General features: G+C 37.3%; 261 protein-coding genes, 2 pseudogenes and 1 riboswitch (1 of these 264 cut by a window edge). Of the genes and pseudogenes, 33 read left to right on the plus strand and 230 right to left on the minus strand.

Annotated features, from left to right (window positions below; all coding sequences use genetic code 11):
• Window positions 1–40 precede the first annotated feature (40 nt).
• From AC25Y1_RS05930 to AC25Y1_RS06070, 29 genes are all read right to left on the minus strand, one after another.
• Complete coding sequence (locus tag AC25Y1_RS05930) at window positions 41–169, minus strand: hypothetical protein (RefSeq protein ID WP_488147041.1); 129 nt, start codon at window positions 167–169, stop codon at window positions 41–43.
• 356 nt (window positions 170–525) lie between these two features.
• Entirely contained in the window at window positions 526–1,317 is a 792-nt protein-coding gene (gene spo0A / locus AC25Y1_RS05935) for a sporulation transcription factor Spo0A (RefSeq protein WP_488147042.1), read from the minus strand.
• A gap of 202 nt (window positions 1,318–1,519) precedes the next feature.
• Window positions 1,520–2,488: a SpoIVB peptidase S55 domain-containing protein gene (locus AC25Y1_RS05940; protein WP_488147043.1), complete on the minus strand. Its 969-nt coding sequence runs from the start codon at window positions 2,486–2,488 to the stop codon at window positions 1,520–1,522.
• 112 nt (window positions 2,489–2,600) lie between these two features.
• Complete coding sequence (recN, locus tag AC25Y1_RS05945) at window positions 2,601–4,292, minus strand: DNA repair protein RecN (RefSeq protein WP_488147044.1); 1,692 nt, start codon at window positions 4,290–4,292, stop codon at window positions 2,601–2,603.
• A gap of 15 nt (window positions 4,293–4,307) precedes the next feature.
• Entirely contained in the window at window positions 4,308–4,757 is a 450-nt protein-coding gene (gene ahrC / locus AC25Y1_RS05950; protein ID WP_488147045.1) for a transcriptional regulator AhrC/ArgR, read from the minus strand.
• 71 nt (window positions 4,758–4,828) lie between these two features.
• Window positions 4,829–5,647: a TlyA family RNA methyltransferase gene (locus AC25Y1_RS05955; protein WP_488147046.1), complete on the minus strand. Its 819-nt coding sequence runs from the start codon at window positions 5,645–5,647 to the stop codon at window positions 4,829–4,831.
• Window positions 5,647–7,548: a 1-deoxy-D-xylulose-5-phosphate synthase gene (gene dxs, locus AC25Y1_RS05960; protein ID WP_488147343.1), complete on the minus strand. Its 1,902-nt coding sequence runs from the start codon at window positions 7,546–7,548 to the stop codon at window positions 5,647–5,649. Before dxs ends, AC25Y1_RS05955 begins: the two co-directional genes overlap by 1 nt.
• Before the next feature lie 96 nt (window positions 7,549–7,644).
• Window positions 7,645–8,529, minus strand: coding sequence for a polyprenyl synthetase family protein (locus tag AC25Y1_RS05965; protein ID WP_488147047.1), 885 nt, complete (start codon window positions 8,527–8,529; stop codon window positions 7,645–7,647).
• Complete coding sequence (locus AC25Y1_RS05970; protein WP_488147048.1) at window positions 8,519–8,764, minus strand: exodeoxyribonuclease VII small subunit; 246 nt, start codon at window positions 8,762–8,764, stop codon at window positions 8,519–8,521. The genes AC25Y1_RS05965 and AC25Y1_RS05970 overlap by 11 nt, the downstream gene beginning before the upstream one ends.
• A gap of 1 nt (window position 8,765) precedes the next feature.
• Entirely contained in the window at window positions 8,766–10,121 is a 1,356-nt protein-coding gene (gene xseA, locus AC25Y1_RS05975) for an exodeoxyribonuclease VII large subunit (protein ID WP_488147049.1), read from the minus strand.
• Window positions 10,122–10,184: 63 nt separating this feature from the next.
• Window positions 10,185–11,048 (minus strand): bifunctional methylenetetrahydrofolate dehydrogenase/methenyltetrahydrofolate cyclohydrolase FolD, encoded by an 864-nt coding sequence (gene folD / locus AC25Y1_RS05980; RefSeq protein WP_488147050.1) that lies wholly within the window; start codon window positions 11,046–11,048, stop codon window positions 10,185–10,187.
• A gap of 14 nt (window positions 11,049–11,062) precedes the next feature.
• On the minus strand, window positions 11,063–11,449 hold the full coding sequence (gene nusB / locus AC25Y1_RS05985) for a transcription antitermination factor NusB (protein ID WP_488147051.1): 387 nt from the start codon (window positions 11,447–11,449) through the stop codon (window positions 11,063–11,065).
• 108 nt (window positions 11,450–11,557) lie between these two features.
• Complete coding sequence (locus AC25Y1_RS05990) at window positions 11,558–11,959, minus strand: Asp23/Gls24 family envelope stress response protein (protein WP_488147052.1); 402 nt, start codon at window positions 11,957–11,959, stop codon at window positions 11,558–11,560.
• A gap of 16 nt (window positions 11,960–11,975) precedes the next feature.
• A complete protein-coding gene (gene accC, locus AC25Y1_RS05995; RefSeq protein WP_488147053.1) occupies window positions 11,976–13,325 on the minus strand; it encodes an acetyl-CoA carboxylase biotin carboxylase subunit in 1,350 nt (449 codons plus the stop codon).
• Between the two features lie 13 nt (window positions 13,326–13,338).
• Complete coding sequence (gene accB / locus AC25Y1_RS06000; protein WP_488147054.1) at window positions 13,339–13,851, minus strand: acetyl-CoA carboxylase biotin carboxyl carrier protein; 513 nt, start codon at window positions 13,849–13,851, stop codon at window positions 13,339–13,341.
• Window positions 13,852–14,139: 288 nt separating this feature from the next.
• Window positions 14,140–14,370: a hypothetical protein gene (locus AC25Y1_RS06005; protein WP_488147055.1), complete on the minus strand. Its 231-nt coding sequence runs from the start codon at window positions 14,368–14,370 to the stop codon at window positions 14,140–14,142.
• A gap of 55 nt (window positions 14,371–14,425) precedes the next feature.
• Window positions 14,426–15,019: a hypothetical protein gene (locus AC25Y1_RS06010; RefSeq protein ID WP_488147056.1), complete on the minus strand. Its 594-nt coding sequence runs from the start codon at window positions 15,017–15,019 to the stop codon at window positions 14,426–14,428.
• Window positions 15,020–15,090: 71 nt separating this feature from the next.
• Window positions 15,091–15,936 carry a hypothetical protein gene (locus AC25Y1_RS06015; RefSeq protein ID WP_488147057.1) on the minus strand — a complete coding sequence of 282 codons (846 nt, stop codon included), beginning with the start codon at window positions 15,934–15,936 and terminating at the stop codon, window positions 15,091–15,093.
• A gap of 76 nt (window positions 15,937–16,012) precedes the next feature.
• Entirely contained in the window at window positions 16,013–16,300 is a 288-nt protein-coding gene (locus AC25Y1_RS06020) for a HEPN domain-containing protein (protein WP_488147058.1), read from the minus strand.
• Window positions 16,301–16,680: 380 nt separating this feature from the next.
• A complete protein-coding gene (locus AC25Y1_RS06025) occupies window positions 16,681–16,851 on the minus strand; it encodes a hypothetical protein (protein WP_488147059.1) in 171 nt (56 codons plus the stop codon).
• A gap of 319 nt (window positions 16,852–17,170) precedes the next feature.
• Entirely contained in the window at window positions 17,171–18,127 is a 957-nt protein-coding gene (locus AC25Y1_RS06030) for a reverse transcriptase family protein (protein ID WP_488147060.1), read from the minus strand.
• A 289-nt stretch (window positions 18,128–18,416) separates the two neighbouring features.
• On the minus strand, window positions 18,417–20,357 hold the full coding sequence (locus AC25Y1_RS06035) for a retron Eco8 family effector endonuclease (RefSeq protein ID WP_488147061.1): 1,941 nt from the start codon (window positions 20,355–20,357) through the stop codon (window positions 18,417–18,419).
• A gap of 51 nt (window positions 20,358–20,408) precedes the next feature.
• Window positions 20,409–20,630 carry a hypothetical protein gene (locus AC25Y1_RS06040; RefSeq protein ID WP_488147062.1) on the minus strand — a complete coding sequence of 74 codons (222 nt, stop codon included), beginning with the start codon at window positions 20,628–20,630 and terminating at the stop codon, window positions 20,409–20,411.
• A gap of 908 nt (window positions 20,631–21,538) precedes the next feature.
• Entirely contained in the window at window positions 21,539–21,739 is a 201-nt protein-coding gene (locus AC25Y1_RS06045) for a cold-shock protein (RefSeq protein WP_488147063.1), read from the minus strand.
• Window positions 21,740–22,124: 385 nt separating this feature from the next.
• Window positions 22,125–23,303 carry a hypothetical protein gene (locus tag AC25Y1_RS06050; RefSeq protein ID WP_488147064.1) on the minus strand — a complete coding sequence of 393 codons (1,179 nt, stop codon included), beginning with the start codon at window positions 23,301–23,303 and terminating at the stop codon, window positions 22,125–22,127.
• Window positions 23,304–23,370: 67 nt separating this feature from the next.
• Entirely contained in the window at window positions 23,371–23,616 is a 246-nt protein-coding gene (locus AC25Y1_RS06055) for an HNH endonuclease (protein WP_488147344.1), read from the minus strand.
• 998 nt (window positions 23,617–24,614) lie between these two features.
• A complete protein-coding gene (locus AC25Y1_RS06060) occupies window positions 24,615–25,208 on the minus strand; it encodes a recombinase family protein (RefSeq protein WP_488147065.1) in 594 nt (197 codons plus the stop codon).
• A gap of 988 nt (window positions 25,209–26,196) precedes the next feature.
• On the minus strand, window positions 26,197–27,654 hold the full coding sequence (locus tag AC25Y1_RS06065; protein WP_488147066.1) for a competence protein CoiA: 1,458 nt from the start codon (window positions 27,652–27,654) through the stop codon (window positions 26,197–26,199).
• A 201-nt stretch (window positions 27,655–27,855) separates the two neighbouring features.
• Entirely contained in the window at window positions 27,856–28,470 is a 615-nt protein-coding gene (locus tag AC25Y1_RS06070; RefSeq protein WP_488147067.1) for a hypothetical protein, read from the minus strand.
• Between the two features lie 644 nt (window positions 28,471–29,114).
• Between AC25Y1_RS06070 and AC25Y1_RS06075 the strand changes: the two genes are divergently transcribed.
• Window positions 29,115–29,435: a hypothetical protein gene (locus AC25Y1_RS06075; protein ID WP_488147068.1), complete on the plus strand. Its 321-nt coding sequence runs from the start codon at window positions 29,115–29,117 to the stop codon at window positions 29,433–29,435.
• A gap of 569 nt (window positions 29,436–30,004) precedes the next feature.
• On the opposite strand, the gene AC25Y1_RS06080 is transcribed toward AC25Y1_RS06075, so the two are convergent.
• Together AC25Y1_RS06080 and AC25Y1_RS06085 are read right to left on the minus strand one after the other, a co-directional pair.
• Window positions 30,005–31,303 (minus strand): HNH endonuclease, encoded by a 1,299-nt coding sequence (locus tag AC25Y1_RS06080; RefSeq protein WP_488147069.1) that lies wholly within the window; start codon window positions 31,301–31,303, stop codon window positions 30,005–30,007.
• A gap of 88 nt (window positions 31,304–31,391) precedes the next feature.
• Entirely contained in the window at window positions 31,392–32,030 is a 639-nt protein-coding gene (locus AC25Y1_RS06085) for a ribonuclease H family protein (RefSeq protein ID WP_488147070.1), read from the minus strand.
• Window positions 32,031–32,597: 567 nt separating this feature from the next.
• Here AC25Y1_RS06085 and sduA point away from each other — a divergent pair.
• The gene (sduA, locus tag AC25Y1_RS06090) at window positions 32,598–33,740 is read left to right on the plus strand and encodes a Shedu anti-phage system protein SduA (RefSeq protein ID WP_488147071.1); all 1,143 of its coding nucleotides are present in this window, start codon (window positions 32,598–32,600) and stop codon (window positions 33,738–33,740) included.
• 582 nt (window positions 33,741–34,322) lie between these two features.
• Here the strand turns inward: sduA and AC25Y1_RS06095 are convergent.
• Window positions 34,323–36,089, minus strand: a complete 1,767-nt coding sequence (locus AC25Y1_RS06095; RefSeq protein WP_488147072.1) for a hypothetical protein — start codon at window positions 36,087–36,089, stop codon at window positions 34,323–34,325.
• Between the two features lie 244 nt (window positions 36,090–36,333).
• On the opposite strand from AC25Y1_RS06095, the gene AC25Y1_RS06100 reads away from it, so the two are divergent.
• Entirely contained in the window at window positions 36,334–36,492 is a 159-nt protein-coding gene (locus tag AC25Y1_RS06100; protein WP_488147345.1) for a hypothetical protein, read from the plus strand.
• Window positions 36,493–37,207: 715 nt separating this feature from the next.
• On the opposite strand, the gene AC25Y1_RS06105 is transcribed toward AC25Y1_RS06100, so the two are convergent.
• The 11 genes from AC25Y1_RS06105 to AC25Y1_RS06155 all read right to left on the minus strand — a co-directional run bounded on the left by AC25Y1_RS06105 (window position 37,208) and on the right by AC25Y1_RS06155 (window position 46,179).
• The gene (locus AC25Y1_RS06105; protein ID WP_488147073.1) at window positions 37,208–38,512 is read right to left on the minus strand and encodes a hypothetical protein; all 1,305 of its coding nucleotides are present in this window, start codon (window positions 38,510–38,512) and stop codon (window positions 37,208–37,210) included.
• A gap of 849 nt (window positions 38,513–39,361) precedes the next feature.
• Entirely contained in the window at window positions 39,362–40,360 is a 999-nt protein-coding gene (locus AC25Y1_RS06110) for a tyrosine-type recombinase/integrase (protein ID WP_488147074.1), read from the minus strand.
• Window positions 40,361–40,513: 153 nt separating this feature from the next.
• Window positions 40,514–41,053 carry a SpoIIIAH-like family protein gene (locus AC25Y1_RS06115; RefSeq protein ID WP_488147075.1) on the minus strand — a complete coding sequence of 180 codons (540 nt, stop codon included), beginning with the start codon at window positions 41,051–41,053 and terminating at the stop codon, window positions 40,514–40,516.
• The gene (locus AC25Y1_RS06120) at window positions 41,040–41,465 is read right to left on the minus strand and encodes a hypothetical protein (RefSeq protein ID WP_488147076.1); all 426 of its coding nucleotides are present in this window, start codon (window positions 41,463–41,465) and stop codon (window positions 41,040–41,042) included. Before AC25Y1_RS06120 ends, AC25Y1_RS06115 begins: the two co-directional genes overlap by 14 nt.
• 65 nt (window positions 41,466–41,530) lie before the next feature.
• Complete coding sequence (locus AC25Y1_RS06125) at window positions 41,531–41,698, minus strand: hypothetical protein (RefSeq protein ID WP_488147077.1); 168 nt, start codon at window positions 41,696–41,698, stop codon at window positions 41,531–41,533.
• An 8-nt stretch (window positions 41,699–41,706) separates the two neighbouring features.
• Window positions 41,707–42,606, minus strand: a complete 900-nt coding sequence (locus AC25Y1_RS06130) for a stage III sporulation protein AE (RefSeq protein ID WP_488147078.1) — start codon at window positions 42,604–42,606, stop codon at window positions 41,707–41,709.
• Window positions 42,607–42,999: 393 nt separating this feature from the next.
• Window positions 43,000–43,206, minus strand: coding sequence for a SpoIIIAC/SpoIIIAD family protein (locus AC25Y1_RS06135; RefSeq protein WP_488147079.1), 207 nt, complete (start codon window positions 43,204–43,206; stop codon window positions 43,000–43,002).
• Window positions 43,207–43,611: 405 nt separating this feature from the next.
• Entirely contained in the window at window positions 43,612–44,169 is a 558-nt protein-coding gene (gene efp / locus AC25Y1_RS06140) for an elongation factor P (RefSeq protein ID WP_488147080.1), read from the minus strand.
• A 20-nt stretch (window positions 44,170–44,189) separates the two neighbouring features.
• Window positions 44,190–45,248 (minus strand): M24 family metallopeptidase, encoded by a 1,059-nt coding sequence (locus AC25Y1_RS06145; protein WP_488147081.1) that lies wholly within the window; start codon window positions 45,246–45,248, stop codon window positions 44,190–44,192.
• A 5-nt stretch (window positions 45,249–45,253) separates the two neighbouring features.
• Entirely contained in the window at window positions 45,254–45,694 is a 441-nt protein-coding gene (aroQ, locus tag AC25Y1_RS06150; RefSeq protein ID WP_488147082.1) for a type II 3-dehydroquinate dehydratase, read from the minus strand.
• A gap of 77 nt (window positions 45,695–45,771) precedes the next feature.
• Window positions 45,772–46,179 (minus strand): hypothetical protein, encoded by a 408-nt coding sequence (locus AC25Y1_RS06155; protein WP_488147083.1) that lies wholly within the window; start codon window positions 46,177–46,179, stop codon window positions 45,772–45,774.
• A 125-nt stretch (window positions 46,180–46,304) separates the two neighbouring features.
• On the opposite strand from AC25Y1_RS06155, the gene AC25Y1_RS06160 reads away from it, so the two are divergent.
• The gene (locus tag AC25Y1_RS06160) at window positions 46,305–47,288 is read left to right on the plus strand and encodes a DUF1385 domain-containing protein (protein ID WP_488147084.1); all 984 of its coding nucleotides are present in this window, start codon (window positions 46,305–46,307) and stop codon (window positions 47,286–47,288) included.
• A gap of 66 nt (window positions 47,289–47,354) precedes the next feature.
• On the opposite strand, the gene AC25Y1_RS06165 is transcribed toward AC25Y1_RS06160, so the two are convergent.
• The 3 genes from AC25Y1_RS06165 to AC25Y1_RS06175 form a co-directional block, all read right to left on the minus strand.
• Window positions 47,355–49,916 (minus strand): vitamin B12-dependent ribonucleotide reductase, encoded by a 2,562-nt coding sequence (locus AC25Y1_RS06165; protein WP_488147085.1) that lies wholly within the window; start codon window positions 49,914–49,916, stop codon window positions 47,355–47,357.
• A gap of 178 nt (window positions 49,917–50,094) precedes the next feature.
• Window positions 50,095–50,874 carry a lipoate--protein ligase family protein gene (locus tag AC25Y1_RS06170; RefSeq protein WP_488147346.1) on the minus strand — a complete coding sequence of 260 codons (780 nt, stop codon included), beginning with the start codon at window positions 50,872–50,874 and terminating at the stop codon, window positions 50,095–50,097.
• A gap of 285 nt (window positions 50,875–51,159) precedes the next feature.
• Window positions 51,160–51,429 (minus strand): YolD-like family protein, encoded by a 270-nt coding sequence (locus AC25Y1_RS06175; RefSeq protein ID WP_488147086.1) that lies wholly within the window; start codon window positions 51,427–51,429, stop codon window positions 51,160–51,162.
• A 357-nt stretch (window positions 51,430–51,786) separates the two neighbouring features.
• Between AC25Y1_RS06175 and AC25Y1_RS06180 the strand changes: the two genes are divergently transcribed.
• Window positions 51,787–52,116, plus strand: a complete 330-nt coding sequence (locus AC25Y1_RS06180; RefSeq protein WP_488147347.1) for a rhodanese-like domain-containing protein — start codon at window positions 51,787–51,789, stop codon at window positions 52,114–52,116.
• A gap of 67 nt (window positions 52,117–52,183) precedes the next feature.
• On the opposite strand, the gene fabI is transcribed toward AC25Y1_RS06180, so the two are convergent.
• The 10 genes from fabI to AC25Y1_RS06230 all read right to left on the minus strand — a co-directional run bounded on the left by fabI (window position 52,184) and on the right by AC25Y1_RS06230 (window position 61,408).
• Complete coding sequence (gene fabI / locus AC25Y1_RS06185; RefSeq protein WP_488147087.1) at window positions 52,184–52,963, minus strand: enoyl-ACP reductase FabI; 780 nt, start codon at window positions 52,961–52,963, stop codon at window positions 52,184–52,186.
• Window positions 52,964–53,146: 183 nt separating this feature from the next.
• Complete coding sequence (gene gcvPB, locus AC25Y1_RS06190; protein ID WP_488147088.1) at window positions 53,147–54,607, minus strand: aminomethyl-transferring glycine dehydrogenase subunit GcvPB; 1,461 nt, start codon at window positions 54,605–54,607, stop codon at window positions 53,147–53,149.
• Window positions 54,600–55,967 (minus strand): aminomethyl-transferring glycine dehydrogenase subunit GcvPA, encoded by a 1,368-nt coding sequence (gcvPA, locus tag AC25Y1_RS06195; protein ID WP_488147089.1) that lies wholly within the window; start codon window positions 55,965–55,967, stop codon window positions 54,600–54,602. Before gcvPA ends, gcvPB begins: the two co-directional genes overlap by 8 nt.
• Window positions 55,968–55,996: 29 nt before the next feature.
• Entirely contained in the window at window positions 55,997–57,097 is a 1,101-nt protein-coding gene (gcvT, locus tag AC25Y1_RS06200; protein WP_488147090.1) for a glycine cleavage system aminomethyltransferase GcvT, read from the minus strand.
• Window positions 57,098–57,240: 143 nt separating this feature from the next.
• Window positions 57,241–57,333: riboswitch (glycine riboswitch) on the minus strand.
• Between the two features lie 278 nt (window positions 57,334–57,611).
• Window positions 57,612–58,127, minus strand: coding sequence for a shikimate kinase (locus AC25Y1_RS06205; RefSeq protein ID WP_488147091.1), 516 nt, complete (start codon window positions 58,125–58,127; stop codon window positions 57,612–57,614).
• Window positions 58,128–58,316: 189 nt separating this feature from the next.
• Window positions 58,317–58,760: a competence type IV pilus minor pilin ComGF gene (comGF, locus tag AC25Y1_RS06210; protein ID WP_488147092.1), complete on the minus strand. Its 444-nt coding sequence runs from the start codon at window positions 58,758–58,760 to the stop codon at window positions 58,317–58,319.
• Complete coding sequence (locus tag AC25Y1_RS06215) at window positions 58,745–58,951, minus strand: hypothetical protein (protein ID WP_488147093.1); 207 nt, start codon at window positions 58,949–58,951, stop codon at window positions 58,745–58,747. The genes comGF and AC25Y1_RS06215 overlap by 16 nt, the downstream gene beginning before the upstream one ends.
• Complete coding sequence (locus tag AC25Y1_RS06220; protein WP_488147094.1) at window positions 58,932–59,510, minus strand: prepilin-type N-terminal cleavage/methylation domain-containing protein; 579 nt, start codon at window positions 59,508–59,510, stop codon at window positions 58,932–58,934. Before AC25Y1_RS06220 ends, AC25Y1_RS06215 begins: the two co-directional genes overlap by 20 nt.
• Entirely contained in the window at window positions 59,479–59,640 is a 162-nt protein-coding gene (locus AC25Y1_RS06225) for a hypothetical protein (protein WP_488147095.1), read from the minus strand. Before AC25Y1_RS06225 ends, AC25Y1_RS06220 begins: the two co-directional genes overlap by 32 nt.
• Window positions 59,641–59,692: 52 nt before the next feature.
• A complete protein-coding gene (locus tag AC25Y1_RS06230; protein ID WP_488147096.1) occupies window positions 59,693–61,408 on the minus strand; it encodes a recombinase family protein in 1,716 nt (571 codons plus the stop codon).
• Between the two features lie 325 nt (window positions 61,409–61,733).
• Between AC25Y1_RS06230 and AC25Y1_RS06235 the strand changes: the two genes are divergently transcribed.
• From AC25Y1_RS06235 to AC25Y1_RS06245, 3 genes are all read left to right on the plus strand, one after another.
• Window positions 61,734–62,927, plus strand: a complete 1,194-nt coding sequence (locus AC25Y1_RS06235) for an MspI family type II restriction endonuclease (protein ID WP_488147097.1) — start codon at window positions 61,734–61,736, stop codon at window positions 62,925–62,927.
• A gap of 90 nt (window positions 62,928–63,017) precedes the next feature.
• A complete protein-coding gene (locus AC25Y1_RS06240; protein ID WP_488147098.1) occupies window positions 63,018–63,236 on the plus strand; it encodes a hypothetical protein in 219 nt (72 codons plus the stop codon).
• Window positions 63,223–64,173: a DNA cytosine methyltransferase gene (locus tag AC25Y1_RS06245; RefSeq protein WP_488147099.1), complete on the plus strand. Its 951-nt coding sequence runs from the start codon at window positions 63,223–63,225 to the stop codon at window positions 64,171–64,173. Before AC25Y1_RS06240 ends, AC25Y1_RS06245 begins: the two co-directional genes overlap by 14 nt.
• Window positions 64,174–64,365: 192 nt before the next feature.
• Here the strand turns inward: AC25Y1_RS06245 and AC25Y1_RS06250 are convergent, their stop codons facing one another.
• The 30 genes from AC25Y1_RS06250 to AC25Y1_RS06395 all read right to left on the minus strand — a co-directional run bounded on the left by AC25Y1_RS06250 (window position 64,366) and on the right by AC25Y1_RS06395 (window position 92,023).
• Complete coding sequence (locus AC25Y1_RS06250) at window positions 64,366–65,391, minus strand: N-acetylmuramoyl-L-alanine amidase (RefSeq protein ID WP_488147100.1); 1,026 nt, start codon at window positions 65,389–65,391, stop codon at window positions 64,366–64,368.
• A 174-nt stretch (window positions 65,392–65,565) separates the two neighbouring features.
• The gene (locus tag AC25Y1_RS06255) at window positions 65,566–65,793 is read right to left on the minus strand and encodes a phage holin (RefSeq protein WP_488147348.1); all 228 of its coding nucleotides are present in this window, start codon (window positions 65,791–65,793) and stop codon (window positions 65,566–65,568) included.
• A 22-nt stretch (window positions 65,794–65,815) separates the two neighbouring features.
• Window positions 65,816–66,076 (minus strand): hypothetical protein, encoded by a 261-nt coding sequence (locus AC25Y1_RS06260; protein ID WP_488147101.1) that lies wholly within the window; start codon window positions 66,074–66,076, stop codon window positions 65,816–65,818.
• Between the two features lie 36 nt (window positions 66,077–66,112).
• A complete protein-coding gene (locus tag AC25Y1_RS06265) occupies window positions 66,113–66,655 on the minus strand; it encodes a DUF4376 domain-containing protein (RefSeq protein WP_488147102.1) in 543 nt (180 codons plus the stop codon).
• Between the two features lie 13 nt (window positions 66,656–66,668).
• On the minus strand, window positions 66,669–69,017 hold the full coding sequence (locus tag AC25Y1_RS06270) for a hypothetical protein (RefSeq protein WP_488147103.1): 2,349 nt from the start codon (window positions 69,015–69,017) through the stop codon (window positions 66,669–66,671).
• A 12-nt stretch (window positions 69,018–69,029) separates the two neighbouring features.
• A complete protein-coding gene (locus AC25Y1_RS06275; protein WP_488147104.1) occupies window positions 69,030–72,182 on the minus strand; it encodes a hypothetical protein in 3,153 nt (1,050 codons plus the stop codon).
• An 18-nt stretch (window positions 72,183–72,200) separates the two neighbouring features.
• Window positions 72,201–73,148, minus strand: coding sequence for a hypothetical protein (locus tag AC25Y1_RS06280; RefSeq protein ID WP_488147105.1), 948 nt, complete (start codon window positions 73,146–73,148; stop codon window positions 72,201–72,203).
• A 15-nt stretch (window positions 73,149–73,163) separates the two neighbouring features.
• A complete protein-coding gene (locus AC25Y1_RS06285; RefSeq protein WP_488147106.1) occupies window positions 73,164–74,792 on the minus strand; it encodes a phage tail spike protein in 1,629 nt (542 codons plus the stop codon).
• Window positions 74,793–74,807: 15 nt separating this feature from the next.
• Entirely contained in the window at window positions 74,808–75,557 is a 750-nt protein-coding gene (locus AC25Y1_RS06290; protein ID WP_488147107.1) for a phage tail domain-containing protein, read from the minus strand.
• An 89-nt stretch (window positions 75,558–75,646) separates the two neighbouring features.
• Complete coding sequence (locus AC25Y1_RS06295) at window positions 75,647–76,309, minus strand: hypothetical protein (protein WP_488147108.1); 663 nt, start codon at window positions 76,307–76,309, stop codon at window positions 75,647–75,649.
• A gap of 130 nt (window positions 76,310–76,439) precedes the next feature.
• Window positions 76,440–77,135 (minus strand): hypothetical protein, encoded by a 696-nt coding sequence (locus AC25Y1_RS06300; RefSeq protein WP_488147109.1) that lies wholly within the window; start codon window positions 77,133–77,135, stop codon window positions 76,440–76,442.
• A gap of 73 nt (window positions 77,136–77,208) precedes the next feature.
• Window positions 77,209–80,751 carry a phage tail tape measure protein gene (locus AC25Y1_RS06305; protein ID WP_488147110.1) on the minus strand — a complete coding sequence of 1,181 codons (3,543 nt, stop codon included), beginning with the start codon at window positions 80,749–80,751 and terminating at the stop codon, window positions 77,209–77,211.
• Between the two features lie 253 nt (window positions 80,752–81,004).
• Complete coding sequence (gene gpG / locus AC25Y1_RS06310; RefSeq protein ID WP_488147111.1) at window positions 81,005–81,355, minus strand: phage tail assembly chaperone G; 351 nt, start codon at window positions 81,353–81,355, stop codon at window positions 81,005–81,007.
• Between the two features lie 110 nt (window positions 81,356–81,465).
• Window positions 81,466–82,044, minus strand: coding sequence for a major tail protein (locus tag AC25Y1_RS06315; RefSeq protein WP_488147112.1), 579 nt, complete (start codon window positions 82,042–82,044; stop codon window positions 81,466–81,468).
• Between the two features lie 74 nt (window positions 82,045–82,118).
• Entirely contained in the window at window positions 82,119–82,508 is a 390-nt protein-coding gene (locus AC25Y1_RS06320) for a hypothetical protein (protein WP_488147113.1), read from the minus strand.
• Complete coding sequence (locus AC25Y1_RS06325; protein ID WP_488147114.1) at window positions 82,505–82,897, minus strand: HK97-gp10 family putative phage morphogenesis protein; 393 nt, start codon at window positions 82,895–82,897, stop codon at window positions 82,505–82,507. Before AC25Y1_RS06325 ends, AC25Y1_RS06320 begins: the two co-directional genes overlap by 4 nt.
• Window positions 82,894–83,223, minus strand: a complete 330-nt coding sequence (locus tag AC25Y1_RS06330; protein WP_488147115.1) for a phage head completion protein — start codon at window positions 83,221–83,223, stop codon at window positions 82,894–82,896. Before AC25Y1_RS06330 ends, AC25Y1_RS06325 begins: the two co-directional genes overlap by 4 nt.
• Window positions 83,220–83,531, minus strand: coding sequence for a head-tail connector protein (locus AC25Y1_RS06335; protein WP_488147116.1), 312 nt, complete (start codon window positions 83,529–83,531; stop codon window positions 83,220–83,222). Before AC25Y1_RS06335 ends, AC25Y1_RS06330 begins: the two co-directional genes overlap by 4 nt.
• Window positions 83,532–83,594: 63 nt before the next feature.
• A complete protein-coding gene (locus AC25Y1_RS06340) occupies window positions 83,595–84,794 on the minus strand; it encodes a phage major capsid protein (protein ID WP_488147117.1) in 1,200 nt (399 codons plus the stop codon).
• A 51-nt stretch (window positions 84,795–84,845) separates the two neighbouring features.
• On the minus strand, window positions 84,846–85,448 hold the full coding sequence (locus AC25Y1_RS06345; protein ID WP_488147118.1) for an HK97 family phage prohead protease: 603 nt from the start codon (window positions 85,446–85,448) through the stop codon (window positions 84,846–84,848).
• Window positions 85,448–86,668 (minus strand): phage portal protein, encoded by a 1,221-nt coding sequence (locus tag AC25Y1_RS06350; protein ID WP_488147119.1) that lies wholly within the window; start codon window positions 86,666–86,668, stop codon window positions 85,448–85,450. Before AC25Y1_RS06350 ends, AC25Y1_RS06345 begins: the two co-directional genes overlap by 1 nt.
• An 18-nt stretch (window positions 86,669–86,686) precedes the next feature.
• A complete protein-coding gene (locus tag AC25Y1_RS06355) occupies window positions 86,687–86,893 on the minus strand; it encodes a hypothetical protein (protein ID WP_488147120.1) in 207 nt (68 codons plus the stop codon).
• 17 nt (window positions 86,894–86,910) lie between these two features.
• Window positions 86,911–88,620 (minus strand): terminase large subunit, encoded by a 1,710-nt coding sequence (locus tag AC25Y1_RS06360; protein WP_488147121.1) that lies wholly within the window; start codon window positions 88,618–88,620, stop codon window positions 86,911–86,913.
• A 66-nt stretch (window positions 88,621–88,686) separates the two neighbouring features.
• A complete protein-coding gene (locus AC25Y1_RS06365; protein WP_488147122.1) occupies window positions 88,687–89,175 on the minus strand; it encodes a phage terminase small subunit P27 family in 489 nt (162 codons plus the stop codon).
• A gap of 396 nt (window positions 89,176–89,571) precedes the next feature.
• A complete protein-coding gene (locus tag AC25Y1_RS06370) occupies window positions 89,572–89,817 on the minus strand; it encodes a hypothetical protein (RefSeq protein WP_488147123.1) in 246 nt (81 codons plus the stop codon).
• Between the two features lie 22 nt (window positions 89,818–89,839).
• Window positions 89,840–90,226 (minus strand): HNH endonuclease, encoded by a 387-nt coding sequence (locus tag AC25Y1_RS06375; RefSeq protein ID WP_488147124.1) that lies wholly within the window; start codon window positions 90,224–90,226, stop codon window positions 89,840–89,842.
• On the minus strand, window positions 90,223–90,450 hold the full coding sequence (locus AC25Y1_RS06380) for a hypothetical protein (protein ID WP_488147125.1): 228 nt from the start codon (window positions 90,448–90,450) through the stop codon (window positions 90,223–90,225). Before AC25Y1_RS06380 ends, AC25Y1_RS06375 begins: the two co-directional genes overlap by 4 nt.
• Before the next feature lie 130 nt (window positions 90,451–90,580).
• Entirely contained in the window at window positions 90,581–90,745 is a 165-nt protein-coding gene (locus AC25Y1_RS06385) for a hypothetical protein (RefSeq protein ID WP_488147126.1), read from the minus strand.
• Between the two features lie 140 nt (window positions 90,746–90,885).
• Window positions 90,886–91,113 carry a hypothetical protein gene (locus AC25Y1_RS06390; RefSeq protein ID WP_488147127.1) on the minus strand — a complete coding sequence of 76 codons (228 nt, stop codon included), beginning with the start codon at window positions 91,111–91,113 and terminating at the stop codon, window positions 90,886–90,888.
• A 190-nt stretch (window positions 91,114–91,303) separates the two neighbouring features.
• A complete protein-coding gene (locus AC25Y1_RS06395) occupies window positions 91,304–92,023 on the minus strand; it encodes a phage antirepressor KilAC domain-containing protein (RefSeq protein WP_488147128.1) in 720 nt (239 codons plus the stop codon).
• A gap of 363 nt (window positions 92,024–92,386) precedes the next feature.
• On the opposite strand from AC25Y1_RS06395, the gene AC25Y1_RS06400 reads away from it, so the two are divergent.
• Window positions 92,387–92,539, plus strand: a complete 153-nt coding sequence (locus AC25Y1_RS06400) for a hypothetical protein (protein ID WP_488147129.1) — start codon at window positions 92,387–92,389, stop codon at window positions 92,537–92,539.
• Here the strand turns inward: AC25Y1_RS06400 and AC25Y1_RS06405 are convergent.
• From AC25Y1_RS06405 to AC25Y1_RS06470, 14 genes and pseudogenes are all read right to left on the minus strand, one after another.
• Window positions 92,528–93,652, minus strand: coding sequence for a sigma-70 RNA polymerase sigma factor region 4 domain-containing protein (locus AC25Y1_RS06405; protein WP_488147130.1), 1,125 nt, complete (start codon window positions 93,650–93,652; stop codon window positions 92,528–92,530). The genes AC25Y1_RS06400 and AC25Y1_RS06405 overlap by 12 nt on opposite strands.
• Window positions 93,649–94,200, minus strand: a complete 552-nt coding sequence (locus AC25Y1_RS06410) for a hypothetical protein (protein ID WP_488147131.1) — start codon at window positions 94,198–94,200, stop codon at window positions 93,649–93,651. Before AC25Y1_RS06410 ends, AC25Y1_RS06405 begins: the two co-directional genes overlap by 4 nt.
• The gene (locus AC25Y1_RS06415; RefSeq protein ID WP_488147132.1) at window positions 94,187–94,402 is read right to left on the minus strand and encodes a hypothetical protein; all 216 of its coding nucleotides are present in this window, start codon (window positions 94,400–94,402) and stop codon (window positions 94,187–94,189) included. Before AC25Y1_RS06415 ends, AC25Y1_RS06410 begins: the two co-directional genes overlap by 14 nt.
• Window positions 94,403–94,606: 204 nt before the next feature.
• Window positions 94,607–95,587, minus strand: coding sequence for a hypothetical protein (locus AC25Y1_RS06420; protein WP_488147133.1), 981 nt, complete (start codon window positions 95,585–95,587; stop codon window positions 94,607–94,609).
• 401 nt (window positions 95,588–95,988) lie between these two features.
• Window positions 95,989–96,228 carry a hypothetical protein gene (locus AC25Y1_RS06425; protein ID WP_488147134.1) on the minus strand — a complete coding sequence of 80 codons (240 nt, stop codon included), beginning with the start codon at window positions 96,226–96,228 and terminating at the stop codon, window positions 95,989–95,991.
• 39 nt (window positions 96,229–96,267) lie between these two features.
• Entirely contained in the window at window positions 96,268–96,489 is a 222-nt protein-coding gene (locus AC25Y1_RS06430; protein WP_488147135.1) for a hypothetical protein, read from the minus strand.
• A complete protein-coding gene (locus tag AC25Y1_RS06435) occupies window positions 96,486–96,746 on the minus strand; it encodes a prepilin-type N-terminal cleavage/methylation domain-containing protein (protein ID WP_488147136.1) in 261 nt (86 codons plus the stop codon). Before AC25Y1_RS06435 ends, AC25Y1_RS06430 begins: the two co-directional genes overlap by 4 nt.
• A 14-nt stretch (window positions 96,747–96,760) precedes the next feature.
• Window positions 96,761–97,810 carry a competence type IV pilus assembly protein ComGB gene (gene comGB / locus AC25Y1_RS06440; RefSeq protein ID WP_488147137.1) on the minus strand — a complete coding sequence of 350 codons (1,050 nt, stop codon included), beginning with the start codon at window positions 97,808–97,810 and terminating at the stop codon, window positions 96,761–96,763.
• Window positions 97,785–98,300 (minus strand): annotated as a pseudogene (locus AC25Y1_RS06445) (ATPase, T2SS/T4P/T4SS family); the annotation flags it as partial. The gene comGB and the pseudogene AC25Y1_RS06445, both read right to left, overlap by 26 nt.
• A gap of 147 nt (window positions 98,301–98,447) precedes the next feature.
• A complete protein-coding gene (locus tag AC25Y1_RS06450) occupies window positions 98,448–98,801 on the minus strand; it encodes a YhjD family protein (RefSeq protein ID WP_488147138.1) in 354 nt (117 codons plus the stop codon).
• A gap of 5 nt (window positions 98,802–98,806) precedes the next feature.
• Entirely contained in the window at window positions 98,807–99,028 is a 222-nt protein-coding gene (locus AC25Y1_RS06455) for a hypothetical protein (RefSeq protein ID WP_488147139.1), read from the minus strand.
• A gap of 76 nt (window positions 99,029–99,104) precedes the next feature.
• Complete coding sequence (locus tag AC25Y1_RS06460) at window positions 99,105–99,911, minus strand: MarR family transcriptional regulator (protein ID WP_488147140.1); 807 nt, start codon at window positions 99,909–99,911, stop codon at window positions 99,105–99,107.
• A gap of 39 nt (window positions 99,912–99,950) precedes the next feature.
• Window positions 99,951–100,157 carry a hypothetical protein gene (locus AC25Y1_RS06465; RefSeq protein ID WP_488147141.1) on the minus strand — a complete coding sequence of 69 codons (207 nt, stop codon included), beginning with the start codon at window positions 100,155–100,157 and terminating at the stop codon, window positions 99,951–99,953.
• Window positions 100,158–100,192: 35 nt separating this feature from the next.
• Complete coding sequence (locus AC25Y1_RS06470; RefSeq protein WP_488147142.1) at window positions 100,193–100,612, minus strand: hypothetical protein; 420 nt, start codon at window positions 100,610–100,612, stop codon at window positions 100,193–100,195.
• 149 nt (window positions 100,613–100,761) lie between these two features.
• Here AC25Y1_RS06470 and AC25Y1_RS06475 point away from each other — a divergent pair, with 149 nt between their 5' ends.
• Both AC25Y1_RS06475 and AC25Y1_RS06480 read left to right on the plus strand, forming a co-directional pair.
• Window positions 100,762–100,971: a helix-turn-helix domain-containing protein gene (locus tag AC25Y1_RS06475; RefSeq protein ID WP_488147143.1), complete on the plus strand. Its 210-nt coding sequence runs from the start codon at window positions 100,762–100,764 to the stop codon at window positions 100,969–100,971.
• A gap of 21 nt (window positions 100,972–100,992) precedes the next feature.
• Window positions 100,993–101,916, plus strand: coding sequence for a hypothetical protein (locus AC25Y1_RS06480; RefSeq protein ID WP_488147144.1), 924 nt, complete (start codon window positions 100,993–100,995; stop codon window positions 101,914–101,916).
• Window positions 101,917–101,976: 60 nt separating this feature from the next.
• Here the strand turns inward: AC25Y1_RS06480 and AC25Y1_RS06485 are convergent, their stop codons facing one another.
• The 40 genes and pseudogenes from AC25Y1_RS06485 to AC25Y1_RS06680 all read right to left on the minus strand — a co-directional run bounded on the left by AC25Y1_RS06485 (window position 101,977) and on the right by AC25Y1_RS06680 (window position 130,468).
• The gene (locus AC25Y1_RS06485) at window positions 101,977–103,011 is read right to left on the minus strand and encodes a LysM peptidoglycan-binding domain-containing protein (protein WP_488147145.1); all 1,035 of its coding nucleotides are present in this window, start codon (window positions 103,009–103,011) and stop codon (window positions 101,977–101,979) included.
• Window positions 103,012–103,057: 46 nt separating this feature from the next.
• The gene (locus AC25Y1_RS06490) at window positions 103,058–103,324 is read right to left on the minus strand and encodes a phage holin family protein (RefSeq protein WP_488147146.1); all 267 of its coding nucleotides are present in this window, start codon (window positions 103,322–103,324) and stop codon (window positions 103,058–103,060) included.
• Window positions 103,324–103,605, minus strand: a complete 282-nt coding sequence (locus AC25Y1_RS06495) for a hypothetical protein (protein WP_488147147.1) — start codon at window positions 103,603–103,605, stop codon at window positions 103,324–103,326. Before AC25Y1_RS06495 ends, AC25Y1_RS06490 begins: the two co-directional genes overlap by 1 nt.
• Window positions 103,606–103,655: 50 nt before the next feature.
• Window positions 103,656–106,406, minus strand: a complete 2,751-nt coding sequence (locus AC25Y1_RS06500) for a phage tail spike protein (protein ID WP_488147148.1) — start codon at window positions 106,404–106,406, stop codon at window positions 103,656–103,658.
• Window positions 106,407–106,473: 67 nt separating this feature from the next.
• Complete coding sequence (locus tag AC25Y1_RS06505) at window positions 106,474–106,782, minus strand: hypothetical protein (RefSeq protein WP_488147149.1); 309 nt, start codon at window positions 106,780–106,782, stop codon at window positions 106,474–106,476.
• A gap of 114 nt (window positions 106,783–106,896) precedes the next feature.
• Window positions 106,897–107,337 carry a hypothetical protein gene (locus AC25Y1_RS06510; RefSeq protein WP_488147150.1) on the minus strand — a complete coding sequence of 147 codons (441 nt, stop codon included), beginning with the start codon at window positions 107,335–107,337 and terminating at the stop codon, window positions 106,897–106,899.
• Between the two features lie 53 nt (window positions 107,338–107,390).
• On the minus strand, window positions 107,391–107,564 hold the full coding sequence (locus AC25Y1_RS06515) for a hypothetical protein (protein ID WP_488147151.1): 174 nt from the start codon (window positions 107,562–107,564) through the stop codon (window positions 107,391–107,393).
• 392 nt (window positions 107,565–107,956) lie between these two features.
• A complete protein-coding gene (locus AC25Y1_RS06520) occupies window positions 107,957–108,154 on the minus strand; it encodes a hypothetical protein (RefSeq protein WP_488147152.1) in 198 nt (65 codons plus the stop codon).
• Window positions 108,154–108,819, minus strand: coding sequence for a hypothetical protein (locus tag AC25Y1_RS06525; RefSeq protein WP_488147153.1), 666 nt, complete (start codon window positions 108,817–108,819; stop codon window positions 108,154–108,156). The genes AC25Y1_RS06520 and AC25Y1_RS06525 overlap by 1 nt, the downstream gene beginning before the upstream one ends.
• Window positions 108,820–109,236, minus strand: a complete 417-nt coding sequence (locus AC25Y1_RS06530; protein ID WP_488147154.1) for a hypothetical protein — start codon at window positions 109,234–109,236, stop codon at window positions 108,820–108,822.
• A gap of 4 nt (window positions 109,237–109,240) precedes the next feature.
• The gene (locus AC25Y1_RS06535; RefSeq protein WP_488147155.1) at window positions 109,241–109,549 is read right to left on the minus strand and encodes a hypothetical protein; all 309 of its coding nucleotides are present in this window, start codon (window positions 109,547–109,549) and stop codon (window positions 109,241–109,243) included.
• Window positions 109,533–109,682, minus strand: a complete 150-nt coding sequence (locus tag AC25Y1_RS06540) for a hypothetical protein (RefSeq protein ID WP_488147156.1) — start codon at window positions 109,680–109,682, stop codon at window positions 109,533–109,535. The genes AC25Y1_RS06535 and AC25Y1_RS06540 overlap by 17 nt, the downstream gene beginning before the upstream one ends.
• 12 nt (window positions 109,683–109,694) lie before the next feature.
• Entirely contained in the window at window positions 109,695–111,101 is a 1,407-nt protein-coding gene (locus tag AC25Y1_RS06545) for a distal tail protein Dit (protein WP_488147157.1), read from the minus strand.
• A 15-nt stretch (window positions 111,102–111,116) separates the two neighbouring features.
• On the minus strand, window positions 111,117–114,311 hold the full coding sequence (locus tag AC25Y1_RS06550) for a tape measure protein (protein ID WP_488147158.1): 3,195 nt from the start codon (window positions 114,309–114,311) through the stop codon (window positions 111,117–111,119).
• Between the two features lie 13 nt (window positions 114,312–114,324).
• Window positions 114,325–114,477, minus strand: a complete 153-nt coding sequence (gene gpGT / locus AC25Y1_RS06555) for a phage tail assembly chaperone GT (protein WP_488147159.1) — start codon at window positions 114,475–114,477, stop codon at window positions 114,325–114,327.
• Between the two features lie 14 nt (window positions 114,478–114,491).
• Window positions 114,492–114,872: a phage tail assembly chaperone G gene (gene gpG / locus AC25Y1_RS06560; protein ID WP_488147160.1), complete on the minus strand. Its 381-nt coding sequence runs from the start codon at window positions 114,870–114,872 to the stop codon at window positions 114,492–114,494.
• A 38-nt stretch (window positions 114,873–114,910) separates the two neighbouring features.
• A complete protein-coding gene (locus AC25Y1_RS06565; protein ID WP_488147161.1) occupies window positions 114,911–115,198 on the minus strand; it encodes a hypothetical protein in 288 nt (95 codons plus the stop codon).
• A 3-nt stretch (window positions 115,199–115,201) separates the two neighbouring features.
• Window positions 115,202–115,801: a major tail protein gene (locus tag AC25Y1_RS06570; RefSeq protein WP_488147162.1), complete on the minus strand. Its 600-nt coding sequence runs from the start codon at window positions 115,799–115,801 to the stop codon at window positions 115,202–115,204.
• A gap of 11 nt (window positions 115,802–115,812) precedes the next feature.
• On the minus strand, window positions 115,813–116,196 hold the full coding sequence (locus AC25Y1_RS06575) for a hypothetical protein (RefSeq protein ID WP_488147163.1): 384 nt from the start codon (window positions 116,194–116,196) through the stop codon (window positions 115,813–115,815).
• Window positions 116,196–116,594 (minus strand): HK97-gp10 family putative phage morphogenesis protein, encoded by a 399-nt coding sequence (locus AC25Y1_RS06580; protein ID WP_488147164.1) that lies wholly within the window; start codon window positions 116,592–116,594, stop codon window positions 116,196–116,198. Before AC25Y1_RS06580 ends, AC25Y1_RS06575 begins: the two co-directional genes overlap by 1 nt.
• On the minus strand, window positions 116,591–116,956 hold the full coding sequence (locus tag AC25Y1_RS06585; RefSeq protein WP_488147165.1) for a phage head-tail adapter protein: 366 nt from the start codon (window positions 116,954–116,956) through the stop codon (window positions 116,591–116,593). The genes AC25Y1_RS06580 and AC25Y1_RS06585 overlap by 4 nt, the downstream gene beginning before the upstream one ends.
• Window positions 116,943–117,224: a phage gp6-like head-tail connector protein gene (locus tag AC25Y1_RS06590; RefSeq protein WP_488147166.1), complete on the minus strand. Its 282-nt coding sequence runs from the start codon at window positions 117,222–117,224 to the stop codon at window positions 116,943–116,945. Before AC25Y1_RS06590 ends, AC25Y1_RS06585 begins: the two co-directional genes overlap by 14 nt.
• 15 nt (window positions 117,225–117,239) lie before the next feature.
• Window positions 117,240–118,400, minus strand: a complete 1,161-nt coding sequence (locus AC25Y1_RS06595) for a phage major capsid protein (RefSeq protein ID WP_488147167.1) — start codon at window positions 118,398–118,400, stop codon at window positions 117,240–117,242.
• A gap of 25 nt (window positions 118,401–118,425) precedes the next feature.
• The gene (locus AC25Y1_RS06600) at window positions 118,426–119,157 is read right to left on the minus strand and encodes a head maturation protease, ClpP-related (RefSeq protein WP_488147168.1); all 732 of its coding nucleotides are present in this window, start codon (window positions 119,155–119,157) and stop codon (window positions 118,426–118,428) included.
• A complete protein-coding gene (locus tag AC25Y1_RS06605) occupies window positions 119,154–120,296 on the minus strand; it encodes a phage portal protein (protein ID WP_488147169.1) in 1,143 nt (380 codons plus the stop codon). Before AC25Y1_RS06605 ends, AC25Y1_RS06600 begins: the two co-directional genes overlap by 4 nt.
• Before the next feature lie 55 nt (window positions 120,297–120,351).
• Window positions 120,352–120,618 carry a Gp49 family protein gene (locus AC25Y1_RS06610; protein ID WP_488147170.1) on the minus strand — a complete coding sequence of 89 codons (267 nt, stop codon included), beginning with the start codon at window positions 120,616–120,618 and terminating at the stop codon, window positions 120,352–120,354.
• Window positions 120,619–120,632: 14 nt separating this feature from the next.
• Window positions 120,633–122,315, minus strand: a complete 1,683-nt coding sequence (locus tag AC25Y1_RS06615; protein ID WP_488147171.1) for a terminase TerL endonuclease subunit — start codon at window positions 122,313–122,315, stop codon at window positions 120,633–120,635.
• Window positions 122,316–122,318: 3 nt separating this feature from the next.
• Window positions 122,319–122,645, minus strand: coding sequence for a hypothetical protein (locus tag AC25Y1_RS06620; RefSeq protein ID WP_488147349.1), 327 nt, complete (start codon window positions 122,643–122,645; stop codon window positions 122,319–122,321).
• 33 nt (window positions 122,646–122,678) lie between these two features.
• Window positions 122,679–122,831: pseudogene (locus tag AC25Y1_RS06625) on the minus strand (helix-turn-helix domain-containing protein); the annotation flags it as partial.
• A 158-nt stretch (window positions 122,832–122,989) separates the two neighbouring features.
• Window positions 122,990–123,328: an HNH endonuclease gene (locus AC25Y1_RS06630; protein WP_488147350.1), complete on the minus strand. Its 339-nt coding sequence runs from the start codon at window positions 123,326–123,328 to the stop codon at window positions 122,990–122,992.
• Window positions 123,318–123,602 carry a hypothetical protein gene (locus tag AC25Y1_RS06635; protein WP_488147172.1) on the minus strand — a complete coding sequence of 95 codons (285 nt, stop codon included), beginning with the start codon at window positions 123,600–123,602 and terminating at the stop codon, window positions 123,318–123,320. Before AC25Y1_RS06635 ends, AC25Y1_RS06630 begins: the two co-directional genes overlap by 11 nt.
• Window positions 123,603–123,663: 61 nt before the next feature.
• Entirely contained in the window at window positions 123,664–124,008 is a 345-nt protein-coding gene (locus AC25Y1_RS06640) for a hypothetical protein (RefSeq protein ID WP_488147173.1), read from the minus strand.
• A gap of 205 nt (window positions 124,009–124,213) precedes the next feature.
• The gene (locus AC25Y1_RS06645; RefSeq protein WP_488147174.1) at window positions 124,214–124,648 is read right to left on the minus strand and encodes a hypothetical protein; all 435 of its coding nucleotides are present in this window, start codon (window positions 124,646–124,648) and stop codon (window positions 124,214–124,216) included.
• 27 nt (window positions 124,649–124,675) lie between these two features.
• Window positions 124,676–125,572, minus strand: a complete 897-nt coding sequence (locus AC25Y1_RS06650) for a DUF6731 family protein (RefSeq protein WP_488147175.1) — start codon at window positions 125,570–125,572, stop codon at window positions 124,676–124,678.
• A gap of 249 nt (window positions 125,573–125,821) precedes the next feature.
• Window positions 125,822–126,340 carry a hypothetical protein gene (locus AC25Y1_RS06655; RefSeq protein ID WP_488147176.1) on the minus strand — a complete coding sequence of 173 codons (519 nt, stop codon included), beginning with the start codon at window positions 126,338–126,340 and terminating at the stop codon, window positions 125,822–125,824.
• Window positions 126,341–126,629: 289 nt separating this feature from the next.
• Window positions 126,630–126,953, minus strand: coding sequence for a hypothetical protein (locus tag AC25Y1_RS06660; RefSeq protein ID WP_488147177.1), 324 nt, complete (start codon window positions 126,951–126,953; stop codon window positions 126,630–126,632).
• Entirely contained in the window at window positions 126,950–127,174 is a 225-nt protein-coding gene (locus AC25Y1_RS06665) for a hypothetical protein (protein ID WP_488147178.1), read from the minus strand. Before AC25Y1_RS06665 ends, AC25Y1_RS06660 begins: the two co-directional genes overlap by 4 nt.
• 4 nt (window positions 127,175–127,178) lie before the next feature.
• Window positions 127,179–127,559 (minus strand): RusA family crossover junction endodeoxyribonuclease, encoded by a 381-nt coding sequence (locus AC25Y1_RS06670; protein ID WP_488147179.1) that lies wholly within the window; start codon window positions 127,557–127,559, stop codon window positions 127,179–127,181.
• A gap of 14 nt (window positions 127,560–127,573) precedes the next feature.
• A complete protein-coding gene (locus AC25Y1_RS06675; protein ID WP_488147180.1) occupies window positions 127,574–127,876 on the minus strand; it encodes a MazG-like family protein in 303 nt (100 codons plus the stop codon).
• A gap of 369 nt (window positions 127,877–128,245) precedes the next feature.
• Window positions 128,246–130,468, minus strand: coding sequence for an AAA family ATPase (locus AC25Y1_RS06680; protein WP_488147181.1), 2,223 nt, complete (start codon window positions 130,466–130,468; stop codon window positions 128,246–128,248).
• Window positions 130,469–130,550: 82 nt separating this feature from the next.
• Between AC25Y1_RS06680 and AC25Y1_RS06685 the strand changes: the two genes are divergently transcribed.
• Window positions 130,551–131,234 carry a hypothetical protein gene (locus AC25Y1_RS06685; protein ID WP_488147182.1) on the plus strand — a complete coding sequence of 228 codons (684 nt, stop codon included), beginning with the start codon at window positions 130,551–130,553 and terminating at the stop codon, window positions 131,232–131,234.
• 129 nt (window positions 131,235–131,363) lie between these two features.
• Here the strand turns inward: AC25Y1_RS06685 and AC25Y1_RS06690 are convergent, their stop codons facing one another.
• The 10 genes from AC25Y1_RS06690 to AC25Y1_RS06735 all read right to left on the minus strand — a co-directional run bounded on the left by AC25Y1_RS06690 (window position 131,364) and on the right by AC25Y1_RS06735 (window position 138,365).
• Window positions 131,364–132,956: a DEAD/DEAH box helicase family protein gene (locus tag AC25Y1_RS06690; RefSeq protein ID WP_488147351.1), complete on the minus strand. Its 1,593-nt coding sequence runs from the start codon at window positions 132,954–132,956 to the stop codon at window positions 131,364–131,366.
• Window positions 132,957–132,971: 15 nt separating this feature from the next.
• Window positions 132,972–133,580 carry a hypothetical protein gene (locus AC25Y1_RS06695; RefSeq protein WP_488147183.1) on the minus strand — a complete coding sequence of 203 codons (609 nt, stop codon included), beginning with the start codon at window positions 133,578–133,580 and terminating at the stop codon, window positions 132,972–132,974.
• A gap of 31 nt (window positions 133,581–133,611) precedes the next feature.
• Window positions 133,612–134,760, minus strand: coding sequence for an ATP-binding protein (locus AC25Y1_RS06700; RefSeq protein WP_488147184.1), 1,149 nt, complete (start codon window positions 134,758–134,760; stop codon window positions 133,612–133,614).
• On the minus strand, window positions 134,760–136,139 hold the full coding sequence (locus AC25Y1_RS06705) for an AAA family ATPase (protein ID WP_488147185.1): 1,380 nt from the start codon (window positions 136,137–136,139) through the stop codon (window positions 134,760–134,762). The genes AC25Y1_RS06700 and AC25Y1_RS06705 overlap by 1 nt, the downstream gene beginning before the upstream one ends.
• Window positions 136,140–136,221: 82 nt before the next feature.
• Window positions 136,222–136,506, minus strand: coding sequence for a hypothetical protein (locus AC25Y1_RS06710; protein WP_488147186.1), 285 nt, complete (start codon window positions 136,504–136,506; stop codon window positions 136,222–136,224).
• Between the two features lie 180 nt (window positions 136,507–136,686).
• The gene (locus tag AC25Y1_RS06715; protein ID WP_488147187.1) at window positions 136,687–137,376 is read right to left on the minus strand and encodes a hypothetical protein; all 690 of its coding nucleotides are present in this window, start codon (window positions 137,374–137,376) and stop codon (window positions 136,687–136,689) included.
• Entirely contained in the window at window positions 137,376–137,564 is a 189-nt protein-coding gene (locus AC25Y1_RS06720) for a hypothetical protein (RefSeq protein ID WP_488147188.1), read from the minus strand. The genes AC25Y1_RS06715 and AC25Y1_RS06720 overlap by 1 nt, the downstream gene beginning before the upstream one ends.
• A 7-nt stretch (window positions 137,565–137,571) precedes the next feature.
• On the minus strand, window positions 137,572–137,760 hold the full coding sequence (locus tag AC25Y1_RS06725) for a hypothetical protein (protein WP_488147189.1): 189 nt from the start codon (window positions 137,758–137,760) through the stop codon (window positions 137,572–137,574).
• A 124-nt stretch (window positions 137,761–137,884) separates the two neighbouring features.
• Entirely contained in the window at window positions 137,885–138,061 is a 177-nt protein-coding gene (locus AC25Y1_RS06730; RefSeq protein ID WP_488147190.1) for a hypothetical protein, read from the minus strand.
• 58 nt (window positions 138,062–138,119) lie between these two features.
• Window positions 138,120–138,365: a helix-turn-helix domain-containing protein gene (locus AC25Y1_RS06735; protein ID WP_488147191.1), complete on the minus strand. Its 246-nt coding sequence runs from the start codon at window positions 138,363–138,365 to the stop codon at window positions 138,120–138,122.
• A gap of 155 nt (window positions 138,366–138,520) precedes the next feature.
• Here AC25Y1_RS06735 and AC25Y1_RS06740 point away from each other — a divergent pair, with 155 nt between their 5' ends.
• Both AC25Y1_RS06740 and AC25Y1_RS06745 read left to right on the plus strand, forming a co-directional pair.
• Window positions 138,521–139,153: a LexA family protein gene (locus tag AC25Y1_RS06740; protein ID WP_488147192.1), complete on the plus strand. Its 633-nt coding sequence runs from the start codon at window positions 138,521–138,523 to the stop codon at window positions 139,151–139,153.
• An 81-nt stretch (window positions 139,154–139,234) separates the two neighbouring features.
• Window positions 139,235–141,064, plus strand: coding sequence for a recombinase family protein (locus AC25Y1_RS06745; protein WP_488147193.1), 1,830 nt, complete (start codon window positions 139,235–139,237; stop codon window positions 141,062–141,064).
• A gap of 43 nt (window positions 141,065–141,107) precedes the next feature.
• On the opposite strand, the gene AC25Y1_RS06750 is transcribed toward AC25Y1_RS06745, so the two are convergent.
• On the minus strand, window positions 141,108–141,629 hold the full coding sequence (locus AC25Y1_RS06750; protein WP_488147194.1) for an ATPase, T2SS/T4P/T4SS family: 522 nt from the start codon (window positions 141,627–141,629) through the stop codon (window positions 141,108–141,110).
• A gap of 321 nt (window positions 141,630–141,950) precedes the next feature.
• Here AC25Y1_RS06750 and AC25Y1_RS06755 point away from each other — a divergent pair, with 321 nt between their 5' ends.
• Window positions 141,951–142,193 (plus strand): DUF2626 family protein, encoded by a 243-nt coding sequence (locus AC25Y1_RS06755; protein WP_488147195.1) that lies wholly within the window; start codon window positions 141,951–141,953, stop codon window positions 142,191–142,193.
• 111 nt (window positions 142,194–142,304) lie between these two features.
• Here AC25Y1_RS06755 and AC25Y1_RS06760 read toward each other — a convergent pair whose 3' ends face one another.
• Window positions 142,305–142,943, minus strand: a complete 639-nt coding sequence (locus tag AC25Y1_RS06760) for an MBL fold metallo-hydrolase (RefSeq protein WP_488147196.1) — start codon at window positions 142,941–142,943, stop codon at window positions 142,305–142,307.
• Between the two features lie 162 nt (window positions 142,944–143,105).
• Here AC25Y1_RS06760 and AC25Y1_RS06765 point away from each other — a divergent pair, with 162 nt between their 5' ends.
• A complete protein-coding gene (locus AC25Y1_RS06765) occupies window positions 143,106–143,282 on the plus strand; it encodes a DUF2759 domain-containing protein (protein ID WP_488147197.1) in 177 nt (58 codons plus the stop codon).
• Window positions 143,283–143,643: 361 nt separating this feature from the next.
• On the opposite strand, the gene AC25Y1_RS06770 is transcribed toward AC25Y1_RS06765, so the two are convergent.
• From AC25Y1_RS06770 to AC25Y1_RS06810, 9 genes are all read right to left on the minus strand, one after another.
• Window positions 143,644–144,741 carry a YqgU-like beta propeller domain-containing protein gene (locus AC25Y1_RS06770; RefSeq protein WP_488147198.1) on the minus strand — a complete coding sequence of 366 codons (1,098 nt, stop codon included), beginning with the start codon at window positions 144,739–144,741 and terminating at the stop codon, window positions 143,644–143,646.
• Window positions 144,742–144,834: 93 nt separating this feature from the next.
• Window positions 144,835–146,736, minus strand: coding sequence for an LTA synthase family protein (locus tag AC25Y1_RS06775; RefSeq protein ID WP_488147199.1), 1,902 nt, complete (start codon window positions 146,734–146,736; stop codon window positions 144,835–144,837).
• A gap of 152 nt (window positions 146,737–146,888) precedes the next feature.
• A complete protein-coding gene (locus AC25Y1_RS06780; protein ID WP_488147200.1) occupies window positions 146,889–147,080 on the minus strand; it encodes a YqgQ family protein in 192 nt (63 codons plus the stop codon).
• Window positions 147,077–147,664, minus strand: a complete 588-nt coding sequence (locus AC25Y1_RS06785) for a 5-formyltetrahydrofolate cyclo-ligase (RefSeq protein WP_488147201.1) — start codon at window positions 147,662–147,664, stop codon at window positions 147,077–147,079. The genes AC25Y1_RS06780 and AC25Y1_RS06785 overlap by 4 nt, the downstream gene beginning before the upstream one ends.
• A 59-nt stretch (window positions 147,665–147,723) precedes the next feature.
• On the minus strand, window positions 147,724–147,873 hold the full coding sequence (gene rpmG, locus AC25Y1_RS06790) for a 50S ribosomal protein L33 (RefSeq protein WP_075528000.1): 150 nt from the start codon (window positions 147,871–147,873) through the stop codon (window positions 147,724–147,726).
• A 120-nt stretch (window positions 147,874–147,993) separates the two neighbouring features.
• Complete coding sequence (locus AC25Y1_RS06795; protein WP_488147202.1) at window positions 147,994–150,231, minus strand: peptidoglycan D,D-transpeptidase FtsI family protein; 2,238 nt, start codon at window positions 150,229–150,231, stop codon at window positions 147,994–147,996.
• 128 nt (window positions 150,232–150,359) lie between these two features.
• Window positions 150,360–150,962 (minus strand): superoxide dismutase, encoded by a 603-nt coding sequence (locus tag AC25Y1_RS06800; RefSeq protein WP_488147203.1) that lies wholly within the window; start codon window positions 150,960–150,962, stop codon window positions 150,360–150,362.
• A gap of 105 nt (window positions 150,963–151,067) precedes the next feature.
• Window positions 151,068–151,550 (minus strand): DUF456 domain-containing protein, encoded by a 483-nt coding sequence (locus AC25Y1_RS06805; protein ID WP_488147204.1) that lies wholly within the window; start codon window positions 151,548–151,550, stop codon window positions 151,068–151,070.
• A 31-nt stretch (window positions 151,551–151,581) separates the two neighbouring features.
• The gene (locus AC25Y1_RS06810; protein ID WP_488147205.1) at window positions 151,582–153,213 is read right to left on the minus strand and encodes a Na/Pi cotransporter family protein; all 1,632 of its coding nucleotides are present in this window, start codon (window positions 153,211–153,213) and stop codon (window positions 151,582–151,584) included.
• A gap of 222 nt (window positions 153,214–153,435) precedes the next feature.
• Here AC25Y1_RS06810 and AC25Y1_RS06815 point away from each other — a divergent pair, with 222 nt between their 5' ends.
• The 4 genes from AC25Y1_RS06815 to AC25Y1_RS06830 all read left to right on the plus strand — a co-directional run bounded on the left by AC25Y1_RS06815 (window position 153,436) and on the right by AC25Y1_RS06830 (window position 156,123).
• Window positions 153,436–153,936: a DUF1189 family protein gene (locus tag AC25Y1_RS06815; RefSeq protein ID WP_488147206.1), complete on the plus strand. Its 501-nt coding sequence runs from the start codon at window positions 153,436–153,438 to the stop codon at window positions 153,934–153,936.
• A gap of 58 nt (window positions 153,937–153,994) precedes the next feature.
• The gene (locus AC25Y1_RS06820) at window positions 153,995–154,321 is read left to right on the plus strand and encodes a hypothetical protein (protein WP_488147207.1); all 327 of its coding nucleotides are present in this window, start codon (window positions 153,995–153,997) and stop codon (window positions 154,319–154,321) included.
• Window positions 154,322–154,414: 93 nt separating this feature from the next.
• Window positions 154,415–155,539 (plus strand): flavodoxin-dependent (E)-4-hydroxy-3-methylbut-2-enyl-diphosphate synthase, encoded by a 1,125-nt coding sequence (gene ispG, locus AC25Y1_RS06825; RefSeq protein WP_488147208.1) that lies wholly within the window; start codon window positions 154,415–154,417, stop codon window positions 155,537–155,539.
• Entirely contained in the window at window positions 155,536–156,123 is a 588-nt protein-coding gene (locus tag AC25Y1_RS06830; RefSeq protein ID WP_488147209.1) for a hypothetical protein, read from the plus strand. The genes ispG and AC25Y1_RS06830 overlap by 4 nt, the downstream gene beginning before the upstream one ends.
• 74 nt (window positions 156,124–156,197) lie before the next feature.
• On the opposite strand, the gene AC25Y1_RS06835 is transcribed toward AC25Y1_RS06830, so the two are convergent.
• Genes AC25Y1_RS06835 through AC25Y1_RS06845 form a run of 3 tightly spaced genes read right to left on the minus strand, consistent with a single transcriptional unit; the run spans window position 156,198 to window position 158,241 of the window.
• Complete coding sequence (locus AC25Y1_RS06835; protein WP_488147210.1) at window positions 156,198–156,608, minus strand: Fur family transcriptional regulator; 411 nt, start codon at window positions 156,606–156,608, stop codon at window positions 156,198–156,200.
• Window positions 156,605–157,471 (minus strand): metal ABC transporter permease, encoded by an 867-nt coding sequence (locus AC25Y1_RS06840; protein WP_488147211.1) that lies wholly within the window; start codon window positions 157,469–157,471, stop codon window positions 156,605–156,607. Before AC25Y1_RS06840 ends, AC25Y1_RS06835 begins: the two co-directional genes overlap by 4 nt.
• A complete protein-coding gene (locus AC25Y1_RS06845; protein WP_488147212.1) occupies window positions 157,468–158,241 on the minus strand; it encodes a metal ABC transporter ATP-binding protein in 774 nt (257 codons plus the stop codon). The genes AC25Y1_RS06840 and AC25Y1_RS06845 overlap by 4 nt, the downstream gene beginning before the upstream one ends.
• A gap of 97 nt (window positions 158,242–158,338) precedes the next feature.
• Between AC25Y1_RS06845 and AC25Y1_RS06850 the strand changes: the two genes are divergently transcribed.
• Window positions 158,339–158,587 carry a hypothetical protein gene (locus AC25Y1_RS06850; protein WP_488147213.1) on the plus strand — a complete coding sequence of 83 codons (249 nt, stop codon included), beginning with the start codon at window positions 158,339–158,341 and terminating at the stop codon, window positions 158,585–158,587.
• Between the two features lie 68 nt (window positions 158,588–158,655).
• Here the strand turns inward: AC25Y1_RS06850 and AC25Y1_RS06855 are convergent, their stop codons facing one another.
• Window positions 158,656–159,561 carry a deoxyribonuclease IV gene (locus AC25Y1_RS06855; RefSeq protein WP_488147214.1) on the minus strand — a complete coding sequence of 302 codons (906 nt, stop codon included), beginning with the start codon at window positions 159,559–159,561 and terminating at the stop codon, window positions 158,656–158,658.
• The gene (locus tag AC25Y1_RS06860; RefSeq protein ID WP_488147215.1) at window positions 159,558–160,853 is read right to left on the minus strand and encodes a DEAD/DEAH box helicase; all 1,296 of its coding nucleotides are present in this window, start codon (window positions 160,851–160,853) and stop codon (window positions 159,558–159,560) included. Before AC25Y1_RS06860 ends, AC25Y1_RS06855 begins: the two co-directional genes overlap by 4 nt.
• 112 nt (window positions 160,854–160,965) lie before the next feature.
• On the opposite strand from AC25Y1_RS06860, the gene vrrA reads away from it, so the two are divergent.
• Window positions 160,966–161,436, plus strand: a complete 471-nt coding sequence (vrrA, locus tag AC25Y1_RS06865; protein ID WP_488147216.1) for a VrrA/YqfQ family protein — start codon at window positions 160,966–160,968, stop codon at window positions 161,434–161,436.
• A gap of 65 nt (window positions 161,437–161,501) precedes the next feature.
• Window positions 161,502–162,473: a 4-hydroxy-3-methylbut-2-enyl diphosphate reductase gene (locus AC25Y1_RS06870; RefSeq protein WP_488147217.1), complete on the plus strand. Its 972-nt coding sequence runs from the start codon at window positions 161,502–161,504 to the stop codon at window positions 162,471–162,473.
• A 43-nt stretch (window positions 162,474–162,516) separates the two neighbouring features.
• Here AC25Y1_RS06870 and AC25Y1_RS06875 read toward each other — a convergent pair whose 3' ends face one another.
• From AC25Y1_RS06875 to ccpN, 8 genes are all read right to left on the minus strand, one after another.
• Window positions 162,517–163,635: a Nif3-like dinuclear metal center hexameric protein gene (locus tag AC25Y1_RS06875; protein WP_488147218.1), complete on the minus strand. Its 1,119-nt coding sequence runs from the start codon at window positions 163,633–163,635 to the stop codon at window positions 162,517–162,519.
• Window positions 163,632–164,330, minus strand: coding sequence for a tRNA (adenine(22)-N(1))-methyltransferase (locus tag AC25Y1_RS06880; protein ID WP_488147219.1), 699 nt, complete (start codon window positions 164,328–164,330; stop codon window positions 163,632–163,634). Before AC25Y1_RS06880 ends, AC25Y1_RS06875 begins: the two co-directional genes overlap by 4 nt.
• A 91-nt stretch (window positions 164,331–164,421) precedes the next feature.
• Window positions 164,422–164,799: a c-type cytochrome gene (locus tag AC25Y1_RS06885; protein WP_488147220.1), complete on the minus strand. Its 378-nt coding sequence runs from the start codon at window positions 164,797–164,799 to the stop codon at window positions 164,422–164,424.
• A 137-nt stretch (window positions 164,800–164,936) separates the two neighbouring features.
• Window positions 164,937–166,079 carry an acyl-CoA dehydrogenase family protein gene (locus AC25Y1_RS06890; protein ID WP_488147221.1) on the minus strand — a complete coding sequence of 381 codons (1,143 nt, stop codon included), beginning with the start codon at window positions 166,077–166,079 and terminating at the stop codon, window positions 164,937–164,939.
• 132 nt (window positions 166,080–166,211) lie between these two features.
• Window positions 166,212–167,345, minus strand: coding sequence for an RNA polymerase sigma factor RpoD (gene rpoD, locus AC25Y1_RS06895; RefSeq protein ID WP_488147222.1), 1,134 nt, complete (start codon window positions 167,343–167,345; stop codon window positions 166,212–166,214).
• A gap of 42 nt (window positions 167,346–167,387) precedes the next feature.
• Window positions 167,388–169,202, minus strand: a complete 1,815-nt coding sequence (gene dnaG / locus AC25Y1_RS06900) for a DNA primase (RefSeq protein ID WP_488147223.1) — start codon at window positions 169,200–169,202, stop codon at window positions 167,388–167,390.
• 182 nt (window positions 169,203–169,384) lie between these two features.
• Window positions 169,385–170,200, minus strand: coding sequence for a pyruvate, water dikinase regulatory protein (locus tag AC25Y1_RS06905; protein WP_488147224.1), 816 nt, complete (start codon window positions 170,198–170,200; stop codon window positions 169,385–169,387).
• 10 nt (window positions 170,201–170,210) lie between these two features.
• Entirely contained in the window at window positions 170,211–170,840 is a 630-nt protein-coding gene (gene ccpN / locus AC25Y1_RS06910; protein WP_488147225.1) for a transcriptional regulator CcpN, read from the minus strand.
• A 480-nt stretch (window positions 170,841–171,320) separates the two neighbouring features.
• Here ccpN and AC25Y1_RS06915 point away from each other — a divergent pair, with 480 nt between their 5' ends.
• A complete protein-coding gene (locus AC25Y1_RS06915) occupies window positions 171,321–172,691 on the plus strand; it encodes a glycine--tRNA ligase (RefSeq protein WP_488147226.1) in 1,371 nt (456 codons plus the stop codon).
• A 30-nt stretch (window positions 172,692–172,721) separates the two neighbouring features.
• On the opposite strand, the gene recO is transcribed toward AC25Y1_RS06915, so the two are convergent.
• The 25 genes from recO to gpr form a co-directional block, all read right to left on the minus strand.
• A complete protein-coding gene (recO, locus tag AC25Y1_RS06920) occupies window positions 172,722–173,501 on the minus strand; it encodes a DNA repair protein RecO (RefSeq protein ID WP_488147227.1) in 780 nt (259 codons plus the stop codon).
• 25 nt (window positions 173,502–173,526) lie between these two features.
• The gene (gene era / locus AC25Y1_RS06925; protein WP_488147228.1) at window positions 173,527–174,441 is read right to left on the minus strand and encodes a GTPase Era; all 915 of its coding nucleotides are present in this window, start codon (window positions 174,439–174,441) and stop codon (window positions 173,527–173,529) included.
• Entirely contained in the window at window positions 174,425–174,835 is a 411-nt protein-coding gene (locus AC25Y1_RS06930; protein WP_488147229.1) for a cytidine deaminase, read from the minus strand. The genes era and AC25Y1_RS06930 overlap by 17 nt, the downstream gene beginning before the upstream one ends.
• 18 nt (window positions 174,836–174,853) lie before the next feature.
• The gene (locus AC25Y1_RS06935; protein WP_488147230.1) at window positions 174,854–175,204 is read right to left on the minus strand and encodes a diacylglycerol kinase family protein; all 351 of its coding nucleotides are present in this window, start codon (window positions 175,202–175,204) and stop codon (window positions 174,854–174,856) included.
• 6 nt (window positions 175,205–175,210) lie between these two features.
• Complete coding sequence (gene ybeY / locus AC25Y1_RS06940; protein ID WP_488147231.1) at window positions 175,211–175,681, minus strand: rRNA maturation RNase YbeY; 471 nt, start codon at window positions 175,679–175,681, stop codon at window positions 175,211–175,213.
• A gap of 45 nt (window positions 175,682–175,726) precedes the next feature.
• The gene (locus tag AC25Y1_RS06945; RefSeq protein WP_488147232.1) at window positions 175,727–177,853 is read right to left on the minus strand and encodes an HD family phosphohydrolase; all 2,127 of its coding nucleotides are present in this window, start codon (window positions 177,851–177,853) and stop codon (window positions 175,727–175,729) included.
• A gap of 79 nt (window positions 177,854–177,932) precedes the next feature.
• On the minus strand, window positions 177,933–178,892 hold the full coding sequence (locus AC25Y1_RS06950) for a PhoH family protein (RefSeq protein WP_488147233.1): 960 nt from the start codon (window positions 178,890–178,892) through the stop codon (window positions 177,933–177,935).
• Window positions 178,885–179,979 (minus strand): sporulation protein YqfD, encoded by a 1,095-nt coding sequence (locus AC25Y1_RS06955; protein ID WP_488147234.1) that lies wholly within the window; start codon window positions 179,977–179,979, stop codon window positions 178,885–178,887. Before AC25Y1_RS06955 ends, AC25Y1_RS06950 begins: the two co-directional genes overlap by 8 nt.
• Window positions 179,969–180,226, minus strand: a complete 258-nt coding sequence (locus AC25Y1_RS06960; RefSeq protein ID WP_488147235.1) for a hypothetical protein — start codon at window positions 180,224–180,226, stop codon at window positions 179,969–179,971. Before AC25Y1_RS06960 ends, AC25Y1_RS06955 begins: the two co-directional genes overlap by 11 nt.
• 49 nt (window positions 180,227–180,275) lie before the next feature.
• The gene (locus AC25Y1_RS06965; protein ID WP_488147236.1) at window positions 180,276–180,740 is read right to left on the minus strand and encodes a hypothetical protein; all 465 of its coding nucleotides are present in this window, start codon (window positions 180,738–180,740) and stop codon (window positions 180,276–180,278) included.
• Window positions 180,741–180,804: 64 nt separating this feature from the next.
• Complete coding sequence (floA, locus tag AC25Y1_RS06970) at window positions 180,805–181,809, minus strand: flotillin-like protein FloA (protein WP_488147237.1); 1,005 nt, start codon at window positions 181,807–181,809, stop codon at window positions 180,805–180,807.
• Complete coding sequence (locus tag AC25Y1_RS06975; RefSeq protein ID WP_488147238.1) at window positions 181,809–183,140, minus strand: NfeD family protein; 1,332 nt, start codon at window positions 183,138–183,140, stop codon at window positions 181,809–181,811. Before AC25Y1_RS06975 ends, floA begins: the two co-directional genes overlap by 1 nt.
• Window positions 183,141–183,341: 201 nt before the next feature.
• On the minus strand, window positions 183,342–183,512 hold the full coding sequence (gene rpsU, locus AC25Y1_RS06980; protein ID WP_488147239.1) for a 30S ribosomal protein S21: 171 nt from the start codon (window positions 183,510–183,512) through the stop codon (window positions 183,342–183,344).
• Window positions 183,513–183,675: 163 nt separating this feature from the next.
• Complete coding sequence (deoC, locus tag AC25Y1_RS06985) at window positions 183,676–184,347, minus strand: deoxyribose-phosphate aldolase (RefSeq protein WP_488147240.1); 672 nt, start codon at window positions 184,345–184,347, stop codon at window positions 183,676–183,678.
• Between the two features lie 91 nt (window positions 184,348–184,438).
• Complete coding sequence (gene mtaB, locus AC25Y1_RS06990; protein ID WP_488147241.1) at window positions 184,439–185,779, minus strand: tRNA (N(6)-L-threonylcarbamoyladenosine(37)-C(2))-methylthiotransferase MtaB; 1,341 nt, start codon at window positions 185,777–185,779, stop codon at window positions 184,439–184,441.
• Window positions 185,780–185,794: 15 nt separating this feature from the next.
• Complete coding sequence (locus AC25Y1_RS06995; protein ID WP_488147242.1) at window positions 185,795–186,535, minus strand: 16S rRNA (uracil(1498)-N(3))-methyltransferase; 741 nt, start codon at window positions 186,533–186,535, stop codon at window positions 185,795–185,797.
• 5 nt (window positions 186,536–186,540) lie between these two features.
• Window positions 186,541–187,485 carry a 50S ribosomal protein L11 methyltransferase gene (gene prmA / locus AC25Y1_RS07000; protein ID WP_488147243.1) on the minus strand — a complete coding sequence of 315 codons (945 nt, stop codon included), beginning with the start codon at window positions 187,483–187,485 and terminating at the stop codon, window positions 186,541–186,543.
• A gap of 16 nt (window positions 187,486–187,501) precedes the next feature.
• Entirely contained in the window at window positions 187,502–188,626 is a 1,125-nt protein-coding gene (gene dnaJ / locus AC25Y1_RS07005; protein ID WP_488147244.1) for a molecular chaperone DnaJ, read from the minus strand.
• A gap of 153 nt (window positions 188,627–188,779) precedes the next feature.
• Window positions 188,780–190,615 carry a molecular chaperone DnaK gene (gene dnaK / locus AC25Y1_RS07010; protein ID WP_488147245.1) on the minus strand — a complete coding sequence of 612 codons (1,836 nt, stop codon included), beginning with the start codon at window positions 190,613–190,615 and terminating at the stop codon, window positions 188,780–188,782.
• Between the two features lie 46 nt (window positions 190,616–190,661).
• Window positions 190,662–191,246 carry a nucleotide exchange factor GrpE gene (gene grpE / locus AC25Y1_RS07015; RefSeq protein ID WP_488147246.1) on the minus strand — a complete coding sequence of 195 codons (585 nt, stop codon included), beginning with the start codon at window positions 191,244–191,246 and terminating at the stop codon, window positions 190,662–190,664.
• Window positions 191,233–192,306 (minus strand): heat-inducible transcriptional repressor HrcA, encoded by a 1,074-nt coding sequence (gene hrcA / locus AC25Y1_RS07020; RefSeq protein ID WP_488147247.1) that lies wholly within the window; start codon window positions 192,304–192,306, stop codon window positions 191,233–191,235. The genes grpE and hrcA overlap by 14 nt, the downstream gene beginning before the upstream one ends.
• A gap of 95 nt (window positions 192,307–192,401) precedes the next feature.
• Complete coding sequence (hemW, locus tag AC25Y1_RS07025) at window positions 192,402–193,538, minus strand: radical SAM family heme chaperone HemW (protein WP_488147352.1); 1,137 nt, start codon at window positions 193,536–193,538, stop codon at window positions 192,402–192,404.
• Between the two features lie 90 nt (window positions 193,539–193,628).
• Complete coding sequence (gene lepA / locus AC25Y1_RS07030) at window positions 193,629–195,452, minus strand: translation elongation factor 4 (protein ID WP_488147248.1); 1,824 nt, start codon at window positions 195,450–195,452, stop codon at window positions 193,629–193,631.
• Between the two features lie 356 nt (window positions 195,453–195,808).
• Window positions 195,809–196,615: a stage II sporulation protein P gene (gene spoIIP, locus AC25Y1_RS07035; protein ID WP_488147249.1), complete on the minus strand. Its 807-nt coding sequence runs from the start codon at window positions 196,613–196,615 to the stop codon at window positions 195,809–195,811.
• Window positions 196,616–196,665: 50 nt separating this feature from the next.
• On the minus strand, window positions 196,666–197,703 hold the full coding sequence (gene gpr / locus AC25Y1_RS07040; protein WP_488147250.1) for a GPR endopeptidase: 1,038 nt from the start codon (window positions 197,701–197,703) through the stop codon (window positions 196,666–196,668).
• A gap of 237 nt (window positions 197,704–197,940) precedes the next feature.
• Between gpr and rpsT the strand changes: the two genes are divergently transcribed.
• Entirely contained in the window at window positions 197,941–198,195 is a 255-nt protein-coding gene (gene rpsT, locus AC25Y1_RS07045; RefSeq protein WP_488147251.1) for a 30S ribosomal protein S20, read from the plus strand.
• A gap of 110 nt (window positions 198,196–198,305) precedes the next feature.
• Here rpsT and holA read toward each other — a convergent pair whose 3' ends face one another.
• The gene (gene holA / locus AC25Y1_RS07050; RefSeq protein WP_488147252.1) at window positions 198,306–199,322 is read right to left on the minus strand and encodes a DNA polymerase III subunit delta; all 1,017 of its coding nucleotides are present in this window, start codon (window positions 199,320–199,322) and stop codon (window positions 198,306–198,308) included.
• A gap of 162 nt (window positions 199,323–199,484) precedes the next feature.
• On the opposite strand from holA, the gene AC25Y1_RS07055 reads away from it, so the two are divergent.
• Window positions 199,485–199,619: a YqzM family protein gene (locus tag AC25Y1_RS07055; protein ID WP_488147253.1), complete on the plus strand. Its 135-nt coding sequence runs from the start codon at window positions 199,485–199,487 to the stop codon at window positions 199,617–199,619.
• A 56-nt stretch (window positions 199,620–199,675) separates the two neighbouring features.
• Here AC25Y1_RS07055 and AC25Y1_RS07060 read toward each other — a convergent pair whose 3' ends face one another.
• From AC25Y1_RS07060 to AC25Y1_RS07110, 11 genes are all read right to left on the minus strand, one after another.
• On the minus strand, window positions 199,676–201,871 hold the full coding sequence (locus AC25Y1_RS07060; protein ID WP_488147254.1) for a DNA internalization-related competence protein ComEC/Rec2: 2,196 nt from the start codon (window positions 201,869–201,871) through the stop codon (window positions 199,676–199,678).
• A 92-nt stretch (window positions 201,872–201,963) separates the two neighbouring features.
• Window positions 201,964–202,527 carry a ComE operon protein 2 gene (locus tag AC25Y1_RS07065; RefSeq protein WP_488147255.1) on the minus strand — a complete coding sequence of 188 codons (564 nt, stop codon included), beginning with the start codon at window positions 202,525–202,527 and terminating at the stop codon, window positions 201,964–201,966.
• A 31-nt stretch (window positions 202,528–202,558) separates the two neighbouring features.
• Entirely contained in the window at window positions 202,559–203,116 is a 558-nt protein-coding gene (locus AC25Y1_RS07070; protein WP_488147256.1) for a helix-hairpin-helix domain-containing protein, read from the minus strand.
• A gap of 154 nt (window positions 203,117–203,270) precedes the next feature.
• A complete protein-coding gene (locus AC25Y1_RS07075; protein ID WP_488147257.1) occupies window positions 203,271–204,011 on the minus strand; it encodes a class I SAM-dependent DNA methyltransferase in 741 nt (246 codons plus the stop codon).
• Window positions 204,008–204,355 (minus strand): ribosome silencing factor, encoded by a 348-nt coding sequence (gene rsfS / locus AC25Y1_RS07080; RefSeq protein WP_488147258.1) that lies wholly within the window; start codon window positions 204,353–204,355, stop codon window positions 204,008–204,010. Before rsfS ends, AC25Y1_RS07075 begins: the two co-directional genes overlap by 4 nt.
• Window positions 204,352–204,927: a bis(5'-nucleosyl)-tetraphosphatase (symmetrical) YqeK gene (gene yqeK / locus AC25Y1_RS07085; RefSeq protein WP_488147259.1), complete on the minus strand. Its 576-nt coding sequence runs from the start codon at window positions 204,925–204,927 to the stop codon at window positions 204,352–204,354. The genes rsfS and yqeK overlap by 4 nt, the downstream gene beginning before the upstream one ends.
• The gene (locus AC25Y1_RS07090) at window positions 204,902–205,486 is read right to left on the minus strand and encodes a nicotinate-nucleotide adenylyltransferase (protein ID WP_488147260.1); all 585 of its coding nucleotides are present in this window, start codon (window positions 205,484–205,486) and stop codon (window positions 204,902–204,904) included. The genes yqeK and AC25Y1_RS07090 overlap by 26 nt, the downstream gene beginning before the upstream one ends.
• A 13-nt stretch (window positions 205,487–205,499) precedes the next feature.
• Window positions 205,500–205,790 carry a ribosome assembly RNA-binding protein YhbY gene (gene yhbY, locus AC25Y1_RS07095; protein ID WP_488147261.1) on the minus strand — a complete coding sequence of 97 codons (291 nt, stop codon included), beginning with the start codon at window positions 205,788–205,790 and terminating at the stop codon, window positions 205,500–205,502.
• A complete protein-coding gene (aroE, locus tag AC25Y1_RS07100; RefSeq protein WP_488147262.1) occupies window positions 205,777–206,619 on the minus strand; it encodes a shikimate dehydrogenase in 843 nt (280 codons plus the stop codon). The genes yhbY and aroE overlap by 14 nt, the downstream gene beginning before the upstream one ends.
• Window positions 206,620–206,631: 12 nt before the next feature.
• Entirely contained in the window at window positions 206,632–207,729 is a 1,098-nt protein-coding gene (yqeH, locus tag AC25Y1_RS07105; protein ID WP_488147263.1) for a ribosome biogenesis GTPase YqeH, read from the minus strand.
• Between the two features lie 2 nt (window positions 207,730–207,731).
• Window positions 207,732–208,241 (minus strand): YqeG family HAD IIIA-type phosphatase, encoded by a 510-nt coding sequence (locus AC25Y1_RS07110; protein ID WP_488147353.1) that lies wholly within the window; start codon window positions 208,239–208,241, stop codon window positions 207,732–207,734.
• 186 nt (window positions 208,242–208,427) lie between these two features.
• Between AC25Y1_RS07110 and sigK the strand changes: the two genes are divergently transcribed.
• Window positions 208,428–209,129 carry an RNA polymerase sporulation sigma factor SigK gene (sigK, locus tag AC25Y1_RS07115; RefSeq protein ID WP_488147264.1) on the plus strand — a complete coding sequence of 234 codons (702 nt, stop codon included), beginning with the start codon at window positions 208,428–208,430 and terminating at the stop codon, window positions 209,127–209,129.
• Between the two features lie 215 nt (window positions 209,130–209,344).
• On the opposite strand, the gene mtnN is transcribed toward sigK, so the two are convergent.
• The 15 genes from mtnN to cymR all read right to left on the minus strand — a co-directional run bounded on the left by mtnN (window position 209,345) and on the right by cymR (window position 223,926).
• The gene (gene mtnN / locus AC25Y1_RS07120) at window positions 209,345–210,037 is read right to left on the minus strand and encodes a 5'-methylthioadenosine/S-adenosylhomocysteine nucleosidase (protein ID WP_488147265.1); all 693 of its coding nucleotides are present in this window, start codon (window positions 210,035–210,037) and stop codon (window positions 209,345–209,347) included.
• A 35-nt stretch (window positions 210,038–210,072) separates the two neighbouring features.
• Window positions 210,073–210,750, minus strand: a complete 678-nt coding sequence (locus AC25Y1_RS07125) for a YrrS family protein (protein ID WP_488147266.1) — start codon at window positions 210,748–210,750, stop codon at window positions 210,073–210,075.
• Between the two features lie 118 nt (window positions 210,751–210,868).
• Complete coding sequence (gene greA, locus AC25Y1_RS07130) at window positions 210,869–211,345, minus strand: transcription elongation factor GreA (protein ID WP_488147267.1); 477 nt, start codon at window positions 211,343–211,345, stop codon at window positions 210,869–210,871.
• Between the two features lie 114 nt (window positions 211,346–211,459).
• Window positions 211,460–212,086, minus strand: a complete 627-nt coding sequence (gene udk, locus AC25Y1_RS07135) for a uridine kinase (protein ID WP_488147268.1) — start codon at window positions 212,084–212,086, stop codon at window positions 211,460–211,462.
• A gap of 59 nt (window positions 212,087–212,145) precedes the next feature.
• Window positions 212,146–212,718, minus strand: coding sequence for an O-methyltransferase (locus AC25Y1_RS07140; protein WP_488147269.1), 573 nt, complete (start codon window positions 212,716–212,718; stop codon window positions 212,146–212,148).
• Between the two features lie 96 nt (window positions 212,719–212,814).
• Window positions 212,815–213,948, minus strand: a complete 1,134-nt coding sequence (mltG, locus tag AC25Y1_RS07145) for an endolytic transglycosylase MltG (RefSeq protein ID WP_488147270.1) — start codon at window positions 213,946–213,948, stop codon at window positions 212,815–212,817.
• Window positions 213,949–214,045: 97 nt separating this feature from the next.
• Window positions 214,046–214,348: a DUF1292 domain-containing protein gene (locus AC25Y1_RS07150; protein WP_488147271.1), complete on the minus strand. Its 303-nt coding sequence runs from the start codon at window positions 214,346–214,348 to the stop codon at window positions 214,046–214,048.
• An 11-nt stretch (window positions 214,349–214,359) separates the two neighbouring features.
• Complete coding sequence (ruvX, locus tag AC25Y1_RS07155; protein WP_488147272.1) at window positions 214,360–214,782, minus strand: Holliday junction resolvase RuvX; 423 nt, start codon at window positions 214,780–214,782, stop codon at window positions 214,360–214,362.
• Window positions 214,779–215,051, minus strand: coding sequence for an IreB family regulatory phosphoprotein (locus AC25Y1_RS07160; RefSeq protein WP_488147273.1), 273 nt, complete (start codon window positions 215,049–215,051; stop codon window positions 214,779–214,781). The genes ruvX and AC25Y1_RS07160 overlap by 4 nt, the downstream gene beginning before the upstream one ends.
• A gap of 79 nt (window positions 215,052–215,130) precedes the next feature.
• Window positions 215,131–217,761 carry an alanine--tRNA ligase gene (gene alaS / locus AC25Y1_RS07165; protein ID WP_488147274.1) on the minus strand — a complete coding sequence of 877 codons (2,631 nt, stop codon included), beginning with the start codon at window positions 217,759–217,761 and terminating at the stop codon, window positions 215,131–215,133.
• Between the two features lie 309 nt (window positions 217,762–218,070).
• Entirely contained in the window at window positions 218,071–220,521 is a 2,451-nt protein-coding gene (recD2, locus tag AC25Y1_RS07170; RefSeq protein ID WP_488147275.1) for an SF1B family DNA helicase RecD2, read from the minus strand.
• Window positions 220,522–220,535: 14 nt separating this feature from the next.
• On the minus strand, window positions 220,536–221,195 hold the full coding sequence (locus tag AC25Y1_RS07175; protein WP_488147276.1) for a tetratricopeptide repeat protein: 660 nt from the start codon (window positions 221,193–221,195) through the stop codon (window positions 220,536–220,538).
• A 13-nt stretch (window positions 221,196–221,208) separates the two neighbouring features.
• Entirely contained in the window at window positions 221,209–222,330 is a 1,122-nt protein-coding gene (gene mnmA, locus AC25Y1_RS07180; RefSeq protein ID WP_488147277.1) for a tRNA 2-thiouridine(34) synthase MnmA, read from the minus strand.
• Between the two features lie 21 nt (window positions 222,331–222,351).
• Window positions 222,352–223,494, minus strand: a complete 1,143-nt coding sequence (locus AC25Y1_RS07185; protein ID WP_488147278.1) for a cysteine desulfurase family protein — start codon at window positions 223,492–223,494, stop codon at window positions 222,352–222,354.
• 12 nt (window positions 223,495–223,506) lie between these two features.
• Entirely contained in the window at window positions 223,507–223,926 is a 420-nt protein-coding gene (gene cymR, locus AC25Y1_RS07190) for a cysteine metabolism transcriptional regulator CymR (RefSeq protein ID WP_488147279.1), read from the minus strand.
• 127 nt (window positions 223,927–224,053) lie between these two features.
• Between cymR and AC25Y1_RS07195 the strand changes: the two genes are divergently transcribed.
• On the plus strand, window positions 224,054–225,340 hold the full coding sequence (locus AC25Y1_RS07195) for a replication-associated recombination protein A (protein WP_488147280.1): 1,287 nt from the start codon (window positions 224,054–224,056) through the stop codon (window positions 225,338–225,340).
• Between the two features lie 24 nt (window positions 225,341–225,364).
• A complete protein-coding gene (locus AC25Y1_RS07200; protein WP_488147281.1) occupies window positions 225,365–225,901 on the plus strand; it encodes a 3H domain-containing protein in 537 nt (178 codons plus the stop codon).
• Between the two features lie 18 nt (window positions 225,902–225,919).
• Here the strand turns inward: AC25Y1_RS07200 and AC25Y1_RS07205 are convergent, their stop codons facing one another.
• On the minus strand, window positions 225,920–226,147 hold the full coding sequence (locus AC25Y1_RS07205) for a TFIIB-type zinc ribbon-containing protein (protein WP_488147282.1): 228 nt from the start codon (window positions 226,145–226,147) through the stop codon (window positions 225,920–225,922).
• Between the two features lie 19 nt (window positions 226,148–226,166).
• On the minus strand, window positions 226,167–226,724 hold the full coding sequence (locus AC25Y1_RS07210; RefSeq protein WP_488147283.1) for a GNAT family N-acetyltransferase: 558 nt from the start codon (window positions 226,722–226,724) through the stop codon (window positions 226,167–226,169).
• 203 nt (window positions 226,725–226,927) lie between these two features.
• Here AC25Y1_RS07210 and AC25Y1_RS07215 point away from each other — a divergent pair, with 203 nt between their 5' ends.
• Entirely contained in the window at window positions 226,928–228,295 is a 1,368-nt protein-coding gene (locus AC25Y1_RS07215) for an amidase (protein WP_488147284.1), read from the plus strand.
• 26 nt (window positions 228,296–228,321) lie between these two features.
• Window positions 228,322–229,074, plus strand: coding sequence for a methyltransferase domain-containing protein (locus AC25Y1_RS07220; protein ID WP_488147285.1), 753 nt, complete (start codon window positions 228,322–228,324; stop codon window positions 229,072–229,074).
• Window positions 229,075–229,225: 151 nt separating this feature from the next.
• On the opposite strand, the gene AC25Y1_RS07225 is transcribed toward AC25Y1_RS07220, so the two are convergent.
• Window positions 229,226–229,879 (minus strand): HD domain-containing protein, encoded by a 654-nt coding sequence (locus tag AC25Y1_RS07225; RefSeq protein WP_488147286.1) that lies wholly within the window; start codon window positions 229,877–229,879, stop codon window positions 229,226–229,228.
• A gap of 141 nt (window positions 229,880–230,020) precedes the next feature.
• On the opposite strand from AC25Y1_RS07225, the gene AC25Y1_RS07230 reads away from it, so the two are divergent.
• Entirely contained in the window at window positions 230,021–230,230 is a 210-nt protein-coding gene (locus tag AC25Y1_RS07230; protein ID WP_488147287.1) for a cold-shock protein, read from the plus strand.
• A 43-nt stretch (window positions 230,231–230,273) separates the two neighbouring features.
• Here AC25Y1_RS07230 and AC25Y1_RS07235 read toward each other — a convergent pair whose 3' ends face one another.
• Window positions 230,274–230,462 (minus strand): zinc-finger domain-containing protein, encoded by a 189-nt coding sequence (locus AC25Y1_RS07235; RefSeq protein ID WP_488147288.1) that lies wholly within the window; start codon window positions 230,460–230,462, stop codon window positions 230,274–230,276.
• A gap of 83 nt (window positions 230,463–230,545) precedes the next feature.
• Between AC25Y1_RS07235 and AC25Y1_RS07240 the strand changes: the two genes are divergently transcribed.
• Window positions 230,546–230,686, plus strand: the beginning of a protein-coding gene (locus tag AC25Y1_RS07240) for a reverse transcriptase-like protein (RefSeq protein ID WP_488147289.1). The gene runs 243 nt beyond the window's last position; only the first 141 of its 384 coding nucleotides appear in the window; the start codon lies at window positions 230,546–230,548; its stop codon lies off the right edge, out of view.

Below are 230,686 nucleotides of genomic sequence, written 5' to 3' on the forward strand. Positions count from 1 at the left end.
CACTTCAAAAACGGTACGTTTTAAGTGGCGGGAGGTTCATTTAGTCACTGTCTTTTTTATGATTAATCTCGTAAATAATCTGTTTAGCTTTTTCGTATGCTTCTGCTCGACTTGTAGCATAAACGTCAATTACCTTCTTCTCAATTATAAAATTATAATGTTTCAACATGTTGATTATCTTCCCTCCTTTATTTTAATCTCTGCTTCATCAATTGTTTCTGAGATTTTGAAGATCAAAAATGTATAGCGACATCTTTTCTAGTTTTCTTCTCCATCTGCTAATGTAATAGGCCACCGCTCTCCAATTACAAGTAGTTCTTTGACTGACAATAAAGCAAAAATTAAAACTCTGCTTTGTATGTTTCATTTCCCTATTCTTCTCCCGTTTTTTGATTTAGAAAAAGACCGACCCATTAAAAACTTGGTCGGCCAAAGCGAGCAAAGTTATTAGTTTTGAAATTGAAATGCTCATAAAACTAGATATTATGTTGGTTTATAATTCTGCCAAGTGCTGTCGTAACGTGTTTAGCTTGCCATATGTTCCAGTCGAATTTTATCAGCAATCATTGCGATGAACTCACTATTCGTCGGTTTACTCTTCAAATGATGAACCGTATATCCGAACATTTTGGAAATAACCTCGTAATTTCCGCGATTCCAAGCGACCTCAATTGCATGCCTGATTGCCCGTTCAACACGCGATGGTGTTGTATTAAATTTTTCTGCGATATCAGGATAAAGGATTTTAGTAACTGAACCTAGAAGTTCTACATCGGAATAGACCATTTGGATGGCTTCCCTGAGAAATGCATAACCTTTAATATGTGCTGGCACCCCAATTTCTTTAATAATCCCAGTTATCGTTGTATCTAATACTTTTTGACTTACAGTTCCTGGTGCTTGTCCGCCGCCCGGTTGCGATATCGGAATAGAAGGCTTTTTCGTACCTGCCACTTGATATATCTGGTTTGTTAATCTATCAAACTCGAATGGTTTTAACATAAAATAGGAAGCACCAAGATCGGCCGCTTGCGTCATGACATCTTCTTGTCCAAAAGCCGTGAGCATAATTATGTGTAAATCTGGAAACTTTGAGCTTCCCCCAATTGTTTCTAAAACTGCAATTCCATCAAGATGGGGCATAATTATGTCAAGGAGGAGCACATCGGGTACTTTTTCTTCCAACATTGTCAAACAAACCTTCCCGTTGTGACCTGTCCAAATAATTTCAATTTCAGGGTGTTTCTCAAAATAAGACTTCATCGTTTTTACAAGTTCTTTGTTATCATCTACAATTGCGATTTTTATAGTTTCCAACTAATTTCCCCTCCACAAACTGATTTTATAGTTGAGCAGATTATGATTGCTTAAAAAATCAAATTCGACAAAAGTTTTCTTTACCCTTTAATAATGTATAAAGATGAACCTTATGGAGGATGATTTCTATGTTATTCGACTTTTTTCGCGCACGTTGAATTTAAAAAGACCAACCGCATAGGTTGGCCCTTCTTACAACATCTTACTTTTCACCTTTACGCATCGTTTCCACGAAGAGGGCAGCCCCTTTTTCCGGCTCATCTACAAACATATGTGTGACCGCACCTACGAATTGTCCGCTTTGAATAACAGGACTCCCACTCATCCCTTGCAAAATCCCACCCGTCAATGCCAGTAATTTCGAATCAGTCAAAACAAACTGAAATTGGTCTTTTTCGACGCTCGTTATACGAATTGTAAAGGATTCGACTTTAGTTCCTTTAACAGTCGTATATATTTCAGCTTCTCCGACTTTTAGATTTGACGGATGCATAATCTCAAGTGGTTCAGCTAACACTTCATCATGAGAACCATTCCATAAACCAAAAATGCCGTAAATGCCATTTTTGTTAATTGTTCCAAGTGTGCTATCATTTTTAATGATACTGGAAATTTTATACCCTGGATTTCCTGGCACACTTTTTCTAATTTGCTCAATCTCGGAAAGATGTATGGAGCCTGCCTTAAAGGACGGTGGTGACTTTAAAGAACTATCAATGATCTGATGTCCCAGTGCGCCATAAGTTCCGTTTTTCGGATCCACGTACGTCAAGGTGCCAGTACCCTCTGTACTGTCTTTTAGGAATGGAATTAGCCGTTTTATTGCTTCGCTATCTGACTTGACTTGAAATGTTTCTCCGTTCCTTGAGACAAGTAGCTTAACACCTTCCTTGTCATGAATCGATGTCAATGTTTGTTCCAAACTTTTTAGTTTTGAAATCTTCACACTTCCAACTTGTCCAATAAGATCGCCAGCTCTCAACCATTCGTTTTTGCCAAGTAAAACGTCATTCGTAATAAAAACACCTGACAAATCCATTTTTATACCGATTGAATGACCCATCGGAATAAGTGATTCATCATTCCCGGATGCCGTTCCTGTATTGATCGGCATAAACAGCAAGACGACAGAAAACGATACAATCAACTTTAACTGCTTACTCCATCCCATATTTCACCTCCTCATAATAAGTTACTGTTGGTATGTCCGTTCTGCGGAATCTTATGAGAGGGTAAATAAAGAAATAAAAAACGTGCATAATTTTAAATGCACGTAAAAATTATTATCTAAAACTTTTCTTTCTAATTGCAGCAAGCGAAAGGAGTTCTTCCGCATGTTTTAATGTAAGCGTTGTAGTTTCTGCACCAGAAAGCATGCGTGATAACTCGTTCGTTCTATCTTCATTATGAACATTTTCAATTGCAGTTGTGGTTCTTTTATTTTTCACTTCTTTTTTTATTAAATAATGTTGATCAGCCATCGCAGCAACTTGTGGTAAATGAGAAATACAAAGTACTTGGGAATGACTGGCGACCATCGCAATTTTTTCTGCAATTGCTTGAGCAACTCGACCACTTACACCAGTATCGACCTCATCAAAAATAATCGAAGTGATGCCTTGATGTTTTGAAAAGATTGTTTTTAATGCGAGCATTAATCGCGAAAGTTCACCGCCTGATGCGACAGTAACTAGTGGTTTTAAAGGTTCACCAACATTTGTAGATATATGAAAAGCAACGCCATCATAACCCGTGCTGTCAAAGTTTTGTTTTTGTTCAAATACAACTTTGAATGAAGCTTTTTCCATATGTAGTTGTTGAAGTTGTTCCAAAATGGCCACTTCTAATTTCTTCGCCGCATTTTTTCGGATAATTGACAGTTCTTCTGCTTCAATTTCAAGATCTTTTTTTAATTGAACAAGTTTTTCTTGTTCAATCAGTAATCTTTCATCTCGATTGATTAAATTTTCAAGTTCATCTGAAATTTTATCTCTATAGATTAAAATATCTTCAACTGTGGTGCCATATTTACGTTTTAACGAAATATGTAGCGCAAGTCTTTCTTCAACGACCTCCAACCTTTCGGGGTCGAATTCTAAATCATCAATTCGATTCCGGAGCTCATGTGATGTTTCTTGTAATGTATAAAAGTTTGTTGAAATCGTTTCCAATTCGGTTACAAGTGTGCGATCAACTTCTGCAGCATCTTCCATATCACTCATAGCAGAGCCTACCCAATCCAGTGCACGCGAATCTCCAGAGATAGATTCATAAGCTGTATTTAGACGTTCGTAAAGCCTGTTGAAATTTTGAAGTTTTCGTTGTTCGTCTTCAAGTTTTTCTTCCTCACCTATTTCAAGTTGCGCCTCATTAATTTCATTTAATTGAAAAGAGTAAAGATCGATTCTTTGTGCAACTTGCTGTTCGTTTTCATCTGCTGCTTCAATTTTTTTCTTTAATTTCAAATATTTATTATATAATTCTAAATAACTAGCATAGGATTGATTTATTTTGTTTCCAGCATACTGATCTAACAGGTGGATATGTCTGCGCTCGTGCATTAATTCTTGGTTTTCATGTTGACCATGTATATCAATAATTTGGTTTCCCACTTCTCTTAAAATCGCGATTGTAACAAGACTGCCATTTATGCGGCAAATATTTTTCCCGTTTTTATAAAGGTCTCGTCTTAAAATAATCACACCATCTTCAACCGTAATTCCGAATTCTCGTAACTTGTTAAAAATAGGATGTTTTGAATCATCGATGCTAAAATGCCCTTCAAGTTCGGCTCTGTTTGCACCATGTCGTATGAAGCGTTGTGAGCCTCGTCCGCCAACAATTAATTGAACAGCATCAATTATAATTGATTTACCGGCACCGGTTTCTCCGGTAAGTACGGTAAGACCATTTTCAAATTGAACATCTAACCTTTCAATAATCGCAAAATTCTTGATCGAAATTTCATTTAACATGTCAATTCACCACTTTCAAAGCATCGCAAGCAATTTTTCTTTTACAAATGGTAATTTTTGCTCATCTCTGCATATGATGAGACAAGTATCATCACCGCAAATTGTTCCCAACATTTCTTCCCATTTCAAATGGTCTAGAAGCGATCCAACCGCTTGTGCATTACCAGGCAAAGTCTTCAAGACAAGGAAATGCCCTGCACCATCAATACTTACAAAAGCATCTGTCATTGCACGATGTAATTTTTCCTCCGTATTGTATGAGTGTATTGGAGGTAAACTATATTTATAATTCCCGTTTTTTGTTGGAACTTTGATAAGATGCATTTCTTTAATATCTCGGGAAACTGTCGCTTGTGTAACATCGACTCCCGCATCTTTTAAACTTTGTACGAGCTGATCCTGAGTTTCAATATCATTATTTGATATAATGTCCCGTATTCTTATATGTCTTAGTCCTTTATTCAAAATTCAACCTCCTATTTCGTTAAAGTGACGGTAGATATAGAAAAATTGAAAAGCGCACAAAAAAATGCGCGCTATTGCAATTCTTTGTAAGCAACATCAATAAGCCTGTTAAATGTATCATCTGTGTAAGCTTTAATCGGTACTTCATCAGCAGTTAAATGAAATAAAAACTCGATATTGCCTTCTGCACCGGTGACAGGTGAGAATGATGAATTTCGAAGAGAGTATCCTTCCTCAAAAGACATATCTGCAATTTTTTTTAATACATCAAAATGTATTGATCTATCTTTTATAACACCTTTTTTACCGACTTTTCCTCTACCCGCTTCAAATTGAGGTTTTACGAGTGCAATGACGTCTCCGCCAGCCGTAATGATACTTTTTAACGCTGGTAAGATGAGCGCCAGTGAGATAAAAGATACATCAATTGTTGCAAAATTCGGCTGGCCATCAGTAAATAGGTCAGCAGTAGCGTAACGGAAATTCATACGTTCCATCACAGTAACACGGTCATCCTGTCTGATTTTCCAAGCAAGTTGGTTATATCCGACGTCTAATGCATAACAATGTACAGCTCCGTTTTGCAACGCACAGTCAGTGAAGCCACCTGTTGAGGCGCCAATATCCAAGACGGTTTTTCCGGTCGTGTCTACATCAAAAACCTCTAACGCTTTTTCTAATTTTAAACCACCGCGACTCACATACTTTAAGGAATTCCCTTTAACAATCAATGGCGAATCAATTAAGATTTTTTCACCTGGTTTTTCCATTCTTGTACTCGCGGAAAATACAATCCCGGCCATGATTGAACGTTTAGCCTGTTCTCTGGTTTCGACTAATCCTCTTTGAACAAGCAGAACATCAACACGTTCTTTTTCTTCACCTGCCATTAAACGACGCCTCTTTCTACAGTCTTTTTCGGGATAATAGAAAGAACGTTTTGAACAATTTGATCTGAAGTCATACCGATTTCTGCAAGTAATTCATTCACGTCTCCATGTTCTATAAATTCATCTGGAATCCCCATTCGTTGAATATGAGATTCAGAATAAGAAACATCGTGTGCATATTCTAATACTGCACTTCCAAATCCTCCTGCTAAAACGCTTTCTTCGACCGTGAGGATTGGCATTTTCAATCTGAAGATGTCATCTAACATGGCTGTATCTAATGGTTTAATGAACCGCGCATTGACAACTTGAACATGTACACCCTGTGTTTCTAGAATATTCGCAGCTTCGAGTGCCATTGGAATGGAAGTTCCAAAAGTTAAAATTACTGCGTCATTTCCTTCTTTTAGAATTTCCCAAGTTCCAATCGGAATTGAATGGGTTATGTCATCCATGGGAACGCCAAGCCCGTTACCGCGTGGATAACGTAATGCTATAGGACCATCATTATAATCTATTGCTGTTTTGACCATATGCTGTCCTTCATTTTCATCTTTCGGCATCATGATGACAATATTAGGCATATGTCTAAGGAATGCAATATCAAATACACCCTGATGTGTTTCTCCATCAGCGCCAACAAGACCAGAACGGTCGATACCAATGATGACATTTAAATTTTGACGCGAAATATCATGCAGTATTTGATCATAAGCGCGCTGTAAAAAAGTTGAATAAATCGCTAAAAATGGTTTCATACCTTGGGTTGCCAAGCCAGCTGACATGGTTGTAGCATGTTGTTCGGCGATTCCTACATCAAAAAACCGATCTGGAAATTCTAATGCAAATGCTTCTAGTTTAGAACCGACCGGCATAGCTGGCGTGATTGCCACAATTCTTTTATCAACTCGAGCTAAATCACTTAAAGTGTTAGCAATTAGGCCACTCCAAGAAGGAGCTACTGCAGACGATTTAACGAAATCACCCGTTTCAATTTTGTACGGACCAGTACCATGCCAAGTACCTATTTTGTCATCTTCAGCAGGTCGATAGCCTTTACCCTTTTTCGTAATGACATGTAGCAAAACAGGTCCATCTACTTTTTTGGCATATTGAAGATTTTTTTCTAAATCAGAAAAATCATGACCATCAATTGGGCCAAGATAAGTAAAGCCGAGCTCTTCAAAAAACACACCAGAAACAAGAAGATATTTCAAACTATCTTTTACGCGTTCAGCGGCTGTAGCTAATTTACCACCGACAGCTGGAATCTTTTTTAAAATGTATTCAAGTTCATCTTTAGCACTATTATATTTTCCAGCAGTTCGTAATTTTCCTAGAATCGTATGAAGTGCGCCGACATTTGGCGCAATAGACATCTCGTTATCGTTTAGAATGACAAGCATATTCGTTTTTTCATGACCAATATGATTAAGCGCTTCAAGTGCCATCCCACCTGTAAGTGCACCATCACCAATTACAGGAATGACATGGTTTTTATCGCCTTTTATATCACGAGCAACTGCCATGCCCATCGCTGCAGATAATGAAGTTGAACTATGACCTGCTTCCCATACGTCATGTTCACTTTCATTCATTTTCGGAAAGCCACAAAGTCCTTTGAACTGTCTTAACGTATCAAATTGATCCGCCCGACCCGTTAAAATTTTATGAACGTACGCTTGATGACCAACATCCCATAAGATTTTGTCTTTTGGGCTATCAAAGACTTTATGCAACATGAGTGTTAGTTCCACAACTCCGAGATTGGGTCCAATATGTCCTCCAGTTACAGATAGTTTTTCAATAAGGAATAAGCGGATTTCTTCTGCTATTTCCTTTAATTGTTCTTTATCATATTGTTTAATAAAAGACGGATCTTTGATATTAGTGAGGTCCACCATTATCACACACCTTCACATAGTAATTGCCAGATTTTTATTCCTACTTGATAACATTATATCAACTAGAACGCCTAGTACAAGGAATTCATTAAATTAATATTTTCGGTTCACAATAAACTCAGCAAGTTTTAATAATAAAGATTGTTCTTTTTCTATAAATGATATTGCATTTATTGCCAACTGATGATGATAATCTAGTTGTTTTTTAGCCTGATCCAAACCAAGTAAACTCGGGTAGGTTACTTTCCCACTTGTGACATCACTGCCCGCATTTTTCCCAAGTTCCTCTGTCGTTGACGTAACATCTAAAATATCATCTTGGATTTGAAAAGTTAACCCAATGTTTTCCGCGAATACTTTCAAGTTACGCATTTTGTCTTCATCGACTTCTGCAAGCAATGCGCCTGCTTCAATGCAAAATGAAAGAAGTGCGCCTGTTTTGTTCAAATGTATTTGTTCTAGTTGTTCGATGGTTAACTCCATTTTCTCGCCTTCTATATCAAGAACTTGACCAGCTACCATACCTTCTGCACCAGAAGCTACTGTTAATAATTGAATAAGCTTAAGTGCGACTTCAGGTCGTGTTTCCTCGAGGTTGGTCAATATTTCAAATGCCATTGTTTGCATTGCATCACCAGCTAATATAGCCATGGCGTCACCATACACTTTATGATTCGTTGGTTTCCCACGTCTAAAGTCGTCATTATCCATACTTGGTAAATCGTCATGGATAAGTGAATAGGTATGTATGAGTTCAACTGCACAGGCGACTGTTAATGCATCTTTCGACGTTGTGCCAAGATCTTCTAATGTTGCTAATATTAATAATGGACGAATCCTTTTCCCACCAGCTTGTACAGAATAAGCCATGGACTCTTGAAGTGTTTTCGGGGCTTGTATTTGTGAAAGAAGATCCGCTAACATATTTTCAATATCTTTTACATTTTCTTCAATAAATTCATTTAAATTATTCGTCATCTTCTTCTGCACCTTTTTCTGGATTGAATGCTATCTGATTATCATCTTTATCAATAATTGTGATGAGCTGTTTCTCTGCATTTTGAAGTTTGTCATGACAAAATGACGATAGTTCCATCCCTTTTTTATATAGGTTTATTGCATCTTCAAGCGGTACTTCACCTGTTTCTAATTTCTTCACAACTTCTTCTAAGTTTAGCATAGCTTCTTCGAAACGAATTGGTTGCTTACTCATATTAGATTTCCTCCCTATCATTAAAGCTTTTCGAAATGATTTTAGCCGACGCTGAGCCGTCTTGTAATTGAAGGTCAATCTCCATACCGTTTTCTAATGAATTTACAGTGTTGATAATTGTTCCTTCGTGGTAGACAATCGAATATCCTCTTTCCATTACTGCTAATGGATTTAGAGCATTTAACATGCGTAATGTATTTGAAAATCGATTTGAATGTAACTGAAAATCATGTTGTACAGTTCTCGACAGTCGATTGGTAAAATTATTCACTGCATGCTTCTCTTCTGTAATCCGTTTCATCGGCGAATGTACCATTAGCATATTCCCTAGACGCTCTAGTTCCACTTTTTTGTGACTGACAATATCTTGTCCACTTCGATGGAGTCTTTCCTCTAGCGTGAGTAATTTCTCTGTAAAAGGGCGATATAATCTTTCTGGAAATTGTAAAGGGTAGGATTTTTGCAGTGTTGTTAATCTCTTTTTTTCAGATGAGATTAATTGTGAAAAAGATTGAAATAAGGATCTTTTTCGATCTAGTAATCGTTGGACTAATTCTTCTTGCGAAGGAACTGCTAACTCCGCTGCTGCGGTTGGCGTTGGTGCTCTTCTATCTGCAACATAATCAGCAATTGTGGTATCTGTTTCATGTCCAACTGCACTGATAATGGGAATTCGGCTAGAAAAAATAGCGCGAGCTACATCCTCTTCATTAAATGCCCATAAATCTTCAATAGAGCCCCCGCCGCGACCGACGATGAGAACATCGATTCCGGCATGTCGATTGGCTTGCTCAATCGCTTTTACAATGGACGGCGCAGCATGTGGTCCTTGTACAACTGCTGGAAAGAGGTTTATTTCTGCTAATGGGTAACGTCTGCCTATTGTTGTGCAAATATCTTGAATGGCGGCACCTGTTTGTGCGGTAATCACACCAATTCTATTCGGAAATATTGGTAATGGATTTTTCCATTTTTCATTGAATAATCCTTCTTCTGCAAGTCTTTCTTTTAATTGTTCAAATGCAAGATATAATGCCCCGACACCGTCTGGCTCCATCGTTTGTGCATATAACTGATACTGACCGCTCGCTTCATAAACCGATACATCCCCGGTGATTAGGACTTTCATTCCGTTTTCGGGACGGAACTTTAATGTAGTTGCACTTGACCTAAACATCGCTGAACGAATACGGCTATGTTCATCTTTTAACGTAAAATAAATATGCCCACTAGTGTGGTTGGTTACGTTAGACAGTTCGCCTTTTACATAGACATTACGCAAATGAGGATCTGCATCAAATTTTCTCTTAACATATTTAGTTAAAGCTTGCACTGATAAATATGGATTTTTCGACAATGCCATACCTCCTAACTGCAAATAAAGAATAGAACGCTGTCTCTGAAACAGCGTTTTGGTGTTTTATTTACTTTTTTTATCAAAAGCTTGCACTGCACTTTGAAGCGTATTTTTTAATAGCATTGTGATTGTCATTGGGCCAACGCCGCCTGGTACTGGTGTAATCGCTGAGGCTTTTTCTTTAACTGCCTCAAAGTCTACATCCCCGCATAGTTTTCCGTTTTCATCACGGTTCATACCGACATCAATAACGACAGCGCCGTCTTTGACATGCTCCTCGCTAATAAATTTTGTTCGCCCTATCGCTACAATTAATATATCAGCTTGCTTTGTATAAGAAGCTAAATCTACTGTTTTTGAGTGACAATACGTGACAGTAGCATCCCGTTGTAATAATAATTGCCCCATTGGTTTACCAACAATATTACTACGCCCAACAATAACAGCGTGTTTTCCCTTAATTGGTGTATTTGTTCGCTCCAATAATTTAATGATTCCGTATGGTGTACACGATAAAAATGAACGTTGACCGATAATCATTTTCCCTACATTCTCTGGATGAAATCCGTCAACATCTTTTTCGGGATTAATTGCTAAGATAATCCTGTTTTCATCGATATGATCAGGTAGTGGAAGTTGTACAAGTATGCCGTGGATTGAATCATCCTGATTTAACTTTTCGATATGGCCTAGTAATTCATCTTCTGTTACGGTCGCTGGTAGCTTTACCAACTCAGATTTCATCCCTACTTCATGACTCGATTTCTCTTTGTTTCGAACGTATGTATGTGAAGCTTGGTTCTCACCCACAAGAATGACCGCCAATCCTGGCGTACACCCCTGCGCTTTAAGTTCAGTTACTCGATCTCTAATTTCCACCCTGATTTCTTTACCAATCGCTTTACCATCAATTATTTTTCCGCTCATTATATATCCTCCAATCATTTTTCTTTTGAAAATTTCGAAAGTACACCATTTACAAAACGACCAGACTTCTCGTCTCCAAATGTCTTACATAATTCAATTGCTTCATTTATAATTACTTTTTCAGGAGCATCTTTCCCAAAAAGTAGTTCAAATACTGCCAATCGCAATACAGTACGCTCAATTTTGGGTAAGCGATTTAATGACCAATTTTCTAGATTAGCTGTTAATGCTGTATCGATTTCTGATTTGTTTTCAATCGTTCCTCGAACAAGCTTATCATAAAATGAATTAACTTCTTCCTCACCGATAATATAAGTAACTGCGTCCTCTATTGATAACTCTGTACTGTCTAATTGGAAAAGGGTTTGAATTGCTTTTTCCCGTGCTTCTCGACGTTTCATAATCTTATCTCCTCTACTATTGCTCTTGAGCAATATCATAGCACATTTCTGATGAAAACTTATTGTTGTAAGTTGAAAAGCATCATCCTTTTGGACGATGCTTTTCAATTACACTGTATCTATGTCTGCCTCGTACTCAATTCCTGTTATATGAACATTTACTTCTTTTGTTTGAAGCGAAGTCATGTGATAAATTGCATCTCGAATTTGTTTTTGAATTTCCAAGGCGACGTCTCGAACTGAAAACCCAAAATAAACAACACAATAAACATCAATCGTGAGGCTTTCTTCGGACCAACTTGTTTTGACACCTTTACCATGTCTAACACGTCCAAAACGTTCAGCGACATCTGCCGCGAAGCTTCCACGCATATTTGCAACACCTTTAATTTCACTTGTTGCAATCCCTACGATCACCTCGAGAACTTCCGGGGCTAATTGGACACGTCCAAGTTCAATATCTCCAGAAGGTGCCATACCTACAAATGAAGGTACTGTTTTATCAGCCATTGTGAATTCCTCCTTTTTAATCGTTCATGACATCATACATTTCAAGAAACTTTGTATCAAATTGTCCAGATTTAAACGCTTCATGATCCATTAACCTTATATGAAGTGGAATTGTTGTGTGAACACCTTCAATGATAAATTCTTCCAAGGCTCTTTTCATTCTGGCAACGGCTTCTTCTCGCGTATCTGCATGAACAATTAATTTTGCGACCATTGAATCGTAATACGGCGGAATCGAGTATCCAGTGTACATAGCTGAATCTACACGAACACCAAAGCCGCCCGGTGGCATATACATCGTAACTTCACCAGGAGATGGCATGAAGTTTTTAGATGGGTTTTCAGCATTAATTCTACATTCTATTGACCAGCCGTTGATTTTGACATCTTTTTGTTTATAAGCAAGCTTTTCTCCAGATGCTACTTTTAACTGCTGTTGGATTAAGTCAATTCCTGTAATCATTTCAGTCACAGGATGTTCAACTTGAATACGTGTATTCATCTCCATAAAATAAAACTTTTCATTAATATGATCAAATATAAATTCCACAGTTCCCGCTCCGCGGTAATTAACAGCTTTTGCAGCTTTCACAGCTGCCTCGCCCATTTCAGCACGCATTTCTGGAGTGAGTGCTGGTGATGGTGCTTCTTCTACTAACTTTTGCATTCTGCGCTGAATTGAGCAATCTCGTTCACCAAGGTGAATTGTATTCCCATATTTATCTGCGAGTACTTGAACTTCAACATGTCTGAAGACTTCAATATACTTTTCAAGATAAACGCCAGGATTTCCAAAAGCAGCTGCAGCTTCTTTTTGAGTGATTTTTATACCAGTGATTAAATCTTCTTTGGTTTTGGCAACTCGAATTCCTTTACCACCACCACCGGCAGTTGCTTTAATGATGACTGGGAACCCTATTTTTTCCGCGATTTCAAGTGCTTCATGTTCGTCAGCAACAATACCACTTGATCCTGGAACGATTGGAACACCTGCAGCACGCATCGTTTCACGCGCCACATCTTTTGTACCCATGCGAGAAATTGCATCTGCTGTAGGGCCGATAAATTCAATATTGCATGCCTCGCATAATTCAGCAAAGCTCGCATTTTCAGCTAAGAAACCGTAACCTGGATGAATTCCATCACAATTCGTTAAGTTTGCGACACTTATTATATTGGAAAAGTTCAAGTAACTATCCGTCGATAATTTCGGACCAATACAATACGCTTCGTCAGCTAATTGAACATGCAACGCATCTTCATCAGCTTCTGAAAATACCGCTACAGTTTCAATCCCTAATTCTTTACACGCACGAATAATCCGAACAGCAATTTCACCGCGGTTCGCTATTAGTACTTTTTTCATTTATAATTCCACCTTATTTTGTTTTTACGAGAAATAGAGGTTGTCCGTATTCAACAAGTTGTCCATCCTCAGCAAGAATTTCAACAATTTCTCCTGAAACTTCCGCTTCAATTTCATTGAATAATTTCATTGCCTCTACAATACAAACAATTGCAGTATCTGTTACTTTATCACCTAACTGAACATAAGCTTCCGCTTCAGGTGAGGAGGCTGAATAAAATGTACCAACCATTGGTGATGTAATTTCATGTAATGATGGATCTTGTACAACTTCCACAGGAACCTCTATTTTTGTTGAAGTTTCCTTTTGCGGTGTTGACGTTGCCACAGTTGTTGCAACTGTTTGTACAGGTGCTGGTATAGCTGCTGGAACCTCTGCAATAGATTGTGTTTGTGCACCTGTATCTGCTTGTGAGTTACCCTTTTTTAATACGAGTTTAGCACCATCTGACTCATATGAAAACTTTTCAATTGATGACTGATCAATAAGTTTAATAATTTCACGTATTTCTTGAATTTTTAACATGATCTTTTTCTCCTGACTATAGTAATTTTTTAGGTTCTATTCTATTTTAGACGTTTTCAGCCGAGAATGAAACAATTATCGTTAAATAGTGCGGAAATCCAGATGTTAAAAAGAAAAAAGACCCAAATTAGGGCCTTCGTTTCTTTCAAGAGTCACCTTTAAAATCTACCTTTACTGTCATATATTAAAGCTCAACAAAGCCTGTTGTTATGATGTTCACATCAATTCTGGACTACTTTAATTCGATTGTCAATGTTGAAAGGGCCTTGGTTTCACTGCTTTCTGCTATTAAATAGCAAAGGTGGCGTATGATGCCACCAATTCATATATATCGCAAAGACGGCATGTGTCAAACTCTCTTCCAAAGGCTCCGACACTCAAGCGTCTAGGCAAATAGATACTATCTATATTTACCTTCTTATTTTTTAAAAGCTCAAAGTTTTCTTTAGAAGGTTGTATTAGTTCAATAGGGTTTTCAACAGTTGAATAATTAATAAGGGAAGTAATTTCTTCTTCCAATATTCATGGGTAATAAAAAACACTCTTAATGAATGTTTTTTACTAGTATTTATAATTATTGTCCAAGAGAATCCCCTAATATTTCTTCAAGTTCTGCTTGTATTTCTTCTTGATTCATATCTTCAACAGGTTTATATTCCCCTTTTGAATTATTATCAGCTGGATTATGTGGAATACCACCAGATGGAATATATGGTACTTTAGATTCTGGGGCAAAGTCTTTATCGTTTTTATAAATAGAAAATCCATGTGAAGGTTCTATCCTGTATTTATCAGAGCCACTATTAAGTGTAAAAGTTTCGACATTACAATATGAATTTTCTCCTATAAACATGCTATCTAATTTAGTGTAATCAAGTTCTTTTAAAAGAGTATACTTTTTTTCATCAGTTAAACTATTAAATTCATTACTAAGTTCAGCTTCTAAGTAAAAATCATAAAACATTAAACTTTCCAGTTTATCGCCTTCAACATTTATTAATTCTATACCGCCTTTTATATAGTCCTTTATGGAACTATCAGCCATTCCTTCATTAACTTTAGACATCGTTTCTGTTTTTACATCTTCCAGATTATCTTGTTTTTCACAACCAACTAGTAATACTATTATTAATGTTCCACCTTTCCAGTAGTGGTGCCATAAAAACATATAAAAAAGACTGGCTAATCAAATCAACTTTGACTGGCCAGTTTTCTTTTTACATATATAAGAACGCTATGTTAATTTTCAATTTCTTTACTCTGCAACTTAAAACTAGCATCCACCGCTGCTAACAAATTATAAAACATCCACGGATAGAATATATCTTTGTCATAGTTCGGCTTTTGTTTTTGATTGTTATGTCTAATGTTGAAGCTATTTAAGACTATAAATAAATCTCCAGTATCTTTTCTATTCAAGTGGAGTTTATTAGATTCACGTAATTTCTCAAGGACTGTTCCTACAGCGAAAATAGCCCCCCGTTTATCTTCAATAGTTGCACCATGCTTAAAAAAAGCTTCTTTTGCATGCTTGATTCGATTTTCTGAATCCATATCATCAGACAGTATTTGTTGAGAATCTATTAATTCTTCTAATCCATTATTTAATAGTTCTCTGATATATCCAGCTTCAGTTAATTCATAACCCACGCCATATTTTGAAATAACCCTGTTTATCTTTATGCGATAGTCAGCTTGAACTTCTTGTTTAGTTATTTTAAATTTTTCTTCTCTTTTTCTTTCTATAGCTATTAGTTCAGGAGAAGTTGGATTACCAAATCTCGGCGATTTCCCATATAATTCAACAGGTATTTCTATAAATTCATGAAAGAATTCAATCAGGTCAAATATATCTTCTTCAGAGTACTGATTATTTCTATGAAAAGGTAGGATGCCTTCTTTATTAAAGACTTCAATAGAATACAAATTTAATTCTTTCTTACTTCCAGAAGGAACTTGATAAAAATACTTTTTGTTATAGAAAACGGTATGAATATCATCAAAATACTCAACTAAGGTCTCGAAACTAATTCTTAACCTAGAATTATTAGCATTTCTTTGTGAGTAGTACTGTTTTTCAACCAATAAGAACCCTCCTACATGATTAAATATTGTATCTTCCATGTATTACTTTAAGACCTGTGTGTAAATAATGTATTATTCACCTATTTTGTGTTTCGTCGTTTAAAAATTCCTTAGCTTTCGCAAGGCTATATGAAAAATGACTGCTACTATTTATCTTCTTTATCACAAAATCTTCATCGAGACCTAAATCTATAAATAGCATCATAGTTACAATCGCCTTCAGTCTTTGTATTCCATAAAACTGTTCATCAACAGTAGTCAGCAAATTCGGCTTTCGTTTCTCATCATAATGGGCTAAATAATTTCTAGTGTCTACTAGTTGCTTTATAAAATCCTTGATAATTACGCCTATACGTAAAAACATACCCTTCCTCACCTAAAAATAAGAAATCATTTCCCTCATTTAGGTTTTGGACTACATTTAGTAAATCAAAAGCTGATTGTTCATAAATTGCCACTTAACATTCCCCCCTAGCAATTAAATATATCTAAATCTAATGTACCATAATTATAAATTCAAACTACTCTTTCAGCTAAATAAAATCGAGATTTCATTTACTATTTCATATGGATTGAGTAAAGTTTAGCATAATTCAGCAACTGTTTACTTTCGTTGTGTTCTTAAACTTTCTGTCTGCTTAAAAGACTTGATATGCAAATTTTAAAAGCATAAAAAATAACCACCTCTCCAATTTTTCTGAGAAGTGGTTATTCCTATACGAATTAATTATAAACAAGACAGCTTTACAAAATAGCCTGTGAAGAGATTACATATACCGCCATATCAGGCATGCCGCTCATTCCAGCGCCTGCTGGTTCTGGTAGGTCTGCAACAACTACTTCAGTATTCAAGAACATGCCGTAACAGATGCTGCGTTTTGGAGAGCGTAGTGTGTTATAGAGCCGTTTATTCATGTTTTTTATAGGTATACCACTTCTCAATATTTCTTAGTAATTCCTATTACAGATTTTGGTGATTACCATATCTACTAAAAGGTAGAATAAATGTTTTCCTTTGTAGATATGTACTTTCCTCTTTATACTACGCCTTCGCTGAAAGATAAAAGAAAACACCCATTACGCAGCGGAATGGATGTTTAAATGTTTTTTAATAAATAAAATAATTACTTTGCTTTTCTTATCATCTTTTTTGAAGGTTTTGTCCATCAACATTATAATGCGCAACATTGATATATTTTCTATTATAAAATTAAAATAAGATTTGAGTTACTTTTCATCTTATTTCAGAAAGATTTACTAACATTTTTTCGATTCTCTTAATTTTTCTAGAAAAGTCACATGTGAACTCCTTAATAGATTGTTCATTAAATGATAGAAGGTAGGCTCTATAACCAGCTAAATAATTTAATGTATTTCCTTTTAGTATAATATTACCTGCCGTTAGGTTTACTATATCAGGATTTATGTTGTTTAATCTAGAAATAAATTCATTGAAATTTGTTGGATACTTTTTAAAACCATTATCATATTCAAAAGCATAAAGATACGAGTTTAATTTTTTTAACTTCTTTCTAGATAACGAAATTTTTTTTGATATTACATATCCATTTAAAACAATACTATTCTCTGATTTAATTATTTTCTTTGAATTTATTTTCAAGTTTATATCTCTTAAAATATCTTTTAAAGTCCCAATAAAAAAATGTTTATTAATTTCGGGTTTATTAGAAGAAAATAGCAAATCATCAGCATAACGTGTATATTCAACATCAAATTTCTCGCAATATTTTTTTATTCTAATATCTATTCTTCTAAACAAGATATTTGATAGTAGTGGGGAAGTTATTGCACCTTGAGGTACACTTCCGTTATATGTAGTAATAAAAATAATTTCATCTAGTATTTTTTTCTTTTCTTTTTCATTTCTTACATTTATGTATTCAAAAAATGTTTCTCTCACTAGTTCTGTTTTTAATGACCCAAAGAAGTCTTTTATATCTATTCTTAAAAAAAATTGTTTAGAACAATGTGGAACTAAAAAATCCAAGTAATTTTTCCCCTTAACAAATCCACAAACATAATCTGGCAAAGGTACGTAATCTAAGAAATTGTTTATAAGTTTTTTTTGCAACTTAAAAATCAAACTATCTTTTTTTACAGCGCTAATAATTCTTCTCTTTGAATTAACAACAATTTCAAATTCATTATAATAATTATTCTTGTTATCCATCAAAGGGACAGTATTAAAAATAGCCAACCCTAATATTTTTCCATGAAAAAATTCTTCACTATAAATATTTACGTTGATATAAATCCCCCCTTTTTCTAAAGATAATAATGAAGTAAGTACTTCCTGAAAGCGATGCAGCTGCAGCTAATAGAGCAGCGGAAATACGCTGGAGCAAAAAGTGATATTAATACCTTGGTTTTTCTTGTCAAATTAAGTGTGTCAAACCTAATCCAACTGCTACAAGGAGTGATTACAAATTTTATTATTCAAATCATAATCACTTTGCTACTTACTTCATTATTATTTGTAACGTTTTAATTATATCATTAACTTCTGGAAATATCTCACTAAATCTCACTTTGTAATCTTCTTTTTCATACTTCTTAAAAATATATTCAATGAACTCTGTCATCCATCCAGACCCTTTTTTTAACTTACTTAATTTTAAAGACTGTGTGTACCCCTCTCGAATTTCTGCAATATCAGAATTACATGCAAGAGTATCCGTTAGTTTAATTAGCGGTTCTAATTTACCTTCAACTACTGTTTTAAGTATATTTATTTTATAGGAGATATTATGGTTTTTTTCATAAACATTTTTTAATAGTTCTTTATCAGCATAATTAGACTCATGTATTATCCAATCATAAAAATGAGTATAACTTGTACTATTTACTATTGACCCTTCGATTGTAGTATTTACTGGATAAACATTATAATTTTTGCAATAATTCTTAATTAATGCTCTATAAGTATTGAATAGTTTATCATCGAAAATTAAATAGTTTTTGTCAAATTTAAATTCTGCTTTTTTTGAAATTCCTTTAATTCTAGCTCTATAGTTCAATAAAACTCTTTTTCTTCCATACGATAATTTCTCTTGTAGAATAATCTTTGGGTCTTTTAAAGGATTATAATTATCTCCTGTAATTGAAAACTTATTTTTTTCTTCAGAGTAAGTAATTATTTTATCCATATCTAGCAAAAGGAGGTAAGGTATATCCAAATTCCTTTGAATTGGATGAGATGTTTCTAATGACACATTGTTTGAATTGTAAGAGAATATTTCCACATCTTTTAAAACTGGAAAATTATTTTGTATTTTTTCATTACTAAATAGTTCATATTCAGTAATACCTTCGACAAAAAGAATGCCATTCGCAAAATAATAACTCGCTTCTTTATCACTAATTACAATTTTACTCGTCTTACTTTCCAAATTCCTAACTTTTTTTACCGATGATTTAAAATTATTTTCAGATACCTGGAAAATATTAACGTCCTCAAAAACTAATATATTTTTTACTAATCTCGGAGAATGTGACGAAATAATTGTTTGAATTGCTTCATCATGAGTATATATGTTTTTTACTAATTCATCTATTAAGGAAGGGTGTAATCCAATTTCTGGTTCATCAATAATTACAATCGGATTTTTAATTTTACTAGTATGAAGTATTTCTAGTATTGTGTAAAACATCCTTAAGTAATTATATGAATTAGAACCTTTTGAGTAATAATCCAGTTTATTGTTTTTATATTTAAATCTTTCACCGCCTAATTGAAGTTTAAAAAGTAATTCAAATTTCTCACTATTATTAAAAGGCTTTATATTATAGCCTAAACTCTTAATTTCTGTATCTAACTTTTCAATATAATTTGAGTATTTAATTCCATATATATCCGTTAATACTTGATTTAATCTTTCAGGTAATTTTTCTTCATTTTCACCTCTACGTTGCCCTAAGTCACCAATTACATTCCAAATATTCTTCCAATCATACAAATCAATATTTCTTACATCTATATAATATATTGGAAAAAGATATTTAATTAACTTTCTAACTTGATATTCATGACTCCAAAGTATTGTATTATTTTTATATTGTTTAAGAGTTAAAGTTATAGTCGAGTCACCGTTCTCATTAAGAACGTTAATTTTTTGAAAGAATTCATTAGAAAAATTTTCAGGTTTTTTTCCGATTTCAATAAACTCACTTAAATCGAATTTTATACTAATTTCCCCGTAACCATTATATGGGTTATTTTTATCTAATAAGCTATAATCTATATTATTCTCAATTAAATTTTCATGAAAGTAATTTAAGTACTTTTGAATATGTGTTTTACCAGCTCCGTTTTTCCCAATTAATACATTCAATTTTTTAAAGTTAATGAATGTATTCTCTAAACTCTTTACATTTTTAAATCTTATATCTACAATTCCCATTACAGTCTCCTATTTTGTTTTTATTGTATAAAATTAATATTCTCAAATCATCTAAAAAAGTACATTATCTTTTCTTCTATATACCATTCGATGACAATTCGCACATATAGGAACTAAATCAGTTTCGGGATTAATTACCACCACTTCTGTACTTAAAAGTTTATTATTTTCTTCACAATCCACATCGCCATAAACAACAAGGTAGTAAGCATCTTTACTATGTTGTGGTGCAGGAATCTCTAAGTAATCTATAAGCGGCTGATGAATGGCCATTTAAATCCCTTCCTCATAACTCCATTCACTATAAATATTCTACAATAGTTCTAGAAAACCTTCTAGTTTCGACAATTTACTTATTTTAATACCGTGTAGATACAGCTACTACCTCTCTGTAGCTTGGAATGGGAGGATGTAAACGTGATAATTACCCCCGCCTAGACACACTGTAATTAAATATGCCGCCCCGACCTAGTTGGGGTAGTTATTTTTAAATCAGTGCCAAGGCTGACAGGCACTACACTCACAAACGTATTCTGGTAAACTTCTATCTCTTACGACTTCGTGTCTTCTTGACTTCATAAAAAGGTCTTGATTTTGGTTATTAAATATTGGCGTACATAAATCTATCATAATAAACTCAACTTGCTTCCTGTTGAGCCTATCAAATTTATAAAACATAATCCTTTCAATCATATGTGAGAAAAGATTCCCAGATAAATGACTAACATTCTATTCCTAAAGTCTACCGTCTTACCTATATATATATAAGATTATCCTTTTTATCATATAGAGCGTAGACACATTCAACATTCTTATATTGATTTAGCAAAAATCCGTGCGAGTTTTCTCTCTTGTCATGTCCCATAGAAGTATCCTTCCCAAGAATTCAAGCTTACTTTTTCTTAGATAAGCTGAAATGAAATGATAAAAAATATATTACAAGTCACCTTAAACCCTCTCGCTCCAACAACCTATACAACGTTCCAGTGCCAATTGACAACGTCTTACATATATATCGTAAAGACGGCATGTGTTAAACTCTCTGCCAAAGGCTCCGACACTCAAGCTTCTACGTTACCAAATCTTGTTATTTCAAGGTTTAATATACTAGGTTAATTACATATAACTAATTTAAGCACATAAAAAAAGACCTTACATGTAAGGTCTTTTTGTAGCTATTATTAAGTTTTTTCAACGTTTGTAGCTTGTAGGTCACGTTGTCCTTCTTCAATTTCAAATGTTACACTTTGACCTTCGTCTAAAGATTTGAAACCTTCGCCTTGGATTGCTGAGAAATGTACGAATACGTCATCTCCTGCTTCACGCTCGATGAATCCAAAACCTTTTTCTGCATTAAACCACTTAACTGTACCTTGTTCCATTATTGTTGCCTCCTAGTGCGGAAATCCACACAATGTGTTACTACTCTCGCTCAAATACCTTAGACGAAAAACAAAATCTATTCTTAATCTGAAATAGAACAAAAATAACTTTTCTTAAAATAACAGATATAAGATGAAATAGCAACTGGTCCGATTGTTGAACACAAGTCAAACAACACTCTTCAACTAAATTGCCCCGTTAGATTAAGAAGTAAATTAACACTAGGCTTTACTTTAATAGTAAAAAGTGCCAGTATACAAAACTATCTCGTTAGTTTAAACATTCACACGAAAGAATTGCATATGGGTTTCCAATGGTAATCCATCGCCCATCAAGACTCTTTGTAAATTTTAATATATCAAGGTTTACATATTCATTTTACTCTTACTTATTTTCAACCTGCTTTTCCAATAGTTCTATTTGTTTTTTCATTATGGATATTTCTTCTTCACTTTGACTTATATAATTATCCAACATTTTTTGGTGCTTTTTTTCAATTACATCAATACTACTTTCGTTATTGAATCCCAGAAAAACAAATACACAAACAATACCTATTATCGCTGTAAAGAGAACGGAATAAAAATGCTTACTGTTAATTTTTGAATCATACACTATCACCCTTAAAATATAAAACAATACTAATAAGCATAATATTAGTGAAAGATTCATTGCTAATAAATTTGCTGTAAAATTACTTTCAATTTTAGGTATTGCGCTAATATTTACACCAATAACAGCAAATGCAGCTACCATTATCGATAATATAGTAGTGATATCTTTATAAAAATCCTTTATTTTCTTGCTATGATTTTTAATAAGTGAGTGAATAGATTGTAAACTCTCATCTTGTTGTTCTTTATGCTGTCCAAACTGTGTTAATAAACGTGCTTGTTCCTTTTTAGTATCTTTTATTTCTACTAAAGTTTTTTCTTGCTTATGCATTAATTCTACGCTTCTTTTACTAGTAACGAAGTGTAAATAGTGCATCGCTTTATTAGATAATCTTATAAGTGAATTAAAAGAACAAACTAAGTCAACTATTGTACCAAAATTTAATAATTTATAGAACATATCAGTTTCCGAATTGAGATTTTCATGTCCAGTAAACAATTCTTCGTTAAATAAGTTTTTGTTAGTTCTATATAAACGATGTAGATTATATCTAATTTGAAAGGTTACATCTGGATTTTCCGCATGAATACCGTCTCTTGACTCTTCCTCAATATTAAATTCATTTATTCTAAAGTCTTCAATGAAATCATTTAAATATAGAATTTTAAGATAGTTAAAAAATTCACTTTCTTCAAATTTCGAATACATAAAAATATGCGATATGCTTTTTGTAGGGTATTCTCCACTCTGAGTTATTTGAATACTCGAGCCGGAATTCATTACTGCTTCTAAGAATTCAATGATTTTACTTTCGTCCAATTCCGATATACCAAATTCAATATTACTGTTTTGTAGGTACATATCATACTCATTTTTTAACAGGCTTAATTTTTCTTCTTCTGATAATTCATCTAACTCTAAATAATTTAATTCCTCTAATTCCTTCAAATTAAAAATCCCCCTTCACAACATATCAAAGCATTTTACAATGATATTTTTTATCTTTATAGTGATATCATCTTACTTTTAATAAACCCTTTAACTTTTCAATCGTTAACACATTGTCTTTCCATCTATGTACCATTCTATGGCAATTCCAGCAAACGGGAACCAGGTCTTTCTTGGGGTCAATGACAACCTCTTCACCTATAGTTCTCAATGGTTTTACATGATGAACCTCAATAAATCCTTTCCCCCGCTCCCCATAAATATCTTCGAAATTAAAGCCACAGTCTACACAACTTAGGCCATGAATTTCTATTGCCTATTTTTCTATTTTCTAGATTTCTCTCATATCGATTTCCGTAGTACTTTTTAATTGCTCCGTCGGTATAATAACTTCTTCTAAATTGTGGCCCTTCTTTGTTTGATTGTTATACCTGCGAAGACACTGAATGACTAGGCTAAAATCGAAATTCTGTTCATCTAGGATAATTAAAGCTTCATGAATATTTTTCCACTGAAAATACCTTTGTGAACGCTTTTCAATCCAATAAACTGTAGTATTCCCATGGCTTGGTAACCACCACGACCTTCACTCGGATTTATACCTACTACATGTTCGTCAATCCAGCGATGGATTTCTGAATTAAATAGATATTGATAAACTGCTCTATCCCTAATAAGGTCTTCGTAAAGGCTATATTCCCTTGCCTGTTTAACTGGTTCAAGTTGCGGAAAATCATTTTTAGAAAACGAGATTTTCTCGGCACCTCAATGTTGATGATTTTTAACTTTAGACCGTCTATTGCAAAGACAAAAAAATTCACTTATCTTTTTGTGATTTAATTAAATACATGTGCATTATGCAAGTTAATACGCTGCCTCTCATTCATATTAAACCCTTGCCACTTTTCTGAATACTAAGTATGCAGAAAAATCATTTCATATATTTGAGTATTTCTAGAATATTTCACTCCATTGGTATAGCATAGACATTAATTATTCATGCATCGTTTAGTAAGCCAATTCTTTATCCTTACCACGCAATTTATGAAAATATGGGAATGTAACCCCATATCAATTACAAAAGAAAAGAGACTATTAAAATTTCCCCATTACTCCCATTATAACTGCATTTAACCTTCTTTCACACTTATTAAATTATTGCTATCGAAACGGTGTTTTCCAAGTTGATATTGTGTGAATTTACCTACCTATGTCCTTTAATAGATATAATAACGCCAAAATGAGTAAATGATACCCCCCTACTTTCAACCATACACAATACTAAAAGCATAGCTGGTATTTCAGAATCAACTATGCTTTCAATTCAATATTTTCCTTTACCGCTCGATAAATTGTAGCACGACTCACATTCGTAATTTCACTAATTTCATTTACTGTTAATTTGTTTTCATCTCGATTGATGAATAGTTTAATTGCATGTTGTAATCCTTTATGGTTCTCTGTATAGCGTTTTGGTCGCCCCTTGTATACACCACGCTCTTTAGCAAGTTCTATTCCTTCGAGCTGTCTTTCCTTTATCATATCAACTTCAAACTCTGCAATTCCACTCAAGACTGTAATCATGAGTTTACCAATAGGTGTAGAAGTGTCTAGTCTATCTCCACCCATGTTCAATACAACTAGGTTTACTTCAGACTTATTTAATATCTCGATTGTACTTAATGCATCTTTTGTACTTCGAGCAAAACGGTCTAGTTTTGTTACAACAATTGTGTCACCTATTTTAGCCTTTTCAAGTAACTTGTTAAACTCGTGCCGATTCTCTTTCTCTCTTCCACTAATCTTTTCTTTATACACCTTTTCACAACCATAATCCTCTAGCTGTTTCAGCTGTGCATCCAAGTTCTGTCCAATGGATGATACACGTGCATAACCAAATTTCATTAATAATCACACCTCAATTTTGATACATGTATATGATACATTATGAACTAGCATTAGAACTAGGTCAACTATTTGTATCACATGGGTGTAGTTTAATGATACACTACTAATAAACAAATAAAGACGTACCAAGTTAGATACACCTATGCATATGATTAATTCAGTATTGCATTTTATTCAGTTGGGGCATTTGTATCAAGTTCAACTATAAAGATTTTTGATAAAATGAAGTGTATTAAAGATTAATCCCATTAACTATTGCTACTATCAAAACTGTGTCTTCTTTCACCAACTCCATAGTACCTTACAAATTTCAAATAAGGTTTAGACATACTTACGGTACCTCCATTAAATATCTGGAAGTTTTATTATTTCATTCTTTCCCTAAGAATTTTATATTAGGAACTTAAAATATAAGTTGATAAAATCCATATTTCATTAATTAATTACTGAATTATTGAATTAAAAATATGACAAGTAACTTGTCTGCTTATTTGCTATCTCAGTAGAGGTTTTTTCATTCCTCCCTTTGTTCAACTGTATTCGGTACTTATCCCATATTATAATTCATAAATATCAGGAATCACTTTCGCATTAGTAGGTGTTGTGCAATTGGTCAAGAGATTTGGGCTTGAACGCCCCGTCACTGCGTTCCTCCTAGGCCCGGTACGCCACTTAGCAAAACCAAACCACTAAGTAGCGTACCTTATATAATATCCCCTTTGGAAAATAGAATAAAACATCTTTCTTATGCTGTTGCAAACTATAGATAGTAGATTATCCTTGGAACAGGTGGCTCCGCCCCATCAGCTTCGCCGATGTTCTTTGGCAATGCATTATAAAAACTAATCTCGCTAATAAGCTTATTTTGTGTGGCATTATTGGATAGATATTTAACGCTAAATTAAGCAATTGATTTCAAGGAATTAGATTTCCGTATATTTAGTTAACGTTAATAAAGCCGCCACTAAAAAGGTAGATAGACTATTTACAACTTACTCATCTTTATTCTAAATTGCTCCTCTCTCTCTTTAAATTCCTTATTTATTAATCCTATATACTCATCTACTTGAGCTACTGAATCACAAATTTTAAATTCAATGGCATAATCAATTATTGAAGGCTTAGTCGTAAATGGTTTTAAACTTCTATTAATTTCATCTAATATAGTATTCACATATTTATCGTTATATTTCGACATCTTCTCCAATGTCGAATAGTGTGTTTCATACACATATTCTACCCTTGATAATTCATCCTTGTGTTGGAACTCTAAAATTTGTTCTAAATTCATTTCATTTTCCAAAGTGTGTTTACCAATATTTTTAAGGTCACTTAACCAAGACATTTTTAATAACATCTTTTTCTTTGTAGCTAATAATTCACCTTGCTCTTCCCATCCTTTACGCTCTTTATAATATTTAACAATTAACTTAATATTCCCTTTATACGCACTGATTATTTTCGATAACTCTAGCTCAATGAAATCCTCTCTAGAAACCTGATTAACTAAGTACCCTCGAATCAATGAAGCTAAATCTCTCTCAAGTTCTTCATTTTTAATTAACATTTTTTCAAGTTTCATTTGCTTCCTTTCATATAATTCTTGTAACTCACTTTCTTTTTTACGTTCTATTAGATTGACTATTCTTTTTATTTTCCCATCTAGACTTTCACCTAATTTTTCACTTTTCATAAAACTTATATGATACTCTGGATGATAATAAAAGCTAATATCTTTAACTATATTAGTATTATCTTTTGGTATATGAAATTTATATTTAGATTTAAATCTTCTCCCTTTGACTGTTACATAATCAACTTCAGTTTCAAAAGAATAATCAATTATTATAACTTCCTTGTCAATATCCAAAAAATATGTGAAACCTGTCCGTATAAATATTGCGTCAGCTAACTTATTCTTATTTCTAGCATGTTCCCAACCATTAACTGTTGAATATTTTATAAACTCATTAGCATCGAGTATCCAAAAATCTAAAATATTTGCTTGTTTATATAGTTCATGTCGCTTCATCCAAGCTTCCTCTGATAATGGACTATGTTGAAATTCAAAAACCATTCTAATTTCCGGTCTCTTTTCTGTTGAAGGGTGTGTAACTAAAATATCAGCTATTTGACCAGTTTCAACTATTTCTTCTTCCATTTCAACATCTGAATTTGGGAATTTTCCCTTTAACCAATTAAACAATAACACTTTTCCTTTGAGATGAGCGTATGTCTCTGCTTCATATTCACTGAATGGACAATCTGGATTATCTTTGTGAGCAAAATGTGGAATATTTTTTGGACCACACTTAAATACAACATCTTTTTTACAACATGGACATTTTAATTTTTTCTGTTGATTTAACATTCTCAACTCAATCTCTTGAGATTTATCAGCATATAACGTCTCACCATCTTCTATATTAATAACTTTTAACATTATCCAATCCTCCTATATCCAAATTACAACTTTTTATTATTAATAAAAAACGATATAAACATTATCTTTATACCGTTCCTTCATCTAGTTTTTTGGTGTGTACATTCATTCTTTTCGGGTTTGAAATAGCTATCAATGAATGACATGTATGTAACCCGTAGCCGTCCTCTATTTCATCTTATTGATAAGGCTAAACTAAACCTATCCTTGTATCATCTGTGTTAATGCTGGAATAAAAGGAGAAAGAACAGACATATGATTTGCAGCGCTTGTAATAAAGTTTGTATACGCTTTATTAAAACCCTTTGTATTCTCACTGCTCTCCATATCATTGACTAATATTCTTAGATTTTGAATCTCTTCTTCATTACCTATTTTATTTTTCAAGGTATTTCTTATCTCATCAAATAGGTCACTCGATGACATATCAACTATGTTTATTGAATTATCTGTAGAATGATTATTTACTTTCGCGTTTGCTCCGTTTAGATTATAAATAACTGTAGGAATTATTTCTTTTTGATTTCCTCTTTCTCGTTTAGAGTGCTGTGCTTCAGTTAAATAATACCCTTTTATTTGGAATACTTTCCCATTAAGTATTTGTGATTTTGTATCTTCGATAAATAACTTATCGTTTGATACCCTACCTTTAACCCAATCCCCTGCTTTAATATCTGTTCCAGCATATAATCCAATATAAGGTCTTGCGGTTTTTTCCTCACGATTTGGCAGCCCTTCCACTTCACTTATCACTACTTCATTTCTAATAATCGCAAACTTTTCTCCGCCCATTTTCATAAAATCTTTTAAGTTCATACTACTCCCACCCCTTCACAACTAGTTTGTAATACTATATAAATTCTATTATTTCCGACTTCATTTTTCACAATCCGTTATATGGAATACATCGTATTTCCGAATAAAGTATATTGTTAAATACTCTTATTTTACTCACTCGCTTATTTTACTACTGCTCTACCCACAACTTGCTTGCATTTCTCCCAATTATTCAAGAACCACCCACTACACCTACTATTGTAGTAGTCTCGATATAGCCTCCCTTACATTTCATCCCCCATTCAGAAAATATCACTACAATAAACAATAAAATACTATATATAACCCATCCTATTACTTGTTAACTTCATTATTTCATTCTCAACATGCTTTATCATACCATTAATCTGAATTCAAGGGTTATTCTGCAATTAGTAGTTTATAGAATTCTTTATATTATATTCCCTACTAACGGCACGGTATAATTGTATTACAAATACAATATGCGAGGAGCTATAGAACTTTCATTTACATTCAAAATAAAATTGTGATTTCATTTATTATTACATATGAACTGAGTACAGTAGCTAAATTCAACAACTCATTGGAATTGCAACTTCATAAAGAGGGTTTCGAACACTACTTATAGAATACTCTGTACTATAGAAGGGGGGCTGGATATTATGAAAAACTTACAAATTGTCTCTAAAATAAAAAGTGATATTGAGAAATTACAAAGGTATGTTTATTTAGTTGAATCATTCCAACCAGAAACAATTGAGGAGCAAATCATCAAGGAATACGCATACATAGCTAGTATTGAAAAGGTTGCAACTAAAGTAAATGACATGGGTTATTCCAATGAAGGTCAACCTTTGGAAAAAGAAGATATCTCAAACATTATCAAAAGTAAACCTTTGAATGAACTGCATAAATTGATTAGGTCAGGATTTTTAAAAAAGACAAGGCATACTCGTCGAAAAACAGAAAAATTTAATTGGTAAAAGACATAGATAGGGTTTATTTTCAGACTAAAGCGGCAAAGAATGTTCTATATTATTTTACTGCTACAACTAATAAAGCTTGATTTTCAAGACAATAGTTAGGCTTATAAAAATATGTTTTATATTATTAAAATGCACAAAACCACCTTAATTAAAAGGTGGTTTTCACATTATTAAGTACTAGGTGTAATGCAAAATAATAGTACATAGAATTGCAAAGAAAAATACATACCGATTCGAACAAAATTTCACATGGAGAGGGGTGCATGATAGCCTGAATTGGCTGAGCCAGGTCCTTGTGGGGCCTTGACTTCTTGGCTCGTGCATCTTGCTCATAGAGGCTCCATATCAAATCAACATAGAGTCCGTAATATACTTTGCAATTCTCTGTACCTCGTTTTTGCAAAATATGTATTGTTAGTATATAGACATTGCAAAGTATAATATAAAAAATCGTTTCGAAATTCACTATTTAATGCTTACAGTTACAAGATTTTTAATGATAAAAAAACATCGTTTATCCGCTTTGTATCGGTAATTTTTTGATGTAGATTAAAGTGCCTTGTAGCTTAATTCACATTATCATGTTTTTCTTTTTGCTTTTCCTCATTATAAAATACCTCAAATTGGCGTTTAGTATTACCACCAAAACCATAAATATTATGGAAATCAAAATGACATCGTTCACATAAAGTTACCCCGTTATTAACGTCAATTCTTTTTTCTTTACACCAATCATACCCATCCAAGTGATGTGCATTTAGATTTCCACCTCGGCTATCACCGCACAGAATACAGGTATACTTATCTTTTTCATAAACTGATGTTCTCCATTTATCATAACCTGGTATACGTCTTCCTCTTTCCCTTTCTTCATCTGTTTTGTCTGGATTGTAATTCACATTATTTTTTCCTCTGTTATTTTCAAGATAACAATTTTTACAACCATGACCATTTCTTACGTTATCCCAGATAGCTGAAAATTCACCATGAATTTTGCATATAAAAGTATATCTTTCATCTGTACCCTTATAAACTTCACCGTCTTTCAATTTGTAATTACTACCATATTTAAAATTAGCATTAAGTTTTAACCATAATTTCATATTAAAAGTGGAAGTGTCTGGGTAAAATATGTTAAATAAAAGAGGATGACGCTTTAGGTTTTGCTGAATATTCAATAACGTCGCCATTGCTCTGTAACCTTCAATACTTTCAACCATTAAAGGAACTTGAGAATTGACATACTTATACTCTTCGTTTCCTATTAAGCTCCAGCCATCTGCTAGCAGCACTCCATATTCTGCTTTAACTACATACGGCATTCTTCTTCTAGTTTCTGCCCTTCTTTTAACCGTAGTGCTTGGATTCCTACGCCCCCATTTAAACCCTGTCCATGTTTGTTTGAATGGATTTCCTTTATCATCTATCCAATCCAAATATTCATTTGTACCTTCAAATTTATCACTTACTAATTTATATGAAGACTCATTTATATTTAACCAAATTCTAATATTATGTATTGTATGAGGATTTCTCAAACCAAATAAGAGCGGAGGATGCCCATTCCTTACATTTGCAACCGATTGAAATCCTTTATACCCCTCTTTAGAAATACCAGTCATAGGTGTGGCTATGTTTAAATAATCTTGTCCTTCTTCAAGTACTAATCCATTCTTCAAGAAAACCTCTCTTGCAAAATCAATATCATGTATTATTTTATTTATTTTCCAATACTTCCAGTTTTTATTCTTTATAGAGTCCATGGTTCTACCAACCGTATTTGCTACTTCTGCATAGCTTTTACCGTACCTTAACATATTCTTACACGACTCTTCTTCTTCGTATGACCATCTTTTTTTAACCATTAATGCAACGCCCCCTACTTAAAGTTCTGAAGTCCGTTTAATTAGCATATTCTTAAGCTTTTTTTCCCCTTCTAATACTCTCCAATGGTTATTTATTCGAACATAGCTTAATAATTGTGTCTCTATACACATGTATTTTCCTATCCTGAATCTCGTGAATTTTCATTTCTCCATATTCCTCTACAAGGTCAGAAAGCCAAATTTTTTTATTCAGTTTCATTTGCGCCTCGTAAAAAGTAGCATAACGTTTGTTGTATATATTCCTGTATTCTTCCAGCACGGAAAGTTGCATGAAGTAGTCGGGAAAATCATCAACTCTTCCATAATACGAACGGTTAACTGTTCGTATCGGACTAGATATGAAAAACTTATCTTCGTAGCAAATTCTGTGGGCAACATTATATTTTCGAGGAATTACTTGGGTTCGAATTTGTAGATTTCGAAAGGTCTCATTTATATCGATTAGTAAGTATTTATGAATTTTTCTTCCCCTCTTTTTCATTTGACTTTTTACACCATTAGAGTCAAAAAGTATTATGCCTTTTTTAAAATTGTAATATTTTAGAAATGAAAGTAACTCAGAAATTGCTAACGCCTCTGCGATGTTGCTATCAGTCCCATCAGCCACTATTCTCCTTTTAACTTTGCTTCTATCCTCAAACACAATTAAGAATGCCAGATATGCTTTTGCATTTTTAATTGACGCATCTGTATACGCTATAAACATAAATATATTCCCCTCTAAAATGTAAATATAGTTTGTTTTCCCTTTTATTGTTTTTTATTATATTAATACACATAACACATTTTGTCAAATTATTCAGACAACTAACCAAAAGTATTGCAATATCAAGTTGTTTCCAACTATAGAAAAGAAGATTAAAATATATCTAAATAAGATATTGCTCTACTGTCGGTTATCGTTTCGAACAACGTCAACTATTTACTATAAGTTTTATCTCTTTTTCGTTAAAAATCGAACCTTTTACTTGAGTCGTGTCGGACGATTACAGAATGCTGTTTTGTAGATGTATGTAGTTAGTTTCGACATTTTAAACACAATAACTCAACAGCTATCTCTCATAAACTTCTTAGATTCATGGGAACTTCACTTAATCTTAAAGGATATAGATAGTAGAGCGTTTAAAACCTATTGCAAGGTATTACGAGTATCTGTGGACGTGACTCCATAGACCCCCATTTTCTTTCTGTAAATACATCCATTTAATTAAGAATATTGTATACTATTAGTAAGGACTTCCAAATGTGGTTATCGAGGAGTGTTTAACTAAATATGAACAACAAAATTAATGTCTGGACAACTTCAAGAGACTCTGCTGTTTGTGATGACATTGAGTTAAGAAAGACATCTACTACTAGACTTATTTTTAAACCTGAAATAGTGAACAATTCAAATAATCCCGAGGCATCTGTTAGAGGTAGCTTCATCTTTCAAAAAAAAGGTAAAAATGCCTCATGGGAAGATTATAAAGAGTTAAATTTAAGCCAGCTAAAAGCCGAGGAGTGGATTAAACTAGAGCTAAACTCTGAAGCTATGCTGACTCTTACTAGAGAAATCCAGAAACATTATGCAGTACATGAAAAGTATGGGGTGATGCATGGAGGGTTTCATCTTTTTGAAAGCAGCCCTGATATAGAGAAACTCATTGAAATTTTCGAGAGCAACACTAATTTGTTTACTCAATTAATGGAGGATGACAAGATAGAAGCTCTAGAGAGAACCTTAGAATGGGTTGTTACAAATGATAATCCAGATAAAATAATTGACAGAATTAAAAACCTAAAAGAGAAAGATTTAGACCAACTCAATACTTTTGTTGGGATAGCTAATCTTAAAAAAGTATTGTCCGTTTGGGAAGACAACAAACTCTCCAATGCGCCCGAGAAGTTCTGGCAAAGTGTCTTGAAAGAAAACACCTGGATATTGAGTCAGATTTTCTCTAATCCAACCGTTCTTATAAATGATGAGGCTTATGTAGGGGGAAAGACTATCAATAATGATAGCGGCAAGCTAGTAGATTTCTTATATGCGAACCCTTTCTCAAAAGATGCTGTACTTATTGAAATTAAGACTCCATCTACTCCTTTAATTACTCTCAATGAGTACAGAACTGGAGTGCATTCAGTACATAAGGAGTTGATGGGAGCAGTTACACAGGTATTGACTTATAAGACAAGCCTACAGAGAGAATATCAGACTATAGATTATAACAATTATAGACAGGGAATCAAAACTGATTTTGACATTATTAACCCTAATTGTGTTGTTATAGCAGGTAGGTTTGATACATTAACTGATACTGCCTATAGACATTCCTTTGAGTTGTACAGAAAAGAGCTAAAAAATGTAACTGTAATTACTTTTGACGAGCTATTCGGTAGAGTTAAGGGGTTAATCCAGTTATTAGAAGGATAATCCCTAGCCCTCCCGTATATGTTTCATATAAGCTTATAGAATCAACCAGTTAAAGCTAATCTAGATTTAATAGAAGAAGAGAGTAAATGTGAAAGGATACATTAGTGTGACTTCTAGGGTTTGGTTTGAGTATTTATCAAACTCTGAAGGTATAAATGAAGTGATTTTTTGGAGGAAAAACACCAATCAGTTTAAGGTATTAACAACAGGTGAACCATTCTTTTCCTTGTAAAAAATGAAAGTGGCGTTTAGGGCGAACGTACAGTATTTCCGCCCTTAAGAGCAAGAGCCTGTGCTGTAAAAACCTAGTGACGTAGTGGATGAACCAACTATGGGTTTATGCCGTAATAGCCCCTATAAAAAACGTGGTAACATACTTATTTTGATTCACAAATGAAAAAAGACCCTCTTGAGGGGTCTCCTTGAACTCTTTCATATTCCTTAATCACCCATTAGAATATATCCTTAATATTAAATTTCTTCATCGCTAAACAAAAGTGATATACAAGAATTCAAACATACCTATTTTCCGTTCACATCTTTCGAGCGCCTAACACTTCCCTTTAATTTATATAGAGGAAATTAGGCTAATACCAAGCATAATTGCTCTCCAGTAGTGGGCAGTCTTAATTCTTTACTGAGAATTAACCCCACATTATCAATCTCCCAATAAGGAATGCGAACGAGTTTAATGTTGTTTCGTTCACAAAATCCTGTTTTTATTCCATCATGCTTTCGAACTGTTTCAAATGCCTTTTGTCCACCAAACCTCTCAACTGGCTCGAAGTGTTGTATGCCATCGAATTCTATTAACATTGATAGTTCACCTTTTTCATCAAATATTATAAAGTCAAATGGTAGTGGTTTTTCATTTACGCATTCATCAAATCTTTGTTGTGTATCAAAGTCAATATCATTGTACTCCAAGAATCTTCTAATCTCCGCTTCTCCCTTACTCTCATTACATCTTGGGCATCTTCTACCACCGTTGATAAACTTATGAGGATTTGCATCCCAAACATTTCCACATATATTATGTTTCATTTTAATGTTCACATATGCACCTATATATTCACCCAGTACCATGTAATCATCCCTAACCAAATTATACACCTCATGAACAAACTGTTCATGAGTCTTTCTTTGTCCTATATCTGAACATGTCTTACATTTTCTTCTCATTAATGCTACTGGTGATTTAACATATTCTTCGCCACACGGATTATGTCTGACTAAAATCCCCTTCTTACTGCCAGTGTACTCACCTAATACAGTATATTCGTCAGCAAAAGCATCAAATAAATCTTCTGTAAACTGTTCTATTGTCTTCCTTCTTTTTTCTGCTCTAGATTTAATTGAACATTTTCTGCATCGAGTCTGCTCCGAGCCTACAAATTTACTAGGATAAGCTAGATATTCGATTCCACAAGTATTATGTCTCATTAATATCTTTTTTTTTGCATTGATATACTCATCTAAGACAGTATATTCTTCACCTACTAACTCATAAACTTCTCGGATAAACTCTTCATGAGTTTTTAATAGATTGCCTCTGCATTTAGGACATCTAGTTCCACCTAAGAAATTAAATGGAGTAGGACACCACTCGTAACCACAAACGTTGTGTCTTGTATAAACGCCTTCATGTGCTAATTTGTAATCTTCTAATAGTGTGTATTCATCTCCTACCGATTCATAAACCATATCTCTATATAGTTTTGGTGTTAATTTATACCCATCATTACACTTAGGGCATCTACCTTTTCCACTCTTAAAGTTTGATGGTTCAACTGGATACTCATAACTACAATCACTATGCTTTACCATAACATCAGTATGATTGTTATAGTACTCACCTACTACTGTATATTCCATGCCTACTAAATTAAAGACATCTTCTTTAAACTTCTCTGTAGTGTGAGCTTGTTCTAGTCTGGCTTCTTCATTAGAACACACTTTACAACGTTGTCCATATAAGAAATTACTTGGTTGCATGTCAAATAATCTACCACATGTATTGTGTCTAAACTGAATATCCTTATGACTTCCAATGTAAGTTCCAACTACACTAAATTCATCTTCAACTAAATCATATACTTCCTTAACAAACGTTTCATGTGACTTAGTTTGCCTAGAACCTCTCTTTATGTCATTACACTTTGGACATCTTCTTCCACCAAGAAATTTGTTTGGAGAAACTGGGTATTCATGATTATCACATAAATCATGATTGTGTCTGAACATTATCTTTGCAGATGTATTTATGTATTGACCTAAAACCGTATATTCATCTCCAACCTTTTCTTTTACCTCCGCTACAAATTCTTCATGAGTTTTCTTTTTAGCCAACTCTTTCTCCCCTTGTAATAAATATATCTACCATTCATTAATCATTTCTCATTCAAACACAGCTGTGCCGCGCAGAACTGTCACCATTATTTTTACAAATGACCTTATAAGTCGTTTAAATCCATAACATCAAAACTATCACTGCAACAATAACCACATTTTCCAGCATCATTAGCAACACTCTCGCCACATTCATTATAGAACCATTCAATATATAACCTACACCCAAACATGTCAGAATTAAATCACTCAAAGATTAAGAAGAAAAGATAATAATATTAAAACAAATCAAATAGGCTTATCAACTGTTTCTCCAGGTACCTTTTTAGTGACAATTGTATCTTCAGAAAAAGGAGCGAGATTTATTGGAGTGATAATATCATTAATTTTTTTATTAAAATAGGTATGTAAAAGTCTTCAATCTGCTTGGAATGGTACGAGAGAATCAAACAAAGCATCTGATATCTATGGGTAAATTAGAGAAGAGTACGTTACTTTAATTACTTTACTTACTGATTTTGAAATACTGGAACTGATAGCAATTTTGTATATGCCTGATGAATTACAGAATAGGAAGCAGAAGTGCATAGTAACTCACCAGAACCGATGCCAAAAGTGACGAACAAACCTTTTCAGTAAATGAAAAAGAGGTAAACTAATACTCCCTACAAAGAGTTGTTTACTCTTATTAAAATCTAAGTTTCATTAATTTTCATTTCCAAGCTCGTTAAAATTGAATATGCAATGATAATATAAGTTGCCGTTTTCTGAACGCCAGTGAAGAACGTGCAACTGCCTAGGAGGAACTAAGCGATAGCGTAGTGACGGGGGTGGACAACCCCGGCTCTTTAGTGACAAATAGTTCAAGGTCGGCTTGGCATCCCGTCATTCGTTCGTACCTCACTCATTCCTCACCGCCGGTTTGGCCAATCTACGCTATGCTCCGATTAACCAAATCCTTATCAAACTTTATTAATTTGAAACCACTTCGAAATACTATACCTATATCTATAAGGGTAATCCTCTCTAACCCCAGTATTCATATGGTGTTAAGATTTCATTTAATCGTATTATCGACATTTTGAGATTAAATGAAAATCCGCTATTTTATCACACTTTCAGGTAACTCCTTCAACAAGCTTTTCAAATGAGGAAATTAATTTTCCATCTAAGTATTGTTCCAACAATGTTCTCATTCTCGAAGAAGGAATATATAAGTTAACCTTATTTCCCTTCCTTATTGCACTTCTAAATAACCACTGCAATAATTCAGATAACGACCAAAGTTCTTCATCTAATATTCTTATGTTATGACTATCAAAGAAGTTTTTTAACAAAGGATTCATATATCTATTCGATAAGTAAATTAAAGTATTCCTTTCAACGAAGTTATTAGTTGCTCTACTTGTTACAGGCACAAATTGTTCTTTTAATCGTTTATTTGCTAGTTCGCTTTGAAATTCTTTCACACATGTCCACATTACTTTATCAATTTTAGAGCTAGATTTATTGTGATAAAAGTTATAGGTATTTTTAGTAATAATTTCCGAAAAACCTTTTTCTTCTTTTAATTTACGCTTAAGCCAACTACTTGAAAATGCCGTTTGTTCTACTCCAACAGCATTCAAATCTTTTTTATCCTTGGGGAACTTATTATAAATATTAATATTTTCTTTTAAGTGTTCAATACTTTCTTGAGCTGGACGAACATAATTAACCAATTCATATTTTTTACTCACGCTACCGAATATTGTGGAGTAAAATTTATACTTAATATTAAACATGTCAAAGTAATAACGTTGTGTTTGACCATAAAACATGTAGGTTAATATATATGCATCTTTAAACGAACTAAATATGTCTACTGGGAAAACCGAAAATAAAGCACTATCTTTATAAATCATTAGGGTATTTGAATTAGCTTTGGATTGAATCTCTTTGTAATATTCACCTTTATATTCTTTATTATTCCATTTGACAAAACCCTTTTCATTTATAGTAATATATGATTCCCCTTCAGCCGTCTTAGCATTAAGTAACAATTTTATATCATCTGGATTGATTTTTACCTGTTCTATTACATTCAATACCTCGTCAAGGATTAATGTGTAATTATGAGTTCTAATTAACTCACACACCTCCTTATTGAACATTGAAAATAAATTATGGGTTGTAACAATATTTTCCCCTTTTTCAAGTAAACCTTTTAAACTGCTAAGTTTTGAATTGCCATTCTTATCAGTAGGCTCATATATTTCCCGTTTATTCACTTCTTTTTTGATACGAACTACTTCAGTCAAAAAAGGAGTAATGAATAGGAATTTTTCAGTATGCTTAGCTTCGTTTATATACTGAATAGCCCAAGAGGTTTTTCCTTTACCACACGTTGCATCTATAATCTTTAATCTTTTACAATTCTTCAAGGAATCCAAAAATACAACAAACCTTTCTAATATCAAAATTGAAATATAGTTCTATTATATCATTTATCACCACTCTTGGATGACATCATATGTATGTTTATTAGTATGCTAACTGTAATGGTTGGAGTTTTCATTGGGTATATTAGTATCCTTATCGACATTCCAAGTGAATCTTACCTTTTCTCTATCTATATAGTGCATTTTATCCGTTTCGAGTCGGACTTTTTCAGACCTTTTGGTGTGAATCAATGTGCTATACCCTCGCATCATCATAACATAACAATACGGTTGTTTAATAGAACTAGATATATCTCATGGGTGCAGTCTGATGAACATTATACCGCGGTTTAAGTTTATGTATTAAAAATGTTTCATACATATCTAGATATGATTCTGTAATAAAATCTTCATCAAAATCAACATAAAAATAGCGCACCGTTTCTATATAGTACCCTTTCCTTTTGCCGATAAAGTGTTCACTTAATCTTCTTAAGATTGCGTGGTAAGGAATTATCAGTCATTTTCCCTGAACTTAAAAATTGGCCAGCATAGAAATGTCTATAGATATCGAGGTAACTCTTGTATTACATACAACAAAGGCTCTCGTTGACGTGGTATCCAACAAAAAAAGAGCAGCATGCCGCCGCCCCCTAGTATACATATCCAAATAATCACTCTTAATTGCCTTATCAGCTTCATTTTTTCACCTGTTCCACATAACAATATAACCCTCACAAGCTCCTATAAACCACTCTATGAGTCTTCCTACTCCAACTTCGTACTAAGTATATAGTAACAGTGAAATAGATTGTACGCCTCCCCGGGACCCTGTACGACTACTTCTACACTTTACAGCTTGTTCATCATGCTGAATTTACCGTGCTGCAGTTTCAATTCCTCACCACTCATATTTACATATCTTCTTGTTATTTCTAATGAGCGATGCCCTAGAATGCGTTGTAAGCTCAATACATCTCCACCATTAACAATATATTGCCTAGCAAATGTATGCCTGCATGTATGTGGACTAACCCGTACACCTTCAATGTCTGCATTCTCTCCATATTCTTTGAGTCTATTTCTAAAGCGTTGTTGTTCTAACCTGTTACCGTACACTGTTAGAAATAAATACTCACTATGGAAGTCTTCCACGTCTAACATTAGCCGTCTTATAAGCTTGTTCGTCTTCGAGCTGAATGGTACTTGCCTAGCTTTCTTACCTTTAGTTTCATTAGCTTTCATTGAAATAATATTCTCCATCAAGTCGATAGCATCAACTCTAAGCCCTATACACTCGCCTATTCGCATTCCAGTGTCTAGTAGCAGGAATATCAATACATAGTTTCTAAAGCCTGCATACGTGCGTCTGTTAGGTTGTTTGAGTAATGCTTTCACCTGTTCAATGCTAAATGATTCTATCTCGTTTTCATTTTCTCTAATCTTCTTGATTCGATTGAATGGGCTAGTTTCAATATAGCTTTCTTCAATTAACCAGTTGTAGAATGTTTTCATTACCCTGATTCTTAGATTAATTGTTGAATCTGCAACGCCAATAGTTTTATAAGTATCCTTCAAGCAACTATTATTCTTAAACTGTATATGCTCATGTTTTAGATGATACATGTATTCTCGAATGATTTTTGCATCAACCTCATCAACGTAAACAATATCATGTGTCTGCATGTAATCATTAAACACCTTAAAGCTATAATTTTTGCTCTTGATAGTACTTGAAGCCATCCCCTCGATTTCCTTAGTTCGTAAATACACCTTAAACATTTCGTCAAGAATTAATGTATTAGGGACTTTTTTCTTTTCTGCCCTGCGTTTCATCTGTCTTCTAACCATAATTATGCTCCCCTTCTTTCAGACTAATGGGAGCTTTAATATACGAAATACAGCCTTGGTTTCACAGTGATTCCATGCGGATATTACGAGTCGAAAACCCTTTAGGTATCGACTTTTCAAGAAAAAAGACCCAAATTAGGGCCTTCGTTTCTTTCAAGAGTCACCTTTAAAATCTACCTTTACTTTTCTTGCATCTTCCCAAGTAGACTTTACAAGATACGTAATATCATTTGCTTGTTTCACCGAATGTCCATCTTCTGATAAAACAGTTACATTTACCATACTACCTTCAGTTCGAACAAAGGCATCTGCATATCCGAGTGCTTTAATCTGCATTTCCAATAATGCCTCAGCGGAATCTCGTTTGATCAATAACGCCATTTCATCAAATACATCATTTTTCTCAGCGGGTGTCTCTAGCGTATTAATTTTTGTTGTGAGTTGCTCATGCATTTGACTACGTTCATTTCTTACTTCCATCCGCATGTCGTCAAATAAATAACTTTCTGCAAACACGGGTGCTTGTTTATCAGCATCACCTAACTCTTGACTCACTGGTGTTTTGTCACCTGCAGTGTCAAATATTCTCATTCCATCAAATGGCATTGGATTTTTGTTGATGGAATAGATAGCAATGACCGCTACTAGACTAAGTAATGTCAAAAACCATACTGTACGTTTATTTGTCTTCATCCAAGTTCCCCCTCTTTTTCATGATCACGATTCGATGCTCTGGCAACTGAAGGACTGTTGATAAAACGCGCTTTAGTTCAATTTTGATACCAGGATTGTCTGCTCCCTCTGCAACTACAAGGACACCTTCAATTGGATTGTTAGTCATGTCCTCCTGTGTGGTTGAAAGTGAAAAGTAATCGGACAATGGGCTCTTTTCTTCGTTATGATTCGAATGTAGATACAGCTTGACCTCTCCCACTCCCTCAATATTCATGAGCGCTTCTTCGAGGTCTATAAATTCTTTGCTATTTTCTTCTATCTGCCCCCTATCCCCTCCGATTCCAAAAATGCCAGAGTTCATGGAAATGATAACGAGAACTAGTAATGACCCAAAAAGAACGGTTTGGAATTTTTTAGTAGATTTTTTCATAGCATCCCCATTTTCGTTCGTAAAGGCGTGTTCGCTTCGTCATCAATAATTCATTTTATGCAATTTCATAGTAGGCTATGACCAAACATTGAGAAGACTGATTGAATTATCCATAAGCCCATTGCTAACTTGATGATTGGCAAAATCTTTTCTTCGGTATCTCCTGGAAATAGTAGAAAAAGTAAGGATGACAATACCGTAATCGATAACACGCCTACCAAAAACGTTTCCATTTTCTCACCTATTTCATCGTCGTTAATAACTTGATCAGAATGACCGAAAATAACGCTGTGTAAATAAATGCAAATGCAATTAAAAATGAAATTGCACAAAGTACTAATAATGTTTTCCCAATGTCATCCATTAAACCTGTAATGTCCTCGTCTGCAAATGGTTCTATTAAGGCCGCTGTCCACCGATAAAAAAGAGCGGTTATTAAGGTTTTTATAGACGGGACTAATGCAACACCCCAAATACTTGAAATAAGCCAGCCACCTACAAATACACTTAATCCTGAAGAATACCGGCCGATTGACCCCAGACTTTCTGTCATAAAAGAACCAATCAATGGAATGTTTTGTTGAACAAGTTCTTTTAATGGCTCGCTAGCAAGTCCAGAAAGTGCCCAAGACATTGTTCCGCCGACTGTGATGAAAATTGAGTAGGTGGCAACCACAGCCGAGACAGCGCCAATTAATGTGGTTCGAATCAGTTCAGCCATTTTAGTAAAAGGTACGTCAGGTAACAGTCTTGTGGAGACATCCAAAAGTAGTGCTGTTGTCAATAAAGGGATTAATAATTTTTCAGTTAATACAACTGCTCCATTTGCAAATAAGAGCATGGCAGGTTGAAAGTTTAATAGACTGAAAGCACCACCTGCTGCTATCATCGTTGCAGTAAGGATTGGATAAACTGCAATGAACATCATCGAGACCGAATAAGCAATATCTCGAATAAGGAAGAAATGTTCAAAAGCCGGTCTCAAAGCGACGGTAATAATGATGAAAAACAAAATCATTCTCGTCCATTTTTTAAATGTAGGAAATAAAAAATCAATCATTAACGCCATAAAAGCCGCAATAACTATAATCGAAAAGCTGGTCAGAACAGTTCCAATTAGTACATCAAAAAAGGGGTTCATAAACGTACCCGCCCGATCATTTTGGAATTAGTGAAGATAGTATTTCAATTAAATTCGTCGTTTGATCAACCCATAGAAGTAAGATAGTAATTTTGATAATAAAATGAGATAAGGTGGCAAGAGAACGATAACCCGCTTCCTCAATGTGTTCAGAGATTATTTCGGAAACGAAAAATAAAATTGCACTTCCAATCAAAAGTTTTGCGAAAGGATTAGGGAGCGACTCAAACAAACGAACAAAAGTCCTCCCAAATGGGAAAATGATCGTCGTCAAGAGATAAAATAATACGATGAAAAATAAAGATGTATAAAGAATTGGTTGTAATTTTGGTACTGCAAATGAAAGGAGGAGAAGAAGTAAAAAAATAACAATTATTTGTAGTAAAGTAAACATCAGACCATCGCGAGCCATTGAAAGAACTCGGTTATTTCAATAAAGAAAATTCGAAGGAATCGAAGTAGTTCTGCTGTGATATACAAATAGGCGATAAAGAATAGAAAAAACGAAAACTCTTTCTTGCCCGTTTGTTCAAAAAACACGTGCAGAATCCCGATGACCAACCCGATACCGGCTATACGTAGTAAATCATTTAATTCCATCCGGTACTCCCCCCATGCAACCAACCTATGTAAAATTGAGAAGTTTTATGAAAAAAACCTTGATTATTCATCTTCAGTTTGGAGTGAGAAGTTAGTCAGATGTACTTTGAACTTATCAATGTGAATTTATAATGTTAATTTATAATGTTAATTTTGGTTAATTCGTTAAAACCGAATATAGGTGAGGGATATCAAGAAGGCACCAAGAAACGAAAGGATAATCTGGGTTATTGCGCTTATTGGAGGAATTGCTTATGCCTTTTATTGCACAAGTAAAGGGTATATGTTCTCAGGGTATATTAAATGGAGTTGGCCTAAGGTTTGGGATATAGGTAAAGGGTGAAAAAAAGAAAAGGTTGCCACAAAAAATCAGTTTTCACTGACTTTCTAGGCAACCTTCTTTTTTTATGCGCGTGAGACATACTCCGCTTCTTCTGTATTAATGACAAGTGAATCACCAATGTTTACGAAAAACGGTACTTGGACAGTTAAACCAGTTTCTACTGTTGCCGGTTTAGATCCACCGCTTGCCGTATCGCCTTTAATACCAGGTTCAGTGTCTACTACTTTTAGTTCAACCGTGATTGGAAGTTGAACACCTAGAACTTCTCCTTGGAATTGAATTACATGAACTTCCATATTCTCTTTCAGGAATTTAAGTTCGTATTCAATTTGTGATCCAGGTATTTCAATTTGATCGTACGTTTCGTTGTTCATAAATACATGATCATCACCATTTGCGTATAGATATTGCATATGAAGGTTGTCAATTTGAGCACGTTTAACTTTTTCGCCTGCTCGGAATGTTTTTTCGTTAATATTCCCAGAACGTAAATTCCGTAATTTTGAACGAACGAACGCAGCACCTTTACCTGGCTTAACATGTTGGAATTCGATTACTCTCCAAATATCACCATCTACTTCGATTGTTGCTCCTGTTTTAAAATCATTAACTGAAATCATTATTTTTCCTCCAATACAAATTATAAGATAAGTAATTCTTTAGTTGCGAATGTTAGTCGTTGATTACCAGTTTCCGTAATCACAATATCATCCTCAATCCGAACCCCACCGATACCGGGCAAATAAATTCCAGGTTCTACTGTTACCACCATATTCGGTTCCAGAATCGTTTCCGAGCGGAATGACAAGCCCGGTGCTTCATGCACTTCCATTCCAATCCCGTGACCTGTTGAATGTCCAAACGCCTCGCCGTATCCCTTTGATGTAATATAATCTCTAGCTATTGCGTCAGCCTCAATACCCGTCATGCCTGGTTTGATTTCTTTTAATGCTAATTCTTGGGCCGCTAACGTTACAGCATAGATTTCTTTTAGTTTATCAGTTGGCTCACCAACTGCCAACGTTCTTGTAATATCAGAAATGTAACCTTGGTATAACGCCCCATAATCTAAGGTAATAAAATCTCCTGTTTCAATGATTTTGTCCGTTGCAACACCGTGTGGGAGTGCACTCCGTAAACCAGATGCAACAATAATTGAAAATGAGGATGACGTAGCTCCTTGTTTTCTCATGAAAAATTCTAATTCATTGGACACATCAAGTTCTGTAATCCCCGGCTTGATGAATTTGACAATATGCTCATATGCGTCATCAGCAATTTTGGCTGCTTTTTTCAAGATGGTAAGTTCATCAGGCGTTTTCACCATACGTAACTTTTCAACGATTCCTGAAACAGGTTTTAATTCAGCTTTCACTTGATTTTTGTATGATTCATAGAGGCCGAAAGCCATATCATCCTTCTCGAAACCAAGCGTTTTTACATTCATTTTTTGAACTTGCGCTGCGACTTCTTCAACAATCGTTTTTGAATGCTGAACGATCCTATAGCCTTTGATTTCTTTTTCAGCTTGTTCGGTATAGCGGAAATCTGTTATAAACACCGCGTCATCCGCTGATACAATCGCGACACCCGCAGTTCCTGTGAAATTTGTCATGTAACTACGGTTATAGGGATTAGTTATTAATAATGCATCAATTTCTGCGTTTTTTAGCTGGTCTTTTAAGTTTGCTAGTTTCATAGTTATCAGTCCCCTTTTCTTTGAAGCAGGAAGGAATGTAGGGCTAGAGCATAGCCGTTTGTTCCAAATCCAGTGAGTTGGCCAACACAAACAGGTGCAATTACTGATGTTTGACGAAATGCTTCTCGTTTATGTATGTTGGAAATATGTACTTCGACAACTGGGATATCAACAGAGGCTACCGCATCACGTATTGCGATACTATAATGTGTAAACGCCCCTGGATTAAATATAATGCCGTCTGTATGATCATCAGCTGCCTCGTGGATACGATCAATTAGTGAACCTTCCGTATTGGATTGAAAAAATAACAGCTCTACATTATGTTCGCTCGCAATCGATTGTAATTTTACTTCGACATCTTCAAGCGTTTCGCTTCCATAAATTTCAGGCTCTCTTTTTCCAATTCTATTTAAATTTGGGCCATTTAAAATAAGTAGTTTCACCGACAAACCAACCCTTTCCATTTTCTATCTCATTTTATCATAACCAAGTACAGCTGTAACTACTTTCTTACTTTTCTTCATAGTTTTCGCATAAATACAGCTGTTCCGGTTATAAAACGTAAAACGATTGCAATAACGCCAAGGAATGAGTAGGAAGTTTCTTGGACAATATCGATGAATGAATGATGGTTACCGATACTCAATTCTAAAATAAATATACCGATTACGCTGAAGGATATCGCCAATATAGATGGAGGCACCATACTTAACAGTGAGCTTATTATGTAAATAAATACAAATAGAATAAAAAGACCCACAAATAGAAGTCCCCATTTTATGAGGAAATGGGCGTTGTCGATCGCCAATTTGTCTGTCCAACCTACGGGTGACCATTCAATAAACGAAAATAACTTTAAAAAACTTAGAGATACTAGTGTAAATAACGCAGAAAATAATGATGTGTATAGCAACGTTTTATTAAACATAAACATCCCTCCACTTGAAAGTGTTGGGTGTTTCTGATAATTTTAAACATTATTGTGGAGGTATAGTAATTTATTTAGTATACTAGGGACATTCGACACACTCGAAAGAAAGCGTGGGTAAAAATATGGCGAAAGAGCAACAATCCAAGACCTATGGGGGTCAAGCACTCGTCGAAGGCGTTATGTTTGGCGGCAAAGACCATACAGTCGCTGCAATCCGAAGGAAAGATAATTCAATCGATTATTTTCATCTTCCAAAGAAGAAAAGTAATCTAGCGATGAAGTTACGAAAAATCCCATTCATCCGTGGATTTGTAGCTTTAATTGAATCTGCTGGGGTTGGCTCGCGTCATCTGACTTTCTCAACCGATCGATTTGACGTCGAACCTGGTGAAGAAGTAGAGCAAAGTGAAAAAGAAACATCAAAACTGACGATGATCATTGGTGTAGCTGCAGTTGGTGTTTTATCTTTTTTATTCAGTAAATTTGTTTTCACACTTGTCCCAGTATTTTTAGCTGAATTATTCAGTTCAATTGCACCGGGGAAAACTGCACAAATATTACTAGAAAGCTTTTTCAAACTCACTTTACTACTCGGGTACTTATCGTTAATATCTATGACGCCGTTTATCCGAAGGGTCTTTCAATTTCACGGGGCAGAGCATAAGGTAATTAACGCATATGAACGCAATTTACCGCTTACTGTTGAAAATATACAAGCCCAATCTAGACTTCATTATCGTTGCGGAAGTAGTTTTATGCTATTCACTGTAATTGTAGGGATGTTTATTTACTTCCTCGTACCCGCTGATCCACTTTGGTTGCGCCTAGTGAATCGGGCTCTATTAATACCAGTAGTTTTAGGCGTTTCATTTGAAGTGCTTCAGCTGACAAATGCTGTTCGTAATATACCGGTACTGAAGTATCTAGGTTATCCCGGATTATGGCTTCAGCTATTAACAACGAAAGAACCTACTGATGACCAAGTCGAGGTCGCTATTCTATCATTCGAAAAGCTACTCGAAGTGGAAGAATTCGGTGTAGCAGCGTTAGAAGTCGAACCAAAAGAAGAATCGACAACAGTTTCTTCTCCACTACCCGTACAATAAGTCAAACATAAAAAAACTGGCATCTTTTCTCGTGATGAGAAGAGATGCCAGTTTTTCTTTTTCAAATTATAGACCACATTTTAATTGTGCGTTACAGTTTGTACACGTGTTACAGCCGCCCATTTCTTGGACAGACCCTTGGCGACAAACTGGGCAAGTGTTTCCAATTTCAGAACCAATCGTAACGTTTGTAGAACGAAGATCTTGAATCGTGTCGACTAGCATAATTGGCCGCTTTTCGATGACTTCTTCAATATAATCAGAATCGATTTCGTTTTCTTCAGCTTTTAATGTTAAGACTTGCGAATCACGGCTACCGTCTACATAAACAGTACCACCCTTTGCTCCGCCTTTATATAAACGCTCATAGACGCTTTCTACTTGTTCAACTGTGTAACCTCTCGGTGCGTTAACTGTTTTAGAAATGGAGCTATCAATCCAACGTTGAATAATACACTGCACATCCGCATGCGCTTCCGGTGCAAGACTCATCGAGGAAATAAACCATTCAGGTAAGTTATCTGGATCAGCACCAGGGTTGCGTGTTAAATATTCCTCTACAATTTCAGCTTTCACTTCGATAAATTTACCAAGGCGCCCGCTACGGTAATACGTAAAGGAGAAATATGGTTCTAATCCTGTTGAAACTCCAACCATTGTTCCAGTGGATCCCGTTGGCGCAACAGTCAATAAATGAGAGTTTCTGATTCCGTGTTCAAGAATTGATTCACGAATATCATCAGGCATTTTTTTCATGAAACCAGTGTTAATAAATGCATTACGGAGTGCTTTTGTTTCTTCATCTGTTTTGCCGATAAGGAATGGGAAACTTCCCTTCTCTTTAGCTAGCTCAACAGATTCACGATATGCAGTAGTTGCAATCGCTTCAAACACTTTATCTACGAGTTCATTACCCTCTTCTGAGCCGTATTCTTTCTCAGTGTAGATTAATAGATCTGCAAGCCCCATGACACCAAGACCTACACGGCGTTCACCAAGTGCTTGTTTCTCATTTTCTTCAAGGAAATATGGTGTCGCGTCAATAACGTTATCTTGCATACGCACACCGACCTGAACGATTTCTCTCAGTTTTTCATAGTTTACTGTTTTTGTTTCTTTATCAGCTACTTCAGCAAGGTTCACTGCAGCTAAGTTGCACACAGAATATGGTGCTAATGGTTGTTCTCCACATGGGTTTGTTGCTACGACTTGCTGGCCGTATGCTTTTGCATTCGTTTCGCTGTTAGCATTATCGATAAAGAATATGCCTGGTTCAGCAGAATACGTTGCACAAATATTGATAAGATCCCATAGCGCGCGTGCTTTGATCGTTTTATAAACTCGAACTCCGAATCCTTGTCGTTCCCATTCACGAACATCCCCGATTTCATGCCATTTTTCGTTATAGAATTTCATTTCTTCCGGAGAATATTTTTCGACTGCTGGGAATCTTAGGTCATAATCCGCGTCTTCCTCGACGGCTTTCATAAAATCATCTGTCAGTGTAACTGAAATGTTTGCGCCTGTAAGGAATTCTGGGTTATGTACGGAATACGTTCCACCGTCACGTAATTTCGTTTCAGCGTCTTTCATAATCTCTTCGCTAAAGCCGCCTAATCCAGGGATGTTACGATAGTTTAGAATACTTTGGTACATCGCATCTTCCTGAGTTGTTAATGGTTTGAATTTCAATTTTTCATTTGCTAGTTTTTTAATCAGTTCTTCTTCTGTATGTTCTAGAAGATAACGGAGAATTCTTGGATTCTGCATTTTGGAAATGATAAACTCAAGAATATCAGGATGCCAGTCCGCCAGCATGATCATTTGTGCGCCGCGTCTGGATCCACCTTGTTCGACAAGATGTGTCAATTTGGCTATATCATCGAGCCATGAGACGGAACCTGATGATTTACCGTTCACACCTCTTGCAAGCGTGTTGCGCGGTCGTAACGTTGAACCGTTCGTTCCAACACCGCCCCCGCGGCTCATAATCTCCATAACTTGTTTACGGTGATCTGAGATACCCTCGCGTGAATCGGCTACAAAAGGCATGACGTAACAATTAAAATACGTTACATCCGTTCCTGATCCTGCTCCGTATAGAACGCGTCCTGCTGGTATAAAGTTTAATGACGAAAGTTGTTTGTAAAAGCCTTCAAACGATTCCTTACGTCTTTCTTCCGTTAATTCCACTGATGCTAGGCCAGTCGCATTACGTTTGGCAATTTGTTCATAGAATACTTCAAGTGGCTTTTCAAGGACTTCAATTGGTCTTGTGATAATACCGGCTTTTTGTTCTTCTGGATTGTCAATCGCTGAACGATAATCCTGTTCAATCCATATATCAGCTTGTCCATTTTTTTTATCAAGGGCAGTAATATATCCTAGTCCACGTGCTGGGAACTTTGGATCTTCCTTTACTGTTAACACAACGAAATCGCCAATTTCCAACGTTTTCTTTTCAGTATCTTTAAATGAATATCGGTCAAGCATTACAAGTCTTGACACACCTTTATGTTCGATGTGCATGTCTTCTGTTATTGGATGCACTTGTGAAAATTCTGCAATATCTTTGTTTAATTGTTGCTTATCCAGAACTGGTTCCTGGTGCTTTGAAGCAATAACCATTGAGGCACCCTCCTTTATAGTTGTTGTCTAGATACCATATATGGTATCTAACTTAATTAATAATATACTACATATAGTTACACGATACAAATAATATCGTTTCCTCGATATTTAACAAATCCAGTCATGTCGCTCTTCTGAAATTTAAAACACCTAAAACACATCTAAAGTTCTAGTCTTACTTTTTAAAAGTCCATTCGTTATTCCCATACTTTTTCCGTTCTATTTCCTTTACATAAAAAAGTTGTTCCTCAGATAATACATAAGGTTCAAGCTTCATATTTAACGCCTTTTCAAAGCCTTTTGAAAAAGCTTCGATACTTTCACTCGGCGACACTTTTCGTCCTGCTAGCTGATCTATCGCCACGGCTTTTTCGCGGATACCGACTTTCATTCTTTTTCGTTGTTCATCCGACTTAAATTTAAACAATGACACTAGTTTTTCTGCATCTAGGCTTAAGAGAATGGCACCATGCTGTAAAATAACACCTTTTTGTCGGGTTTGAGCGCTTCCGGCAACTTTTTTACCTTCCACGACGAGTTCATACCAACTTGGTGTATCAAAACAAACAGCACTTTTGGGATTTTTCAATCCTTCTATTTCTGCTTTACTTTCCGGAATTGAAAAATAAGCGTCAAGCCCTAAATTTCGAAACCCTTCAAGTAATCCACCTGAAATTACACGATAAGCTTCCGTCACGGTTTCAGGCATATTTGGATAGTCTTCTGTCACAATAACGCTATATGTAAGTTCATCTTCGTGAAGTACACCGCGCCCACCTGTTGGCCGCCTTACAAATCCTAGATTATGGTGTTCTACCTGTTCCATATCAATTTCTTTTGAAACACTTTGAAAATAGCCAATCGACAATGTTGCAGGAGACCATTCATAAAAACGCAGTACTGGACCAATTTCTCCTTTACTATGCCATTCCAACAGTGCTTCATCGAGCGCCATATTATAAGAAGCAGTGCATTTACCAGAATTTATATAATGCCAAATTTTCGTTGCCAATACATTTCCCTCCTAAGTGCCGACCTTCATTTTAGCATCCCTGTTGAACTTTTAGAAGAGATTAAGAGAAATGTTTATGAATCCTATTAATGAATATACATTAAACAGCGCACAATCAATTATTAAGTAGCTTCGTACACTTTTTCTTCCATGATATTTAATATGTGAAATATTAACTAGACCACACCAAAAAATAAAATAGAAGGGTAAGCCCCTTCTATTCCAGCATTATTCAATACGCACAATTGACATTATATTAATTTTCACGCTATTGAGAGGATTACTCTCTAGTGTAAGTTGACTAATTTGGGAATCAGCACTTGTAATAATTCCTGTTACGCTTTCCAACTTTTTATCAAAATATATTGTTATCGTTACTTCTGTTTGAAACTCTAAAGCTTCCGCAATTTTCTCTCCAATTTCCTCATAATCAAATTCCGTTAGTATAGGACGTTCCATTCCATCATTCGATTTCGGTGGTTTCGGTACTGCTCTCATCATAATCCCCCTTTCATCTTTAGGTACACTCGTTCTCATTCAGTTTAATGATAGCGAATGAACGTTCTTGTGTAAAGCGAAATAAAAAGCACCGAGATTGGTGCAAGTAATATAATAATTGTGCATAAGGCTTTTCCAATTCGATATTTAGGTAAGGAAATTCTCTCAAGACGCTCGGGCATCTTATGAAGAAAATGTCGATATGTTAGATGCCTGGAAAATATGCTTGATAAATCCTTAATACCAATGGATTTATTAACTCCTTCCTCTTATAATAGAATAGGATAGAGAAAGGGGAAAGTTGTTGTGGATACACTTTATATTGTTCTAGGAATCCTAGTCATTATCATAGCTTATATGGTTGTGACAATGTTACGCCTACGAAAAGCGGTAACGAATTTAACACAAGAAGAATTTATAAAAGGCTACCGGAAGGCACAATTAATTGATGTCCGTGAGCAAAAAGATTTTGACGCAGGTCATATCTTAGGCGCTAGAAATATTCCATACTCACAATTAAGGCAACGCCATAAAGAAATTCGTCCAGATTTACCGGCATATTTCTATGATCAGAACGGCGGAAAAAGTGCCCGTGCTGCATTGCTTTTAAAGAAAAAAGGCTATACAAAATTATATCATCTTCAGGGCGGATTCCGTCAATGGTCAGGTAAAATTAAAAGTAAATAATCAAAAAAGGTTGAGCTCGCAGATCGTCTTACATCTGCTTGCTCAACCTTTTTAATTTACAGGGAGCTTACCCCATAATATTATAGCCGCCATCTACATAAATGATTTCTCCAGTTACTCCGCTTGAAAGATCGCTTAAAACAGCAAGGGTCATATTGCCAACTTCTTCTTGAGTTATATTCCTTTTTAGAGGTGCAGTTTCTTCAATTTTTGATAAAATTGTATTAAAAGAAGGTACGCCTTTTGCAGAAAGTGTACGAACTGCACCAGCTGAAATAGCGTTAACGCGAATATTATCTTTCCCCAAACTAGATGCTAAATATTTAACAGATGCTTCTAGAGAGGCTTTTGCAATACCCATTACATTATACCCTTCGAGCACTCGTTCAGCGCCTAAGTAGCTCATTGTAACGATTGATCCACCCTCCGTCATATAAGGGCTTGCTTCTTTAGCTACAGCGATAAGTGAAAATGCACTTGTATCTTGAGCGAAAGCAAAACCATCTCTAGATGTATTAATAAAATCTGTTCGAAGATCTTCAGCATGCGCAAAAGCCAATGAATGGACAACTCCGTAAATTGAACCAACTTTTTCACCTATAGTTTTAAAAGCCGTTTTGATACTTTCATCTTCATTTACATCACATTGGACGATGAGTGTAGCTTCAATATCATTTTCATTTAACAATTTAGTGATTCTGTCCAGTGAGCGCTCTTTACGATAGGTAAAGATTAAGTTAGCACCTGCTTTAGCAAGTGACTTTGCCACACCCCATGCGAGACTTCTCTGATTCGCCACGCCCATGACAACAATATTTTTCCCTTTAATTTTAAGTAAGTCTTCCATAATATTCATATCCTCCAATTGGTAATCCTATCCGCTTTTAGCACCAGGTACTAAAAGTAAGTGTAACATAAAAACTTAAAAATGTTAATCGTAAAATGCTAAGATTTATTGAATTTTTCGCCCGTGAAACGGAAAAAAACACAGTTTTAATACTGTGTTTTTCCATATTCATATTTAAGTTGCTTATTCTTTCGTATAACGCAATACAGGCTGACGTGCTGCTCGTGTTTCGTCAAGACGTTTAATAACAGTTGTATGTGGTGCTGTCTGAACGATTTCCGGATTATCTTCGACTTCTTTTGCAATTTGAATCATTGCATCGATAAATGAATCAAGCGTTTCTTTCGATTCTGTTTCTGTTGGCTCAATCATCATGCCCTCTTCAACATTAAGTGGGAAATAGATTGTCGGTGGATGGTAACCGAAATCGAGCAATCTTTTAGCAATATCAAGTGTACGAACACCTAACTTCTTCTGCCTACGACCTGATAATACAAATTCATGTTTACAGTGTTGCGTATATGGAAGATCAAAGTAAGGCTCTAATCTACGCATCATGTAGTTCGCATTTAACACCGCATTTTCAGTAACAGCCTTCAAGCCGTCTGGACCCATTGAACGGATATAAGTGTATGCACGAACGTTAATGCCGAAGTTTCCGTAAAAAGGTTTAACACGTCCAATTGCTTGTGGACGGTCGTAATCAAATGTAAAGACATCGTCCTTTTTCACAAGAACTGGTGCCGGTAAGAACGGAATTAAATCTTTATGAACGCCTACTGGACCAGAACCTGGGCCACCGCCGCCATGAGGGCCAGTAAATGTTTTATGCAAATTCAAGTGAACTGCATCAAAGCCCATGTCCCCTGGACGTGCTTTTGACATAACTGCGTTTAAATTGGCACCGTCATAATATAACTTTCCGCCAACCCCGTGTACAATTTCTGCCATTTTAACAATGTCTTTTTCAAAAAGTCCTAAAGTATTCGGGTTTGTAAGCATGAGTGCAGCAGTATCATCGCCGACAACTCGCTTTAAGTCTTCTAAATCAACAAGCCCTCTTTCATCAGATTTAACAGTAATCGTATCATAACCTGCTACTGTAGCTGATGCTGGGTTTGTACCATGAGCAGAGTCAGGCACAATAACTTTCGTGCGATGGAAGTCACCATTTGCTTCATGGAAAGCACGAATCATCATTAATGCAGTCCATTCACCATGCGCACCTGCTGCTGGTTGAAGTGTAATTTCATCCATTCCAGTAATTTCAACCAAATGCTCTTGAAGATCATACATCAATTCTAGTGCACCTTGGACAGTCGATTCATCTTGTAATGGATGAATATTTGCAAATCCAGGATAACGTGCAACGGATTCATTTATTTTTGGATTGTATTTCATTGTACATGAGCCTAGTGGATAGAAACCAGAGTCAATGCCATGATTACGTTTAGAAAGCGCTGTGTAATGACGCATAATATCAAGCTCAGAGACCTCAGGCAGCTCGGCAGCTACTTCGCGGCTGTAGCCAGTTGGTATTAAATCGTCAAGATCAAGTTCTGGTACATCGAGCTCAGGAAGGCTATAGCCAATCCGACCTTCTTTTGTTATTTCGAAAATTAGTGATTGGTCATCGTTACGCATTTAGGGCCTCCGTTTCCTGCACGACAGCAGCAGTGTGCTGAACGAGTGCATCGATTTCTTCTTTTGTACGTTGTTCTGTAACTGCGATTAAAGCATGGTTTTTAAGCGTTTCAAACTTCAAACCAAGATCATATCCACCGATAATATCATGTTCAAATAAGTATTGATTTACTTTTTTCACTGGTGTTTTTAGATTAACGACAATTTCGTTAAAGTGTGATCCATCAAACATTACTTCAAAACCGGCTTTTGTAAATGAATCTTTTGCATAACGTGCTTTCACGATATTTTGATAAGCAATCTCTTTCGTTCCAACTTTTCCTAAAGCTGTCATTGCAACTGATGCTGCAAGTGCATTAAGCGCCTGGTTCGAACATATATTAGATGTTGCTTTGTCACGACGAATATGCTGTTCTCTCGCTTGAAGCGTTAATACATATCCACGTTTTCCGTCTTCATCTACTGTTTCTCCAACTAAACGCCCTGGTAGTTTACGCATGAGTTTTTTAGTAACGGCAAAATATCCACAATGCGGACCGCCGAATGATTCAGGAATCCCAAATGGCTGTGCATCCCCAACTGTAATATCAGCACCAAGTAATCCTGGTGGTGTTAACACACCGAGTGCAAGTGGATTTGAAGATACAACAAATAATCCTTTTACAGCATGAGTGATTTCACCGATTGTTTTGATATCCTCAATCTGTCCAAAAAAGTTTGGATATTGAACAAGTACAGCAGCTGTGTTGTCATCGATCATTTCTTCAAGTTTTTCTACGTCTGTAATGCCATTTTTTTGTGGAACTGTGACAACTTCAATTGATTGGCCTTTCGCATAGGCTAGCACAACATCGCGTGATTCTGGATGAACTGTTTCAGAAATCAGTATTTTTTTCTTGCGTGTATGTCCTGCTGCAAGTGTTCCAGCTTCAGCAAGTGCAGTTCCTCCGTCGTACATGGAAGAGTTCGCAATTTCCATTCCAGTTAATTCACAAATCATTGTCTGGAATTCAAAGATTGCTTGGAGCTCACCTTGAGAAATTTCTGGTTGATAAGGTGTGTACGCTGTATAAAATTCTGATCTAGAAATGACATGATCAACAATAATCGGTTTGTAGTGATCATATACGCCAGCACCTAAGAATGATGCATATCGCTGTGAATCCGCGTTTTTTGCAGCTAGTTTAGAAAGTTCTTTCGTCAATGAAGACTCCGATTTTGCCTTCTTAATATTGTACTCACCTTTAAAACGAACTTCTTCTGGAATTGCTTCAAATAAGTCACCAACTGAATCGACGCCGATTACTTTTAACATTTCTTCACGATCAACTGTCGTCATTGGAATGTAGCGATGCTTCATGTTATAGTCCCCTTTTCTATTATTGATAATTAACGTTTGTAAAATGGTGTCGAAATAATGGCTGCCTTTAACATTCTTTTTCGTACTTGAACAATTACTTCTGTGCCAACAGTAACATGCTCTGTATTTAATAATGCGAATCCAATATTTTTATTTAAAGTTGGCGATTGCGTGCCAGTTGTTACTTCACCAATTTCTTCATCATCTATGAATACTTTATAACCTGTACGTGGAATTCCTTTATCAATCATTTCAAGACCAACGAGTTTTCGTGGAATGCCATTTTCTTTTTGTTGGCTTAGCGCATCTTTACCTATAAAATCCTCTACTTTATTAAGCTTCACGACAAAGCCAATTCCTGCTTCCAATGGGGAAATATCTTGTGATAATTCTTGGCCATAGAGAGGCAGACCTGCTTCGAAACGAAGGGTGTCTCGTGCGCCTAATCCAGCTGGAACAACACCATCACTTTCGCCAGCTTGTAGGATTGCGTCCCATAGAACAACAATGGCTTCAGGAGATGCATAAAGTTCAAAACCGTCTTCGCCAGTATAACCAGTTCTAGAAATCAGAACATTTTGGCCGCCAATTAGAACATTTTCTTTAAAACGGAAGAATTTTATTTCATTTAAAGGTTCTGATGTAAGTTTTTGAAGTGTTTTCTCAGCAAGTGGTCCTTGAATAGCTAAAAGTGCATAATCATTCGATTTGTCTTCGATTACAACATCATCTGCAGTTTTATGCTTTATCATCCATTCAACGTCTTTTTCAAGGTTTGATGCATTGACGACAAGTAAATAATTCCCTTCATCTCGTTTGTAAATGAGAAGGTCATCAACAGTCCCACCGTCTTCATAACACATCGCCGTATATTGAGCTTGACCGATTTTAAGTTTAGAAACATCATTTGTCATCATTTTTTGTAAATACGAAAGCGCACCATTTCCTGTTATTAGAACTTCTCCCATATGGGAAACATCGAATAGCCCAGCTTTTGTACGAACAGCTTCATGTTCGGTTTTAATACTTGAAAACTGTACAGGTAAATCCCAACCACCAAAATCAATTGTTTTTCCACCATAATCTTTATAATGATTGAAAAGTGGAGTTTGCTTCAATATTGTAGTCAAAATGCATTCCTCCTTACCAAATTTTCGTAAAAAAAGACAGAGGTCCCCCAATTAATTGGGGAACCTCTGTCCATGTACCTGAAAGTTTGACCTTACGGCTTTCCTCGTTGGTGGTCAGTCAATGCTGACACTCTCCAGAGATGCGTCATGCATGAGTCTTTTTTGCCTGAGAGATTCATAACTATTGTTACTTGCTCCTTCGGCGACGCAATTGCGTTCTCTCCTCATACAGTCATTCGCAATTATTTAGTTTTCAATAAAAATGATTACTTTCAAGTCACATCTTAACATTAGATTCATGTAAGTGCAATCATTTATATTAATATGTCTAAAAGACGAACTTTAATAAAAAGCATGATTATATCGTTCGCCTCTAGTATCGTTTAGCCATTATTCGTTCTATTAACAATTGAAAAATAGTCGGATTTCAATAGAACGAAAAAAAAAAGAGGATATGGGATGAATAATTCCACCGCATATACTCTCAATCATTCTTTGCAGAGCCTTCCTCAAACTATGGTGAACCTTTTAAACGTCCGATTTGAAAAGCAATATAAGAAGTAATGTCTCTTAATGATCTACGCTCAGTCTCAACGATGAAATGCGCTGATTCTATGTAAATCGGTTTGCGATAAGCATAAATTACTTCTAGTTCGTTTCTTGTGGATCGCTGTACGATAGGTCGATTTTTATCAGTCGCAATGCGACGCCAGATATCTCGAAACGGTGCATTAAGAAAAAACACAATACCTGTTTCCCTCATTATTTCCCGATTTCGGTCTTTTAAAGGAACACCGCCGCCGGTGGCGATAATGCAATACTCATCTCTGAAAGTAAGAAGAAACTCTGTTTCCAATTGTCGAAAATACTCTTCTCCATATTTTTCAAAAATTTCCGGAATTGAAAGCCCTGTTTTCTTTACGATTTCCGTATCCATATCATAAAACGGAAGTTTTGTTGCAAAGCTTATTCTTTTGCCAAGTGCGCTTTTTCCCGAACCCATATAGCCTACTAAATAAACTTTTTTCACTTTGCCCTCCCCCTTTAAGACATAGATTCTTATTTATTTTGCGCCATTATTTTAATGGACTCATTCTCATAATATAATTCTAGAGAATCATAATTTCTATATATACTATCATGCCACAAAACAATAGAGAAAAGAAAGAGACTTACGAAAAATAAAAGAATTATTGCAACGATTAAAACAGAACCATCCTCATTTTGAGATGAACCCAATCGCAAAATCGCGCTCCTTTCTCGTTCCATCTATCAAAGTCACATAAACAGTTACAGTCGAGTCTACTTGGATAAATTTGACTGAATAAACTTCCGTCAAAAATGGAACATGCCCTTGACCATCAATTGCTTTTCTAATCATTGTATTCCTTTGTTCAATATCAATGCGTCCTCTATCTGTATAAAACCTTATGCCACGACCACCTAAATGTACTTCAAAATCCCTAATATCTAATAACGCTGCTTGCATATCAACCGCAAACAATTCCCAAGACCCATCAGACATATTAGTATATTGTTGCTCAATAGGCGTTTTCCATAAAAAGAACAAAATGAATAAATGGGCAAACGTAACGAAGATTAGTAATTGAAACATGCTTTCAATAAATGTATAACCTTTTTCCTCTTTTATTGTTGGAGACATTTTTCAATCACCTCATTTTCCATCAGATAAAAAACGCAGATTAACTGATCCGCAATTATCCAATCAAAATGAATACCCTCAATTACTCTACTACCTTTAGTCTTTCCGCTACTTTTATATAAAATGGCACCATGGTATATTGTTTCTGCAGCGTGCATCGAGATTTTTTTATCATGCAAAGTTGTCGTCATTTTTGTCGCGAATGGCAGTAATGTACCAAATATAATTATGATGATTGTGAGGGTCAGGATTGCTTCCGGCCAAGAGTATCCTTTTTGATTCACTAATCGTCATCCTTCCCCTTTGCATTTGAAAAACAATTGTTCTGCTGCCATGATTTGTAAGTAACGTTAATCTTCCAAACGCTATTATGTCGCCATTTGCATGAAATTCAATTGCTTTTAAATTACTTAAACTTGATACATGCATACCTTCTGGTAAAAGCTTCCTTGAAAACTCAGTTCGCCCTGGTGCTTCAGCGATATATATTGTTTGATCACCAGATTTCGTAAATCTTAATCGGGTGTAAGTATAATTTGCTATCGAATAGCTCTGCAAGCTTTGGATTGTCACAATAATTGATTTGAAAGCATCATCTTCCGCTGTCGTGCGAATCCACTTTTCGCCGATTGGAAGAATGACTGCTGTTAAAATAATAGTGATTGATAGTACAAATACCAATTCAATTAAAGTAAAACCGGCTTGTCGTTCACTAAACTTAATCGCTGCTTTCAGAAACTTTACCCGCACTAAGCGTTAGTACAGAACCACTTGGACAAACTGGCTGTTCGTTTAGAAAACCATCAGTAACCATTTCAGAAAAGTTTTCAGGATATCCTTTATTCTCCATTTTATAAGCTTCTACTTGTCCTTGAACCATATTTATGAACGCTATAGTAAGCAACCAATTAGTCTTAAAAATAAAAGACTACCTATTGATGAGTAGCTTCTTGGATGGCACGTCTTTCTTTTTCCTCCATATCAATATCGTACCAATATTCTCTAGCAGCTTTATGTGTACGTCTGACTTGTTCGCTGATGGATGGAAAGTATGGCTCATCCTCGATGGCTACCCGTCCAAATAATTCATTGAATGCGACTAACTCCTCCTTGAATGAAGGTAGGTCAATCTCAACGATGCAATCATAATCGGATACGCTTACCTTATCAAGAAGTAATAACTTTGATGCCCGCTCCATCATGTCTTTGCCATCTAATTCATTCGTCAGATTGAGTTTGTTTTCGGCGCGTTCTTTCATATCATGAATGGCGTTAATGTTAACCCGTTCCCTTAAAGATTCAAGACGATCCATTTCAGCCTCGTTTCGTTCTATTCTGTCCGATAGTCTTTTAACTGTTCTTTCGGAACCGCTTCCGATTTCTTCAATGCGATCCTCTAAGTTATTACAACTTTCTTCTAGCGCATCAATCTGCCTTGTGTAGTCGTCTATGTGACTTTGTAGGTTCTTGGATTCCTTATCGAGCGCATTCATTAATGAATGATATTGGGCATAATTGCGGGCGACATCAGATACATTTGTTAGACTGATTCCATCTAGCATCTTATTGAGTACGCCAACAGATATGCCGCGAACCCCACATCCCTGACCTTTCCGTCTGTTCTGGCACATATAACTAATTTTATCCTTTGCACCAATATGACGAACAAACCGACTACCGCAATGACTACAATACAATTTTTCAAAATAAACATCATTGATAACAGGTCGCCGTCCCCGACTACTCGCTTTGTTAACCCGCGACTCCCGAACCTTATTATTAAATTCATGTTGTTCGAGCGTAATAATCGGAGGGACTGCTTTCTCTATTCTCACCCATTCTTTCTCTGGGATTTTGACTCGCTCCGTATCCGTAACGTTTACCTTCTTTGACCTACCAACAACCGCCGTACCTGTATAGATTAGGTTACTGATGATGCGTAGAATCTTGTCACCGCTCCACTTAGCCCCTAGTTGCGTGAGGATACCCTGTTCATTAAGTTTAGTGCTTAGGATGTAAGAACCCCATTCAGGGTAGTTGTCATGGATGTAGCGAACGACCGCAGCCTCTTCCTCAACAATAACCTTATTTCCTTCTGCATCACGTGCATAACCATATGGCAATCTGGCGGGATTGTAAATTCCATTTCTAGCATTATGTTTTTTACTGAATGATACGTTTTTAGATAGGTTTTGTGATTCTGTCTCGGCAATTGTAAAAAGAATAGGTAGCGTAAAATTTGCGTTGTCATCAAACGAGCTAATCCCCGCATTTTCAAAGATGACTTCGACCCCTTTAACCCGTAATAGCTTTACTGTTGATATTCCGATTTCACTATTGCGCGAGAACCTAGCCGCGTTCTTGCAAATGATAGTATCGAACATAGGGATCCGCTCAGAATGTCTGAATATATCCGTCCCTTGATTGTTAGGTTCGTAATCCAGCCCCGCATCATGCATCATCTGAACGAAATTCGGGCGTTTCCTTACTGATGTTGCTGAACCTCTTTCGGAATAATTGGTTTCTAATAATTCCATACCCCTTTGATTGCAAAATTGTGTGTAGTAGTCTGTTTGAATCTGAAGCGACTTGTCTTGTTCTTCTTTGTCCGTACTGACCCGCGTATAAAACACCACTTTTTTCGTCATGCTTATCATCCCCCCTGTTGAATTTAATGCGTTACAACCTTTATGAGTATATAGTAACATGCGCGACTTAAGAAGTCAGCTTTGAAAACAAGTTGCTTCTATATAATAAGAAACAAAAAGGCGCCCCCCACTAATAGTGACCAAGACCGCCTTTTTATTCAGTTAGAGATTCCGCAACCTCTATGTATTGTCTTTTCTTTTTTCTTCATCAAATCTTAAAAGTTATGACTGTGACAATCTATTATAAAGTACTTTTGAATATCCCTTAATATAGCAGGAAATATGATAGTATTATAAGGACTGTTTAAATAAGGAGTGAAATAACATGGCACGAAACGACAACCAGAAAAAGGCACTTTCTGGATCGGGGGTTAAAAGGTTATTAAAAAAAACATTGGAGGATCTAGCAACTAACCCTCACCTTAGTGTTAACTACAAAATGAAGTTTGATACAGGGTATGCAGGGTTTTCTAAAAATCAGTTTAAAATGGATGCTGTAATAGAATTTAAAGATAGTGACGATGAAATATGGCTAATTAAAACAACCAGTAGTATTCGTTCAGACAGAGTAAAAGGAAATCAATTTGATGCACAAAACATCAGAAAACTAAAACCAAATGTGACAAAAATCTATTTAGTTACAGCTGATTTTTCAAACCCTAAAGAAATTTACAAGAGAAAAAAATATAGTGAAGATATTAGAAAAAAGAAGTTATACTCAGAAATTGATGATGTCATTTCTATTAATGCTCTTAGTTTATTAATTAGAGATAAAGCATTAGAAAACCTTACCCAAGGTGTGCGCTCTAATATAATTGGTAAAGAAACGGAAGAAAGAATAATGAGAGCACTAAATAATGAAGTTAATATTGAGTTATGGAATGACTTAACTGATGGTTATTCATCGCCAAAATCTGCTGACTATGAATTGTTTGAAGAGGTATTGTCTACTTATGGAATAGACAAGCAAACTGAAGGTATAGTAGCATTGTACGCCACTACCGAAATCCCCTTATTAAAGGGTGGAGGACAACCAAAAACTGATGTACATTGTGAAGTAATAACAGCCAAAAATACATATAAGATTAACATCAGTGTTAAACAGTCTTCAGCTAAGAAGGTTACAGTACATGAAGGGTTTATAGAAGAATTATTAGGGGTATTGAATTTAAATCAGAATAGCCAACTAGGATTGGCTCTACTAAGACTTCAAGAATGCGGAGGTAAGCAGAAACTCCAAAAGGATTATCCTAATGAACATTCTACATTGGAAAATGAATTACACAAATATAATAGTGAATTAATTAAATTTTTTCTTTTTGGGATTGGCGGCAGACAAAAGGATAAACAAATTGCAAATACATTAGTATACAATAAAACTTTTAAAGCAATGACAATAGATGAAACAATCGATCATATGAGTAAATATTCTGGGCAATTTGGAACCCCGTTTAGTTTTACATATCCGAGCGGTGGTAGAGGTAAAAAAATACAAGTTAAAGCCCCAACAAATAATTAATCTAAAAAACTTGATTATAAGAGTTGATAATTCAAGTTGTTCACTGTAAGATGATTATTAAGACATTAAAAGACGGAGGTTCTGATAGTTATGCATGGCGGCTATCGCGAAGGAGCAGGGAGAAAACCAATACTCCATACAGAGAAAAGGAAAAATAGAAATATATACATAACGGATGATTTATACAATAAAATTATGTCTCTCGAATTAGATGATTGTAAAGGCTTTTCCCAACGCTGTCAGTTCTTAATAATAGAGGCTCTTTTAAAATACAACGAAGAAGGTAGTGGCAAAAGTGGACAAGCTTAAATTTATTGATTTATTTGCTGGAATCGGGGGCATCAGAAAAGGATTCGAAGACGAAAATACAAAGGCAGTATTTAGCTCGGAATGGGATAAGTTTGCTGTACAGACATATGAAGAAAACTTTAACGATAAACCAGAAGGCGATATAACCCAAATACATGAAAAAGAAATACCAAAACATGATATTTTATTAGCAGGTTTTCCATGTCAACCATTCAGTAGCATAGGAAAGCGCCAAGGATTTGATCATGATACACAAGGCACTTTATTTTATGACGTACTAAGAATAATAAAATACCATCAACCAAAAGCTTTCCTATTAGAAAACGTTCCAGGATTGCTAACCATTCAAAAAGGCGAAACTTTTAAAACCATTATTGACTCTTTAAAGAAGGCTGGATATTCAGTATTTCATAGCTTATTGGATGCCCAAAACTTTGGATTGCCTCAAATAAGAAGACGAGTGATTATCGTTGGATTCAGAAATGATTTAAATGTGAACGATTTTAATATCCCTAAAGATAATGGATCTGCAAAAATGCCAGTCGGAAAAATTTTGGAAAAAGACCCGATAGGTTATACAATTTCTAAACACTTACAAAAAAGCTACTTATTTAAAGTAGATGATGGACGACCACAGATAATAGACAAAGATTCCGAAATACAAGTAAAAACATTAGTATCAACTTATCATAAAATCCAACGATTAACAGGTACTTTCGTTTATGGTGGCGATACTGGAATTAGATTATTATCGGAACTGGAATGTAAAAGATTGATGGGATTCCCAGATGATTTTATTATTCCAGTATCAAGAACTCAAATGTATAGACAATTCGGGAATAGTGTAGCTGTCCCTATGATCAAAGCAGTTGCAGACGAAATGAAAAAAACAATTTATACAAAAAGTCAACAAAGTTTAGATATCGTCTATAATTAAATCACATGTACTATCAACTTCGCAGCGAAAATAAAAATCGCTGCGTTTTTTTCATTATATTTTCTTCAAGTAATTTCCCTCGTATTAAACAAGCACCTACAAAACAATACCATTATACAGTCCGCTTCTTTTAGACAATAAAAAAAATCCCCATACAAGCCACTAAAGACTCGTACAGGGCAATGGGACATCTTATTTCTTTGTTGCTTTTGCTAGTGCTGCCTGAGTTTTCGGGCCGAATATGCCGTCAACTTCATTAGGCGTATAAACAGATTGGAACCGCCTCAGCGCATCAAGTGTTTTCGCGCCAAATTGTCCATCTACTCCATTGTTCTTAGCACCCTTTTCAGGATAAAAATAAATGGATGCTAATGCTTCTTGCATCCCTTTTACTTCTGCGCCACTGTCGCCATAACGTAATACCTTATTAGGCACTGGCGTTGGCGATGCAGCTGTTTGTGGCGTATAAACAACCTTGCCGCCGTCATCATAGACCTTGTAATTCTGCGCTTTGAATTTGTTGGCTTGTGACTTCGCATTAGAAAGAACTTTGTAAGCTCCTTTTTGTGATTTCTCATCAGCCCATGTCTTACGAACACGGTAAAGACCTGTAGGGCTAGGCTTCGGAGTAGGAGCTGGCACTGGCGTACCTGTTTCCTTCTTAAGTTTATAGAAAGTAACGATACCATTAGCGATAGCAACCGCACATTTCTTTCTATAAGCATCTGATTTCAACAATGCTAGTTCAGTTTTATTGTCCATGAACCCGCATTCTGCTAATATTGCTGTCATTTTCGTTTCTCTTAATACATGAAAGTTTGCGTATTTTACGCCTCGATCACGTAGCCCTGTCGCCTTAATCAATTCCTTTTGAATATGTGTAGCCAGTTGAGATGATGCCGTAGATTGTGCCGAATAAGCATAGGTCTCGATTCCACCGCCCGCGTGCCATTGTCCCGTCCAAGCATTTGCATGGATAGAAATAAACGCTGTAGCGCTCCAGGCATTCGCTGCATTCGTTCGTTCACGTAACGGAACATCTCGCTGCCCCGTCAAGTCATGCGCAAACTTAATATCCACTTTCTCATATTTCTTTAACTCAGCCGCGACATATGTAGCAACCATTACATTGAAATGGAATTCTCGCATTGAATCATCTGGCGCACGTTTCCCCGCTGTATGTAATGAGTGACCCGCGTCTATCATAAATTTATACAATACTTTCTCCCCTTTTCGCTATCGAACTGACTGATAGCTCTTTTTAGTCAGTTTTCCGAAGTCAATTAAAATGACCCCAAACATAATGCCTTATCGACCGCACCCATAGGGCTGTGCATTTGGTGTACAACGACCTTTATGTATTCGTGGTACATGAAAAGCACCACCGCCCTTTTACTTCTTTTTGCTTTTCAATTCTTCCAGATATGCCTGGGCTTCCTTTGCCTCTTCGGTAACGTTATTATTCTTGTACCAATTCCAGAAAGTCGCCACCACTGTTAATACAACAGTCATGAATTCATAAATCTGCTCCTCGCTGAATGGTAATGGATTGTAACCAAATATCACTAGCGACTGATTAAGTAGCGCAAAGACTAAAACCGCTGTTCTTGTAATCATCATTTTATCCAAATTAGAACCCCCCTTAAAGAATTTGTGATAATAAAACTAAGAAAGATGCTAGACCAAAGATCCACCCGCCCCAATTTCTAATCGCTGAACCGACCGACTGCCGCCCCTTTTGCTGTGCTTGCATGTCATCAACCGTAGTTTTCACCTCAGCCAATTTTGAGTAAAGTCCGTTGTATTTTCTTATCGTTGTTCTGGTTTCTTGCATGTCCTTTTGAAGATCACTAATCAACTCAAATAAATCTTTATTCGTGTACCATTGGTTATCATCAGGCATATTCAACCTCCTCATTTTTGGCATAAAAAAATACGCCTATAGCGCATCGTCCCAACTTATATCTTCTAATTCTTCAAGAGTGGCCGCCGCCATCACCAATGGCATTAACTCATCCCTGTATCTCGCAATGTGATCCGCCTTATGTTGCCTTATGACAAGTGATAATTCTGCCATTAAATCATTTGTAATGACTAAGCGAGCTGACTCACCGCCAGACATGACTGTCCAGGTTTCTTCTTCAATAATTCCCTGCTCAAAATAGCGCTGAGATTCCTGAAAGTTTAGCTGTGCCTCTAAATCAAATGAAAAGTGATATTCAATGCCATTAACCTTATGCGTGAATCCCCTTAGAATGGCTTGCTTACATGACTCATTTAATTCCTTGTCCTTCTGTTCTTTCATTTCAGCTAGTAATGGCGCTAAGTCCTCGACAATTTCACCATCTATAAATGAATACTTACCGAATGAAAGCAAAACTGTATGATCTCTTTCAACATCAACCTGTACCCCGTTTTCGGTTGGCGATGTTCCCCAACCCCCAATACGATTGTCTGCTCCGACATCTAAATAAACTATCAAACTTTTAACCTCCTTAATAACTAAGTACATATCTTAAAACTGCTGTAGCTGATGGATTAGTTGAGTTACTTGCATGTCCAGTTAATGTAGTGTCTGTGCAATAGGTATACTTTCCAATGACTCCAGCACTTGCAATTGCGGATGAATTTCCATAAAGAACATTCCAGAATCCAGCACCTGATAAAGTTGCATATCTTTTTGGTACATATGTAAAATTAAAGTGGGAGTTTTCTGCGCTGCCACTAAAACGACTCCATACTAGAATCCAACCATTTGGACACTCTGACATCTTTTTTGTTGGTGTAACAACGTGGGAGCCATGCATGAGATAAGCACCTTCCCATAGAATCGGACTATCATTTGTAAAAACTGGCTGCGAATCTAAGAATGCCGTTCCATCCATAATCCTAAACGTATTATAATCAGCTGCGCTTTGACTACCTTCTGGTCGTCCAGACCTTAAGAATAGTAATCCTTCGCCGTCACTGTTGGAAACATCGTTAAAATACAATCCATTCAATCCGAATATATCTGAGTTCTGTAAATCCATAGCGCCAGCACTGCCCTCTGGAGTGTTTGATGCCCATTGATGCGCCCCAAAGACGAGCCGACCATTTAATTTGAACTCGTTGGGATTCTCGGGAAAGTCATTAAATCCTATGGCGTTTTTTTCTGAGTCCATAAAAAATATCGGTCGCCCAACAGGAACATCATGCCCTGTAATGTGACTACCGAATTGATCTATAACCCGTATTTCTATATCAAAGGAATATTCGTTATCGAGTGGAATAGTTCTTTGGGATGTTGAATAGGTTCCTGTACCGATTGACCTTGCCAGTGCCGTCCATGCACCCCAAGTTGATACCGACTTTCTTTTAAACCTATAATTTACTGAAGTGATTGAGTTTCTGTTCGCAGTGCCTACCCGTACTATTGCAAATGTACCTTTTACATTAATAGCTGTATCTGCTTCAAAACCCGCATAACGTTCTGCTGATGACACTATTGTTGGATCCGTATAAGTAACGCCAAATACAATCATACTTTTTGAGGCTTTTAATCCTCGACTATCTGTAGCCGTCAGTACCAGCGTACTATTCGCTGTTATATTAACGGCTCCAACATTTAGCGTAAATGCACCAGCTGCAAAGTTAGCAGATACTGTTTTCCCCGCTACTGTTGCTGTATATGTTTTAATACTCGCTCCGTTAACAGGACGAGCCACTGAATTCGTTGGAATGGTAACGCGTAAACTAGATTTATTTTGTACTATGTATTGATTGTTTCCCGTGACCGCTACAACAGCAGTAGCTACATCGGCATAAGTGAATGCTCCTGTAAACGTTGGATTGCTATTAACAACCCGCGCCGATATAGTTGCCGTTCTTTGCCCTCTGACCTGTACATTATTGTATAGAGTTGTAACGCGTAAAGTATGATTCTTTGCCGTTGTCGTTGTCATGCTATTATAAATTGCAGTAGCGACGGATCCGCTTGTTGCAAGAGACAAGGATGTCGCCGCTACTGCAATAGTGCCACTTGCCCGCACCGTAGAACCATCCAGTAACTCAACCCGATGAGTGAAGGCTGAACTGTTTCTTTTAACAGATACGGCGATAGCTGTAGCGATATTAAAGGAACCTGCTGCTGTAAATGTACTGGATTGTGGCGCGGTAACTGCTCCCGTTTTACTAGAATCCCCGATTTTTGTACCGCCACTTATGGTATCCAGTTCAATTCTTGTAGCAGCTGATGCGCCTTGTGCAATCCTTGTAAATATGTTCGTGTTTTGTGCTTGTGTAAATGTAATCGTCCTAGAGGCCCCAATGCCTGTTTCTGTTCGTAATAACGAACCGCCTACATAAATTCGAGCTGTATGTGTAAATGAAGTTGTCGCACGATTAACGTTTATACTTAATGTGCCGCCCGCCGTCCAATTCGCTGAAGAGGAAAGAGATGAGGCTCGTGGAATAGTGTTTAATGTGCCGCTCCCACTTGTCGTGATTGATCCTGCTGCAACGCCGCTAATTTCAATCCTGGCAGTCGTACTAATGTTAAAACTTTTCTTTCCATCTGCTGCGTGATTAATTGCTTTTGAGACTGTTCCGAGCAACTTTTTCTGGTTTCCAGACAACGACGGAACATATGAATAAGATAAAACCGTGCCTCCGTCAATCGTTACTGTTCCTGTTTTCGTAGTACTTGTTGAAATACTAGCCGTAGAATATCGACTGATTAGATAAACCCTTGCCGTTATTGTACTTGTATTGTTCGGAACACTTTGAGTAGCTGACCATTCCAGTTGTAACCTAAATGCTCCGTTCGTTCCAAACTGCGTGTAAAAACTTCCGCTTAATGCCACTTAATAACCTCCTTATAGACCAACAAACGCCCAACCTTGCCGCTCTGCTCGGTCTATGTTGATTAGTTTAATATTTCCCATTGTGATTTCTTCGCGAACAACCGCCTTTTTCATAACAAATTCGTCTTTGTCCATGCGGAATACCTCGTCATCGGATCCTTTGGAAAGGTCGGTAACACCGTTTTCGTTGTAATAACCCGCAAAGTTACCTGGAGTCATTTCAGTTAGTTCTGTCTGAAGACCGTCTTCAACCTTGATAACCTTTAAGCCGCTCATGTCCATTTTGACGTTCGTGTTATATACTTCACCTGTTCCGATTGTCCAAGGCAATGCAATTGTACCGATGTTGAGCATCAGCCCCGTGATAACACCAGCAGCTTGAGCCGCGCCGTACATTCTCAACTGAATTTCACCAGTAATAGATTCAAATGTAATTGAATGATTCTCGTATCCTGAAATAGTTTCATTGTGAGCATAAGAACGTTGAACGAGCGTGGCATTATTCTCAAGTATCCGAATATCAATGTTGCCAGCAGATGTCGAATAGTTATCTTTTTTGATGTACCAAGATAATGTATACGTTTGATTCGGGATAATGTGTATAAATTCCTCAGTTGTAAGCATCTTGTCCATACTGCTTACCGTGAATCTAAATCCTGCGTGAAATCCTAGCTCTTCGAGTTCAGTCCCTTTGGCAATGTCTTGCCCCGCTTCCCTATTTTTCACCCATCCAGAATAATCCCCGAACCCTGTTGAGTTCTTAATAGGATTGATGCCCCCGCTAGATTCAAATCTTGCTGTAATACTAGTTGAAAGCTGTTCTAATTCTGAACTTTGTTGAAAAGATGCTTCGTTGATTCGTTCAATTTCATCCTGAATAGCCTCAATGTTTTCGTTGGCTTCATCCAGGTCTTCAATGCCAGCTAAATCTGCCAAATCCTCAGTATTCGCTTTCTCTCCAAGTGATAGTTCAAATTCAGTAGAAGATAGAACCGTCCCAACAATACTAGACGGCGTAACCAATAATTCTGCTTCTGATAATCTCATTTCTACTGCTTCAATAAGTTCCGTAGCATCTTCTGGAGCTGGAGACCAATCTGTAGCTCTATTGCCTTTTTCTATTTTCAGATTTTTAATATAAATTTTTGTGGTCTTCACTTCTTCACCATAAAACTCAATTCTAGCCTGTCCTGTATTTGTCAAGGATTCAGAGATTGTTATTGGAGCAGAGACTCTTTCCCATTCGTCAGTAATTCCCGCAAATGTTTTGCTTGCAAGTGGATACTTAGGAGTACCGTTTGATCCATATACGCGAACCCGCCCGCTTGTTCCATCTGTTGTGGTTACTTTGGTATCAAAACTTATCATTACTGATTTTCCTACTAAATTTTCAAATACACTATTCAAATTCGTTCTATAAACTCCATAAGCTGAGCCGCTAGAAAGACCTGGAGTTTCCCATTCATCAGCAGAATTCAGAATTAAATTCCGCGCACCAATTTCTAGCGCATCAAAATCAGCCTGGGATGCTTTTAAGCTAATCTTTCCGACCTCTGTAACAAGGTTGGCCGCCGTCATTCCATTAATACGGGATGTTGCATCAATAACAATACCTGTTGCACTAATGGCTCCTGCTGTTGTTAATTCAAATGTCTTAGCGCCCGCCGAGTTATATCCACTAATTCCAGTGCCATCAATAACAACGCCCCTATTTGATGCAGTAGATGTGCGCGTTGAAATCTTAGAGGCATCAATAACCCCCGCCATTAATCGCTCTAAACTCATTTGACCCGCTGTTATATTAGAGGCATTTAAGTTCTGAACCTTAATGAGAGAGGCATTTATTTCGCCACTTTTGATATTACTAGCGTTCAGATTGATGACGTTAACCTCTCCAGCGTTTAATGTCCCTGCTGTAATTCTAGTGGCATCTAAATCGGTCGTTTGTACAATGTCCGATCTAATCTTTCCGACAACTGCTGAATTAGCAAATATCTCATTTACATTTAACTTATTAGCCGTTATCGAACCCGTGATTAATTTGTTACCGTCAATCATCGTACCTGCTGAACCGTCAGCATTGATGAATGAAACAACGCCTTTTATATCAACCTTCGCCGCGCTAATCGTAGCCGCTTCTGGCGTTAAATTAATAGAGGAGACAACGCCGTCTTTCTCAACTCGCAAATCAATTTCATCAGCTAGTTGTATGATAGCAGACTCCGCTAATGTCATGCGCCCGTCAGCATCAACCCTATTGCTTTCAACAGTTGAACTAATGCCATCCACTTTAATATCAATAGCCGCAACTTGGTTCTGTGTTCCTGTTAAATCGGTTCTAATCTGGCTGACTGTTGAATTGATTCCATCGGCTTTTACATCAATCGCTGCGACCTGATAATTGATTGAATCAATTTCTCCCGTCAAATCATCAATATCAGCTTCAACATCCTCAACTCGTCCAGATATGCCAGTATAAGAAACGTCTAATTGAGCCATTTTATTGCTATAAACCGTAGTGTCAACTTTCGTGCCAAGCTCCGTATCAACCTCAGTTTTGGTATAGGTTTCGGTCTTTTCAGCCTTCGCCTGAATTAATCCCTCATGAACACTTAACGCTGTTTCATTGATGGCGAACCTATCGCTAATATTTGTCATTTCCCCATCAAATTCATTTTGTGTAACTGCACCACTAATAACACTTACATTTAAACCGCCCGCATCAATATGATCGGTACTAATCGCTCCTGCGTTAATATGACCAGCCATTATTGCATTGGCCGCAATCTTATCCGCACCAACAGCATTAGCTGCAATCGTATCCGCAGATACCGCACCCGCGACTAACTTTTCCGTTGTTATGCTGTTAGCAGAAAGTGCATTTGTCAAGATGGATTCTGGAACAATTAAAGATCCGTCCACAACTGAGGCAGTCGGGACGGTTACATGGGTTCCATTCTTATTTAGAAATACGAGTAAATCATCATCATCGAGAATCGGAAAGGCATTTGACCCATAGAACGAATTTGGATCCGAGTACTTCCAATATATATAAATAAAATCAGTTGCACCATCGGCTATATCAAATACTTCGCCCCTGTAACTGATGTTTACTTGGCTCCAACTGATATAGCCATTTGTTGGCGTGTCATCTCTAACTATCATCGTATGCTTCTCCTTTCATTAAAAAATAAAGTGAGTTGCTACGTTTAGCTTGTCTTCAGCAACTGAACCCGCGCCTAACTTTCCACCCGTAATGGCTCCATCAATAATATTTCCTGCCTGAACCGCGTTGTTACCAATTTTTCCAGTAGTTACCGCACCCGTTGCTAATTGAGTTGAGCCAACAGCTCCACCTGCTATCTTGCCTGTAGTAACGGCATTGTTGCCCAGCTTCCCCTCCGTAACCGCACTATCAGCTAGTTTCGTAGAATCAATTGCTAAGTTAACAATTTTCTCTTTTGTTACCGCATTCGCAGCAATCTTTCCCGATTCAACCGCATTACTTGCAATCTTTGCAGTTGTAACAGCATTTGATCCAAGCTTAACCTCTGTTACCGCGCCAGTGCCAAGTGCATCTGCCAAAACTGCACCTTTTAAAATCTTACTAGATGTAACCGCATTATTCCCTAGCTCTGTTGAACCAACTGAACCGTCCATCAATGCGCCACCAGGTGTCATCTTACCAGGCGACATAGTAACCGTAAATGTACCGCCTTCGTTTACCCCAATTAAAATATCATCCTGCGTTAATGTTGGTTTTGTATTCGATGTTTCTAGTTTTGTTTTATCGGTTGCGCTAAATTTCCACCAAACGTATTTGTCTGCTGTACTCGCTGTTGGAATTGTATACGTAATTCCTTTGTATATGATATTTAAGTCAACCCACTCAACCGATCCAGCTGTCGGTTTATTGTTATTGATGACATACCCGTCAAGCATATGCGTAGCAATATTCAAGTCCGATGTATGGATTCGATGCCCGCCTTGTTCTGTTTCTTTCAATACATTAATCCGATAGCTTACATCATTTAGAGCGCTTTCCATTTCTTGGTGTAGTGAATTCCTTACCTCAACAAACTCATCTGCAATAATAGAACGTAACCAATTCGATAGTAAATTTTTAATCATCAATAATTCCCCCTATTAGAATATTAAGTGTGTAGCCCATTTCATCTTTTGTTCGCTAATCGCACCTGCTTCAATCTGATCTGTTCCGACCGACCCAGGCGCTAACATATCTTGAGTAACAACTAAATTCTCAAGTTCTTGTTCCAATGTATTTGCTTTTTCTTCAAGCTCCGCAGCCTCACGCCGTAGATTCGCAATCTCATTGTTAATATCATTTGTTCGATTGCTAAGTTCGTCCAATATTTCTGTTTCTACTTCAGCAACTTCAGCATCCGTATACTCTTTATAATCAACTTCGATGCCATCGCGTAATTCCTCAAGCAAATCGTCAATCTCAGCGCCTAATAACGCTAAGGGAACCCAAGCTGTGCCGTCCCATTGCATCAAACGGGGAGGATTAACTGACGTGTCCCACCATAGTTGATACGTTGCATAATCTGGCGGATCTAACTGTCTTGGTATTTTTGTATTTTCAAGAGCTTGCTCGATTTCTTGAATGACTTCATTCTCAAGCCGTTCCATTTCAGCCTCGACTTCGACCATCGCATTTTCAACATCTGCAACAGTCTCCGTAATGATTTCCAAGGCATTGCCAAGTTCGCCCTGGCCAACTCTAAGACGTTCAATTTCTTCATCAGTATTTTGCTTGTCGATGCCGTCCTGTACTTGCTTATCAGTCATAGATTGCTTCCTGGAGGCAATTGTAAGGATAGGCTTTCTTTTAGGAGTACGAGGATAATCTTTAACTTCAACAACCCGTGTATGAAATCCTAAACCTAAAACCTCATGAATTAAAAAAGCTGAATCTCCTAATGAAAGGGATTCAACTCCTGTTTTCTGTAGCTCATCGTATTCAATTGTGTATGAGATTTCTGGCGTATCAACAATACGTTTCTTGATATTTTCAAGTAATGAATCTGAGTTAGTAAAGCGTTCATCAATTACTGGAGGCGCATGTTTAATCCCAAAGATTTCAGCATTAGGCGATGTGTATTCCGCCTCTGCTAATAGCTCGCCCGTTTCCTCGTCCCGCTTACCGATACCTTTTATGTATGTAGAAAGATTGGTCGTATCAATGTCTTCTTTAATATGTTTAATGTTGTGTTTCCAGCGCATTTGTTGGTTGTTATCCGAGCCAATCCGTTCATAGATTTCTAAATGCTTATTATTCGTATCTATGTATTCAAAATCATAGTCTTTCATATTGCGATTAAACAACTTAAGGGAGTTTTCATTCCCAAAGTTCTCATAAGATACATTGTCAAAACTACCAAACGTGGTAAATGTGTAACCCGTTCCCGCTAATGCATGGGATAGCGCTTGGTGTATCGTTAACACTCTTTGACCTGGGATCACGTCATAAACCCAATTGTCTACATTATCAAAGAAAGTATGCAGAGCCGTTACTTTGATATTGACAACCCCGCTGACAACTGACCGCTCCATCTTTTTTATGCGATAGGTAGCGCCATCAACCTTAACTATACTTTCATAATCAATTAAAGCGAACGCCATTTTTCCCCGTTCAGTATATCGTACATCCATCGTAATTAGATGAGTGCCGTCAACGCTCTTAGTTCGCTCAACAACGCCATGATGTAGTAAAGGTAACGTCTCGCCGCTTATATTCGTAATGGTAATCATAGGCAACCTCCTTTCTTATATAAATAACGGTCTATATTCAAAGAGGACTTCGTAGTTGCCTGATGCACCGTATACTTTTATTGAATTACTACCTGGCGCAATCGTGACATATCCATAATTCGTCTCTTCAAATACGTTCACGCCGTTTTTGTATGGATAGATTCGGTCTAGTATTATAGTGTCACTGGCCGTAGTAGTCCCTAAATATTGCCATTGTGTATCTGTCGTTTCGTTAACAATTCGTAATTTGTTCGACTCACCCGTAAACTTAATTATCAATTCATGTTCGCGTGGATCCGTTTCTGTTACCCCAGGATTAAAGAGAAAGAACGATGGACTGCTAAACCTCTTGCTTTCCTCTTGTGCCGCTTCTGCATAAGGCGACTTTGACAGGAATGGAATCTCAAATTCCTTAAAGGTTGGGGACACCTCGTTATCTATAATGAATTGTGATTCGACTTGCACCCGCCATCTTTTATGAGGCTGTCGGCTATCAATCAATAACAGTTCCTCTTTCGGACTGAATAGCCGATAGACTTCATCTTTTTTATTATGAAAGTCCGTGATTGAATTTGCCTTTAGTCTGAACCTCGTTTCTATTTCCCTGCCTTGGTATAGCGTATCTAAGTGGGCGATTCCGTCCATCCCTTCAATTTCATCTGGACTATGGTCGGGCGATAGTGATCCTACTTGAAAGCTCAGACACTTAATCCCGATTGCTGCCAAATCAACTGGATAGCCCCGCCTAATGACCGTTAACTCCATTGCTTCACTCCTTTCTTGCAAAGAAAAAAGAGCCACATTTATGTGACCCTCTGGTTTGTTCATATTTAATTTAAACTTTTATTTTGTGTCTATTCTCTCTTAAGCAATGTAATTGGTGATTCAGTACTTACAGACATCCCCTCAGTTGGATCATGAAAAAATTCAGCATCAACAAAACCTTTTCGTTTCATATTATATATAGTGTCAAAAAACACACTAAATAAATCTAAGCTAGGATTTTTCCCTATAACTTTCTCTTCTAAATAGCTAAAAGACTTCCCGCCTTCTTCGCTCAATATCTTTATAACTTTATCTTTCATCGTTTGCTCTCTAACATTGGCTTCAATTTCTTTCGATTCCTTCAGAAGATCCAACACTAAATCTTTCACCTCAGTTTTAGAAAGATTTTCTGTGGGCAAATCTACTAAATGGTCAGAGATTGCGCTACTTATTTTACTATTTATTTCTTCAGACATATCTACCCCATTCGATTTTCTGTCTACTTGTTCGCGCATATGACTAACTGTTTCTTTTACCATACCAAAAGTATCTGCGTACATTGTGTTAAACATTTTCTCTAACTTTTCAACATTATTATTAATTTTATTCGACGATTCTTTTACTTCATTAGATGAATTGACTGACATTCTATAAAAAGTAATAGAGAGCCAAATGGCTAATACTCCGATTACGATCGATGCGATTCCCGCTATAAGCGATATAATCTCTATCCAACCAATTGAATTTTCCATAGCGCTAACCCCTCTGCCATATAATAAATCTATTATAGCAGAGTTGCCCTTAGGAACTAGGAAAAATTTCATACTATTTAAAAAGAGTCGCACTAAGCGACCCCACTTGTTCATTTATCTTAAGAAATAGTTATGTTTTATTATTAAATATTTTAGTCAAAAAGCCTTCATCAGGATAAACTATTTTAGCAAATTTGACTGAAAACTCTTCGATTAATGTAATAAAATTTTCAATAAAATCATCCCCCAAAATAATTTCACCGTCTTCAATTTTAAAATCATAAGAACCAGAGCTTTTTTGGACAGATAGACTTGCTTGACCGCCAGTATGAACAAAACAATTCCTAATCCTCATCATGTCACCTATATAATTCCAACCTGATAGGTTGTTTATTTCATCAAAACCATCGTGATATAGAAAATCTTTCGCGATTCCAACGATGCTTTTATCTGCTGCATTGCCTGCTTTTACTTGATTGTTATGTGTGTTATACCTATCTTTTCTACCTTTTATCAAACAAGCTGTTTTAACAACATTTTCAATAAAAGCGCAAAGTGCAGTCAAAAGTGAAATCCTCATGATATTCCTAAATGCACCGTACTTTCTCTCTTCCGATAGCTGTTGTAATATCTTTAAATCAAGTAGTTTAGGCTCTCCATTCTTAGGTTTCTGCATGTCACCTACATTTGATATGATATTCCCTAAGCTATTTTCGATATAAACATTATACTCTCGAAAATATTTGATGTCTTCAAGTACTGGATATGAATCTGCAGCCATTGTTAATGCGAGGCTTTTATATGATTCATTGATGTTTTCATTCATTTATTAATCTCCTCCCCTATCACCTATAATTCGCTAAAAAAGAGGGGATTCCTTTAATATCTTTAATTCAATATTATTTTGTATCGTAATTTGACCTACGACCCGTTTGTTTGTAGCCAGCCATCAACATTTTTAAATCAATGCTGGATGAATGAACATCGTCAATTCTTTCAGATACACCCTCGCCCACTTTATCGCTATCCAAGTAAATAGGGATAGTATATTGAACAGGTTTTCTTTCACTATCTGATTTAACTAACTGAGCGACTAAACTCGTTAACATCTCAACATTTTCTCTCAAGTAAGTTACTTCGTCATTGCCCTTCTTAGCATTTGATAATGGGGAACTTCTTCGCCCGCCATTAACCCCTAACATCTTACCCGTTAACGCCAGTAGTTTCATGGAGTCTGAACGGCGTTTTGGATCTGTTGGACTAGTAAACCTTTTCAATTTTCCAAGGTCGCCCCAGCCAATCCCTTTCGCATAATAAGGAACCCGAGATAGTAATTTCTCCGTCTGCCTATTCGGCAATACCTTAGTACCTCTAGGCATATCAGGGATGAGTGTATCTGTATCAGGAGAAAGAAAGGATAATCCGCTAGGTAATGTGATTAATTCCCTTCCAAATCTATCACCAACAATAGCAGCACCCCCTGGGTGAAAGTTAGTACCCCTAGCATACGACGCCAACCTACTAGCCTCGCCAGTTGTGCGGATATTAACCGTCTTCGATACTGGCGCGCCCAAGTTTTTGTTTAGACTAGCAACCGACGGGCTAGTCTTAATTTCAACGCCTTTATAAATTCTTTTTTCTGCAAGGCTATTCATCTGTCCAAGTGTGTCCTTAGCTTTATTAAGCTTATTTTGTTGTTCATTAATCTTTCTATTTTCTTCGTCATAAATACCTGGACCAAGTTTTTGCTCTTTGTTTTTCTTTTCCAAGGCTTGTCTCGATTTATCAATTTCATCTTGTTCCTTTTTGATTGCGTCGATTGACTTGCCTTTTTCTGAGTTGATACCCTGTTCATAAAGAACCATTTGAGCGTATTCTTCAGTTAGCTCGTCAAACGCCGCCAACTCCTTATTAGTCTCCTCTAGGTTGGCTTTGTTCTTCTCTAGCTTCTTAACCAAGGTTCTCTCTTGTTCTTTCAACTCATCTTTAGTTCTCATTTCTGTAGCAACAACCTCATCCAAAACATGAAGTTCTTCCATAATCTTTTCTTTTCTTTCTTCTGATGCAGTTATACCTTCTTTTTCTAAACGCTTTATTTCAAGCTTTGCGTCCATAATGTTCTCATTACTTTTAATAACATCCTGATTTATTCTATCTTGATCTTTAGTAGCTTTACGAATATCTGCCGATAGGGATACACGTTTGTCTAGGTTTTTATTATGCCTATCCATTTCCTTAGTGATTGCTTCATATGTTTCAATGGTCAACATATCGCGTTCGATTTTATTTAGTTCTTTTAATTTGTCAGTGTTCTCAGCGTATGCGTTACCTTGTTCTGAAATAGCCGATACCGTTTCTGGGGATTTCTTTACAATTTTATCGTTAATTTCTAAGAACTCGTTCATTTCATCATTAGTAAGTCCAGATTTCTTAAGTAGTGCATCCTGCTCATCTGTTATTTTCTTGATTTCTTCGTCTGACTTCGCATTTTTCAACTTGCCCATCGTATCCATGTAACGTAATACTTCATCCGTGGAAAGCTTATTTTTGTGTTTCAATTCATCAAATCTATTTATTAGTTTGTCTGTTTCATCAATCTCATCTTTGCGCGCACTGATTGAGTCAACTGTATCCTGAAGCGTATCTTTTTGCGCCTTACTAACCGCGTAGATTCCAGCAGCCAAGGCTCCAGCACCAAGAATCGCTAATCCTATTGGTCCAGTTAATACTGTAAAGATACCAGCTAATGCACCAATGGCTGGCGTGGCTGCCGCTGCTCCTGTTGTTACAACCGCAATAGCTCCTGATACTGTACCAAATGCTGTTAATATCGCACCAAGTGCACTAACTAAGGTTCCGCCGATAACTAGCAATGGCCCGATAGCTGCGACTATACCAGCAATTGCAAGAATGACTTTTTGTGTACCCTCATCCATTTCAGCGAACTTCTCAACCCAAGGCGTTATTGCATCAACAACATCCATAAGGAATGGAACCAATATGTCACCAATTGTAATGGCTAAATCCATAATTTTATTCTTAAATATCTCTAGCTTAGAGGCTGTTGTATCATATCGTTGTTGCGCTTCTTCAGCTAATGCTGTATTGTTTTCCCATGCCTCGGATGAAATATCAACTGCTTCACTTAATAACTCTGAAGCTCCTGCCATACGCAACAATGTATCTGTTTCATTAATACCTTTAATTCCTAAATCATCAAGAATGCCGTTTAGGTTTTCGCCCGAATCTCCCGATTTACTTAATCCTTTAACAAATGCATCAAGTGCCTTAATCGGATCCTTCTTAAAGGCATCTGCAAAATCTTTGGAACTCATGCCCGCCGCTTTGGCGAACTTTTTAAGATCCTTGCCACCTTTACCAACTGCGTTCTGAATCTTTTTCATCACCGTTGTCATCGCAGTTCCGCCCGCTTGGCTAGATATTCCAAGTGAAGACATTGAAGCTGCAAGTGCCATAATGTCAGATTCCGACATACCTACCTGTTTACCGATTCCCGCTAACCTTTGCCCCATATCAACAATATCTTTCTCAGTTGTCGCCATATTGTTACCAAGACCAACTACGCTGGATCCCAAACGTGAAAAGTCCTTTTGTGACATACCAATAACGTTGGCGAATTGGGCAAAGGCTGTCGCTGCATCATCAGCTGACATGTTTGTTGATTCGCCCATATCAATCATGGTTCGTGTAAAGTCTAGGATATTGCCCTCTTTAATGCCAAGCTGTCCCGCCGCTTCAGCTACCTCAGCAATATTTGCCGCTGAAGTGGGCAATTCTTTAGCCATGTCACGGATACCTATTTCAAGTATTTTAAAGCCTTCTTCTGAAGTATCGACCGTCTTTTTTACGCCAGCGAATGCTGATTCAAAATCAATACTTGCTTTAATAGCACCTCCACCCAATAAAGCTAATGGTGCTGTTACATTTGTCGATAGCTTTTTCCCAGCATCTTTCATTTTTCCGCCAGCATCTTTTAGTTTGTTGCCAAACTTAGTCATCGCTTCACCAGATTTATACCAAGCGCTATTATGTAATGCTTGCTGTTTTTCAAATGCCTTGAATTCGTCTTTAACCTTGCTTAGTTCTCTGCCAGTTTCTTGGTACTTGGCGATGTTTTCGTTTACTTTTTGTGCCGCCGCTTCTGCCTTGGCCGAGTTTTCGCCATATTGTTCAACCATTTTCGCATGTTCTTTACGGGATGTTTCAACAGCTTTTTCTTGTAACAGATGTCGCTTAGTCAAGCCGTCAATTAGTGTTCCATATTTCTTGGTAGAGGTATCAGCGCGGTCAAATTGTGAAAGATTCGCCCGCATCTCGGTATTAACAGATTTAATTTGTCTAGTTAATCCCGTCATCGACTTATTTACTCCGCTTGAATCCAAATCTACCTTAATAATTAAATTTCCTATTGGTGAACTCATCTATCAACTTCCTCCTTTCAGTAGTTGATAAAAATAAAAAAGCCACTCAATGAGTAGCGTTACTTTCCAAAGGCGCTAAATAATGAACGCCCTATTTCTTCCTTCTCTTCTTCAGTTTCTTTGTTCAATACTTGCATCAAATAAAACAAGTCTGCTTCATAGATTTCATGCATTTTATATCCACTATCCAGCAGATATTTTACTAAGGAATCAAATGATTTCTTTTGTGCTTTCCATGTGTAATCAGTTTCTGTTAGGGCTTCTTCACCCCTGTAAGCTTTGGCTTTGCGTTTCCCTCGTCGCCGCTCATTACTGACGAAAGAATACTAACCATTCGACTGATTAGTTCGCTTGCATCCGTTCCATCAATAAATTCGTCTTTAGTGAACTGCTTTCCGTATAATTCAGATGCAAAATTAGCTAGTTCATCAATAACGCCGCTATCAATGCCTTTGTCGCCCGCCTCTTGCATTTTCACGCCAAGGTCAATGGCTTTCTTTATGAGCGACCCCTTTACGAATATTGGATAGGCATAATCTATGGTAATTAGCTCCTGCTTTTTTTCATCAATTCCTGTTACTAATGTGATTGTTTTATTTGTCATTTCGATTAATCTCCTCTATATCTCTTTTTATCGTTAATGTACTCAGCTGAATTCATTAAAAAAGAGGGCTACAAATAGCCCCCGCACATTACTCTTCTTCTAGTTCTGAGTCAAAGACCCACTGTAGTTTTGAATAGTTTTTGCATGAACTTTTCTTTAACGCCTTCCTCGTCACCTTTTTCAACCTCTGCAAGAATTTGTGTAATATCATCAGATTGACGAGACGAGAACTCTCCCTCGATTTCATCAGAACCAAACTCAATAGAATCCTCTTTTGTTTGTCCTTCTGTGCCAGGTAGTTTGAACATTCCTTTAGTAAGTCCAACCAGTTCAGAATCTCCGTTCGCTTTGTTTTGCTGAAGCGCAACCGCAACATATGGCGCTACAACTTGTGATTTCTGGATAGTAAGTCCGTCTTCTTCTTCAAGACCTAGTAAGTCCTGTTTAACCGATAAAGGCAATGCGTGAAAGCCCATAGTTAATGTTGTAATACCTGTTGATGTAGCCATTTCCGCAACTGAATCGTCACCGTATGCCTTGATGATCTCCTGTTCTGTTTCAATCCCGACAGATTGAGCGAATGGTACGTGAACAGGCTCGCTATATGTAGTCCCGTCCTTGTCATCTGTAATCAATTTTGCATAGTAAAATCCTGAGATACCTACTTTAGATGAGTATTTCGTTGTCATTGTTATTAGTCTCCTTCTAATTTGTATTGTTTTTTGGCATAGAAAAAACGACCTACATAGTTGTAAGTCGCTTCCTATTCATTAATTAAGATTTTGCCGTCATATCTACGCCCGTCTCGTACCATTTCAGTATCGGGATCGTATTCAAATATTGGCGTTGATTGCTTAAAGTTGATACGTTTCATAAGCCGATTGATATTTTGTGCTATGTAAAACGGGCTTTCTTCAGCCCAGCAATCAATTTGAACAGTGTAATCCCAGGCTAGTTGCTTATCGTCTGCGTATTCTGTTGGTGTCATACCTAATACTGTAATACGAACGATTGGACTCTTTGCTTGGAATTCCTCGGGAACGTGATACTGGAATACGTGACTTTTCGGAACTAGCTGTATAAGTTCAATGTCATTCGTAATCAATTGGTAGATTTCAGCGCCGATGTCTCTTGTGTAAAGTTCTTCGCTCATTTGAACACCGCCTGAACTTCAGCTAACATCGCTTTTTCTACGTCCTTAGCCGTGGTCTTAACAGCTTTAGTCATGAACGCTGATGCACCTTGAGAAATCGTTCCGAACTCAATCCAGTGAACTCGATAAGATACCGCTTTAGAGAACCCGACAGCGACATATGACTCGCCTGTACCTGAATCCGTTCTATTATTGGAAATGGATACGCTATCCTTTGCAAATGGCAGTTTTGATCCAAACATACGCGACCAGGGAACTGTTCTTTCTAGTTCTGCCTGGACTACCTTAGCGCCAGCAGTGTTAGCCTTAAGCGTTGCCTTTCGCATATCTGCCTCGGTCTTTGCAAGGCTTTGAATTAGCTCCTCTACGCCCTCGATTTTAACACTCATGGTAGAATCGCCTCCGCCATAACAACGGTAAAGCGACCATCTTGATAATCTGGCATTACACTTTTAACCTTGTGCATAATACCGTTAAATTCAAGTTGCATCTTGTTATCAATCCCAGGGTACTCACGAATAATAACTTTTATTTCATGCTGCGTATTATTCTGTACCGCCGTCTGATAATCCCGCATCCATACCGTATCAATCGCTGCAAAACACTCAAAGAACTTAATTAGTTTCGGTTTTCCTGGCATACCGTTCTCAGATACCGTTTTCATTTCAAAGAAGGCAACTGGATGCTTTAGTTTTGAAAAATCATAGCGCATCATTCATCAGCCTCCATATGAATCTTGGGATCCCCGCGCAATGCTTGAATTGAATGCAAAACACTATAAGGAGCCTCGGAAAGACGAATATCACTGATTGCCAACCTATTTTCATAGAAGAAAGTCGTCAGCATTGTAGCAGCTTTAACAAATTGAATGTTTCCTCGTATGTAGTCCTCGTCAATTTCTGAGGATGTTGATACTGCATCTAATACAGTCTGCGCCGCCCAATCCATGTAAAACTCAATCAAATCATTCTCCAAATCATGATTTAATCTCAAATGTTTCTTAATTAGGTTTATATCTAGCATCAGCTCCCTCTCCTTTCAGGGATAATGAAAGGAGTTGCCAATTAGCAACCCCCTAGTATGTAGTTATTCAGCTGGAACAGCTGGCTCCTCAGGCTTGAAATAAACAACAACAGCCGCATCTTTATCAGCAATACGAACGTCTTGGCGAACAGAAGCCATGATACCAGTACCAAATGCCATATAATCAGTCCATTGAGCTTGATATTCGCTACGCTCGAACAATGTAATTGCAGATTTCAAGTCACCAACAATGATTGGATGTCTGCCTGCTTTTGATTTCAGTAATTGGTCGCTTACAACATCAATCGGAGTACCGAACAATTGTTTCCCAGATGGAGCTGTAATTGAATTCTGTAGAAGGTAGTTACCCGCACCGTCTTTCAATTTGTCTAGCTCGTTATAAGCAGATTGGTTCATTAGAGCAACTTTGTTCGTATAATTCGGGGATACCTGAAGATTAAGCACGTCTTTGATTTCATCAAGATTGCCCGCGTTCACATTCTTAAATTTAACGTTCCCGCCACCTTCGCCTTGTGTACCGCTCTCAATCGCATTAACAATTGCCTTGTTACGTGTAGCAGCAATCAGTTTTCCGATATACTCACTCAACTCAGCAAATACGTTTACTTTTGCATCTTCAACCAACTCCTGAGATACACGGAAAAAACCTCTGTGAGTTTTGATCTCGTAGCGTAATTCAAAATAAGGACTAACTGCTAGTTTTGGATTATCTTCTAACTCTTCAACTGTTGGCAATCCTTCAAATGAGCCAGCACGAATAACTGGATACTTACCAGAACCGTTAGCAACTTTTTTCACGTTTACATATTTGTCTAGGTTAAATTCCGCTGCTTGAATCTTATAAATCTCGTTAACTACTTCATCTGGAACTACAACAAATCCAGAATCTGTTTTAAGGTTGTCACCGTCAATTGCACGTGTTTCGATAAATTTTTCAAACGCCTTACGTTCCTCGCTTACTTCTTCGCCTGTAATAATACGTGTTTCTTCCATGTCTGCATCTTCCTTTTCTTTGTCAGTTTTTTCTTCCTCGTCTTCGTCTTTTTCAGCTTCAGCCGCTTCTAACTCAGCAACCTTTGTAACTAATCCATCAATTGCTGCTTTGATTTCGTCTAGCTCGTCCTTTAGCGCTCTTGCACCTTCCAGGTCGTCTTTTTCAAGAGCGGCCTCTGCTTCTTCGCGCTTTTCAGCGAATAAAGAACGCTTTTCTTCCAGCTCAATCTTTTTTGCTAATAAGTCCATTTTCTTTAGTCTCCTTTTGCTGTTTTTTTGCAATAAAAAAATGACCTACGGTTATCCGTAAATCATCTTGAGTAATGCTAATTCAATTTGTAATTTCTCAATGTCCTGAGTACGCTGTTCTGCTTGGTCTATCGCGCCTTTATGCCCCTCGATACTTCTTAAGGCGATAGCAACATCCGTATCCCTGTATGCGGGCGTAGATGTCAACGTAATATCAGTTAGTTTTCTAAAAGATGTCAGCGTGCGCTTATAAATAGACCTTTCTTCGTCAAACTGAACATCATCGCCACCTTCATTCAACAGAAAGCCGAACGAGCATTGACTAATGTTTCCGACCTTGATGTTCTCGTATAAATCTCTTGCATATGTAGTATTAGGCAATTCACATCTGAATTTCAATCCAATATCATCTACTTCGAGCTTTAAGGTTTCACCGCCGACCCGTCCTAGAATTTTTGATGTATCATGGTCGATTAACGCCATACATTCGGATGTGTCAGCGCCTTCCATTGCTCGCTTGTCGATAGATTCGATAAAACCGCCTAAATCTTGGCTCCAAGTGCCGAACTTGAGGGCGTAACCCTCTATTCTCATGTCGAACTCTTTATCTGTTCGTAGTTCAACAGAATTAATATGTCGAATCTCTTTCGTCATCATAGATCACCTCCTTTAGAGGCTTTTGAGGCTCGCGCCATCTGGTACTCTTCAATCTGATCAGTGGTAGTAAAATTTAATGAAACAAAATGCTTATCAAACATTTCATCATCTTTCTTTGCTTTGCCGAACTCTTCCCTAGCTTCATTTAAGCTAATGATTCCTGAATCTAGTTTTGATTTAACATTTTTAACCTTAGTTTCTGAGTCAATCATGTTGTAACTATCCGTATCGAATTGATATTCAACGCGCTCAAGCTCGTCCTCATCAATTAACTTGAATGAAATTTCACTGATAATGGATTCCAGATAACTTGTTAACGTATTGATGAGATAGTCCATTGACATGGCTTCTGTATTCATATTTGCTGTTTCCAAGCCGAACCGATGGCGAGGGATGCCAAATACTTTTGCAACCTGTACGGAACTGTGATTAGACGTATTAATTAGCTTTAGAACCTCTGTATCAATTTCAATCGGGCTGTAATCCATCGTTTCATCTAATACAAGTGTTTTGTGCGCCTGATCTGAACCAGCATTTGCTTTCTGCCATTCCTCGCGCAGCTTTTCCCGCGCTTCTTTGGATAGAGTAGCGCCTTTTACTGTGAGGATGCCGCCGTTCTGCGTTCCATTCTTAAAGAAGTTATTAAGAAAGCGTTTAGAATCCCGTTGTGTACTGATGTCTTCCTTTAATGCTGTTAATGGACTAATACCTTTGATGCCATCCATAGAAAAGAACTTGAAATGTAATACATCGCCCGCCGTCACTTTTCTAAACTTGTTATCTTTTACGCGGATACTATAAATCAGCTGAAGACCAATTTGTTCATACTTAACATCACTGTTCTTAACGTGATAAAGTGCTTTAATATCGCCGTTCTTATTTCGTACAACTTCAACAAAGGACTCGCCATTTAGTAAGGCATTGGCAACCAGAATGAACTTGAGTTGATAGCCACTATAGAAAGGATTCGGTCGAATGTTGAATAACTTTGTTAGCTTATCTTTTGGATCACGTGCGCCACTAAAATGTCGCTGAATATGAAGACTTGCAATATCAGATGCAATCATTTGAACAGCCGACCAAATATCGCCATTCTCCAAACTAGATGCGTTTGTGTATGTAGCACCTAATCCTGTAAAGCCAGGTAACATCATGACTAACGCCTCTTGCTCATCTTGTGTAAAGCTACGCGTTTCCCGCTTAATGAATAAACCCATATGCTTGTTTTCACCTCCTTAATTTGCCTGTTTCTGCTCATTACTTAGGATTAAGGCAACGATGATTAGCGCTGCACCTACTGCAAAGAATCCTGCAATTGTAGAAAACAAGAACACTGCAAAGACAATGAATCCTAGACCGCACATAAATAAAATGCCGCTTAAATTTGCCAATAAAAATAGACCCATCAATTTCGCCAGGTCTGTTAGTACATTGATATTCACTTTTCCACCTCTTTAATTTAGAATCCAAAATCTTCACTAAGGATATATTTTTCAACATTAATCGTATTGTCAAACTCGTAGTACATCGCTTGAGTGAACGCTGTAATTATGGCGATGATCGGATCTATCTTTTCCCTGTTCTTTTTCTTGTCCAGCAAAATATTCGCGTTGTTGTCATAGCGAACAATTGCGTTGTTAATAGCAATATTAATGTTGGGATTATTGTTATGGATGATGTCCTGTTCGTATACTTCAAGCCTGAACCGCTTCAACGGCTCCGACATGCTTTTATAGTTCTGAGGAACTTCAATAAATGGTAGCTGCATATCTCCGTGTTTCTTTTCAAACTCTGCCAAGAATAGATCAGCTCCCCAATCATCGTACATAACTCCCTTTACATTTAGATTATTTTCTTCGATAGTCGTTACAAGATGCTTGATAATCTGGCTATAGTTAATAATTCCGCTCTGTAAGTTCGTAATAGTTGCGAATCTTTCTTTTTCAAGTAATTCATAATCTATCTTGTCCCGCTGTATTTTCTTCTCTAGCCCGCCTTTAGTAGCGACGAATACATGAGCATCTACGAATAGCTTTTTGTCCTCCGTTGGAAAAATAAATCCTAATGCTGCCAGATCGTCTACTCGCGCCAAGTCAATTCCTATGTAAACGTCACGCCCTCGAATATCAAACTTTTCATCAACCGCACAAGCTTCCCAATCAGATGCTTTAATGTAACTGTCTTCGCTCGCGGATTGCCATAGATTAAAGTTCTTAACGAGCGTGTCGTGGATTTCGTTCTTCGCAATTGCCTCTGTTAGTTTATCGGTCAAGTTTTCTATCATAATCTCGCGTAGGCTTTCAATTTCAAGAAGAGGATTCGATTTAATCCACATATCTATATCGTGAACTTCTTTCTCGTCATCCTGTTCCGCTACAAATGTAAAGTAAGTATCATTGTCTTCTTCACCGTTCAATATCTTTTGAATGTAACCATATTCCTGATACATCGGCCCATTAAGATTGAAGCCAGCTGTAGAAATAATTACTGTTAATTTATTTGGTTGTTGAATCGCTCCAGATTCCAATATCTCCATCATCGAGTTATCATTCGATGCCGCATACTCATCTAAGATGCCGAGCGTTGAGTTCAACCCGTCAAGACTAGATGTGTCTTTACTAAGCGCTTTTAAGATTGAATATGATGGAATGTGATTCAATTCAGTACGAACTTTTCGCACCGACTGCCTAACTGCTTTCGATTGACTCATTAATTTATCCATCTGTTGAACGACCATGTTGTAAACGATTGATGCCTGTTGTCTATTTGTTGCCGTACAATAAATCTGTCTGTTATACGCGGGATACTTACCGCCCAATAATTCATAAATTGCGATTCCACTTATAAGAGCAGATTTCCCGTTCTTTCTTGCCATACTTATGTATGCTTTCTTATATCGTCTACGTTCTCCGCTTTCATGCAGCCAACCAAATAATGAACCGACTATGAATTTTTGAAAGCTGGCTAATCGTAACGGTTCGCCCGTGGATATGTCGGGCAACAATTCTATAAATTGGATGGCTCTATTTGCCTCAGCAAAATCCCATATGTAACCGTCTAATCCTTTTATTTCTTCTAGGTGCTTCTTTGCTTGTAATGTGACCAAATTAGATGCGAGTATTTTTCCCGCCGCCACATCCTCCGCGTACCTAGTCGCGTAATCAATCAACTCCTCACCCCAATTTCATGCAATAAAAAAAGCGTCCATAAGTGGACACCTAATTGTTCTATGTAATTAACCTTTCAATAGCTTCATAATTGGATCCTCAAGTTCTTTTTCAGTAGGAACTACTATCTGGAGACGTGAATTAACTGTTAATCCAAGCTGACCGCATACCGCCCTGAGTTCACCCTGTACTTTTAAGTAAGCATTAAAGGATGGATTCAAACGCCTAGATGTTTCATTTCCGTCTTCGTCCTTCTCAATAAGTATCTGACCATTCTTTTGCAAGTCCAGATTCAATTGCCGCATATGTGCATACAATTGGCAATACGATGCAAGCATTGTTAAATCCAAACTGGCGATAGGCAACTGCTTAATAAGCGGATTGATACGCCGCCATTCATTCTTTGCTAAATAGGAAAGCCAATGCGGGGGATCTTCCTGAACCTTCTCAAAATCATCAAGCATTGCTTCCTCGGCTTGTCTTCTTGCTATTTCTTCCTTCGATATTTTCAGCTTACTTGCTACTTCTGGTGTCGTTATTTTCCGTTTTTTACTCATTCTTTTCCACCTGCTTCTTAATATGAATCAATTAGCTACGATTCGCCGCTAGGCGTTGATGCTACAACGATAAGCCTATATGTAGTGTAATTACTTTGTATATGTTCTATATCTAGTGTCGGAAAGTTGTGTGAACCGCAATATTTGCACAGAAAGTTTCGCACCGTCCTTACAAACGTGATACCTATAGGGTTCTTGGACATGGGGGATATGTTTGTACTTTTCTATTTTCGACTAAATTTGATTTTCATCTTTTCGTATTTGTGATTTTTTTATGTTTTCTACTTTCCTAATTTCGTTACAATGCAAGAGAGAAGTTCTAGTTTCATCTGTTTTCATTGTTAGGTAGAACCTCTCTGCTGAACTGTATATAATGAGTTCCTTCTATTATATAAGTTACATTTCTTTATCAAGAAAGATGGTGCTATTCTTATTTATTGTGAATTTGTATTCGTTGCATTTAGAGGATTCTGCTATTATCTTTCCATCAGCATATAGTATGCTAGTTTCAATACAGTATGGTTCAATGAGGTTTATCGCCGCCAAGCTTTGCATACTTCTACTGGCTTCTTCATATGTCATCGTTGTTTCTCGGGCTAGTTTTTCTACTTGCATTGCGTAGTAGGTTAACCCTCTGCTCATCTTACTGAAAGCGCTTGACATTTCATTCATCATCTTGCACCGCCTTATTCTCTTTTGCTGTTTTCCTGTTATGACAAGGATGACATAAGGATTGGATATTATAAATGTCTAGTCGCCGCGACCAGTCTACTTTAGTAGGAATGATATGATCTCCAATTGTTGCTTCTATGTATAAGCTATCTTTCAAACATGATTGGCAGAGGAACGAATCCCTTAATAATGCTTGGTAACGTACTGCCCGCCATTCCTTCGTGTCATAGAATCTTATGTATTCTTTGTCCGTCTCGTTTCTGAATCGGTTATATAATTGACCAGTAATATTCTTATGTATTTTGCAATAGCCACCGTCTGTATCGTAGTCAATTAAGGTTCTACATCTTTGTTGGTTACATTTCTTAAGTGGCTTCATTTCAATTCAACTAGTAGTTTTGTTATATTGTCACTCTTGATAATGCCATTGATTAAAATAGGTAGTTTTAAAAGAGTGACCACCGCCGCGACCATTATGTAATTAATTGTTATTCCTGCTATGAATGAGAGTAAGAATAATATGAACGATACAAACCCGAATAGTATTAATGTGCTTATGTTCCATGAGATAAAGATAATGATTAAAGCTGTCAGTTTATGCACGCCGCCACTCCTTCCTATTTAAATCGTAATAGCATAATTAGAAAACAAGTAATACCTAGAAATGATATGATGCCGATAATTCCCATTAGCATTAAGCCGATTGTAATTAATGTATTTCCGACTGCCACCATTACAAATTCCCTCTGTATTCGATTCGTTCGTGTCCAAATAGATTTCTGTTCAAATGATCGTATTCTTCTATTAGGCTGTCTAGCTTCTCATTTAATATTGCGTTGTCTGTTCTTAATAAATCAATGAGCCGCATGACCTCCTCGTTGTTTGTACAATTGCACATTCTTTTCACTTCCCTATATTATTTGTGAACATAAAAAAAGACGGCTAGAGAGATTAGCCGCCCTGGTCTTGCTATTCAGTTTTGAGTAAAACAGATATTGGATCGCCTCCTGCGCTAACTTACACGCTATTATTTAGAAGCTACTTATATAATTGTGTTTCCTGCTGCCTAATTTTAGGGAGTAATAAATCGCCGACAACCTTCTCAACTGTTTCTGTAGCATAGTCGCCAAAGATTATTTTTCCTTTGTTATAATAAACCCCTGTTGAAACGTCTTCTTTTTGCCATTCGTCATGCCAGAGTACGTCAAATGTTCTGATGTCGCCTCTTAATCTGTTAGGCGATTCTACTATTGCTAGTACAGTCATTGATTCCCGCCCCCATTTTGTTTATGTGTATACAAAGGGCGATTTCTCGCCCCGCTTATATATGAAAGGTCGTCTCTGTTTGTCCCTTGCCTTGTTATATACCGCAATCGACAAATATATACATTAAATCTCAAATTCTTTTATTCTATGTATTTCAAGTTTGTTGTTGTCGCATTCCCCAAATCTGGGTTCAGCCTGTAATGTTTAGTTTCGCAGCCATATCCTCGCCCGCCAGTTTCTTCGCAATCCAAACCGCACCCTTAGGCGTTGCAAGTGTTACCTGATCCGTCTTGTTGCTGTTCGGTCTTACTACCGTTCGCACTTTGAAATAGCCTCGGTCGATATATGTTTGATAAGGAATGTTTTTGTTTGCCGCGCCACTTTGCAGAATACCAAGTTCACGTAGTTCCTTAAAGATGATGATTGGCCCGATTCCAATATGCTTGGCGAGTGTTCCAAGTTTGATCAAGTCATTCGTATTCATAAGCTGATTGAACGCCTGGACTTTTGGCTTGTCCTCTTGGATAGTTGCCGTTAGTTGCAAAATCATCTTCTGCTGTATATCCATTGCCCGCTTAACAATCATTTCTGGGCTGTTCCACATCTTTTCAATATGCAAGAAATACTGTCGGGCTTGCTTCCCTTTTTCCGTTCGCTGAATCATTGAAATTTCCTTAGCCATATCCAGTTTCATTTCGTGGTCGATTCGTTCATAAGTACGTACTCTTTTTTGAGCGTCTACCTTTTTACTTAATTTTCCGTAATCGACACCTTCAGTAAATCCATATTCAGTCATGCGTGGGAACCAATCATGATATGCAGTTTTAACCTCCAAGAATTCATGTAGGTCTCGACCGCTTACCGTTATTTCCCCGTTCTCGTTGTTTGTTGTTTTGATGAGTTCATTCATAATAATCATCTCTTTCTAAATTTGATAGTGCATAAGATTTTATACACTTCAACCAAGCATCATCCTATAGTAAATAGTTGGGCTATGGCGCGAACCATAACCCGTACACTATCAAATTAGGAGGTGGATGATGACCTCGTTGAAACGTATAAAAGTGGCGATAAATGGCCGCCATTACTGACTTCTTCTATTGCTCAGTGCTAACATAACCACTTCAGAACCCCATGTCAAGACTATTTCAAAATTTCTTTTATTTTTTTACCAAGCCTCTCACCCTGGTTGTCTTCGCTGTCTTTCATGCCTATTTATTTGGAGGAATAAATGCATGGCTTTATTTCACATATACTTTGGAGGAGTATGAAAGTGAATGTCAGTGTCTCGTTCAAACCTATAACAGCATTGCTTTTAAAAGCAGACTGTTTTGTTCGCCACTACTTATATATCCAGATTCATACAATGCCAATTCGCATTATTTTGGACTTTTGGCTCTTTTCTGTCGATAAATCAGCTAAATAGTGAAGAAATGTTGTTGTATTCGTCTTCTTTAGCGTTCTTGATGAGGGATTCGTGCATGTCGTGAATAGAAGCCGCCACCAGTTTCTCGTATGTTTGAAAGGCTCTTAACGTACCCATAACGAATTTATCCTTTTCCTTCTTAGTAAATAGTGCCTCGTTGTTTCCATATACAAGCGCATTAAGAACTTTGCGGAACAGTTCATGTTCATTCTGTTTAATGTGATCAGTGAGTACATCGAGGATAGTAAAATTGTAGTCTGCTTTATTTTTCTGAAGTTGATTGTAATTGATGTTGCCGTCTGTACCTGCCTTGTTTCGTTTTAAGTAGTCAACAACATAGCCAAAGTAATCGAATGATTCTTTTGTATCAAATTGTATAATCGTCTCGTATTCTTCTTTGAATGATTGAATCTTTTCATATGTATGGGCATTGTCATTGGCGATGATTTCAAAGGTTTTAAATGTCATGTAAGCTATCTTAATGCGATTGGTTGCCGCCGCCAGTGTTTGACTCACATTTTGCTGTGAAACATTGAGTCGTGTCGCTACTTCGTCTTGTGTGTAGCTTTGACTGAATAGGTAGGTTTCGTATTGCTTTGCTGTAAGAAGTGTTTCCAAGCCGCCCGTAGCTTCAAGGAATGCGCCGTATGTATCGCTGTATTCTATTTCCTGCCATTCTTTATAGGCAGCATCATCATAGTGGGAATTGCTTTCGTCTTCTATATAGGAATGTTCTTCACGGATGACTTCGTTGTTGAATAGTCGTTCTTTCTCAAGCATGTTCTTGATATGTCCATCGAGGCGTTTACTTATCCATGCAATCAATTGGTTGTAATCATAGGATGTATCAGCTTGATAGAGGATTCCGCCGCCATTATCACCGACTAGGCATGACAGGAACCAACTTTCCAAGTCCAATGCATCAACAAGGTAGTATTTCGACTTAGCTTCAGTAAAGAGTTGATTGAGCTTGGCATCCGTAAACGATAGGCGGGTAACGTAGTCAGTTCCACCGTCTTCGTTGATTTCTTTTATTTGCTCATATGTAATTAGTTCATGCAGAACATCATTTCCCTTTTGAAACTCTTCTATATAATGAAGTAAAGTTGTCATTCGTCATCATCCTTTTTCTTAGAATCGAGCAACATCTTGAAAAGTTGATCTAGTAAATTCTCATCAGCTTGAAAGAAATGTTTAACAGCATTCTCGAATTGTTCAGCAGCATCCGCTTCCATTGCGATTAAATCCTTTTCAACATCCCTGAAGCCATCAATGAGCGGTCTAACCACTTCCTCGTCGTATTTCTCGACTGTCATGATACCGTTATCATTGAAGCGTTGTCCGATGCGGTAAACACGTTGGTCCAGCGCGTACAAGATTTCCATCAATTCAAGCTGCGTATCTGATACGACAGAGTTGTCGTCATTCATCGGAAAGCCGTTACTAGCTTCATAGAGCATGATTTCAACATCCTCAATATCTTCTTCCAACTCAACAAAGAATGGATGTAGTACTTCACGAAAGAACTCTTCCTCGTCCATAACCCCATCGGCGACCACTTTTTCATGCATCCCCCTCAACTTTCGGTGTAGATCCATCTGCAAATCAAAGAACTCTGTATATTTTAATTGCATCGTATGGCTTAATTCAGTTTTCTTCATTTTTATATTCCCCCTTAATATCTGTATAGAAATCAACGTATTGCATTATTTCCTGATATTGTTTTTCAATCAGCATGTTCTTGGTGCGGGCAATTGCCAGGTCGAACTCCAAGCTTTCATTTTCAATCATTGCTCTCTGGTAATCGGCTAATAGTTCGCCATATGCCAAGCGCCATAGGTATTCGTCTTCATAATCCATCATAATTATTGACCCCTTTTATTTGGTGTGATAAAGTATATATGGGATAGTATATCTACAAATAAATATATTGAATAAAAAATAATGAGAAGGTGCTACCTCCCCTTGCTGTGTCTTTGTTCATGACTAACTTAACCATTAGGGCTATCGGTGTCAAGCGTTATTTTCAGAATAGTTTCCAAGTAGTTCCCTGCTACCTGGAATGTATTAGATATTTTCGATGATGCGGTTCATTTCTTCAATTTGTTCCGCAGTCATTGGCGAGTAATTAGCTTCTTCTTGCAACTTAAGCTCTTTCAATTGTTTTTTGATTTCTCGCTGCTCCTCGACCGATGGAGCCGCTGCTTTTCTCAACTCGACTAGTTGCTCCTGTTCGCGGTCTTTGCGTGCCTTAACAGCCCTGTAGTGTTCCTGACGGCTTGCTAGTTCATCGCGAATCGCTTTCATATCTTTAGTTTGTCGGAATGTTGATTGTACGTAGTTAATATCTGCAATCATATTGTCTGTAACCATTGTTTTTTTTGCCACCCTATAGTAATCGACTCCAAGCATCTGCGCCATTTCAAACTGATATAGTTTCCGCATATCTGCCTCAAATATGACTAGAGGCAACTCCTTAGCTGTTGGATCAATCTCTGCGTATAAAGCCCTCTTTTCTTGAAAGAAGTTTATCCAGATTGCGCGTGCCTTTACATCGTAGTCAACTGCTCGCTCTCCTTCAATCCATTCACCATCAATCTGTACTCTGTGTGTTTTAGGTGCTTGTGTGCCGCCTGATGCGATGTATTCGTGGTCGAGTAAAAACTTTTTGATACGTCTACATACCGTCTTAACCGCCTCATATTCAACCCCATACCTTTCAGCCAGCTCCTTGTATACTTCTGTACTGAATTGAACGACAACGCCATCTTTCCCATTCCGCAAAGACTTGCTTTCAATCAAATGGTTAATGTATGCAATGCCGACCTCTGAGTATTGCATTGGCGACAATATCAGCATTCTCCAGAATCCAGCGGGAATACTGAATTCATATGTTGATTTTTGACCTCTTCCAGCTGTAATGATGTCACGCATTCCCAAATTCTCTAGCTTGTCCAGTCGTGCCTGTTGTGTTTGCTTGAGTGCGTGATTATGACTCCATCCAGTAAAGTTGCAATATTCTTCGTGATTCAATGTAACTTTTTCCATCATAACTACCTCCATTTGTATATGATTAATTGCGCCATCAACTGCCTCACATTCAATCTTCGAGTACAACATAACCAGTTCAATATTCAGAGTCAAGCATTACTTTAACTTTTCTGCGTATAAGTGTATGAATAGTAGCCTTTGGATGCTCAAGAGTTCAAATCCCCCTCGATATGACCCTTTATATATAACAGGCAGAGAATATCTGTGGTTTCTACTACTAAGGGTCAAACTGAGGGGGATATTGCGCCGCCGACTATTCTACCTCTTATGAATGCAAAGTTAGCGATTCCATCCAATAACACTATTAGAGATACAAGGTTCATAATAGAGGGATTGAATGGACATCGTAGCCCCAGACTTTCTATAGACGAACAACTGGATGCCCATTCACGCCCCATCTACTTCCTGTGGCGCTCGATAACCCTGTAATGATATGCAAGTATCTCTTCTTTGAACACGTAGTATAGAAGCGCCGTAGCAACAAATAGGACTATCCAACCGCCAATGCTCCCCAACCCACTTATTAATACGAGTATGAACGCTGCGAACATGAGTAGAAGTAATATAGATGCGATGATTTCCATAAAGACACCTCCTGGATGAGTGATTTCTTTTAAGTACAAGAGTAACTTAACCACTTAATCCCCAGGAGTCAAGGTCTTTTCAGAAGATTCTGCTTAAGAAGTGATAGATGCCTGATATGTTCCAAGTGTATCTATCAACTCAACGATGGCATCTACTTCTTCCTGAACAGATTCAACGCCATTCAGGAGAAAGTAAAGACCCTGCAATTGCCAAATAAATCTATTGTAATCTGGATGATTCATCGTACCCTCAAACGCGATACTTCTCTTTATTACTTGAATGGTATTTTCAACATTTAGCCGTAAATCAATCATATTCTCGCTTCCTTTCTATAAGAACACATATTCGATGATACTGTCATGCCATCGTAAAGGTAGATTGCACAAGGCTTTGTAAACGGGTTGCTTATTACATGCATCATATTGACATAAGCCTCACAACCTTTTTCATCAATTGTTTTTGATTGCTTCGTTACATTCGGAATCGCAATCAGAATCAAAATGGATATAATCGCTAATACGATTAGCATTTCGATAAGCGTAAAACCTGACTCATCATTATTTTTTTTCATCTTTAATGCCTCCTTTAAATTTTATCAATCATTCCATACATTGGTAGGAGCAATGCGATATAAGCAGCTAATATACAAACTGCGATCAGACTAAATAAAATTGGTTGTAGAATAGCGAGTCCTTTTGACAATAAGTGATTGATTTGATTCTCTAAATACTCGCTGTATATGATCAGCTCTTTCGGTAAATGACCACTATTTGTACCGTGTTCCACAAATGATGTAAATTGTTTAGTTAAACCATCTGTAAGCATTACCGCTTTTTCAAATGGCTCACCGTAAATGACATTATTCTTAATCTCACTCGAAATTTCGCTGAGTACAGGATCTAAATTTTGATTGATTAAGACATCAAGTGAATCTTGCATTGATAATCCGGATTCCAATAAACTACCAAGCTCGCTGGCAAACAATCTAGTTTTCCACATCGTAAAGAATGTCCCAAGTAATGGAAGGGAAATTAAAAACTTTATTTTGTTCGGTGGAGATAGATTCTTATAAAATTGGTGACAGCAAGCGATTATGCAAATAACCAAAATCAACATTATTAAAATAACATCTGGTGTTTTTGCAACAAGCGTAGGTAAAGTCTGAACAAAACCACCATCATTATTGGATTTCGATGCGGACATTAATTCAATGTTCGGTAAAAAGAACTTTCGGAAACCCAATAATAGAATCGAGATGAAGATAAATAAACCTGCAGGATATGCAAGAAGAGCCTTTAACTTCTTTTTAGCTTCCTCCATTTTTTCTAATCTCTTTGCCATACTCGCTAATGTGTCTGCGAGTCGACCGTCTCGTTCAGCAATAACAACCGGAAGTAAAATACTTGATGTAAATTCTAAACGGCTTAAAATATGAGTTACAGTTTCACCATCACGAAAATCAGACTCAATACTTTCCAGTAAAACTTGGTAGTCGTCTGAATGATGTGGAAGCAAAAGATTCACACTGTCATAAAATGTATAACCTTCTTTTAAAAGGATGGCTAAACGCGCTAAAAATTCGGGCCGATTTTTCAGTTTTATCTTTTTCTTAATTTCGTATTTCGTTTTCACCATATATTTGTTGCGGAAGACTATATTTATTTACAACTGATGTAATTCTTGTCTCAGAAGGAAAAACAATCCGCTCTCCCTTCATAATAGTGTCAGTCATTTCATCGAGCATCTGCCCATCAACAATTTCAAATACGACACCTCGTTTGCCGTTCTGCTGTCGAATTAGTCGCTGTGCTGAAATACAAATGACTGTTTGCCGTAACTCTTCAGCTGAAACACCAAAATCCATCATCCGATAGAAACAACCTGCTGGATCTTTAGAGTGGACAGTTGAGAATACTAAATGTCCTGTTAGGGCTGCTTGTACTGCGATTTTTGCAGTTTCACTATCTCTGATTTCGCCAATCATTATGACATCTGGAGAATGTCGTAAAATAGCTTTTAAGCCCGATGAATAAGTCATGCCTGATTGTTCATTAACTTGAATTTGTAGTAGATGTGAATGATTGTTTTCCACCGGATCTTCCAGTGTAATCACATGCCTATCCAGTACGTTGACAATAAGGATAGTTATAATGACAAGTCTACGCATTTAAATTTCCGATGGAGATTAGGTATTGTATCTTCGAGATCTATCATATTATAGAAGGAACACAAAAAAGAGTGGCGAATCCTCATACGGATAAGCCACTCTTTTCTATATTTCAAACTTATTCAGATACTCCGCCATAATTTCTTCAGTACGCTCTTTTAATTGACCACTTGAAAACTTCTTGAATTCTTCATGCGCCCCACTTATAAATGTGAATTCTGTATACTCTTTATTACTATTACGCTTGACCAGCTGCATGTTGTTTCTTTTTAAATAGATATTAGATTTTTTAAATTCTGATCGTGCACTTTTAATAGCTTGGTTAATCATATTTGTATATGGCCGTTTAAATTTAAGTTGAGTATCTTCTATTAATGATAAATCTTTTTCAAGAATTATTATTAACATAGGTAAATAAAGCGCATTATAAAAATGTGGTAAAGCTTCTTTTGTAATCAACTACATCACCCTTTTTTAATCCTAATTCTTCGTTTTATTGACATTGACGCAAAGGATTTCCTATCGCACGTTGCACAATATGTATTTGCCGTTACGTACCCTTTATGACTGTATTTATGAATCGGTGTGACCATGCTTTTGAAAATTAAATATTCGTTGCAGTCGGCACAGGTAGTTTCTTCAACACTTTTTTTAACACTTTCTTCTTCAGCTATCAATTCTAACATTGTTATCCCCCTCTTTCAAAGTGAGTAATTCGACACAGGTTCCATATACCCTTTATTTTTCGACAATTAAATATATTCACCATTCCAACCAGTTCTCAACTTTATAATTTGATTTACGATAAATTTGAGCGGTGGTATCTTTGGCTGCAGCATATAAAACCGCAAATAGATTACGAACCTTACCCCGTTTATAAGCATTGATTACAGACAGCACAGCATCGGTAAACAAGCCTTCATGCGACTCAAACACGATTGACTTATCAATGACAGCCTTACCACGTAATAGCGTGCCGTACGCTTCATATAGGTCATCGAGATTGAAGTATGGAGATAGTAAGTCATAAATGTATGTAGGCATCTTATCGCGTAATCCACGCTTAATATCTGCTGTCACTTCTGGTAAATCCTTGACCACTTCTTTTTTATCCGAAAAATCTATGTTACTAGTATCGTTAGTATTACTTGAATTTAATTGAGTATTAGTAAGAGCTTCTTTGTCGGGACATTCCGTTGGGACATTGTTGTTTTCAATGGGTTTAACAGGCATCAATACAATAGCATCTGCCGAACGTCTTTTGTCTCCATTGTGACGTTTTAACTCATACTGCTTAATGATACCTAAATCCTCCAATTGCTTACACGCTCTTGTAACCGTCTTTCTACTGATACCTAACTCATCGGCAATCTTTGATTTACTACGATAAGAAACCCCAGGATACTTACACGAATAACGGTGCAACACGTCCAGCACTTCTTTTGTAGATGGAGTTAATTGATCAGCATAAAGTTCGCGTACTTGTATCGTATTTTTGTTAAGTTCGTCTATATGAGCGAACGGCTGTAATGATGTATAAGTATCAACTGTATTTAATAGTGTGGACATGTTGTCACCTCGCTTTCAAATTTTATTTGTACTGTGACATTAAGGTAAGTTTATTTTTGCATAATGAGTAATAGCTGTTTCTCCATTAATGTCAGTTCTATCCGGGAGATACCACTCTGCTTTTTCATCACCAATACCTGGGTAAAAATTTAATGATGCAACTTCAACATTCTTACCGTCAGTAACTAAATACTCTTTATTGTGTTCTGATGGTTCTCGTTCATCTAGATTAATCCAATCAATCATTATGATTCACCTCGCTTTCATTCCCGGTTGATTATTTATATTTGAGAATTCCGTTTTATAAAATTGTTTAATTTCGTCAAATACCCTTTTGCTTCACGAGTCGTCATTCCAAACAAATCTTCTTCATAACCACCATCAAGATTGATCTCAATTGAGACGATTTCATCTTTCACGTTTTCTATTAGGCCATCCACAGTTTTTACACCATCAAAATAAACTCCCATGAAACCTTTCGACGACTTGCATTTTGTTTCTAATTCCACAATTAATTTTTCAACTGTCATTTCAATGCCATCTCCCATTATGATTTGATTTACTGCAGCCACTTCCAAATCCGTTAACAATTTGTGGTACAACATGACTCGTGCTAATCGGCGCGTATATTTATGTGCGTCTGTAATCTTGTCCAGCTGTTTTGATTTGTGGGCAATGTACTTTTTGCGTTTATCTAACATCGTAACCCCTCCCTTCACTCATAATTCATTCGTTAAATACATATTAAATGATTATAATGTATAAAGCAACTAATTTATGATTTTAATTCATATTTAATTCAAAAGTGTGCTATTATATAATTACAAACAATAATAAATGAGGTGAGGACATGGAAATCACAAAGAAGGTTAGACGCTTATTATTGGAGTCAGATATGAATGCAACCCAATTAGCAGAAAAAATCGAAACTACTCAATCCAACTTCTCTCGTAAAATGAAGAATGAATCTTATTCGGTGGCCGATCTAGTTAAAATTGCAGATGCTACAGGGGTTGAATTGGAAGTCAATTTTATAATGGAAGATGGAACGAAGATTTAAAAAAAAGGAGGATGACATATATTGTGGACAGTAGAAATCTCATCAGGTTTTTCCAAGGCTTTATCCATGAAAAACTCAAAGCATTTTACAGTACTGGTTGAAAGTGATTTTTCAGAACACGAACATTTTTATTTCTCATCACCTTACCTTGAAACCCTAGGTGTTAAAGATTCTAACCTTGCCTTTTTTCGAGCCAAAGCAATGATAAGAATATTAAATGGTATCCTTCAATTAAATAATCAACCAGTTGTTACATTTAGAACACACCGTATTCTCTATACACCAAACAATAAAAACCCGTCTAGTCACAACATTTACTTTGATCCACAGTTGGAATACGAAGCGTTACAAAAACCTTTTGAAACCGGCGCCCATAAACCTGATAGTTTTAAATACATCCCACGTGAATTCGATGACAAAGATTATGTAGTAGATCTATTTGATTTAGCCTATAAAGAAGAATTAGTAAAGGAAGTTCTCGTTTTATTTTCTCTAATCAAAACAGAACCCTTATATTTATTGTTCAACACCCTAAAAGTTGTTGAAACAATAGCGTTTGACTTTGACTTGAATACAGGGAAAAAAGAGGATAAGAAAACGAAAAAAGAGATTTCTGAAGTATTAGGAGAAAATAGCGAACTCTTCATGAACGCTTATAATTTCTTTACGGAGACAGGAAGCGGAAAGTTTTCACATTTCATTAACACTAGGGATGGATCCGGTATTTTTGCAAGGCACGGAGCAAATAAAAGAATTTATCAAGACAAAACAGGGGTCCAACTGCCTACAATTTCATTTAAAGAAATAGAACATAATATTCAAGTATTAATTTATGAATGGATTAATTACAAACTACTTAAACTAAAAGGTTATAGATATCCACCTATTGAACGAACATCCAAAATTGAAGCTTTAAGTGACGAGGATTTTTATTTTGAATTATAAAATACTTGACAAATAATAAAAAAGGCGACCGCTCAATTAAGAGTAGTCGCCTTTTACGTATCATAGTTTTCCTTTATTTAATCTACGCTGTCTTTCCTTAATCATCATTGACGGCTTACTAATAATCCCATCAACAGTTGTGCCATATCGTCTTTGTTCGGCTCTAATTGTAATAGGTCCCGCATAACCATCTTGCTTTACACCTAGCATCTTTTGTCTACGCATGATCATAAGTGACGGTTTACTAATAACGCCATCAACAGGAGTGCCGAAATACCTTTGTTCCGCTTTGATTGTCAAAATTCCCTCATAACCATCTATTACTAGAGTTTCTTTCTGTTTAGGAGGAGACTTCGGTTGTTCCGTTTTTTGATCGCCAACTTTCAACACTTGACCAATGTAAATAAAATTAGCGTTTTTTATGTTGTTATCCTTTTGAAGGATTGCTACTCTTGTCTTGAATTTAGTAGCGATTGTGCTCAATGTATCGCCCTTTTTGACGGTGTACAGGTTTGATTTAGGATTAGTTACCGGAACCGTATAACCACCTGATAATGCATCCTGAATGCGTTTGCGATACGGATTAAACGACCCATCTCTTTTAAGTATAACGGCTGGACAAAACTTTCCGCTCCAGTGCTGATGTGGAACGACTCTGCTTGATGGCCATTTAAATGCATTAAGCAAATAAGCGTGCAGCATAACCCCGTTTGTTTCAGTTTGCTTTCTGTCGCCATCAACGTTCATACACTTCTCGATGCCAATTGATGTGCGGTTACCCGACTTTACTCCCCAACCATCACCGCAATGATAAGCCGGCTCGTCAAACGGAATGTGTTGATAAATAAAATTCTCGTCGACTGTTAAATGCCATGAAACGTGTGTCGTATCTTTCGGATTATAGTTTGACATGTTATGAATGTAGCGATTGTGCATTTCGGCATCTGCTCCACGTCCTGGATTGCCTGTGTCATGATCTGTAAGGTGAGTAGGGCTCATTTTGCCCCCTGGTCTAATTTTCGGGTTTCGCTTTGAAATAATATCAACTATTACTGTTGCATTGCCAATCTTTGCGCCATGTCGAAGTAGTCTCATTTTCTATCATTCTCCTTTTAATTTTGTATTAAAAAAGAGCGACGATTTACTCGTCACTCTCATGATGTTTAGCTTGCTTATAAAGCTGATTACCAAATACCGCTGCACCGCTAACTAATACGCCTTGAATAACTGCATCAGCACTAAAACCAATCAACGCAATGGCGAAGACTACACCAATGACTAGCAACACATAAGGGATAAGCCAATCCTTTACGTTTGGTGTATTTTTCAGTAAATAACCCAAAATTAAAAGCACCGGAATAACAATCAGTGCTTGCTCGACAATGTATTCATTTAATATTTCACCCATTATTTAATACACTCCTTTTCTATTCCATCTATTCTTTTATGCGCTTGCTTCGTGCTCTCGTCCGTGCGGATAAGCTGTTCGCTTAATTCTGTAATTCGGCGCTCGCTAACTTTCATATCCACACGGATCGAATCAACACCTGTACCGATATGACTTAATTTCTCTCCGATTACCGCATCATGTGTCGCTTCCTTTTTCACTTCTTTGTCTCGACTTCTCATAAAGCTAAAGTAGCTAATTAAAAAGCCGAACAAAGCACCTATGACCCCAAATTCCACCATCGCGCACCTCCTAATTTTTAATAAAACAAAAGAACGCCTATTCAGCGCTCTTAGCTCATTCCGACAATCATAACGCTCACTGTGGCCGGCACTATTCTTGATGTAGCTTTAATAGCCGTAAGACGTAAACTAACACTACTTATCATCCCGTTGGTGAATTTATATCCAATAACGTTGGCCACGAATTCCCCCGCCGAGCAATTGGCAAACACGCCCCCAACACCACTAGTATCGGTAAAGTCGGAAACGCTTAGGTGTAAATCGTTAAATGGTTGCAAATCGCCCTGGTTGGATGCTGGTACGTTTAATTCAAATGTTTCGACAAGCACTTTGCTATACGTGCGGACCCCTTCTTTAATGTTGCTACTCTCTAGCGGCCCTGTCGACGTTTGTACTTTGTTGAAATAAAACGACGGCATGTACCTGTTTGGACCAATTTCATGTCTGACAAAGTTATTTTCCACAAATCTCAATCTGCCATTTACTAATTCGATTCTATTTTCATTTCCGACTTTAACGTCCCCGGCAAACGTTCCACTTGCTCCTGTTATGTCCCCTTTGAGAAGGACGTTCCCCGCTGCATCCACAATAAATTGATCGTTAACATTTAATCCAAATAACGACTTAATGTGATTAGCCGTAATGGAATGGGCAACAATAGCCTGTTCTCCGATAGGCGCTTGTCTCCAACGCAACCCGTCAAACCGATGCATTAAATAATCACGGCTTGTATCGAACCAAACATCATTAATTTTTCTACCGCTAGATGACGGTTCCGTTGCCGCATACAGGATTGTATTTTTACCATCAGCAGTAGTTACCGCTTGCCAAGAATCATCTAAGACTGGACTTGTGTAATCAGTACCTGACGGGTTTTTATACGTGACTCTATTTCTAGTCCACAAAAAACGCAAAGGCTCCCAAAACGGCTTTACAGATTCCCAACTTCCGCCGATTCGAGTTGTTTCAGAGTTAGATTTATAGTACTGGATAATGACGTCATCTATACTCCTGCCGTCTTTACCATCTATCCCTTCTTTTCCGGGTGGTCCGTCAATACCACGTTCACCGTCATCACCTTTTATTTTTGACCAATCATAATCAGCGGGATCGGTTGGGGGTGTTGATTCAGCGACTGCAACTCCGATATATATTGCATTGAACGGATTAGTAGTCATTGGGTTTCCATCAGCATTTTGACTGTATCGCACCCACATGCTTTTTTCGATTCCGTCTTTGCCATCAGCACCAGGTAATCCGTCGCGGCCATCTTCACCATTTTCTCCGTCATAAACATTGGTAAGCGTGATTTCAGATATTGTCACAACTTCCAAATCGATAGAAACAAGTACTCTAAACATCGCCTTTTCATCGATGCTCGTAGCATTTACGTTTATTGTTTTACCTGCAGCATAAAAGTTTTCGACGTGATTTCCGTCTTTGTCGAATTTCATCCATTGGTAATCGTATCTTGTACCTTCTTCATCAACCTCATTACCACCGACAAATGTCACTGCAGTTAGATTTGTTGAACCTTGTCCGTTCTTAAATACGTTACCAGCACTAGAAATAACATTGGCAATCACCAAACGTTCAAAGCGTTTTCTAATTTCTTCTAACATCTGATTCCAAACCGCATTGACTTCATCTTCGGTGTACTCAATATAGTGACCAAGCTTTACGTCTTTTTTAGCTTTTGATTTAATGCTTCGATTCTGCTCAAATATACGCGCTTCGAGATATAAAGGTGGATTGAAATCAATAACCTTAATTTTAATCGTATCGCCATAACGGTACTTTTTATTTTGCATACCTGGTACATTTTCCAAGTCGATTATTGTACCTTCAAAGGTAACTTGCGTATTGATTCGCTTATCTAATGCGGTTCGTGTGTATTGACGCGCTTCTTCTTCAGTCATTTCAAGACGTTCAGAATGAATTTCATACGTTTCTATTAAGTGTTTTAGGTTTCCGTGTTCGTCAATTCTGCCCCAACGTTGTAGCGCTTCCTCGTCTTCCACAAGTACTTCAAGGCGCGTGCCATCTTCTAGTTCGGGACCAAGTCCTAATAGAGCGGTAACGATATCTTGTTTCTCGATGCGACGGATGCCAGCTAAATCTTTTCCGAACTCGACCTCACGACCGTTCCATTGTCCAACGCGTTCAAGTAAATCGACATAGCGACCGATGACTTTATTACCATCGTGTTCAATTCGGAAACGTAATTCTAAATCAAATTCTTTGGCGATCCGTTTTAAAAACTCATATGGATTTGTATGACTTTCAATTTGCAAAGTTAATCTTCTGCCTGATTCGACGATACCTATTCGCCATCCAGTATCATTTAAAGCGCGTCCACCGTGTTGGGTAGCTGTACCTTCAAATGGGTCTCCGGGATACAAGATGCTAGCTTTCTTCAACTCCAAATAAGAAGCATTGGCAAACACTTGCATTTTAAGTCCTTCACTATCAAGATATTTATGCGCTTCAAAAATGACGAATTCACGTAGAGTATCATCTTCATCCGGAATGATAATGCGATTACGTTTTTCTAAAAATTGACTAAACCGCTTATCTGCAAATGTTCGGAAATCATATGTTTCTAGTGTGCTTTCAAGTGACCTTCTGTGGTTGTCATCTATGATATTTTTCGCTGTAATGAAATCTAGAATTTCATCTTTCTGACCATCTAGAATGTGGATCGTAGCGTTTAAATTACTGGATACACCTTTTAATCTTTGTTCCGCATCAGGCATATTAGGATTACCGATATACATACTGGCTAGTTGTGTTTGTGTCATTTGTTCACCGCCTTTTTTGAAAACAAAAAGAACGCCCGTTGTGGACGTTCTTTAGGTCATCGTAAAATTACATGCTTCTTCGTGTATATTCTTTATTTATGAAATCTGTTATTTCGTCAATTAATTCCACGTTATAAAGTTCATAAGGAACAAAATCAGCAATAGAATCTATTGAATTTCCTCTGATGTCACTAGTGGATATTTGAAAGAAATTCCTTTTTGCATATAACTCATCTTTACTTTCATAACTCGGTCCAGAGAACTTGTCTTTCACCTTATTATAAAAAGCATTCCTTTCTTCTGCAGTTTCAAAATCCCAAGAAGTGTACTTGCCTTTATGCAGAAGTTCGAATTGGTGGTATATTGATTTACTCATGATTTCCCTCCCTCCATCTTCTTCATTCGACAGAGGGATTGAAATTCCTTCATTATCATTTATAAAGAGCGCCCGATTTGGACGTTCTAACATTTACACTTATATTAGTGAGTGTTAATCACCATCATCTTGAGTAGTGAATTCTTCAGCGTAACCTTCCAAGACTTTTTCATTCCAACCTTTAAATCGATAGACCCTTTTGGTAATTTTTCTTCCAGAAGCACCTAGCCCCAATTTCATGCCTGATCCATCGGCATCTAACCCTACATTACTTTTCCCTCTCATATCATAGTATTCTTCAATTTCTACTTCATCAGCGGACTCTATACGGTTAGCGATTGCTAACTCTTGGGCAACCCTTGCTTGTGATTCAGATATTCTATTAAATACTTCTTGTTTTATAGCTTCTTCTTCTAACTCAGCGATTGTACCTTTATCGTTCAAATTCTCGGATTTCCCAATTGATGCCTGCAATACTTTGGATAGCATAAAGATTGGACTAGCTCCTATAATTCCAGCTTGAAAACCGTTCATAAACTCAATCTTTTTCGACATTAAACTTCCCTCCCCTTTCATCATCATTCGACAATCGGAAGGGAAGTCCTCTTTTAATCCACTACATTTTCGAGCATGACGATGTCATAAAGGTCGATTGTTTTCGGACCTGCATCTGTTTTTAAAGCAACAATCCCGCTGCTATTCTGTAAATCGTTCATGAATTCCTGCGGGTCACGATCCACAATAAACTTCTCACCGTTTACCATTGTTATTTTTGTTTTCAATCAAATTCCCCCTTTCCCCGTCGATATTCGACATAGGTGAAAGGGACTCCTTCTTTTATCCTATATTAATTTTAATAATTAATTTCACTTTCGATAATAGTATTTCTGCTTATTTGCGATATTTATTAGTAACAACCATTTTGGAGGTGAAACTAATGAAATGTCCAAGTTGCCATACTTATAACAGGTATATATTATTCGAAAACAAAATTACTTTTTTCCCTGTTTTCGAGCAAAGAATAACCGCACAGTGTTTTGGCTGTCACTATATCTTTACAGTTCATCTCTATTAACAATGGGCGACCTTATTTGGTCGCTTTTATTCCTCATCTAAAAAGACAGCAGTTAGTTGAGTATTGACCGTTTGAAAAAGGGCATAAAAAATACACCCTTTAAGGTGCTTCGGTTTCTTCTTCTTCAATTTCTTCCGGTTCAGCTATTCGCTCCTGAATTTCTTCAAAATCTGCCTGTGTAATCATACCCCGCATTAGATAATTCATTGCGAAAATATTAACTTGTTCACGAGTGAAACTACCGTTCCAATAACCATTGACAAGGTTGTCTTTTATGAACTCATTCATGTTAAACATTAGACACTACCTCCCAACGCGGTTATTGCGGTTTTGAGTTTATCTATTTGTTCTTGCAGATTTGATACCTCAGATAATGTATAATCTTTTAGTAGCATCTCACGATCTCCAATATACCCGATATCCTCAATTAATTTGTCCACATCTTCTTTTTTTGGTTCATTACCCTTGCCGAAAATTTCAGTGAGGTCTAGCAGGATTATACTTTTTATTTTTGTCGTTTGCCCCTCGATTCCTCTAGGAGAGATAAATGGAGCACGGCGGGAACTTCCCTGAACAAACTCATTTACACCGCTATATACAGTTTTGTTTACATTCCCCGCAATACTAAAAACAGTCCATATTAAGGGAGCAAAGGCATAAAACCTTAAATTCGCCATGGTTTCGTTGTTTGCAATTTCGACCCGTGCATAATATACATTTCCTTGAACAAAGTCAACATTTACTGTCGATAACGCATTTTCAATAGATCTCGGACTTGCTGCAATGACCAAAAAACCATCTATCACTTCTAGCGATCCTGTGTTGACAGTGAAACCATCTTTACCTTTTTCAAAGTTTCCGTTTATAATTTGGTTTTTTAACTTTATTACCGTATCTGTTTTTATTTGTTTAACCAATTTGTCTGCATATTTTTTTGATTCACTAATTCCCCAAAAACTCAATTAAGCCACCCCATTCCATGCTGTTCCATTCCAATATAAAATGGTCATGGTGTGATTTTCTTCAATTCTTACGCCAATAGCAAAACTTTCTTCAGGTGTCGGGGGCGTCTGGGAATGTAACCATCCATATTCCGCTATACTCCCAATTACTTGAGTATCAAGAACACCATTTAACTTGGTTAAAATGTCCGCATTTGATTTCTCGATCTTTGCTAACCTAGTATTTACATCAGTATCTTTTACGTTTTGCGTAACAGGAAAACTTATGCCGTCTTTAACACTTACCGGCAATGGATTGACATCACTGGTTACAACCCAATCCTGTAAATCAGCATTCCAGACTTGGGGCAATACATACGGCACACTCCTACCGTCTATCGTCACCCATTGAATTTTCATTTCTTTACTTTGTGGCATTTTATCACTCCTTTATACTTTCCAAAATACGTAAATATAAATAATCGTTATTTGGAAAACCTTCTTCCCTTCCATCTGGATAAACGACAATAAACTCATATTTAATAAATCCCGTTTTACTCGTCACACGACGTTCTAACGGGAAGTACACTTGACTTTGCTCTTTGTTCGTAATAATACATTCTTGTCTGTAAATCGTATCCTCGATGGAAATAAGTACCTTGCATCCATTCAAGTCGAGCGGTTTACCTTTTTTCAATAGTTTCACAGAAATGGCGTTACGATCGTCGAATTGTTTAACTGTCAATGTCATCTATTAAATCAACTCCCTCAATAGGATTAGTCGGCGAATACCCAAAGGCTTGGAGTGTGATTATGATAGATTTGATTGGGACCAAACTTACTTCGACCGTATTATCGATTTGCTCAACCTCTACATCGTTCAATTTTAGCCCCTCCTATCTAAATGTATCCCGATACCTACACGTCACATCAAACGCATCTTCCGGACTCACAAGCAACGTATTCCAACCCGATTTAAGCGTAAAAAAAGAACCCCCAAAATTCTTCAAATCATTTCGTGGTTCACCATTAACCAATATGTCATCATCTTTGTGGTCAAACGTTACCTTGTCACCAACATTTAAAATGTAAGGTGTTTCGTCGACTAAAACTTTATTGTGCCGATTCACCAATACCCGATTTATTCCGACCTCATTAGGCGTTGGTGTCGTCCCATAATTTTCAATCTCGATCTGTATAAACTTTAATTTTCCATCATATTCATTTCTTCTATCGCTAAAAGAAACGTCAAATGTATCGACATGCCTACCCGCTTGCGTGACTCTAGCGACGTAAAAAGTGTACATGTTGCCTTTTCGCGTCACACGTAACAGACCGTTCCATACCCTCTGATTCGGCATGGCATAGTTTTGACTACTGATTAAATAATTTTCTCCGGGACCAGTAAATGGACCCATTCTCGCTTCAACGGTTTTCCTTAATTGCCCACCAGAACTATCCACAAGTCGCAACATGCCTAATTCGTTCATGTTTTCATCATAATAAATTATTGTAGTTCTAAATGTTTGGCGTGGATCTTCTGTTCTTGTGTTAACGTAAAAATCGATTTCAAAATCTTCGACAGGTGTGATTTCTTTCTGTCTCTTGGGACCATGCCACCCTGTTCCCGTTCCGTATGACTGGACTTGGATACCTAAGCTACCTTTGATTAAGTTACCTGTTGAGTCGCTAGGCGTTGACCATGAAGGTAGAGTATCCCCTATTTCATCAAGGATTTTTGTTTTCTTATCAACAATCTGCTCGTTAACGTCTGCCGGACGACCAATCATGTTATATTCTTCGCCTTCATTTGCGATCATCGCGAATGTTGTTTTTTTCTTGGCCACAAGTTCAAAGATTGGCTTTGATTCGACTGATCCGTCAACTTTGAGATTTGTAGCGTTTTGGAATTCTTCGGTTTTTTCTGGTCCGTATTTGAACGGGTCGGGACAAACGAATGTAATGACGCCTTGCCCCCACCTAACTAATTCATCTAAAAAAAGCTCACTATCCACAACTGCATAATAGGTACGATCTGGTTCATCTTTAAAAATTAATTCTTTCGCATCATCATGAATGAGCCATTCAGCTAAGTCTTCTTTAACTTTTTGCAAATCAGGAAAATCATTCGCTAACAAAAAAACAGGAACATCAATTTGCCTGACGCGCGTTTTTGTTTCAGATAAATATGCGCCCGCCATTCCTTCGACGGTAGTAAATTCACGTTGTATTGGCGCCCATGAAGGTCTACGTCTACCTCTAGTTACGGTTAGATAGTCTTTTTCTATTTTGTTAAAGATCAAATATGCTCACCTCCGTTACGAAAACGATTCTATTCTACTTTTATTTCTTTCTTGTATTTCAGTAATTGCTGGTTCTAGTTGCCTGCTATCCAAGTAAGTATTATTGTCTTTGGCTAGCAGTTGCATGAGTATTTCGTTCTGCCTTAACGCTGCATTGAGTAATGACCTTAATAATCCATCATCATCGTTGCCACCCGAGCCACTAACCACTACACTCGATTCGCTATTTCTATTCATCATTAATAATCTAGCAAATTCACTATTACCTAAAGCGCTAGCCCATCCGTCAGTGCCATTTGCGTACTTAGGCATAGCTTTCATAATTTTTTCTGTCTGTCTATGCGGTATAACATGTGTTCCGCGCGGTAAATCTAATAACGTATCAGTATTAGGAGATAAAAATGAACGCCCGCTTGGTAAAGTGACTAATTCACTACCTCCACCATCCCCAACAACAGCGGGACCACCAGGGTGACCGCTTGGCGGTGTACCTTCTGCATAAGTAGCTAACCTACTTGTCTCTCCACTAGTTCTTAGGTTAATTGTTTTGGAAACCGGGGCACCTAGATTTCTGTTTAATTCGCGGATTGATGGACTGATGTCCAATTCGACGCCTTTATAAATCCTTTGTCCAGCCAACTCATTAGCTTCTGATAACTTCGTTTTAACGCCATCAAGTCTTGCTTGCTGTTCATTGATTTTTAGTAATTCTTCATCATAAATACCGACGCCGAGTTCTTGTGTATTATTTCTTTCTTCGAGCTTCTTCCTTGATAGGTCAATAGCCGCCTGTTCCTTTTGAATAGCTTCAAGTGACTTACCTTTTTCGGAATTGATACCTTCTTCATAAAGTAACATTTGAGCGTATTCATCAGTTAATTCATTGAATGCCTCTATTTCTTTTTGCGTTTCAAATAAGTTTTCTTTGTTCTTTTCTAATTTCTTAATCAAATTCTTCTCTTGTTCTTTGTACTCAGCTGTTTTCTTCATTTCTTCAGCAGTTACTTCGTAGAGTACGTCTAACTCGTCCATTATTACTTCTTTTCTTTCTTCTGTTGCAGTTGTTCCTTCTTTTATTAGACGAGCAATTTCAAGTTCGGCGTCCATTTTCTTCCCGTTACTGTCAATAATATTTTGATTTATTTCCTCTTGATCAATTCCCGCTTGACGAATTTCTCCAAGAAGAGTTGCTTGCGTTTCAAGGTTACTCGTCTGATTTTTCATTTCTTTCGTAACAGCTTCCCATGTGTCGATGGTTAATCTTTCTCGTTCATACCTATTTAATTCTTTTAATTTATCAAGATTATCCACATAGGCGTTACCTTGTTCGGATATAGCAGATACTACTTCTGGCGATTTCTCCACAATTATTCCATTCAGACGAAGGAATTCTTCCATTTCATCATTGGTGAATCCTGACTTTACGAGTAGGTTATCTTGTTCTTCTGTAAGTCTGGCAATTGCTTCTTCAGTTTTTGCATCTTTCAATTTACCCATGATGTCCATATAGCGCAATACTTCATCTGTGGATAGTTTATTTTTACCTTGCAATACTTCGTATTTAGCAATCGTATCATCCAAAGAATCAAGTTCTTCTTTTCTCGTTTGAATGGAATCTAGTACGTCTTGAGTGCTTTCTTTACTTCTTTGCGACACTTTGTAAATGCCTACAGCAACAGCGGCTAATCCGGCTACTGCAATGCCACCAACCGCTAAGGGTCCAAGACTAGCTAAACCAGCTACTAAACCAGCACCACGAGCTACCCCGATAGCTGTACTTAATTTGCCAGCAACCTTCATTACAGCGCTAACACCTAATGTTAATTTAGAAAATAAAGTAATAGCTGGACCAATTCCAATTGCAACTGCTGGAGCAATCAATAATACTTTCCTGACAAAATCTTGTTGAGCGGGTGATAGATCATCATAGCGTTTCTTTAAATCCTTAGCTTTTGCAATCATATTTTCAAACGCTTGACCAAATTTCACACCTAAATCAGATGCTTTACCCTCCGCTTTTTCTAACCAACCTCTAAAATCTACAAGCATAGGTTTTAGTTTCGAGAAAAAACCTCCACCTTTACCACCAGCATCTAAGAAGTTTGCTCCGATTCGGCCAATATCAGAACCAATATTTTTAACAGATGCCGCAAATGATTCATTACCCATTGTTTTAGCCGCGCCACCGATATTATTCTCGATTGCTTTTAAGAATATTTTAGATGAAATCTTACCATCGCGAGCTAGCTCTCGTACTCCTTCGGCTGTAGTATTCGCTTCCTCTGCCAACCATTGATAGATTGGTATTCCTCTATCGGCTAATTGGTTTAATTCGCCTGTATAGGCTTTTTGAGCAGTTTGAACTTTACCGAATATCGAACCCATTTCACCCATTGATGAACCAGCGATAGCCGCCGCATCTCCGGCTAATGATAGATACCTGGTTAAATCTTGACCTGGTTTAATACCAGCCGCTACCGCACCGGCCGCAGCATTAGCTGCTTCATCCATTCCAAATGCAGTGCCTCTAACAGAATCAAGTGCTGATACCATGATTTCTTCCACACTCTTAGCGTCATGCCCTAAGCCTTTTAGTTTTGCTTGTGCTGTGTCGATTCCGACAAGACGTTGAAAACCTTTAAAAATAGTGAGTGATGCTAATGCAGTTGCCGCTCCTAGTGCTGGCTTTGTTATTTTACTTGTAAGAGTACTACCAACTTTACCCATTTTCTTACTGGCAGTTTCTAATTTTCTACTGCCTTCTTCTAACTTTTCACCTAATTTAGTAAAACTGGAATTCGCAATACGTTGTTCGCGTTCAAGCTTTACAAGTTCATCCTTATAATTTACAAGTTCTTTTTTTGTTCTTTCGATGTAATTTTCTAAGTTACCAAGGGATGCAGCTTGATTGTTGTATTCACGAGCTGCCTTTTCGGCTTCTTTAGAACCAAGTCCGTGTTGCTCAACCATTTTTTCATATTCTTTTCTTGCTTCAGAAACTGCGACTTTTTGCACTTCTAGTTTTTTGTTTAAACCAGTAAGCCTAGTCTCATACTTTTCAACACTTTTTTCACTACGATTAAAAGCAGACATATTAACTTTCATTTCACTGTTGACGGTTCTTAGGTTATCTTTTAAACCTCTTAACCCTCTATCAACACTAAGATGATCTAAATCTAACTCAATCGCTAAACCTTTAATTTTCTCCAAGTCAACATCCCTCCTAACTTAACAAGTCAAAGAATGAATTAGCTTGTTTCATTTCAACTTTCTCTTTTAGTATTTCCATCACATAATGAATCGGCATATCAAGTATTTCATTGATATCTTTACCGTCTTTCATTAATTCACGTGCAAATCCATCCATACTTTCCATGATTTTTTGCGGGGTTACTTTTTCCCCGCTAGGTAGTTTTTTGTTGATTCACTCTGACCGCCACCGGCGACGAAATAAAGTACTTCTTCTAAAACCTCTTGCGCATTACCCCGACCTTCTAATCCTGGTCCTGGTAGACGATTGTATAAATCATCTTTCGTGATTTTATTGCCAAATGCACTTTCTGCTAAAAAGTCTGCCATTTTATCATTTTTATCATCGTCTGACGTTTCTTCATCTTTAATCACATCGTTTAGTAATGAAACTGCTTCACGTGATGTTTTAAATGAAATGAACGGAACTGTCCACACTTTTTCAAACTCAGGTTCAGCACCGTTGTTTACTTCATCAGGATTTTTAATAAGTTCAATCATTTCGCGTTTTAAATTCGACATTGAATAACCTCCTATATATAGAAAAAAAGAGACTGAAATTAATCAATCTCTTTAATCAATACTTCTCCGATTTTATTATTTTTAGATGACAGTTCCGCAATTCGTTCTTCCGTTTTTCCCTCAGAATCAAACGGCTCATTTTTTTTATAAATCCTGTCATTATCCACTAAATCTTTCCAACGATGATAAACTACTACATATGATTTTTGTTCATCATTTCCTTCGATTTTCTCGTTCAACAACTTTAGCAAATCATCTTTTAAAGCATTACTTCCATACTCAACGCCTAGCTCATCTAGTCTTTGTTTAATCTCATCGACAGTCATTTTTTACGCTCCTTCCGTCGGATATACTACACCGAAAATCTTTTGATATAGTGCATCACGATTTGTTGTTTCGCCGGGTCCATCAGCAACAATAATATAAGTCATTTTCTTTATAAACCCATCAACTTCACGGGCCATGAACTCACCTTCCGTGGAATCGGTACCAAACGTAACGCCTTCACCTTTCGTTTCACCTTCGACAGCAGCAATTTTAAATTTACCTTTTGTGAATCCAATATGTTCAGCGCTACCATCTTCAGATGTGCGTGTAAACATACAGGCTACATACGGTGGATTAGGTGATTCTGGTAAGCCGTGCATATCTCCGTTTGTTTCCCATCCGTAAATAATCGTACGATCTTCAATCGGTAGCTTGTGGAATTGAGTAGTTAGCAATGTCGCTTCTGTGGACATAACCATTTCGGCAATGCCATTATCGCCATAAGCCTTTTCAATGGTTTGCCCGGTGCTAATATTAACGTTTTGTAAAAATTTAACACGTTCAGCTGCAGTTTCATTTATTCCCGCATTATCATTTTTTGTTGTTCCATAATAAAAATCTGTTAACCCTGTAAAGGATAAATAATTCTTTTCTTCTGACATTTATATCACTCCTATAAGTTATCAAAGTCTTTTCTATAAGCTTTTCCACGATAGCGACGAGCATCTCGATAAATGTCATACTCATTGTCGTATTCGTCCATACCGCCCATTTGCCTAAGATTTAATTGCTCCCACATAATCTTTTGTATTTCATTGGCGATAACATCTCTTTCTTGCATGGATTTCGACCACACATCAATCTGGAACATGAAATCGTCTGTTAACCATTTATCATCAGCATAATCACCCGGTTTGGGTGGGCTTAGTGGGTCGATGATGATATGAGTTTCTTTTACATCATTTGGCTCAGGATATTCGTAAAACTTTATCCTATTGCCTACTAAATTACTGATATCTGTATCAGCAAGAATCGCATTATAGATTGTCCATATCATCATATCCCCTCCAATATAGCTTGTTTAACAGCGTTACGATAAACTTCTTCCGCGTCCATCAATGCCTTTGCAATAGCTCCTTTTCGTGGTGGATTAGGCATCTTCACCGTTCCCCATTCATTCAAGTGAATAATACGATAACGTCCATGTGGACCATTCCAGTGTATTTTCACCGTCTTTACTCCAGCTACATAAATAGGCCCCTCGATTGACGTATCATCCACAGTCCAACCTTTAGCGTATACTCCATTTTTACCGATATAGGCATTTAATATCTTCACGAATAATTCAGCGCCTTTGATTAGCGCTGCATCACTTATGCGTTCCATATTCTCTTTGCCTAAGCGTTTTTCTAATTCGGCAAGTAATTCATTAATACCTGTGATTTTCACGCTCATGTCGCTAATTTCCCAACTATATTAATAAAGCTACGGTCTTGTACGTCTGGTTGGACATGCTTAATGTTGTATGGTTCTGGATAAAGAGGATCCTCAATCTTAACGAAATGTTTGTTTGTTGGCACATAACTACCAATCGGATCGCGAATGATAATAGTCACTTCTGATAGTGTCCCATTTTGTTTTGCGCGTTCCATATCTTTTAGCCAAACACCATCAACTTTAGAAAAACATTCAAACAAAACCTTCTTTTCTTGTTGTCCAGGTAATGGTCCGCTTTTTTCTTCGTATTCGTAAAATGTTACAGGCACGCGTAAATCTCCACTTCTCAAACGTGGTGACTTATATTCATTCTTCCACATCATCATCACCAGCCATTTCAAGACTTAAAGAAATGATTTCACTCAAAAAATTATCCTCGAAATATTCAAGTGCATCATTGTAAATGTAGCGAGTACGCTCAAAAATTAATTCTTTTGCTCTTATATTTCCCTCTATATCAAATTCACCTATTTTTGATTCGATATAGGCAACAGAAAAGGATAGCAACTGTTTTAAATTGCTATCCTCTCCATGGTGAGATATGTGCATGCGTTCTTTAAATTCTTCAATTATCGTTTGTGTGACCAATTAGATCACTCCTTCTTATGCCCCTTCAACTGGTACAGGAAACTTAATGTCCAAGTCATAAACTAGTACTGCTTTATTATCTTTCGGACGACCGTTCGCGAAACGTTTAATTGTGTAAAGTGTCGCATCTTCAATCGCTAACGTTTGATCAAACTTTTTAAGTTTATATCCGCCGGCAATAGCAGCAATGTATTCACCTTGGATAAGGAAAGCAACCTTACCTACAGGGATTTCCTCTGAATCAACAGGTTTAATGTTGTATGGTAAGTTCGTTACAAATTGCCCTGCATCATTCTGGATTGTATGACGTGCATTAACTGCTAATAAGTCGATTGGATTAACAAACATTACAACTTTATTCAACACTTTACGGTACTTGTCATCTGCATCTTTAGATAAGTTAGCAAGCACACCGTATAACTCACCCACAACGATTTCTCCACGTTCGGATGGCTCAAATGTCAGCGTACCACTTGACGACTTGTCAGTAACCGCTCCTGTGTCTTTATCAACATCTTTTAAAAGTCCGACAGGCTCATCTTGCGCAGGCCCACGACCATTAACAAGACCATATTCTAGACCTGCCGCTAAAGATTCAATGAGCAAAGTGACCATGTAACGGTCAACCCATACTGGACCAAGTTCTAACATGTCATTTGGAATAGCGCCAAATGCTGTTAATTTAAGTTGAGTGATTTTTTCATCTCTAAACGCCGCATTAACTTGACCTGTGATATCGCCGAAGATTTCTTTCCAAGCATATGCAAGTGCAGGGTCTGAATAAATAAATTTAGTTACTGCTCCCAGGTCTTGCAATCCAATTGCTTGAAGAAGTGGACGATCTTTGACGAGACCTTCGAAAATACGATCTTGTACAGATTCCGGGAAAATCGATTCGTCATTAAATCCACCGTCTTCCACAACTTTATTATAGAAAGCCGTTTCTTTCGATGTTAATACGTGGCTACCGCGTGAGATTAATACTTGATTGTCCATAGAGCTATTACGTGCTTCTGCTGTAATTTTTTCTGTCAAATCTTCCTGCAGCGCAACAAACATTTCATCTACCGCGTTTTGCAATTGTTCGGGAGTAGCTTCTTCGTCTTTCATTAGTTTCGTGTACGCAGCTTTCTTTGCGTTAAAATTGTCCATTTTACCTTTTAATTTCATTGTCATGATTTAATTCCTCCATTTTTTTGTATTAAAAAAAGAACCCTCGTTTTCTAGCGGCAACTTGCTGCTGTTCAGGTTCTTTTTTCTCTTTTAATTTGTTAGTAATCGTTTTTAATTGTAGTTCTAATTTTTCTAACCTATCGTTATCGATAGAATTAGAAGGTTCTTTCTTCATTACATTTCTAACTTTACTAATTACATTGTCAGGTAACATCACACCGACGCTTGCAACGGCTTTTGGTGTCGTAAACATGACTTCATCAGCAAATCCTTTATCTAGTGCTTTTTGAGCGTTTAACCACGTTTCCTTTGTCATCATATCCGCCAATTCTTTCATTTCCAAGCCTGTCTTTAGTTGGTACGTATAGGCGATACTAGAATCAATAGACTCCAAAAATATACTAGTGTCATTCAATTCTTCCTTGTTCCCATATACAACTGTGGAAGCGTTATGAATCATGATTTGTCCCGTTGGTGAGATACTGACCTTTTTACCGGCCATCGCAATAACAGATGCAGCACTGCCTGCTAAACCAACAATTTCCACATCAAAGTTTAACTTTTTAAGCTTAGTGTAGATTTCACTTCCAGCAAAAACCGAACCGCCACCGCTATTAATTTCAATAATGGCTTGTTCACCATTTAGTTCTCCTATTGCGTCATCCACTTTTTTCACTGATGTATGTTCAATTTCAAATAACTCGTAAATCCATGCTTCATCATTGGATACGATGGTGCCTTTGATTTCGATTTTCTTCAATCATTCTCACCTCCTTTAATGGCTTCGTCACTCGTACTGTAATTCTTCGTAATAAAGAATTTGTCATGTATCGGATCATCGGAATGTTCTAGCCCAATCATTTCACGTAATTCGTGACCGTCGGCAATTGCAGAACCCCTCAACTTGTCAGCATCTTGCGCCATCTCAAGCGGGCTCTTTTCATTCACACCATAAACTTTTAATCTCAATCCCTTTTTATAATCTTCTTTTTCAATAGTTTTAGATGTCAGTTCATCCTTAATTTGTTCCAGCAAGGGTTTAGCGGTCAATCGTATAAACGCTTTCATTGCTGTTTCATATTCACTTAATTCACCAAGTACTAATGCCGACGGAATACCTAATATGTTAGCTACTTGTTTTGTTGCATCTTTCTTCAGTTTCTCCAATTCGTCAACGGATTGTCCTTTTGTTGTTTGCCCGCTAGTGATTTCCTCATAGTTAAAACCTTTTATTTTTGGTGCAATTGCAAATGCGCTTTTTCTGAAATTCTGATATAAACGTTGGATAAAGTTATTTAACCTTTTTTGATTTTTTTCATCCAGGCTTTGAGTAGCGTCAATTTCCGCTAATGCCCTAATTTGGTTTTCATACATTTTCGTTTCAATCATGCGCGAAAATAATTCAGTGTAATCTTTAAACATTCCATCTAAAAATTGTGTAAACTTTTTATTGTTGTATGTCATGTAAATGACTTTACTCATTTTAAAATCACGCTCGAATTTATATCCTTTTACAGTAACGCTCTTAAAAACATCTTCATAAAGCGCGTATTCAATTCGATCGAAATTGTCGGCAATCAACAATTCGTTTGTATCGCTTAATATGACGAGTACTTCATTTTCAACTAGCAGCGTATAAATAAAGTCTTTCCAAAATTCGGCCGCACTTTGATTACTGTTGGGCCTAACATTAAGCAGGTAATCGAAATCATGTTCTACACGCTTCTTATTTTTGATGAATCTAAAATCAGCCATAGAGATTGTTCTACCCATTAAATTTACGCAAGTTTCAATTGCGGAGTTTTTAAGGTATAAACGCTGTTCGGTTTCTAATCCAGAAAAATCAAAGTCAAACAAATTATTTAGTTCTTGCCCTAATTCTCTGTTCCGCTTAAACATATCAAAGACACTCAAATTTTAATCACATCCTTTCATGGTGAATTAGATTGAACGACTACTCCTTTCCGTCATATAAGGCATCTTGTAATTTATAACCTTCTAACTCCCATAACCTTTCCTTAATTCGTTTTAGCGCATTTTCTACCCCTATGTGTTCAACATAATTACTCGGGTCAACACAGGCGGATTCGCCTACAATAGTAAATCCATTTGGTAACAATGCCACAACGATGCATTGTTTACCGAATACTCTATGGAAAGTTTCAAACTCTAACTGATAAAACAAGTTATCAATATGTTCTTCAGTAATTGTATTACCCATTAATTTCACCCTCCCTAAAACTGAAAATTATCCAGAAAATCTAATACATCATCAACACTATCTTCCTCTAAATCATTAGCTCGATATAAAGCGTGGATAAATGCCTGGAATCCATCTGTTTTGCGTTTTACTTCTTCTTTCTTTAAAAACTGCTTACCAGCCTGGGTTTCTTTCACAAAAATATTATTAGTAAACCAACGCATTAATGGGTTGTCCCCAAAAATAAATTTATGATTAGCGAATCCATCTTCTACACGTGGCGCAAGCAGTGGATGAATACTTGATGGACGTCTTATAGCTTCTACTTCAAATCCTTCCGCTTCCAGCAATGGTCTTAATATGTCTAGTTTGTAATTGTCGGCAATGATCTTTTCAACACCGTATCTTTCACGCATTTCAATAAACCAATTAACAACGTGCATTGGATTCAAAGAAGGCTCATCCATAACTTTCATCAAACCTTTCCTTTCCCATTCTTTTATAGGCGCCTTTTTTTCTGTCCCAAAATCATTAGCGCTATTTGAATATCCATAATGCACATCACAAAAGTTTTTAATTGCAAAACTAAATGTTTTAAAAGCAAACTCATTTCCTTTTTTAAACAACAATCCACATGAGGTGAAATCTCTTACGCTACCAAAATCGAGTGAACCTATTGGTTTTGTATTGAGTTCAAAAAACGGTCTATCAGTAGCCATTATTTCTTCCCAACTAGCTACTGAATCTTCTAAACTGTCTACAAGGAAATTCATCCGCTTTGTAACAAACGCATTATATCCAGACGGATTATTCGCTAGTCTTTCATACGCTTTCATGACTACATTAAATAATCTTCTGCCGCGTTTATTCAATGGTGCCTGTAACGCAGGATTAGCTTTAGGCCAATTAGATGGGTCGTCCATTTCTTTTAATTCGTCTAGTTCGCATATGAAAGGGAAAATACCACTAAATTTTACAACACCATTTAGGACGTCTTCACACTCACGATATTTTATGTCGAAATATCCGTCTCTAATAAATCCTTTTGTTCCAAGGAAAAATTGTCTACCATGGTCTACTTTTCCAAGTCCACCTGAAAAAACATCAACAATATCTGAGTCTTCCATTTCATGATATTCATCATAAAAAACTGCACCTTCACGACCACCATCTTGAGAGCTGGCATTACTTGTTTTATATTCAAAAACCGACTGAGTAGACAATCCAGTAATACTACTTTTGTAGGCTTCAAATTCTTCGGTTAAATCTTCGTTCCCTATTTTATTAATGACACGAAAACATTCCAGGAAACTTCTCTTTGCCTGCTTTTCAGAGTTGGCCACAATCGACACGTCATAATAATCAATTCCATGTAAAGGGCTTACGAAATAATTAGCAAGCGTCGAAGCGAAACCGTTCTTTCCTCCACCACGTCCCATATTGATAACAAACTCATCAAATACAGGTTCGTCATTTTCTTTATGAAACAAAAAAATGAACGGGGCTATAAAAGTCTCCCATTCATCTAATTCGAAATACCATTCTTCACTAAACTCTATATAATTATTAATTTGTTCTTCGTTAAAATAATATAGATCATCACGTGGTAATATTTCTTTCTCAATCAACCCGATTAACTGTATCCTCTTTTTGTTTAGTGTTAATTTGCCACATTTCCATTTTTTTATATAGTCTTCTACATATTTGTTATGCAGCATAAGCTATCGACCTAATAATTTGGATTTCCTGTCCGGCTTTTGTTGAGGCAGTAAATCGGTTAGTTGTTTGATTGTTGATTGATATGTTTTGTCCCGGTTGTCATAATTCTCAACGATGGGTCTCTTGCGATCATAAGGAACTTGATTCTCACTTTGCGAAAACTTTTCATATTCCCCATTTTCTAGAATGTCTTTCCAGTTATCATCTAACAAAACCCTCAGACGTGCAGCTTGAATGATTAGCCCTTCTGCAACATCTAGTTGATTTTTAGGAATGCTTTTAAAAAGACTTTTCAACCTTTTCGCTTCTGTTTCTACTCGACTTTCCATATCGTCAATTCTATCGTTTAATAGATAAAGTACAGATACATCCAACGACCTTGCGACCCTTGCCAATACATCTAAACTAGGAGAATTCTTTCCTTGTTCGATGCTAGCGTAATAATTTGTTGATATGCCAACTCTCTTCGAAAATTCAACTTGTGTTAACTTTTTTTCATTTCTTTTTTCGCGCATTCGAAAACCAACTTTTTGTTTATCCAAACTAATCACCTTCTTTCTGGCCCCCAGGGGGTAGGAGGGGTTAATATTTTTTGATACATCTGGAGAGTTGACCCTACTGCCCGGTCTTCCGCCCGGGTTTTTTCGCAAAAATTTTTGATGGGGGGTACCGTTTACCACCGCTCATCGTTCCACTTTGGTTCCTTCCGTTCGAATACCCTTCCTTCTTTCACATTGTGATGATAAATACATAACGTTTGTAAGTTATCTAGCACCAATGCAAGCTTAGGATAATGTTCTATTGGATACTTATGGTCAACGTTCAGAACAACCTTCTTGGGCTTTCCTTCTTCTTTCTTTGAATCGACTGTTACTCCACCTTCCGCTTTACAATGTTGGCACTCATAGTTATCACGCTTTAATGCTTGTATTCTTAATCCATTTGGTCCACACCAGGCTGCAGAGTTATAGAATGATTTCTTTTGTTCATCTGATTTGTATTCAAGTTGCATGGCCATTAACGTGACGTTCAAGTCTTTCCTTAACCGGGACACCTTCACCAGATATATAGCGCTCGATTGCATAGGTTAGACCGCCGAACTCATCGCTATCCTGCTCCCAATCAAAGCTTATGTTTGTTTTCCTGGTTACCTCTTCACCTTTGTAAAATACTTTTGGTACAGATGTTTCATCTTTCAATTCAATGACAAGTAGATTACTTTTTCTTATTGCGCCTTTCATCTGTTCAATAGTTCTCGTAAGTTCCTCACCATTTACACTAGGCATGTCCATTCCTCCAATTTTTTCATAATAAAAAGACACTCACGAATGTGAATGCCTTATCTCACTACCTATATTGTTTTGATTCTTCGATGTCATACATTACAATCTCTTTTGTTTGATTAATCAATACTGTTTTATCGGGACCGTGATTTTCGATCAATGTTTTAATTTTAGAGTGCAACCTTTTCTCTTCTCTTGTCAGTTTTGCTTTATCGTATTTCTCCAGATAATCAGATAGAATTGTTTCCTCTTTTTCGTTAAAGTCACGCGATTGAGTGTTTGCATCTTCGTATACTTTGATTACTTGCATGATGTCCTCTTCGACTTCATCACTAACGACCTTTGCGGCTTTACCTCCACAAGCACTTAACAATAAAACCGCTGCCAACATTATAATTAATCTTTTCAAATCAATAACCCCCTGCACCATTTACAAACAATGATACAGGAATTGACTGAATAACGCATCAGTCTTTGCGAGATAATGGATCACCTTACCTTTCCGGCATGTCGCCTATTGAAAAATTTAACCAAACGCAAGATGAACCACCACCTTTTTATATATTAAAAAAGCACCTCCGAAGAGATGCTTAAATCACAAACTAAAATCAACTCTATTGTAAATTTTTAATCACACTTAAAAATATCTTAACAACACTACTTATTAACAATAAAGACAATGTCACTAAGAAAGTCCACAGATAAAACACCCATTTTAAGTAGTCCTGAACTATTTCTAATGTGTTAGTAAATAATAAAACTAAAGACAGTATCGAGATAAAAAGCAATAACCTAATTGCTGTACCTAATAGTCTTAATAACTTTTGATCCGTTTTTAATTCCTTTAGCCTTGAAAAAAATTCGTTTTCTGAAAATGAAGGAATCATGGATACAGATGCCACTAAAAAACCTATACCTATAGAATTCAATGTGATAGTTCCCAGCAGTACATTATCAAAGTTTTTAATATCCCCAGGGACTACACCTAGTAAAAAGAGGGCTGCAACAACAGCTAAAGAGATTATAGTAAAGCTAACTTTTTCTATCATTCCCAACAGCTATACACCTCTTCTATCTTACTTTTTTCTAATAAACATACTATCAAGCATTTTTTTCTTTTCGCGGTATGCCTCTTCTATTTTTTGTTCCACTAAAACAAAAGTCAGTTTTTTGCCTTTAGGTAAATCAACAACCTTAAGTGCATCAATTTTACCATTAATAAGATCCAATGTATCAGTATCATCAGACACATTGCCTTTAACCCTTAAAACTGAAACTTCATCATTGATAAAAGGTAACAAAGCCTTCACCTTTTTGACTGCCATTGCCTTATTCATGAATTGTCCTTTTTCCGGTGTAATTATTACTTTCATTCTTCCAGCATTTAGCTTTGCTCCCAGACTCAAATCGGCATTAATAGGTCGTTTAGATGCTATTTTATCCCATCGCTGAGGTGCTGCTATACTGTATTCAATTTCTCGTATTCCTGGAATTTTATCTAATTTATCAATCACAGCATCATCTACAATGACCTCTAAATCAAAATCTTCATCTTCCGTTAGCTCTACTAAAAACCGATTTAACTGTGCGTAACTAAGTGCATTCGTTCTATGCGAAGCGACAATCTTGTTAAATGGATCATACAAGAATATAGTATCTTTAATTAAACCTTCATCTTCTCCATCCCCATACGTTGTCCTTTTTCCATCTATCTCACCAACATATGCTTCGGAATACTGATCTAATTTTTCAATATGCCCTATAAAAAAATATTTTGAACCTGGTGTATCATCAACCAACACTTTTTGTACTTCCCTAATTCTAAGTATGTATCCACTTACCGTTTTATTCCTCAAGACAACTGGTTCTTTTTTCAAGTCCTTTTCAACTGCTAGTAAGCAATCTTGTAAAGGTTTCCCTTTATTTCCTTGGTTAAGATTGTAAAAATCAAATCTAATGTACCTTTTCACCATTTCGCATATCCCCTTTTACAACCGTATTTATACAATTCAATCATACAGTATACACAAGAGGAAATGTATCGAAAGAACCAAATAGAACTAATGTTCCATTTATTTTATACCCCATCTTTGACTTTTTCAAACAAAAACAACCAACAAACTGTAAAAGGGGATTAAAAAGTTTTGTTGGTTGTTATATTTATATCACACTACCACCTTAACATGGACGTATTGCCCTGAACATGTCCCAATTTTGCCCTTTCACTCTATTCTTAGCCCATAAACACCGAACAGAATGATAGCAAGTCGCTCCACTGCAGAATCTATTGCCTTGTAAACACTTCTGTCATTTATATTATTTTTTTCTGCAATTTCTCTAATTAACTCCCCTTTTACGTATCTGTCGTGTAAAATGTCGAATTGTCGTCGAGTTCCTGAAAGTTTTTCATTGCTGTAAAAGTACTCCAACGACACAAGCGCCTGATCAATATGTCGGACCATCACCAACGTCCGTCGTGTCGTTTGTTTTATCGACTTAACCAAATCCTCACCGACCACCAACAATTCCATCACGTTGATTTCTTCAAGTTCCTCAACAGTTTCTTCCTCGATTTTTTCAGCATATTTTTTAAACGACCTATAATTTTGAAGGAGCAACTTTGTATTCCGGAGACGCTTGTCCTTTTCTATTTTCTCGGTTGTCTCCTTTCGCTTTTCATGGATTTCAATAACTTTTGTTGTGATGATTTCTATTTGTTCATCGGTTAACATTGCCTTCAATTTTGCTCAACCTCCCCTGGATGCTATTCCTTCCGCAACAAACCCCTTAACGCTTTTCTGTGGCAATTGCGACATAATTCTTTGCCTTGTAATCTGACTGGATCGCTTTTACATTCCGAACACAATTTAAGTTTACCTTTCATCGGATTCCCTCCTAACCCAGTTGCCCGCTTTATTAACCAACCATCTGAAATTTACTGCGCTGATCGTCACCGTTGGATCTAAATCAGTAAGAAATGTTAATTCCTCCATCGGCTCCAAGATTTCTAAATCCTTTTTGCTTATGTTGCTATTTCTTTTTGGCACGTTGCTCACCACCCCGAAAAGCAGACTCTGGACTAAACACGTATCGTCTTTCCTGCCATTCGATAACAGTTGGAGCACCATTCCGGAGTTTAAGGATTTTCACCTCATCGAGATTATCGGCGAAAGGAATAGGTTCATCCTCGCGTTTTATGTTCATTTCGGCTTGTTCGATGAACCATAATCTATCAGCTGCAGTTTTCTCAAATTCCGAAATGTCTTCGCTAGGCACTATGCCGTCATGCATTTCTACCCAACTTTGAAAAACTTCTTTTAAACGCTTCAATCGTTCCGCATTCGTTTCAGTCATTTGCCTTTTCTCCCTTCTGCGTAAACGTCTTCCAGCCATTCAAACAACATCGCCATTTGCTTCACGACTAGATTGTTATTTTCATATTTGTCGCCGATTTCACCCATGGAATGAGTAACCCACTGCCAAAACTCATTGTTTTCCATTCCGTGCTTTACGGCCATTTGATTAACCTGACTTATCCACTCAACAACTTCCGAAAAGAAAGCTTTATAATCCATACGCTCACACCTCTTCGATTTTTATATAAATCCCAGGGAGGCTTGCCCAAAACTTTTCAGCTATCAAACTGACAACTAAACTATCATCTTTCCAAAATCCAAGATCAGTCATGCAATCGAATAAAAGTTTTTGACTGTTATCCACGTCTGGCCTAGTTGTTTTCCACTCACCATTTTGGCGTTTACCTGTAATCGGAAAACACCATTTCACAATTAGCTGAACTGGGCCTGTATATTTTTTCTCCGGAACATGCTTACCCAGGTGAGCCATCAGGAGTGCCCGTGCTGCTTTTAAATCATCCGGCTCATAGAACATGGGTTTGCCGTTGACAACCCGTACTGCCTTTTGCTGATGCGTCGTAGTAGGAACTTTTTTAAGTGGCATGAAGAACTCCACACTCATGTAAAATCATCTTCTTTCACGAAGACACCGTTTATCATTTTCCCTTTGCGGTCCCGTATTTCGTCATAAGCCATTGCGACACAATCATCCATAGTCGTTCCTAGTTGCTTTGATAGAATCGTAAGCACCACATACATGTCACCAATCGAGTCGAAAACTTGCTCAGGTTTATTTTTTACGAACCCTTCACATAACTCTCCGAATTCCTCTCCTAATTTCAGAATCTGTTTTGCTGGATCTGCGGAATCTAAATTTCTATCTTCAGCCCACTTTTCAATTTTGTTTGTTATGTCTAACATTCTGTCACCTTCCATTATTTTACTTTATATTTTATTTTTGATTTTGAAATTTCGCCTTGTCACGGTAAAGAGAAAAGTGTGTGGCGGACAACAGGAAGTCCACCACCTTTTTTCTCTGTGACGAACGTGTGAGGGACAGGGACATTTACCTATATGTAATATAGGGATTGTCTGTCCCTCTGTCCCTAGACGTTTCACAAACTTTTAAACGTTGATTTGACGGTGTTCTTCAAGGACAAAGACAGCAACGTTCTGTCCTTGTCCCTCGACATTGTGAAATGACTCTTAGGGACAAGGACAAAGTGTTAAATGTCCCTACTGTCCTTCGTTATCGGGACAGGGACAAACAACAATTGTCCTTACTGTCCCTCATAGTTTTTGTGTCACGATTCCTTCGTTTATATCAAAATATTTATGTTCTTTTATGCGTCTTCGAACTGTTTTTTCAGTTACACCCATAAATTCTGCCATAGAATCCACTGTGATTTCTTCATCTATTGAGCACGCTTCATAGGCTAATTCGAGTGCCTGTAGTCGTTCTATTTTGCGTTCAGCAGCCGTCTTTTTGGTGCCTTTACCCTTACCTTTTTGTTGCCATGCAGGTGTGTCGCCTTCTGGTTCGATATCCTTTAAGCTACCTACATCGTCTACCTTATGGATTGGATACTGGAACCACATATTCACAGGTTCAAACGTCGGGTACTCTCGCAACGTACCCTCAACGCGCCACGCTGTTCGGAATCTCGTAGTCTTGATAGCTGCTGTCATTTCTACATTAATTTCTTCTATTCTGTCAGGTATCACCTTTGTTGCGTGGTCTCCCATAGCTATTACGCTCAGCAAGTCATCCTGTGAAATACGTTCATCTAGATAGTTAGGATTGTATTTTTGGAAGTACTTTTGATATATGGCACAAGCGACTTTATTTTCTTCTTGCTTCATTAAATCATCCGTCAACTCCAACTCAGTCAAATCGACTAATGCATCTGGGTCACGAGCGAATACTCCGGAACCACTGGCTCTGTCCATCGACTTTTTACCACCTTGCGTACCTTTACTATGGTGATGACAGTAGATAACTCCACAACCTAATTCAGTAGCTATCTTGTCGAATTGATTCGTAAAGTGAGCCATTTGATCCGCACTGTTTTCATCACCAGTCAAGACTTTATAAATCGGGTCAATGATTACCGCAATGTAATTTTCTTTAGCTGCACGTCTGATTAATTTAGGCGCCAACTTGTCCATTGGAACTGATTTCCCTCGTAAATTCCAAATGTCGATGTTGTCTATATTGTCGGGAGAATAACCCAATGCGCCGTATACATCCTTAAATCTGTGGAGCGCGCTGGCTCTATCTAACTCCAAGTTGACGTAAAGTATCTTGCCTTTCGTGCAATCCCAACCTAGCCAATTCTTACCTTCTGCAATAGCGATAGATAGCTCAATCAGCATGAATGACTTACCTGCCTTAGATGGTCCGGCCAACAGCATTTTATGCCCTTGTCGTAAAAGTCCTTCTATTAAAGGGGGCGCTTTATCTGGCATGTCATTCCAGAAATCAGTTAGGCTCTCGGGATCCGGTAAATCATCGTTAATCCCTTCAATCCATTCGTGCCATTCTTCCCAATTCGATTTACCAATGTTTGTGTCGATGATGAACTGTTTCTTTCCGTTTCTTTCGACACCAGGCATTCTGGACAAACGAGATGGATTTCGGTTTTGATTATCAATATCTAATCCATTTTTTTTACAGACGTCATACAGATAATCGACGCGCTTTCTGTATTCGTCATAGTTAGCAGCATCTACTTTTACGATTGCGTGAATCGATTTTTTGCCACTGAAAACTAATGCAGCTATTGGCAAATCTAATTCACGCATAATCGCATTTTGTTTCTCTAAATCCATAGAATCAGATTCAACTAATGCATATTTGAATTCAGTAACGTTTTCATTTTTAACGCCTTTTCCATCTAATGGGTTGAACCGAATCCATGCACCTGCAGTTGGATTGTAATCTCCGAAAACTGCGCCTAAATCTCCATTTGATTCACTAAGCGCTCGAATTAATTCACCGGCCGTTCTGTCGGTATTTCCCATAGTCGGTTTAAAATCTCCGTCATCTGTTTCCCAAGTGGATGTGACATAGCCGACATTTTCTGATGGATCAAATAGTGTGTTTAGATATCTAGTTAACTCTTGAACCGGATTCCAGAAAGTTGGTTCCTGAATCTCCATACCTTCAATCCAGTTTTTATCGACAATCCTATAATCATCTTTACCAGAAATTTCATCGTTCCAATCGAGTTCGTGGTCTTCCCTTTTTCCTCGAGGAGTCCAGCCGTTATCTTTGGCTAATTGTGTGATTGTTGCGCCTGTCACTGGTGAGCCTGAACCTTCGAACGATGTCCATTTACGGAAACATTCACCTGGTTTATGCCGGGGATCCGAACTACTCCATGCATCCCAATCGCTTGCTGTATATCCTTCATATTTGAGTGCCATTCCTACGTTGACCCACTCTTGGTAATCCAAGTAAGCAGGATCAACGTATTCTAATAGCGGAATCAAATCCATTTTAATTTCCATAAGGTAGCAACACCTACTTTCATTTGATATGATTAACGCATAATAATAATAATAATAATAATAATAATAAGGAGGATTCATAATGAAACTAATTCCAGTTAAATGTTTAAACGGCACGATGACCATCAAAACTAATCTACCGAATAACTGTCCTCATTGCGGTGGAATAATGACACCAGACACACATGGTAACGGTGATTCTCAAAATTCTTCTAGTGATATGATTATAAACTTTGGACTATTAGTAAGATGTACTCAGCGCAACTGTCGCAAATACTTTGCTTTAGAATACTCTTATAGTAATCGGAATAATGAAACTAAATTAAAGTCCTATTCATATAGACCGCCTATAGTAGTAGACTTACCTGAAAACATAGAAAATGTTTCTCCTTCGTTTGTTGAAATATATACACAAGCAACAAAAGCTGAAGAAGAAGGATTGAGTCAAATTTCAGGAGTCGGTTATAGAAAATCTTTAGAATTCTTAATTAAAGATTACATAATATTTCTTAATCCTCAAATTGAGGAAAGTGTGAAAAAAGCTTTTTTAGGAAAAGTTATTAAAGATCACCTTTCACACTTCCCAAGGCTTCAATCTCTTGCCCAGGCGGCAACATGGATAGGCAATGACGAAACACATTATGTTCGACGACATGACGATAAAGACATAAGAGATATGAAACAATTTATAAAATCTACAGCTCACTTTGTAGTTGCTGATTATGACGCAAGTGTAGCTGAACAGTTTATTGCGGCTGATGATTAGTTGTTAAATAATTTAATAATATCCTGTTAGTTTCTAAAGATTTAGATAGAGTCTTAGAATTAACCTCTAGTAAGTATTCTAAAAACTCTATCCTTTTCTTTAATTGCTCGATTTGTTTTTCCATATAAATCATCCTTCCGGTTTATATTCCTTAGGAACCACTCCTGCAGGAGTTCTCCAACCACTAGCTGCGATTCTGTCTATCATTTTCCTAGCAGATTCAAACGACCAACCACCTACGTGATTAAAACCCCTACCCTCAAGGAATCGAATCTGTTTAGGGGTTGTCATTCCTTCTTGACGACGCTTGTCCAATCGTTCTAATAACTTTTCAGCTTTACCCGCGTTATCTATCTGTTCAGGATGGATGCCTAGACTTTCGAGTTTCTTTACCTGTTGCTCAGAAGGTGGTCCCATTTCCCATCCGAATGACGGAACATAACTGGACAAGTCTTCGGCTTGAATACTCATTTCAAATTGCAAGGGATCCACAAGTTTGCGTTTACGACTCTTCATTTCCGCTAATTGCTTGGCAAGCGCTTCTTCACGTTGTTCAATGACATCCTCTGCAGCTGTTTTCTCGACCGCTTCCAGATCTAGCGGAACGCCTGCAGCTTCAATCTGTTTTGTCATTGCATTGGCTAATTCGTCATTATCAGCAATTAAATGTGCCGGATGACATAGTTCGTGCCTGTCTGTATGCCAAAGAAAATCGAGTAACAATAATTCAGTTTTACCTTCATAAAGTCGGGTACCGCGCCCCACCATTTGTGAATATAGGCTTCTTACTTTTGTTGGACGTAACACAACTACGCAATCGACAGATGGGCAATCCCAACCCTCGGTTAGTAGCATCGAGTTGCACAAAACGTTGTATTTATCATTCTCGAAATCTTGCAAAATTTCAGCGCGGTCTTTGGACTCTCCGTTAACCTCAGCTGCACGAAATCCTTTCTGATTTAAAATCTCTGTAAACTTTTGACTTGTCGCAACCAGTGGGAGAAAAACGACTATCTTTCTATCACTCGCCACTTTTACAAATTCATCTGCGATTGATTCGAGATACGGATCTAACACCGAACCTAATTGACTTACGCTAAAATCTCCTGCCTGCTGCCCTACTGTCGATAAATCTAATTTCAAGGGAATCGTCAATGCTTTAATCGGACTTAGATAACCTTCTTTAATTGCCTTTGGGAGTGTGTATTCATAGGCTATATTTTCATAGTAATCACCTAGATTTTTCATATCTCCTCGGTCGGGTGTAGCTGTTACCCCCAATACCTTCGCGTCTTCAAAATGAGCCAAAACTCGTTGGTAACTGTTGGAAATACTGTGATGTGCTTCGTCAATAATTATTGTGTCGAAGAAATCTTTATCGAATTGTGCAAGACGTTTTTCTCGCATCATCGTTTGCACGCTTCCGACAACAACCCGATACCAACTACCGATAGATGTTTCTTCTGCTTTTTCTGTTGCGGTTTTCAATCCGGTACTTTGTTCTAATTTGTCTGCTGCTTGATCTAATAATTCACCCCGATGGGCAAGGACGAGAACACGCTCGCCCTTTTTCACACGGTCTTCAATAACTTTACTGAATACAATCGTTTTTCCAGTGCCAGTAGGAAGGACCAATAACGTGTTTTTAAATCCTTTTTCTTCCCAATCTTTCTGAATGGCAACCCTAGCACCCTCTTGATAGTCTCGAAGTTTCATTTTCATCAATTATTTCCCCTCCTAGAATTGACCCGGTGTAAATCCGCCTTGTTGCGGTGGCGCATTTGTCGGAAATGGTGCCTGTTGCTGTTGCGTTTGTTGTTGTACTGGCGGTTGATATGCCGGTGGTTGCTGATATTGTTGTTGAACTGGTGGCGCTTGGTACTGATTTTGTGCAGGTTGCTGATAAGTCGGTTGCTGTGGTGCTCCGTTATGTTTCAAGTAATCTTCATATGGCAAGAAAGTTTTTATTTTATTGTTCGTCTTATTGTTATACGTGTCTTGGAATAGTTCGCATCTGCCTTTTGCTCCGGTCACTGCTCCCCAATTCATACGTACGGCTTCCCCTTCTTTTTTCTGTCCAATCGATGAAAAGAATGCCGAAAGGAAACCTTCTGTGATTGAGTGCAAATATAAGCTGTGTAGCACATTAGTAGCTCCGTGTTCGCCACCATCGATATGGATTGTCAAAAGCGCTTCATTGCAAGCAGGTAACTTATCACTCCCTTTAAATCTTCTGCGTTCAAATTTTTCTACCGTGAAATTATATTCACCCGCTGGCAAAAGTTTATAAACGGGACCATCCTTTTGAATTTCATCATCCCAACCAAATTCGCGTTCTTGTGTCATTTATTTTTCCTCCTATATAATGCGTTTTTATTTAAAACGGCAAATCTAATCCTGCTGCTTTTATCTTTTCTAAAACCTGCGGCCAAGCTCCGACTAATACACCATTAATAAAGCCTGGGTCATAATTTGCGATCGGTGTATCAATCGGGTAATACCCTTCTTGGCCAACGACGGTTTGAATTGCGTCTTCTGTCACTCCGTCTTTTATCATTAAATCTTGTAACGCCTGCGGGATAGCTGAACTTATTAGCGCTGGTGGATTGTATGGCTCTTGTGCAGGAGCCGGTTGAACTGGAACTTCTGGTTGTTGCACAGGTGGTGCAACTGGTGACTGTTGCGGTTGCTCAACGACTGGCGGTTGACTTGGTGCTTGTTGCTGAACTGGTGGCTGTGTCGGCTCCATTGGTGGAGTTTGTGCCGGTTGCTGATAAGTCGGTTGAATAGGTGGCTCTTGTGGTGCTTCATTGAATATGTGAGCAATTTGTGCATACTCAAGTGGCAATTCATCTGGTAAGTTCTGCCGATTTTTTGCGTCCCATGCAGGATGATGTGTTGTGTAGATTACACGTCTACCACCTTGCGCCTTGTGTTTCTTTCCGTTCTCGTCTGCTGCAACACTGAATGTCTTATAATTTAGAAACAACAACATATCTGCCCATTCTTTGACTAGCGGTGCTACCTTCTTACTCAACTTCAATTGATAGCGGTCGTATGATCCCATTTCGTCAGGTTGGTCGAACTTAATAATTTGGCTATGTGCAGCCAAAACGACATGCATTCCTGCCTCTACAACGTCAGATAATTTATTTAGAAATCGTCCAAATTCTTCTTCTAAAAATACGTAACCTTTTCCATACCCGAAATCCTCGATTCCTTTTTTTGAATGCGTAACACAAATCGAAAGTATGCAGAGTCGTTCTGTCCAATCTGCCGTATCGATAATTAAAGTCTCGTACACACCCATTTGGAATTGACTTTTCGCCCAATCAACTTGTTGATTAATCATTTGCCAACTGCTCGGTCTAGGTAAACGTGTAACATTTAATTCCGTTGTCGAACCTTCCGTGTCTATAAATACAGGTTTAGGAAAATGTGACGCTAGTGACGACTTCCCTACTCCCTCTGGTCCGTAAATTACAACTTTTTTTGCAGTCTGTAATTTTCCGCTAATTACTTGCATTAAAATTCCCCCGCTTTCCATGTAGTTGTTGGTGCTGGTGCTGGTGCTGGTGCTGGCGCTACTGGTGTTACTGGTGTTACTGGTGGCGCTTGATGCACTGGCTCTTCTGGAATGATAGCTTGTCCTTCTACGTAGCCATCTTCGATGATGATGGAACACTCCTCACCAGAACTAACTCTTGTTGCAATCGCCTGTAGCCCTTCTTCTTCGAGCCATTCGCCAAACTCTCTCAACGATTCCAAGTCCATTTGCTCCAACTTGTCCAGGATGATAAATCCGCAATCTGGTTTAAGTTTACGAACAATCGCCGTAGACACTTTCAGTTGGTCAGAACCGCTCATGTTGTCCCATTTCTGGCCATTGTAGATGAGCTCCCCATCTGCTACCCCTAGACCTTCTAATGGCAAGTCTGCATTTGAGAGTAAATCGGACTTTTGTTTGCGTAAGTCATTAATCGTTACAGTGAATTTGTCATATTGAGCACGGTATTCGCTTGCATCCGTTTCGGCTTTGTCTTTATCAAGATTGGCGCGAACCTTTCTATTAATCTCGTCAACTTGTTGGATATTGCGTTGTAATTCATCTGTTGACTCATCATGAAGATCCAGGGCAGATTTACGAGCAGTTTCCAAGTCTGATGCTGTTTGGGTATGTTTCTCATTCATCGCCTGCAGCTGATTCGTAAGCTGTTGAATTTGCTGACTTAATTGAGCAATGCCACTTTCCTCTTGTTGAAACTGATATTCGATATGTGATACCTGTTCACGTTTCCGTTGATTCTCACCATTCTTTGCTAGAATCGCTTGTTGCTGCTGAATTAAATCTGATGCTGATATCGGCTCTTTCGGTGCATCTGGATAGAAAGTCTGTTCATCTGCAAATTTCTTCTTTTGGTCTGCAGTTTGGCCGACGAATAAACGTTTGTTATAAATTTCATTTTCTTCTTTTTCTAACTGAAATAATTTATCACCAACACCAATGATTTGAAGTAATGTATCAGCTTTTTCTTTGCTGGTAGAATGAATGAACTTCGGTAAATCAATCGCCAATTCTTCTACAAAGCTATTTAATAATTGTTGACCTGCCTTTTCGCCGTTTGGATCAACAACTTTTAAGTCACTGTTTTTTCCTTTACGTTCCACGACTAATCCATTTGACAATACAATGTGGAGATATGGTGGTGTCATGCTCCCCTCACGATGTGCTTGTGATGGACGATACTTGTTACCACCCAATCCCCAAGCAATTGAATCAAGTATGCTTGTCTTGCCTTGCCCGTTTCTGCCACCGATTACCGTTAAACCGTTTGGTGTCGGCTCAATTTTGACAGCTTTAACACGTTTCACATTTTCAATTTCCAATTTATTTATTTTAATCACGGTTTTTCCCCTTTCTAATTTACGTGCTATAATTAAGTTGACATTTTCATTGTTACAAGCGGCCCTCTGCAAAGGGTCGTTTTTATGTTTCGAATTGATTTGCAACTACTTTATCAATCTGTACTAACTTAAATTGACCTTTGGTTAAAACTAACTCCAATTCTTTAGCATTAAGATTGTTAGCATTAAACTTAATGATTTTTTTAAGTTTATAAGTTTTGCTAGTCCCGCCTATTGAGATGTCACCTTTAGCCATATCCACTGAATAACTTAAAGCCCCTTCTTCGGCATCAAAAGTATTGTAAGTTTCTTTTTCATTGTTGTAGTTATAACCGCCAATTTCACCGATAACGATATAAATATCCATCTCTCTCACCCCTTTCAAAGTTTCATAGATTAACCAATAATGTGAAACTTGACGTCTGGATTGAATCTCACTACATCATCAACCAATTTCCGAACAATGATTTCAAAGTTTGACTTTGCTGTGTTAATCCCGTTCACATTGATGTGCTACATGCCTTCTTCGTTTTGCCAAACTTCCAGCTCAATAGTTTCCAATGGGATCAACCTCCCCATAATTTGCGTTTGAATCATCAATAATTAATGATTCGTGCGCATACTCAGAAAAATAATTGGCTTCATTTAAATTTTGAATCCGCTTGTCCGCTGTTAAATTTTTAATTTTATTGGTTAGCGGATGACGTACAATCATGCCTGGTACTTTTTCAATTGGTTGAACAGCTTCCAAAAAATTTACTGGAATCTCAATCTCCAACGCTCGTGCTAGTGCGATAGCTTTGCCAATCCATTCGTTGAATATGTCAGATGGATTGCATTTTGCGATACCTTTGAAACGTACATTTCCAGTATCAGCTCCTCTTAAAAGGCACGCGACAGTTCGTTTTTCTGCATTAACTATAAATTCATCGATAACACACAATTGAGAAGCGGTAATTCGTTCCAAATCTATATACGGTTTATCGAAATTTTCGTCTGCGGATTGTTTGCGTGTATACTTTTCCACAAACTCTTTAGTCTGCTGAATCAATTCCGCACGTTGTTGGTTGGGTGATTTAACTGTTGCAACTGCCCATGGTGGACCGTCTTGTAATACGTCGGTTATTTGGTCTGATTCATCCTTTCGCATACGTTCATCAAGCCGTCTACCCATTTCAAGTCCAACGTCACTGTACACTTCCAACAACTGACGAGTCGTCAATACTTTTAAATTCATTATTCATCCTCCTCTAATTTAGTAACCGTAATATAATTTCCGTGTTTGCTGTTTGCCCGCTTGCGCTGATACGCTGGCATAGAATAATAATAGATTGTGTTACGTTTAACTCCGTGTGCTTTCGCTAGCTCGTCCAATGTGCCGATGTAGAGTAAGTTGTCTCCCCGATACATCGCGTATTCATTCATTGCTTAATCACCACCCCCAACTTTGACTAACTCGAAAGTTTTCTGGCGGACCGTAAAGTTTTCCTACTTCCTCACGTTCCATATCATGCTCTAACCGGCAATGCGCTTTCGTGATGACTGTTCCCGTGTGACTACATTCAGGAACCGGACACCTTACAGCCATTCCATTTCTGCCGAACCAAATATTGTCGTCCATTCTTCACACCCCTCAACTTTTTATCTTTGTGCCGCAAAATAAAGCAGTGTCAACTTTTGTTGCAGTGATAAATTTTTCCATGCTTTCACGCTTATCTTCATTGAGCTGGTCCCTCCATTCTGTTTTATGTGCTTTTAACCTCTAACGCGTTTGTAACTTCGCTCCACAATACTCGTAATGTTTTTGTTCCTTCGCCCCAAGCGCGTAATAGAAGTAGTGCCTTATCTGGATCAACCGATGCGAGCTCAGATAATTTCAATGGAAGCCTTGCATTCATTTCTACTAATTCACGAGGAATCAATGTCTCTCACCTCTTCATTCTTTAAGTTAGGTATTTCACGTCCATTTCTTAACTACCTTTAAACGGTAGTATCATTTAAAAAAATTTCATCATCATACCCACCATCATCAACTATGGGTAAGCGAATCATTTCTTCCGGAATGTTGTATAGTTTTGCAGCTCTTTTTAATGTATGACCCGGTATCGCGGTGACCCCTCGTTCGTAATTACTTAGAGTTTTGGCTGTCACTCCTACTTTAGGAGCCGCTTCTTCTTGTTCTAAATCCGCATTTACCCTAGCGGCTTTTAATGAAATCTGAAACATTCTGTCACCTCCTGTCGAACTCGTACCCTTACAATACTACCGTTTAAAAGTACTGTCAAGGGTTTTGATAAAAGGAAATACTTATTAACGGTACAATAACACTTTACTTCTCTACCGATATTCGGTAGTATAGAGATAGATAGGGGGTGAACACAATGAAAAACGCCGAAACAATGAAGTTAATTTTAGTTGAAAACTTAAATTATTACTTAGCAAAGAAAGGATTTAATCAAACCGACATGGCCCGGGACTTAAATTTTCCCGAAACCACAGTATCCAATTGGATGAAAGGTGAAACATATCCTCGTCCTGATAGGCTTCAAATGATGGCCGATTACTTCAAAGTTAGGCGTTCAGATTTAACGGAACAGAGAGCAACTAACATTATTGAAGTGTCTCAACAAACGGTAAGAATTCCAGTGCTTGGGGAAATTGCTTGCGGTGATCCAATTCTCGTCGCAGAGAACTTTGAGGACTACCGCACAGTATTGGCAGACAATCTTCCAGCAGGTGACTTAGTCTACTTGCAAGCAAAAGGCGATTCGATGCATCCGACAATACCCGATGGTGCGATGGTATTAATTCGGATTCAGGAAGAAGTTGAAAACGGAGAGATAGCAGCCGTAACATTTAGTTTAAATGCTCATGCCACACTTAAAAGAGTTAAGAAGCAGAATGGATTCACTGTATTGATGCCGGACAATTCAACACATGAGCCGATTGTGATAACAGCAGATAATCCTGTAAGAATAATTGGAAAAGCAATGAGATTTGAACAAGAACTTTAATTACTAGCGCTAGCAATTAAAAAAGAAAAGAGTAGCTCATACGCTGCTCTTTTCTTATACCTAGAAAGGAGATTGTTTTAAGTGAGAGTGGCGATTTACATCCGTGTATCAACTAAACTCCAGGAAGATAAATTCAGTCTTAGCGCGCAAATATACGAGTTAACGAAGTATGCAAATGCTCAGGGATGGGAAATAGTCGATACTTTTAAAGATGTTGATAGTGGAACCAAGTTAGAAAAAGTTGGACTAGAAGCTATGTTGGATGCAATAGAGGAAGGCCTAGTAGATGTAGTCTTGTGTATTGAACAAGATCGTTTATCAAGATTAGACACTGTTAAATGGGAGTATTTAAAAGGCGTGCTTCGGGATAACCAAGTTAAAATAGCTGAGCCCGGCAATATTGTAGATTTATCTAACATAGATGATGAATTTATGTCAGACTTGAAAAACTTACTGGCACAACGATCTAGAAAAGACATGTTGCGTAAAATGGCACGTGGAATTAGACAGCGTACCCGAGAAGGTAAAGTTTGGGGTCCTCAACCTGAGGAATATTTATACGACTCGAAGACTGAAATAATATCAGTGAATGAGAATAGATCATGGTTAATTCCTTTCATAGATGATAAGTTCCTGAAAGAGAAAATGGGCTTGACTGCAATTAAAAGAGAGCTGGACAAGCTATGCACGTCACCCCAGGGCAAAGAATGGAATGAGTCATTGATACAGGCTAAATTAAAACGTAAAGCCTACCATGGTGTATTTGAACGTAAATTTAGAGCTGAAACTATTTCAGTACCGGACATTTATCCAGTATTAAGAACTGAGGAAACATATAATCGAATACAGGCCGAGCTTGAAAGGCGCTATAACTGGAAGCCATCAGAACCTCATATGTTGCGTGGTATAGCTTTAGTATGTGCGACTTGTAAGAACCCTCTCTTCATTGAAAAGTCTACAGTACCAGGCAGACGCGAAGGACAAGAGTACTATTCGTATTCTATGGCTCATTCAAGCAAAAAACTAAAAGATTTATGTAGCAGCAAGCCATACATCAATGTAAAACGTATTCAAAATCAATTAATTGAAGCAGTGAAAGATATCCTATCCAATCCTGAGAATGCGGAACGGTATATAGATTCTGGATTCGATGAAAATGAAGTATCTAAATTAGGTAAAGATATTAAACGTCTTGATGAACACAAACAAAAAGTTCAAGAAAAAACTGATAGGCTTCTTGATTTGTATCTTGATGGCAACTGGAAGAAACAAACCCTAGATAGTAATCGCGCTAAACTAGATGGTCAATTAAATAATATTGAAAAAGAATTAAAAGAGTTGAAGCACAAACGAAATTTAATACAACGAAACCAAATCAACTATGATACTATTTTAGAGTTTCTGACAGTAGCTGACCGTTTTGAGGAAATTATAGATGTTCAGGATCAGCAAGATATATTAGGTAACCTTTTCCCTTCTGCTACTCTAGATGTTGAGAAGAAGATGTTTACCTTACATGCTTACCTTCCACAAGACATTACAATAGACATAAAAGTTGAAATAGAATCAACTGAAGCAGTTAGAGATCGAGAAACGTTAGAACTTGCCAGAGCAAGATATGATCAAGCCCAAAAATACTTGAACGAGAACCCGGGTATTACTTTGAAAGCTCTAGGTGAAGCTCTAGGAAATCAGCCGCGCACTTTAAAGATAGACCAAGAACGATTCGGTTCTTTTGAAAATTTAGCACCACATTGGGATTGTCCCGATCTAAGACGTGATAGGATTAACGCAATAAAAAAAGAACTGACACTCGACCCTGAAGTAAGCCTAAGAAACTTGTCAATCGCAACAGGAATATACCGTAAGTTAATTGGCAAACTGATACAAGAAGAGAACCTAAGGGCTTGATACTATTGACTTTGGCGCTTATGGGTAAACAAGTGCAATCACTTTACTTCATAGCTTGTCTTACTACACAATGCGCTGTTAATGAATACATGGTCGTTGTCTTCCCTGAGCCAGTTGGACCGGTCAGAAAGATTAGCCCTTGTTCCTTTGAACTTGCGCGGGTCAATTTTTCTGCCCACTCTTTTTCAAGACATAATTGTTCAATTGGAACGATTCGGTCATGTTTTTGCAGCCGAATTACTACACTTTCTCTGAATCGAATAGCTGGGATGGTTGATACACGAAAAGAATAGTTTTCTTCTTGTATCAGTTTGTGAAAGGAACCACTTTGGGGTTTACGTTTGTCGGTAATATCTAATGAGGAAAGAAACTTATAAAATGAAATCATTCGAATCGCTAATTGGTGTACAATTTTACTAAATGCATGTAACTTTAGATCTTTTTTAAATAAAACAGTATACCCTTCCTCTGAAGGGACGAGATGAATATCCGTCGCTTCATATGCAATGGCACTTTCAAGAAGTTGCATACTTTTTCGTTCAATAACATTTTCTGGTTTGTTCATTGAACACCCCTCTTTCAAATGAATTGATCGTGTAAACTCACTATCGGTTGACTGCTAACCGATAGCTCAAGTATACAACAAGCTTAATTCAATTGGAATACTTTACAAGAAGCTTGATTTTTGATGACCAAAACGACGTCAACATGAAATTTCCATGCAGAATTCCACCGCAAAATTGAATTTTAATTTATTATTATTTTTAATACTTCCTAATAACACGACTTCGTCACAAACTTTTATTGATTTGAGTTTACATATGGAGCTGCTATCCTTTATAATAGATAGGAGCTTATTGTATTGTAATAAAGGAGGGACACACACATGGATAACATGTTCAAGTTAATGGGCTGGTGGACGGGCATATTCGCAGTTCTATTTTTTGCTGGTGATATGTATACCGCATCGCTTCTATTTGTGGCTAGCACAATCTTCTTCCTGCTCCTAGGATATCTAAATTTAACGGAGCGTATGTATATGTACATGTTTGCCAGTTATTTAATGGTATTCATGGTTGGTTTCAGTTATTACGCAACGTTTATTCACGTACCAGGTGGCGGACACTAATTCAATGTTACAAAACAAAAAACAGCCTTCATTGGCTGTTTTTTTGTTTTATTATTATGTGTGGCGTGATTGTTCTCTTACTATGAGGTGAACTCGTTTTATTCACTTCAATTAAAATCCATTCAAAAACGGATTCCCATCCATTTCATTTGACGGCGTTGTCGTAGGTCCATGACCCGGATAGATAATAAAGTCAGCCCCCAACGTCAAAAGCTTATTGTGAATCGAGGATAGAAGGATATCAGTGTCCCCACCAGGCAAGTCTGTTCGTCCAACCCCTTGGTTGAATAACGTATCTCCTACAATCGCAAAGCGCTCCTCAGGAAAGACAAAGCTAACACTTCCAATTGAATGACCCGGTGTGTGTAGTACGTTAAATGTAAAGGCTCCTATTGTTTTTATGCCTTCCTTTGAAAAAAGAAAGTCAGCCTCTCTATTTTTAACCACAGGTAGTGTCGGATAACGAGTCGATCCATTTTGAATTGGGTCTGTGAGTGTATCCTTCTCAAGTTCATGAATATAGACTGGTATGTTAAATTCATCTCGGACAATGTCAACTGCACCTATATGATCAAAATGTCCATGCGTTAAAAGAATTGCTACAGGTTTAAGTTCATTTTGACGAATCATATCAATTATGTGCTTACCCTCTTCACCTGGATCGACAATTAAACAATTCTTACTTTCGTCTTCAATTATGTAACAGTTAGTTTGAATTGGACCTAATGGAAAAGTTGTTACGTTTAACATTTTTCTTTCCTCCCTTTACGTTAGTTTAAGCAAATCGTAAATTGAATTCAACTAATTGTCATTAATATCGCTCGACAAAATTTGAAATTCAGCTTACAATAGAGAAGGAGTATTGCTAAATCGGCATTCATTTTTTTAACTTTGAAAGGAGTGTCTTCCTACATGAATTTATTAATGGTTATATTCGGTCTAATCGGTATTTTTGCTGCGATTGGAACAGTACAAGCATTCAAAGAGAGAAACGTTCTAAGTATAGTATTCAATTTCGGAGCTTGTGTAGTTTTCGGCGGTTTTACAATTGCTACGATTATTACTCAGGGTTTTCCACCTTCTTTGTAAAAATTTATAACAAACTGATTCGTTAGCGTTGAACTGAGCTCCATTTAATGGACAGTTTTTAAAAGCGACTTTCTAATCTACGCTGCAATGAGATGACTTCGGTATTATGCCGGAGTCATCTTTTTTAAATCTTTTTTTCCCTTATTCCGATAATGATCCATGTATCCATTTACATTACTCTTCTCTATAGCAGATTCTTGCTACTCTGTAGTCTTAAGCGCTATTCATCTCGAATGGCAGGAAAATTTTCTTCAGTAGACATAGACATGAAGACAAAAAACGAAAAGGTAGACCTTATGTAAAAAGGTCTACCTTCTAGCGTTCGGTTCAGCGTATATAAATCAAGTTGTATTTTAAAAAACTAATAATCCTTTAAGAACAACCAAGTAAATTCTACCTTTTTTTGTATATCAATCAAATTCTCACTTGCATTTCCACTCAAACACCTATTTCCGTCCGAGGAACATAATAGAGGGGTTAAGTTGAAATCTTCTTTGATTACAATCGGTTCTCCATTTTGTAATTTTACAAGCATAAAAGGTTCTTGTAAATTATCTAACTCGCCACCTTCATGTGTAGCTAGTGTTATGAATTCTTCATTTCCAATCCACTCAATTTCTGGAAAAACCCATTCAGAGTAATTGCTAACCGCCGGTAATGTCCAAGAATTCACAGATTCGCCTTGGCTATCAATTAATTTATATTCTGCTTTTCCATCTACAATCTGTACGGTTAACAAAGAATCCCCATTTGTTTCGAAATGCACTATCTCCTCATACTCCATTGGCTCTGATAACTTAGTTTCAAAATTATACTTTTGAAGTCTGCCGCCGTCCAATGGGTGTTCAGGAATATAGGCCGATACAATTTGTTGACCTAACCATTTAGGAAATGGATCATCAACTGGAATCATGCCAAGTTCTTTCTCATCACCATTATATAATATGACATCATATGTCCAGTCTGGATAAAATGCAGTGAATAGAATCTTTCTTGGATCTTCATCATTCCATTCAATCTCCAGTTCCGAGGAAGCAATTGAAATTTCATCCAATACAACGCCTTCTAATGAAATTACTTTTACGGTCGCAGAACTTGAATCATTTGATGTATGTAATAATATTCTTTCTTTTGTTGGATGTATCTTTGCGTCTATAATAATCATTGATTCATTATAAAGTGTAGCTATTTTACCAGTCTCCACATTAACTTTTTTTAATAAATAAATACTCTCTTCTTTTTCAACAAAAACAATTTCAGCGTCATTTAACCACCCCACAACAAAGTGAAATTTAGCTGCATCTAATTCAAGAGTTTTAAAGTTATCAACTTCAATTTCATCATTGCTGTCATCAGTCGGAGGAGCTTCAACTTCAACTTCATCTATTCCGATATTGGATTTCTCGCAACTCATTAATAATAGAAGAGCTAAACTAATGACTATTGCAATTTTTTTCAACGCCTCCCCACCCTTCGATATAAACTTTGTAAATCCACCAAATTATTGTTAAAAAAATACTGCACGAATGGAACTGTGCAGTATAGGTGAAGATTACTCTATTTCGTTTTCATTGATTGTAGAATAATTAATTTGCTCTTCTTTAAATCTGAGTAAATCTCCATTTATAATCAAGTCGGAATATTCTAGCTCATCCACCGACCTTTCTAAATATGGCGCACATAGTTCATTTTCAACTTCAAGTCCTGTCTCACTGTCGTAACATATTTCACTCGTATATACATACTTATCCGTTACGAATCGACCATCTCTAAACACAATGAACTCTTCATAATCTGGTGAGAATATATCAGAGCCTAGTTGAATATCACCTTTTGTATCCAGCCCCATTAGGTGAAGCATTGTAGGTTTTAAATCTATTTGACCAGTAACCTTTTCAATTACTTCGCCTTTTTCAGAACCTGGAATATGAATGAAAAGTGGAACTTCTTGAAGTTTTGCATTGTCAAAAGCCGTGATTTCTTTGTCTAAATACATACCCATTGCTTTATTGTGATTTTCAGAAATCCCGTAATGATCACCATACATGACAATAATTGAATTGTCGTATAGACCTTTCTCTTTTAACTCTTCAAATAATACTTTTATTGCCTCATCCATATAACGCACAGCTTGAAAATAACGATTAAGTGTGTTGGAGTTTGAATTATACTCCGGAATAAGCATGTCTTCCTCGTCTAAAGTAAACGGGAAATGGTTTGTTAATGTGATCAGTCTTGAATAGAAAGGTTGCGGCATTTCAGTCATTAATTCTACTGATTGCTCAACAAAGGGAATGTCTTTCATACCCCAGTTGACAGCTTCATCTTCATTAATCGAATAGCTATTCACATCATAAAAGTTTTCTATATCCAACGCTTTATACATAATATCACGATTCCAGAAACTGGAGTTATTAGCGTGCATTACGTTCGTATAGTAATTATTTTCTGCAAGTCGCTTAGAGAGTGAATTATAGGTATTTCCACTATGTGTGAAAAATACCGCACTACCGTTACGTGGATAAAGTGAATTTTCAAGTATAAACTCTGAATCGGATGTTTTACCTAAACCAGTTTGATGATAAAACTGCGAAAAGTAAAATGTATCAGGATCTTTTGTCAGCTCATTTAGAAATGGTGTAATCACATGGCCGTCCATTTCTTCATTAATCACGAATGATTGAAGTGATTCCAATGAGACAGCTATGATATTTCTACCCTCTGCAATTCCAAACATTTCAGGATCAGGTGCTACATAGTTTGCGTTGCTATAGTTTTCAACTTCAACTAATTCACTGCCATCAGCCAATGCTCTTTGTGCATGTGATTTAGATTGAATGAAAACGTCATAGATATGGTAATTGTAAGTACCGATGTTTTTAACGAGAAGTTCACGATCAAATGTACGTGTTAACAGTTGTGGTCTTTGCGTTTCTGCAAGCCCCAAATTTAACATCATGACAGTTGCAGCCATAATAAAGTACAATTTTCGAGCGACCTTCCCATTTACTACAGCAGTTTCGACAGATTTAGGGATTTTACGTATCGCCAAGAAGACAATAAGCACATCCGTAAAGAAAAAGATGTCGGTGATATTCATATTCGAAGTTACCGATGATGATAAATCATTAAAATTGCTCGTTTGAAATAATAATGGCAATGTAATAAAATCATTGAAAAATCTATAGAAGACGGCATTTGAGAACATCACAATTGATGTAAGCAAACTTACTGTGAATATATAAATGTTTCTTCTTTTCGTATTCTTGATGAATAATGCGATCCCGTAAACAAATAATAAGAAGCTAAGCGGGTTCATCAAAAGTATGAATTCCTGCATCATATTATCGATTGTCATATTAAAACTAGTTTTATATCCGATATATGTCGTAATCCATGTTGCCAAAATGGCAATAATTAGTATGGAATGTTTGGGCCATTTAAAATTTTTCATTACCTAATTCTTCCTTTCAAATAATACTCTAAGATTAAGTCTTGCCACACATTTTTGTGTGACTGCACTACATAATAGACGTATAGAATCGTAAAAAGTTTCATGTATAGACAAGATGAGGACTAAAGTTTGTCGGAAGTAGTTCTTTAGTTCTACACTTCCTTTTCCCATTCACTTCTCAATATTAAAATGGCTTTTAAATAATCATCTTGTTGGAGTAAACCACTATCATATAAATCTTTAACTTCTGACTTCATTAAATCAATATCATCTTTCCGATTACCTGTATATACATATATCCCAAACCTTTTCAGTAATTGTATGATACTGAGCAGATTTTTCATTGGCTATTCTCACCTTTCTTAGAAGTAATTATGCCATTTTCAGTGATAACCTTTTGAACTGGGATATCATGTTCCTCAAAAGGAACTGTGTCTACGGTTTGCTTTTCAAAAGCTAATGAAATGATATCACCACTAAAATCATGCAAATAGCGGTCGTAATAGCCGCCACCAAAGCCGATTCGATAACCGTTATCCGAAAAAACGACACCTGGAACAACCTGTAAGTCGATATCTGCTTTTTTCACTGATTTCGTAATTCTTGTTATTGGTTCTTGTAAGTCCATATAAACCTCTTCTAATTGCGCATAGGAAGTAATGATTCTAAAATCCATTTCCCTTGTGATACGATTACATTTCGGGACTGCGATATTTTTCCCTAACACCCAAGCTGCTTCAATTATCGGTTTTGTGTCGACTTCCGGAAAGCGTGAAATTGTTATGCCTATGATTGAAGCGTTGATAAATTCAGAGGAGTGTATGAAGTTTTCTTTAATAGCAAGTGACATTTCATTATATTCTATTGTCGGTACTGACTTTAATTGTTTGAGCATTTCAACTCGTAAAATAGTCTTTTCCTTTTCCATAGGTATACCCCCTATTTAAATGAAAAAACCAAAACCAATGATGGTTTTGGCCTGAGCAATTATTTCGTTTCACGGTGTAAAGTTTGTTTTCTTTCACGTGAGCAGTATTTTTTCATTTCAAGACGTTCAGGATTGTTACGTCTGTTTTTCTTTGAAATATAATTGCGCTCACCGCATTCTGTGCAAGCAAGTGTAATGTTTACGCGCATGGTTGTCCCTCCCACTCATCAGACTATAAATTTAAATATGAGCATGATTTATACGACTTATTAATTATAACACGAACCGTATCGATGTCCAGTAGAACATATAATTAATTTGATGAAAATTTAATCTCCTGATTCATTCTCATTTTCGTCATTGTCATCCTCTAACAATATATCATCCTTATTAAAAGGCTGTTTAATCGTAAATACTTCATCTAATAAGTCTACATTGTTCTTTTTCTTTTCTTTCAGCTCGAAATACTTCATGACAGCAGCCTCAACAATTTCGTTTTGAACAGCATCATATTTATTAGGATCTGTCGACATGTTTGGAATGACGACTGCATAGGCAATCTCTGGATTATCAAACGGTGCATAGCCAACATGCGACAGAGTTATTGTATTGCCGTAATAATTATATTTTTTCCTTTCGGGATCATTAGGATCTAGAACACTGATTTCGGATTGAGCCGTACCCGTTTTCCCAGCTGCTTTAAAGTCCGTATCTTGAAAAAGGGTTCTAGCCGTTCCACGTGGTCCGTAATAGGTATAATACATTCCTTGTTTGACTCTGTTGATTTCTTCATCTGTATTTTTAATGCGATTTAATACGTTAATGGGTGTTTCTTCTGCAATTTGACCAAACACCTCACCATCTGGAGAGGGTTCACGAACTTCTTTCAATACTTTAGGAGCTACTCGATAGCCATCATTCGCAATTGTCGAAACATATTGTGCTAGTTGAAGTGTCGTATATGTTTCAAACTGACCAATTGCATAATCTAATATATTTCCTTTTTTATCAGGCCGGGATGTATATCCACTAACCTCTCCTGGTAGATCTACACCGGTAAGACTCCCTAAACCGAATGACTCAAATGAATTTTTCATGATATCAAAAGCTGACCAATTGATTGATAAGGGTTTACCTCTTTGATATGTTCCATCCCCAATTCCTATCGCGGTTTTCCACATATATACGTTGGAAGATCGACCAATCGCTTCTACATCATTTATTGGGACACGGCTAAATGTTCGGTTGAAAACTGAATATCTAGATTTCGCTATTGTATCTCCTAAAAATTGTAACCCTTCATCCATTTTCGTCTCGCCAACTCTTGCCCCGCCTTCTTGATAACCAGTTAAGAGCGTAGCCATTTTCACAGTTGATCCAACGGTATAAGCACCCGCAAATGTACCGAATGAGTAATCGGAAATTTCATTTTTTCCGGTTTCTCTATTCCGATCCACACGCTTACCAACGAGAGATAGAATTTCTCCGTTTTTCGGATTCATCATCACTAGAAATGCGTTTTCTAAGGCTTGAGCATTCGGACCATTTTTCAATTCTAATAACTTCTCTGAAACAATATCTTCTAGCGCATCATTTAACTCGCTATCAATGGTTAATATTAAATCTTTTCCAGGTACACCTTCACGAATCGTGTTCGTTTCAACTACTTTTCCCGTACGGTCTTTTACATTTTTCACGATTGTTTTTTGTCCTTGAAGGAGTTCTTCGTATTGTTGTTCGATGAAGCTTCTGCCAACCCGATCATTTCTGGAATAGTCACGCGCTAGATAATATTCAAGTTGGTCGCTTGGAATTCCTTGATCAGGTGTCGTCGTCGTTCCCAGGATGGTGTTGTAAGACTTTCTAACGCGTACCCAGTCAGTTGTTGTATTAACACCCGGTAGTTCACTAAGATGCTCAGATACAGTTGCAAACTCCTGATCCGTAACATCCTCACTTTTAATAATTTGAGGAGAAAATGCATAACCTGACATCATTTCGCGATAAATGGCTAGCAATTCTAAATCATCTTTTGTGAGTGACTCAATTTCCTCTTCTGTAATACGTTCACGTGTCAATCGATTAATTTCTCTTTGTATTTCAGATGCTTCCCCTTTTAGACTATCCATTTCTTTTTTAGTGACTTTTTCTGCTGCTGCTTCACTATTATTCAATATCCAAAAATCGCGTTTATCACCTAGTGTTACTCGATTGGTTTTTTGCTCAATTAATCCTGCCAATTCTTCCGCAATATCTAACATTTCTTTCGTCGTGGTTGAAGTAGTTTTTGTATAAGTAATTGCGTTTCTCGGTTCATTATCCACTAGTATTCTACCATCACGGTCAAATATTCTTCCGCGCGGGACACTTGTATTAACAGATATTTCTTCAATTTTTTCTAAAGCTCGAACATACTCTTCACTTTTCACAATTTGCAGATAACCAAGTCGAAGAATAAGGCCAGAAAAGAGAATAAATATCAGGAAGAATAGGAGGTTCATGCGAAAAGCAATATGTTTACGTTGTCTGACTTTAGGTTGTTCAGCTCTTTTTTCATTCTTTGTCAAAAAAATCCTCCTTCCTAATTCTTTGCTACCCGAATTATAACATTTCAAAAAGAAAAAGCACATACCTAGACGAACAAGGTATATGCTTTGTTCCTTATTTATTAAAACAAATTAATTAAACGAGTGTTTTATTTACCGAAACGTTTTTCAACTTCGTTCCAATTAACAACATTCCAAAACGCTGCCATATAATCTGGACGACGGTTTTGATAGTTAAGATAGTACGCGTGCTCCCAAACATCTAATCCTAGAAGTGGTGTTTTACCTTCCATGATTGGTGAATCTTGGTTTGGAGTAGACATAATCTCAAGTTCGCCGTCTGCTAGTACTAACCAAGCCCAACCTGATCCAAAGCGAGTCGCTCCTGCAGTTGAAAATTGTTCTTTAAACGCATCAAAGCTACCAAACTTAGCATCAATAGCCGATTTTAGTTCACCGGATGGTTCGCCGCCACCTTCTGGAGATAGAAGTTCCCAAAATAGTGAGTGATTCGCATGTCCTCCACCATTATTGCGTACTGCTGTACGTTTATCTTCTGGAACCGAATCCAAGTCTGCGATTAGGTCTTCAATTGATTTGTTAAGTAATTCTTCATTGCCTTCTAATGCATTGTTTAAGTTCGTTACATAAGTATTGTGATGTTTCGTATGATGAATATTCATCGTTTCTTTGTCAATATGTGGTTCTAGTGCATCGTATGCGTAAGGTAGTTCTGGTAGTTTATAAGCCATTTTTTCCATTCCTCCTCAGGTAATTTCTATATGAGTGCTACAGCATTAACAATAGCAAATAAAACTTAAACCATCAAATAAAATGGACTATCTGCTAATAAATACCTAAAACACAGCAATAATAAAGTATACGACCATAATTATCATCAAGAATCCTTTTGTTACAACAGATGTTAGAAATCCAATTAAGGAACCAATCCCTGTTTTGAAGGCTTGTTTAAATCCAGATTTAGAAAAGATAAGTTCTGAAATGACAGCACCCAAAAATGGACCTAGTAAAATACCACCTACCGGAATAACAAATGGCCCAATCAGAAGGCCAATCGTACTTCCCCACATTCCCGCCTTAGACCCGCCAAACTTTTTCACACCAACGAGATTAGATAATGTATCTGCAACAAATAACAAGATAATAAACAACAACTGAATTGTCCAAAACAGCCAGCTCATATCTTCAAAAGAAGCGAACAATCCATACAATAAATAACCGCCTAGTATAAAAACTGCCGATGGGATAATCGGATAAACAAGCCCTAGAAAAGCTACGATAAAACAAGCAATCGCTATAATCCAACCAATTATCTCCATGACAACTTCTCTTCCTTTTTAGATTACTGTATTATGCGCGTTTTCCGAGAATAGCTTCCGCAATATTTACTGCATGGTCACCAACTCGTTCAAGATTTGAAACGATATCTACAAATACCATACCTGCTTGTGCAGTACATTTTCCGCTGTTCAAGCGTAAGATATGATTTTTTCTAAACTTACGTTCCATTTTATCAATTAGATCTTCTTTCATGGTCACTGTTCTAGCTAAATCCATATCACCTGTGTCTAATGATTTAACAGCGTTTCCTACTGTTTCAATGGTAAGTGTAAACATTTCGGCAAGTTCATTCATTGCATCTTCTGATAAGGTTACTTTATTAACATCTCGATAATCTATTAATTCGATGATGTTTTCGAAATGATCACCAATACGTTCTATATCGCGTACTGTCTCCATTAATGTTACATGATGACCCGACTCGTCAGGTGAAATATTTACTGTTGAAAGCTCAATTAAATATTTCGTGATTTCGCGGTCTAAATTATTGATAGCATCTTCTATTTGATAGGCCGTTTCAGCGTGTTTCTTATCACCTGTTAGTAAATAGTCGTAAGTAACAGATAACCCTTGAACACTGAAATCTCCCATACGAATAACTTCTTCTTGGGCTTGTCCAATCGCAACAGATGGCGATTGTTGGATGAAATGGTAATCCAAGTGCTTAGGTCGATATTCGATTACTGTATCTTCACCAGGTATCAATTTAGTAACTAACCATGCCCAGGCACCAATAAGTGGAAATTGAATGATTGTATTCACAACGTTAAAGCTACCATGTGCAAAAGCAATTTGCATTTTATTTTCAAGTGATAATACAGTTGCAATCCATTCCACATAAGAAGTGAATTGCTTTAAGAATATGATAAATATAATGGACCCAACCACGTTAAATAGAACATGTGTCGCTGCCGCACGTCTAGCTGCAACAGAAGCTCCAATAGATGCAAGAACTGCTGTAATTGTTGTTCCAATATTATCACCAAACAAAATTGGCAAGGACGCTTTTAAATCGATTAGGTTATCTGCGTACAAGCCTTGTAAAATACCAACAGTCGCACTCGAACTTTGTACAATTAATGTTAATACCGTTCCGACTGTTAAACCAAGTAATGGTTGATCACTCATAGAAATCGTTAAATCAGTAAATGATTGAAGTTCTCGAAGTGGCTTCATTCCGTCACTCATTAATTCCAGTCCTAAAAAGAGACCTCCAAATCCAAAAATAACTTCACCAATATTTCTAACTTGATTCTTTTTAATGAAAAATATTAAGAATGCACCAACTGCCATTATAGGTAGTGCGTACTCTCCCACATCAAGACCAATAATGAATGCCGTAATCGTAGTACCGATATTTGCACCCATGATTACGCCGATTGCTTGGCGAAGGGTCATAAAACCCGCACTAACTAGTCCTACAGTAATAACTGTTGTTCCTGAACTCGATTGTATTAAGACTGTAACTATGATTCCGACTAGAACACCCATAAAAGGATTCGTTGTAAATCGATCTAAGATATCACGGAGTTTATTTCCTGCTGCTTTTTGAAGTGCATCTCCCATAAAGTTTATCGCAAATAAGAAGATTCCGAGTCCACCTATAAACTGGAATAGCATCTCCTGCCAATTCATTTCCATTCAAATGTCATCCCCATTCATCCAGTTTCAAAATTTGACCAATTATATTTGCCAACTTCCTATTATGCTTGTTAACATCCTCTATTGTAAATAGAAATTAACAAATTTACAATACCTTTACAATCGGAAAATAAAGAATTGCGGAACAACAATTCGAAATGTACTTCGTTCATTTCTTTTTAAGTAGCGATAGAATACAATTAATAATAAGGAGGCGTAAATATGAAATTACATCAGTTATTTGTAGCAAGCTTTTATGAGCCTAAGAAACTTGCTGCCTTTCGACTACTGCCTATCGGAAAAGTATTTAAATATATATTCATGTTTATATTTTTGTTTACAATTATATCATTTGGTCGTTTTTATATGAGTGATGAACTCTTGTTTGAAAGTAATCCCGATTTAGTCGATCATGGAAAGAAAATCGGCTTACTCATCTATCCAATGGCATTACTATTGCAACTAGTTATTAGCACATTTTATGTTTTTATTAGAATTACCGTATTTGCATACATAGGATCATTATTTCTAAATCTAAGAAGAAAACGATCAAATTATCTTCAAATATGGAGAACTTCCGCTTTTGCCATGACTGTACCTATGCTCCTAACAATTGGATTTGACTTCTTTCCGAAGTTTGCATCGAATGGCTTTTTAATCACTTCTATTGTCCATCTAATTTATATATTACTAGCTATTAAATACTACCCTCAAAAACGTTAACAGAAACCGAGGAATATTTCTCTCTTTCCCGCATACAGTGGCGAAAGGGGGAATTTTCATGAGAATACTACTAATCGCTGCAATCATTTTCACACTCATCCATTTTATCCGTGTCGATTTTGTCGAAGGGACAATCCCTAGTCGACCAAACATTGATGCAATTGAAACCTGTGAAGAGGAAACTAATTATATAACTGTATCGTCCATACACAGTGATACTATCCAATCTCTATTTGCACTATACCCAGACCATGAAACAACCCTATTGGAAAGACTGACTATATTTTATTCTCTAAACCCACATTTACAAAAACAAGAAATCATAGCAGGAGAGAAAATAAAACTCCCTATGTCTAGCATCCTATCAAATAATTGCGTAGAATAAGCAACATAAGGCATTCACTTGTCTTTTCTACACATAGATTGATAAAATATAACTAGTAAACTTGGCTTTAACCATTAAAGGAGTGAGCAAGTAATGAGTGGAATTATTCACCGATCCAAAACTCGTCCAGTCCAAGTCGGTAATTTAACGATTGGCGGAAGTGATGAATTATTTATTCAAAGTATGACTACGACAAAAACTCACGATGTAGATGCTACTGTAAAAGAAATTTTGCGTCTTGAAGAAGCAGGCGTACAAATTATTAGAGTCGCATGTCCTGACGAACGTGCAGCTCTATCTATCGGCGCGATAAAAGCGCGTATAAACATACCGCTTGTCGTTGATATCCATTTCGATTACAAATTAGCGCTGATTGCAATTGAACAAGGAGCCGATAAAATCCGTATTAATCCCGGAAATATCGGACGACAAGCGAAAGTTGAAGCGGTAGTTAATGCTGCGAAAGCAAAAGGGATTCCGATTCGTATTGGTGTCAATGCAGGATCACTTGAAAGAAAAATTCTTGAAAAGTATGGCTACCCAACTGCAGATGGCATGGTTGAAAGTGCCCTTCACCATATAAAAATTTTAGAAGATCTTGATTTTCATGATATTATCGTATCGCTTAAGGCTTCCGATGTGGACCTTGCCGTTGAAGCGTATCTGAAAGCTTCTGCTGCATTCGATTATCCACTTCACTTGGGCATTACAGAGTCTGGGACGCAATTTGCGGGTACAGTGAAAAGTTCTGCAGGCCTCGGAGCATTACTTTCTGCGGGAATTGGGAATACACTTCGCGTATCACTAAGTGCGGACCCTATCGAAGAAGTAAAAGTTGGTCGTGAATTATTAAAAGTATTCGGCCTTTCGTCAGATGCGGCAACACTAATTTCTTGTCCTACATGTGGACGTATTGAAATTGACCTCATCACTATTGCGAACGAAGTCGAGGATTATATCTCAAACATCAAGGCGCCACTGAAGGTTGCAGTTTTAGGTTGTGCAGTTAACGGACCCGGTGAAGCCAGAGAAGCCGATATCGGTATCGCAGGGGCACGAGGAGAAGGACTCTTGTTTATGAAAGGTAAAACCGTTCGTAAAGTTCCAGAAGCAACTATGGTCGATGAATTAAAAATTGAAATCGATAAACTCGCTGAGGAGTATTTTGAAAAGAAACGACAAGAAGAGTTACTCTTAGAAACAGAAGGCGCAAAATGAGAACTTATCGATTTGGAATCGACATAGATGGAACTGTAACAACTCCTACTGCACTGTTACCACATATCAACAAGCAATATAATGTTGAGCTCGTTCTTGATGATATTAAAGAATATGATTTAACGAAAGCTTTCCCAGTAGATCCAGAACAATTTTACACATGGTACAAAACTGCAGAAGCAGCGATTTATGATTCATCCCCACCGCAAGCTTATGCTAAGGAAATATTGGAAAGTTGGTTACCACAATACGAATTATTTTATATTTCCGCTCGTGGTGAACATGTATTGGACACTACATTCGATTGGTTTAAGCGACAAGAAATTCCTTACGATCATATCGACTTAATTGGAAGTCATTATAAAATCGAAGCTGCAAAAAAGCATAATGTTCATGCTTTCTTTGAAGATAAGCACGATAATGCTGTGGATATTAGTGAAGAACTTAATATCCCTGTCATCCTATTTGATACACCGTACAACCGAAAACCCATTCCAAAAAGTGTTATTCGTGTCTATGATTGGCATGAAGCAAACAAATGGATTAAAGAACTATTTCCAGTTGAAACAACCGTTACAAAATAGAATAAGTATGTGAGGGAATAATAATCCTCTCACATACTTTTTTTGTTCGTATAATTTCAATGAAAACCTCTAGACTATGCACACGCCGGACATTTTCCATAAATCTCAAACTTATGCCCTTCAATTTCATAGCTAGGTAAGTTTACAGCAATTAAATCCATTGGACAATGAGGTATATTTCTAGTTTTTCCACATGTTGTACAAATAAAGTGGTGATGATGAACGCCTGCATCACAATGCATTCGAAAATGTCTTTCCCCTGATAAATCTGTTTCCTCCAAAATACCTAGTCCAGTAAAAGTGGATAAGTTTCGATAAATCGTATCAAAACTGATTCCTGGATTTCGGGCTCCCATAAAATCTTTTATCATGCCAGCAGTCAAGTAACGATCATTTTCCGAAAACAAATCCAATAATAGTTCTCTGTTTTTTGTTCGTTTCAATTGGTTTTCGCCGAGAATGCGCCAAGCTTCATCAAGGTTCATGTAACATCCCCCTCAACGATAGCGATATTTCGATCACCACGTATTTTTTTCCATGATAAAACTAGTAATAGTATGAAAACAGAGGTAACAACAATAGTTCCACCAGGTGCTAAATCTAAATGGAATGCAGAAAACAAACCAATCATCACAGCAATCTCTCCAAAGACAATGGAGTAAATCATGGCTGCTTTAAAACTCTTAGCGATTTGCATAGCTGCTGCAACTGGAACCGTCATTAATGATGAAACAAGTAATATACCAACGACTCTCATCGATGCACCAATGACAAGTGCAGTAATAATCATAAAAAACATTTCTATAAAACGCGCATTAATACCAGAAACCTTCGAATACTCCGGGTCAAAAGAGAGTACAAATAATTCTTTATAACAAATTCGAATATAAGAGATTACAATTACTGCAATGATAATGACGATTAGCAAATCTTGTCGACTTACAGCAGAAACTGACCCAAAAAGATAGCCGATTAAGTCAGAACCAAAACCTTTAGATAATGATATAAATATAGCCCCAAAACCGATGCCTGCCGACAAAATTACGGGAATAGCCAATTCTTCATAATGTTTATACATTCCTCTTAACTTTTCAATTAAAAGTGAGCCACCTACCGCTGAAGCAATTCCAAGATAAACAGGATTAAATGCTGCAAAAAATAGGACTTGTTGACTTAAATAAAGACTACCAGCAATTCCCGCCAGCGCCACATGACTAAGTGCATCCGCAATTAATGCCAAGCGTCGAACAACAATAAATAATCCTAGTAGTGGCGCAATTACCCCGATGATAATTCCAGATAAAAAGGCATTTTGTAAAAATTCATAAGTTAGTAAGGCATCAATCATGCTTCCGTCTCCTCTATATGTTGATGGACACGCCTAACTGGATGACCATACCATTTTGAAATATCTTCATCATCCATTTTTTTGAAATCCGATTGAATTCCATGAAAATGAATAGATCGATTTAAACAAGCGACATGTGTTGCTAAGTCAGTGACCAAATCGATTTCATGTGTGACCAATAAAATAGCAATGCCATGTTCACGATTCAATTTATTCAGCATAGAATAAAACGATTTCACATTTTGCTGGTCAATGCCCACAGTAGGTTCGTCCATCACTAAAAGTTTTGGATTTCCAACTAGTGCCCGTGCGATAAAAACACGTTGCTGCTGTCCGCCGGATAATTCTCCAATATTTTGTTTTGCATACTCTTCCATACCAACAACAGACAATGACTTTATTGCATTTTCTTCATCTTTTTTTGAGAAACTTTTAAATAACCCAGTTTTTCTAGTTAGTCCACTTCTTACAACCTCTAAAACTGTCGCCGGAAATCCTGAATTAAAAGAATTCGACTTTTGGGATACGTAACCTATCAGCTCACGATGTTGAAATCGATTTGCATCAAGTCCAAATAACTTTACCGAACCTCGATTAGGTTTTAATAAGCCAAGTATAATATTAATAAGTGTTGATTTTCCCGATCCGTTTGGACCAATCAAAGCCCAGAACTCACCTTCTTTTACGGAAAGGTCTATATTTTCAAGAACTGTTACCTGTTCATAACTAAAATATACATCGTCCAAATCAATAAGTGTGTTGTTTTTCATAGGGTGGTTCCTTTCTCTCTAATAGGAATGATTACGATTAATAATTATAATACAAGGTCGATCAGGATACAACCTTTAAAGAAAGAAGGATGAACAGATGGATTATGTGCAATTATTAAACGACTTGAAACAGAGTGATGATTATGAGTTAAAAAGCTTCGCAAGCACTTATGGAATAGAATTATCAACTTCCGAAGTTCGAGCATTGCGCCCTTTATTAGACGAGGTGTCATTTCATTGGGTATTTACAGGGATTCCTGAATTATTTATAAAAAAAGTTAGAATTGCAATAGGCGATCATAAAGCAGAACAATTATTGAGCATGTATTTTGATGCAAGACAGTAAGTTATCGTAAAGTTCATCATAATGCAATGAAAACCCGTCAACAACTTTCTGTTGACGGGCATCTTATTTTATACTTTTAATAATTCGATTTGATCTGGTTGAAATGTTTTGTTCTTCAACATCTCAATTTCAAACTTATAAGGTGCAACCTTATTTTTAGGGTCAGATCCAACAAAAGGAGTTTCTAAGATTTTTGGTCTATCATGGAATTCTGGATGATGAACAATATAACTGAGTGCATCAAATCCAATGTAACCAAATCCTAGGTTTTCATGCCGATCTTTCATAGCCCCACGTTCGTTTTTGCTATCATTAACATGAATAACAGAAATTCGATCTTTACCAACTATTTTGTCGAAAGTTTCGAGTACTCCGTCAAAATCATTAACAATATCATAACCTGAATCATGAACGTGACATGTATCAAAGCATACAGATAAGCGCTCATTATGTGTTACACCGTCAATGATTCTTGCAATCTCATCAAAGTTACGACCAATTTCAGTTCCTTTACCCGCCATTGTTTCGAGCGCAATGCGAACTGGTAAGTCCTGTGATAACACTTCGTTTAGGCCTTCAATTATTTTAGCAGTACCAGCTTCAACCCCCGCTCCGACATGAGCACCTGGATGAAGTACGATTTGGTTAACACCAAGTGCCGCAGTTCGTTCAATTTCTTTTTGTAAAAAATCAACGCCTAATTGAAAAGTTGCGGGCTTTGTTGTATTTGCAATATTAATAATGTAGGGAGCATGCACAACAATATTAGATATGCCGTTTTCTTGCATGTGCTTTAAACCCTCTTCAATATTCAACTCTTCAACAGGTTTTCTACGCGTATTTTGCGGGGCACCTGTATATATCATAAATGTTGTAGCACCGTAGTTAAGTGCATCTTCACTCGAACCTAATAGCATTTTCTTCCCACTCATCGAAACGTGAGATCCAAGCAATAATGGTTTTTCAGCTGTCATTTTTTACGCTTAATTCTCCTTTCACGTTTTTTAATATCTTCAATTTGTCTAGCCATTTTTTTCTTATAGCCTGGTTTTACTTTTTTAGGTTTGCGAACAAAAGCAATGGCTTTTTTATCAATATCATCCAATTGTTTTGTTCTATTCTTTCTTGCATGTCTTTCTTTAACTTCGGTCCATTCACCATTTTTCACTTCTTCATGAACAAATGGAATTCCCATCGCTTCAATTCGAATAACTTTATCTTCTTCGGAAGGATCGTACAAAGTAATAGCAGTCCCTTCAAGTCCTGCGCGTGCAGTACGACCGACTCTGTGGATAAAGAACTCTAATTCATCTGGTAATTCGTAGTTAATAACATGGCTGACGCCAGGAATATCTATACCACGAGCCGCTAAATCGGTCGCGACGATGTATTCGAAATCCAATTCACGAATTCTTTTCATCATTCTTGTTCGTTCACGAGGAGAAAGATCTCCGTGAATTTTCCCCACTTTAATACCTGATTCTGCCATAAAATCTGCCAATGCATCAGCATTTTTACGTGTATTTGTAAAAATAATTGCTAAATATGGCGTAATTCCTTCAAGTACTTGTAATAATTTTTTCTCACGTTGCATACCTCGGACTGGAACAAGGGAATAGCGCATGCCTTCTGTGAATGATTTTCGCTTCCCAATCTTTATATGTGCAGGCGATTCCATATACTTGTTTAAAAATGGTTTTAAATTCTCCGGAATTGTCGCAGAAAAAACATACATTTCTAAATCTGATGGCATTTTTGATGCAAATTTGTCAATATCTTCGATAAAGCCCATATCAAATGCCAAATCTGCTTCATCAATGACAAGCATTTTAGCTGTATGAATTAAAAGAGCGCCGTTTTCGACCATATAACTAATTCTACCAGGCGTTCCAATCACGATATGCGGATTTGATTTTAATCGACTTGCAGAACGATCTTTATCTGTCCCCCCGATTAAAAGCGATGATCGAATAGCTGTTGATTTCGTTATTTTTGAAAGTTCATCAAATAACTGAGTGGCTAATTCTCTTGTCGGTGCGACGACGACTGCTTGCACATTATCAGTTGCACTGACAGTTCTTTCGACAATTGGAATAAGGAAGCTATGGGATTTCCCCGTTCCTGTATGCGCTTGTCCAATTGCAGAAGTACCTCGAAGAATTAATGGAATAATTTCCTTCTGAATAGGTGTTGGACTTTCAAAGCCTAATTCTTGAATTGCTTCTCGAAGAAATGGCTGGAATTTATAATCTGTGAATTTCGACATAAATATGCCTCCTAACTTATCTTTATTGTACCACGAATCCGTGCCGCCGTATGTCTTTTTCGCATACGATATACTATGAAAGTCTATTTTTATTAGCGAAAGGAGATTTAAATTGAGATACGAATCCTTTTATCCCTTTTCCCGAGACCAATCAGCCCCCCCAAGACAACAGGGATTTGGAGGACCACCATTTTCCGGACAGCCAAATCAGTTCGGGCGCGCCAATAATCCATTTACAAACCCAAGACAAGGTCCTCCCCCACAAGGTTTTATGCCAGGACAGGAATCATCAAAAATCGACGGGTATATGCAAACAGCAAATCGTTTTTTAAATACAGCCCAACAATTCGCGCCTGTCGTTCAGCAGTTTGCACCTGTTGTTCAACAGTTTGCGCCAATGATGCGAAATTTACCAGCGATGTGGAAGTTGTATAAAGGTTTTCAATCTATGCCATCAGCCACTGGCAGCACAAGTCCTACTCCAGCCGCTCCGAGTGGCACAACGAGTGTAGCAAGAAACGTTCCCATCCCAACTGGTCCGCGTCCTTCTACACCAAGAATTTTCCAGCCGCCGTACCAATAACCTTTGTACAAGTGACTTAACTCCGTTATAATAGATATTAGAATCCTATTAGAGGAGTGAATTGGATGAAAGTGTTGAAGATTACCCCTAGAGGTTATTGTTATGGGGTTGTCGATGCAATGATCATCGCACGAAATGCAGCACTCGACAAAACATTACCAAGACCCATTTATATACTGGGAATGATTGTACACAATAAACACGTAACAGATGCATTTGAACAAGATGGTATCATCACATTAGATGGGAAAGATCGTCTAGAAATACTTGAGAAAGCTGATAAAGGAACGGTGATTTTTACTGCTCACGGCGTTTCTCCTGAAGTACGTGAACTTGCTAGAAAAAGAGGGCTAGTTTCTATAGATGCTACTTGTCCCGATGTTACAGTAACTCATGACTTAATCGGAAATAAGGTAGCAGAGGGATATGATATTATCTACATCGGCAAACGCCATCATCCTGAACCCGAGGGTGCGATTGGTGTCGCCCCAGGAAAAGTCCACCTTATTGAAACTTTAGATGATATTGAGAATCTTAATGTCGATAGTGAAAAACTACTCGTTACCAATCAAACAACTATGAGCCAATGGGATGTAGCACATCTTATGGAAGCATTAAAAGATAAGTATCCTCATATTGAAGCAGAACAAGAGATTTGTCTAGCAACTCAAGTAAGACAAGAAGCGGTTGCTGAGCAAGCAGGTGAAGCCGAGTTGTTAATTGTTGTTGGTGATCCTTTGAGTAATAACTCAAATCGCCTAACACAAGTATCAATCGAAATTGCTAACACACCTTCTTATCGCGTTTCTGACGTTTCAGAAATTGATATAAAATGGTTGAAAGACATAAAAACAGTTGCAGTTACCGCTGGTGCATCTACACCAACGATTGTCGTTCGTGAAGTCATCGCATTTCTGGACAAATTTGATCCACAAGATTCGTCAACGCACTACCCGGAAAAGAAATTCTTATTAGAAAAAATTCTACCTAAAATTAAAAATCCGAAACCCGTTGAACGAATCGAACCTTATGTGTAAAAATAAAACCGGTCACTTTCTAGCAAAGTGACCGGTTTTTTGTTTATATAAAAGTAAACGGTTCAGTATCAATCTCCGATTTAAGGAATGTAACTGCTAACTTTTCTTCCAAACATAACGCATTCATATAATTTGCAACACCGTCAATCATTACCTTTTCAACATGATGCCCCGGATCAACGATTGACAACCCTATTGCCTCTGCATCATGTGCAACATGATAATAAAGGTCTCCAGTTACGAAAACATCAGCACCACTTTTTTTAGCATCATAAATATACTTATTACCATCCCCACCCAACACCGCAACTTTTTTCACAAGTCTATTGGGATTACCAACGAAACGGACTGCTGGGACATCGAAAGCTTTTTTTACTTGTTCTGCGAACTCTATTAGGGTCAACGGCTTTTCTAATTGACCTACTCGCCCCAATCCCAATTCATTATGTGCCTGATCCAATTTAATTATATCGTATGCTGGTTCTTCATAGGGATGAGCTCGAAGCAGCGCTTGAAGTACATTATCTCGCAATTCATGCGGGACAATCACTTCAATTTTCACTTCATCTACCTCTTCTTCAATCCCGACTTCTCCAAGATATGGGTTAGCTTGTTCAAGTGGTGTAAAGCGACCCACACCGCTAGTTGTAAAGCTACAACCTTCATAATCCCCAATCGAACCCGCACCTTGCTCAGACATTGCTTTACGAACGGCAGCCGCATGTGTCTTCGGAGTAAATACGTTGATTTTATAAAGTGTCTCTTTATAGGTTGGCGCCAAAACTTTCGTTTCTCGTAAACCTAATTGAGCTGCAAGTAAATCATTGACACCACCGGGTGCAACATCTAGGTTAGTATGGGCAGCGTAAACAGAAATATCATTTTTAATACACTTTTCAATCACTTTTCCCTGGGGCGAATCAGTATTGATGTTTTTCAATGCACGGAAAATTGGTGGATGATGCGCAATAATTAAATTTGCCCCAACTTTAACAGCTTCATCAATAACCTCTTCATTAACGTCGAGTGTCACAAGAACTTTTTCTACTTTACGATTTAACTGACCGATATGCAACCCAACAGGATCTCCCTCAAGTGCATAATGTTTTGGAGACCACTTTTCAAATAACTGAATGATTTTATGACCATCAGCCTTCTTCATCGTTCTAACACCTTCTTTAGCATTGAGAGTTTTTTCGTTATGTCTTCTTTTTTCGCATTCCGTTCCTGGGTTTCAACTGCATTTTCAAGTGACTTTAGCACAAGATGTATTTGCTTGATTTCATCTTCCCATTTTTCATGAAAAACCTCATTTTTCTGCGTTAGAAGAAATGGTCCAACTAATAATTCGAGCTCATTATACGTAATTTGTCCTTGTTCTAACACCAGAATTTCATAAATCTTTTTATCTTCCTTCAAAATTTCTTCAGCGACTATTTTCCAATTGTTTTTAACTGCCCATTTACGAATAGCTTTTGCATGTAAATTTGGCTGCAGAATTAGACGTCGGACACCTTTCAAGCGATTCTTTCCTTGTTCTAAAATTGTTGCAATAAGCGAGCCACCCATTCCAGCAATTGTTACTGTATCAATTCCATCATTTTCGTCAATCGCATAAAGACCATCAGCTAATCTAACAGTTATCCTGTCAGCAACGCCGCGACTGTCAACAGAGTTTTTTGCAGTTTCAAAAGGTCCACGGATCACCTCACCTGCCACAGCTTTCTCTACAATTCCTTTTTGAATTAAATAAATTGGTAGATAAGCATGGTCACTTCCGATATCAGCGACTACAGAGCCTTCGTCTACATAAGAAGCAACTGTCAATAATCTCTCGGATAATTTAATAACTGACATTATAATCAACTCCTTTTCTTAACTTTCAAAAGAAAAAGCCATCTGCCAACAGATAAGTTCTGCAGACAGATGGCTTTTTTAACTACATAAATTATTCAAGTGATAAAATATAATCTGCCAATTGATCAACTTGGTCAGCTGGCACAAGGCCTCCTGGCATTACTGTACCAGGTACTCCGTTTTGAATAATATCGACAAGCTCTCCTTTGGAAAGTTCAGTTCCAACTAAACCAGGAGCTGCTCCGCCCATTCCACCAGTTAAATCCCCACCATGACAGCTAATACATTGGCCGAGTGCGACTTTAGGGTCGAAATCTGCTACATCAGTTTCTTCAGTAGTATCCCCATCAGTTTCTTCAGCATTTTTAGCGATTTCTTCTTTTTGCTCAATTCCATATAGAGACATAAAGAAAATAAGACCAATTCCAAGTGAGAAAATCAAGAGAAAAGGAACAATAGGATTTTTCATTAAATTACCCTCCTTCTTCAGAATCAATTCTGTAAAGATAACAGTATCCATTTAATATTGTACTGTATCACCTGGAAAACTGAAAGTGATTTACTACAATTCTTACTTTGTTTGTGACAATTTCGACAAAAACGGCCTTATTGACAGCCGATTAGTCGGGCAATCACCATACGTTGAACTTCGGAAGTACCTTCTCCAATTTCTAAGAGTTTAGCATCTCGCATAAATCTTTCTACTTCATATTCTTTCATATAACCATAACCGCCATGGATTTGTATCGCTTGATTTGCGTTTTCCATTGCAATTTCTGAAGCATATAATTTACACATAGCTGCTTCTTTTGTAAAAGGACGCCCCTGATCTTTTAACCATGCTGCTTTATACACCATGTTTCGAGCAAGTTCGATTTTCAAAGCCATGTCTGCCAATTTAAATTGTGTAACTTGAAACTGTGATAAAGTTTTACCGAATTGTTTGCGTTCTTTCGAATATTGTAAGGCTCTGTCATAAGCTGCTTGTGCTATCCCTACAGCCATAGCGCCTATCCCGATACGTCCACCATCCAATGTAACTAAGAACTGCTTAAAACCTTCACCACGCGCACCTAGAAGGTTTTCTTTTGGTACACGAACATTATCTAAGACAAGTTCTGTTGTATTAGAGGCATTCAACCCCATTTTGTCATAATTATCAATAACCGTAAATCCTTCAGCATCAGTTGGTACGATAATTGCACTAATTTCTTTCTCGCCATTGTTCGTGCCTGTAATAGCAGTTATCGCTAGATGTTTAGCATGACTAGCATTCGTAATATATACCTTAGATCCGTTAATAACAAATTCATCACCCTCTAAAACAGCTGTCGTTTGCGTCCCCCCCGCATCCGAACCTGCATTTGGTTCAGTTAATCCAAATGCGCCAAATGATTCCCCCGAACAAATTGGCGTTAAATACTTCTCTTTTTGATCTTCGTTTCCAAACAGATTAATCGGAGCCCCGCCAAGTGAAATATGTGCGGAGTATGTAATCCCAGTCGATGCACATGCACGACTTAGTTCTTCTGTTACGATTGCAAAACTCGTTGTATCCGCGCCGCCACCACCGTATTTTTCAGAAAACGGTAACCCCATAATTCCCATTTCTGAAAGCTTTTTAAAAACATCTACTGGAAATGCTTTTGTGCGATCACGTTCAATTGCCCCAGGTGCTACTTCTTGATCCGCAAATTCTCGAATCATCTTCTTAATCATTTGTTGTTCTTCTGTTAAATCAAAGTTCATTGTATCCATCCCCTTTTCGTAAACGCTTACATCTATAATTATACCGAATAATCTAAGAGAATCCCAACTATTTGTAGTTTTACTTAATTTAAAAAGCATTGGCTAAGGTAGCCAATGCTTTTTAAATGGTTTTTATTCTAGAAAATCTTTTAGGCGTTTACTTCTTGATGGATGTCTCAGTTTACGAAGTGCTTTTGCTTCTATCTGACGAATTCTTTCTCTAGTTACACCGAATACGCGGCCAACTTCTTCCAACGTGCGCGTTCTGCCGTCATCTAAACCAAAGCGTAAGCGTAAAACATTTTCTTCTCTATCTGTTAATGTATCGAGAACATCTTCTAATTGTTCTTTTAATAGCTCATAAGCTGCATGATCTGAAGGTGATTGAGCTTCAGAGTCTTCGATGAAATCACCCAAATGAGAATCATCTTCTTCCCCAATAGGCGTTTCAAGTGATACCGGTTCTTGAGATATCTTTAAGATTTCACGAACTCTTTCTGCTGTTAGTTCCATTTCTTCTCCAATTTCTTCAGGGGAAGGTTCGCGGCCCAAGTCTTGTAATAATTGTCTTTGAACACGGATTAGTTTGTTAATGGTTTCAACCATGTGTACAGGAATACGAATTGTACGTGCCTGGTCAGCAATTGCACGAGTAATTGCTTGACGGATCCACCAAGTTGCATACGTACTGAACTTAAATCCTTTTGTGTGGTCGAACTTTTCTACTGCTTTAATTAAGCCCATATTCCCTTCTTGGATAAGATCCAAGAACAACATACCCCGGCCAACATATCGTTTAGCGATACTGACAACTAATCGCAAGTTTGCTTCTGCAAGTTCTTTACTTGCTTCTTCATCACCTTCGATGATCCGTTTAGCAAGTGCGACTTCTTCATCGCCTGTTAGTAAATTTACACGACCAATTTCTTTTAAATACATACGAACAGGATCATTAATCTTTACACCTGGAGGTACGCTTAAATCGTTTAAATCGAGTTTAGAATCATCTATCACTTCTTTAGGCGTAGTTTTACTTGCCTCTTCTTGCTCATCTTCTGAATTACGATCCATTTCAATCCCTTGCGCTTCCAATAAATCAAGAAACTCTTCAAATTGGTCCGGTTCTATTTCATATTGTGAAAGTTTTTCTGTAACCTCATCAAGTGTAATTTCACCTGTTTTCTTTCCTGCTTCCAATAATTGCTCTTTAACTTCTTTAATTGTTAGTTCTTCTTTCATACCTGCAGATAATTCTTTTTTACTCATCTTACCCGTTCCTCCTCCTAACACCGGATACGGCTACATAGCCTATAATGTTTTCCGGAGCTGTATAATATCCCTGGCCAGCTCCAGCGCCCGGGTATGATCATTGTTTTTCTCAGCTTCTTTGGATTCATGTAATTTTTTTTGAATTTCTAATCCAATACGATATTTTTCCAAATGCCTTATGCAATCTACAATTTCCGCTTCTGAATGCTCGGAATTCCACTCAGTCATCGCCGCTTCAAGAACGATTTCCCTCAAACTGCGGTCTTCTAGCGATTCCGCAAACCTATGAAAATCAGGCATGCCATGTTCTTCATAAAATCCGGCAAGACGTACGAATACTGCTGAATAATCTTCGCCAATAAAAATATCTCTATTTTCTTTTTGAATGCGGTCAAACAAAGAACCATCATTCAGCAGATGAAATAATAATAATCGCTCTGCTCGTTGTGTTTCTGAATGGACTCGCTTTGGTATCATTTGTTCAGTTCTATTGTTGTTATCAGGAAGAGCGACAGGTTCTGATTTCGCTTGTCTTGCCCGATTTCCTGCCATTTTCATAAATTGCTGAGAAATTGCTTCGACTGAAACATTTGTTTCTGTAGAGAGTTGTCGAATGTACAAATCTCTTTCAACCGGAGAATTGCGTTTAGCTAGTTCTTCAAGAACCTCATGTATAAATTGCAATACATCATTTTCAAACGATAAGTTCTTTGAGCGCTTTGCATATGCCATGATAAAGGACATATAGGAATGTGGATTGCCGATAATTTTATCTCGAAATGCTTGTCCACCATATTCCATAATATAATCATCTGGATCCATATTTGATGGAAGAATGGCAATTTGCACATCAAACCCATTTCGTGAAATCATACTAGAAAATCGTTTAGCCGCTTCCCAGCCAGCATTATCGCCATCGCAACATATAATGACTTCTTTAGCGATACGTTTCATTTTAATAAGATGCGCATCGGATAAGGCTGTCCCCATAAGTGCTACACTGTTTTTAATATCTTCACGATCTGCTGAAATTGTATCCATAAAACCTTCAAACAGTATTACTTTACCCGTTTTCCGAACATTAAGACGTGCATTGTGCAAATTGTACAACATTTTATTTTTTTCGAAAATAGGACTTTCTGGACTGTTAAGATATTTTGCTATTTCTTTGTCTTCATTTAAGGTTCTACCTGAAAATGCAATCACGTTTCCATTATCGTCATGTAGCGGAAACATAATACGTCCACGAAACCTATCAAAAAAACCTGTTCCATCATCTTTCATGATGCATAATCCGGCCTTTTCCATTTCCATCATATTAAAACCTTTACGATGCAAGAGTGATGAGAGTGCTTCAAATTCATCAAGTGACCATCCGATTCCATGTTTTTCGATATCGAGTCTTGTAAACCCTCTATTTTCAAGATATTCTAGTGCTTTTTCTCCTTCTATTGTATTTAAGAGTAGATGACTATAAAAATTTGCCGCAAGAGAATGTGCTTCTACCATATGTTTAAACTCATTACGCGGCTTCGATTCATTAATTGCTTGACTTACGCTTGGATCTATTTCTAAACCCGAACGTTCTGCCAGTTTTATCACAGCATCAGTAAATGGTCGGTTTTCAATATCCATTACAAATGTAATGGCATTACCGCTGGCACCACATCCAAAGCAATGAAAAAGTTGTTTATCTTCAGTAACTGAGAATGAAGGTGTACTTTCTCCGTGAAAAGGGCAAAGTCCAAACCAGTTCTTCCCTCTTTTTGTAAGTTGCACATGTTCCCCGATCAAATCTACTATGTCAGTCTTCGAACGAACTTCTTCAATTAGTTCTTCAGATAGTCTTGTCATAATCTCACCATCTTCTACTCTGTATACTTATGTTCTAGACTCTCTTTAAAAATCCTTCTTTTTTCGACAATTTCCTTATAAATACTCGGAAATTATTATTCTACACTATTTTCAATAATATACAAACCGTTTACATCGCCCATAAAAGAAGAACCTATCCTATTATGGTAGGTTCTTCTTCATTATTTACTTCGATATGAATATTCGTCAATGATTACATTGGCAGTTTCTTCAACGGCTCGACTTGTTACATCAATAACTGTACATCCTATCTTATCGGTTACTTCTTTAAAATGCTCTATTTCTGCTTGAATTCTATCTAATTGTGCATAATTCGCATCATCACGTAAACCAAGTGCGATAAGTCGTTCTTTTCTAATCTGGTTTAATTTTTCGGGCGAGATAATTAAGGCGAAACACTTTTTTGGATCAATCATAAATAATTCTTCTGGTGGATCGACTTCTGGAACGAGCGGCACATTAGCTACTCGGTAACGTTGATGTGCCAAGTATTGAGATAATGGTGTTTTTGAAGTTCTTGAAATGCCGATCAATACAATGTCTGCTTTTAAAATGCCTCTTGGATCTCTACCATCATCATATTTAACGGCAAATTCAATTGCCTCAATTTTTTTAAAGTAATCATCATCTAGTTTTCTAACCAACCCAGGCTCTTCCATTGGTTCCTCATTCAGTTGAATGCTAAGTTGTTCGACTATAGGACCAAGTAAATCTATGCATGTAATTTCTTTCTTTTCACATTCAGCTTTAATTCTTTTACGCATTGAACTTTTTACTAACGTATAGACGACAACTGCATCTTGTTCTTTAGCTAAAAATACAATTTCCGCTAACTGTGTTTCATCTTCAATATGTGAAAATCGTTTTAATCTAACTGAGTCAAGACCTCTTCCAAACTGACTTGCTGCAGCTTTAGCAACTAGTTCAGCGGTTTCCCCGACCGAATCAGAAACGATAAACATTGTAAGTTTTTTCATATAGTCCTCCTTATAGTTCATGATCGTCTGCAAGTGATAAGAATGCTGCAGTCATATTTGTTTTTGTAATTCGACCAACTATTTCTAGACCTGCATCAGTTTCATTGATAACTGGAAGAGAATCAATCTGCTTATCGATCATTTTTCTAGCTGCATGTAAAAGTGTGTCGGATTTTTGGCAATAAGTGATATTTGGCATTCTGGTCATTATTATATGAACAGGTACTTTTTCTATTTCATTGTTTCCAATACATGATCTTAGTAAGTCTTTTCTAGAAAGGACCCCAATTAGACATGAATTCTTATCTACTACAAACAATGTCCCAACATCCTCTAGAAACATTTGACAAATCGCATCATATGCAGACAATTCTTCGGTCACAACAACAGGGATAGATTGAAAATCTCCAACTTTCATAGCATTAATACTATCTGTTAAGGATTTTACCGGTTTTTTACCTGAGAAAAAATACCCAACTCGAGGCCTTGCATCTAAATAACCTGCCATTGTCAAGATAGCTAAGTCCGGCCGTATGGTTGCTCTAACTAAATTTAATCGTACAGCAATCTGTTCGCCTGTAATCGGACCATTTTCTTTAACAATTGCAAGAATATCATTCTGTCGTTTATTAAGTTCCATAGGTCACCGCCTTACGCGTATAATTCAAAAAGTGAAACTTCAAGTTTTGGGAGGAAATATAATCTTCATTCTAACCGTATCATTTAGTTAAACCAATTGGACGATTTTAACTTCACATTTGGATTTTCACGATACTTTAATACGTGATCAATCTAAATAACCATTATTATGTAATGTAATCTACTCGCTTATTATATATGATGAGGCCAACTATTGCGAAGAAATTGGAACCATGATACACTAAATGAGAATTAAATAAGCGTTGACAGGTTAATAAGTAATGTCTATATCAAAGCGAGTTGGGATAGTGCAAGCCAACGTTGACATGAAAAGGCAACCTTGAGCTATGTATTTTCCAAGAGGGCTGATGGATCTTCAAATCAGCCAATCGGGGTGGAACCGCGGGTCATTATGCACTCGTCCCCGGACTTTATGTCCGGAGACGAGTGCTTATTTTATTTTGAAAGGATTGTTGTCATTATGGAGAAAATAGTAAATTTAGCGAAAACTAGAGGATTTATCTTTCCTGGTTCAGAGATTTATGGAGGTCTTGCAAATACCTGGGATTATGGTCCGCTAGGTATTGAACTAAAAAATAACATTAAAAAAGCATGGTGGCAAAAATTTATTCAAGAATCACCATATAACGTTGGCCTTGATGCTGCGATACTAATGAATCCAAAGGTTTGGGAAGCCTCAGGTCATACTGGTAATTTCAACGACCCAATGATTGACTGTAAAAAATGTAAAACTCGACATCGTGTAGATAAACTAATTGAGGATGCATTGGATGCTAAAGGTATGGAAATTGTCGTTGATGGTTTGTCATTTGAAAAAATGAACGAATTAATCGAAGAACATAATGTTGTATGTCCAACTTGTGAAGCTATGGATTACACAGAAATCCGACAGTTTAACCTAATGTTTAAAACATCTCAAGGTGTTACTGATTCATCTGCAAATGAAATCTACTTACGCCCAGAAACTGCTCAAGGCATTTTTGTAAACTTTAAAAATGTGCAACGTTCAATGAGAAAAAGAATGCCATTTGGAATCGGTCAAATCGGGAAAAGTTTCCGAAATGAAATAACACCTGGGAATTTCACTTTCCGTACGCGTGAATTCGAACAAATGGAGTTAGAATTCTTCTGTAAACCTGGCGAGGATAATATGTGGTACGAATATTGGCGCGACTTCTCCAAAGACTGGTTGCTCAGCCTCGGATTGACAGAATCCAATATGCGATTACGCGAGCATAATGAAGATGAACTTTCACACTACTCCAAAGGAACTGTTGATATTGAATACAAATTCCCGTTTGGATGGGGAGAGCTTTGGGGGATTGCGAACCGGACTGACTTTGATTTAAAACGCCATATGGAGTTTTCAGGCGAAGACTTCCATTTTCAAGATCCAATTACGAATGAGAAGTTTGTTCCATATTGCATCGAGCCTTCACTTGGTGCGGACCGTGTAACATTAGCATACTTAACTGATGCGTATCATGAGGAAAAACTTGAAGGTGACGATATGCGAACAGTGATGAAATTCCATCCAGCAATCGCACCTATCAAAGCTTGTGTCTTGCCTTTATCGAAAAAACTATCCGATAGTGCTGAGAAAGTTTACGCTGAGTTACGTAAGCACTTCGCAGTTCAATATGATGAATCACAATCAATTGGTAAAAGATACCGAAGACAAGATGAAATCGGTACACCTTTCTGTATTACATATGACTTTGATTCTGAAGAAGATCATAAAGTTACAGTAAGACATCGTGATTCAATGGAACAAGTACGCATGCCAATTTCCGAAGTAAAAGATTATATTGCTAAGCATTTAGAATTCTAATTGATGTGAAAAACCCCGTGAGAAGAAGTTTCAACTTTTCTCACGGGGTTCTTTTTTGGATAATAATTCAGGAGTCGATTCAAGTTGATCGATAAAGGACCTTGTTTTAAACCAAATTCCAAGTTGTTCATCGTAAACCGTTTGTACAATTTTCTTCATAAACTTTTTCGTTTCTTTTTTTAATGTTAAGTTTCCTACACGGCTAATTGGTACTGTATAAAATGTACGGATCAGTTTTAACTGGTTAGGTGTGATGCGGATTAAATGAGAATCCATAGAAAAACATCGGTGACATAGAAAACCGATTTGTTGAAAAGAAAATCCGAACTCGCCTTCTGTTGCACGACAATTCACACATTCATGAAGAGTTGGATGAATACCGCCAACAGGTAGCATCTTCCATTCGACAAACAATGAAATAGCCTCAGGGTCGTATCCTTCATTCATCGCTTGCAAGGCATCGTACAATAACTCATAGACGCCAAGTATACGTTCATTATCCTCAGTCATCCTATCAATCATTTCAACAACATAACTGGCATATGCAGTTGTCTCTAAATCCTCAAGAATATGACGCATTGATTCAATTTGTTCTCCTTGAGAGAGTGTTCCCATTCCGCGACCTTTTCGTATTAGATAAGATCCGTGCGTGAACGGCTGTGTGACAGCAGCAAGTTTGCTTCTCGGTTTTTTTGCACCACGGGCCATAGCTGTTACTTTGCCAGCTTCCTTTGAGAGCAAAGTAACAATTTTGTCGGACTCACCGTAAGGAATCGATCTTAAAACGATAGCTTCCCATTTATTCAGCAAGCGCCCCACCCCTTTTTAGTAAATCTTAGTATTCATCGTTATCAAAACCAAACTCTTTCAAACGACTAGGTCGATTACGCCAATCCTTTTGAACTTTTACCCATAGTTCAAGAAACACTTTGGAGCCGAGCAACATTTCTATATCATATCTTGCTTTCGTCCCAATTTCTTTAAGAAGCGCGCCTCTTTTTCCAATGACGATTCCCTTTTGAGAATCTCTTTCTACAACAATAGTTGCCATGATATTGATCATATCACGATCTTTCTCCCGCTCTATCTTTTCGATGACAACTGCAATTGAATGCGGAATTTCTTCTCGAGTTAATTGAAGCACTTTTTCTCGAATGAATTCAGATATGATAAATCGTTCAGGGTGATCTGTAACTTGATCGTCCGGATAATACTTGGGACCTTCAGGTAAGTAACCTTTTAAAGTTTCAAGTAAACGATCTGTATTATTACCATTTAATGCGGAAATAGGTACAATCTCTGCGAAATCATATTCTGATTTATAGGAAACAATCGTTTCCAATAAATTGTCAGGATGAACTTTGTCAATTTTATTAATGATAAGGAATACTGGTGTTTCAGTATTTTGCAACATCTCGATAATAAATCGATCTCCAGGACCAATTTTTTCTTCTGCATTCACCATGAACATAATGATATCGACTTCTCTTAAAGTATTGCGAGCCACTTTGAGCATGAAATCACCGAGTTTATGTTTTGGTTTATGTATCCCCGGAGTATCAATGTAAATAAGTTGAGAATCATCAGTTGTCACTACACCTTGCACTTTATTCCGAGTTGTTTGTGGTTTGTCACTCATTATGGCAATCTTTTGCCCGACTACGTGATTAAGAAATGTTGATTTTCCCACGTTTGGTCTACCGACTATAGCGATAAATCCTGATTTGAATTTATTATCCTTTTCTTGCATATACAAGATCCTCCTTTGAAAATGCACCTGGAAGTAATGCTCCGACAGTCGTTTCCAATACATCACCTTTTAAATTTGTTAGATATACAGGCATTTCTGAGTCACAAAACTCCGCAATGACCTGTCTGCATGCGCCACATGGCGAAATAGGACCATCGGTATCCCCAGTAACTGCTAATGCTTTGAATGATTGAATACCATTGGAAATTGCTTTAAAAAAAGCCGTTCTTTCAGCACAATTCGTCATGCTAAATGCTGAGTTTTCAATATTACAGCCCTGATAGATTACATCATTATCTCCAAGCAATGCTGCACCAACAGGGAATTTTGAATAGGGTACATATGCCTTCTCTCTAGCTGATTTCGATTCAGCAATGAGTTTTTCACGAACCAATACAAATCACTCCTTCTTTTACGCTAACCATTTAGGCATAAAAATCATTAGCCCAATAATCGCGCTTATAACTGCAAAGACTAACACTGCTCCAGCAGCTAGATCTTTTACTTGTTTCGCAAGAGGAAGCCACTCCTTTGTCACTAGATTAACTGCTCTTTCAATTGCAGAATTTATCAATTCTAATGAGAGGACGCCCCCGATTAATATAAGGATTATATACCATTCAGTCTTCGATAGGCCTGTGAGAAAGCCTGATGAAATTACGATTATTGTAGACAGAATATGAAGTTTAAAATTTTTTTCCATTTTTAAAGCATGCCATACTCCTTCGATTGCATATCGAAATGAATTGATCAATCTTCCCATAGCCTATTATCTCTCCAAACCATAAGAATGGAGGATTTCTTTCTGTCGCCCAAACATATTTTTCTCATCTTCTTTTGTCAAATGATCATAGCCGAGTAAATGTAGAAAACCATGAAGGGCTAAAAATCCCATTTCGCGGTTAATATTATGACCATATTCAATCGCTTGTCGTTTTGCTGTATCTACTGAAATAATAATGTCACCGAGAGCGATTGGAATTCCTTGTTCTGGGATAATTGCGACTTCACCTACTGTTATTTCCTCTAATGCAAAAGAAATAACATCAGTGGGTTCATTTTTCCCACGATATTCAGCATTTACTTTTTGAATGTCATCATCAGTCATAAATGTCACCGATACTTCGACATTTCCTAGAAGATCCTCTTCTTTTGCAGCATGAGTTAAAATTGAAGATACTAATTGTTGAATGTCACTGTTAATTGTATCTGTTTCATCAGTCATATATACTTCAAGCATTTAAAACCCACCTCCTATCCTTATTTTTTTCGCTAAGCGATGTTCTTATTTCGGGTATTCTATTCGATTATGGAACATCCCATTTAAAGTTTCGCATATTGCTTGTTCAACTTTTTTCAATTCTTTCATTGATATATCACATTCATCAAATTGTCCGTCGTTCAGCTTATCGGTAACGATGGACCGTACTAAGCTAGAAATCTTCTCAGATGTAGGTTCTTTCATCGACCGAACGGCCGCTTCAACACTGTCAGCAATTGAAATGATTGCAATTTCTTTAGTTTGCGGCTTGGGTCCAGGGTAGCGATACTCCTCTTCATTTACATCATCGCCTAATTCACGGGCTTTAAATACAAAAAACTTTAACAAGCTTGTACCATGATGTTGTTTTGCTATTGCAACAATTTCAGCAGGCATCTTGTTTTTTTCTAGTAGTCTTGCGCCATCTATAGCATGTGAAATGATAATATCGCGACTTTTTTCTGGTGGTAGTAAATCATGCGGATTTTTTTCGGTATGTTGATTTTCGATAAAGTACTCAGGTCTTACTGTTTTACCGATATCATGATAGTAACAGCCAACACGTGCGAGTAATCCGTTTGCGCCAATTGATTCACATGCAGCATCTGCTAAATTCGCAACCATTACACTGTGATGATAAGTTCCCGGTGTTTCCGTAAGAACGCGTTTTAATAATGGATGATTTGGATTTGACAGTTCAATTAAACGGATATCAGATAATATACCAAATCCAGTTTCAAAGAAAGGTAATAATCCGATTGTTAATGCACCTGACAGAAGTCCCGATGTGATTGCAGCTAACGCATAAAAAACTAGCTCTGATAGATTGTAAGTGCTTTGCGTCATAAGTAGATAGATTGCTAAGAATACAATATTGGTACCTGAAACAGCTAGACTAGTACCCAAAATTGTAGATCTCCGATTCACATTTCCTAATAAATATAAACTCGTAAGACCACCAAATACTATGTACAATGCAACTTCCATCTGGATAATTGCAGCATAGCCATCTTGCAAAATAATACCAGCTGTAGCCGCCGTTACAATCGTCACCATAATTGCAAGTCGTTCATTTGTTAGTAACTTAACTAACAAAGCGGCAAGCGCTGTAGGAAATAAAAATGCGATTGATACTTCAAACTCTGGTTCAATTAATGAAATTAGCTTCATGATTGCAACTTGAAGCAAAAATATGACCAGAACAATAACTAAGGATTTCTTTTTAATCATTGCGTTTTCTTTCCATGTACCGAAGTGAATATAAATAACTGCACTTATAAATAATGTGAACAACACAATCCCTGCGATTGGCTTTACAGGCGACTGATTTTTTAAAAGTCCAGCAATTCCTAATTGACGATAAACTTCATTATCAATGACTTGCCCTTCACGTACAATAACTTGGCCTTGTAAAATACGAGTCGGTTCTACTGAAGCCTTCGCTTCTTCAATTCTGGCTTCTGTCAACTCGGTATTAATCGTTTCATTTTCAGTGATTAAAGAACGTGCTATTGTAATGACTGGTTGTTGTATATTTGTTGGCACAACATTGGATAACCGCATTTTATTTTCAATGTCATATCTTTTCATCGCCAAGTCTTCTGAACGCACTTTATCCGCTAATTCAATCCCAATTGATTCAACGATAAAGTCTCTCACATTTTCCAACACTAAGATATCTTGACTTAGAAGACTGCTAATCGATTCTTCATCCAATTTCAAATCAGGCTGTTCCTCTTCAATGAATGATAATTTCTCACGCATATCTGCAATCGATTTTTCTGGAATCACTAAAGGGGCCTTGGGTTCAACTTCATCAATGACAATTTCATTTTTCACTTCAATAAAAAAATTAAAAATAGATTCAGCAATTGCTTGGTGGTTTTTTCCAACGTCTTCTGAAAACTGATAGACAGGTGTTACCTCGTTTGCTGCCCGTTCTTTTTCCAATTCTGTTTTAGTCGTATCTTCTACAGTTTTAATTGATCGAACAGCTTCAGTTGCAATTTGAAATTGTTTTAATTCATATGTTTCTTTTTGGACAATTCCATGCATTAAAAAAAAGAGCGAGAGTGAAAATAGGAAAATGATAAAAAGCGAAAAGTATTTAAATTTTAATGCATGAATAAAGTTACGTATCGGCTGTAGCATTATATCTCATCCCCCGAATTCACTCTACAGGTACTTATGCACCCTTTTTTTATACGGTATTTGAAAATAAAACAGTCAATTACGATGATTGATCTTGTTCATATGCGTCGATAATTTTAGCAACTAGCGGGTGTCGAACGACATCACCTTGCTCCAAATATTGAAAGTGGATATCGGTTACTTTTTTTAGAATCGTTTCTGCAGCAATTAAGCCCGAATCTTGTCCGCGCGGTAAATCAATTTGTGTTTTATCACCTGTAATAATCATTTTAGAACCAAATCCTAAACGAGTCAAAAACATTTTCATCTGCGCTTTTGTGGTGTTTTGAGCTTCGTCTAAGATGACAAACGCATCATCGAGAGTTCTACCTCTCATATACGCAAGGGGTGCGATTTCAATTACGCCACGCTCCATAAGACGGTCTGTCTGCTCGGCCCCAAGAACAGCATGTAAGGCATCATATAACGGCCTTAGATAAGGGTCAACCTTTTCCTTTAGGTCACCCGGAAGAAACCCCAAACTTTCCCCGGCTTCAACAGCAGGTCTAGTTAAGATAATACGTTTTGCAGAGCCTGATTTCATCGCATGGACAGCTAAAACAACAGCTAGGAACGTTTTACCCGTTCCTGCGGGTCCTATACAAAAGACTAAATCACTTGAACGAATTGCTTGAATGTATTCCCGTTGGCCGATCGTCTTTGCTCGAATCGCTTTTCCGTTAACATCTCTCGAAATTTCTTCATCATATAGTTCAGAAAAGTATTCGATTGTCCCGCCTTTCACCATTTCAATAGCAGTTGCAACGTCGCGCTGATTAATATTAATTCCTTTACGAATTACACCTATCAACTGTTCAATAAGAACACGACCCATTTCCTGTTTTTCAGTATCACCATTTATAGTGATGGAATCGCCTCTCGTCATAATCGAAAGACCTAGTTCTTCCTCGATCAATTTCATGTTTTGGTCTGAATTCCCCAGAAGCATTAACGCTTCATTAGGATCTTCAACATGCAGTTGAATTAATCGTTCATTCATTTGCTTCAGTCTCCTTGGGTATCGGTCTTTTCATAGCAATATTATCATTTATCAAAAATAATATGGTCCCATTAACTTTATCATTATCGAATGACACGTGCAAAACTTTATTATCTTTAATGACCGCTTCATGTCCATATTCAGCCAATAATTGCGTTTTTATTAATTCTAATATGACGGTTTCTTCCATTCCTTCTACGAGTTCAAAAGTAGTGTTAATTTCATTTATCGTTCTTTTAGCACTAAATACTCTCCAGAAATCGGCTGTTTTTTTGTTCTTGAATGGATTCTGAAAAACAAATTCAACCTTCTCTTCGCCTTGAATCTTGTAGTGAAAAATTTTCGGTAAACTAAATTTATACTCAACCCAAAAATCTGCAAATACCGCGCCTTCAGCACCAACTAGAATTTCTTTATCACCTTGTTCAAGTATACCAGACGCTAAAATATCTCCTTTTTTAACGGTCATATAAGTATGTGCTTTTCGCTCACCACTTATTAATGCAAATCGCGTAATCATACCCCCAGTTCGAGCAACAAGATTTGAAGCTGGTTCGTCGCTTGGATTATCAATATCTGATGCAGGAGAAAGCATAGGAATAACAGTTAAGGAAACGCCATCTCGTTTGAATCTTACCCAAGACAATGTTGGATCATCTTGCATTAAATATCTGCGGATAATATCTTCATTCGGGATTAATAAAAGTGGTCGAAATCGAACAATCGAGGCTTTATTTAATTTTACTTCAATTCTATCAGCGACTTCAGGAATATCTGATTCAACATTAACAGACCATAGAAAAAACGAAAGTACTAATGGAATTACAAGGACAATTAAAAAACGATAAGAACGAAACAATGTTGCTAATCCTACGTCTGGTTCGGTAGATGTAATTTTCACTTTTAAACCATAACGTCTTCGATACTTTCTAATGAGTTGAACGCCCTTACTGTCAGTATGAAAATCAGCAGCCCCAGCAATAATCGTTAGTAATGTAATTTTTGCACCCAAGGATTTAATTTCAGTAAGAAACTTTGATGTGTTCTTATTTTTTGAAATACGAACTGAATAGCGTTTAGAGATCATAATGAGTATCCTCACTATTCAATTTAGAGATTTTAATGTCATGTATTTCATCGAATGAGATGATCATAATTTCTTCCGAAAGCAAGTCTATTAACAGCTCATCTCCTGTTGCTTCAACCAAATAATTTCCGCTTTTCACTTTAACAACATTAGGACCTAACGTTACAAGTGCACAAGGTCCAGTAATGTGTACAGTGGAAAACTCTTGAATCGAAATGACAGAATCTGTATTAAATAATTTTTTCAAATAATAAACCCCCTGTACATATCTTATGAAATGTACAGGGGATCAATGATTAGCGTTTAGATTTTGGCGCATCAAATATTTCAGAGAAAATAACGCCTTTGACTAAATCATTATGACTTTTTGGTAGTAAACCCTCAAGACTTATATCGTTTTTAGCAATTTCATCTTTAATCTCAAACCTCGAGTGCCTAGATCGTCTTGCTGTAACTTCACGATGTTCTCTTTTAGGTTTCTCTGCGACAACCACTTTTGGTTCAATGTTTATTGGTTGTCTAATTGTTTGTTGTTGCCTTTGTTCTGGTTGATGTCTATCTGTATCCTGTTGAAATTCACGTTGAATCTCTTTATACATCTCAGAGGAGACTTCTTTAAATTTCTTCATCGGACTACCAGGTTGCTGTTGGCCAGCAGTGAAAGGCTTTGATTCACTTTCACCAGATGATTTTGCGCCACGTTTATTGCTCATAATCGCTCCGATGATTAGCATGATAATTAATGGAAGAAAACTTTCCATTGATAACATCCCCTTTCCGGGAATTACTACTTATCAAGTGAACACTTGCATTTGCAAGTGTGTCTTATTTATTTTCAGTATCCGGGTTTTCAGTACCGTACTTACTAATTGAGTCACGCATGCTTGTGTCTGATTGGACGTTTTTATAGTTCATGTAGTCCATTACACCAATATTTCCAGAACGAAGCGCGTCTGCCATCGCCATTGGTACTTCAGCTTCAGCACTAACAACTTTCGCACGCATTTCTTCAACTCTAGCTTTCATTTCTTGTTCCTGTGCGACAGCCATTGCACGGCGTTCTTCTGCTTTAGCTTGTGCAATTTTCTTATCCGCTTCAGCTTGTTCAGTTTGAAGGTTTGCACCAATATTCTCACCGACATCAACGTCTGCGATATCAATTGAAAGAATTTCGAATGCAGTTCCTGAGTCAAGACCTTTTGCTAAAACCGTTTGTGAGATCATATCTGGATGTTCAAGTACATCCGCATGACTTTGTGAAGCACCAATTGTTGAAATGATACCTTCACCAACACGTGCGATAACTGTATCTTCGCCCGCTCCACCAACTAAACGGTCGATATTTGCTCGTACTGTAATACGCGCTTTTGCTTTTACTTCAATTCCGTTAATCGCAACCCCAGCAATAAATGGTGTTTCGATAACTTTTGGGTTAACGGACATTTGAACTGCATCAAGAACGTCACGTCCTGCTAAGTCAATAGCAGCGGCACGTTCAAAAGGTAGATCGATGTTCGCACGGTGTGCTGCAATAAGAGCGTTCACAACTCGGTCAACGTTCCCCCCTGCAAGGTAGTGACTTTCAAGCTGACTGATACCAACATCTAGTCCTGCTTTGTGTGCCTTAATCAATGGGATAACAATACGATTCGGAATAACCCGACGTAGTCGCATTCCTATGAGTGTGAAAATACTTACGCGAACCCCAGCAGCCATTGCTGAAATCCATAGTGTTACTGGTACTAGTGTGAAAAATATCGCTAAGATAACGATTGCAAAAAATACAATAGCGATAATTCCAATTGACCCTGCATTAATAGCTAAATCCATTATTTAATTTCCCCTTTCTCTTCTGATTCTCGAACAACAACACGAGAACCCTCAACCTTTACTATAGTAACATTTTTACCTCTGTCAATGTAACTTCCTTCTGAAACAACGTCAATTCTTTCACCGTCTAATTCAATTGTTCCTGCTGGTCTTAATGGTGTTGATGTTTTTGCAACACGGTTAACCAATTCAGTCCGATTGACATTCGAAACATAACCGCTTTCCGTATCGGTTGAATCCATAAGGACCATTTTATTCAGTAGGTGTAATTTCTTTCCGAAAAACTTAATCATAATCACCGTCCCTATTGCAGCAATAACAAGCGCAATTAAAACTGATATCCCCATGCGCATTGGATTGCCACCAGCTAATATAATACCACCAATGATTGAACTAGCGCCAAGGATACCCGCAATTCCACCGGCTAAAAATACTTCAGCGACAATGAGACCAACACCTAAAACAAATAATATAATGGACTCATAACCCGCCAGACCCGCTACAAGATGACCATAGAAAAAGAGTAACAAGGAAACAATTCCCATTGTTCCAGGCACGCCAAATCCAGGTGAATATAGTTCCACCACAAGTCCAAGCCCAGCTAACGATAGCAATATCGGGACCACCACCGGATGGGTGATGAATCTTGCAATACTTTCCGATATCGTTTCTGTAGTTGTAACGACTTCAGCACCTTCGTAACCAGTTTCTTTTAACAATTCATTAAATGAAGAAACTGTTTTTTTGCTGTAACCGATTTCAACTGCTTCACTTGGAGTGAGTGTTAGTAATTCCCCAACACCAGCGCGGTACTCGGGTAAATCATAAGAGTCCTCTACCATTGCCAATGCATATTTAGGATCATAACCTGATGACTCAGCGGCATTTTTCATCGCAGCACGCCAAGCACTTTTGGCTTTGTCATCAGCAGCATTTCCAGACGAATCAATCACTGCTGCTGCTCCCATTCGTCCATTTGGTGACATATAGATCTTATCTGCATGAAGAGCTAAAAATGCGCCAGCAGACAATGCATCATCATTGATATAAGCAATTATTTCCAAATCCGTGGAATCGAATAGCTTTGCAATTTGACCTGCCGCATCGACAGCACCACCTGGTGTATGGATATCAAGAATAATTGCCTTAGCACCGGCTTCCTCAGCTTCAGAAAAAGATCTTTTTAAAAACTCATGTAATCCTTTTTCAACCGCTTCTTCAACTGGTACTTTATACACTTTTGTCGTATTGGCATTTGACTCCATGGTTGGCAGTGTGATAGCCGTGACAAATACAACGAAGAGGAGCAACCTTCTTATTAACTTACTCATTTTAAACCTCCCCTCTCTCCATATATTTAATTATAGCTTTAATACGTACGAAAAGGCTAAAAGTTTCACTTTTTCCTTAAAAAATAATAAATCACCGACTAAATATAGACAAATAACCGGAAAATCCTTTTGGGATCTTCCGGTTTAGCATTCTAATCTTAAGATCATAATACAAACTTAATAGTAGAGACAAATAAAGTCTTAGCGGCGTTTTCTTGCAGCCTCAGATTTTAATTTGCGTTTCACGCTCGGCTTCTCGTAATACTCTTTAGCTCTTGCATCACGTATTTTCCCACTTTTGGAAACGTCACGTTTGAAACGTCTCAGAGCGTCTTCAAGCGATTCGTTTTTACGAACGACAGTTTTTGACATATCTCTTGTCCCTCCCTCCGAACACACCTGGATAACACGGCCATGTGCCATGTACCTAGATATTATACCTTATTATTTTTGTGTGGTCAATATTAATCTTTTAAAAGTTTGAACGCTATATTGAAAGTTATTTTTTCATAGACAAATTCGTTCGCGAATAGCTTTAATAATCCGTCTCTGATATTAACCCCTTCATAATTTGAACGCCGGAGCTTGCACCTATTCTGGTTGCACCTGCTTGTATCATCTGCTGCATATCTTCATAACTACGAACACCGCCTGATGCTTTGACACCCATTTCTGGTCCAACAACAGCTCTCATTAATTTGACATCTGCTTCAGTAGCACCACCGGTTGAAAAGCCAGTAGATGTTTTAACAAAATCAGCACCAGCAACTACTGCAAGTTCACACGCTGTACGCTTTTCCTTTTCAGTTAACAAAGATGTTTCAATAATAACTTTTACGATTGCTTTCCCTTTAGCAGCTTCGACCACTGATGAAATATCTCGCTTCACTGTTTCATCATCCCCGGAGCGCAATGCACCAATATTGATAACCATGTCTATTTCAGTTGCTCCGTTTTCAATCGCATTACTTGTTTCTAAAGCCTTTACTTCCGATGTCGATGCACCTAGTGGAAAACCAATTACTGTGCACACCTTGACTGGTGAATCTTTCAGTGAAGATGAGGCTGTTTTCACCCAGGTTGGGTTAATACAAACCGAAGCAAAAGAATACAATTTCGCTTCTTCACAAAGTTCTATGATTTCTTCTTTTTTAGCATCAGCTTTAAGTAATGTGTGATCTATGAATTTCGCATAATCCTTGTTCATTTTTAAATCCCTCCAATTTCCTTATTTTTTCTAACAGGTGAAAAGGGCTGTCCAATAAAGTGATTTATTAGACAACCCCTTTTCTATTCACTTAACTGAAAGCTTCTTCTTCTTCCAAAACGCGAACGTACTGTCCCTCATTATAAGGGTATCCAGCTTTTTTCAATTTTACACGAACAATTTTACCAATCATAGATTCATCTGCTGGAAAAACAACTTTCAAATAATTATCCGAATAACCCTCATAAAGGCCACTTTTCGGATCAAGTTTGTATTTTTCTTCAGGGATAACTTCTAAAACCTCATCTTCAAAAGAAGAAGCATATTGTTTAGCCAGTTGATTATTCAATTCAATGAGTCGATGGACTCGTTCATTTTTAACTTCGTCATCAATCTGATCAGTCATTCGTGCAGCGGGTGTTCCTGTGCGCATTGAGTATGGAAAAACGTGAAGTTCAGAAAAATGTTGATCGCGAATAAAATTATACGTCTCCATAAATTCATCTTCTGTTTCTCCTGGAAACCCTACAATGACGTCTGATGTAATCGCAAGGTTCGGTAATGCTTCGCGAAGTCGATCAAGGCGTTCAGCGAAAAATTCCATTGTATATTTTCTACGCATCCGCTTTAATACAGTATTTGATCCGGATTGAATTGGAATATGTAGATGACGCACAATTATGGATGAATTATTTAAGACCTCAATCACTTCATCGGTTAATTGACTTGCTTCAATTGAACTTATACGCAGCCGTTTCAGGCCTTTTACTTTAGATTCAAGGTCTCGTAAAAGAGCTGCTAAATTATACTCTTTTAAGTCTTCACCATAGCCACCGGTATGAATACCAGTTAACACGATTTCCAGATATCCAGCATCAACTAATTGTTGGGCTTGTCTAATAACCTCTTCAGGAGCACGAGAACGCATTAAACCTCGTGCCCAAGGAATAATACAAAATGTACAAAAGTTGTTACAACCTTCTTGAATTTTTAGTGACGCTCGTGTCCGGTCAGTAAATGTAGGTACATCTAATTCTTCATATACACGGTTTTTCATTATATTACTTACTGCATTAATCGGTTGACGCTCACTTCTATACTCATCAATTAGACCCAATAACTTTGAACGATCCTGTGTTCCAACGACAATATCGACACCTGGTATGGCCATTATTTCTGCAGGTGAGGTTTGTGCATAACATCCTGTCACACAAACCACAGCATCTGGGTTACTCCGTATTGCTCGACGAATGACTTGTCGGCTTTTTTTATCTCCGGTATTTGTAACAGTACAAGTATTAATTACATAAACATCCGAGTTTTTATTGAAATCCCCGCGATTATAACCGGCTTCTTGAAAAAGTTGCCAGATTGCTTCCGTTTCGTAATGATTTACCTTACATCCTAAAGTATGAAAAGAAACAGTCGACAAGGTAATTCACCTCTTTCATTCAAATTCATAAGATATCGCAGATAAAAAATACAGTGGAGCAGTTTCAGTACGTAATATACGTGGTCCAAGTGCTACTGGATGGAAATTTGCGGCGATCAAATCAGTAGCTTCGCTTCTAGAAATGCCGCCTTCTGGTCCAAATACAATCAGCACTTTTTGGTGCATAGACAACTTTTGAATGCGGTTTTGAATTCGATGAGGTTCGTTACTTTTTGCATCCTCTTCATCCGCAAATAAACAAACATCATACTGGTCTGCAACTGCTATAAGTTGACGTAATGTTTGAGGGTTTTCAATTTCAGGAATAACCGTTCTATGGCATTGTTCCGCTGCTTGTTGAGCTATTTTTTGTAAGCGTTCAATTTTCTTAACGCCTTTTTTTTCGTCCCATTTTACAATTGATCGTTCAGCTTTTAAAGGAATCATTGCAGCCATCCCTAATTCTGTTGCTTTTTGAACGATCAATTCATGTTTATCACCTTTAGCCAATCCACAAGCTATAGTAATCGATAAGGGAAGTTCATTCTCAGGAAGTTCTACGCCATGCTTTTGAATGACAACATTTTCGGGTGTAATTTTGATAATTTCTGCATAATAGGCTTTTCCATTCGAAACAGCAATAAGTTGATCGTTAGCCCCCATTCGCATGACTTGAACAATATGCTTACGATCTTCACCGGTGATCTCGGTTGTCCCATTATCAGCAAAGGATTTCTCAAGAAAATAGCGTTGCAATTTGATTACACACCCTTTTTCTTGGCTATTATCGCGACCCAGTCTTCCATTAGAACTGATTCTACAATCTCAAAACCTTTGCTAAGTAAATCATTTTTCACTTCATCTCGTTTTTCTCCAATAATACCAGAAACGATGAAAAGTCCATCCTTTGGTAACATTGAGGCTGCATCTTGTGAAAACGACATGATTACATCAGCTAATATATTTGAAACAATAAGATTCGGCTTCATATCAACTGTTTCTAATAGATTTCCGTGGGTTACTTCTACTATTGACGCTACCTTATTCAATTCTACATTTTCTTTAGCTGCTGTTACTGCAACAGGATCTAAATCGAGTGCTGTAATTTTTTTGGCACCAAGAAGTGCAGCGGCAATTGAAAGTACGCCAGAACCCGTTCCAACATCGACAATGACATCGCCGTGCTGAACATATTTTTCTAAAGCTTGAATACATAAAACTGTAGTAGGATGCGTTCCCGTCCCAAAAGCCATTCCCGGATCCAATTCGATGATTAATTCATCAGAGTCTACAGGACTATATTCTTCCCAAGTTGGAACAATTGTAAAACGGCCAGAAATTTTAACGGGATGGTAATACTTTTTCCAAGCAGTTGCCCAATCCTCGTCATCAACTTCAGATGTTTTAATTTCATTTCGACCAACATTTAGTCCGAAGCTTGGCAGTTCGGCTATTGACTGCTCTATTTCGCTCATCGTTTCGATTAAAAAACTATTAACAGGTAAGTAAGCTTTTACGATTACACCATCTTCAGGGAAATCATTTTTATCAAGATCATAGATTTCCCCGTATAAATCTTCTCGAATTCGATCTGGTTCTACCGAATCTTCAATAATAACACCACTTGCCCCAGCTTCGTGTAGGATATTTGCTACAGATTCCGTCGCTTCATGTGACGTGTGTATTGCAATTTCTGACCATTTCAAATTATTTCATCCCCTTTTATTCACCTTTAATTGTACGTTTAATCTTATCAAACAGTGAACTAGAAAATTCTTCTGGGCTATTTCCACTAATTGCAGCAAACTCACGCATTAGTTCTTTTTGTTTTTCAGTCATTTTTTTAGGTGTTACAACTTTCACTACGACGTGTTGGTCACCGATTCCCCGTCCATGAACATTCTTCACACCTTTGCCACGCAATCTAAATCGAGTTCCAGTTTGCGTACCAGCGGGTATTTTTAAATTCACTTTTCCTTGGACAGTAGGAACTTCTATATCATCACCCAGTGCAGCTTGCGGATAGGACAATCCCAATTCTAGATAAATATCATCTTCCTCACGAATAAATCGGTCATGTTCTTTTACACGGAATACGATATATAAATCACCTGTTGGTCCACCATTTTGACCTGGCTCCCCTTGTCCGGAAACACGTAATTGTTGTCCATCATCTACACCTTCGGGAATAGAAACTTTTATTTTCTTCATTTTCTTTACAGTTCCTGATCCGCGACATGTTGAACATTTTTCAGGAATAATTTTCCCTGTACCTTCACAGTGATGACAAGCTCTACGATTCACCATTCTACCAAGTGGTGTATCTTGAGTTACACTGATTTCACCACTACCATTACAATGTGAACATGTTTTTGCAGAAGTCCCTTTTTTAGCTCCTGTACCTGTACACGTAATGCATGTTTCTTCTTTAGGTATTTCAATTTCAGTTTCTTTTCCAAAAACAGCATCCATAAAATCAATTGTCATTGTATATTGTAAATCATTACCTTTACGTGGCGCATTTGGATCACGTCGACGAGTGTTGCCACCGAAAAACGAACTAAATATATCTTCGAATCCAAAGCCATCTCCACCAAATCCGCCACCGCCGCCGCCAAATCCTTGATTTGGACTAGCATGACCAAATTGATCATAATTGGCTTTTTTTGTTTCATCACTTAAGACTTCATACGCTTCTGTTGCTTCTTTAAACTTATCTTCTGCTCCAGCTTCTTTATTTAAATCTGGATGATACTTTTTTGATAATGTTCTATATGCTCTTCTAATCTCATCTTTTGAAGATGATTTAGAAACACCGAGCACCTCGTAATAATCTCTTTTACTCATCATTTCACTCTCCCGAAAACATTTACCTATTATAGTTTATTGTAACACGCTTTTAATATCTATACAGAAGTCATACTATCATGAAAAATGATTACAATTAAAAATGAAAAAGTCAAAGCCGGAATATCGGACTTTGACTTTTCCGTCAACAAATTATTTTTTATCGTCTTCTTCTACAACTTCTTCGAAATCTGCGTCTACGACGTCATCTTCCGCTGCTGTAGCATCTTCAGTACCTTCGGATGCTTCAGCCTCTGCTGCTGCTTGCTCATATAACTTCATTGTAAGCTTTTGAACGATTTCTTCAAGTGCTGTTTTCTTTGTTCCGATTTCTTCAAAGTCATTTGCTTCTAGAGCTGCTTTCAATTCTGTAGTTGCTTCTTCAATTTCTTTAACTTCTTCTTCAGAAGCTTTATCGCCTAAATCTTTAACTGTTTTTTCAGATTGGAACACTAACTGATCTGCTTCGTTTCTTAAGTCAGCTTCTTCTTTACGTTTCTTATCGGCTTCAGCATTTTCTTCCGCTTCTTTCACCATACGCTCGATGTCTTCGTCTGAAAGTGATGAGCTCGCTTGAATTGTAATGTTTTGCTCTTTTTGTGTTCCAAGATCTTTCGCTTTAACGTTTACGATACCGTTTTTATCGATATCAAATGTAACTTCGATTTGTGGAACACCACGTTGTGCTGGTGGGATATCCGTTAATTGGAAACGACCAAGTGTTTTGTTGTCAGCAGCCATTGGACGCTCACCTTGTAAGACATGAATATCAACAGCTGGTTGGTTATCTGCTGCAGTTGAGAATACTTCAGATTTACTTGTAGGAATTGTCGTGTTGCGCTCAATCAGTTTCGTGAACACGTTACCCATTGTTTCAATACCAAGTGAAAGTGGCGTTACGTCAAGTAAAACAACGTCTGTCACGTCTCCGCTAAGAATTGAACCTTGAACTGCAGCACCCATTGCAACAACTTCGTCTGGGTTAACTCCTCTATAAGCTTCTTTTCCTGTTTCTTTTTGAATCGCTTCTTGTACCGCTGGGATACGAGTTGATCCACCTACAAGAATTACACGGTCGATTTCAGCTGCAGATAGACCTGCATCTTTCATAGCTTGACGTGTTGGTACCATTGAACGCTCTACTAAGTGACTTGTTAACTCGTCAAATTTCGCACGTGACAAAGTAACCTCTAGGTGTAATGGACCAGCTTCGCCGGCAGTAATAAATGGTAGTGAAATCTGTGCTGATGTCACACCTGAAAGATCTTTCTTCGCTTTTTCAGCACCATCTTTCAAACGTTGCATCGCCATTTTGTCTTTTGAAAGATCAATTCCATTTTCTTTACGGAATTCTTGAACAAGATAATCGATGATTACATCATCAAAATCATCTCCGCCTAGCTTGTTATCTCCCGCAGTTGAAAGCACCTGGAAGACACCGTCACCAAGTTCAAGAATAGAAACATCAAACGTTCCTCCACCAAGGTCATAAACAAGAATTGTTTGGTCTTCATCTGTTTTATCTAAACCATATGCTAGTGCTGCTGCAGTTGGCTCGTTAATAATACGCTCGACTTCAAGACCAGCAATTCTACCTGCGTCTTGTGTTGCTTGTCGTTGTGCATCACTGAAGTATGCTGGAACTGTAATAACAGCTTTTGTTACTTTTTCGCCAAGATATTCTTCGGCATAGCTTTTCATGTATTGAAGAATCATTGCAGAAACTTCTTGTGGTGTGTACTCAGTGTCTTCAGCTTTCACTTTGAAATCTGAACCCATATGACGTTTTACAGACATAATTGTATTTGGATTTGTAATTGCTTGACGTTTTGCAACTTCTCCAACTTGTCTCTCACCATTTTTAAACGATACAACTGAAGGAGTTGTGCGGTTACCTTCTGGGTTTGGAATTACTTTTGGTTCTCCACCTTCATATACTGCAACTACAGAGTTTGTTGTTCCTAAGTCAATACCGATAATTTTACTCATAATCAATTTCCTCCTAAAAATAATTCACATAGTGTTTAGTAATTCATTACTCATTAACTTTAACCATTGAAGGTCTAAGCACTCGATCCTTTAGTATATATCCTTTTTGCATTTCTTCAAGAACGATGCCCGATGCTTTATCAGGGTCATTACCTGTCATAATTGCTTGGTGGAAATTCGGATCGAATTCTTGCTCAAACGACTCAATTTCAACTAAACCTTCTGATTTAAGTGCGTCAACAAGCGACCTATATATCATATCCATCCCTTCCATCATCGTGCGCGCTTCGTCAGATTTTGCTTCTACCGCGATTGCACGTGAGAAATTATCTAGGACAGGTATCAAATTTGTTAATACTTTTTGAGATTGATATTTCTGAAGGGCTTCTTTATCTAGAGTTGCTCTGCGTCTAAAATTGTCATAATCAGCAAGCAATCTTAGATATTTATTTTTTTCCTCTTCTATTTGTTCTTTTAAACTTTCTACTTCACTTTTTTCTTCACTGACGTTCTCTAGTATTTCAACTGAATCTACTTCACTTTCTGAACTAACCTCTTCAACATCATTGTCTATGTTAGAGTCTTCTTGTTCTGTAGAAAGTATTTCTTCAACTTCTTCATTTTTTTTCATGGTTACTTTTTCCTCCCTGCTCTGCCGTTCCTCCGCCAATAGTTAACCTCGCTAGTTCTCGAGATAAATCACTACTCAGCAAATCAAGCAACGTTATTACTCGTCCATAATCCATTCGTGTTGGACCAACGATGGCTATTGACCCTTTCATTATCTCCCCCGCCGAATATGTGGCCGTAATTACACTGAAATCTTCCATCGCAAAATGGTTGTTTTCAGATCCAATTCTAACGGCAATTCCTGATCGAACATCGTCAAAAAATGTTGTGGCAGGTGTTCCTTTTTCAATGAAATCCAAGAACATCTTCATCTTATGGACGTCATTAAATTCAGGCTGTGTCATCATATTCATTTTCCCACCAAAATATAAACGCTCTTCGGGTGCAATTGCAATAGCTTCTTGGAAGGAAGCATATAGTTCTCCCGCTCGGTCAATGTGACGTTCAAGTATCATTTTGGTTTCTTGAACAAGCGTCTTTTGGAGATGAATCAGCGGTGTACCAATTAGCCTATCATTTAATATATTGACCATCTTTTCAATATCAGAAGCTGTATATCCTTTTGGGACATTAAACAAACGATTTTCAACATGGCCATTATCAGTAACAATAATAGCGACTGCAGTTGTTTTGTCAAGCGGCACGATTGAAAACCGTTTTACAACATGCATTGACGAGTCCGGGCCAAGAACAATTGAAGTATAGTTTGTCAAATCAGATAAAATCGTTGCCGATTTCCTTATCAATTCTTCTGTTTCCATTATTTTCTCTTGAAATATAGAACGAAGTTGATGACTATCTTCTCGATTTAACTTTTCTTCTTTTAACAGATGGTCGACATAAAAACGATATCCTTTTTCAGATGGCACACGCCCTGAAGAAGAATGTGTTTTCTCAAGATAACCCATTTCTTCGAGGTCAGCCATATCATTTCGAATAGTAGCTGAACTGAATGTTGCCTCAGGTTTCTTTGATAATTGTCGAGATCCGACAGGCTGTGCGGATTTAATGAAATCGTCGACCGTCAGTCTTAAAATGAGTAACTGTCTGTCTGTCAACATGATCATCACTCCTGTTAGCACTCGATAGGATAGAGTGCTAATACTACTCATAATTTAACAAATGAGAAGGGTACTGTCAATGAATTCACTCACCGCTAAGTTAGAAATTCTTGAAATACTTCATTCCCTCTAATAACACCTATCTTAGTGAGTTGGATTATATCTCCATTTTTCTGGATTAACCCTCTGTTTATCAGGGATTGAATAGTTTGTCCGTAAACATTAGTTAAAGATTGATTAAACTTTTCTTGAAATAATGTTGCTGATATTCCGTCTGCTTTGCGTAAGCCTAGGAACATTTCTTCTTCCATTGCTTCTACTTCTGTGACGATATGTGAATTTTGTATTGGACGTTTCCCTAAGTTTACTTGTTCCATATAACGTTTAATCGGTCCAATATTCGAATACCGATTACCAGCAATATAGCCATGTGCACCTGCGCCAACACCCATATAGGTTTCATTTTCCCAATACAACAGGTTATGTATAGACTCATATCCGGGTAATGCGAAGTTACTGATCTCATAACGTTTTCGACCATGCTCTTCCATATGCTCAATTAGTCTTTCAAACATATGTGTTTCCGTATCCTCACCTGGCAAAGGTAATTTCCCTTTATTCATCAAGTTATAAAAAACAGTTTTAGGTTCAACGATTAAAGAGTAGCCTGAATAATGCGGAAGTGCCAAGTTTGCAGCTTGAACTAATGTGTCTTCCCATTGTTCTCGCGTTTGGTTTGGTAAACCATAGATTAAGTCGATACTTATATTTGTAAAGCCTGCCTTACGTGCATCTTTAATTACGCGGATTGCGTCTTCCGGATTATGTGTTCTTCCTATTGCTTTTAGTAATCCTTCATCAAAAGATTGAACCCCAATACTTAATCGGTTCACGCCACCACTTTTCAAGACAAGTAGTTTTTCATAAGTCAGTTCATCGGGGTTTGCTTCGGTTGAAAACTCTATTAATGAAGAAACATCAACGTAATCACTAATAATTGATAATAATCGATCCAATTGTTTTTCAGATAACGATGTCGGTGTGCCACCACCTAAGAATACGGTTTCCAATTCTTTAAATGATACACCTTCTGCTTTCAGTATGGCTAACTCCATCCCGATCGATTCGATGTATTCGTCAACTGGTTGGTTTTTAAAAAACACTTTATTGAAATCGCAATAATGACAAATTTGGTGACAAAAAGGGATGTGAATATACATTCCTCTCATAATAAGCGACTCCTTTCTATATCTTAATGGAAAAAAGGAGGCATTCTCGCCTCCTTTTCCTCTTATCTACTCTTAAATAGTGTTAATTTTTTCTCAGTCTTCATCCATCTTCAGCACTGCCATAAAGGCTTCCTGAGGAACTTCAACAGACCCAACTTGTTTCATTCGTTTCTTACCTTCTTTTTGTTTTTCAAGTAGTTTTCGTTTACGTGAGATGTCTCCACCGTAACACTTAGCAAGAACGTTTTTCCCCATTGACTTTATTGTTGAACGCGCAATGATTTTTTGTCCGATTGCTGCTTGAACAGGCACTTCAAATTGTTGTCTAGGAATAAGTTCTCTCAGTTTTTCAACGATTGCTTTGCCACGATTATACGAAAAATCATTATGAACAATAAAGCTAAGTGCGTCAACTTGTTCACCATTTAACAAGATATCCATTTTCGCAAGTTTCGATTGTCTATATCCGATCAGTTCATAATCAAGTGAGGCATACCCTCTTGTATTAGATTTCAATTGATCGAAGAAGTCAAAAACAATTTCTGCTAGTGGAAGCTCATATATAATATTGACACGAGATGATGCTAAATAATCCATTGTAATGAAATTCCCTCTTTTACGTTGACAAAGATCCATAACTGAACCAACGTAATCATCTGGTACCATAATTGAGGCTTTAACATATGGTTCTTCAACGTATTCAATAACTTGAGACGATGGCATCATAGCTGGGTTGTCGACTTTTAAGTTTGAGCCATCCGTTTTAACTACATTGTAGATTACACTAGGCGCAGTCGTTATTAAATCAATTTTGAATTCGCGTTCAATACGCTCTTGTATAATTTCCATATGGAGTAGTCCGAGAAAACCACAGCGATAACCGAAACCAAGCGCTTGTGATGTTTCAGGTTCGTACTCCAATGCAGAGTCATTAAGTTCGAGTTTTTCAAGGGCTTCTCGAAGGTCATTATATTTAGATGTATCAATTGGGTACAAGCCACAAAACACCATTGGATTCATACGGCGATAACCTTCTAATGCTTCGGTAGCAGGATTTTCGACTTTTGTTATTGTATCTCCAACTTGTGTGTCACCAACTCTTTTTATCGATGCAGATAGAAACCCTACATCCCCTACATTTAGTTCTTTCACTGCTGTTTCTTGAGGTGTGAATACGCCTGTTTCTAGAACTTCAAATTCTTTTCCAGTTGCCATCATCCTAACTGTATCTCCTGGCTTAACTGAACCATCAATAATTCGAATATACGCAATGACGCCTCTGTATTGATCATAATGTGAGTCGAAAATCAGTGCTTTTAATGGGGCATCTGGATTTCCGGTTGGCGCTGGCACTTTTTCTACAATTTGCTCTAATATATCCTCAATACCAATTCCAGCTTTTGCTGAAGCCAACACTGCTTCTGAAGCGTCTAATCCAATAACGTCTTCAACTTCTTTTCTAACACGTTCTGGATCTGCAGCAGGTAAGTCAATTTTGTTAATTACAGGTAGTATTTCTAAATCGTTATCTAGCGCTAGATAAACGTTAGCTAACGTTTGGGCTTCTATCCCTTGCGCAGCGTCAACAACTAAAATAGCTCCTTCGCATGCAGCCAAGCTTCTGGATACTTCGTATGTAAAGTCGACATGACCTGGCGTATCAATTAAATGAAAAATATACTCTTCGCCGTCTTTTGCCATGTAAGTCAATTGAACTGCATTTAATTTTATTGTAATGCCGCGTTCTCTTTCTAAATCCATCGAATCTAACGTTTGAGTTTTCATTTCTCTTGAGGATATCGTATTTGTTTTTTCTAATATCCGGTCTGCTAGCGTAGATTTCCCATGATCAATATGGGCAATGATTGAAAAGTTTCGGATGTTTTTTTGACGCGCTAGTCTTTGCTCTAAATTCATTAAGTTCACTCCTATTTCTGCTATTAAAATTATACCAGTGAACTTCGATTTGTTCAATTTTATGATTAAATTTTAATACAAAAGTTTTTAAAAAATCAGCATGTTAGAACTCCGTTACCCTACTATAAAGCATCCACCTAATACAAATATTACATGAAGTAAAAAATGCATTCAAATATGAACGCAAAATTAAAAGGATAAGAAATCATTCCATTTCTTAACCCTTTTTTCAATACTATATTATTTGCTGTGAAATTTCTAGAAAAGCACCAGAAAAGCCGCACGCTTGCAGGAAAAGAGTCGCTCTAGAGATTTACAGTCTACCGAGACAGTCCCGTCATTTAAATATCATCGTGCTATTCGTCCTCGGACAATATCGTCGCTACGGCTGATGCTATGACAGCTATTGTTCGATTTAGCTCTGCTTCTTTGTTACCAATTCCACCTAATTCAATAAGAACATTTGAAGGATGAAGATCTTGATTATATTTTCCGTCAACCCCCGCTCCACCTTTTGGAATTATGCTTCGAGTAATCCCCGGCACAATCCTTTCCATTTCATCTTTTATTTGCTCAGCTTTCTTCCGGTTCTGTTCATGATTCGGATGTTCCATCCCCACAACAAACGCTACTTTGGCATATTGTTCCCCTTCAAAAGTAGCTGTTGTTTTGTCTGGACCGACTGAGTCCCTATGCATATCAATGACTAAATCATAATCTACTTCTTTGATTTTTTCTTCCACAAATGGCCGGATTGATTTGTATGATTGATTGTATTTCATACCTCGTCTATTAACTTCCGCCATATTATCCACTGCTAAAATATCCATTTGAATTTCATTAAAAGCCAATTGAACTTTAAGTTTTTCACCAAACTTCACAATATTTTCTGACTGATGACTGACTGCTATCTTACCGTTTTTCTCCTTAGTCACGGGTTTAAATGCTTCGTGATTATGTGTGAAATACAACAGTACATTCTTTTCTACTACCTCGACTTCTTGTTTTTTCTCTTCAAATACATTGGATGCGTAAACGATTACTGGCTCCTTAATTAACTTAGGTGCAGTTCCTGATTCGCTACTAGGAAGGAACTGTATAAATACCGGGAATAGGAATAGAAATAGAATTAGTGAACACCAGAACTTCAATGTTTTTTTCAAATTGCACCCCTCCGTTCTCCAACTATATGCTTTGGAAAACGAATCAATGCCTAATTTTTAATACGTCTAATCCATCCAGAAAGAGAATTTGAAATTGCATCCGCATACTGTGCTACCCAAGAGTCGATTTCTTTTGGCGATATGAATGTCCTTAACTCATGTGTCGTTAAAACTTCTTCGAATAACTTTACACGATCTTCATGTTCCCATTCAGACCACTCCCCAAATATCGGCCGAAGCGTTGAACGGTCTGCCTCTTTATTGTCAGAATGTAGCCACGAGGAAACTGATAGCTGAGAAGACGGACTATTTTCCTCCTCGATTTTCGATGCGATAAAACCAAACATACGATCAATCGCATCCGCTACAAGAACAGGTCCGTCCACTACAGTAGGAATTCCTATCGCAAGGACTGGTAATCCGAGTGTTTCTTTTGAAAGCTCTTTACGACTGTTTCCAACACCTGATCCTGGATGTATGCCTGTATCTGTTAACTGCACGGTCCTACACAGTCGTGAGGAGTCACGTGCTGCCAGTGCATCAATAACGATTAATAGACTTGGTTCTATTTCCGTCACAAGCGCTTTAACAAAATCGGCTGTCTCTAGGCCAGTTTGTATCGTAACACCCGGAGCATAAACGAAGATTTCACTTCCGTCTTCAGAATAATATTCCGGTACAATCTGTTGTAACTTATCTATCATTATTGGGCCAACTGCATCCGGTGTAACATCTCGGTTCCCTAATCCAACAAACAAAATTTTACCTTTTGTAATCGATGGGTCATGTTTTAATATATCATCCAGTTTTTCAATTAATAAATTGGATAAATTAATCAATTCTTCCCCATCTTCTATCGTTAATGTAGGAACTGTTAATGTTACATAGGTTCCTTTTTTCTTGCCTATTCGCTTTTCACCCACTTCATCCACTTTAACCTCCGTTATAATGATTCTTCCTTGTCTTGTTTCATTAAAATCAATACCTTTTGATTCCTTCAGCTTTTTTGTTTCATCTTCCGTTTGATGTCGAACCATTTCTTCATTTTCAACTAGAAGATCGGTACGATAGAAATCATACTTATTCACGAAATCACCTCGTCGTTAGTTTGTACGAAGAACTCCATATCTATTCTCTTTGCAATTTTTTAGGGATATCATCCTTGTATTTTTTAAAAAACCAAAAACCAACTGTAAAATAAGTATACCTATCGTATTTTTTTATTGCATTTCTTCCCTTGATTTGTTAAAATTACTGATGTTATGGAAGAGGCTTCGATTTATTGAAAAAAGCTTTTGCCCTACCTGAAATTGGAGGTGAATGATTTGCCAAACATTAAATCAGCAATTAAAAGCGTTAAACAAAACGCTAGTAAAAACGAAAGTAATTCACACGCTAAAGCAACAATGCGTACTGCTATTCGTAAAGCTGAAACAGCGATTGAAAACAAAGATGAAAACACTACTGAAGCTGTACGACATGCAATTAAACTAATGGACACTGCTGCACGTAAAGGCCTTATCCATAAAAATAATGCATCACGCCAAAAAGCGCGTCTAACAAAGAATGCAGCACTATAATTCTTCAATGACAAAGAGGCTAGGATAACTAGCTGATAAGCGTATAAAAAGGGAACGGTCATCATTATTTGATGGCCGTTCCCTCTTTTTATTTAAAAACAAATTCATGATTACGAACGTAATGGATCCATTAAAAATAACTCTAGTACACGTTCACGCTTACCGCTCGTCGACTTCAATTTATAATCAATCGTTGAGAGGTCTTGCAAAATTGATAATAAACGATTTTCATTCGGTAAATTTCGATTCTCCATCATCAGTTTAACTCGATACGGATGAACTTGTAATGTTTTCGCAATTTGTTGTTGCTGATAACCTTTTTTCCGAAGGAACTGTACATGTATCATCAAGCGAATATGGCCAGCGATTAGCGAGGTTAACATAATTGGCTCTTCACCACTTTGGAGTAAGTCATGATAAATCAAGATTGTTTTCGCAACATTTCCTGACACATATGAATCTGTTAGCCTAAAAACATCCATTTCGGGGGATCGTGGGACGTGTAAATCAATTAGCTTATCCGTTATCTCCCCTTGGCCGCCCATATAGGTAGCAATCTTGCCAATCTCGGCTGATAGTATCAATAGACTATCTCCAGTCATATCTACGAGTCCCTGTGCGGTTTCTGGTGTAATATTTACACCATGCACCTTCGCTTCATGTTGAACCCAAGTGAGTAAATCTCTTCCTTGAAGCCGGTTGGCCTCAATTACAGTTGCGGTTTTCCTCATTTTTTTCGTTATTTTTTTTCGACCGTCTAAATTTTCATATGGCGCTATAAAAACGACAGTTGCAGTTGGAGATGGATTATCGAGCCAATCTTCCAATCGTTGTAAATTATGCTCAACAGCATTTCTCTTTTTATCTTTGCCACTTAGAAATGATGCATTACTTGCAATGATTAATTTATAATCTTGTAAAAATGGCAATGTATCCGCCTCTTCAATAACTGTCTCAACATCTGTTTCTTCAAGATCAATCCGAATCACCGAATCTTCATCAATGTTCGGGAGTGCCTTTATTAATCGATCAATTGTTGAATCGAAAATATGTTGTTCCACGCCCATTAGCAGATAGACCGGATCAATTTTTCCGGAAGCAATATTTTTCCATGTTGCATTTGACATACCTTCACCTCTAATAACTATCTAACATTAGTATACAATAAGAACCTAATCCTGTTTGAACAATTTGTGTCATTTCTTTATGATTGTTGAATAAATGATGATTAACATAGATTTTTACGCGTGAATCAATTATACTATAAATGATATATAGGAGGTGTAGCAATGAATGAATTTGAACATGATGTACAGTCAAAAGGAAATGATTTTGTAGATTCGGCCGTGGGCTTTGTCGTAGCATTTGTAGCTTTCTCTGCTATTTTTGTTATTGCTACAGTTATTGACTTTATAGCTAGTTAATATTTCCAAAAGAGAAACGGACATGCAGTTCCATTATGGAACTACTTGTCCGTTTTTTATTGGCTAGATACGCTGACCTCATACTGCCCTTCTTTTACTGACACGACAATTGACCCGTTTTTTGCTGTCTCCACAATAGGAACTCCATATTTCGAGAACGTTTCTATGACTTCAGTATGAGGATGGCCGTACATATTATTACGTCCTGATGAAATTATGGCTAACTCTGGACGAAGAAAATTAATAAACTGTTCCGAGCTAGATGACTTACTCCCATGATGGCCAACTTTTAATAGTAAACTGCTACTAGCAAACGTTTTATGTCTTCTTATAAACAGTTCTTCTGATTCAATTTCCATATCTCCTGTAAATAAAAATGTCGGTCCTTCAGTTCTCATGTGTAAAACCAGTGAACTATTATTTCCTTCATAATTTCCCACGGTTGGGTTTAGGTATTCAAATACTATTTCTTCCTCGAACCAAGAAATAGTATCATACACTTCAATGAAAGGGATGTTCTTAAAGTGCGCAATATCATTTAAATCTTCCATTTCAAGTTCAGCTTGACTACCTGGTGAAATATGGATCTCTCCCACTCGAATTTCTTCCAATATTTCATCAGCACCTTCTATATGATCTGCATCTGCATGCGACAAAATTAATTTATCAATTTCCGTAATTCCTCTGCCCTTTAGATAAGGAAGGACAATTTGTCGACCAACTTCAAAAGGTTTGCTTGGGCTTTTCCAATTTTCCTCTCCGAATCTTACTGACCCACCTGTATCGATTAAGTAGACAGCTCTTCTAAACGGAAACTCAATAACAATGCTATCGCCTTGACCAACGTCCAGATAGGTTACACGTAGCGTACTATCTAAATACGGTTGTAGATGGATAATGATGGCTGGTACAAGGACATATAACAATGATTGTAAAAGTTTTTTCCCTTCCTCATAGCGAACTAAAAATAACAACACACCCACCACCGAAAATACAGTTTCCACTGCCCCTGGCTTTCCGGGTGTCCATAATTGATATGGAAGAGAAGCTACCCAATCCGTGCCGATGTGTATGATTTCCCTAAAAGGAAGATAACAAGTAAATATTAAATCAGCAATTGGAGGAAAAACTGCTGTCAAACCTAGTAAGATAATATTCATCGGTAAGATGATAAATGAATATAGGGGAACATAAAAAAGATTAACAATAAATGACGATAACGATAATTCATGAAAATGGAATAACAAAATCGGATAGAGTGATAACTGGCTAATCAATGTGATTAAAAATGACACACCTAACGCTGATTTCATTTTCGCTAATATTTTTGATGATAAGATTAATGAAAATGCTGCTAAATAAGATAATTGAAAGCCTGGTTGAAAAAGGACAAAAGGTTCATATAAAATATAAATAATCGCACTTATAGACAGCGCATTATCCAGTCCTATTTTAAGTCGTCCAAAAGAAATGGCTAATATAAATACCGTAACAGACACAGCGCGCCAAACAGAAGGTGCCCCTCCAGCAAGAACAGCATAAAGCGGTAGTAAAAAAATAAGTAATAAATGTAATGATTCTCGTCGAACTTTTAAACGTAATAGCAGTTCCCGCAACATGAATGTTAATAATCCAACATGAAGACCAGATATCGCGAATAAGTGTGTTATTCCAAGGCGCCGCAAAATAGTAGCTTCATCTTCACTCATCCCACTACGGTCTCCAATTAGAAGTGCTTCTGCTTCCGTTATAAGCGGCTGAGGAAAAGTTTTTTGTATGTGCTCTTTAATCGCTTGCCGATGCGCTGCAAGGCGAGAGAACAATGTATTTTTCTCAACTACATCTATAATCGTATTCGATTCAAATATCGCAGTCGCTCCGTACATTTTTAAATATTTTTTCATACTAAACGAATAGGCATGCGAGGGAATTTCGGGTTGTTTAAATTCACCAACCATCGTAAAACTGATTGACTTTAAATTTTGCTTTTTAAAATTGCTTTTTTCATCTTCTGTCTCAAAACGATAGATTGCATAAATTGAGTCCCCAGAAGTGGTTTTGGCAATTCCTTTGATGGATCCCCCGTCGATCTTTGCTGAATCGGACCACGAAAACGTTAACGTATCGACTCCAGTTTCAATAGTTTTAGGGAGTGTAGCTGAAATGTAAAAAAAAGAGGAAAAAGTTGTGATAATTGCAAGGAAAGGAGTAAGGAGGTCTTCTTTTCTTCGAATAAAAATGGGGAGTAACAAAATATTTACGAGTAATAGATATACCGAGCCGTATGCAGCAAAAGCTGCTACGGCAATTGGTATGGCAATATAAATAAAACGAATTCGATTGATTAATTTCCGAATAATTCATCCACCCTTTTTTCTAAAGGGCTCAATTCTTTATCTGTGGCACCTAATTCATGTAATGACTTTAACATATCGTTTATTAATGCCAGCTTAGCATCCCCGGAGAAGTCAATTTTCGTTTCATCAAAGGGAATATGCTTAACCGCAACGCCAGATTGCTCAAATAATTTTATCGCATACTCATGATTTCGATAATCTGTGGCATAATAAACATTTTTCACACCTGCTTGGATAATTGCTTTCGAACATTGCAAACAAGGGAAATGCGTCACATACAATGATGAATCTGCGGCAGGTGTTCCGTACTTTGAACATTGAAGTAATGCATTCATTTCCGCATGTATTGTTCGGATACAGTGATTGTCTACAACATAACAGCCATGATCAATACAATGATCACCACCAGAAATCGAACCATTATACCCTCCTGCAATAATTCTGTTTTCTCTTACAACAATTGCACCAACTGCAAGTCTAGTACATGTACTTCTCACTGCCAAAAGATGACATTGCGCCATAAAAAACTGATCCCATGTAATTCGCTCCATATGAATGCCTCCGAAAATAGAATTAGTAATTTTAATTAACTGTTATTTTATGCTCGAATTTCTCAAAAGTTTTTCTGCCAATTCCCGAAACGTCCATTATCGATTCTATTGAAGTGAAAAGCCCATGTTCTTCTCGGTGTTGAATAATTGCAGCAGCCTTTGCTGGACCGATTCCATTGATCGTCATTAATAAACTCTCATCTGCAATATTAATATTCACTAGCGTATCCACTTCTGAACTTTGTGGTGAAACAATAGCCATTACACTCTCTGAAAGTACTTCACCTTCAACAGGTACATAGATAAGTAGTTCATCGGTTAGTTTCATCGCATGGTTTAATAAACGCGAGTCAGCGTCCGGTAAATAACCACCAGCCGCGTTGACTGCATCAATTACTCGATTGCCGACTTCCATCGTATAAACGCCTGGGTGACGAACTGCACCTTTAACGTCTACCACAATAACTACAGGTGTTTGTATATCTGGTTCGTTAATTTCTGAAGTTTTTTCGATTTCTTCTTGAAATAAAGGGTTTTGTTCGCTTAAGACAAGTTGTCCATTGTCAGCTTGCCCACGGGGAATGAGCAAAAAAGCGGCTATAACAGCGATTGCTGCAAAAGGGAATAGAAACTTACGCCAATTGTCGGATACAAATGATAGAAGCAGTATTTACACCCTTTCTAGGACAGTATCCATATGGAGGTATTTCTACTATATACGAAATTCCTTTATTTTAAAAGCATTATTTACGTACTTGAAAGAATATTCTTTCACTGTCGAAATTTGGGGGTAAGTCTTCCCAATCAGAAAAAATTCGCTCTATTGAAAAACCAACTTCACTAAGCATATCCACATACTCTAATACGGAAAAGGTTCGTTGGTAATGAACTTCATCAAATCTTTTATAGTAACCGTTTTCCATTCGAACAAAAAACGCAAGTTCCGAAAAAACGGAATGCGGTTCTTGTCCCTCTACTGTGTTCCAAATATATGAAATTCGGCCATTATCAAAAACAAAAGGACTTTCCAGGAAAATCACATCTGTTTTAAATAATGAGTGAACGTCAAATAACAACACTCCGCCAACAGCTAATGACTGATAGATATTGCGGAATGTTTGTATGACTTCTGCTTCGTCAATTACATAATTTAGCGAATCAATAGCAATTACTGCAATGTCAAAATTCGAAAAACCAATTAATTTTTGCATTGGCTGTTCAAAAAACGGAATGGACATATTCAAAGACTGCGCTCTTGCTTTTGCTACGCTTAACATGTCTGGGGATAGATCTATACCCGTTACTTGACCATTTAACTTTGCAAGCTTAACGGATAATATTCCAGTTCCACATCCTATGTCTAATATTTTCTTGTCTGCAATTCCATTTGCAGCAAGACTTATTAAATCTACATAAGTATCATATGGAATTTCTGACATAAGTTCGTCGTAAACGGAAGAGAACTCCGAATATGAATGAGTCATCCGATAGGATCCATATCTATCATAGGTGCGTCTCCCCAAAGCTTTTCGAGATTATAATGACTTCGTTCGTCTTTATGGAATACATGTACGACTACATCTCCTAGATCAGCCAATACCCATCTTCCTCCATCAAAGCCTTCCATTCTTCTAATTGGAAAACCCGCTTTTGTTGCCGAATCAATAACTTCTCTAGCAATTGCCTGGACTTGTCTTTCAGAATTAGCATGACAAATAATGAATTGGTCAGCCATTACTGAAACACCCTCCATATTTAATACAATAATATCTTGTGCTTTTTTATCATCTGCAGCGTTATATGCTGTTGTTAATAATGTTGTTGTCATTCTTTCACGATTCCTTTCTTTCTCACGTGCTCATTATAACAGTCAATTGAATCTAAATACACCGGAAATCCTTTACTCACAAGGTACAAAACCGATTGTTGAATACATGCGTGCATCGCATCCTCAAGATTATCTAAAGCTAACCTTCTTAAACGCTCTATGCCTGGAAAATTACGTTCTGGTTCCGTCATATCTGCAATATAGATAATCTTTTCTAAATCGGACATATTTTCGCGACCAGTTGTATGGTATTTTATCGCATGTAATATTTCTGTATCGGTTACATCAAATTCAGTTGAAGCAATTACAGCACCAACAGAAGCATGCCATAATTCATGATGAAATAAAAATAATTGTTCATCCGCATTATTTTCAATCATTTTCAAACGAAGTGATGTTGGATCCATACATTTTGCGATGTCATGTAATAATGCAGCTTGTTCTGCTTTTTCTATGGAAACATTATGAATCGATGCTAAATGCTTTGCTGTTTCCGTCACTCTTAAAACATGATGATAACGTTCAGTTGACAATCTTTTAGATAGTTCACTTTTTAAACGAGGAAGATCCATACAAACCCTCCTGCCTTATAAATGATTCAACTATTGTAGGCGTAAGGAACTTAATCGTTCCGCCTTCCGCTAATCTAGTTCGAATGAGCGTTGAAGATAAATCAATTTCAGGAATAGACATATACTGCACCGGATACGACGTTTCTCCGTGTCCGCCCAGGCGGTTAACACCTATAAAAGTAACCATCTGAACCAGTTCATCAATTCTATGCCAAGTCGGGAGTAAATCAACCATATCTGATCCAATGATAAAATAAAATTCAGCATTTGGTTCATTTTTCTTTAATGCAGAAATTGTATCAAATGAATAAGAAATTCCACCTTTATTAACTTCAAGCGCAGAGGCCGTAAATCCCTCAACGTCCTCTATAGCCAGTTCTACCATTTTCAGACGTTGTCTAGCAGACACTTCTTTGTCTGCGGTTTTATGGGGCGGTGAGGCTGTAGGGATGAAGCGGACTTCATCTAAACTGAGTGCATGCATTATTTCATTTGCAATAATGAGATGACCCATATGCGGAGGATTAAATGTTCCTCCTAAAATCCCAATTCGTTTCAAGTAGAATCCCTCCTTATGGAAGTTCGATTCTTTTTTTCTCGATTGATTCTTTGTATAGGACGATAATATTACCAATAACTTGAACAACATGTATTCCATCTTGTTCTGATAGTCTTTGTGCAATATCCTTTTTGTCTTCGCCACAGTTTTGTAGAATATTTACCTTGATTAATTCTTTCGCTTCTAACGCTTCATCTATTTGCTCAATTACAGATTGGGTTAAGCCATTTTTCCCAATTTGGAAAAGTGGTTGTAATTGATTTGCCTGACTGCGTAAATATCTTTTTTGTTTACCTGTTAACATAAGTACCTCCAAGTGTTTCTGTAATTTTCCGTATCATATCTTCTGTATTAGGACGTGTATTTGTCCATTTCTCAAATGCAATTGCGCCTTGATGAACAAACATTCCTGTACCATTTAATAAAAGTGCCCCTCTTTTTTCAGCTTCTATTAGAAACTCAGTTTTCAGTGGATTATAAATGATATCTGCTACCACGGTCCCTGCAGCAAGCTTTTCTGGTTTTAAAGGAAGCCCAGTTTTTGCGAAATTCATGCCAACAGAAGTTGTTTGAATAACTAGTTGAAATGTGTTTATTGTTTGTTCTGCTTCTGTGATGGAAACAGCCTTCGCATTCGGTATTTCATCACATAGTTTTCGAGCTTTTTCAATCGTGCGATTTGTAAATGTGATGGGACCGTATCCCGCATGGTCAAGCGCGTAGCTAATTCCCCTTGCAGCACCACCAGCACCGATGATAAGCACTTTTTCCCCTTTAGACTGCACACCGTATAGTTCTTCAAGCGAACGAACAAATCCCTGTCCATCCGTATTCGAACCCCGGAGTGTTCCATCTGAGAGGACTTCAACCGTATTAACTGCGTTCATTTGCTTAGCAAATGGGTCGATTTCATCTAAGTGTTCGATAATTGTACTTTTATGTGGAACTGTAACATTCCAACCACTGCACCCAAGGCTTTTCAATTGTTTTACTACCGCTCCGAGGTTTTCTTCTTTTACATGTATTGGAATGTAAGTTGCATCGATCTCCATCATTTCAAACCATTCATCATGCATCTTTGGAGACATTGATTGGCTGATAGGATCACCAATAACAGCATACCATTTCTTCATGAATTTCCCTCCTTAAATTAGGGATGGTCTGAGAACGACATCTACACCTTTAGGAACATAAATTGCAATTACGCTAGGTTTTTGAAGTGTAATCCAGCCGAGCCCTGAAATCACAATATCTGTTTTCGGGTTTTTAATTGAAAATTCGTGTCTAACAAAATTCGGAAAGTTTTCCAGAGACTTTTCTGATGGTGGTGAAAGCATTGCACCTATATGTTTTTCATATAACGAATCAGCATTTTCTAATTTCGTTCGATGAATTTCAATCCGATTCGAAACGTAAATCATAAAAGAGGATCTTTCTCCCGAGATGAAATCAAAGCGGGCTAAACCGCCTAAAAATAATGTCTGTTCTGGATTAAGTTGAAATACCTTTGGTTTCAGCTCTTTTTTAGGCGTTATCGTTTTTAAATCAGTTTCGTCTAGGTAATGTGCAATTTGATGATCATTAATTACACCAGGTGTATCATAAATAGCTTTGCCATCATCGAATGGGATTTCAACAAGGTCTAATGTTGTACCTGGAAAATGAGAAGTCGTAATCACATCACCAATACCCGTTTCCCCTTTTATAATTCGGTTTATAAATGTTGATTTTCCAGTATTTGTACAGCCTACAACGTAAACATCTTTTCCATGACGAATGGAGTCAATTTTAGTCAGCGCTTCTTCCATACCTTGTCCATTAAAAGCGGAAACAAGCAACACGTCAACTGGTTTTAAGCCAAGTTGGGCAGCTTCTTTTTTCATCCAATTAATTACTTTATTTGGATTAATGGACTTTGGTAATAAATCAACTTTGTTACCGATTAGAAGAATATCCTTTTTACCAACAAAACGATGGAGACCAGATATCCAACTTCCGTTAAAATCGAATATGTCAACGATTTTAACAACGATACCATCTTTCTGACCAATTCCATTTAAAATGTTTAAAAAGTCATCACCAGTTAAAGAAACAGGCTGAAGCTCATTATAGTTCCTTAGGCGAAAGCACCGTCTACAAACTAGCTCTTCACTAGATAATGAACTCTCTGGTGCAAACCCTTCTTTTTTGGGGTCTTCTGTTTGAATCGTAATACCGCAACCTATGCATTTGATGTCTTCCACAGTTATTCCTCCCAAGTAATAAGACCACGGCGTTTTAAGCCTGCCATAATTCTTCTTTCAATCATTCGATTGAACTTCGTAAAAAATGCATCTGAAGTTGCAACTGGCACTACAAGTATTGTATGAAGGCCTTTCCGATTTCCACCCAGGATATCTGTTAACAGTTGGTCACCGATCACAACAGTTTCTTCTTTTTTAATACCCATTAGTTTACGGGCTCTCACAAAAGATTTTTGGAGAGGCTTACGCGCATCAAAGACAAAAGGAATGCCGAGTGGGTCAGAAAAAACTTTTACTCTACCTTCATTATTATTGGAAACAATCGTTACTTGTATTCCAACATCACGCATTCCTTTTAGCCAGTCAATAACTTCTGGCGTTGCTTCTGGACGATCCCATTCTACTAGTGTATTGTCCAAGTCCGTGATAATTCCCTTAATTCCTTTTGCTGCTAACGCTTCTGGATTTATTTGAAATACATCTTTCACGAATTCATCAGGTAAAAAACGCATATACAACTCATTCACTCCGATTCCAAACTAGATTATAAAAATTAGTATAGCATATCCATAACATGATTATGAATTTTTCCGGCCTTCAAAAAAGGACATCCCAGAGCGCCTGTCCGACTTAAAAATCAATCATTAGTCACAACACGACTGCATATGCTGTCATACAACGACACAGGAGGTGGCCCGATGAGCGGGTTTGTATTGTCGGTTGTTCAATTGTGGCTCGAGATACCTGCAGTCCTCGGCTATATCCGAGGGCAAGCATTTAAACGCCCCCTATCCAAGGAAGAAGAGGAAGCTTGTTTAAAGAGACTTGCAGAAGGTGACTTTGACGCAAGAGATGAGCTAATTGAACGCAATATGCGGTTAGTGGCGCATATCGTAAAAAAATTCCATCCAAAACACGAACTTCTTGATGATTATATTTCAATTGGCACGATTGGCCTTATGAAAGCAGTAAACACATTTACACCAGATCGCAAAACTAAACTAGCAACGTATGCAGCCCGTTGTATTGAAAACGAAATATTAATGTATCTTCGAACACAAAAAAAAGTACAAAAAGATGTTTCTCTTTTTGAGCCGATTGGAGGCGACAACGATGGTCAGTCCTTACAGATTGCCGACTTACTACAAACCAATGACGAATCCCCAATCGATACCGTCGAGCAGAACGAACGGAAGGATAGACTGTATAAGCATCTAGGGAAACTTGACGGTCGAGAATTAGAAATCATTCAACGACGTTATGGACTTTTGGATGATAAGCCAATGACACAAAAAGCAATTGCTGAACAACTTGATATTTCTAGAAGTTATGTTTCCAGAATTGAAAAGCGAGCAATCGTAAAATTATATCAACTATTTAAACATGAATACAACGAATAAATAAAAAAAGGCGTGACCGTTTGGATGTTTTTTCCTAAACGGAAACGCCTCTTATCACTGATTACTCAGTTCCAATTTCACGTAAAATAACAATAGAAACAGCTACTGCTACCAAGAAAACACCGGTCATCAGAAAAAACATATCTCTTCCCCTCCTCAGGAACTACTCGATGAAGTTTACTAATAGTCATTACCTATATATTACCATGAACACATCAAACTTTCGAGATTACACGCAAAATAATTTGTGTTGAGTGAAGTGCAGCTGTCGATAGAAATTCATCAAAACTAATTGATGATTCCTTACCTGCAATATCAGAGAGTGCACGGATGACAACGAAAGGTGTTTCGAATTGATGACACACTTGCGCAACTGCAGCTGCTTCCATCTCTGCGGCTATCATTGTTGGAAAAAGTTCTTTTACATTCTCCACATGAATTGGATCACTCATGAATGTGTCCCCAGAAGCGATTAATCCGATAGCATGATCATGTTCGCCAATTTCCTCTATTGCGGCTACTGCTAATTCAACTAGATGGGTATCTGCCAAATAAGCTGCTGGTAATTGTGGTACTTGTCCAACTTCATAGCCGAAAGCTGTAACATCAACATCATGATGTCTAACTTCACTTGAAATGACTACCGTACCTACCTCTAAGTTTTCCTCAAAACCACCAGCGGATCCAGAGTTTAAGACAACATCTGGTTTAAATGTTTCCAAGAGAATTGTCGTTGCCATAGCGGCATTTACTTTTCCAATTCCGCTTTTCACTAATATAATCTCATGTTTCCCAATTATCCCCTTAGTATATTCGATATTGGCAATAGTACTCGTCTGTGGAGACACAATAGATTTTCTTAGTAACTCCACTTCTTCTTCCATTGCACCAATAACTGCAATTTTCATCGAAAAAAACCTCCACTATACTTTTACATATAAATTCAATACTTGAAATCGAGTGTGTTTAATACATCCATCTTGACAGGTTTCCAACCTTGTTCATCCACCCATTCTAAATATACACGATATTTCTCTACTTTGTCTTTCGTAGAAACGATGCCAATCGATTTTTGTGGACTACCACCATTTTTGATTTTCCAAATAATCAATGCATCTTCTGGGTGTTCTGTTGCATAAGCAACCGCTGCAATCTTTTCATGCCAATCAACAGATTTTAAGTCGTATAAAGATGTATGTTCCCCAGTTTGCGAAGTCCCAATTGGTTCCCAACCAGTATTAATAATCGTCTCGTCTACGACAGCATCATCTGATGATTCATATTTGACTACACCTGGATTTTTTTCCGTTTCTTCAGGGTCATCTGTTTCATCATTATTTATGGACTCGTTGTCAGTACTCGCTTCATCTTCTACTTCAGCGTCTTCCAGGTCATGATCGCCTGATTCTTCGCTCGTAGAATCTTCATTATTTTCATCATCCGTCGTTTCTATTGGATTCGCTTCAACTTTCTCTTTATCAGATCCATTGATAAAAATGATTGAGGCTGTAACAATGATTGCTAGTACAACGGCGGCAATTAAGATATTTAAAATCTTATCAGATCGATTGCCACCTCTTTTACGATTTAGCCTAGAGTAATTATTATCGGGTTTATTCATAAAGTACCATCTCCCGTTTTATATTTTCCTATTTCTACTCTTTATTAGACGAACATCGAGCCAGTTGGTTTCAGGTTATGAAAAAACCACCTTCATTAAGAAGGCGGTTATCGGATAATCATTTTATCTCTATAATCGAAACCGACATTTCTCCTCCGGGCGTATTAATACTAACGACATCGCCTTTCGATTTGCCCAGTAAACCTTTAGCAATCGGTGAATCATTTGAAATAAGTCCTTCAATCGGGTTCGCTTCTGCTGAACCAACAATCGTATACGTTTCTTCATCTCCGTCTGGAAGTTCTTTAAACGTTACTGTGTTCCCCAAATGAACCTCATCCGTAGTAAATTCTGATTCTTTGATAATGACTGCGTTTCGAATCATTTTTTCTAGCGTAGAGATTCTACCTTCCACAAACGATTGATCTTCTTTCGCAGAATCGTACTCCGAGTTTTCAGACAAATCTCCGAAATCTCGTGCTACCTTAATACGTTCTACAACCTCTTTACGTTTTACCATTTTTAAATATTCAAGCTCTTCTTCCAATTTAAGTTTACCAGCGGTAGTCATCGGAAACTTTTTTTCCGTGATCATTCCCATCACTCCTCAAATGCTATTCATAAAAAATACTATGCCGCTTTATTTGTAAGTATGCGACATAGTGGTTAATCTCTAAGTTTTTCTGTCATCATCATAATATAGATTGGATTAATTTTCAAGAATTGTTTTTATCTTTGTAACCATTAGGTCAATTGCAACTTTGTTGTGTCCACCTTCTGGCACAATAATATCTGCATATTTTTTCGTTGGTTCTATGAATTGATTATGCATCGGACGAACAACAGACAAATACTGATCGACAACAGAATCAACTGTACGTCCACGCTCATTAATATCACGCGTAATTCTTCTTATAATACGCAGGTCAGCATCTGTATCAACATACAACTTAATGTCCATCAAATTTCTGAGTTCAATTTCTTCCAAAACTAATATACCTTCGACAATAATGACGTCTTTTGGTTCTATCATCACCGACTGATCGGATCTTGTATGATTTGTATAATCATAAACAGGCTTTTCAATGCTTTGACGCATCAGAAGCTGTTTTAAATGTGCAATAAGTAAGTCTGTATCGAATGCTAATGGATGATCATAGTTCGTTTTAAGTCGTTCTTCAAACTCAAGATGTGATTGATCTTTATAATAATAATCTTGGCCAATTACAACTACTGAATGTTCTTTAAAAACATCATAAATCGAGTTTGTAACGCTTGTCTTTCCAGAACCAGAACCACCAGCGATTCCGATAACAAGTGGTTTAGTGGATTTCATGTACTTACTCCCTTTACTCGTAAAAATCTTTCGAAAATGAAAGGTTTGTTGAAAACTTGTTATTTTTTAATGGCTATCAATAGACCGTCGCCTAATGGGAGAAGCGATGTTTCAAATTCCGAATGATTCAGAACCCATCGTGTAAATTCTTTCAAATTACGGACCATTGTTCGTTTTCGTCTCGGCAGTTCTTTATCTTCCCGCAAAACCATACCATGCAGGAACATGTTATCGCAATAAATAACCCCTCCGGACGAAACAAATGGAGCATATTTTTCAAAGAAATGTTTATATTGACCTTTTGCTGCATCGATAAAAAGGGCATCGTATGATTTACCGATTAGTTGTTCATTGTCCATTAATAAGGCATCAGCTTCAATGATTTGAATTTGATTTTCCAATCCAGATGCCGAAATATTGTCTATTGCTTTTAAAAAACGTTCGGGATCTCTTTCGATTGTTGTTATCTTTGTTTCGGGCAAGGCTTTAGCCATCCGAATTGCAGAATACCCAATTGCGCTTCCAATTTCAAGAATGTGCTTTGGTTTTTGTATTGATAATAAACCAAGTAAAGTTTCAATTGCACCGCTATCCATGATTGGCACATGGTGCTGCTTGGCATAAGCTTCCATTTCAACGATAAAAGAATCCTTCTCTTTTAGAAGACCGGTAATATATGAATCGTACGTAATGATCTTCTTTCACTCCTGTTCAGTACAAATCAGATTTTAGTCAATATATTTTGCGCGATTTTCGAGATGCTCCTCGTAACTTTTCGCAAAATGATTTTCACCATCTTTATCTGCAAGGAAATATAAGTAATCCGTTTTTTCAGGATCAATTACGGCTTCAATAGAAGACACGCCTGCATTTGCTATTGGTCCAGGTGGTAATCCCCTGTATTTATAAGTGTTATAAGGATCATCGATTTCTAAATCCGCATAAGAAGTAACACTTAAATGCTCACCGTGCGCATAGGCAACTGTTGGATCAGTTTGCAAAGGCATTTCTTCTCGATTCGCTTTCGGCTGGAGACGATTATAAAACACACTCGCAATCGTTGCACGATCAGACTTTTGAGTAGCTTCTTTTTCTAAAAGCGAAGAAAAAGTTAATAGCCAATGAACCGATTTCTCTAGTTCTTCCAAATACGCTAAATAAGGCGTTACATTCGAAACTGTTGCATCAATCATGACATCGACAATCGTTTCAATACTTGGATTTTCTTCGTAAAACGGAAAAGTTGCTGGAAACAAATAACCTTCCAAAGCAAATTTGACGTTTTCATTTTTGATTTCTTCGGTAATAATACCTGGGTACTCTGCTATATATCCATCGATTGTTTCTTCATTATTAATATAAGAATTAAAATCTTCTTCTGTAATTCCAGTTCGTTTTTCAACAATCACGCCAATTTCTTTAAGTGATAACCCCTCAGGAATTGTCATCGTAAATACAGGTTCATGATAAACTTTTCCAGTTTTCAAACTTTCAATCAGCTCATCATGTGTCATAGCTTTTGTTAAATCATATGTACCTGCTTGAAACTGTGATTCGTTATTAAACTTAGCATAATACTTAAACAATCTTGCATCTTTAATAACACCTTCACTTTCAAGTGTAGACGAAATTAAATTTAGTCCAGAACCAATCGGAATTTCAACTGTGATAACTTCTTCAGATTCTGGGTCGAGAGGTTGCAAACCGCTCATTACATATTTATAAACTGAATTTCCAACGAAAAACCCTATTATAAGAATGACTAAAACGATGACGAGAACGATTCGTCTGACCACTTTTACTTCTTTCTTTTTTTCACGCATTCGCTCGAACATTAACTGTGTTTTCGAATCTTTATCCATGCGTTTTTCACCTCTTTCGTTCAAATGCAAATCATACATTTAAACCTTAAAAATACGGAACGGTTTTCACCGTCCCGCTCATTACTTGAGTATTGGCTTACTCCTCTTCGTCTTCCTCTTCTTCAGCAATAAAAGCATTTAATGTTTCTTCAATCATTTCCCATTCGGCATCATCTTCAATCGGAAGTAATTCGCCGTCTTCTTCACCATCTTCTTTTGGTGTAAATGATGATGCATGAATTTCAATTTCTTCAGAATCATCCGTATCGTCATTTCCAAGGATATGATAAAGTACATAAGATTTCCCGTAATCCTTCGATTCAAATGTTAGGATGACTTCGCAAACGTGCTCATCACCGTTTTCGTCTACTATTGTAATTGTCTCTTGTCCGTGTTCCATTTTAAATCACCTCATTTTTTATTATTTAAATCTAAGAAACCTTGTAAGATCATAATAGCAGCTGTTTTATCTATGACTGTTTTTCTTTTCTTTCTGCTGACATCCGCCTCAATTAACATGCGTTCTGCAGCCATTGTCGTTAGTCGTTCGTCCCATAACGTTACAGGTAATCCAAATTTCTTTTCAAGGAGTTCAGCATACTTTTCAGATGCTACTCCTCTAGGACCAATTGTATTGTTCATATTTTTAGGGTAGCCTACTACAAAACTACTTACTTGATACTCTTCAATAAGTTTCTTTATTCGTTTAATCCCAAACTGACCTGCTTTTTCATTGATTGGAATTGTTTCTATCCCTTGGGCGGTCCATCCAAGCGCATCACTGATTGCAACGCCTACTGTTTTGGACCCTACATCTAAGCCCATCACTCTCACTCAATTTTACCCCCGTTTTCACGAATGTAAAACTTCACAAGTTCTTCGATAATTTCATCTCGCTCAAGTTTTCGAATCATGTTTCGCGCATCCTCATGTCGGGGAATATAAGCAGGGTCACCCGACAATAAGTAACCGACTATCTGGTTAATCGGGTTATAGCCTTTTTCGTCAAGTGCTTTGTGTACATGAAGCATCACTTGTGTTACTTCTTGTTCCAATGATTCTTCTGGAAAGTTAAATTTCATCGTTTTATCGTATGAATTCATAACTGACACCCCACTTTCAAATTTGCCTAATAAATACCGAATCATGCAGAGTTCCATTATACCCAATTAGTGATATTAATTAAACAGATTTCACATAATCATACACCGATTTTAATGCATCATCAAGTTTTGTAACATCTTTTGCTCCCGCCATCGCCATATCAGGTCTGCCCCCGCCTTTGCCATCGCATTGCATGGCAACATGATTGACAAGTTTACCTGCATGGAATTCGCCATTTAAATCAGCTGTAATACCCGCAACCAGCATGACCTTTCCATCGACTGCAGTTCCTAATACAATAACACCTTTCGAAACTTTTTGTTTCATCTCGTCCATCAATTGTCTCAAGGCGTTATTATTTTTCACTTCGACACGCGATGATATAACTGTGACTTCACCCACTTGTTGTGCCGTTTCCATTACATCCGTCAATTGACTGTTTGCTAATTTTGATGAAAGTGATTCATTTTCAGCTTGTAAACTTTTGATTTCACCGAGTAGTGTTTCTATTTTCTTCACTAAATTCTTCGGATTTGTCTTTCCAAGTTCTGCTGCCGCTTCCAGAATACCCTCCTCATCTTTAAAAGCCTTATAAGCTTTCGGGCCTGTCAAAGCTTCAATACGACGTGTCCCTGCCCCTATACCGCTTTCTGATACAAGTTTAAATAAACCAATAGCACCAGTTGAATTGACATGACAACCGCCACAGAGCTCAATTGAGTAATCAGCGATCGAAACTACCCGAACAATATCACCATACTTCTCTCCAAAAAGTGCCATTGCACCTTGTTCTTTTGCTTCTGCGATTGGTTTTTGTTTGATATCGACAGGAAGGTCTTCCCAAACCTTATCGTTTACAATTCGCTCTATCTCTTCGAGTTCCTCTTTTGTCACTTGACCAAAATGAGAAAAGTCGAATCGGAGTCGATCAGGACCAACATACGATCCTGCTTGTGCCACATGATCACCTAGCACTTCTTTAAGTGCTTTATGAAGAAGATGTGTTGCAGTATGATTTTTAATGATTAGCCTTCTATTTTCAGCTTTAACGTTTGCCGTAACAGTTGTTCCAATCGACAACTCCCCAGACCGTATCGTTGCGGTATGAAGGTTTTGTCCATTTGGTGCTTTATGAACTTCAGTTATATCTGCGATAAAAGCATCATTTGCAATGGTTCCTTTATCAGCAATTTGACCGCCGCTTTCAGCATAAAATGGCGTCTTTTCTAAAACAAACTGGATTTCCTCACCCTCTGATGCACGGTCTACATGATTGCCATTTTGCAATAAGATGCTCACTTGCGTATCCACAACTAATGTATCATATCCGATAAATTCACTAGGAACATTTATTTTGCCAAGTACTTCTGATTGGACGGACATAGAATCAGTTTCTTGTCTTGCTGCACGTGCACGATTTCTTTGATTTTCCATTTCATCGGAAAATCCTTGACGATCTACTTTGACGCCTGCTTCTTCCGCAAACTCCTCTGTTAATTCGATTGGAAAGCCGAATGTATCATATAATTGGAACGCTTCTTTTCCACCAACCATGAACGTGTTCGTTGATTTTGCTTTTTCAATAACGGATGAAAGAATAGCCATTCCATCTGTTAATGTTTCATGGAATCGAACTTCTTCATTTTTAATAACTTTCATGATGAATTCTTGTTTTCCAGCCACTTCTGGGTAATAGTCTTTCATAATTTCGCCCGTAACTGGTACAAGATTATACATAAATGGTTCATTGATACCTAGTTTCATGGCAAAACGAATTGCCCTTCGAAGTAATCTTCTTAATACATAACCTCTTCCTTCATTTGAAGGTAATGCACCATCACCAATCGAAAAAGATACTGTTCGAATATGATCTGCAATGACTTTGAATGCGATATCTTTTTCTTTGTTGATACTATATTTTTCACCAGAATAATCTTCAACCGTTTTTATGATTGGCATAAACAAATCAGTATCATAATTCGTTGGAACACCTTGAATAATTGAAGCCATTCTTTCGAGGCCTAGTCCTGTATCAATGTTTTTTGTTGGTAGCGGTGTGTACGTATCATCTGGGTTATGATTAAACTCTGAAAAGACAAGATTCCAAATTTCCAGATAGCGTTCATTTTCCCCGCCCGGATAGAGCTCTGGATCTGAAAAGTCATCCCCATAGCTTGGTCCACGGTCATAGAAAATTTCTGAGTTAGGTCCACTTGGCCCTTCTCCAATATCCCAGAAATTCCCTTCGAGTCGAATAATACGTTCTACTGGAATGCCTACTTGCTCTTTCCAAATCTGATAAGCTTCTTCATCTTCAGGATGAACTGTAATTGACAAAAGTTCTGGGTCAAAACCAATCCATTTTTCATCAGTTAAAAATTCCCAAGCAAGTAGAATTGCTTCTTCTTTGAAATAATCACCAATGGAAAAGTTCCCCAACATTTCAAAAAAAGTATGGTGACGCGCAGTAATTCCAACGTTTTCAATATCATTTGTACGAATTGATTTTTGAGCATTTACAATTCGTGGGTTTTCTGGAATAACACGTCCATCAAAGTATTTTTTTAATGTCGCTACACCGCTGTTTATCCACAATAATGATGCATCATCAATTGGGATAAGCGGAGCTGATGGCTCAATGCTATGTCCGTTTTCCTGAAAGAATTTTAAAAAGAGATTTCGAATTTCTGCAGAAGATAATTTTTTCATCTGAAGCCCTCCTATTTTTCATTTACTTAAAAAATTCCAAGACACAAAAAAACTCCGCCCCTAAACAAGGGACGAAGATGTTAGTCTCGCGGTACCACCCTAATTACCTGCTACAATTGCATCAGGCATCTCTGGTTGCCTTAACGCGGCTGACGGCAGTGATAAGCTGCACTCGGGAGTAGCTTTCAGCAAATTGAATTGGGAACCCTTTCAGCCGTGGGGCTCCTTTCTGGACAATTAAACATGCGTACTTTCTCCGTCAATGTGTTAACTATAATGAATTCAGTATAGAAAACTTTAGTAACCATGTCAATGGACATCCTCAAATTGATAAGGAGAAATTCCGCTCATCCCAATCATCGGATCAATCGATACAAAGGTTTCCATAGTTAATTTGTATTCTATTTGTTGTTTCGGTTCAGCGTTACTATCTAAATCTTTTTTCGACTCATCTTTATCAGTGGAATTCTCTAATGCTACTTGTTTGACTTGGTCCTCTTCATCAATATCAGCTTCTCCGCTTAAACGCTCTTTCAGGGAAGTCTGTCTGGCCAATTCATCTGTTCTCGATATGCCTGCCTTAAACTCTTCAGGCTCACCACATAAGATAAGAAACTTCTGTGCACGTGTGATTCCCGTATATAAAAGATTTCGTTTCAACATTTTCCGATGGCTTCTTACGACTGGCATAATCACAATTGGAAATTCACTTCCTTGCGATTTATGAATGGAGCAACAATATGATAATGTGATTTGATTTAAATCACTGCGTTCATATGTAACCTCAATCCCGTCGAATGAGACAACAAGCAATTCTTTTTTATCGATTGTTTCGTTGGCTTTTATAATCGCAATAACTTCGCCCATATCCCCATTAAATACATTGCTCTCCGGTTGATTGACGAGTTGCAAGACTTTATCGCTAATGCGATAGACAACGTCTCCAAAAATTACTTCTTTTCGCTTTGGCCCAGGTGGGTTAACCATTTGTTGAATCATTTTATTAATACTATCGATACCTGCTGGCCCTCTATACATCGGTGCAAGGATTTGAATATCTTTAATCTCATGACCTTTCGAAATCGCATTTCCGACAATTTGTTCTACTGCTTCCAAAACACGATTTCCACTTGCTTTAATAAAAGATCGATCAGATGTTTTTCCAAATATATCATCCGTCCATTCTGAACGTTTAATCATATGGGCCATTTCAATAATTGTAGAACCTGCACTTTGACGATAGATTTCAGTAAGTTCTATGACAGGGATTTCTTTTGAATCAAGCATATCTTTTAACACTTGTCCAGGTCCTACTGAAGGTAATTGATCTTGATCACCCACAAATAACACTTGAACTGTATTGGGCAATGCTTTCATTAATTGATGGGCTAACCAGGTGTCCACCATTGACATTTCATCAATTATTACTAGACTACCCTCAATTTCACGTTCTGTTTCTTCCTCTTTTTCCTGTCCTGTAAAACCTAATAACCGGTGAATGGTCATGGCTGGCAGTCCAGTCGATTCAGACATTCTCTTTGCTGCTCTTCCCGTAGGTGCTGCTAAAATAATCGGAAAGGGTTCTTTTTTCTTCACATACTCTTTTGGATCCAGTGATAAACCGTGAAGTTCTGCATAAACTTCGACAAAACCACGAATGACAGTTGTTTTACCTGTTCCAGGACCTCCAGTTAAAATCATTGCTGGTGAATGTAAGGCAGTTTCAATTGCAGCGACTTGTGTTTTCGCATAGTTCACACTTAGTCGTTCCTCAACTTCTCCTATAGCACGTCGAATTTCGGAAACTGGAAATTGATTATCTAATTCATTTTCAAGCAATAAACGGATTTTAGAAGCAAATCCAATTTCTGAAAAATAGAGAGACGGAATATATAATCTTTGTTTTTCTCCAACCAATTTCCCTTCTTCAATTAACTCGATTATAGAACTCGAAATACTGCTGAATGGAATTTCAATTGGCTGGCTTGATTCGAGCAAGTATTTGACTTGTGGAAGGACAATCTTCCCCTCCATATATACATGCCCTTCTGATTGAATACCTTCGTTCATCGAATGTAAAATTGCTGCTTTTATTCTAAAAGAGTGATCCCCTGTTATTCCTAAATTCTTTCCAAGTTCATCCGCACGTTGAAATCCAACACCTTCGATTTCTTCTGTTAATCGATAGGGATTCTCTTCAAGTATCGAAATTGAATCTTCCCGATAAGTTTGATAAATACGCATCGCAATTTTAGGACCAAATCCCCATTCATTCAATTGAATAATTGTTCGCTCTAATCCCATATTTTGTTCAAGAACACTGATTAATGTCTCTTTTCTTTCGTCAGAAAGTCTTGGCACAGCATCTAAAACAGTTGAATCATCTAATATTTTTTTAATGGCATCTTTTCCAAGTGTAGTTACAATCGCTTCGGCCGTTTTCGTCCCAATTCCAGGAAACAAATCACCTGACAAGTAGTGGATAAGCCCTGTCTCTGTGCCTGGCATTTCTTTGGCAAATGTGTGCACATCGAATTGTGCACCGTATGTTGGATGATTAACCAGTCTGCCTGTAAATTTATAATCGTCATCTGCAGAAAGCTCTGGAAAGTTCCCTTTAACGATTATCTCCTTTTCCTCATAGTTACAATTTGTTTTACTTATTTTCAGCTTTGCAATTGTAAATAGACTGTCAGGATTATGAAATATCGTTACAAGAGGTCTCCCGAGTATAAAAAGTTCTTCGGTCAATCCTTCCATCGCTGTTCGCCTCCTTAACCTTGGTCAAGTTGAATCATATCGTAAATATATCGAGCTTGTTCATATTCTGGATTGATTGTAAATGCATTTTTCAGATGGTGCAAAGCATCATCTTTTCTGTCAGTTGATACGGCATATAAGAAGCCCAAATTATAATGGGCATCAGCATTTTCTGCTTCGTGTTTAATGACAAATAAAAATTGTTCTTCAGCTTGCGTAAACAATTCCATATTTGCCAGAAGGATACCGTAAGCTAGTCTAGCTTCTAAATCTTCCGGATTTAACTCTGTCGCACGCTGTAAATAGGGTAATGCAAGTTTAGGTTGATCTAATCTTTCTAAACTTTTACCAACCATAAAATAAGCGTCTGCTTCATCGACACCTTTTTGAATGGCTTTTTCATACAATTTCAGTGCTTCTTCATATCGCTCAAGATTGAAATATAAGTTGGCTAGCCCATAATAGGCAGTTCCTGCATTTTCATCCAATGTAATGGCTTGTTGGAAAAATGGTTCTGCCTTTTCAGGATCGCCAATTGATGCGAATACATTTCCTAAATTAATATAACCAATTGCTTGCTTTGGTTCTTCTTCTATTGCTTTAACAAATGATTCTACAGCTATTTCATATTTACCTTCTTGGAGTGCTGCTATTCCAGTTTCATTGTAATTCATCGTCGATTCCACCTTACCCAACATAATCAAGTTCAACGCCATTTTTAATCACCGTATCGATCGTTCCGCCTCCGAGACATTCTTCCCCGTCATAAAATACAACAGCTTGGCCAGGCGTAATGGCACGCACTGGTTGTTCGAATGTCACGCGAGCTGTATTGTCATCTAATAATTCAACAGTTACGTTCGTATCAGGTTGGCGATAACGAAATTTAGCCGTACAGCTAAAGTTTTTCGGCATGTCACGTGCAGTTGAAAAACTAATATCAATTGCAGTTAGACTATCAGAATAAAGTGCATCATGATGGAAACCTTGTCCAACTAATAACACATTTCCTTTCAAGTCTTTACCAATGACGAACCAGGGATCTCCCGCGCCGCCAATTCCTAAACCGTGGCGTTGGCCAATTGTATAGTACATAAGCCCATCATGTTGACCCATTGTCTCACCAGTCATCGTTTTCATATGACCTGGTTGAGCGGGTAAGTATTCTCCAAGAAAATCTTTAAAATTTCGTTCTCCAATAAAACAGATTCCAGTAGAATCCTTTTTCTTCGCAGTCGATAAGCCTGCCTCCAGCGCTTTTTCACGTACAATATCTTTATCTAGATGACCAATTGGGAACATTACTTTTTGGAGCATCTCTTGTGTTAACTGATTTAAAAAGTATGATTGATCTTTGTTGGTGTCTTTCCCACGCAGCATAGATACACCGCCCTCAACTTCCACAACTTGTGCATAGTGTCCAGTTGCTAAATAATCCGCACCTAAACTCATTGCATGATCGAGAAACGCTTTGAATTTAATTTCCTTATTGCACATCACGTCTGGGTTTGGTGTTCGTCCTGCTTTGTATTCTTCTAAAAAATACGTAAAGACTTTGTCCCAATATTGTTTTTCAAAGTTTACTGCATAATATGGTATTCCGATGTCATTACAAACACTAATTACATCTTCATAATCTTCTGTTGCAGTACAAAATCCTGTCTCATCTGTATCATCCCAGTTTTTCATGAAAATGCCGATTACGTCATAGCCTTGTTCTTTTAATAGTAAGGCAGCTACAGATGAATCTACGCCACCTGACATACCTACAACGACACGTGTTTCTGAAGGTGCTTTTTTTATAGTCATTATCTATCAATCCTTTAATTATCATTTTACTAATCTTTTTACGATGTCAGCTGTTTTTAGTATCGCTGTCTTTATTTGTTCATCATCAAGTCCGAGTCCAAAACTGAATCTGACAGAATTTCGAAGTTCTGGAGCGCCTTCTCCGTACATTGCCGTTAAAACATGTGAGGGGTCAAGTGAGCCTGCCGTACAGGCTGAACCACTTGAAACACAGACGCCTGCCATATCAAGATTAACAAGCAATGATTCAATATCGGTTCCCGGGAAACTGATGTTAATGATATGCGGCAATCTTTCAGCTTCTACTGCATTCACTGAAAACTTTACGTTTTGTTCAACCAATTTTGTTGTCATAATATGCTCGAATTCATTATATTTCTTCGTGTTTTCTTTGAGTGTTTCATGAGCAATTTTCACAGCATCTGAAAAAGCAACAATCGCAGGCACATTTTCAGTACCAGCTCGACGTTTTCGTTCCTGCTCTCCCCCGTATAAATGGGGTTTCGTCATCATTCCAGTCCGTTCGTAAAGGAAACCTACCCCTTTTGGTCCATTTAACTTATGTGATGAAACAGACATTAAATCAACTTGAAGTTCATCTACATCAATAGGCATTATCCCGTAGACTTGAACAGCATCTGTATGAAAAACTGCTTGATGATTTTGTAACAGTTTACCGATTTCACGGATGGGTTGAATCGTACCAACCTCGTTATTGCCCATCATGATTGTAACCAAAATGGTTTCTTCTGTGAGGGCTTGTTCTACTTGTTCTACACTAATTTGGCCGTTTTGATCAACTTCCAAAAAAGTCACTTCATAACCTTCTAAAAGAAGTTGTTTACATGTGTTTAACACAGCATGATGTTCACTATTTGTCGTGATGATATGGTTTCCTTTTTCTTTCATTGCATTAACTGTACCGAAAATAGCAATATTATCTGCCTCGGTTCCGCCCGAAGTGAAAATAATCTCATTCGGTTGAGCGTTAATTGATTGGGCAAGCGTCTTCCTTGCCTGGTCTAGCCATTTTCTAGCTTCTCTGCCATAACTATGAATACTCGAGGGATTCCCAAATAATGAATTGAGTAGTTCTGTATATTTTCGAGTGACCGTTGGATGAACCGGAGTTGTTGCAGCATGGTCTAGATATATAGTTGTCATTTTAAATCTCCTTTAAATATAAAACATATAACTATCGATAGTCGATTTGTCATTGGATTCCATAAGGTCGGCGATTGTTGTCGTGTCCAGCACTTCACGAACTGCATCTGCAATTCGCTTCCATAATTCTTGTTGGGGTAGATCTTCATCACCTAGACCTTCTACTGGTTGAATTGGACCTTCTAATACTCTGATAACATCTCCTGAAGTGATTTCAGAAGGCGGTTTTGAAAGCATATATCCCCCATAGGCTCCACGTACACTTTTTACAATTCCATTATTACGTAATTGCGGAATCAGTTGTTCTAAGTATGCTTCAGAAAGCGATTGTTCTTCGGCGATTTGACGTAGTGGTATTGGTCCATCACCGTATTTAACGCCAAGGGCAACAACGATTGTTAACCCGTACCGTCCTCTTGTAGAAATCTTCATTTTATAACCCCGTCCTTTGCGTCTTGCTTCAAAATATTATAACATAATTGCTCATGAGCTTCCCTAAAATGATTTCATCTGAATTCATGTGTATAATAGAGGAACGGTTGTACGAGGAGTGATTTTTTTGCAGAACGAACCATTAGCTTATCGAATGAGGCCACAAACAATAGACGAAGTCGCAGGGCAAGAAGCCATAATAGGGGAGAAAACCGCACTTTATCAATTAATAAAAAAAGGGCATGTTCCTTCTATGTTATTATACGGTGAACCCGGAATTGGAAAAACCTCCCTTGCACATGCAATTGCAGGAACAAGTAATTTGCCTTTCATTGCCTTAAACGCCACAGTTTCAGGCAAAAAAGATGTAGAACATGTAGTTGCCGAGGCACGCATGACCGGAAAAGTACTATTATTTTTAGATGAGATTCATAGGTTCAATAAATTACAACAAGATACCTTGCTTCCACATGTAGAAAGTGGTGCAATTGTTTTAATAGGTGCAACGACAGAAAATCCTTTCCACGACGTCAATCCCGCCATACGATCACGATGTGGAGAAATACGACAACTTTCCCGCTTGGAACCTAAAGATTTAATCGCTCTACTTAATCGTGCATTAGGGGATGAAGTACGAGGGCTTGGTAAGAAAAAAATTGTTATTTCAGAAGAACAGATTCTCATGATTGCGGAAGGCGTTAACGGAGATGCACGTAAAGCGTTAAATGTTCTTGAATCTACAGTGATAGCCAGTGATGAGATTGAAGGAGAAACAATCGTAGAAGATTGGCTAGTTGAAAATCTATTAGGCAGAATCGGATTATTCGGTGATAATAAAGGATCTCATTTTTACAACTTATTATCCGCCCTTCAAAAATCGGTTCGCGGTAGCGATGTCGATGCTGCTATTTATTATTTGGCTCATTTATTAGAAACTGGTGATATCATCGCGGTCTCTAGACGGCTTCTTGTCATGGCCTATGAAGATATTGGCTTAGCAGCTCCAGATGTTGGACCACATGTGCTTGCCGCAACCGATGCCGCGATTAGACTCGGAATGCCAGAAGCTAGAATTCCGCTTGCCAATGCTGTCGTTGAGATGTGTCTGGCTTCGAAATCAAATTCTGCTTATCATGCGTTTGATGCAGCTGTAAATGCAATTAACACTGGTAATACAGGCGACATTCCTTTGCATTTACGAGATACACATTATCAAGGAGCAGCTGAACTAGGACATGTTGGTTATAAATATCCGCATGATACCCCTATCGGCACTTTCGGCGGTTGGGTAAACCAACAATATTTACCAGACAAAGTTCAAGGTACAGTGTTTTATCGTCCAGTATTGGCAGGTGAAGAAGTAAAGTTAGCAGCAATCTATGATCGATTAAATGAATTTAGGAAAAAGAAATGATTCGTTATATTGGAGATGATCATGATGACTTCAAATGAAAAGATCTTAGGAAATGAGCGCCGAAACTTATTAGTGAAATTATTAATGGATGCAAGTCAGCCAATACCAGGGAGAGAACTCGGTGAAATAACGAAAGTGAGTCGCCAAGTGATTTCTGGAGATATTACGCTATTAAAAGTAAAAGGTGAGCCCATTATTGCAACTAGTCGTGGATATGTCTATATGCGTCCTGCCACTGAGCAAAATAAGATTGAAAAGATTATCGCTTGCAACCATTCATCAATGCAAACAGAAGAGGAACTAAATATTTTGGTTGACCACGGTATAACCGTGAAAGATGTTAAGGTAGAACATCCCCTTTACGGAGATTTAACGGCTTCTATTATGGTCTCAAATCGAAATGAAGTAAAAAGATTTGTAGAAAATATTAAGCAAACAAACGCATCCTTATTATTAGAGTTAACTGACGGTATTCATCTTCATACAATCATTGCATCAAGCAATGAAGAAATCAAACAGGCAGAAGAAGCATTAAAAAAAGCGGGCATTCTCGTCGATTGACGGATATCCGCTTTTTCTCTACCAAAATACGATTAAATCACTTAACACATCAAGCATTGTGGTTTCTTTTTTCTCTTTTGTTGATTTACCTTTTGTTTTGTTACTGCGTTCTTGTTTCAATTCCCGTACAATCAATTCAAGCTCCCCACGGTCTAACCAAATGCCTTTACATATTGTACAAACATCAATCAATACAGATTCCTTTTTAATTTCCTGTAATTCTACAGCACATTTCGGACACTTCAAGTTGCCACTCCCCTTTTTCTTACCAACTATTATTACGATTTTTATAGTAAATCAGTTGATCTATCCATTTTCCACCTTCATAAAAGAATTCTTTTCTAATACATTCAAATTGAAAGCCTGCACTTTCAGCCAATTTCTTGGACGGCTCATTGTCTACGTTAATATGCAATTCAAGACGATGAAAATTGAGTTCAGAAAAAAATAATTCAATAGCAGCCTGAACACTCTCTTTTCCATAGCCTTGTCGGAAAAACTGGTTATGTATGGAGTACCCCATCATGGCCCAATTATAATCCATACGCAAAATCTTAACGACTTCTATATTGCCAATATTAGCCCCATCTTCTTTTCTAAATATCCCCAAAATATATACATCATCTTGTTCAGCTGTCTCATGAAAACCTTTAATCCACTTTATAAACCATTTTTTCGAATAGGATGATGAATCTTCATACCCATCATCGTATTTATAGGTTGAGGGTAATCGATTATCAAATCCAAGTGTCCATTGTTCAAAATCATCATTATTAAATGGCCTTAAAATAAGTCGTTCTGTTTCAATTGTCAGTTCTGCCATATTACTACCTCCGAATTAATAAATATATGTCCCTATGAATAGTTTAACGGAATACTGCTAGGATTGCCTCTCAATTCTACAAAATTAGTATATATCTAAATATAATTGTTAGAAAAATATAAATATGATACGCTAATCAAGTGAACATCGACTTTAACCATTGGAGGGAATATTAATAATTAATAAACTTAACAATTAATGAAATGAAAAACGGTTTTAAAAATAAAGATTTTTCTCCTGTTGAAATAACACAGGCTTTTTTAAATCGGATGAAAGAATTCGATGAGTTAAATGCTTTTATCACCGTAACTGAAGAGATTGCATTAAAACAAGCTAAAATTTCAGAACAAAAGTTTCTGGAAGATCTATCAGTCGGTGTTCTTGAAGGGATTCCAATTTCTTATAAGGATAATTTATATACAAAAGGCATCCGTACAACGAGCGGTTCAAAAATCGAAGAAAATTTCATACCTGATGTCAATGCTGGCATAGTCACAAGACTTCAACAAGAAGGCGCAATCACACTCGGTAAAGCCAATATGCATGAGTATGCTTTTGGCATCACATCAGATAACCCATTTTATCAAGCTGTTAAAAACCCATGGAATACAGCATACACGCCTGGTGGCTCCAGTGGCGGATCTGGGGCAGCGGTCGCGGCTTCGTTATGTGCTGCTGCAATCGGGACGGATACAGCAGGATCAATTCGTATCCCCGCAGCTGCGACAGGTGTTGTTGGACTAAAACCGACACACGGATTGATCGTAGATACAAATGTCAGAAATATCTCTTGGTCCCTTGATCATATTGGTCCGCTGACAAAAAACATGACTGATCTTGGTGTGATGTTGGATGCCATGACAGGGATGGATTATTCAAGTTCACTTTCAAAAGATATACGAGGGTTACGCGTTGGCATTCCGAAAAACTATTTTAATGAATTAATTGAGAACAATACTGCGAATTTATATGCCGAAGCATTAAATAATCTTGAAAAATTAGGTGCAATTTTAATTGAAGTTGACATACCTTTCACATCAAGTGATCTAGCATGCTCACTAAGTATCGGGATGGCGGAGGCTGGTTTTGTTCACGAACAATTTTTAACTGAATCAATTGATTTATATGGTCGTGACGTAAAAGCATCTCTTGAACTCACCCAATCAATCTCATCATTGGATTATATTAAAGCGTTACAAAGAAAAAAGGTAGTGTTTCAAAAGTTTGAAGCATTGTTTACAAAAATTGATATAATCGCAACGCCGACAACACCGGATACGACGAAGAAAATTGGCGAAACGAAATTCGAAATTAACGGCATCATGGATAGTACATTTAACTCAATGGTACGCCTCCCTGCTGTTTTCAATTTTACTGGTCAGCCTGCGCTCTCGCTTCCTTGTGGAATTGCTCCAAATGGATTACCAGTTGGACTTCAACTCGCCAGTTCCGCATTCAATGAAAGAACATTACTACGTGCGGGTTACGCATATGAACAAGCCCATTTAACAACATTTTATAAGGAACGTGAAAGAAGAATTGAGCAGACACTGAAAACGAAAGTAAGCTGACGCTCACAAAATAGAGGTGATTTGTAATGGAATGGATTCAGGACTTTTATAAGAAACAATATTCTATCACTGAAGGTATGGCGGATACAATCACATCATACGAGGAAGCAAACGTGGACAAAGTTGAAGCTATTTCCACTGTGAAAGGAAGATTAAAAATCCTTGAATTAGGTGGTGGACTCGGACTTTTCGCTGTCGCAGCAGCAAAGCGTGGTCACGACGTAACCGTCATCGAACTTGTTCCGACAGCAGTCGAACAAATTCATAATTTAGCATTGGCGCATAATGTCAAAGATAAAATGACGATTATCGAAGGAGATTTCTATCAGGTTGATTTACCGAATGACTTTGATATAGTCTGCTATTGGGATGGATTTGGAATTGGTACAGATGATGATCAGAAGCGTTTACTACATCGTATAGATAATTGGCTCCTACCAACTGGCGCTGTATTAGTAGACATTTACACCCCCTGGTATTGGGCAAAAGTATCCGGGCAGGATATGAAGATCGGAGAAGATAGTCATAGACAGTATGGATTCGATCCGGAAGGTTGCCGAATGCTAGACACTTGGTGGACTACTCATTCTGACAAAGTTACACAGTCATTACGTTGTTATTCACCTGCAGACTTAAACTTGTTATTATCTTCCACTAGTTTGTCCATACAATCATTAACACCAGGCGGCGAAATGGATTATGACAAGTGGATTTTCACCGAAAATGTTCCATTGGAAAGAGCGATGGGATTTTTAGCCGTACTCAAAAAGGATGAATAGTAGATAATTTCAATTTATTAACGAGGGGATTTCTCTATACTTCGTTGAAGGTTGGTAGATGGCCCATGCGATAAGGCAGACTCCAAAATACTGTCTGCCTTATTAATCTCGGTAGCAGTGGTCTGAGGTATATGCTATAGACAAGTGGACTTTACTCGGGAGAAATTGGCTCTTTTTCTATTCCTAGTTCTTTTTCGAGTTGTTGTAGATAACTCAGCATAAATAGATGGCGCTCTTCAGCCAATCGCTTCCCCTCAGTCGTCACCATTAGTTCTTTTAAAAGCAATAACTTTTCATGAAAATGAGTGACTGTCGCCGTCTCTTTTTTACGATAATCTGCTTCCGACATTTCCGAGCGTGCTGTTTCAGCTACATCATATAACTTCCTACCCCTTGAACCACCAAACGCGAATGCTCTGGCAATGCCAATCGCACCCATGGCATCTAATCGATCTGCGTCACGCATAATTGCCCCTTCAAGTGAGGTAATTGATTTTTCATTTCCGCCACTAAATGATACGCTATCGATACAAGCGACTACTTCTTCAATCATGTTCTCATCTGCTCCGTGTGTTGTGAGGATTTCTCGAACAGATAAATTGGCAACTCTTTTATATTTAGGGTCATCAATATCATGAAGTAAAACCCCTAATTTAATAAGACCTACATTTGCTTGTGGTTCAGTTGCGACAATTTCCATAGCATTTGTCATAACCCTTTCAATATGAGCATAATCATGACTTGCATCAAAACCACTATACATCTCTTTCGCAGTTCCCTGACAACTCTTAAATAATTCTTCCAATGGACTCACCTTTTCTTGTTAATTCAAATTTACATTTCTGAAGATTTGGGCATATCATTGACGTACTATGTCGATTCGTGTATAGTAAAATCATCCATGTAACTTAGTGGATAGACATTGTAGGACTGGGGAGGGGCGTACATGTACCAAGGAAAAGTGAAATGGTTCAGCAATGAAAAAGGATATGGTTTCATTGAAGCGGAAGACGGTGAAGATGTGTTTGTTCACTTTACTGGCATAATCGGTGACGGCTTTAAAACGCTTGATGAAGGAGAATTAGTATCTTTCGAAATCACTGATGGAAATCGCGGACCTCAGGCGGCCAATGTCTCAAAAACAGAAAACGACTAATGTTTAATTATAAATCCCGCATGCATAATTTGCTTGCGGGATATTATTTTGTATATTTATTTAATTGACTCCCTAAAAACTTTAGTTGGTCACCTACTGTACAGCCTTCAATACAAAATCGATGTGCGGAAGTCTTTCCTCTATCTTTGTTCAGTTGGTTTTTAAGAAAACAATCTTTGCAAAAAGTATCCATGACCGAATCAATTTCTTCTATTATTATTGTTTTATCCATACAAACCTCCCATATACGCCATTCTGATGATACAGAAGACAGACGAGTAACTAAAAGTTAACTTTATTACGAGGTGTTTAAAGATGATTGAATTATATACTGACGGTGCAAGTGCTGGGAATCCAGGGAAAAGTGGAATTGGGATCTACATTAAAGGCGAAGGCCATCTTATCAAAATTTCAGAAAGTATTGAACCAACCAATAATCATACGGCAGAATTTTTA

It is taken from the genome of Sporosarcina sp. Y1009, assembly GCF_057669865.1.

Excerpts from the sequence above, each read along its gene's own strand:
- holA (WP_488147252.1), bottom strand. The coding sequence starts at position 199,322 with ATGTCAAATGCAACATGGAAAAATATTGCTTCCGGAAAAATTGATCCG.
- AC25Y1_RS06815 (WP_488147206.1), top strand. The coding sequence starts at position 153,436 with ATGAAATTACATCAGTTATTTGTAGCAAGCTTTTATGAGCCTAAGAAA.
- comGF (WP_488147092.1), bottom strand. The coding sequence starts at position 58,760 with ATGTCTCCAACAATAAAAGAGGAAAAAGGTTATACATTTATTGAAAGC.
- AC25Y1_RS07055 (WP_488147253.1), top strand. The coding sequence starts at position 199,485 with ATGAATGAATTTGAACATGATGTACAGTCAAAAGGAAATGATTTTGTA.
- AC25Y1_RS06945 (WP_488147232.1), bottom strand. The coding sequence starts at position 177,853 with ATGCTACAGCCGATACGTAACTTTATTCATGCATTAAAATTTAAATAC.
- AC25Y1_RS06390 (WP_488147127.1), bottom strand. The coding sequence starts at position 91,113 with ATGACTGTACTAGCAATAGTAGAATCGCCTAACAGATTAAGAGGCGAC.
- rpsU (WP_488147239.1), bottom strand. The coding sequence starts at position 183,512 with ATGTCAAAAACTGTCGTTCGTAAAAACGAATCGCTTGAAGACGCTCTG.
- AC25Y1_RS06235 (WP_488147097.1), top strand. The coding sequence starts at position 61,734 with ATGGCACGAAACGACAACCAGAAAAAGGCACTTTCTGGATCGGGGGTT.
- AC25Y1_RS07230 (WP_488147287.1), top strand. The coding sequence starts at position 230,021 with ATGTACCAAGGAAAAGTGAAATGGTTCAGCAATGAAAAAGGATATGGT.
- sigK (WP_488147264.1), top strand. The coding sequence starts at position 208,428 with ATGAGCGGGTTTGTATTGTCGGTTGTTCAATTGTGGCTCGAGATACCT.
- recD2 (WP_488147275.1), bottom strand. The coding sequence starts at position 220,521 with ATGGAAGGATTGACCGAAGAACTTTTTATACTCGGGAGACCTCTTGTA.
- AC25Y1_RS07125 (WP_488147266.1), bottom strand. The coding sequence starts at position 210,750 with ATGAATAAACCCGATAATAATTACTCTAGGCTAAATCGTAAAAGAGGT.
- AC25Y1_RS06030 (WP_488147060.1), bottom strand. The coding sequence starts at position 18,127 with ATGGATAACAAGAATAATTATTATAATGAATTTGAAATTGTTGTTAAT.
- comGB (WP_488147137.1), bottom strand. The coding sequence starts at position 97,810 with ATGGTGAAAACGAAATACGAAATTAAGAAAAAGATAAAACTGAAAAAT.
- gcvPB (WP_488147088.1), bottom strand. The coding sequence starts at position 54,607 with ATGCGTAACGATGACCAATCACTAATTTTCGAAATAACAAAAGAAGGT.
- AC25Y1_RS06040 (WP_488147062.1), bottom strand. The coding sequence starts at position 20,630 with ATGGCCATTCATCAGCCGCTTATAGATTACTTAGAGATTCCTGCACCA.
- AC25Y1_RS06855 (WP_488147214.1), bottom strand. The coding sequence starts at position 159,561 with ATGACAGCTGAAAAACCATTATTGCTTGGATCTCACGTTTCGATGAGT.
- floA (WP_488147237.1), bottom strand. The coding sequence starts at position 181,809 with ATGGATTTAGCTATTAATGCAGGGTCAATTGGAATTATCGCTATTGTA.
- alaS (WP_488147274.1), bottom strand. The coding sequence starts at position 217,761 with ATGAAAAAATTATCTTCTGCAGAAATTCGAAATCTCTTTTTAAAATTC.
- AC25Y1_RS06775 (WP_488147199.1), bottom strand. The coding sequence starts at position 146,736 with ATGAAAAATTTTAAATGGCCCAAACATTCCATACTAATTATTGCCATT.
- AC25Y1_RS06950 (WP_488147233.1), bottom strand. The coding sequence starts at position 178,892 with ATGAATGAACGATTAATTCAACTGCATGTTGAAGATCCTAATGAAGCG.
- AC25Y1_RS06490 (WP_488147146.1), bottom strand. The coding sequence starts at position 103,324 with ATGGGTGAAATATTAAATGAATACATTGTCGAGCAAGCACTGATTGTT.
- AC25Y1_RS06305 (WP_488147110.1), bottom strand. The coding sequence starts at position 80,751 with ATGAGTTCACCAATAGGAAATTTAATTATTAAGGTAGATTTGGATTCA.
- AC25Y1_RS05930 (WP_488147041.1), bottom strand. The coding sequence starts at position 169 with ATGTTGAAACATTATAATTTTATAATTGAGAAGAAGGTAATTGACGTT.
- hrcA (WP_488147247.1), bottom strand. The coding sequence starts at position 192,306 with ATGTTGACAGACAGACAGTTACTCATTTTAAGACTGACGGTCGACGAT.
- rpoD (WP_488147222.1), bottom strand. The coding sequence starts at position 167,345 with ATGAGTAAAAAAGAATTATCTGCAGGTATGAAAGAAGAACTAACAATT.
- rsfS (WP_488147258.1), bottom strand. The coding sequence starts at position 204,355 with ATGACAACAACATTATTAACAACAGCATATAACGCTGCAGATGATAAA.
- AC25Y1_RS06240 (WP_488147098.1), top strand. The coding sequence starts at position 63,018 with ATGCATGGCGGCTATCGCGAAGGAGCAGGGAGAAAACCAATACTCCAT.
- AC25Y1_RS06635 (WP_488147172.1), bottom strand. The coding sequence starts at position 123,602 with ATGCCTAGTGTAAATGGTGAGGAACTTACGAGAACTATTGAACAGATG.
- AC25Y1_RS06915 (WP_488147226.1), top strand. The coding sequence starts at position 171,321 with ATGGAGAAAATAGTAAATTTAGCGAAAACTAGAGGATTTATCTTTCCT.
- lepA (WP_488147248.1), bottom strand. The coding sequence starts at position 195,452 with ATGAATTTAGAGCAAAGACTAGCGCGTCAAAAAAACATCCGAAACTTT.
- AC25Y1_RS06835 (WP_488147210.1), bottom strand. The coding sequence starts at position 156,608 with ATGAACCTTGATGAAGCTTGGCGCATTCTCGGCGAAAACCAATTGAAA.
- accB (WP_488147054.1), bottom strand. The coding sequence starts at position 13,851 with ATGTTAAAAATTCAAGAAATACGTGAAATTATTAAACTTATTGATCAG.
- AC25Y1_RS06605 (WP_488147169.1), bottom strand. The coding sequence starts at position 120,296 with ATGTTTAAGCGGAACAGAGAATTAGGGCAAGAACTAAATAATTTGTTT.
- AC25Y1_RS07220 (WP_488147285.1), top strand. The coding sequence starts at position 228,322 with ATGGAATGGATTCAGGACTTTTATAAGAAACAATATTCTATCACTGAA.
- AC25Y1_RS06130 (WP_488147078.1), bottom strand. The coding sequence starts at position 42,606 with ATGAACCCCTTTTTTGATGTACTAATTGGAACTGTTCTGACCAGCTTT.
- AC25Y1_RS06280 (WP_488147105.1), bottom strand. The coding sequence starts at position 73,148 with ATGATTAAAAATTTACTATCGAATTGGTTACGTTCTATTATTGCAGAT.
- AC25Y1_RS06470 (WP_488147142.1), bottom strand. The coding sequence starts at position 100,612 with ATGTTAGATAAACGCAAAAAGTACATTGCCCACAAATCAAAACAGCTG.
- AC25Y1_RS06230 (WP_488147096.1), bottom strand. The coding sequence starts at position 61,408 with ATGACGAAAAAAGTGGTGTTTTATACGCGGGTCAGTACGGACAAAGAA.
- AC25Y1_RS06395 (WP_488147128.1), bottom strand. The coding sequence starts at position 92,023 with ATGAATGAACTCATCAAAACAACAAACAACGAGAACGGGGAAATAACG.
- AC25Y1_RS07140 (WP_488147269.1), bottom strand. The coding sequence starts at position 212,718 with ATGGAAGCTTATGCCAAGCAGCACCATGTGCCAATCATGGATAGCGGT.
- AC25Y1_RS06760 (WP_488147196.1), bottom strand. The coding sequence starts at position 142,943 with ATGTTAAACGTAACAACTTTTCCATTAGGTCCAATTCAAACTAACTGT.
- AC25Y1_RS06370 (WP_488147123.1), bottom strand. The coding sequence starts at position 89,817 with ATGAGCAGAGGGTTAACCTACTACGCAATGCAAGTAGAAAAACTAGCC.
- mltG (WP_488147270.1), bottom strand. The coding sequence starts at position 213,948 with ATGGATAAAGATTCGAAAACACAGTTAATGTTCGAGCGAATGCGTGAA.
- AC25Y1_RS06080 (WP_488147069.1), bottom strand. The coding sequence starts at position 31,303 with ATGGTTAAAAAAAGATGGTCATACGAAGAAGAAGAGTCGTGTAAGAAT.
- gcvPA (WP_488147089.1), bottom strand. The coding sequence starts at position 55,967 with ATGAAGCATCGCTACATTCCAATGACGACAGTTGATCGTGAAGAAATG.
- efp (WP_488147080.1), bottom strand. The coding sequence starts at position 44,169 with ATGATTTCAGTTAATGATTTTAAAACAGGAGCAACAATCGAAGTAGAT.
- AC25Y1_RS06580 (WP_488147164.1), bottom strand. The coding sequence starts at position 116,594 with ATGAGCGTGAAAATCACAGGTATTAATGAATTACTTGCCGAATTAGAA.
- yhbY (WP_488147261.1), bottom strand. The coding sequence starts at position 205,790 with ATGTTAACAGGTAAACAAAAAAGATATTTACGCAGTCAGGCAAATCAA.
- AC25Y1_RS06575 (WP_488147163.1), bottom strand. The coding sequence starts at position 116,196 with ATGATATGGACAATCTATAATGCGATTCTTGCTGATACAGATATCAGT.
- AC25Y1_RS06135 (WP_488147079.1), bottom strand. The coding sequence starts at position 43,206 with ATGGAATTAAATGATTTACTACGTATAGCCGGTATCGGGTTGGTCATC.
- AC25Y1_RS06330 (WP_488147115.1), bottom strand. The coding sequence starts at position 83,223 with ATGATGCGCTATGATTTTTCAAAACTAAAGCATCCAGTTGCCTTCTTT.
- AC25Y1_RS06495 (WP_488147147.1), bottom strand. The coding sequence starts at position 103,605 with ATGGTGGAATTTGGGGTCATAGGTGCTTTGTTCGGCTTTTTAATTAGC.
- AC25Y1_RS06755 (WP_488147195.1), top strand. The coding sequence starts at position 141,951 with ATGGATAACATGTTCAAGTTAATGGGCTGGTGGACGGGCATATTCGCA.
- AC25Y1_RS06735 (WP_488147191.1), bottom strand. The coding sequence starts at position 138,365 with ATGTTTCAGATTTCATTAAAAGCCGCTAGGGTAAATGCGGATTTAGAA.
- AC25Y1_RS06810 (WP_488147205.1), bottom strand. The coding sequence starts at position 153,213 with ATGGAAATGAATTGGCAGGAGATGCTATTCCAGTTTATAGGTGGACTC.
- cymR (WP_488147279.1), bottom strand. The coding sequence starts at position 223,926 with ATGAAGATTTCTACAAGAGGACGGTACGGGTTAACAATCGTTGTTGCC.
- AC25Y1_RS05970 (WP_488147048.1), bottom strand. The coding sequence starts at position 8,764 with ATGAGTAAGCAACCAATTCGTTTCGAAGAAGCTATGCTAAACTTAGAA.
- AC25Y1_RS06020 (WP_488147058.1), bottom strand. The coding sequence starts at position 16,300 with ATGTTTTTACGTATAGGCGTAATTATCAAGGATTTTATAAAGCAACTA.
- AC25Y1_RS06065 (WP_488147066.1), bottom strand. The coding sequence starts at position 27,654 with ATGTTAAAAGTTATTAATATAGAAGATGGTGAGACGTTATATGCTGAT.
- AC25Y1_RS06300 (WP_488147109.1), bottom strand. The coding sequence starts at position 77,135 with ATGAATGAAAACATCAATGAATCATATAAAAGCCTCGCATTAACAATG.
- AC25Y1_RS06060 (WP_488147065.1), bottom strand. The coding sequence starts at position 25,208 with ATGAAATTTGGTTATGCACGTGTATCATCCATTGGACAGAACTTGGAT.
- AC25Y1_RS06805 (WP_488147204.1), bottom strand. The coding sequence starts at position 151,550 with ATGGAGATAATTGGTTGGATTATAGCGATTGCTTGTTTTATCGTAGCT.
- AC25Y1_RS06415 (WP_488147132.1), bottom strand. The coding sequence starts at position 94,402 with ATGATGGATTATGAAGACGAATACCTATGGCGCTTGGCATATGGCGAA.
- AC25Y1_RS06085 (WP_488147070.1), bottom strand. The coding sequence starts at position 32,030 with ATGTTTATAGCGTATACAGATGCGTCAATTAAAAATGCAAAAGCATAT.
- AC25Y1_RS06225 (WP_488147095.1), bottom strand. The coding sequence starts at position 59,640 with ATGGTTCAAGGACAAGTAGAAGCTTATAAAATGGAGAATAAAGGATAT.
- AC25Y1_RS06120 (WP_488147076.1), bottom strand. The coding sequence starts at position 41,465 with ATGAAAAAATCTACTAAAAAATTCCAAACCGTTCTTTTTGGGTCATTA.
- AC25Y1_RS07175 (WP_488147276.1), bottom strand. The coding sequence starts at position 221,195 with ATGAATTACAATGAAACTGGAATAGCAGCACTCCAAGAAGGTAAATAT.
- AC25Y1_RS07110 (WP_488147353.1), bottom strand. The coding sequence starts at position 208,241 with ATGCGTTTTTTACCTGATGAATTCGTGAAAGATGTATTTCAAATAAAT.
- AC25Y1_RS06670 (WP_488147179.1), bottom strand. The coding sequence starts at position 127,559 with ATGCCACTTAAAAAAGTTCCTACTACGACGCATCAGCAAAAGGCAGTA.
- AC25Y1_RS06700 (WP_488147184.1), bottom strand. The coding sequence starts at position 134,760 with ATGCAAGTAATTAGCGGAAAATTACAGACTGCAAAAAAAGTTGTAATT.
- gpG (WP_488147111.1), bottom strand. The coding sequence starts at position 81,355 with ATGACAAATAAAACAATCACATTAGTAACAGGAATTGATGAAAAAAAG.
- AC25Y1_RS06510 (WP_488147150.1), bottom strand. The coding sequence starts at position 107,337 with ATGTCGAAAAAGATTGAGTTTATGAACGGTTTTCAAGCTGGAATTATA.
- fabI (WP_488147087.1), bottom strand. The coding sequence starts at position 52,963 with ATGGAAGACTTACTTAAAATTAAAGGGAAAAATATTGTTGTCATGGGC.
- AC25Y1_RS06715 (WP_488147187.1), bottom strand. The coding sequence starts at position 137,376 with ATGAATTTAAAAGTATTGACGACTCGTCAGTTGTTGGAAGTGTACAGT.
- AC25Y1_RS07210 (WP_488147283.1), bottom strand. The coding sequence starts at position 226,724 with ATGGCAGAACTGACAATTGAAACAGAACGACTTATTTTAAGGCCATTT.
- AC25Y1_RS07185 (WP_488147278.1), bottom strand. The coding sequence starts at position 223,494 with ATGACAACTATATATCTAGACCATGCTGCAACAACTCCGGTTCATCCA.
- AC25Y1_RS06530 (WP_488147154.1), bottom strand. The coding sequence starts at position 109,236 with ATGCCACAAAGTAAAGAAATGAAAATTCAATGGGTGACGATAGACGGT.
- AC25Y1_RS06830 (WP_488147209.1), top strand. The coding sequence starts at position 155,536 with ATGAGAACTTATCGATTTGGAATCGACATAGATGGAACTGTAACAACT.
- AC25Y1_RS06335 (WP_488147116.1), bottom strand. The coding sequence starts at position 83,531 with ATGCTAGATATAAACCTAATTAAGAAACATTTGAGATTAAATCATGAT.
- AC25Y1_RS05940 (WP_488147043.1), bottom strand. The coding sequence starts at position 2,488 with ATGGGATGGAGTAAGCAGTTAAAGTTGATTGTATCGTTTTCTGTCGTC.
- AC25Y1_RS06935 (WP_488147230.1), bottom strand. The coding sequence starts at position 175,204 with ATGGGAAGATTGATCAATTCATTTCGATATGCAATCGAAGGAGTATGG.
- AC25Y1_RS06320 (WP_488147113.1), bottom strand. The coding sequence starts at position 82,508 with ATGAGCGAAGAACTTTACACAAGAGACATCGGCGCTGAAATCTACCAA.
- AC25Y1_RS06410 (WP_488147131.1), bottom strand. The coding sequence starts at position 94,200 with ATGAAGAAAACTGAATTAAGCCATACGATGCAATTAAAATATACAGAG.
- AC25Y1_RS06295 (WP_488147108.1), bottom strand. The coding sequence starts at position 76,309 with ATGGAAAATTCAATTGGTTGGATAGAGATTATATCGCTTATAGCGGGA.
- AC25Y1_RS06965 (WP_488147236.1), bottom strand. The coding sequence starts at position 180,740 with ATGGAAAGTTTTCTTCCATTAATTATCATGCTAATCATCGGAGCGATT.
- AC25Y1_RS06720 (WP_488147188.1), bottom strand. The coding sequence starts at position 137,564 with ATGAATGAATACGCGATGTATCGGGGAGACAACTTACTCTACATCGGC.
- AC25Y1_RS07075 (WP_488147257.1), bottom strand. The coding sequence starts at position 204,011 with ATGACTCATTCATATTCGGAGTTCTCTTCCGTTTACGACGAACTTATG.
- AC25Y1_RS06170 (WP_488147346.1), bottom strand. The coding sequence starts at position 50,874 with ATGGCGCTCGATGAAGCACTGTTGGAATGGCATAGTAAAGGAGAAATT.
- AC25Y1_RS05955 (WP_488147046.1), bottom strand. The coding sequence starts at position 5,647 with ATGGCAGGTGAAGAAAAAGAACGTGTTGATGTTCTGCTTGTTCAAAGA.
- nusB (WP_488147051.1), bottom strand. The coding sequence starts at position 11,449 with ATGAAACGTCGAGAAGCACGGGAAAAAGCAATTCAAACCCTTTTCCAA.
- ispG (WP_488147208.1), top strand. The coding sequence starts at position 154,415 with ATGAGTGGAATTATTCACCGATCCAAAACTCGTCCAGTCCAAGTCGGT.
- AC25Y1_RS06535 (WP_488147155.1), bottom strand. The coding sequence starts at position 109,549 with ATGACATTGACAGTTAAACAATTCGACGATCGTAACGCCATTTCTGTG.
- AC25Y1_RS06595 (WP_488147167.1), bottom strand. The coding sequence starts at position 118,400 with ATGACAATGAAATTAAAAGGTAAAATGGACAATTTTAACGCAAAGAAA.
- dnaG (WP_488147223.1), bottom strand. The coding sequence starts at position 169,202 with ATGACAAGACTATCTGAAGAACTAATTGAAGAAGTTCGTTCGAAGACT.
- AC25Y1_RS06255 (WP_488147348.1), bottom strand. The coding sequence starts at position 65,793 with ATGATGATTACAAGAACAGCGGTTTTAGTCTTTGCGCTACTTAATCAG.
- AC25Y1_RS06860 (WP_488147215.1), bottom strand. The coding sequence starts at position 160,853 with ATGTCGAAATTCACAGATTATAAATTCCAGCCATTTCTTCGAGAAGCA.
- AC25Y1_RS06650 (WP_488147175.1), bottom strand. The coding sequence starts at position 125,572 with ATGGTGAAAAGGTACATTAGATTTGATTTTTACAATCTTAACCAAGGA.
- AC25Y1_RS06585 (WP_488147165.1), bottom strand. The coding sequence starts at position 116,956 with ATGTGGAAGAATGAATATAAGTCACCACGTTTGAGAAGTGGAGATTTA.
- AC25Y1_RS06325 (WP_488147114.1), bottom strand. The coding sequence starts at position 82,897 with ATGAGTGTTAAAATCGAGGGCGTAGAGGAGCTAATTCAAAGCCTTGCA.
- AC25Y1_RS06035 (WP_488147061.1), bottom strand. The coding sequence starts at position 20,357 with ATGGGAATTGTAGATATAAGATTTAAAAATGTAAAGAGTTTAGAGAAT.
- AC25Y1_RS06725 (WP_488147189.1), bottom strand. The coding sequence starts at position 137,760 with ATGGACGACAATATTTGGTTCGGCAGAAATGGAATGGCTGTAAGGTGT.
- AC25Y1_RS06420 (WP_488147133.1), bottom strand. The coding sequence starts at position 95,587 with ATGGAAAAAGTTACATTGAATCACGAAGAATATTGCAACTTTACTGGA.
- aroE (WP_488147262.1), bottom strand. The coding sequence starts at position 206,619 with ATGAAGAAATGGTATGCTGTTATTGGTGATCCTATCAGCCAATCAATG.
- AC25Y1_RS06175 (WP_488147086.1), bottom strand. The coding sequence starts at position 51,429 with ATGAGAGCAGTACCGAAACCACCGAAATCGAATGATGGAATGGAACGT.
- AC25Y1_RS06430 (WP_488147135.1), bottom strand. The coding sequence starts at position 96,489 with ATGATTGATTTACGGCTAAATGTTGAAAATACCATTCAAGTAATAAAG.
- AC25Y1_RS06405 (WP_488147130.1), bottom strand. The coding sequence starts at position 93,652 with ATGACAACTTTACTTCATTATATAGAAGAGTTTCAAAAGGGAAATGAT.
- greA (WP_488147267.1), bottom strand. The coding sequence starts at position 211,345 with ATGATCACGGAAAAAAAGTTTCCGATGACTACCGCTGGTAAACTTAAA.
- AC25Y1_RS06010 (WP_488147056.1), bottom strand. The coding sequence starts at position 15,019 with ATGTTTTTATGGCACCACTACTGGAAAGGTGGAACATTAATAATAGTA.
- AC25Y1_RS06645 (WP_488147174.1), bottom strand. The coding sequence starts at position 124,648 with ATGATAGAAAAAGTTAGCTTTACTATAATCTCTTTAGCTGTTGTTGCA.
- AC25Y1_RS06075 (WP_488147068.1), top strand. The coding sequence starts at position 29,115 with ATGAAAAACTTACAAATTGTCTCTAAAATAAAAAGTGATATTGAGAAA.
- AC25Y1_RS06290 (WP_488147107.1), bottom strand. The coding sequence starts at position 75,557 with ATGGAGTTAACGGTCATTAGGCGGGGCTATCCAGTTGATTTGGCAGCA.
- AC25Y1_RS07215 (WP_488147284.1), top strand. The coding sequence starts at position 226,928 with ATGAAAAACGGTTTTAAAAATAAAGATTTTTCTCCTGTTGAAATAACA.
- AC25Y1_RS06045 (WP_488147063.1), bottom strand. The coding sequence starts at position 21,739 with ATGGAACAAGGTACAGTTAAGTGGTTTAATGCAGAAAAAGGTTTTGGA.
- gpG (WP_488147160.1), bottom strand. The coding sequence starts at position 114,872 with ATGTCGAATTTAAAACGCGAAATGATTGAACTTATTAAAAATCCTGAT.
- AC25Y1_RS06125 (WP_488147077.1), bottom strand. The coding sequence starts at position 41,698 with ATGGAAACGTTTTTGGTAGGCGTGTTATCGATTACGGTATTGTCATCC.
- AC25Y1_RS06565 (WP_488147161.1), bottom strand. The coding sequence starts at position 115,198 with ATGACTGTCGATGAGATTAAACAAAGACTAGATGAGCTAGGCGTTGAG.
- rpmG (WP_075528000.1), bottom strand. The coding sequence starts at position 147,873 with ATGCGCGTAAACATTACACTTGCTTGCACAGAATGCGGTGAGCGCAAT.
- AC25Y1_RS06840 (WP_488147211.1), bottom strand. The coding sequence starts at position 157,471 with ATGATTGATGCCTTACTAACTTATGAATTTTTACAAAATGCCTTTTTA.
- AC25Y1_RS07150 (WP_488147271.1), bottom strand. The coding sequence starts at position 214,348 with ATGGAACACGGACAAGAGACAATTACAATAGTAGACGAAAACGGTGAT.
- AC25Y1_RS06070 (WP_488147067.1), bottom strand. The coding sequence starts at position 28,470 with ATGAACTTAAAAGATTTTATGAAAATGGGCGGAGAAAAGTTTGCGATT.
- yqeK (WP_488147259.1), bottom strand. The coding sequence starts at position 204,927 with ATGGATCTTCCTCGTTTAAAAAGTGAACTATCTAAAAGATTGTCAACT.
- AC25Y1_RS06520 (WP_488147152.1), bottom strand. The coding sequence starts at position 108,154 with ATGTTTAACATGAATGAGTTCATAAAAGACAACCTTGTCAATGGTTAT.
- AC25Y1_RS07235 (WP_488147288.1), bottom strand. The coding sequence starts at position 230,462 with ATGGATAAAACAATAATAATAGAAGAAATTGATTCGGTCATGGATACT.
- AC25Y1_RS06695 (WP_488147183.1), bottom strand. The coding sequence starts at position 133,580 with ATGACACAAGAACGCGAATTTGGTTGGGATGATGAAATTCAAAAGGAT.
- AC25Y1_RS06870 (WP_488147217.1), top strand. The coding sequence starts at position 161,502 with ATGAAAGTGTTGAAGATTACCCCTAGAGGTTATTGTTATGGGGTTGTC.
- AC25Y1_RS07065 (WP_488147255.1), bottom strand. The coding sequence starts at position 202,527 with ATGGAGCGAATTACATGGGATCAGTTTTTTATGGCGCAATGTCATCTT.
- AC25Y1_RS06375 (WP_488147124.1), bottom strand. The coding sequence starts at position 90,226 with ATGAAGCCACTTAAGAAATGTAACCAACAAAGATGTAGAACCTTAATT.
- AC25Y1_RS06350 (WP_488147119.1), bottom strand. The coding sequence starts at position 86,668 with ATGGGTTTATTCATTAAGCGGGAAACGCGTAGCTTTACACAAGATGAG.
- AC25Y1_RS06345 (WP_488147118.1), bottom strand. The coding sequence starts at position 85,448 with ATGACGAAAGAGATTCGACATATTAATTCTGTTGAACTACGAACAGAT.
- AC25Y1_RS06875 (WP_488147218.1), bottom strand. The coding sequence starts at position 163,635 with ATGAAGAAGGCTGATGGTCATAAAATCATTCAGTTATTTGAAAAGTGG.
- AC25Y1_RS06740 (WP_488147192.1), top strand. The coding sequence starts at position 138,521 with ATGAAAAACGCCGAAACAATGAAGTTAATTTTAGTTGAAAACTTAAAT.
- AC25Y1_RS06275 (WP_488147104.1), bottom strand. The coding sequence starts at position 72,182 with ATGATAGTTAGAGATGACACGCCAACAAATGGCTATATCAGTTGGAGC.
- AC25Y1_RS06610 (WP_488147170.1), bottom strand. The coding sequence starts at position 120,618 with ATGGGTAATACAATTACTGAAGAACATATTGATAACTTGTTTTATCAG.
- mtnN (WP_488147265.1), bottom strand. The coding sequence starts at position 210,037 with ATGAAAATTGCAGTTATTGGTGCAATGGAAGAAGAAGTGGAGTTACTA.
- AC25Y1_RS06465 (WP_488147141.1), bottom strand. The coding sequence starts at position 100,157 with ATGATTGATTGGATTAATCTAGATGAACGAGAACCATCAGAACACAAT.
- AC25Y1_RS06850 (WP_488147213.1), top strand. The coding sequence starts at position 158,339 with ATGGATTATGTGCAATTATTAAACGACTTGAAACAGAGTGATGATTAT.
- AC25Y1_RS06785 (WP_488147201.1), bottom strand. The coding sequence starts at position 147,664 with ATGGAAAAGGAAAAGACTATTTTACGAGTTGAAATGCTCAAACAATTA.
- AC25Y1_RS06885 (WP_488147220.1), bottom strand. The coding sequence starts at position 164,799 with ATGAAAAATCCTATTGTTCCTTTTCTCTTGATTTTCTCACTTGGAATT.
- AC25Y1_RS06505 (WP_488147149.1), bottom strand. The coding sequence starts at position 106,782 with ATGAGTAAATCAATATACCACCAATTCGAACTTCTGCATAAAGGCAAG.
- AC25Y1_RS06455 (WP_488147139.1), bottom strand. The coding sequence starts at position 99,028 with ATGTTAGAATTGATAGCTGAAGAAGAAAGTGTTAAAAAAAGTGTTGAA.
- AC25Y1_RS06155 (WP_488147083.1), bottom strand. The coding sequence starts at position 46,179 with ATGTTTAATAAAACGTTGCTATACACATCATTATTTTCTGCGTTATTT.
- AC25Y1_RS06765 (WP_488147197.1), top strand. The coding sequence starts at position 143,106 with ATGAATTTATTAATGGTTATATTCGGTCTAATCGGTATTTTTGCTGCG.
- AC25Y1_RS06620 (WP_488147349.1), bottom strand. The coding sequence starts at position 122,645 with ATGGAAAGTCGAGTAGAAACAGAAGCGAAAAGGTTGAAAAGTCTTTTT.
- AC25Y1_RS06570 (WP_488147162.1), bottom strand. The coding sequence starts at position 115,801 with ATGTCAGAAGAAAAGAATTATTTATCCTTTACAGGGTTAACAGATTTT.
- AC25Y1_RS06665 (WP_488147178.1), bottom strand. The coding sequence starts at position 127,174 with ATGGATTATAAAGCTTTCTTTTCGGAAGTTGTTGAGTGGATAAGTCAG.
- AC25Y1_RS06660 (WP_488147177.1), bottom strand. The coding sequence starts at position 126,953 with ATGACTGAAACGAATGCGGAACGATTGAAGCGTTTAAAAGAAGTTTTT.
- dnaK (WP_488147245.1), bottom strand. The coding sequence starts at position 190,615 with ATGAGTAAAATTATCGGTATTGACTTAGGAACAACAAACTCTGTAGTT.
- AC25Y1_RS06675 (WP_488147180.1), bottom strand. The coding sequence starts at position 127,876 with ATGTTAGACATAACAAACAAAATTGAAAAGTGGGCTGAAGATAGAAAT.
- AC25Y1_RS06905 (WP_488147224.1), bottom strand. The coding sequence starts at position 170,200 with ATGAAAAAACTTACAATGTTTATCGTTTCTGATTCGGTCGGGGAAACC.
- gpGT (WP_488147159.1), bottom strand. The coding sequence starts at position 114,477 with ATGGAAAGTATGGATGGATTTGCACGTGAATTAATGAAAGACGGTAAA.
- AC25Y1_RS06690 (WP_488147351.1), bottom strand. The coding sequence starts at position 132,956 with ATGAAAATGAAACTTCGAGACTATCAAGAGGGTGCTAGGGTTGCCATT.
- AC25Y1_RS05965 (WP_488147047.1), bottom strand. The coding sequence starts at position 8,529 with ATGACGAATAATTTAAATGAATTTATTGAAGAAAATGTAAAAGATATT.
- AC25Y1_RS06800 (WP_488147203.1), bottom strand. The coding sequence starts at position 150,962 with ATGGCTTATAAACTACCAGAACTACCTTACGCATACGATGCACTAGAA.
- AC25Y1_RS06460 (WP_488147140.1), bottom strand. The coding sequence starts at position 99,911 with ATGTCCACACTATTAAATACAGTTGATACTTATACATCATTACAGCCG.
- AC25Y1_RS07160 (WP_488147273.1), bottom strand. The coding sequence starts at position 215,051 with ATGAATTCATACGATAAAACGATGAAATTTAACTTTCCAGAAGAATCA.
- AC25Y1_RS06115 (WP_488147075.1), bottom strand. The coding sequence starts at position 41,053 with ATGAAGACAAATAAACGTACAGTATGGTTTTTGACATTACTTAGTCTA.
- AC25Y1_RS06890 (WP_488147221.1), bottom strand. The coding sequence starts at position 166,079 with ATGAACTTTGATTTAACAGAAGAACAACAAATGATTAAGAAGATGATT.
- AC25Y1_RS07200 (WP_488147281.1), top strand. The coding sequence starts at position 225,365 with ATGACTTCAAATGAAAAGATCTTAGGAAATGAGCGCCGAAACTTATTA.
- AC25Y1_RS06820 (WP_488147207.1), top strand. The coding sequence starts at position 153,995 with ATGAGAATACTACTAATCGCTGCAATCATTTTCACACTCATCCATTTT.
- AC25Y1_RS06880 (WP_488147219.1), bottom strand. The coding sequence starts at position 164,330 with ATGTCAGTTATTAAATTATCCGAGAGATTATTGACAGTTGCTTCTTAT.
- AC25Y1_RS06680 (WP_488147181.1), bottom strand. The coding sequence starts at position 130,468 with ATGGAAATTAAAATGGATTTGATTCCGCTATTAGAATACGTTGATCCT.
- AC25Y1_RS06180 (WP_488147347.1), top strand. The coding sequence starts at position 51,787 with ATGGTTGTGACAATGTTACGCCTACGAAAAGCGGTAACGAATTTAACA.
- AC25Y1_RS06955 (WP_488147234.1), bottom strand. The coding sequence starts at position 179,979 with ATGATCTCTAAACGCTATTCAGTTCGTATTTCAAAAAATAAGAACACA.
- AC25Y1_RS06365 (WP_488147122.1), bottom strand. The coding sequence starts at position 89,175 with ATGAGTAAAAAACGGAAAATAACGACACCAGAAGTAGCAAGTAAGCTG.
- AC25Y1_RS06710 (WP_488147186.1), bottom strand. The coding sequence starts at position 136,506 with ATGGATATTTATATCGTTATCGGTGAAATTGGCGGTTATAACTACAAC.
- AC25Y1_RS06750 (WP_488147194.1), bottom strand. The coding sequence starts at position 141,629 with ATGAACAAACCAGAAAATGTTATTGAACGAAAAAGTATGCAACTTCTT.
- AC25Y1_RS06110 (WP_488147074.1), bottom strand. The coding sequence starts at position 40,360 with ATGGTTAGAAGACAGATGAAACGCAGGGCAGAAAAGAAAAAAGTCCCT.
- udk (WP_488147268.1), bottom strand. The coding sequence starts at position 212,086 with ATGAAATCCACTAAACCACTTGTTATCGGAATCGCTGGTGGTTCTGGT.
- AC25Y1_RS06975 (WP_488147238.1), bottom strand. The coding sequence starts at position 183,140 with ATGAGTAAGTTAATAAGAAGGTTGCTCCTCTTCGTTGTATTTGTCACG.
- AC25Y1_RS06340 (WP_488147117.1), bottom strand. The coding sequence starts at position 84,794 with ATGGACTTATTAGCAAAAAAGATTGAGCTGGAAGAAAAGCGTTCTTTA.
- AC25Y1_RS06780 (WP_488147200.1), bottom strand. The coding sequence starts at position 147,080 with ATGAAAAATCTGCTCAGTATCATACAATTACTGAAAAGGTTTGGGATA.
- accC (WP_488147053.1), bottom strand. The coding sequence starts at position 13,325 with ATGAAAAAAGTACTAATAGCGAACCGCGGTGAAATTGCTGTTCGGATT.
- AC25Y1_RS06485 (WP_488147145.1), bottom strand. The coding sequence starts at position 103,011 with ATGAGACTACTTCGACATGGCGCAAAGATTGGCAATGCAACAGTAATA.
- grpE (WP_488147246.1), bottom strand. The coding sequence starts at position 191,246 with ATGAAAAAAAATGAAGAAGTTGAAGAAATACTTTCTACAGAACAAGAA.
- AC25Y1_RS06025 (WP_488147059.1), bottom strand. The coding sequence starts at position 16,851 with ATGAATAAACGGCTCTATAACACACTACGCTCTCCAAAACGCAGCATC.
- AC25Y1_RS06145 (WP_488147081.1), bottom strand. The coding sequence starts at position 45,248 with ATGAAACTAGCAAACTTAAAAGACCAGCTAAAAAACGCAGAAATTGAT.
- AC25Y1_RS06315 (WP_488147112.1), bottom strand. The coding sequence starts at position 82,044 with ATGACAACGAAATACTCATCTAAAGTAGGTATCTCAGGATTTTACTAT.
- AC25Y1_RS06435 (WP_488147136.1), bottom strand. The coding sequence starts at position 96,746 with ATGAAAAAAAATAATGATGAGTCAGGTTTTACGCTTATCGAAATGCTA.
- AC25Y1_RS06160 (WP_488147084.1), top strand. The coding sequence starts at position 46,305 with ATGGCGAAAGAGCAACAATCCAAGACCTATGGGGGTCAAGCACTCGTC.
- folD (WP_488147050.1), bottom strand. The coding sequence starts at position 11,048 with ATGAGCGGAAAAATAATTGATGGTAAAGCGATTGGTAAAGAAATCAGG.
- AC25Y1_RS05990 (WP_488147052.1), bottom strand. The coding sequence starts at position 11,959 with ATGGCTGATAAAACAGTACCTTCATTTGTAGGTATGGCACCTTCTGGA.
- recN (WP_488147044.1), bottom strand. The coding sequence starts at position 4,292 with ATGTTAAATGAAATTTCGATCAAGAATTTTGCGATTATTGAAAGGTTA.
- AC25Y1_RS06845 (WP_488147212.1), bottom strand. The coding sequence starts at position 158,241 with ATGAAAAACAACACACTTATTGATTTGGACGATGTATATTTTAGTTAT.
- sduA (WP_488147071.1), top strand. The coding sequence starts at position 32,598 with ATGAACAACAAAATTAATGTCTGGACAACTTCAAGAGACTCTGCTGTT.
- AC25Y1_RS06215 (WP_488147093.1), bottom strand. The coding sequence starts at position 58,951 with ATGACGACAACTTTGCATGATAAAAAAATCTCGATGCACGCTGCAGAA.
- ybeY (WP_488147231.1), bottom strand. The coding sequence starts at position 175,681 with ATGCTTGAAGTATATATGACTGATGAAACAGATACAATTAACAGTGAC.
- mnmA (WP_488147277.1), bottom strand. The coding sequence starts at position 222,330 with ATGACTATAAAAAAAGCACCTTCAGAAACACGTGTCGTTGTAGGTATG.
- AC25Y1_RS06500 (WP_488147148.1), bottom strand. The coding sequence starts at position 106,406 with ATGACACAAACACAACTAGCCAGTATGTATATCGGTAATCCTAATATG.
- AC25Y1_RS06260 (WP_488147101.1), bottom strand. The coding sequence starts at position 66,076 with ATGCCTGATGATAACCAATGGTACACGAATAAAGATTTATTTGAGTTG.
- deoC (WP_488147240.1), bottom strand. The coding sequence starts at position 184,347 with ATGAACAAGGATTATGCGAAATTCATAGATCACACATTACTTAAAGCT.
- AC25Y1_RS06475 (WP_488147143.1), top strand. The coding sequence starts at position 100,762 with ATGGAAATCACAAAGAAGGTTAGACGCTTATTATTGGAGTCAGATATG.
- ccpN (WP_488147225.1), bottom strand. The coding sequence starts at position 170,840 with ATGGAACTTAATAAACGACAGAATGATATTCTTGCAATTGTTAAAGAA.
- era (WP_488147228.1), bottom strand. The coding sequence starts at position 174,441 with ATGCAAGAAAAGGATAATAAATTCAAATCAGGATTTATCGCTATAGTC.
- AC25Y1_RS06685 (WP_488147182.1), top strand. The coding sequence starts at position 130,551 with ATGAAACTAATTCCAGTTAAATGTTTAAACGGCACGATGACCATCAAA.
- AC25Y1_RS06615 (WP_488147171.1), bottom strand. The coding sequence starts at position 122,315 with ATGCTGCATAACAAATATGTAGAAGACTATATAAAAAAATGGAAATGT.
- dnaJ (WP_488147244.1), bottom strand. The coding sequence starts at position 188,626 with ATGAGTAAAAGAGATTATTACGAGGTGCTCGGTGTTTCTAAATCATCT.
- AC25Y1_RS06630 (WP_488147350.1), bottom strand. The coding sequence starts at position 123,328 with ATGCAACTTGAATACAAATCAGATGAACAAAAGAAATCATTCTATAAC.
- AC25Y1_RS06385 (WP_488147126.1), bottom strand. The coding sequence starts at position 90,745 with ATGTGCAATTGTACAAACAACGAGGAGGTCATGCGGCTCATTGATTTA.
- AC25Y1_RS06285 (WP_488147106.1), bottom strand. The coding sequence starts at position 74,792 with ATGATTACCATTACGAATATAAGCGGCGAGACGTTACCTTTACTACAT.
- AC25Y1_RS06165 (WP_488147085.1), bottom strand. The coding sequence starts at position 49,916 with ATGGTTATTGCTTCAAAGCACCAGGAACCAGTTCTGGATAAGCAACAA.